This window comes from Mucilaginibacter mallensis (assembly GCF_900105165.1).
Classification (GTDB): domain Bacteria; phylum Bacteroidota; class Bacteroidia; order Sphingobacteriales; family Sphingobacteriaceae; genus Mucilaginibacter; species Mucilaginibacter mallensis.
Genome location: NZ_LT629740.1, coordinates 5,824,820 through 6,013,956, shown reverse-complemented (window position 1 = coordinate 6,013,956; position 189,137 = coordinate 5,824,820). Strand labels below are relative to the sequence as shown.

Here is a 189,137-nt window from a genome sequence, read left to right as displayed (position 1 = left end):
CTCACAAAAACTGGCTTATGTACTGTCGGGTGGTGATCTGTCGCAGCCAACAGCAGTAAGTGAAGATTACCTGTTAGGATTAGAAAGGGAAGCCTTTGTGGCCCTGTGTACCGAGCGTAAAACGCTGGAACGCATCCAATCTATTTTAACAGGAGGAAAAATATTACGCAATTAAAGAATCAAGAGCCAAGATGCAAGAATCAAGATAGAAAAAAGGAATTGCAGTTTGAGATTCTTGACTCTTAATTCTTGACTCCCTAAAAAACATACAAGACATGAACGCATATATAGTGGCGGCCAGCCGCAGCGCAGTTGGAAAAGCAACCCGTGGTGGTTTTAGATTTACCCGCCCGGATACCCTTGCCGCCGATGTTATTAAACACCTGATGGCATCCGTACCTAACGTGGATAAGGATGAGATTGAAGATGTAATTGTAGGTAATGCTACGCCCGAGGCGGAGCAGGGACTGAATGTTGCCCGCTTGATCTCGCTGATGTCGCTGGATACCGACAAGGTACCGGGCATGACAGTGAACAGGTATTGCGCATCGGGATTGGAAACTATTGCCATCGCGTCAGCGAAAATACATGCAGGTATTGCCGATTGTATTATAGCTGGTGGTGTGGAAAGCATGAGCCTGTTGCCCATGGGTGGCTGGCGCATTGTGCCTAATGCTGATGTGGCCCTGGCTCACCCTGATTATTACTGGGGCATGGGCTTAACCGCTGAGGCAGTGGCTAAGGAGTATCATATCAATCGAGACGAGCAGGATCTGTTTGCCTATAACTCGCACCAAAAAGCAATAAGTGCCATAAAAGAAGGTAAATTCAAGGATGAGATAGTTCCCGTAAACATTACCGAAGTTTATGTAGATGAAAGCGGCAAAAAGAAAAAGAGGGATTTTAAGATAGATACCGATGAAGGTCCGCGTGCTGATACCTCAATTGATGCTTTATCAAAACTAAAACCGGTTTTTGATGCCAAAGGTGTGGTTACCGCCGGTAACTCATCCCAAACCAGTGATGGCGCTGCCTTTGTAATGGTGGTAAGCGAAAGCTTTATGAAAAAGAATAACCTTACACCTATTGCCCGGTTGGTAAACTATGCCGTTGTTGGCGTACCGCCGAGGATTATGGGTATCGGTCCGTTGTATGCGATACCGAAAGTGTTAAAGATGGCAGGCATGAAACAGCAGGATATGGATCTGTTTGAATTAAATGAAGCCTTTGCATCGCAATCATTGGCGGTAATTAAGGGTTTAGATCTGAATCCTGATCTCATCAATGTTAATGGTGGCGCTATTGCTTTGGGCCATCCACTGGGTTGTAGCGGGGCCAAGCTTTCGGTTCAGCTTTTTAACGAATTGAAAAAGCGTGATCAGAAATACGGTATGGTAACCATGTGTGTGGGTACCGGCCAAGGTGCCGCGGGCATATTTGAAATGTTATAGATATAAAAATTAGCGCAATGGAAGCGACAAGATTATTTGATTGCATACCAGCACAGGCCGCAGCGCCCCGGGCTGATTTCTTAGCTGCAAAAGAGAACGGCGTATGGCGGTCATACAGTACACAGGAGGTGCATACCATGATCAATCAGCTCACTATGGCGCTGCTGGACATGGGTATATCCTCGGGTGATGGCACGGATGAGGGCCGGGACAAGATCGGCCTCATCAGTAACGGCCGCCCGGAATGGGTGATGGTTGACTTAGCCGTACAGCAAACAGGTGCGGTTTTAGTACCATTATATCCTAATACAAACCCCAAGGAAATTGAGCAGATCCTGATCGAATCGGCAGTAAAATACATGTTTGTAAGCGATAAGGAGCTTTGCGATAAGATAAACCTTGTTCGCCATAATGTGCCCACATTAAAAAAGGTATATGCGTTTGACCAGATCGAGAACTACCCTAACTGGAAGGAGTTATTAAAGCCATTGCCGACCGGCTATCTGCAAAAAATAGCCGGTATAACCAGCAATATAAGCGAGAACGACCTTACTACCATCATTTACACATCGGGCACAACAGGCAAGCCAAAAGGTGTAATGCTGAGCCATAAAAACATTGTGAGCAATGTGCTGGCATCGGGTTTAGTGCTTTCGCAGATCCCCGTCAGCGAAAAACGCGCATTCAGCTTTTTGCCGATGAACCATATTTTTGAAAAGATGTGTACCTACATCTATCTCTTTTATGGGTTCTCCATTTCTTATGCCGAGAATATGGATACCATAGGCCCGAATATCCGCGATGTAAAACCCTCTATTTTTACCGCCGTACCACGCCTGCTCGAAAAAATATTTGAGCGCATAATGGCCGAAGGACAAAAACTAACCGGCGCAAAAAAGAAGATCTTTTTATGGTCGGTTAAAGTGGCGGAGGAATTTGAGCTTGAGCACACCAGTCCCTGGTATAAAATTAAACTGGCCGTGGCCGAAAAACTGGTTTTCAGTAAATGGCGCGCCGCTATCGGTGGTAATTTAAAGGCCATAGTTATCGGCAGCTCTGCCTGCCCTGTTAAGCTGGAAAAAATATTTACCGCAGCAGGCATGGCGGTAATGGAAGGTTACGGGTTAACGGAAACCTCACCTGTAATATCGGTTAATCAATACGATCCGAAAGGGAGAAAATTTGGCACCGTAGGTAAGCTGATCGACAAGGTGCAGGTTAAAATAGCTGAAGACGGCGAAATACTTTGCAAGGGCCCGAACGTGATGATGGGCTATTATAAAAACCCGGAAATGACGGCTGAGGTTATGCAGGATGGCTGGTTCCATACCGGCGATATCGGCATATTGGATGATCAAGGTTTCCTGAAAATAACCGACCGTAAAAAAGAGATCTTCAAAACATCAGGCGGTAAATATGTGGCCCCATTGCCTATTGAAAATAAGATGAAAGAAAATCATTTTATTGAACAGATGATGGTGGTGGGTGCCGGAAAGAAATTCACAGCGGCTTTGATCGTGCCGTCATACACCAACTTATTACCATGGTGCAGGGCCAATGAAATTCCCACTATATCTCACGAAGAGATATTGAAAGACAAGCGCGTGATAGCCCTGTATCAGGCCGCTATAGACACTTTCAACCCTGAGTTTAACCATGTGGAACAGGTGAAAAAGATCACCCTACTGCCGAATGAATGGTCGATAGAAAGCGGGGAGCTTACACCAACCGGAAAAATGAAGCGCAAGGTGATAACTGAAAAATACAATGCCGAGATAGAGAAAATGTATGCCGGCGAGCCTAACGAAAGTCCGTCGCTGGTAAGCTAAACCTTAACCCATCATGAGCACTATTCAAGTATTAATAAACGACAGGCTGGCGGTAGTCACACTTGACAGGGGGCGATCTAACCCTATCAACCACCAAATGATAAAGGACCTGCTGGCTTGCTTTCAGGAGCTTGAGGCAGATGATAACGTAGGTGGTGTGATCATCACCGGTAAACCGGGCTTCTTCTCATCCGGCATTGACCTGATGGAGGCCTACGATTATGATGAGGAACAGATCAAACAATTCTGGACGGATTTTCTCGCACTCCCTGGCGTGCTATCATCCTTTAAAAAACCTTTAGTTGGCGCACTGAACGGGCATAGTCCGGCTGGTGGCTGCATCATTGCGCTTTGCTGCGATTACAGGGTGATGGTTGAAGGTCAATTCATCATCGGGCTGAATGAGATCCCGGTTGGCATCATCGTTCCTGATAGCGTTTTTAATTTGTACGCATTTGTTATCGGACAGCATAAAGCTTATCAATATTTGTTAGAAGGTAAACTGCTTAACGCCACCGAAGCGTTACAGGTGGGTTTAATAGATGAGCTTACCACAGCTGAAAATTTAATCGCGGCAGCAGAAAAAAAGATCCGAACTTATATGCAGTTCCACCCTGTAACCTGGGGCGTTAGCAAAATGAATTTGCGTAAAGAAGTGATCAGCAAATTAAAGGCAGATCAAAGCGATCTGTTAAAGATCATGCTGAAACAATGGTGGCACCCTGCAACCCGCAAGGGCCTGCAAAAAATGATCGAAAATTTAAAGGCTAAATCGGCTTAAAGACATAAAAAATCATGAGCAATATTACAGACAGCGCATACCAGGGTATGTTAAGGGACGACGCTTTAAAAGGCAAAACCATCATCGTAACCGGTGGCGGCACCGGCCTTGGGCGCTCCATGGGCACTTATTTTTTAAAACTGGGCGCTAATTTGGTGATCACCAGTCGCAAGCTGGATGTACTGGAGCAAACCGCCCGGGAAATGGAAACCGAAACCGGCGGCAAAGTTTTAGCCGTTGCCTGCGATGTACGCAAATATGAGGAGGTGGAACATGTGCTGCAGCAAGCTATCGCTACTTTTGGGCAGGTCGATGTATTGCTGAACAATGCCGCAGGCAATTTTATTTCACCTACTGAACGCCTATCAGCCAATGCCTTTGCCGCGGTTATTGACATTGTGCTGAAAGGTTCCGCCAATTGCTCACTAGCCTTAGGTAAATACTGGATCGACAAAAAAATACCCGGTAATATATTGAATATTGTTACCACCTATGCCTTTACCGGCTCAGCCTACGTAGTGCCATCGGCTTGTGCCAAGGGTGGTGTTTTGGCCATGACCCGGTCGCTGGCCGTAGAATGGGGTCGTCACAGCATCCGCACCAACGCCATCGCTCCCGGACCATTCCCCACCAAAGGCGCATGGGATAAACTACTCCCCGGTGAAATGGCTAAAAAATTCGATTTCAAAAACCGCGTGCCCCTTAAGCGTGTAGGCGAACATCAGGAACTGGCTAATTTAGCCGCGTTCTTAGTATCCGATTTCTCAGGCTATATCAACGGTGAAGTGATCACCATTGATGGCGGCGAATGGCTGCAAGGCGCTGGCCAGTTTAATGCCTTAGAGATGGTGCCACCTGAGATGTGGGACAGCATTGAGCAAGCAACGAGGAAGTAAATATCTTTTAATCTTTTCTCCTACCCCTCTTTCCGCGCAGCAGAGAGAGGGGCGACAAGTGAAACGAAGTCGGGGTGAGTCAGTGGAGCGCGCAAGGGCTCTACGCCATAGTTCCCCTCTTGAGAGGGGTTAGGGGTGTGTTATGGAGGCGAACAAATATTAACCAATGTCATGCTGAACTTGTTTCAGCACCCCACATGCTAAGTAATCATCATGCGGTCTACCTGTGCTGTGAGATCCTGAAACAAGTTCAGGATAACATCGAGGATTTGGGCGTTGCCTGCAGCCCGTGCTTTCCGCTCATACTACACAGGCCTTAGCCACGGCCTGCACTGAGGCTCTCGAACTGGGCCGGTATCCGCTACAATCACTAACGCGGAACCTCGACGCGCTCCGCCGACTCACCCGGTCGTTGCTTCGCTCGAACACCCTCTCTTCGCCTGCGGCGGAAAGAGGGTAGAAAACAATTTCTTCCAATTATTTGCAATACTAAACATTAATCATTTACTTTGAATTTCAAAGTACTTTATAATGAAAGATAAAGACGTATTAGATGAGATCAGTTCCATCAAAAATATCATGGAGCGCTCCACCCGGTTCATATCTCTGAGCGGGCTGTCCGGTGTAATGGCAGGTATTTATGCATTGATCGGGTCGTGGCTGGCTTATCAAGCCCTTTACATATTACGTGGAAGCTCTACCTTTCCTTATCCAGCTATCTTATCAGATCTGCTGACTTTTGAGAGGGGTGAACTTGCAGGAGAAATGTTTGTGCTTGCTTTAATCGTATTAATTTTATCCATATCAACAGGCATTTGGTTAACTGTTCGTAAAGCACGCCGTAAAGGGCAAAGCGTTTGGAACCAAAGCAGCCGGGCCTTTTTACGAAAAGGCGCATTGCCATTAGTATCCGGTGGTTGTTTTATTTTAATGCTTTTATGGCAAGGACATTATAGTATTATTGCACCTGCCAGCTTAATATTTTATGGCTTAGCATTAGCAGCGGCAAGCCAATATACTTACGGCGATGTTAAGTGGCTTGGCTTATGCGAGATAGCGTTAGGTTTAATTGCCATGCTATTTCCGCTATACAGCTTGCTGTTTTGGGCATTAGGTTTTGGTGTGCTGCACATTTTGTACGGCACCATTATGTACTTTAAATACGACCGTGAAAATAGCGCTCACTAATTTTGATAAAGCCTTCGAGAACCGCATACGCCTGCAAATTATGAGCGTACTGGTTGCTAATGAGAGTTATGATTTCAACTCCCTTAAGGAACTGCTTTCCGTAACCGATGGCAACCTGGCTTCGCATTTAAAGGCTTTGGAAAAGGAGGAATATATCAGCGTTATCAAATCTTTTTTGGGCCGTAAACCTAACACCCGTTACCAGGCATCAGCCAAAGGCATCACTGCATTTAAAAAACACTTAGAGGCACTGGAAAATTTAATAAAACAGCAAAAGGGCTGATATTTTTTTTGACTATTTACTTTGAAATACAAAGTACTTTTGAAAATCATTATCAAACTAAAATATGAAAATAAGTAAAAACTGGATAGAGCATTTCAAGGCAAATGTACTCCAAAAAAGAGTGAACTGGGATTTAAATCCACGGATTACAAAGAAAGAGATAAGAACCATACTACCTTCCTTACAGGCATGGCAACTGGGCGAAACATCCGAAGGTAAAAACCTGATCATGGCCTCAACCAGATACGCGAAACGCATTGGCGACCCGGATTATATAACTGCCGTTAAACTTTTTATTAAGGAGGAGCAAAAACATGGTAATAACCTCGGTCACTACCTGGATAGTATTAATAAACCACGAATAAAAAAGGATTGGGGCGATTCCATGTTCCGGAGGGTGCGGTATATGAATACGAGCATGGAAACCTGGACTTTAGCTGTAATTGTGGTTGAAAGCACCGCCCAGATATTTTACCAGGCATTAAAAGATGCCACCGGATGTGAGCTACTGAAACAAATATGCACCGATATACTCATAGATGAGGCTTATCATATCACCTTTCAAACGGAAAGATTAGGCATCATCTTCGATGGTAAAACCATCGGCGAGAAAAATTTCAGGCGGTATTTTTATAAAGCATTCTGGTATTTCACCTCGGCATTGGTATGGTTTGCGCACCGTAAATTGTTTAAAGCCGGTGGCAACACATTTAGCGGTTATATGCGCAAAATGGACCGTAAGTATTTAAGAACACTAAACCGCATTACCAGTTCACTGGCGGTGCAAATGGCTTAAAGATAATTAACATTTAAACACAAAACCATGTTAAGCTTCAACTTCAAATATTTCTCCTTAACCATACTATTACTAATCACCGAGATTATCATCGCCACATGGGCACATGATGCACTTATCCGGCCCTATGGCGGGGATTTCCTGGTGGTGATACTGGTATATTGCCTGATAAAAAGCTTTATGGATAGCCCGGTTTCACCTACTATTATTGGCGTTTTATTATTTTCTTATTTGGTTGAGATATCCCAGTATTTTCATTTGGTAAACCTGCTCGGATTGGAAAATTCAAAATTGCCCGCATTATAATGGGTACATCATTTTCATGGACGGATATGTTAATGTATTCACTTGGTATGCTTTTGGTTTTAATAATTGAGCTATGCAGAAAGAGATAAAATACTTTGTCAATAACGATTCGATAGTACGTGAGATATGGGGTAAAGCCGATACTATCCTGTTTATTTTTGCAGGTGCTGCCGCCGAATTCGCGCTAAATAAGGCTGTAGACTGGCTGTATTTTACCGGGAAATTACCTGCTGACCCACTGGGCCGTTTGTTTTCAACTGTAGTTTATGCCCGGCAAATTATCTTTTCAGAACTGGACGAAGCCAACCGTACCATCGACCAGATAACCGCTATCCATAAAGGTATAGAAGAAAACCGCAACGCCCGGATCCCCGACTGGGCCTATCGCGATGTATTATTTATGCTGATCTATTATTCCGTTCGTTCCTATGAAGTATTGTATAGGAAACTCAGTCATGCTAAAAAAGAGGAGATATTTCATACTTTTTACCGGGTTGGCAAAAGAATGGGCTTGCAGGAATTGCCTGTAGATTATACCGATTGGGTACTTATCCGCAATCAGCATTTGCAAAAAGATACCGTACAGAGCAATTTTACAATCGACCTGTATAAACAATACAGAAAGCACCTGGGCCCTGTACGATATCAGCTATTAAAAGAGGTTCAGTTAATGATAGTTCCTGAAAGGGTACGCGCCTTGTTATCCCTTGGCAGTGTACGCTTTTTAATTCCTGTATTGTGGCTATATAAGTTAACCCGGCTGACTAAAGCTGACGAATTTTTAATAGCCGCAGTTTTGCCCGATTCTTATAAAAAGCAGGTGAGGTCTTTAACTATTAAACGCTAAATAATATCATTTAGAGCATTAACGTAATACTCCGGCTTTATGGCAATTTCCATTAGTTGTTGCTGGTGCTTTAATAAAAGGCCTTTCCACCAAAAGCAATAACCCCGCGGAAAAACAACCTCGCCAATATGTTCTTTCCGGCACAGATCTTCCATAGCCAGCAGCTTATACATCACTTTACGAGAGTGATCAACAACCACATGTGATTTTTTTGAGTAACCCAGCATCTGGTTTATTTCCCTGTTTGATTTTCCCGATAATATAAATTCAAAGATCTCGATATGATGAGTTGATAGTCCCCGCGATTTTAACAACGGCCTGTTCATTGATATAACTTCCTGTTTCATGCTGCACTTGTTTTATCTGCCTGTGTAAAATTAAATACGTATTAAGTTGGTCATGCTTATTAAAATACAAATAGCTACAATGCTTAGGGTTATGTTAACCGTACCGATCAGCACCCTATCAACCTGCTGATCCTGCAGGCGGTAACCAATCCGTTGCGTGAGGTTAAACAGTATAAAAACACCATATACTCCCAAACCAATAGCCATTAATAAAATGGTGATAAACATCATTCCTTCTGAATTATTAAAATGGCCCATAAATCTCCCTTTATTATTGTTTATTCTGCTTTTAGCACTGTAAATTCTGTTCTCCTGTTTAATTGCCGTCCTTCAGGGTTATCCTTGCCATCAGGTAGTGAGTTAGGCGCTATAGGCCTGGTTTTGCCATATCCTTTGGCAAATATTCTGGTGTCGCCCACCCCTTTTGATATCATATAATCAACACATGCCTGTGCCCTGGCCTGTGAAAGCTTCATGTTATAGGCCTCGCTGCCAATAGAGTCGGTATGCGCGCTCAGCTCGATCTTTATTTTAGGGTTGTCCGTCATTATTTTAACTATGCCATCCAGTATCACCTTTGATTCAGGGCGAAGCGTGGCTTTGTTAAAATCATACAGGATATTCTTTATCAAAATAGGTTTGTTTATTATAAAAGCCTGCAGGCATATATCCGGACTGAGCAGCGTGTCGTTTCTCATTTCGCCCTGGCTTGGTACAGGTACCGATTTGGTGAAATACCCCTTCTTCTTCAATATTAAATTATAGGGGCGCATAGTGGTTACATTAAAAGTGTATTTTGCATCATTGCCCACCACTTCTTGTTTTATTGTATCCTTAGATAGGGAATCAACAAAGCTTACTTTAGCACCTGCTAGTGGTGTGTGCGTATCGCAGTCAGTTACTATGCCGGTGAGCACATATTTTTTATCAAATGTCTCAAACAAGTCAAGGCAGCAATCTGATGCACGATCAGAACTCAGGTATGCTTTTTTGCCATCCTTATCATCCGGGAAATAGTAGAGGTCATCCTTAGCGGAGTTCATGGGGTAACCCATGTTTTTGGGTGTGGACCACTGCCCAACACTTTCATAACTTACAAAAAAGTCGAACCCTCCTAAACCAACAAAGCCCTTAGAACTGTAAACCAGCTTTTTGTCGGATGAATCATAATAAGGGGCTTGCTCATCAAGCGGGGTATTAATCGTATTGCCTAAATTGGTTGAATTACTTGGATTACCGCTTGCATCCAGGTCACTAACCCATATATCATCGCCACCCTGACCGCCAGGTTTATTTGATGAAAAGAAAAGCCGCTTTCCATCAGCGGTAACAAAGGGCTGCAATGAGTTAAAGCCTTCAACATTTACGTTAGTGTTCAGCTTTACAGGAGTGCCCCATTCACTATTCGCCCGGGTGCTTAAATAAATGGCATGTATAATTTTGCTGCCTTCTTTATACCAGCGGGTAAGGTACATGCGTTTGCCGCTTGGGTCAATGGATGGGGTACCGTACTCCACTTCCTTCTTGTTATCGCTGTTGTTAAAGCTAATCATTTCGGGGTTGCTGCTGCTATCCTTTACCGCATACACCCTGTTCAGGTGTTTTTTATCATCCTTAATTATTCTTGATGAAGTAATCCACCGGCTACCGTTATTTATGATGAGCGAATAATCCGACCCATCGGAGTTGATGGTTCCCTTCATCTTCACTACATCAATTAATGCAGGATATTGATACTGCTCTTTAGCAAAGTGGCAATTGGCTAGTTCCTTATCGGCAATAGCAATATAGTTGCCGGTGCCTTTATAGTCGGCTTTAAATTGTTCCAGCTGTTTTATAGCCTCATCAAAATGCTGATTGGCACGCAGGCATATACCATACCATAGCCTCTCCAAAGGATATTTTACTTCATTACCGCCGTCAATAACCTTAAAATACCAGCCTTCGGCCTCAAGGTAGTTTTCATACAGGCGATACGATTCTGCCAGCTGATAGCTGATGTATGCACGATCAAAGCTTTTGGCACTTTTAGGCGACTTTCCGTTCGACCGGAAAGGCACTTCAGGCTGAGGAACCAGGTTTAAGCCGGAGGCCACCTTTTTATAGTAATAGGCCGCTTCGTAATAATCCTTATTGTTAAATGCTTTATCGGCCAATGCTTTATCATTCTCGTTAAACTGAGCAAAGACAGTGGTGATAAAAAAGGATATAAAAATGGTAAATAATGTTTTTTTCATGGGTGTGAATATTAGTGCGTTTGCAGGTCAGGCTTGTTGTGCTGCATATGGTTGGTTTTTATATAATCTAAAGCCTTGGACAAATAGGTTCGGGCCCCTGAATGCGTTTATGGAACACATAACTTATTGATAATTCAAATCCTCCCTGTCCGCTGGTAGCCGAACTTAATTGCGATGTATTAAAATCATAGCTTGCACCTACAATATAATTGTCGAAATGATAGCCCACATTGGCAATTGCCGCATCATTAAAGCGGTACATTACCCCCATTATTAACCCGTTATCGCTCGGTAATTTAATTTCAGAATATAGGCCCAGGTCTTTTTCCTGCGCCTGCTGCTGTTTAATGTATATGGCATGCGGTATAAGGTCAAGATCTTCGTTTATGGTAAGGCGAATACCGCCATGTACGGTGTAACGCATGGGCAGCTTGGCGTTTATCCCCTCAACCGCAAAAGGATCTTTTGGCTGGGTAAGGTGGCCCACGCTAACCCCTAAAAATGGATTTGCCACATCTGTGGGGTTCCCATCGTAATAAAATATACCTGCACCTGCATCAAAAATTGTGGCATTAGTGCTCGAGAAATTCTCAAAATTGGGCAGGTTAGGGTCAAAGCCGCTGCCGGGGTTAAACTGATCGCCCAGTTGTAATTTGCTGGCATCAAAACTCCTGTTTATTAAACCTGCCTGTACCCCAAAGTGCAATTGCTGGTTACCATCGTCAGATATAGCTATGCCATACCCAAAAGAGCCATAAGCTGCCAGGTAATTATATCCCACGCTACCTGCCGACTGGTCAAGTATATTTATACCCAATCCTACTTTATCCGTCGGGCGAAAATCAGCGGATATGGCTGCTGTTTGATATGAATTTGGTATAGTGGCGTATTGATCCTTAAAATTAGCATTTACGCGTGCCTCACCGTTCATCACACCGGTTAAAGCCGGGTTTAACCATAGTGGATAAGCATAATATTGCGAGAAATGCGGATCTATCTGTGCTTTTAGCTGGCCAACCATTATTAGCTGTAAAAGTGCCGCCATTGTTATTATTATTTTTTTCATAGTAGTATGTTCTTATTGGTAAATGCAATCATTTAAGGTTTCTTATCAATTTCCGGGGACTGCGGTGATTTATCATCGCAGTAGCGTAATTGTCCCTTTCTTCTTAATCTGCTGACCGTCATTCATCACTGCTTCCAGGTAATAAACATATACGCCAACCGGTTGCTTGGTGCCCTTATAGGTACCATCCCATCCGTTTGATTGGTTTAATGTTGAGTAAATCATTTCGCCCCATTGATCGTACACATAAAATCTTATGCTCTTTATAGCGGTGCCGTACACATATTCTATATCATTTTTTCCATCACCGTTAGGGGTAAATGCATTCGGCACAAATATTCCATCGCCATTAGGGTTAGTTGTTGTACCGGTTATAGCGGCCGAGTTATCACTTAGCTGGCATTGTGAGCCACCAACAGCGCGAACCACAATGGTTATGCTCTCCGCCGGCTTAAGGCCTGCTATTGTATGTGTTAAACCAGCAGTGCCCGAGCTTGGATCGCTAAATGTAGCGCCGTTATCAATACTAATCTGGTATGCTACAGCGCCAGTTACAGCACCCCATGCAAAGGTTAAGCTTGTTGGTGTTGACGCGCTTACAGTTACCACCGGTGCCGATAATTGCTGCAGTATAGTCACGGTTACTGAAGTACGCGTTGCTGATGTACACCCACTGGTGCCATTCATGGCTGCGGCGTAATAGGTTGTACTGGCTGTTAACGCCGGTGTTGTAAAGCTGGTGCCAGTGGCTATGGCAGTACCGCCTGATGCTGTAGTATACCATGCTACCGTTGCACCCGGGTCACTAACCGTTGCCGATAGTGTAGTTGGTGAACCAGGGCATACAGATGTTCCCTGTGAGCTTATTTGTGGTGCCGATGGCGCAGGTTGTACCGTAATATTTACCGCGGTACGTGTTGCCGATGGGCAGCCGGTGGCATTTGTTGCCTCGGCATAATAAGTGGTATTGCTTGTTAATACCGGTGTCACAAAATCATCACCTGTTGCTACCGATGTGCCGCCAGTAGATGCAGTATACCAGTTATAGGTAAAGCCTGTTTGCGGATTATCAATAGCCAGCGTTGCTTGTGTTCCGCTGCAGGTGTTTTGAGCAGTACCGCTGGTTATAAGCGGTGCACCTGGTGCTGAAACTGCTGTTACCTGTACACTTGCTAGCGATGCGCTGGTACATGTACCATTAACCGCTTCAACATAATAAGTGGTATTGGCTGTTACCGGACCAGTGGTATAGCTCGAACCAGTAAACAACAGGTTAGTACGCGTAGCCGAATCATACCAATTATAAGTTAAGGCACTTTGCGGGCTCGATACGGATAACGTAGCCGTACTACCCATACAGGCTGATACATTGGCCGATGTTGGTACCGGTGTTGCCGGTGGCTGAGTAGCGTTGATCTGTACCGCAGTACGTGTAGTTGACGCGCAGCCTCCCAAGCTGCTTACTGCTTCAACATAATAACTTATTGAAGCGGTTATGGCAGGTGTGGTATAAACTGCACCGGTAAATATTGCCGTGCCACCTGTAGCGGCTGTATACCAGTTAAAGGTAACATTTGGTGTAGTGCTGGTGGCCGTTAAGGTTACCGCACTGCCCGAACAAACGGTTGGCGATGATGAACCGCCCTGTGCTGTAACCGTCGGCGGGGTTGGTAAAGCATTTATATTGATATCAACCTCGGTACGTGTGGCAGATGTACAGCCTGTACCATTTGCTGCCTCAGCAAAATAACTTGTATTCGCGGTTAACGCAGGCGTTGTAAAGCTGGTACCTGTGGCTACCGGTGTTCCGCCTGTAGCGGCTGTATACCAGTTGTAGGTTAAACCTGCAATTGGGTTTGATATAGTTAAGGTAACTGTTGAACCTGCACATGACTGTACGGTACTGCCATTGGCTATAGTAGGAGCCCCAGGCGCTGTAATGGCTGTTACCTGTACTTGTGCCAATGCTGGACTGGCGCAGGTACCGTTCAAAGCCTCAACATAATAAGTTGCATCGGCAGTTACCGCGGCGGTAGTATAGCTTGCCCCGGTAAACAACAGGTTAGTTTTCGCAGCTGAATCATACCAGTTATAAGTTATACCTGTTTGTGGACTTGATACAGCTAATGTAGCCGGACTGCCTATACAAGCTGATACTGTAGCTGATACAGGTACCGGTGTTGCCGGTGGCTGAGTAACATTAATCTGTACCGCGGTACGTGTGGTTGATGCACAGCCTCCTAAGCTGCTCACCGCTTCCACATAATAAGTAGTTGCAGCAGTTATTGCAGGCGTGGTATAAACCGCGCCGGTAAATATTGCTGTACCACCTGTAGCTGCAATGTACCAGTTAAAGGTAACATTAGCTGTGGTGCTTGTTGCGGTTAAAGTCACACCACTGCCTGCACAGGTTATTGGTGTTGATGAACCACCCTGCGCTGTAACTGTTGGTGGTGTAGGTAAGGCATTTATATTAATATCAACCTCGGTACGTGTGGCAGATGTACAGCCTGTACCATTTGCGGCCTCCGCGAAATAGCTTGTATTAGCGGTTAACGCAGGTGTAGTAAAGCTGGTGCCGGTGGCTACTGGTGTGCCGCCTGTAGCAGCTGTATACCAGTTATAAGTTAAACCTGCAATCGGTTTTGATATAGTTAATGTAACCGTTGAGCCTGTACATGACTGTACAGTACTGCCATTGGCTATAGTAGGAGCCCCCGGCGCTGCAACTGGTGTCACCTGCACTTGTGCCAGTGACGGACTAGCGCAGGTACCATTCAATGCTTCTACATAATAAGTGGCTGCCACAGTTACAGCAGCTGTAGTATAAGTTGCCCCGGTAAACAGCAGGTTAGTTTTCGTTGCTGAATCGTACCAATTGTAAGTTATGCCTACTTGTGGATTGGCTACCGCTAATGTAGCCGGACTGCCTATACAAGCCGATACTGTAGCCGATACTGGCACCGGTGTTGCCGGTGGTTGAGTAATACTAATCTGCACCGCAGTTCGTGATGCTGACGCGCAACCGCCTACAGTGCTCACCGCATCCACATAATAGGTAGTTGCTGCGGTTATGGCAGGTGTGGTATAAACCGCGCCGGTAAATATTGGTGTGCCACCTGTTGCTGCGGTATACCAGTTAAAGGTAACATTAGCTGTAGTGCTTGTTGCTGTTAACGTTACGCTGCTGCCCGCGCAGGTTGTTGGTGTTGACGAGCCGCCTTGTGCTGTAACCGTTGGTGGGGTTGGTAAGGCATTTATGTTGATATCAACCTCAGTACGTGATGGCGATGAACAGGCTGAACTGTTAGCTGCTTCAACAAAGTAACTGGTATTAGCAGTAAGCGACGGTGTGGTAAAGCTGGTGCCTGTTGCCAGTGCAGTTCCGCCAGTTGCAGTCGAGAACCAGCTGTAAGTATAGCCCGCAGCCGGGTTAGATATGGTTAAGGTAACTGTTGATCCTGTACATGATTGTACCGTACCACCATTAGCTACAACCGGAGCAACCGGAGCTGCTTGTATAGTTACCTGCGCTTGTGCCAGGTTATTGCTGCTGCAACCCGCGCTGTTTGATGCCGATACATAGAAATCGGTAGCAGTAGTGATCGGACCGGTTACGTAGGTAGCGCCTGTAAATAACAGGTTAGTTTTAGTAGCTGAATCGTACCAGTTATAAGTTACACCTGCTTGTGGCGAGCTTATTTGTAAGGTTGCCGGGTTGCCTGCGCAAACAGCCACACTATTACTTACCAATACCGGATCGTTTGGCAAGGCATTTATGTTGATGGTTACCGCTGTACGTGTTGATGGGTTACAATTACCCGCAGTAACTGCATCAACATAATACGTAGTTGCAGCGGTTAATGCCGGGGTATTAAATTGCGTACCGGTGAACAATAATGTACCACCTGTTGCCGCATCATACCAATTGTAAACATCATTTGTTTGCGGATTGGAGATACTAACACTTGCTGATGACCCGGTACAAACAGATAGGCCACCTGTAGGAATTACTACTGTTGGAGGTGTTGGTAATGGCTGTACGGTGATATCCGTTTCGGTGCGTGTTGGGCTGGTACAGCCAGTGCTGTTAACTGCCTCAACAAAGTACGACACATTGCTAGTGAGGTTATTTACCGTAAAGGTTGTACCTGTGAATGCCAGTGTGCCTGCTGTTGCCGCGGTGTACCAGCTATAGGTAAGGCCTGCAACAGGGCTGGTTACGCTTAAAGTAGCACTTCCGCCATTACATACTGTGGTTTGTGTAGCACTCAGGGTTGGTGCGGCTACCTGGTTAGTAACTGATATACTCACCTGTGTACGCCCGCCTGTATTTATACAACCACTGGCAGTATTTGAGGCCTCTACATAATAAATTGTATTTTGGGTGATGGCAGGCGTAGTGTAAGTTATGCCTGATGCTACTGCTGTACCACCTGTAGCTGCTGTATAATATTTATAAGTAACCCCTGTTTGCGGGCTCAATATATTTATAATAGCAGGGCTGCCCAAACATACGGTAAGGTTAGCTGCTTGTACACCCGGTTGTGAAGGCGACTGGTTAACATCCACAGTTGCTAATACCCTTGATGGGCTGATACAGCTGCCATTTACCAACTGAACATAATAAGTAGCATTGGCAATCGGCGTTACCTGGTAATTTGCACCGGTGAACAGCAGGTTACCAGCTGTTGCTGCATCGTACCATTGTACAATTGCAGTACCTGCATTAGTTACCGATAAAGTAGCACTGCTGCCTGAGCATACCTGCACTGTGCTTTGTGCCAGTACCGGATTAACAGGTGATGGCGACACATTCGCGGTAGCTGCAACCCTGTTTGGATTAGGGCATGAGTTTGCAGTACGGCTGCTTTCAACATAATAAGTTGTAGTTGCTGTTAACGTAGGGGTAGTATAGGTAGTACCTGTAAATAATGCTGTACCGCCTGTAGCTGTACTATACCATTTATAGGTTAAACCTGTACGGGCATTGCTAACTGTGAAAGAAGCTGTACTGCCTGAGCAGATGTTTTCTGTTGATACGCTTAGTTTAGGTTGCTCCACCTCTTTTGTCGCATACAATATATCGAGCGAGTTAAGGAGTGAAACCAATCCGTTAGACAGCCTTACTTCAACTGCATCATAAGCAACCTGTGGCGCAAATTCGATGATCGCGTCCTGATTGCCTGATAGTATCTGTACTTTAATCAGGCTGCTGCTCACATTAACACGATCGCCATTGTAAACAGTACCATTACTACTGTATGATGCTACCTGGATATGATCCAGTATGCCAGCAGTAAGTAAGCTGGCAGGTACCCTTATCCTTATTTTTACGGTATCACCTTTAATACCGCCATCACCAAATATTAGTTCCTGGCCTGAGTAAGCATTTAATAATGATAATGGCAAGTTCAGTACGGAAAAGTTGGTCGTATCCTGATCCACTGAGAAATTTGGATTAGTTACTGTACAACCCACGCATAATATGCCGCTATTGCTGGTTGTTTGTGATGATGCAAAATCGCACGAAGTAGAGAAAATAGTATTAACGGTTATGTTAACTGCGGTACGCTGCGGACTTGTACAGCCTGTTGCCGCTAATTGCGCCTCAACATAATAAGTTGTAGTTGAGGTTAAGGCAGGGGTTGTAAATGAGGATCCGGTTGCTACTGGCGTACCACCGGTTGCAGTTGTATACCAGTTAAAGGTAGCACCTGCAGTAGTTGAAGTTGCTGTTAGGGTTGCTGTTTGTCCGGCTGTTACCTGCGCGTTTGATGGGTTTACCGTAACCACTGGTTGTGCAGGAGTTGGGTTAACGTTTACGGCAGCAGCAGCTCTTGTTGGACTAACACAGCTTCCCAGCGATGCTTCAACATAATAAGTTGTATTTGCGGTAAGTGCAGGCGTTGTGTATTGCGCGCCTGTAAATACCGGTGTGCCGCCTGTTGCAGCAGTGTACCAGTTAAAGGTAACACCCGACTGTGTTGAGGTAGCAGTTAATATAGCTGATGAACCGGAACAAGTTTGTACCGGAGTTTGTGAAACGGTTGGCACTAATGGCGATGTAGCCACATTAGCAGTAACCAATGTACGTGTTGAACTACCACATTGCCCGCTGCCATTGGCTTCAACATAATAAGTTGCTGATGCGGTAAGCGCAGCAGTAGTGTATGGATTACCTGTAAATACCGGTGTGCCACCTGTTGCTGCAGTATACCAGCTAAAGGTTACCCCAGTTACAGCAGTAGCCGTAAATGTAGCCGGCGAACCTGAACATACCGTTTGTGTAGGCGCTGCTACAACAGGAGCAGCAGGTACAGGTGTAATGGTAATTGTTGCAGGAGTACGCACGCTTTGGGTACATCCATCAGCTGTGCGGCTGGCTTCGGCATAATAAGTTGTTGTTGCGCTTAAAACAGGTGTATTAAATGTTGCACCTGTAAATACCGGTGTGCCGCCTGTAGCTGTGGTATACCACTTCACGGTTACATATGATGGTACAGTAGCCGTAAGCGTGGATTGAGTACCCGAACAAGCCGTAATGCTTGACGTAGCTATCACCGGCTTGGCAACCTCTTCGGATGCATCGTAAATATTTAAGGCGGTGAGCACGCTCGCTACAGAGTTTAGTGTGATCTGAACCCTGTCAAAATCCTTGGTTGCTACAAATGCATACCTGAAACGGCTGGTGCCATTAAGCAATGTGATAGTTATAAGCGATGGGTTTATGGCAAAACTGTCGTTATTAAAAGTAGCGCCATTATAAGTAGAAATACCTATTCCTGAAAGCACACTTACACTTGCCAGTGATCCCGGTACACCGAGTTCCATTACTACGGTATCGCCGGCATGCCCTGTACTGGCAAAGCGCAATGTTTGATAAGCGCCGGCACCAAGTAATCCAACCGGTACATCTAATTGCGAGAATGTATTACGGTCGTTATCAACAGCACCGGTGGCATTGTTTATCGAACATAAAACACATAACCCGTTTGTACCTGATACCTGGTCGATAGCGGCATCGCAAGGTGTAGGGCTAACGGCTGATGTATTAATATTTACCACTCCGCTTGCCCTTGTAGCTGATTTTGTATTTGTCGCAGTTACAACGGCCTCAGCATAATAGGTAGTTGCTGCAAATAATGGTGGCGAAGTAAAGGTTGCCCCGGTAAATATAGGTGTCCCACCGGTTGGAGTAGTATACCAGTTAAATACAGTGCCCGGCGTAGTTGATGAGGCTGTTAAAGTAGCTGTTGTACCCGGAGCGATAGTTTGTGTAGCTGGGGTAACGGTTACATTAGGCACCACAATAGGGGTAATATTAACCGTAGCAGGTGTACGGCCTGGTGATACGCAATTCCCTAATGATGACTCTGCATAATAGGTTGTTGGCGTAGTTAAAGCAGGCGTAGTAAAGGTTGTGCCTGTATATAAAGCTGTACCACCGGTTGCTGTGCTATACCATTTTACGGTTACGTTATTACCTACAGTAGCCGTAAAAGTTGCTGTTTGTCCGCTGATGATGGTTGTTGTTGATGGCGTAACCACAGGATCTGCCGGTGGATTATCAACCAAAACCGAAACGGGGTAACGCACTGTACTAACGCAGGTACCACGGGTATAAGCTATATAATAACTTGTGTTTGCATTTAATGCAGGTGTTGTAAAGCTGGTACCGGTAAAGGCAACTGTTCCGCCAGTGGGCGCGGTGTACCATTGGAAAGTTCCGTTAGTGGGCGATGTGATATTCAGCACCGCTGTACTACCCTTACAAATTTCAGTATTAGGATTACTAAATACAGGTTTAGGGTATTGCTGCAATGCATAATAGATCTGCAATGTTGTTAAGGCTGTTAGCGCACCCGAGTTTAACCTAATGGTAGCGCTGGTATAGGCGGCAGGCGCCGGTACATAAATGGCATACTTGGTGCCACCGCTTAACAGGCTCACTTTAATCAGCGCGTTGTTAAGTGCGTAGCTGGCAACTTGGGTAGTACCGTTGTATAAAATAACCTGGAAGTTACCCAGCACACTCGCACTAAGCAGGTTGGCTGTACTGCCAACTACAATTTTAATGGTATCGCCCGCAAAACCCGGTTGTTGAAAGGTGAGGTTTTGCTCGCCATAGGCACCTAAAAGGCCCGCTAATACTGTAATTGTTGATGCGGTTGTGGTATCGGCATCCGTTGCAAGCGCAGGGTTAACCACACCGCAGCCAATACATATACCATTTACATCATTAGTTTGCGCGTTGGCAAATGAACATGGCGTATTGGTGTTGATAGTTACAGTAATAGTTATAGCAGTACGATCTGCCGACTGGCAACCGGTAGCATTAACCGCGGTTACATAATAGGTCGTATTTGTAAACAGTGCCGGAGTGGTATAGGTTGTCCCGGTAAAAATTGGGGTAGCCGCGGTGGCCGAACTATACCAATTGTAAGTATTTCCTGTTTGTGTATTGGTTACTTGAATGGTAGCTGTTTGCCCGGCGCTTATAGTTAAATTATTAGCGGCCAGTGTTGGGTCAGCAGGTTTTGGCGCTACTGTTATAATTGATGCGGTACGCGCGCTGCTTGGGCAGCCGGTAACATTAACAGCTTCGGCATAATAAGTAACGCTGGCATTTAATGCTGCTGTGGTAAAGTTTACACCTGTAAATACCGGTGTGCCGCCTGTTGCGGTAGTATACCAGTTATAAGTATCTCCGGTTACCGGGCTGGCTATGGATAACACGGCCACATCGCCCGCGCAAATAGTTTGGTTTGGCGCGGTAAGGGTTGGTGCAGCCGGCAACGGACTTATCGTCGCGGTTACCTGCGTGCGGCCCGGACTTACACAAGTACCGCCAGCTACTGCTTCGGCATAGTAACTAGTGGTTTGAGTTAAGGCGCTGGTGGTAAAAGTGTTCCCTGTTGCAACAGGTGTACCACCTGTTGCAGTGGTATACCAGTTAACGGTTACCCCTGTTACTGCGTTAGCGGTAAAGGTTGCTGATGACCCCGGACAAACGGTAACCGCATTAGTAGTTATAACCGGGTTAGCCGGTATGGTGTTCACGGTTACCGTAACTTTTGCCCGTTCGGATTGATCGGTACAACCAGTGCGCATTGCTGCAACATAATAGCTGGTGGTAGCAGTTAGTGCAGGTGTGGTAAAGCTGCTGCCGGTAAATAATGGGGTGGTTGCAGTGGCCGATGCATACCATAAAAATGTGGTATTAGGCACCGCTGTAGCAGTTAAAGTAGCCGTACTGCCATTACATATCGATGCATTATTGGTTACAGTGTTATTAAACTTGATAACAGGTCGTGGTATTAGCTTTTGAGCTTCATATAAATTTAAGGTTGATAATACATTCACCAGGCCACCCAAAGTAACCTGTACCCGATCGAACACATTAGTTGGTGCGTAGGTAACGATAATTTGAGGGTTGGCGGCACCAGCATTCAGTATTTGTACTGATAACAGCGATGAATTTAAAAGATAGGATTCAGGGGTACCGTTTGTGCCATTATAGGTTGATACCGTAATATCCGTCAAAACACCGGCTTGTAATACCGCGCCGGGTACGGATAATGTAAGCCGTATAGAATCACCTTTTACCGATGGCGCCTCATATATAATAGTTTGCTGAGCATAGGCACCTACCGCTCCAACCGCGGTAGATAATGTTGATGCAGTAGTTAGATTACCATCAATGGCATTCTGCGGATTCGCTACGCCACCTATATTGGCGCCCAGGTTAAGTAAACCGGCCGATATGCCATGCAGCTCATCAATAGGAGAGTTACATGCGCCGGGCGCGGTCCCGTTATAAAAGCCATCATAAAGATATAGGTTACTTAGCGCGCCTACAATACCGCCTACAAGTGTAACCCTTATGCGGTCATAAGTAGCTCCCGGCGATATACTCACCTCAAACTGATCATTATTACTGAGTGCGGTTATTAATGTTGATGCCAGTACAGGGCTGCCAATTGCTGTTGTACCATTGTAGGCCTGCAATTCAATGCCTCCCAATACAGTTGCGCTCAACAGCTTATCACCTGTACCCAATTTTACGGTTACAGGTGTACCGGCGGCAACCTTACTACTGCCCGGGAATATAAGTTCCTGGTAAGTATTTGCAGCTACGCCAACACCTATATTTAAGGTTGAGTAAGTTTCTATATTGCCGTCATCGGCATTTTGAGGATTAGTTACAGTACAAGCTAAGCAAAGCAAGCTTGTTGAACCATGATCTTCACTGCTGGCATATATGCGCTGGGCACGAGCGCTTGCGGCAGTTATTAATAACAAACATAAGATAATGATATGCTTGTAAATAATAGTATAAATTTTCATAGAAACGGGTATTAAGGTTAGATGCTTTAATTAGGCATCTAAAATTAATAAGCGCTTCTAGCATATCGTGAATGCACTTTGTTCACTTACAAGCAGCATTGGGCATGCTGTTCACACTGCAAAATACCGTTCATTCTGTTCATTAAAAAAATGCGCAGATGGTACAAGAATATGTAAATTCAGAATATTATATTATATAACGCACAAACTATCTGGTTTAATATATTCCGGGCCTATGAAATTTATTTTCATAAACGGCACAAGTGTTCATTTTTTATAAGTAAGATAATTTTTTACAATTGGTTATATAATAAAACACCCGAGACAGGTGTGATACGAATTTATCAATAGTTAATATTTATCAAAATAAACACAACACTTAATTATAAAAACAACCCACTGCACGTATTGCTTAAAAGAAACTTTAATTCAATTTTATTTCCCCTATCGTTCATTTTTGATATATAAAATGATTAATTTTCTTAATCATTTTAACCGACCCCATATCATGGACAAAATTTTCATCAGCAATGAAATTAAGTTGCAAATACTGAAAGTTAGCGGCCTGCCTGCCACAAAACCATACAATCTTGCCGGAGAAACACGATTGGACTTTCTGAATTATGATAAGGATGAGGACTTTTGCAGAACACTTGAATACCGCTTACAGGAAATAGCCTCCCAATACAATACCGGAAAAATTATATTAGAGGGCGACATCTCAAAAAGCTGCACCGTTAGCCATTGTGTAAAGCTGGTTTTTCCATGATAAAAAGCATCAGGTTAGCGGCCCTGTCATTTTACTAATTCATTAATATTATTAACCAGTACTTCTGCCTGAATTGTTAAAAAGATACCAGGAATAAGGCTATCGCCTTATTCATTTTGTTCATTGTCATTCATTTACAACCAATGGCTCTAAGCTTTATACTAAACAGTTAATATTAACCAAATAATAGTTAATATTATTCTAAGAAGAAAAAACCAATTAAAACATTACTGACGTATGTACAGTAATAAACTAACCTTATTCCTAAACTAAACCGTTATGACGTCTTTCTTGATTCAGCATTTTGATACGCTAAAAAGACTCGTTCTTTCAGATGGCGGATTTAAAAACATCTCCCCATCTGATTGTAAAGCGCTATCATTACTTATCTTCAAAAAAACCAACCAGCAAATAAGTGAAACTACTTTAAAGCGGGTGTACGGTTTTGCTTATAGTAAATTCAAGCCTTCATTATTTACGCTGGATGCTATGGCAAAGTTTTGTGATTATGGAGGATGGACAGACTTTTGCGAGCATAATACCAGCAGCAAAACAAAGAATCATGAAATTAAAGATGTTTCCTGGCATAACATTAAACATAATGCCGATAAAATAACCAGCTTTACCCTGCAGGCATTAAAAAACAGATCGGGCATACCTTATAACCAAACTATAAAAAGAAAATTTATTGATGACCATTTTGATGCTTTCTTAAAAGATGATTATACAGCTACTTTAATAACAGCGCCAGCCGGCTACGGTAAAACACTTGCATTATGCCACTGGGTTGAAGAACACATGGCCATGAATTTGCTGGGCCTGAATGATGATATAGTTCTATTTTTTAGCAGCAACGCGCTGATAAATGTTTTTATAAGCGGCAAGGATATAAACGAGTGGCTGCTATCATTACTAGGCTATGGCTGCGAGGACGATTTTTCGACCTTATTGGATATAAAGCAAAAACATAAAGGGAATTTTTACCTGATAATTGATGGTCTTGATGAGCATATGTTTAAAAGCGAGCAATTCCACCTGCTGTTCAATCAAATTCTGGATGTGTTTTCATTTTACCAGTTTCATGACTCGTTTAAGCTTGTACTAACGATGCGCTCCTCAACCTGGATAAATCACAGGCACGAGATCGAGGATTTTAAAAACAGATGGTTTCAGGGGTATATGATAGGTGATGACCAGGCTATAAATGCTCCACTATTTAATTTACAGGAGATAAAGGAGCTATGCACCAATATAAACCCCTCCATACAGAATTTTTTAGGTATTGAAGTTGCCGACAACTTTAACCACCCACTATATTTTCAATTTTATTACCGGCAGCATAAGGATGATTTTACACTTAATAATGTTGACCACGTATGCATTTACGAACTGATCTCCACTTTTATACTAAACAAAATATACCTGGGCGCTCATTCAGCCGAAAAGATGCTGCTGGTAAAAGCCCTTGTTGGAAAGATGGATTTTGCAACTGCCCGGTATGATGTAGATAAGCTGAAGATGAATGACCTGATCAGGCAATATCCCCAGGCTTATAATGACCTGTTGGGAATAGGTTTTATAAGGGAGGTGAACAAAAGCAACGATGTACAATACAACACACTCATTCAATTTGCCAATGATAATTTTTTAGATTATAGCATTGCCAACACATTACTTTCAAACAACCAAAATATTTTTAATTCGCAACTGATAGCCATAATTAATGAATCATTTAAAAATGAGCGCAAGGTTCCGATACTTAAATGGTGCATTATATATACCATAAAAACAGGGCAGCAGGAAAGTTTTGAACTTTTGGCAGAAACCCGGCTTTCGGCCAGGGAGAAAGCGGAGATCATCATTTTTTTAGGCGATATGCTTGAGAAAGCATGCGTCTCGCTGGCTAAGAGCGAGGCGATGATCCAATACTTCAGGCAGGATTGCAGCGATGGCTTATTCGATTACTTTTTTGGCCTTGAATTCATAAACGCCGATTATATAAAGGCCCTGCAAACCCTGCTGCGCTTTGAGCTATCAAACAAAAAGAAAATATTGATATATACCAGCCTGGCAGCAATAGCTGTAATGCAACTGGATATGAACAAGCTAGAAAGTTACATCGTAAACCTGAAAAACTTCCCGGCAGAGGATTTGCAATCGATGGCATTAAATCCATTGCACTGCCTCGAAACCGCTTTCTACTTTCTAAAATATGGCATAGTTAAAAAAGAAGCCTTTGCCGAACTAACCAGCTTTTACTTTAATCCGCCAAAAAGCGAAAATGGATTTGAAAAAACTAACACCAACGATATTTTATACCTGTTGGCTATTCATACCTTATCCATATGCAAAAACCCTGTTAAGCTGCTGAGATTTACCCGAGCGCTCAACAAAATCTACAAAAATGACCCTGAACATTTACAGGGCTACCGCTTCCTTTTACAACTTATTACTACTGATGCTCATCTTCAGGCAAATAAAACAACCGAGGGATTAAGCAATTATGCCGACACCCTAATACTATATGAAGCTAATAAAGACTCCTATACCCCTTTTATGAAAGCCTCATTTTATTTGCTGAAAGTAAAAATGTGCTTATATCAAAATAACAGCGCTGATTTACAGCAAACCATGAAATCATTAGTTTCTTTAGCCGATCAATCCGGATTTAAACTGATAAAGGTGCAGGCATTAGTCTTTATACTATCAAATAAGGAGCTGTTAAATATAAACCCCGACTACTACAAGCAAATCTATTATGATTTTATAAAACTTGTACGCGAAAGCGGCTTTAGAGAGGAAAGCTTTATTACTAATGAAGTGGCATTGGCTATTAAATAACTGAGAATCTGATTTTATTGTACTTGCTTTTTGTAGTCTTTTTTCCAATCGAGGTAGCCTAATAATGCTATGCCCACGTATATGGCATACATTATTGCTGTAAGATGCAGGCCCTTGAATATGTATACGCCAACATATACTATATCAACAAATATCCATATCAGCCAATTTTCAAGTACCTTACGTGCTAAAAACACCTGTGCCACCAGGCTGCAAGCCGTACAAAAACTATCAATATAGGGGTATGATGCCGGCGTATACTTTAACAGTGTCCCCAATATAAAAGTGAAAACTATAATGGCTATAATTGAATATATGATCTCCTTACGAGTGATAACAGCTACAGGGATCTTCTTTTCATCGCCGGCTTTTTTGCTCCAGTAATACCAGCCATAAACATTGGTTATTAAAAAATAAACCTGTAAGCCCATATCTGCAAAAAGGCGGGTATCATAAAAAATAACAATATAAATAGCTACGCTGACGATAGCTATAGGCCAATTCCAGATATTATTTACAGCCGCCAGGTAAACACATAATAACCCGGTTATTACGCCTACTACCTCCAGCAAGCTTTGCTGCTGCCACCATAGCTGTAAGGCGTGTATGAGTTGCATGGCAGTAAATATATGGAAGTAATATTATAAATTGACGATCAAGGAAGCAGAGGCCCCGAGCGATTCCCTCCCCTGGAGGGGCAGGGAGGGGTTTCACCACCTAGCTAAGCAATGAAGCATCAAAATTCTTAGGCAGTTCAATGTCAGTATTCTCTTTCAATATTACCAAAATCTCAGTTTCAATAGTCCTTAACACATTCAATATATCGTACTTAACCTCAGCCTCAGAAAACCTTAAAAATCTAACTCCAAAGCTTTCTAATTTCTGCTGCCGAATTCCATCTTTCAAAAAAGCTTCCTCATAATTGTGAGACATGCCATCAATTTCAATAACAAGCATTAGATCTTTACAGTAAAAATCGACTATATAATTATCAATACAGCGTTGCCGGTCAAAATCAAAGCCAAAAAATCTTGTTTTCTTTAAGCTCGTTCCACAAAAGAACTTCGCCGAAGGTCATGTTCTTTCTTAGCTTGCGAGCGAGGGTTTTTAGGTTTGGGTTGTAGAGGATGATTTTGGACATGTGATTTTATGTGGCAGAAACCCCTCCCTGCCCTCCCAGGGGGAGGGAATCGCTCAGGGCCTCTGCTTTTTCTTTTGTTGATTATTTACTCCCTACCAAATCTTTACCCTCTTAGCAGAATCAACCCACATTTTGTCGCCTTTTTTTATGTGGAAAGCTTCATAGAACTCAGGCACATCTGTAAACGGACCGTTTACACGCAAAAATCCGGGGGCGTGTTCATTGGTCAATATCTGGCTCGATACGGCCTCCTGTCTGTCCTGTCCCAGCCATCCCAGCGCATAACCCAAAAAGAAACGCTGCATAGGGGTTAATCCGTTTATGGTTTTACCTTCTTTATACTGGTCTGTCTTTTTAAAGGCATCCAGGCCTATTACTATCCCACCCAGATCGGCAATATTTTCGCCCTGGGTGGCTTTACCGTTAACGTGCAGACCGTAAACTGTATAGCCGCTAAACTGATCGATAAGCATTTGGGCACGTTGCTTAAATTTAACCGAATCAGCAGGCAACCACCATTCTTTCAAATTGCCATCAGCATCAAACTGGCGGCCTGAGTCGTCAAAACCATGCGTCATCTCGTGGCCAATGGTTGATGCTGCCGCATAACCATATACTACCGCGTCGTCAACATCCTCATCCTTAATACCTGGGATAGAGAATTGCGCGGCCGGCAGTACGATCTCATTATTCGATGGATTATAATAAGCATTATAGGTTTGCGGTGTTATATCCCATTCGGTACGATCGACAGGTTTGCCCAGTTTATTGGCCTCAAAGCGGTGCCAAAAGTTATTGGCGCGCATTACATTCAATGCATACGGACCTCGATCGATAGTTAAGGATGAAAAGTCCTTCCACTTATCAGGATAACCAACCTTTGGCGTTACCCTGGATAGTTTATAGTAAGCCTTCTCCTTTGTCTGTTCGCTCATCCAGTCCAATTTCTCAATATGCTCCTTAAAGCTGGTACGCATGGCCTCAACCAGTTTTACATAGCGGGCCTTGGTTTTTTCAGGAAAATATTCTTTTACAAATATCTGCCCCAATACTTCGCCCATTAAGCTATTTTCAACATCAAGCACACGTTTCCAGCGTGGTAACTGCGCTTTACTGCCATATAATACAGTACCATAAAAACGGAAGCTCTCCTGGTCAAAAGCTTTGCTTAGGTATGCGCTATAATCACTCACCAGGTTTTTAAGCAGATAGTTTTTCCAATCGGCAATGCTGTAAGTTTTAATCGCCTTGTTTAAGGCCCTGTAATACTCCGGCTGACCAACAATTACCGTATCCACACCCTTATAATCCATCTGTTCAAAGGTGGCTTTCCAGTCTATATCCGGTGCTAACTTGTTTAAACCGGCTAAAGGCATCTTATTATAGTTATGGTAGGGGTCGCGCAGGTCTTCCAGCTTACGTGAGCTATCAGCCAAAAACTTCTCGAGCGCATAAACCCTTTTACTGGCCATATCGGCATCAGCGGCATTTAGGCCGGCAAGTTTAAATAGGGTTGGTAAATGTTTTTGCTGATAATCGTTGCGTATGGTAATACTATGCGGGTCGTTATTAAAATAATAATCGCGGTTTGGTAAACCTATACCAGCCTGCCACAGGTTCATGAGCATTTTAGCGCTGTTTTTTGAATCCTGCCCCACCTGGGCGCCAATTGGTGTTGATCCCCCTATGGTTTGCAGGTGGGCAAACTCCTCAACCAGGTCTTTTGTATCTTTAATACTTGCTATCCTGCCTATTTCGGGTTTAAGCGGAGCAAGGCCCTGCTTCTCAATAGCAACCGTATCCATCCCCGAAAAATAGAAATCACCTATCTTTTGTGTATTGGCGCCTTTTGGCGCATTGGCTTTAAGCGCATCCTCATTTATTTTTTTAAGCTGATCCCGTAACTCTTCCTCAACTATATTACCAATACCCCACGATGAGTAAGCCGCCGGTATAGGATTCTTTTTGAGCCAGCTGCCATTCGCATATTTAAAAAAATCATCGCCAGGTTTTACTGTGGTATCCCTGTTGGTGTAAACCGGGTCGTTTGCTACGGTTACGGGTGTATTATTTTTGCAGGAATTAAATAATACGGTGCCTAATGAGCACAAGGCAATAGCCTTTACAATTGATTTTTGTGAGGTCATTTAAAATGCGTGTATAAAATTAAATACAGTGTGTACAAAAAAATGGAATGTGTATGGCTTTCCTGGACACTATAGTATTATAAAGGTATCTCAAAATTGCAAAATCAGAAATGTTATTTATTCTTAATTGTTGTATAAGTATGTTTTTTTTAACTGGTTTTGTGATTAACAAACTAAAAATTAAAAATTTTAGTCCCAATTACTAAATTATGGCTTTGCATTTGTATATAAATCGGTGGCCTACATATGCCATGAAAACAAATCTACCGTCTACCTATAAAAATGAATTCTCAGACACCCAAGCTGATAATTTTTGTTCTTTGTTTTGGGTTTAATCAATAGTTTAAATTAATTAGGGGAAAGGGAGCTTCAAAAGAGCTCTCTTTTTTTTTATGTAAAACTTTTTACTATGCTTGCATAGTATTATATTGGGCTTTTAATATTATAAACAAATGTATTTTGAATTATCAGAAGAACAGAAAATGATACGCCAGGCAGCCCGCGACTTTGCACAAACGGAGCTAAAACCGGGTGTAATTGAAAGGGATGAGCATCAAAAATTTCCGGCCGAACAAATAAAAAAACTGGGTGAGCTTGGTTTTTTGGGGATGATGGTATCACCTCAGTACGGCGGTAGCGGTATGGATGCTATTTCATATGTGCTGGTGATGGAAGAGTTATCAAAAATTGATGCTTCAGCCTCGGTAGTAGTTTCTGTAAATAATTCATTAGTATGCTACGGACTTGAGAAATACGGCAGTGAGGAACAAAAGCAAAAATACCTTATACCATTAGCCAAAGGCGAAAAGATAGGTGCATTCTGCCTTTCAGAACCCGAAGCTGGTTCTGATGCCACCTCACAAAGAACCACCGCCATTGATATGGGCGACCACTACCTGTTAAATGGTACTAAAAACTGGATAACCAATGGCAGCTCGGCCTCCACCTACCTGGTAATGGCACAAACCGACGCCAGCAAGGGCTCACACGGTATAAATGCGCTGATAGTAGAAAAAGGTATAGAGGGCTTTACCATTGGCGCCAAGGAGAATAAAATGGGCATACGTGGCTCTGATACCCACTCGCTTATGTTTAATGATGTTAAAGTACCAAAGGAAAACCGCATCGGTGAAGATGGATTTGGGTTTAAATTTGCCATGAGCACCCTCGAGGGCGGCCGCATTGGCATTGCCGCGCAGGCATTGGGCATAGCATCGGGCGCGCTTGAGTTGGCAGTGCAATATGCTAAGGAACGCACCGCATTTGGCAAAACCCTTGCAAACCTGCAGGCTATACAATTTAAACTGGCCGATATGGCTACTGATATTGAGGCAGCCCGCTTATTATGCCTGCGTGCCGCATGGTTAAAAGACAATGGTAAGCCTTATGGCCAGGCCAGCGCTATGGCCAAACTATTTGCATCTGAAACGGCCATGAAAACAACTATTGAAGCTGTACAGGTACACGGTGGCTACGGCTTTGTAAAGGAATACCACGTGGAGCGTTTAATGCGCGATGCTAAAATAACACAGATATACGAAGGAACTTCTGAAATTCAGAAGTTTGTCATATCGCGCGAGGTGCTGAAATAATAGTATTGCTTTTGTTTACTTTTGATTTTGCATCCATTATGAAAAGTAAAACGCTGTTATTCCTGATATTATCCCTCTTCGCCGTTACTGGCTTTGCACAAACCAAATTACAAATTGGCATTTGGCGGGGGGTGTTAAAAACATCATCGGGCAATAACCTGCCTTTTAATTTTAGTTTGACCGATAGCGCCGGCAAACCGGTGATCGCTATTATGAACGGTGATGAACGCCTGCAAGTAACTGATGTTAAGGTAGACGGCGACTCCGTTTTCATCCATATGCCTTTGTTCGATTCTGAATTCAGGTTAAGGCATGAGGCTAATTTTTTAGTAGGCAAGTGGATAAAACACTTGGGCACTAAGGACGCTACCATGGATTTTGTAGCACAGCCTAATGCTTCATGGCGCTTTTTTAAAGACAGCCCTGCGCCTGCGTTTAATCTATCGGGCCGATGGTCTGCTATTTTTGGTGATGGCGATAAAAGAGATACCACCGTTGGAGAATTTAAACAAACAGGATCGAAGTTAACCGGTACATTTTTAACCACCACCGGCGATTACCGCTACCTGGAAGGTTCAGTAGCTGGCGACAGCTTATACCTGTCATGCTTTGATGGTGGTCATGCCTTTATCTTTACAGCTAAAATCAGTTCGGACCAAACATTGACAGATGGCAAAATGTACTCAGGCTATTCCGGTTTGGATCATTGGACGGCTGTTAGAAACGAAAACGCCAAACTACCTGATGCTTATTCACTAACCGCCTTAAAACCCGGTTACGATAAAATTGCTTTCACTTTCAGGGATCTGAAGGGCAATAAAGTATCGCTAAGTGATGCCCGTTTTAAAAACAAGGTAGTTATTGTGCAGATACTAGGCTCATGGTGCCCCAATTGTATGGATGAAACTACCTTTTTTGTAAATAGCTATTATGCTAAATATCACCCTAAAGGCGTAGAGATTGTTGGGCTTGCTTATGAACGCACTACAGATTTTGCCAAATCACAGCGTACCGTACAACAGTTAAAAGATCATTTTAATATTCCTTACCCATTATTAATAACAGGCTACACTCCCGGCAAAGGCGACCCGCAAAAGAGCCTGCCTATGCTGGCAGATTTTAAGGGCTTCCCTACCACCATCATTATTGATAAAAAAGGCGATGTACGCAAAATACATACCGGTTTCAGTGGCCCGGGTACAGGGGATTACTACACTCAGTTTGTTGATGAGTTTGAAAAGTTGACAGATGATCTGTTAGCGGAGTAGTTTTTCGATTTGGGATTTGGGAATTTCGATTTCGGATTCTATACTGTTAAAGCGCTTGTCATTCTGAGCTGAGCGAAGAGCTCTCCCGCTTTCAATTATCCGCCCATATATAGATACGTCGTTCCTCAGCATTACAAAAAATAAATCCCAAATCGAAATTCCGAAATCCGAAATCAAGCCTTCTCTTCCCAAATCTCGCACAAATGCAATATAGTCTCAACGGCTTTTTGCATATCCTGTACCGACACCCATTCTTGTTTACCGTGAAAAGCGTGCTCACCAGCAAAAATATTAGGGCAGGGCAGGCCCATAAATGATAAGCGGGAGCCATCCGTTCCACCCCTGATACTGCACAGTTTGGCATCCATCCCACTGCGCCTTATCGCTTCCATACCGTATTCAACAATTTGCGGGTGTTCATCCAGCTTATTTTTCATGTTGCGGTATTGCGGTTTTACATGCAGCTCATAGGTTGAATTAGGGTAGTGTTTTAAAACATTTTCCGTAATTTCCCTGATCACATCAGCGTGCTGCTTTAATTTATCTTCCTCAAAATCACGGATAATGAAATCAACCGTAGCCTGTTCCACATGCCCGGCAATATTTACCGGATGCACAAACCCTTGTTTAAGTTCTGTGCCTTCAGGCGATAGTTCAAAAGGCAGTTTAGCTACAATCTGCCCTGCAATTTTTATAGCGCTTTCCATTTTGCCCTTCGCAAAGCCAGGATGGGAGCTGAGACCATTTATAATAAGTTTTGCACCATCGGCGCTAAAGGTTTCATTCTCCATATTACCGGCGCTCTCACCATCAATAGTATAGCCGGCATAGGCGCCTAGTTTCTTTATGTCAACCTTATCAACACCACGGCCTATTTCTTCATCAGGGGTAAACAATATGCGTATGGCGCCATGCTTAATTTCAGGGTGATTAATCAGATGATAGCAGGCATCCATAATTTCGGCAACACCTGCCTTATTATCAGCACCAAGCAGGGTAGTACCGCTGGCCGTAACAATATCATTGCCGATCTGATTTTTCAGGTCAGGGTGTTCCCTCATTTTCAATACCTGCGCTTCATCATCAGGCAAAACCAGATCTTCACCCTGGTAATTTTTGTGAACGATGGGCTTAACGTTTAGTCCGCTACAATCAGGCGAAGTGTCCATATGCGAGCAAAAACAGATCACAGAAACATTTGGTTTAGTAGTATTAGCCGGGATGGTGGCATACACGTATCCAAACTCATCCAGGTGGGCATCAGCAACGCCCATTGACAGCAATTCATTAACCAATAGTTTACCCAGGTCCATTTGTTTTTTGCTTGATGGGTAAGTCTCAGAGGCCGGATCAGACTGCGTATCTATCACTACGTAGCGTAAAAAACGCTCTAAAACACAAAATTTTAAACTTTTTTTATAATCCATCGAATTTATTATATTAGGGGAAGGGGCATATTTATAGTACAAACGGTAAATCCCCTGTAATTTGTAAATTTTAATATTAATTTCAGCAAATTGAAAAAAATCTTTTTACTTATCGCGTTAATATTTTCTTCAATAATGGCAGAAGCGCAAGGCGGATCTACTTATACGCCGATGGCTATCGGTTTTGGAGTGAGCTCTGTTCGCGGCTATACAAACGTCGCGCAGCAAAATAACACACTTGCGTTTAACGGTAATTTTACTTATTACGCAACACCCTTTGTTCCTTTAACAGCAGAGTTACAAGTAGGCAGATTATGGGGTGGCAGCCGGGCAAATGACCAATACAGACGCGAATATGTAAATAATTACCAGGCGTTCATTATACATGGAGAAATACAGCTGGGTGAATTGATCGATTTCTCAGGAAGCCGCTTTTTAGACATCGTTAAAGATTTTTATGCCGGGCCTGGATTTGGCTTCCTAAACAATAATGTTGAGAACCAGCGTACCAATTTAATTGCCTCCCCTGGCCAACCGGTTGGATCATATACATTCCCCGGGTCGGATAAGAGCATAAATCCAATGGCATCTTTTAGGGCAGGGTATGAATTTAAATTTTACAATGAGTTTGATGAGCCTTATTTAAGGCTTGATATTGAATACGTTCACAACTTTGTTTATGGCTCAGGACTTGATGGTTATAACGATCCGCCAAATATATTTAAGCATGAGCACTCCGACTCATACCGACAAATTACCGTTGGCATAAAATACAGCTTTGGTGAGGTTAAAAACTACATGAAAAGCATAAAAAACGCCTATTATTAATTAGTACTTTTGTATTATTGAATATAGAAGAACTACGTGATTATTGCCTGCAGAAACGCGGAGTAACAGAAGGTTTCCCTTTTGGTGAAGACACATTGGTTTTTAAAGTAGGCGGCAAGATCTTTTTACTTACCGGCTTGGAAAACGGCAACAGGTTTAATGTAAAATGCGATCCTGAATTGGCTGTTGAACTGCGCGAGCGCCATAATGAAGTTAAGCCCGGCTATCACATGAATAAAGTTCACTGGAATACCGTTTATATGGATGGCGCTTTAACAGCAAAACAGCTTTGCCAAATGGTTGACCATTCATACGACCTGATATTTAAAAGTCTCCCAAAACAATCACAGGCAGAAATACTTGCTTTAGCTTGAATTAATTACCCCGGTTATCGGCTACTCTCAAGCAACTTTATTGAAAAATAATCAGCAGCAAAGGTGGCATTTACACCCAGTTGAACACCGTAAGCAAATTCTGATATAGTTGCAGGTTGATACGTATGGCTATCTTTTTTACAGCTCTATGTAGCAAGACACAGTATAAACAGCTGCCCTTTTATTTGCATAAACTAATCAGGGGCCGGTAAAACAGCACAAACTAAAATATTAATTAGTTTATTACAGGCTAAAGTCGTGTAAAATTTGCGGAGATAATCTTAAAGCACTACGCAATAGGTATAGCAAAGCCAGTAACGCAAATTTTAGCAGCATTACATTATTATGCGATAAGGAGGCGGTTTATAAAAGTAGAAGACGGATAAATCTGTCTTTCAGTAATTATTTAATATATGAAACCAAACGCCGGCAAAATATACCGGCGTTCAGCTTTTTATATGATAATAACCCTTATTAAAGATTACCAACGGCCACCACCGCCGCCGCCTCTGTTGTCTTTGGAGTAGCCACCGCCGCCACCGCCACGGTTTCCACCGCCGCCGTAACCACCGCCACCGCCACGGTTTCCACCGCCGCCGAAGCTTTTGCGATCACTAGGCTTTCTTTCTTCAGCCTGGCTTACCGCGATAGTTCTGCCTGCAACCTCAGAACCGTTTAAAGCACTGATAGCTTGTTGTGCGCTCTCATCGTCTGGCATTTCTACAAATCCGAAACCTTTACTTCTACCGGTTTCTCTGTCATTAATTAACTTAACGGAGCTTACTTCGCCATACGCTTCAAAAAGTTCTTTTAAATCGGCTTCCTCTAATTTAAAAGGAAGGCTTCCTACAAATATGTTCATCAATCTTTAATTTATAATGGGCTATATTTTTTGTTGCCCTAATCATTTATACACCAAATATAATAAAGTTGTTTTATTATTATTGTAAGATACAATTAATGTTCACATTATTTTAAATGAACACTTATTGCTTTACCGGAAAAATCTCGTCTTTTTTGTTAAATCTTCCATCAAATAGCAGAAATAAACACTTAATTGGGGTTAATACCCTTTTTGATCCTGCTCTTTTTCCCGTTCTCCCTCTAATTTCTTTATTGCCCGCTTTTCCTGCCGTATCTGTTTTTTGGTTTTTCCGGCCGTATCAATAGGGAATGTTTTGCCATTAACGGTTACTGTTGCCTTATCATCATTCTTTGTTTCTTCGGCTTTACGGGTAGTATCCTTTTTACCAAACAGCCTTTGGAAGAATGTTAATTTCTTCTCTGGCTCAACAACAGGCGTTGCATCATTGTCGTCATTGCCTTGTTTTATTATACTATCAGCCTTGGCAGTATCAACGGTTGATACCTCACGGCGCAGGCTTTCTTTTAAGCGTACATTATAAAATCCATATGCATTGCTATCCCGCTGGGCTTTCCCATGGCCAGCCATCAGGTTCCCGATCAAATTAAAATAACCATGCAGGCCGGGTCTTAAGCTACCATCGGGCATAAAGGCGTATAAGCCCGCTTTGGGGTTAGGCAAAATGCTAGCCAGGTAAATACTCTCGCCCAGGGTAAGCTGCCCTGGCGTTTTACCAAAATAATAGCGCGATGCGGGCCCTATACCGTAAATATGATAGCCAAACTCTACTATGTTAAAATAAACCTCCAGCATGCGGTCTTTGGTCATGAGGTGATTGTTCTCGATCATCCATACCAGCATGATCTCCTCAATTTTACGGGCAAGGTTCTTATCGCGGTTCAGAAAGGTATTTCTAATGAGCTGCATGGAGATGGTACTGCCCCCACGCGAAAATTTCTTCTTCTCAAAATCCGTAGCGATGGATTTTCGGATCGATTCCTCAACAAACCCGTTATTACTATAAAACGAGGGGTCTTCGGAGGTCATTATCGCGTTGCGGGTATCGGTGGCTATCTCATTAAGCGGTGTATAATCTGGATTTGCCGGGCCCACTGTAAATGGTGGTGCTTGCGATTTCACTTCGTAAGGTGTTTGTACAAACGGGCGGTTCAGCTTGGTCAAATCAGTTTTGCCAAACTTAAGAATCCTGAAATTATCCTTGTTCATTTGAGAGTTGAACTGCACTGCATCAGGATTCGAGGCATCCAGATAAAAATTAAGACTGTAATTCAACCTGCCTGCAACCTGTATACCTGCAAACGACTCGAACAAGCCACCGGGAAACGAATCAAAAAGATCCTGCCCGTTAAGCCAGCCTGTATTTATTTTTAATTCATATATCTTAACCGGGCTCAGTGTGTATTTGATGTAAGGGTGCGCGGTTATCTTTTTTAAATGTATCACCGATGAGCTATCGAGCGATATATAATTAGCCCCAACAAACACATTGGCATCAATTGACGCGCTGGGAACAACAATATCATTTGTGGCAAGCTTGCGGTTGCTGATCAGCAAATTACTTACCGACCATGACCCATATATCCGTGTTTCACCGCCACCTCGCTCAACTTTTGTAAGCTGGGTAGTAATGGTATCAAAGCTTAGTTTTGTATGATAATGCTCCTCTATTCCAGGCAACTCCACTTTTTTACCATCAGCATACAGTTTCACATCAATTTCTTTGTCGGATGGGTGCAGCTTACCTTCAAAATGCCAGGTAGCTGTACCATCATTAACATTAATTGTTGAGGTTAAGGTACCGCTTTTAATAGCCGCGGTTGTGGTAAGCAATTTTAACGTGGTACTATCCTTAGTAAAAGTAAACAGGAAGTTTTTAAGCTTAAGATTATCAGGTATCTTATACAAAAACTCGTTGATGAGCTTATTTGCCAGTTCGGCAAGGCTGCCCTTTGTTTGTGTTGCTGTAGAATCCTTTTTCTTTTTAAACAGGAAATCGAAGTTTTTTACCTTATTAATGTCGGTAAGGTTCAGATGGCCATCCTCCAGGTCAACATCCGATAGTTTTACCGCACCATAAATAAGCGGCATCAGCTTAACGCTGATTTCCAGCTTTTTAATACTCAACAAACTGTCGCGGTTTTGGGGGACTACAACAATATTTGAAAACGACACCGTACTTAAGCCGGTAAAAGTTGCCGAACCAATTTGCAGGTCGATATTATAAGCAGTTTTTGCTGTCGCCTTTGCCTTTGCTATCTCCCTTTGGAGTATGGCATCGCGTTTTGTATAGGCGATATAACCGCCAATTAAAACAATAATTATTAGGGAGATAACAACAATTAGGGCAATACGTATATACTTAGGATTAAGGCGATGCATCTAAAAAAATTTATCCAAAACTAAACTAAATCTTATCCGATACAAACGCAGGGAGTAGTAAAATGTTTCCGGGTAAAATTGGCAGTAATTATTTTTCTGCAATCCCTATTCTGCTTTTACATTCATTAACCATATTCTACTGCTAATAAAAACCTTTCAGCTTCAATCTTTCTCCCTTCGGCTCCCTCAAACTCATTTTATCATTCTTATGACACTATTCCCCCTCGTTTTAGTAAATTTGCTGTAAGTTATGATCATCACTAAAGAACAAGTATTACAAGCCCTGGGCAATGTTGAAGAACCGGACCTGAAAAAGGACCTGGTTACCCTTAACATGATACAGGATATACATATTGAAGGCAACCGTGTAAGCTTTTCGGTTATACTAACCACCCCTGCATGCCCCTTAAAGGCCATGATTGAGAATGCCTGCCGTAATGCTATCCTGCATTTCATCAGTAAAGAGGCCGAGGTTAGTATCAACATGACCTCACGTGTTACTACGCAAAAAAATACCGGTGTACCGGGGGTAAAAAATATTATCGCGGTAGCATCAGGTAAAGGCGGTGTGGGCAAGTCAACTGTTGCGGTAAATCTTGCGCTGGGTTTGGCCAAAGCCGGATCAAAGGTTGGGTTGATTGATGCTGATATTTATGGGCCATCTATCCCGATCATGTTCGGGCTGGAAAACGCGCGCCCAAGGGCGAGCCAGGTTGAAGGCGGCAAAACACGCATTGAGCCTATTGAAAAATATGGCATTAAATTATTATCCATAGGCTTTTTTACCGATCCGAACCAGCCCGTGCCATGGCGCGGACCAATGGTATCAACAGCCGTTAAACAGTTGTTTAATGATGCCGATTGGGGCGAACTGGATTATCTGGTAGTGGATTTGCCACCGGGTACCGGCGATATACATATCACCATAACACAAACTTTCCCGGTAACAGGCGCGGTTATTGTTACAACTCCACAGAATGTAGCGCTTGCCGATGCTAAAAAGGGTATAGGCATGTTTATGATGGATGCCATTAATGTGCCGATATTGGGTATAGTGGAGAATATGTCGTACTTTACACCTGCAGAGCTGCCTGAAAACAAATATTATATTTTTGGACAAGGCGGCGGCGAAAAGCTGGCAAATATGCTTGATGTACCATTTTTGGGCGAAATACCGTTGGTAAAAAGCATTAGTGATTCGGGCGATGCAGGCACGCCGATCGTATTGGATGAATATTCGGTACAATCAAAGGCGTTTATTGATATGGCTAAGCGTGTAGCGCAGCAAATATCCATATCCAACGCGAAAGTTTTGGATACGGTTTAGAGGCAAATTAGATTCAAGAACCAGGAGGCAGGAATCAAGATTGAAATATATACAAAAAGTCATCTTGAATCATGATTCTTAACTCTTGACTCTTTTTCAATAATAATTAATAACTTTACTTTTTTATAAATTAGTAAAAATGAGTTTATTAGATCAGGTGGAAGCAGCGTTGGACAGCATTCGTCCGTATTTGGAAGCTGATGGCGGGAACGTTTCAATTGAAGAGATCACCCCTGAGGGTGTAGTGAGGCTTAAATTGCTGGGCTCATGCGGTTCATGCCCTATGAGCATCATGACACTGAAGGCAGGTATTGAGCAGGCTATAAAAAAAGCGGTTCCGGAAATCACAGCTATTGAGGCCATTAACCTAACCGATATTGACGATCCGAACGCGGTGCTTCCTGAAAACTTAAGATAGTGTTAAGAATTGTTAAATTGCATTACCAGATGCACTAATAGTGTACTTTTGCTTAAGATTTTTCTGAAATAAGAATCCAACAAACAAGGTAATTTAAAAGAGAGAGACGGCTCATAGCTATATGAAGCATATAATTGGCATATTATTTTTATTTATTACTGTAACAGCCTTTGCACAAAAGCAGGAAAAGCCATTGGTACAGTTCACAGGCATAGTGCATAATGCCGATAGCTCATTGGTTATAGTGCCTTATGTAAATATTACCAATACAAATTCACAAAAAACAGCTTATGTAACCAATTATGAGGGTTATTTCTCATTTGTGGCACATGAGCAGGATACGCTGCGTTTTACCTGCGTTGGTTATGCGCCAACCACTGTGGTTATACCTGCCAATGTAAATAAAAGCTATACAGTACAGGTAAATCTAAAACCACAGATCATCAACCTGCCTACTTTCCACGTGTTCCCGTGGGCTACTACCGATGAGTTTAAAAAGGATTTTGTGGCCATGAAAGTAGCTGACGACGATTTGGAAATTGCTAAAAAGAATGTGAGCAAGGCGACTTTAACAGCACTGATCAGTACACTGGCCAGAGACGGGCAGGAAATAGGCGATGCCAATTACCAGGGCTTAAACTCAAGCATTATGAATTCGCACTCCATAACGCCCAACCCGTTGTTAAACCCGCTGGCATGGGGCAGCTTTATTAACCAGATAACCCAGGGGGATAAAAGCCGCCAAAGCAATGGCGATTAATAACTAGTATCAAGTCAACAGTCTTTAGTCGTAAGTCCAAAGTCAGATTAGTTCTTTTTTGAATTTTGACTCAAGACTTTAGGCTCATGACTAGCGACATTTTCTGATTGACACGACACTAACGCCCTTTCTTAACTGCCGGAAATTTCATTCTGTATTCAACATCCACAATACCTTTCGAGATATCGGTAAGCTTTTTCTCTATCAGGCGACGGCGCAGCGGGCTCAGCTTATCGGTAAACAGCTTACCATCAATATGATCGTACTCATGCTGTATAACCCTTGCAGCTAAGCCTTTAAACGTTTCCTCGTAGTGTTTCCAGTTCTCATCATAGTATGACAGGCGCACGGTAGCTTTGCGGTAAACATCCTCTCTGATATCAGGGATGCTCAGGCAACCTTCGTTAAATGCCCATTCTTCGCCGTTCTCTTCTAAAATAGTGGCGTTTATAAATACTTTTTTGAAGTTCTCTAATTCCGGCTCATCATCAGCAAAAGGGGTAGCATCAATAACAAATAAACGCATGGATAAACCTATCTGCGGGGCTGCCAACCCTACGCCGCGTGCCGCGTACATGGTTTCAAACATATCCTCGGCTAACTGTTTTATATTCGGATATTCATCAGGCTCAATTGCGCCAGCTTTTCTTCTTAATACGGGATCGCCATAGGCTATTATCGGGTACTTCATTTTACAAAAATACGGGTTTATGCGTTAGGTTCAAACAGTAAGGTAATCATACGTTCCGTATCGAATATTTCATTACTTATGGCTAACATATCTTCAGCTGTTACAGCGTTAATTTTGGCAAATACTTCATCCAGTGAATCAGCATGATTAAAATCGATCATGCTTTTTGCTATGGAGATAATCAAACCCATCCTGCTTTCTTCTGCCAGGGCAATCTGACCTATAAACTTTTGCTTGGCTTGGTGCAGCTGCAAGATACCCAGCTTATTATCGCGCAGCTTTTTAAGTTCTTTATGTACCAGCTTAAGCGCTTTATCGCTTTTTTCTGTATCCGTACCAAAATAAATAGAGAAAATGCCGGTATCGGTTAAGGTGGTATAGTTTGATTCGATGGTATAAGCGATGCCGTATTTCTCCCTGATCTCCAGGTTCAGCCTGCTGCTCATGCCCATGCCGCCAAGCAGGTTATTGAGCAATAACAAGCCATTTTTGTAGGGATGGTTTGACGCGTAAGCCTGGTTACCAATGATGCAATGCGTTTGTGAAATAGGCCGGCTCAAAGTATGGATACCGCCTATATTCGGCGCTGGCTTTATCCTGTTCTTTTTAGCACTGTTAGCAGCGATACCGCCAAAATACTTTTCGCCCAGCTTAACCACCTTTTTAAAATCATAATCGCCGAAAACGGCGAAGATCATTTCGCTGGTATTATTGGTGGCAGCTGTAAAGGTTTTGATATCATTAATATCAAACTTAGCAACAGTTTCCGGTGTGCCGAGGATATTTTCGCCTATCGGGTGACCTTTAAACAGTAAAGCTTCAAAATCGTCCTGTATAGCTTCTTCAGGCTGATCAAGGTAGGAGGCGATCTCGTCCAGTATCACACCGCGTTCCTTTTCCATTTCTTCTTCGGGAAAGGTGGAGTGGAACAGGATATCCTCAAACAGGTCCATAGTGCGCTCCAGGTGCTGTTTTAATAGCGACGCATGAATGCAGGTATATTCCTTGGTGGTATACGCGTTCAGATCAGCGCCCACCAGTTCAAGCCGGTTCAGGATCTGGCTGGTGCTGCGTTTTTCGGTTTCCTTAAACAGCAGGTGTTCTATAAAATGCGCCAGCCCTTCCTGGTGCAGCGGCTCATCGCGCGAGCCGGCGTTCAACACAAAACAACAATGGGTAATGGTTGATGGCGAATGTTTTAATAATATCCTTATGCCGTTGGGTAATGTATGAACCTGGTAATCGATCATGAGGCGCAAAGATAGTGTTTCACCGCTGATTAATTTGATTACAGGATTCCGCGGATTGATAATAAAACATGGGGATGATATTTGATTATTTTACTGCTGCCCTCCGTATATGATCGCAAGTACCAACAGCGCTCCAATTACAACAGCTATAACCAACGGCACCCATATTTGCCTGGCGCGGTAAAAGGTTGCATAGCCTATAAACCTCTTCCAGAAAATGAAGTCAAGAATATAAGCAGCAACAATTCCCCCTATAATAGCACTTGAGCTGCCCGAACCCTGTTTGGCCAGGTTACTCATAATATAATACTGCAATACAGTGAAACCAATACCAAACAAAACGACCCAAAAAGCATTGCCCTTCTTCTCCGTTTTGCTGATATTCATGGCCATCAATATCGACCCGAATAGTGCACCGCAAAGCACTGTAAACGTATATAAAGCGCGCCTCGAATACATAGTTGGCGCATCCGGATCATTTACAATAACATTATTGGTATTATTGTTAAAAAAGCCTAATCTGCCATCAACCTGGGCTGCATTGTTGCGATGTGCCTGTATATCCTCATCAATTACCCTCAATTCATCATCAGAAAACACATGCCCTCTGAATTGCAGTTCGGCAACAGACGCATCTACGGTTTCGGGCATGTATTTTTGCCGGTTATCAATACGCTCAAGAAGTTCCTCGTTGGTTCTGCCGGTAGCAAGAAAGTTAAATTTAGAGTCCATTGTGATAATAAGTGGTTAAATGTAATAAATTAGCTACAAATAGGCTTAATAATTCCGCATGACAACAAATTCATCCCTTTAATTTGAACGTATTATCCATTCTCGCTATATTAGTTGCATGAAATTAGTAGATCTTGATTTTGAGCCTCTTATATTAGCCGACGCCATTGAGAAACGTGTGAAAGATATTGGCATACAGCTCAATAAGGATTACAGCGATACCAAACCTGTATTTGTAGGTGTACTAAACGGCAGCTTTTTATTTATTGCCGATCTGATAAAACAAATAGACATCCCCTGCGAAATAACCTTTACCAAACTAGCCTCTTATTACGGCGGCACAAAAAGTACCCTAAAGATCCGCGATGATATTGATTTCAGCGTTGACATTAAGGGCCGCGATGTGCTGATCATTGAAGATATTGTGGATACCGGCAACACCGCACACTACCTTATCGACAAGCTGAAAGCAAAAGAACCCGCCTCTATAAAACTATGCTCCCTGCTGCTGAAACCAGCCTCCCTGCAAACCAAAATTGATGAGCTTAAATACGTAGGCTTTGAAATTGAGAACCACTTTGTAGTAGGTTATGGTTTGGATTACAAGGAAATGGGTAGGAATTTGAGGGATATTTATAAGAAAGTGTAAGGTTGGATTTCGGAATTGGGATTTTAATTAGGGTCATACTGAACGTTAGTCGAAGTATGTGGGCAAAGGCCTTCACGCTTATGTTTCGAGTGCCTCAACATGACCACGCGCTCTTATTACCACGTCATCCCGAACTTGTTTCGGGATCCCACAGGACGGGTCATCAGCATGACGGTCACTTAGCATTTGAGATGCCGAAATAAATTCAGCATGACTTTCAATTAATTTAGGATGTTTATGAGTGTCATACTGAGCGCTAGTCGAAGTATGCGGGTAAAGGCCTCTGCGCTCATGCTTCGACTATCGCTCAGCATGACATCCAACACCTTTTTAACCCTCTACACTCCAACCGGTTCCACAATATCACTTAACAGCTCAATCGCTTCATCAATACCGTTAACACCCTCTATACTCAATCTCAGCGTATTTTTCACTTCTTTTAAATTTGTTCTGCGCGGATTGGCTTGTACAAAGTTAAGCACCTGCCGAAATACCGGTGTTTCAAAGTAAGGCGATTGCTGGTTGGTGATAAAATAGCCGCGAAGCACGTTCTTTTTAAGTGAGATCTTCTCGAAGCCAATGGCTTTGCCCAGCCATTGCAGGCGCATGGTGTTCAGCAGGTCGTTTACCTGGCGGGGGATGGGGCCAAACCTATCGTGCAATTGTTGCTGGAATGCTTCCAGATCAAACTCATTTTCCAGCTTGGCCATTTCTGAGTAGAGGTTATAACGCTCGGATAAACTGGTTACATACTCGTTTGGTATGAGTATTTCCAAATCGGTATCAATCTGTGTAAAGGCGATGAACGGGCGTGGTTTATCCTCGGGAAATACACCTTTAAACTCATCTTCTTTCAGTTCCTGTATGGCTTCGTCCAATATTTTGTGGTACATCTCGAAGCCTATTTCGGCTATGAAGCCGCTTTGCTCTGCACCTAACAGGTTACCGCTGCCGCGGATATCCAGATCGCGCATGGCAACGTTGAAACCGCTGCCCAGGTCGGAAAATTCCTCAATGGCACTCAGTCGTTTGCGGGCCTCACTGGTCAGCGTTGATAACGGCGGACTTAATAGATAACAATATGCTTTTTTGTTGCTTCGCCCTACACGGCCCCGCATTTGGTGCAGATCGCTCAACCCAAACATGTGGGCGTGGTTGATGATGATAGTATTGGCATTCGGGATATCCAAACCGGCTTCAATAATGGTGGTGGCAACCAGCACATCATATTCGCCGTTCACAAATTTCAGCATCACATCCTCCAAAGCATCACCCTCCAATTGTCCGTGCGCTATACCCACACGAGCTTTAGGCACCAGCTTATGGATCATGCCACCTAGTTGCGGCAGATCAGCAACCCGGTTATGGATAAAGAAGACCTGACCATCTCGGTTTATTTCAAACTCAACGGCTTCCTTTATCAGTTTATCATTAAAAACATGCAATTCGGTAACCACCGGCTGCCTGTTTGGCGGCGGGGTTGATATAATGGACAGATCCCTCGCACCCATCAATGAAAAATGTAAAGTACGCGGGATAGGCGTCGCGGTAAGCGTCAGCGTATCCACATTGGCGCGCATTTGCTTCAGCTTTTCTTTGGTTGATACACCGAACTTCTGCTCCTCGTCAATGATCATCAGGCCCAGGTCCTTAAACTTTACATCCTTGCTTACCAGGCGGTGCGTACCTATAATGATATCAACCTTGCCTTCTTTCAGTTTTTCTAAAGTTTCTTTGATCTGCTTACTTGATTTAAAGCGGTTCACATAATCAATATTGCAAGGGAAGCCTTTTAAACGATCCGAGAACGTTTTATAATGCTGAGCGGCTAAAATGGTAGTCGGCACTAAAATAGCTACCTGCTTGCTGTCTGCAACGGCTTTAAAAGCGGCACGAACGGCTACTTCGGTTTTACCAAAGCCCACATCACCGCAAATGAGCCTGTCCATCGGGTGCGGCGATTCCATGTCCTTTTTAAAGTCGCTGGTGGCCTTTTCCTGGTCGGGGGTATCTTCGTATAGGAACGAAGCCTCCAGCTCGGTTTGTAAATAGCTATCGGGCGAGAACGCATTACCCAATTGTGTTTTACGCACGGCGTAAAGCTTGATCAGGTCGCGGGCTATGTCTTTAACTTTTTTTTTTGTTGTTTTCTTGAGGCGTTCCCAGGTATCGGTACCCAGCTTATTCATCTTAGGCACCGCACCCTCTTTACCGCTATATTTGGAGATGCGGTTAAGCGAGTTGATGTTCACATACAGCAAATCATTATCAGCATAAAGCAAACGGATCATTTCCTGCATTTTACCGTTAACCTCAATCTTTTCAAGGCCATTATACTTGCCTATGCCATGGTCAATATGCGTAACGTAGTCGCCGGGCTTAAGCTCACGCAGTTCTTTCAGCGTTATGGCCTGCGAGCGCTGATAACCTTTTTTGAGTTTATATTTATAGTAACGATCAAAGATCTGGTGATCGGTGTAGCAGGCTAATTTTTGCTCGTGATCAACAAAACCCTCACGGATAGATATGCTGATGGGCGTAAATTTTACGGTTTTGTCCAGGTCCTCTAAAATGGCGTAAAGCCTTTCCACCTGCCGTGCAGAATCGGTGAGGATAAAGTTCTCTATTTGCTCCGCTTCGTTGTTCTTAAAGTTATGGATCAGCAGGCTAAAGTCCTTATTGAACGATGGCTGCGGGCGCATATCAAAATTAATGGCAGCATCAGGCTGATAAAAGAACTGCTTTCCAAATTCCACTACCGGAAAATCACCCAATTGTGATGAGATCAATTTTTCATCCGTAAAACCAAATTTAGGATCTATCCAATCCGGGTTCTGGTTCTTTTCATCTGCAGATAGCGCTTTCCATAATTGGGTAGCTTTTTTATAGCCGTCCTGTATAATATCTAAGGTAAATTGTACATCCTTTATCCAAATCTGCGTACCGGCATCAACATACTCCAATAAGGAAATATTGCTCTCCGTTAAAAATTTGGATTGCACATTAGGTACAATGGTAATGCTTTTCACCTGCTCAACCGAAAGCTGGCTCTCAATTTCAAAGGTGCGGATAGATTCGATCAGGTCTCCAAAAAACTCAACCCTGTAAGGCAGTTCATGCGAAAAGGAGAAAATATCAACGATACCGCCACGAACAGAGAACTGCCCCGGCTCATACACAAAATCAACCCTGTCGAAATCATATTCCACCAAAAACTCATTGATAAAATCAATGCTGAGTTTGTTGTTTACTGAAATTTCCAGTGTATTTTTCTCTAGCGATGCACGGTCTATCACTTTTTCGGCCAAAGCCTCGGGATAGGTAACAATCAGCTGACCAAATTCAGATGAATGGTTAAGCTCGTTCAATACTTCGGCACGTGCCAAAACATTACTGCTATCGGGCTGGGTAAATTCAAAAGCTTTACGGTATGATGAGGGGAAAAGTAAAACTTCTTTACCGGTAAGGTTCTCCAGGTCTGCCTGGAAATAACCTGCCTCTTCGCGGTCGGGCAGTACAAATACCATGTGCTGGTGCTGCAAAAAATACAAAGCTACCGCCATGGCCGAATCACTTGATCCGACTAAACCACGAAGCTGAACCCTTGGACTTTTTGAGGCGTTTAGCGCTTGCGCCAAAGCCTTGATCCGTTCATCAGCCTTATACCTGTCTAATATATCACGGATGTTCAAAACGATGCGAAGATACGCAAAAAAGGCGTTTCCACTCACCCCGTCATAAATTCTGATTTAATTATAAAACAATATGGCAGGATAATTACTTTTTAGTCATAATCAACGTACTAATTATATTGATTACATTTATTTAACCAAATACTATTACAATGAAGAATGCATTTATAACAGGGCTCGTTATCGGGGTCCTCAGCGGCTTATGGCTGTTTGCCATGCACTTATTAGGTTATGACCTATCCAAAGACCAGGTTTCACCATTTGAATATGTTTCAGTAATTATACCGGTCGCAGGGCTTTATCTCGGACTCAGAAGCTATCGAAACCACGAATGCGGCGGTAAAATGGGCTTTTTGGAAGCCCTGATACAATGCTTTAAAATACTGGTCCTCGCGGGTGTTATTGCCATTTTTGCAGCCATATTGTATATTAGTTATATCAGTGCCGGTAATAATGTACGCGATTTCTCGGGCCGTATGTTTGCCGCCTTGCTAATTGGATTATTAACTTCATTGGGGGCATCATTAGTACTCACCACCAAATCAAATAAGGTAGATTAGCTTTTAAATAAGATCTTTTTAATAGCAGCCCGGTTTATAACCGGGCTGCTTGTTTTTTGCCTTGATGTTTCTCCTGCTTTACAATTATACGGGCATTCCCTGCGGGCCGGGCTTTGCATTCATACGCCTGCAGGCATTAGGCTCGGCCTGAGCTCATTCCACAATCGGCCGGTATCCATTTCAATCCCTAATGCTTTCTTGTGCGCGCTCCGTTGACTCACCCCGACTACGCTTCGCTGGTCGACCCTCTCTGCGGCAAGCCGCAAAGAGGGTAAACTTCTTTTAATTATATTTTCACTTACCCTCTTTGCGCCACAGGCGAAGAGAGGGTGGTCGATCCGCTGAATAGCGGAAACGACCGGGTGAGTCAACGGAGCGCGTCGAAGTTCGCGTTAGTGATAGGAGCGTCCTTCGACTACGCTCAGGATGACAAACGCAGAAGGCCTATGAACGTATAGCACAAGCCGAAGGCAACGCCCACCCTTCGACTAGCTCAGCGTGACTTATCATTCATAGCCCTGCGATCGCCTACAAATCCCCCTGTAACTAATTCTCCTGTTTCACCGTCATAAACCTATAATTTACCGAATTATTTAAAATACCTGCCAGTTTTGCATTGGCAAACTTTTAATTCTATCTTAGTTTTATATCACAATTAATCAAATACTTAAATCATCATACAATGGATCCTTTTCAAAATCCTTACATGTCATTATCAGGTATGTCGCCTGAGGAAATTGGCTTTTTACAACAGGCCACCGCTACGCTTACCGAAACTCAGCAAAAATATTTCTTCATGACTTATGCCGGCAGGCGTAAAAGTCCGCAGGACATTCTATTATTTACCCTTATCGGCTTTTTTGGCGTAGCCGGTATACAACGCTTTGTTATCGGGCAAAACGGCATGGGCATTTTATTTTTATTAACCGGCGGCTTTTGCTGGGTGGGTACCATCATCGACCTCATCAATCATCGTTCATTAGCGTTGGAATATAACAAGCAGGTAGCATATGAAAGCTTTCATGTAGCTAAAATGAGTAATTAAGCCTAAGGGGCTATTGAATGTCAAAATGATCTCAATTCCTTTTTAATAGTGACCTTTTAAGGAATAAATTTTAATATGATCATCCAGGAACTGGTAAATAATCCTATGTTCCTGGTTTATTCTTCTTGACCATAGCCCGGAGAGATTATGCTTTAATGCTTCGGGTTTACCAATGCCATTAAAAGGGTCTTCTTCAATGGCAATTATTCAATTGCTGAATCTTTTTCTGTATTGTTTTATTGCCTGATCTTTTCCAATATTCTATATCTTTCTGTGCTTCTTCAGAAGTAGATTATTTCCATAGATCGTCAGTTTTTATTGCCTTAGATTTCCCGGCCTTAAAGTCTTCATTACTTCTATTGATCTTTTCTACAAATTCAGGGTCACATGGCGATTTTTCTTCTTCAAAACGTATTTTCATCGTTTTCATAAAAGCCTTTAAAGCAGTCAATTTCTCTTTATTATCAGGATGTGCAATTAATGTTCCCATAATTCAAATTTACAATTTTATTTTTTCACTTTTATTCACGATTTTAATAGCTTAGCTAAGTACACATATGAAATTATCGCTTCTTACCGATTACCTCGAGAGCCTGGCCCCGCTTGCTTACCAGGAGGACTACGACAATGCGGGCCTTATTGTAGGCAAATCCGATCAGGAAGTTTACCAGGCCCTCATATCGTTGGATTGTACCGAGGCGGTGGTTGATGAAGCCATTGCCAACAATTGCCAGGTAATTATTTCGCATCACCCTATAGTTTTTCGTGGACTAAAAAAGTTTAACGGCAAAACTTATGTGGAGCGTGTGGTTGAAAAAGCTATCCGCCATAACGTAGCATTATATGCTATACATACCAATCTTGACAATGTATTAATGGGCGTAAATGCCCGCATTTGCGAAACTTTAGGCTTAATAAACACCCGCATACTGGCGCCTAAGCAACACCTGTTAAAAAAACTGGTTACTTATGTGCCCATTGCGCAGGCTGAGCAAGTGCGGAACGCGCTTTTCCATGCCGGGGCAGGCAATATTGGTAATTACAGCGAGGTCAGTTTCAATGCCGAAGGCAGCGGCACTTTTAAGGCTAATGAATATGCTGACCCATATGTTGGCGAACCCGGCATACGCCATACTGAAAATGAGATCAGGATAGAGGTGATCTACCCTGCCAATTTGGAAAGCAAAATACTGATGGCACTGGTTTTAGCACATCCCTATGAGGAGGTAGCTTACGATCTATACAACCTCACCAACCCCAACCAACAAGTAGGCTCAGGGATGATAGGTGAGCTGGAGTTCCCTTTAAATGAGGAATTTTATTTAGGCGTAGTAAAAGAAAAAATGAAGGCCCATGTAATACGCCATACCGCTTTAACCGGCAGGCATGTTAAAAAAGTAGCGGTTTGCGGTGGTGCTGGCGGCTTTTTATTAAAGCAGGCCATAGCTGCCGGAGCTGATATTTTCATTACTGCCGATTACAAATATCATGAGTTTTTTGACGCGGAAAACAAGATATTGATAGCCGACATAGGCCACTATGAAAGCGAACAATTTACACAACAATTTTTGTATGAAATAATTAGAAAAAAATTTGCTACCTTTGCCGTCCGTTTAACAGAGATAAATACAAACCCCGTCAAATATTATATTTAATGGAACAAACCGTAGAACAAAAGCTTAAAGCTTTATACGAGCTACAAACTATCCACACCAAAATTGATAAGATTCGCCAGGTAAGAGGTGAACTACCTATGGAGGTTGCCGATTTGGAAGATGATGTTGCTGGTCTTGAAACCCGTATTCAGAAAATCAAAGGTGAACTGGATGATTTGGAAGATGATATAGTTACCCGTAAAAACCTGATAAAGGAAGCACAGTCGAACATTAAAAAATATGAGACCCAGCTTAACGAGGTAAAAAACAACCGTGAATATGATGCTATTTCAAAAGAGATCGAAATTCAGGGTTTAGATATACAGGTGAGTGAGAAAAAGATCAGGGAATTCGGTTTTGAAATTGTAACCAAAACACAGGTTTACGAAAAAGCCCTTGCTGATTTTGAAGCACGCAAAAATGACCTGAACGCCAAGAAAGACGAGTTAGGCACCATTACTGCTGAAACAGAGAAGGAAGAAAACGAGCTGAATGCACAGGCTGAAAAAGCTACTGTAAACATTGAAGAGCGTTTACTAATTGCTTACAACCGCCTGCGTGGTAACGCTAAGAATGGTTTAGCAGTAGTTACTATCCAACGTGATTCATGTGCAGGCTGCTTTAACCAGATCCCACCTCAACGCCAGTCGGATATCCGTCAGCGTAAAAAGATCATCGTTTGCGAACATTGTGGTCGCATCCTGGTTGATGAGCAAATGGCTCTGGAAGCTGAAACAGTTTAAGCCCCCTAACCCCCTAAAGGGACTCATATAGATTAAAAAAAGGCGCTCAATGAGCGCCTTTTTTGTTTAGCATCGTTAAAGCAAAATCGTAACTTGGTAGTGATAACAAACGATAGCTACCTTATGCGTTACACATATTATATACCGGTGCTCCTGCTGGCTTTAACGGGCTGTTTAAGCAAGAATAAGGAGACGAACAAAACCGATTCTATATCAGCGTCTATTCACAAAATATGGATATTCAGATCTATTAAGCCGCTTGATTCCCTTTCCAAAAATTCAGGCTCAATCTGGATCGGAGCAAATGTTTTAGACCTTACCAATAATGATACCCTACGCTTCAGTTATAAGATCAATAAAAACCCGCCATCCATCTACACCTATAAAATAGCGCATGACAGCCTGATCATAGGCAACAAGATGACCTACAAAATACTAAAGGTAACGGACAGCGAACTGGACCTGGGTAGTTCTTTTAAGGCTGATAGTAATGGGAAAGGTGTAACTAACTCCTTTATTATGGCTTATGAGGTGAAAAAGAAATGAAATACAGGTTCACCTATTTCATCCTCATTATTGTCACTATTATTATTGGGTTACTCTCCAGGCATTATACGGCAATTCCCTTATTTATTGGCGATGTATTATGGGCACTGATGGTTTACTTTATCATGCGCTTTCTGTTTATCAAAGCCGATATAACCAGGATAGTTATTTATAGCATATCATTTTGCTACGCGATAGAATTCAGCCAATTATATAAAGCACCATGGATCGACAGTTTACGGCATACACTGTTTGGCAGGCTGGTATTAGGCGATACCTTTTTATGGGGCGATCTGCTATCTTATACAGGAGGAATAGCTATTGGTATACTAATTAACTTACTTATAAACAAAAAGCCAGGCTCCTAAAGTTTAAAACTCCTTAAGCCTGGCTCTTATAATATTTTGATCTGCTTATTCTGAATCAGTTGACCATAACTGCCCTTGAGGCATGCGGTGCTCAGGGCCTGTAGTGAATGGTGATTTTGTGGTAAATATGCCCATTATACATAAAAGACCGCCTAATATAACTTGCGGTAAAAACACGCCATCAACATGCCCAAATACGCCCTCTCTGTCATATGCAAAACCAAATACAAATGGTGATGCCAGCAGGAATGAACCGATGATCACATCAAGGAAGAAGTGCATTTCCATTGGGAAAACCTTAATAAAGCCGTGTGAATTATTACTGAATACAGCCATTACAAATTGCAGCCAGCCAAAAAATATTGGTAAAAGTAAAGAGCAGCCACCAATCTGTGAGAAACCGAACAACCATGGCGAGGTCATAATTGTAATGCTTAACAGGTAGTTCATAACCCCGTAAAATGATGTTGAAATGAATGGTTTCATTTTTGTATAAATTTTGTATCCGTAATTATGCCGCTAAATTAATAATTTATACGGTGTGTTTGTTTTCAATTTTAATTTTTATCGAAAAAAGTCTCCTAAATAGTCCGCTATTCTTGTTTGCGCTACAATTAGCCTACCTTTATTAATACCATCGGTTTAAATCATGTGTTTAAACTATCGAAAAACATCACCATGAGTAAAGACAGGCAAACCGTAAAAGAGAAAAAGAAACTTCCGAATACTACAGGCAAAAAAGCCCCATCTGATTACCAATCAGGCAAAGGTGATGTGGTAAAGCCAATTATGGAAGCCAAAAAGAAAAAGTAATCAATGTTATTCTGATAGCTATACCTGCGCTTTCGGCATCGGGCCTTTTACAATTTTTGAGGCTATAAACGCAAATAAACCCTGGAACAAGCCGAAGATCGCCCCGAATATTGGGCTCAGTATGATCATTAATAATCGTGGATGGGTACTGAGCACATGCATATTGTCGCCCATTTTAGCCATATCCATGTGATGTAATATATAGCTGTTATAAAAGATCACGTGCGCCAGGGTGATCCACACGCTGTTAAATATACTTACCAAAAAACCATAAAGAAAATACCGCCCCGTGCATCGTTTAGCTATAACATAGGCACAAAAAATAAATATCACTACCCAAAATATCCCTTCCGTTTTTTCCGGTATCAGTGATACGGTACCGAATGCCATTATCAACCCAAAAAGCGATAATTGAAAAATGAGTTTCCAGTTCATGATAATTGGTTTTGTTTATATAAATGTATAAATATTTATATAAACAAATAGCAATCAATTAAATACAAAAAAGCCGCTAAACGGGATACCCGTCAGCGGCTTAACATTAACTATTAACGTTTAGGCTTATTTCTTCTTTTTCATAGTGATAACAATAACACCATTTTTTCCATCCTTACCATAAATCGTTTCGGCCGACTTATCTTTTAGCACAGTTATACTTTCAATGTTACTAGGGTCTATCGCTTTAAGGTCATCCGGTTTTGCCTTTTTCCCATCAATAACATAAAGCGGTTCTGCCGTCATGCCTGTCAGCATTAAGGTAACCGGCCTTTTGTTGTTCGTGGTATCCGTTTTGGGAGCGCCTACAATAACAACATTACTAATTTGTCCGGTTCCTTTTTGATCATCCTCATCATTTAATGTAAATGATACAGGCACGGTATATTGCACCCTTACCTTTTTACCATTTTGCATTCCGGGTTTCCAGCTTGGTGATAGGCTAACAGCCCTTATAGATTCATCAATTATGGTTTCACTAGGCCCTCTTAATCCCTTTACATTAGTAAGGCTACCATCTTCTTCAACAATAAAAGTTATTATTGCCTTGCCCTGTACCTTATTCTCGCGGTCTGTAGCAGGGTAACGGATAGTTTTACTTAAAAATTCATAGAACGCTGGCAAACCTCCCGGAAATTCAGGTGCAGTTTCAACCGCGTTAAATACAAGATCTTTAGCTACTGTATCAGTCCGGGGAATTGCCTTAAACTCTACAACCGTAATTTCTTTGGCAACCGTGTTGTCTATCTTTTTGTTGGTCGATGCTATTTCTTGAGCAACCGATGGTGAATCAGCAGGCTTAATGTTTACCGTTGTTATATGGGTTAGCATGGATGAATCCGCAGATATTTCAAAAACCTTTTGGGCTATTTTATTAACCCGTGTAACCGCTTTGCTATTATTTACTGTTGCTGATGATAATATCAGCATTAAAATAAACAGTGGAGCGGAAAGTCCATATTTAATGAGCGCTGTGCGCTGCGATTTATTTTTCTGTAACATAATGATGCGTTGTTTAAGTAAGCTGCTGTTAAAAAAACTATTTACTAAATGATGCGATGGCGCATTAAAGGTTTGGGTTAACAACATCAAGGCATAATCGGCCTTGTTGGTACCTGCTTTAAGGGCGTGGTTATCGGCAATAAATTCGTGTATATGTTTTATGGCATAACGGTAAAAGTACACCACCGGATTAAACCAGTTTATGATCATAACCGCCTCAATTATCAGTACATCTGCCGAATGCCATTGTTTGGCATGTACCTGCTCGTGAGCGGCAATAATATGGTTGTCTTCAGTCTGCTTATCCATTCTTATCTTTTTAAAGAAAGAATAAGCTGCTGTTTGCTCAGGCTGATCGATGATCTTTTTTATGGAGATAAGCTGCCATACGAGTCTTACTACTAAAAACAGCACCCCTGTAAGGTATACAGCCGTAAGCACCTGGCCGATATTAAAAGGAGCATCGGTAATGGGTTTAATTTGCGAGATCACAACCGGGGTGCCACCATATATGCTGTAATGTACCGTCTGCGTTATAAACAGGTTTTTCACCCAATCGGCCTGTATAACCGGTATAAAAAACGACAGCAGTGCCGCGCTTACCAGGTAAATCCTGTTAAGCTGAAAAAATGTTTCCTTGCGCAGCAACAAAGCATAAAACCCGAAAAATAACACCAGGTAAACATTTACCAGTAATAAATATTGCCACCAGCTCATAGTTATTGATTTTTAAGTTTTTCAATTAGTTTCATTATCTCATCGGCTTCTTTCAGGTCGATTTTCTCCTTTTTTACAAAGTAGGAGAACATGTGCTTAACCGAATTATCAAAGTAGCCGTTCATCAACTTATCGGTAGCGAAATTCTGGTATTCCTCCTTGCTGATAAGCGGATGGTATTCATGGCTTTTACCAAAGGCCGTGTGACCAACAAAGCCCTTGGTCTCCAATATCCTGATGATGGTTGATACCGTGTTGTAAGCCGGCTTGGGCTCGGGTAATTGCTCCATAACATCTTTTACAAAGCCCTTTTGCAGTTGCCATAATACCTGCATCAGTTGTTCTTCCGCTCGTGTTAATTCTTTAATTTCCATATTTGTAGGGGATCAAAAATAAATTTAAACTAAGGTATTAGTTATATTTGATATTTCCAAACTAAATTTTTAGTTGTTTTTAATTATAAACTATTATAGCTTACTTTAGTTCTCAATTCAACCTATAAAATAGCAAATGCATATAACTTTCCATGGCGCTGCCCGTAACGTTACCGGCAGTAAACATTTAGTTCAATTAAACGACGGCACAACAGTGTTGCTGGATTGCGGCATGTTCCAGGGTATGGGTGACCAAACCGATGAGTTGAATGAGCATTTCGGTTTCAACCCTAAAAAGGTGGGCCATATGATCCTGTCGCATGCACATATTGACCATTGCGGATTGATACCGCGCCTTGTTGCCGAGGGTTTTGAGGGACCTATCTATTGCACATCGGCAACCATGGACCTGGTGCGGATACTTCTGCTGGATTCTGCCAAAATACAAATGCAGGATGTTGCTTACAGCAATAAGCACCGGGCCAGAAAAGGCCTGCCGTTATTAGAGGCCTTATATGACGAGGAGCAGGTAATGGATGCCATGCGCCTGTTTAAAATTGTTGAATACCACGAGGAATTTGAAATAACATCACGCATAAAATTTCAATTTACTGATGCCGGGCATATTTTGGGTAGTGCGGCTGTACATTTATCTATACTAGAAAATGGCAAGTATACCAATATAACTTTTAGCGGCGATGTTGGCCGCTATGGCGATCTGCTGCTGAAAAGTCCACAAACCTTTCCGCAGGCTGATTATATTTTGCTGGAATCAACCTATGGCGATTCGCTGCATAAACAATTGGAACCCATTGCCGATGCTTTACTTGAGATAATTAAACAAACCTGTCTTGTAAAAAACGGGAAGGTAATTATCCCCGCATTTAGCGTTGGGCGTACACAAGAATTGCTTTATGCCTTAAACTCGCTGGAACTAAAGGGAATTTTGCCCGATGTACCTTATTATGTTGATAGTCCGCTATCAGAAAAAGCAACCGAGGTATTAATGAACCATCCAGAGGTATATAACAAAGCCGTAAACGATGTTTTAAAGGTTGATGCAAATCCTTTTGCCTTTAAGGGCCTCCGTTTTATAGAATCGACAGAGGAATCAATTGCTTTGAACAGCGACCCGAGGCCCTGCGTGATCATCTCATCGTCGGGCATGGCAGAGGCGGGTAGGGTAAAGCATCATATAAAGAATAATATCGGCAATCAAAAAAACACCATTTTAATGGTGGGCTATTGCGAGCCGAATTCACTAGGTGGCCGTTTGCTGTATGGTGATCATGAGGTGCATATTTTTGGTGAAGTATATGAAGTTAAAGCCGAAGTGCGCTCCATAAAATCAATGAGCGCCCATGGCGATTATGAAGATTTGCTCCATTTCCTCAATTGCCAGGATCCTGCAAAAGTGAAGCAGCTCTTTTTAGTACATGGCGAATACGAGGTGCAGCAGCATTTCAGTAAAACGCTGAATGAAAATGGCTTTATGCATGTAGAGATACCCTACCAGCATCAGCGTATTGAGCTGAATTAAAGTTTAGTACTTAAACAAGTATATGATTTCCACACTAAATTTAATGTGGAAATATTTCTTTTTTCTATGGAAAAATTTCTATATTTGAGTATTAAAAAGGAAATTATGGTTGCGAAACAAAAAAGCACATCTGCAAAAGTTAAAAAAAATGCTCCTTATGTGGTTGAGCATGCTGCTAACTTATTAGCAGAGCCTGAAGTTTTTTATAGCTACCGGCCGGCATATATTGATGATATCAGCCTCTTAACCCGTTCAAAAAAAGGGTTGAATGCCAAAGCTGCTTTGGATTTTCTTTCGTTATCAGGTTTTACACAGGATGAGTTTCAGGAAACGTTTAAAACAACTGTTAAAACCATACAAAACCACGTTACCCGTGAGCTAACGCTTGATGCTGCTTTAAGTGAAAAACTACTTAAATCATTCGCATTATTTGATAAGGGTGTTGAAATCTTCGGTACAGCCAACGCTTTTCATCAATGGCTTAATACGCCCTCCTATGGCCTTGGCAAGCAATTGCCCTTTGATTTAATGGATACCATAACCGGCATACAATTAATCACTGAGGAGCTTACCCGCATTGAATTCGGCGATCTGGCTTAAACCATGTTAGTATACAGGATAGCACTTGCTAAATATGCAGGCAAACTAATTGCCTCGGGCAGGGCCGCGCGCTGGAATCCTAACGAGGTGGAGATGATCTATACCGCTTCATCGCGCTCATTGGCTTGTCTTGAAAATGTTGTACACCGCAACCAGGTAGGGCTTAGCCAACTGTTCAGCATCCTAACCATTGAATGCCCCGATCATATCAAAATAAAAACCATCTCCCTTGACGACCTCCCCAAAAACTGGACAGACTTTGACCAAATGACCATAACCCAAAGCATTGGCGAAAGATGGATCAGGGAAAATGAGTCGGCCATACTACAGGTACCATCATCCATAGTAAACGAGGAGGTTAATTATTTGATCAACCCAAATCATCAGGATTTTGCATCTATCAGGCTGATAAAAGCACAGCCTTTTGTATTTGATGACAGGATAAAGAATTAAATAATACACACCAAAATTACGTTGTTACAAGGCTTTTTTGAAGTATATTTGAATATGAGTACATTTCGGTTAGACAGGACCGCTTTTAAAGCGCAAACCGCCGAAGAAGCTTCGGATCATGCAACTTATTATCAATCACTTACGTGGCAGGAACGGTTGCGTATAGCTAATTATTTGAATAGCGTTGCCTATAATTATCCGGAAAATCAGCCGCCACCATTAGATAGAACCTATTTTAAGGCGTGGAGCATAGAAGAACAAAATAAATCAAATACGTAAAGACATACCCCCTAACATATGCTCAAATCAGCAGTACCAGTTTTAGCTTCATTAAATGAACAGGAAACCATAAGTTTCTATACCCAAAAATTAGGTTTCACTTTCTACTCCAGCTGGGAGGGGTATTTGATATTAGGGCGCGACAAAATTATCCTGCATTTATGGCCCTGTAAGGACCCGGAGATCCCTAAAGCTACCGGCTGTTATATTAATGTAACCGATGTTGATAAACTGTATGCCGAACTTGAGCCGCTTGGTGTAATTCACCCAAATGGCAAACTACAGGAAATGCCCTGGAAAATGAAACAGTTCAGCATACTGGATAATAATGGTAACATCATCCACTTTGGCGAAGAGATAAACGATTAGTTTATCAGCAGCTTATAACCGCGCCCGTGTACATTAATGATCTCCACATTAGGGTCGTCTTTAAGATACTTGCGTATTTTACTTAAAAACACATCCATACTGCGGCCATTAAAGTAGTTATCATCGTGCCATATATTCAGCAAGGCCTCTTCCCGGGTTAGCACCTCGTTTTTACGCAGGCACAGCAGGCGCAAAAGCTCAGCTTCTTTTGTGGAGAGCTTTTGATGGCCATCGCCGATAGTTATGATCTGGTTGGTATAATCAAACTCGTAACGCCCTATTTTAAAGTGCGACTGTTTTTCCTCTTCTTTTTTATCCGAATTTTCAGTGCGTTTCAACAAGGCATTTATCCGCAGCAATAATTCTTCAATCCTGAAAGGCTTGGTTATATAATCATCACCGCCTAAATTAAACGCCTGCATCTTGTCCTCTATCATCCCCTTAGCCGTAGCGAAAATTATAGGCACGTAGCTGTTTATCTTTCTTATTTCCTTTCCCAGTGTAAAGCCATCCTTTTTGGGCATCATTACATCAAGTATGAGCAGGTCATAGGTTTGTTTGGTAAAAGCGCGCAATCCTTCTTCGCCATCCTTGCATAAAACAACATCGAATTTCCCTTTTAGCTGCAGGTAATCCTGTAGCAGTAAACCAAGGTTCGGATCATCTTCAACCAGTAATATTTTTTTCATGTGTTTATTTAGTCCGGAAGTCGGTAAGACCGAAAGTCCGGAAGATTATTTTATGTCTGTATACGTCCAACCTTCTTTCGGACTTTCCGACTCCCGGTCTTTCCGACTTATTTATGCTAACGGAAATTTCAATTCAAAATCCGAGCCTTTATCTTTTTCAGATCTTACGCTGATAACGCCATTTAGTCTTTTTACTATCGTATTTACATAGCTTAATCCCAGGCCAAAGCCTTTAACATCATGTAAATTACCGGTAGGTATGCGGTAGAATTGCTCAAATATTTTTGTTTGCTGATCACGGCTCATACCTATACCCTTATCAGCCACTTTAATGACGATCTGATCGGTTTTATTAGCGGTGCTGATGGTAATTTCAGGCGTACCTGTGCTGTATTTTATGGCGTTATCTATAAGATTATATATCAGGTTGGAGAAGTGAAGCTCATCAGCCAAAACTATAGCGTTTATGGCATCCAGGTTCATTGATAATATCACATTGTGTTTCTGCAGTTTAAGCTGCATGCTATCAATCACAATCGAGATCATCTCATTTACATCCAATGGTTTTTTATCCAGTTTAAAATCGTTCTTCTCAATCCGGGCTACGTTCAGCACACGTTCAATATGGCTACCCAAGCGGGCGTTTTCTTCATAAATGATATTAGCCAGCCTTGATACACGGCTTGCATCCGCCACTATTTCATGATCCTTTAAAGCCTCGCTGGCTATCATTATGGTTGATACAGGCGTTTTAAACTCGTGGGTCATGTTATTGATGAAATCAGTTTTCATCTCAGATACTTTCTTTTGCCTGATGATGGAGAATATGGTATAACCAAAGCAAAATATCAGCACAAAAAGCAAACCTCCGGTTGTTGCCATATTGGCCGTCATCTTGGTTAATATTAAGGAATTTTTCTGAGGAAACGCCAGCTTGATCTTACCAGGGTCACGGATCACATCCTTGCTGAATATGGATGTTTGATAGGTATCTGCAGCCGTAAACACCGGTTTCGCCCCGGTAGTATCCATCGCTTTTGAAAATATGAGCGAGTCGTTATTTGCTGTTAATATCTCTACGCTGAAAGGCAGGTTAATACCTTGATTATGCAGCTCATAACGCAGTAATGAATCGATCCAGATGGCATTGATACGACGGCGTAATGGCTGACCTAAATTTTGATATTCCTCTGCCAGATTAGCAATTACCGCTGTTTGTGTGTGGCCGTTGTTAAGGTTTTGTAATGAATCTGTTTCCAGCATCTTTTGCACCAGCCTGAACTGTTTTTCCCTTTGCTTGCGGTCATGATCCTGCTGCCATAAAGGGTTTATTTGCGGTACCGATATTACCTGGTTGCCAAACTGCGGGTCGGTATATCTAACAAGCAGGGTATCATATTTATGCAGCTTTTGCGGCTTTTTTTCGTTTATTGATGTGGTTATCTTATCGCTGCGCAGTATTACCGGCGCAATACGGCCGTGCACCTCTCCAAACTCATCAGTATATTCATCAATACGTAACTGGAATTTTATAGAGCCGTTTTGTATAAGCCCTTCCAGCTCATTATTAGCCATCATGCGCCTAAGGCTATCGCGCAATAAGGCTATCCGGCGTTCGCGGTTTGTTAAGTGTTTTCTTGATTTTTTATAAAGCGGAAAATTGGGATTCTCAGTATTACCGGCTGCTCTTTTTGATGCAGTGTAACTCAATTGTGCCTGGATATGGTTTTGTGCCTTCTCATTCAAAAAGTTAATAGCATCCTGTTTATCAACCTTGGCCACCACATTACTAAGCGCCTCACTAACCGAGCGGTCGAAAAGTTTCGACTGCATATCATAAGATTGCCACAGGAAGTATAACTGCATAGCAATTACTCCTATTAAGGCAAAACTCATTAGCCCGATGATTATACCGATACTTCGCTTTTTCATGTATTAAAGCAAAAATATTTTAAATAAACAGAGAAGTGTTCCTTTTAACAAATTTTAACACAATATTATACATTATAACGTTGTTGTTACATATTGGCATACAACTGTTTGCTAACTTTGACATTACAAAAATAAATACCCCATGAAAAAGTCGATAATAAAACCTGGTTTTGAATTCATTTTCACATTGAGTTTGTTTGCCGTATTAGGTTTACCCCCATTAGTTTTTGGCCAAAGCACCAAGGATGAGCAGATCACTATTGTTAATGGTGATACTACAATAAATGGCACGAACATTAAACAGCTATCAGGAAAAGAAAGACAGGCTGCCCTAAAAGATATCGGGCAAATAGCCGCAATAAAGAGCGTTCCTGGTCAGGCACCTGTTATAGCTAGTAATACCCGCCATAAAACCGTGGTGATGAAATACAGGTTTAAGGATTCAACCGCCGGTAAAATGAACAGGGAGCAATGGCGGTCTAAAACGATGACCGAAGACCCGATGATGGATTTCAGCCGTAAAAACACCCAGGACTTTAATTACATAACTACTGACAATAATGGTGTTAGCACACATGTAAGCTACCGTGTAACAGAACCCAGCGGCCCGCTAAACAATATGGCCAGCACACCTGAAAAAGCACAACTGGATAAATTAGACGTAACCGATTTGAACATAGTACCTGAATTTTCAGCAGGGATAACTGTTTTGATGTTCAACCTGCCATCAAAAGCTATAGCCGAAGTAATGCTTAAAGATAGCAAGGGAAATGTAATATGGAGCGATAAGGCTTTAAAAGGCAGTTTCAGTAAAACTTTCCCGCTTGGCTTAAACGGTATTTATTACCTGCGCATAAAACAAGGCGATAAGCTTGCCGTGAAAAAGATATATAAGGACCAGATGTAGTCTTCAGCGGGCAGTTTGCAGTAAGCAGTCCTCAGTTGGCAATAGGCCACATAAAAAGAGAGCTATAAATATTTATAGCTCTCTTTTATTTTAGTATGCTTAATGTTTATCAGCAAACTGAGGACTGCCTGCTGCAAACTATTAACTGTTCACTGCAAACTGCCCACTACCAACTGCAAACTCAATTAAAACGGCAAATCATCATCCTCAGGTGCTGAGCTGATATCAGCAGGAGGTGCATATGCTGGTGCAGCTGCGCTGTTAGCGCCTGCCAATACGTTCACTTTCCATAATTGCATAGAGTTAAAATAGCTCTTTTTCCCGGCCTTATCGGTCCATGGGCGGCCTTTAAGGTTGAAGAACACTTCAACATCATCGCCTACCTTAACACTATCCAACAAATTGCAACGATCCTGTATCGCCTCGAACTTTAAATATTCGGGATATTGAGGGTTTTCAATATATTCAAGTATCAGTTCTCTCTTCTTAAGTGATTCAGTAACCTGTACGGTTGGAGCCACTTCATGTACCTTACCTTTAATTTCCATAGCTTTAAAAAGTATTAAAATGTAAAGTTAATGGTATGAAATTAAAATGGGGGATATTTAATTCATAAATTCGCAAAAATATCATGCAAGTTTTCCACACCGAAAGTAAAATAATCATAACCTGTAACAAAAGGCTATCCCCTTATCTTCAACAAGAAGTTGAGGCATTGGGATTTACGCCCGACCGCGTTTTTCAAACCGGCATAGAGCTTACAGGTACCGTTGACGATTGTATCGCCCTAAATCTTAACCTGCGCTGTGCCAGCCAGGTACTTTATTTATTAAAGAGCTTTAAGGCGGACGATCCCAAAGAACTATATGACAACCTGGTTGAGATTGAATGGGAAAAATTGATCGATTTTTCGGGCTATTTTTCTGTTACCTCAAATGTTAACAACGAGCATATCCTTACACCGCTTTTTGCTAATGTTAAAGTAAAGGATGCTATTGCCGACCGGATCAAATCCATAAAAGGATTACGCCCAAACTCAGGCGCCGACGGCAACAAAACCGTTGTACACCTGTACTGGCAGGATGATAAGGCCGAAATATTCCTGGATACATCGGGCGAAACGCTTGCTAAGCACAGCTATCGTAAGATACCTGGCAAGGCACCAATGCTGGAGGCTTTGGCGGCATCAACCATTATAGCTACCAATTGGGATAGAAACAGCACATTCATCAACCCGATGTGTGGTTCAGGCACGCTGGCTATTGAGGCTGCTTTACTGGCAACTGATAAACACCCGGGGCTCTTCCGCATGAATTATGGTTTTATGCACATAATGGGTTATGATGAGCAGGTGTTTTTTGTTGAGCGCCGTAAATTAAAGGATAAGGCTAAAAAGGATATTACGTTTAAGATCATCGCTACTGATATATCTGAAGACGCTGTTGACATCGCCCAAAAGAATGCAAAAACCGCGGGTGTAGAACATTTAATCGATTTTAGCGTTTGTGATTTTGCGGACACGCCTGTACCGGCTGAGCCCGGCATAGTAATGTTTAACCCAGAATATGGTGAGCGCCTGGGCGTCCATACAAAACTGGAGATAACTTACAAGCGTGTAGGCGACTTTTTAAAGCAGAAATGCCTGGGATACCGTGGCTATGTGTTTACCGGCAACCCTGATCTGGCTAAAAAGATAGGTTTGAAAGCCGCACGCAGGATAGAGTTTTATAATGGCAAGCTGGATTGCCGTTTATTTGAATATGAATTGTATGAAGGCACTAAAAGAGCGCCGATAGAATAAAAATCGAATGAAAAAGATCTTATTAGTTATAACTATTCTGTTTATAAGCGTTTGTTGCAAGGCCCAGGAAACAATCCCGTTTCCTTTTCAGGGTGGCGTTAATATTATGAACAGGTTTTTTAAGGACAGCGTACAGGTAACTAATGATATTATTCAGAAGAAAGCTTCGGGCGTGGTTATCTTTAAATTCACTGCTGATATAAACGGCGTAATCAAAAAGATCATTATTTATTATGCTGATGATTACAGCTTAACGCCGCCACTAATTGAAGCCTTAAAAAGATCGAACCATAAATGGGTGATCCCGGATCATGAGAAACTGCATGATTTTATTATCCAGTTCTCTATCAACTTTAATCCGCCTGTCAATAATAGTCAGGCCGTGGCAGCAGATTTCTATAGATACTACACACAGCGCAGGCCGATAACTTCAAACAACCAGGTTCCGCTTGATGATGCTACCTTGCTGCCGACTGTGGCGGTGAGTTATGATTTGCAGTAAGTCACTTTACTTGATGTCATTGCGAGCGATAGCGCGGCAACCTCGTCGCTTGCATATTGAACGCGACGAGGTTGCTTCGTCGTTCCTACTCGCAATGACATGCTATTTAATTATCAATACCCCAGCAACACCCTCATCTTTTCCTCCAGCTTACTTTTCGCCAAAAATTGGTCTTCCAAATCTTTATTCATTGGGATGGCGGTATCCATACTGGCGCAGCGCATGATGGGGGCATCCAAATAATTAAAGCAATGCTCCGCCAAATGCGCCGCTATCTCGCCGCCGAAACCGCTGGTTAACGTGTCTTCATGCAGAATCATCACCTTGCCGGTCTTTTTTAAACTGGCTTCAACCGCTGCCTTATCCCATGGCTGCAGGCTGCGCAGGTCGATGACCTCGATGGATTGTTCTGGATGTTTGTTGGCATATTCAATGGCCCAGTGTACCCCTAAGCCGTAGGTGATAATACTTGCCGATGTGCCTTCCTTTACAACTTTGGCTTTACCTATTTCAATGGTATAATCGCCATCAGGCACATCACTGGTAAGGCTGCGGTACAAATATTTATGCTCAAAAAACATAACCGGATTGGGGTCGTCAATAGCAGCCATCAGCAAACCTTTGGCATCAGCCGGAAAGGCCGGGTAAACAACTATCAATCCAGGCGTTTTGGTAAACCAGGCCTCGTTACTTTGAGAGTGAAACGGCCCTGCACCGGTACCTGCTCCCGTAGGCATACGTACCACTACATCAACATTTTGATCCCAGCGGTAATACGTTTTTGCCAGGTTATTCACCACCTGGTTAAAGCCGCTGCTCACAAAATCGGCAAACTGCATCTCAACAACCGCCTTGCTACCGTTTATTGACAGCCCCATAGCAGTCCCCACAATAGCCGATTCGCAAATAGGTGTATTCCTTACCCTTGCTTTACCAAACTCTTCTACAAAGCCCTGTGTTATCTTAAACGCACCGCCATACTCAGCTATATCCTGCCCCATTATAACAAGGTTCGGATATTTGCGCATGCTCAGCCGCAAGGCATCGCTTATGGCATCTATATATCTTTTGGGGGCTGATGTAGCTGAGGTTTGAACAGGGGTAAACTTATAGGGCTTATACATATCAGCCAGCTCAATAGCAGCATTGGGTATAATATCGGGTTCCTTAAAAACCTGTTCAACCTCGGCATCAATAAGTGCACTCATTTCGCTTTTTATAAAGGCTGGCCATCCGGGGCGGATTACCTGCTCATCTATCAAATACTTTTCAAAATTAGCAAGCGGATCTTTTTCTCTCCATTCAGCAAATAAATGTTCAGGCACATATTTAGTGCCCGATGCTTCCTCATGGCCCCGCATTCGGAAGGTCATGCACTCCAGCAGTACCGGTCTTGGGTTTTCACGTAGCTCGGTTGCAAGTTCGTTAATGGTGTGGTAAACTTCCAGTATATTATTGCCATCAATCTGCCGCCCTTCCATGCCGTAGCCAATAGCCCTGTCGACCAGATTTTTACAGGCATACTGCTCATTGGTGGGGGTTGAGAGGCCATAGCCATTGTTTTCTATCAAAAATATTACAGGCAGGTTCCAAACAGCGGCAACATTCAGCGCCTCATGAAAATCACCCTCGCTGGTAGCGCCCTCGCCGGTAAAAACAAGGGTTACCTTCTTCCTGTTGTTCAATACATCTGCTAACGCGATGCCATCTGCCAGCGCCATTTGCGGGCCGAGATGAGATATCATCCCGATGATCTTATATTGCTGTGTGCCGAAGTGGAACGACCTGTCGCGCCCCTTGGTAAAGCCCGAAGCCTTGCCCTGCCACTGTGCCATCAGGCGCGAAAGCGGGATATCGCGCGTGGTAAAAACACCCAGGTTACGGTGCATGGGTAATATGTATTCATCAGCATGCATAGCCAATGTGCTGCCCACGGCGATAGCTTCCTGGCCAATACCCGAGAACCATTTGCCAATGCGGCCCTGGCGCAATAATATCAGCATCTTCTCTTCAATTAATCGCGGAAGCAATAATTTCTTATAGAATGCCGTTAAAGCGTCATTATTGAGGCTTTTTCTGTTAAAAATCATATGCTAAACTACTGAAGTTTTTAAAACTTTGTATGTTTACAAAACTTAATCTATAAGTATGAAATACACCTGTACATTCCTTTTGTTTCTGTTCGTAATTTCTGCATTTACTGCAAGCGCGCAAAGTTCTTACCTGCTGCCCGAAAAATTCTATCTGCAAAAAGGTGAAAAGCTCGAACTGCATTTACTGCAAAGCGAGGATTTTAACAAGCAGAGCGATCTTAAATATCTACCCGCAAAAACAGCCAAGTTTATTTTGTTGCAAGGCAAAAAACCGGTAGACCTTAAACCTATGGCCAAAGATACCGGCAAAGTAGTATTAAGCTATAATTCGCCTGAAGCTGGCACAACGCTTATTGACCTGGTAAGCACTACGGAAGCAAACGAAATGAGCCGCAGCAAGTTTTTAAGGGGACTTGATGAGGACGATCCGGATAAAATTGCCGACAAGGTAAAAAGCAGCAACCAGCTTTATTACAAAGAGAAGTTTACAACGTACATGAAAACGCTGTTTATTAATGAAAAAGATGGCGGCAGCGCTTTCACTAAACCACTTGGCGACGATTATGAGATAGTGATACAGCAAAACCCATACAAGTTCAATTATGGCGATGACCTGAGCGCATTGGTATTATTTAAAGGAAAACCTGCTGTAGCCGCCGAAGTAGATATGTTTGTAAAAACTGCCGATGGCAATACATTCCCGCAAAAACTATCAAGCGATGCCAGCGGACTGATCTATTTTAAACTGAGCCGCGAAGGTATTTACATATTACGCAGCAAGCATTTCGAAATATCAAAAGATAAATCAGCCGATTTTGAAAGCTGGCGTACTACCTACACGTTCGCATTCAGCAGTAACAACGAATTACCTAATACTTACAGGGAATTTGGATTGGGAAATAAACACTAGTCAGTTGGCCGTCTTCAGTTAGCAGTGGGCAGTTGCCACTTGGCAGTTAACAGATTGCAGCTTATGCAACAAAAAAGAGAGCTATAAATATTTATAGCTCTCTTTTTTGTTTGAATGTATATTAAGGCTTTGTCGTAATTGCTAACTGAAAACTGCACATTGCAAATTATCAACTGTGAACTGCCCACTGCGAACTGAAAACTGCCCTACTGTTCCCCCTGGTTCTTCTCCTGCCATTGTTTGGCGAATGACTTTTCGGCTACTGTTGGCATTTCACGCAGGTGGCCCCAGGTACGTTTAAAGAGGGTTTTCAGGAAAAAGTTTTTCGTCTTTCCGCTAAAGTAATCCATCAACTTACGGTTAAGCATCCCTTTTCGCCATATGGCCCAGCCCCATTGTTCTTTTTTGGCTACCAATTCATCTTTCACCGCATCACGGCGGTTAAGGAGCAGCATTTTGTGTATATCGATCTTTACCGGGCAAACCTCGGTACATTTACCGCACAGGCTTGAGGCATAGCTCAGGTGTTTAAAATCTTCCATACCACGCATATGCGGCGTTATAATAGAGCCGATAGGTCCGCTATATTCCGTATTATAAGTATGGCCGCCAATATTTTTATAAACCGGGCAGGCATTTAAGCAAGCGCCGCAGCGTATGCAGTATAAACCCTGGCGTTGCTCTTTTTGTGCAAGCAGGTTAGTACGTCCATTATCCAGCAGGATCACATACATCTCCTCCGGGCCGTCAGTTTCATTTGCCTGGCGCGGACCACTCAATATAGTATTGTAAACCGTTAAATTTTGCCCTGTGCCATGTGTAGCCAGCATCGGCCAAAACAAGTCGAGGTCGGTAAGTGAGGGGATGATCTTCTCGATACCAACAACGGTGATATGTATTTTAGGGAAAGACGTGCTTAAACGCGCGTTGCCTTCATTTTCGCTGATAGCAATGCTGCCGGTATCGGCAATTAAGAAGTTGGCGCCGGTTATACCTGCATCTGCCTGCACATATTTATCGCGCAGCAACTCGCGGGCTTTTTGGGTGAGCTGTTCCGGCGTGGCATCTATTGGTGTACCGAAACGCTCATTAAACAACTTTGCAATATCCTCTTTGGATAAGTGCATAGCCGGGGTAACAATATGGTAAGGCTTTTGCCCCAGCAATTGTACTATGTATTCGCCCAGATCGGTTTCCAGTGATTCAATGTGGTTCCCCTCCAAAAATTCATTTAAATGAATCTCTTCGGTAACCATTGATTTCGATTTTACAACAGTTTTAGCACCGGCCCTGTTTAAGATATTAAGTATTTCGCGATTGGCTTCTTCGGCATCATTGGCCCAGATAACCTTGCCGCCGCGTTTTTGAAAGTTAGCCTCAAACTCCGGCAGGAACTTATCCAGGTTCTCCATCACTTTCCATTTGATCACGTGGCCCTTGCGTTTGGCATTGTCAAGATTAATCATCCTTGATAATCCGCGCGTTACGGCAGCATCATATTTGCCTATATTATAATTAATAATACGGCGGTGATCAACATCAAATGCCTTATCCTCAGCGGCAACCAGAAACTCCTCAGCAATCACTCCCATAAAGCGAATCTAGTAATAATAGAATCAAGAGACAAGGGTCAGGAATCAGGATTAAAAAAGCGCTGCAAATCTTGGCTCTTGATTCTTGACTCCTGACGCTTAACACACTACTTCTTGTCCATTTGCTCAAGCATGGTAATTATTTTATCCAGCTTATCTATTTCAATTTTATTTAGCAGAATTTGCAGTTGCTCAATTTCTTTTTTGGCTTCAACATTTGTTCTGAAATCTTCATCGGCCTGGGCACGGTCACGCTGATTTTGGCGATTTTGCGCCATCATGATGATAGGTGCGGCATAAGCAGCCTGGGTTGAGAAAAGCAGATTTAATAATATATAGGGGTAAGCATCCCAGTGATACACAAACCCAACAACATTAAGCCCCATCCATATTATAACAATAACTGTTTGGATGATAATGAATCGCCATGACCCCATGCCGGTAGCTACAGAATCAGCCAGTCGTTGTCCAAATGCTAATGAGTCTGTATGTCTTTGATGCCAGTTTACGTGCTTTGCCATAAATTATTTTATTGGTTTGATTTTTTACCAGTTAAACTTAACAAAATTTACGGAGTATGGTTGGGGAAAGGAGGGAAGAATTTATAAACACTTATAACAAAGCGGCAATGCGGGGAACGGAGATAACCGACCGGAGGGGGTTCATTAATACCATTAAAAACAAATACAACATTAATAATCCCTGGTTTTGCTGTGTGAATTGCTTATCGCATGAAGCCGCTCATTGCCGCGGAGGCTACTACTTTTGTCTTGATACAAAATGTAGCAAAAAATCAAGTCAGTAGATTAGGCTTCTTTGCCGCACAAGACCTTCCCTGCAAATCAGGCAAAACCTGGGCTGCTATATTTTTACCCTGCTATCGCTACGCACATGCCTTTGCACCTATGTAAAAATCTGCTATGCCCTGCCACACACAAGGCCACCATTGTTTTGTCTGCTTTCACCCGAAGCTGTTCTACTGACGGGAAAAGGAAGGAATAAGTGCTCCTTTCCACCATGTCATTGCGAGCGTAGCGCGGCAACCTCGTCGCGTTCAATATGCATGCGACGAGGTTGCCGCGCTACGCTCGCAATGACATTTTAAGAATGAACAGAAATCAAAAGTGAGCAAAGGCCCGACAAAAAGCGCGGGCCTGGGTGTTTTGCCTGTGGGCGGAAGGATCTTTTTGTCTTGACTTTTTGTTTCTTTTGTGTCAAGACAAAAGAAATAGGGCTCCGCGCCTATGAGCGGCTTCGAGCGATATTCACTCGACTCTTGGGATAACACCTTACTTCACTGCCCAAACCGCAACCCCATATGCAGGCAGACTTACGGCTAAATTATTTTCGCTGATAACTGGTTGTATACCGTATAAATTTTTAATCTGCTTAGCACTCTGCATAGCAATAACCACATCCTGTTTATCCCCCGATAGATTTACTGCTACAAGCACTTTCTTACCCCATTCATAGCGCAAAAATGAAAACACATGGTCGTTATTATTTATCAGGTTTTTATAGGCGCCGCCGATAAGTACCGGGTTGTTCTTCCGCAAGCGGATCATCGTTCTATAAAAATTCCAGAGCGATTGCGGATTGTTTTGTTCTTCCTCTAAGGAAATGCCGTCATTTGGCACATCGTTGTTATTATGCTGCCACCAGGGGCCGTTTTTGTACCAATAGGCCATTCCCCTGCCGGTGTCCGATTTATACCACTCAAAGGCTTGCCTGTCGGGGATATCGTTGGCATCCGTGATGCCAAAATTCTGCCTGCTACCCTGCATGCCCAGTTCCTGCCCGTAATAAATGGATGGGATACCGCCTATCAGCAGGTTCAGGGCGCAGCCAACCTTTAACTTTCCTGGATCAGCTTTTACCGCATCGCTAAAGCGGGGCATGTCATGATTTTCAATAAATACTATCTGCTGTTTGCCTTTTGGTGTTTGTATAAGTGTGGAATCGACAACCTTAATCAGTTCAGCTTTATTAAAATTACGTATGGCAAATGCCAGGCGAAAGGCGAACACCCTGTCGATTTTAGTATCCTTTAAATAATCCATCCCGAATGATGCCCAGTTGGCCTGCTCGGCAACTATTTTAATTTTAGGGTTTATATTGCGCAATTTACCCAATAAGGGATTCCAAAAGGTGGTGAACAAATGTGGCAAGCGGTTTAAATTATCAAGGTTATCCATCATATGATCGAGCCTGAAACCATCAACGCCATCATCAAACTTACCATCGTGATTGGGGTCCATCCAAAATTTAAAGAGCTGGTAATTGTAGGCCTGCACTTCCTTGTTATCCAGGTTTACCATCACCAGCTTACGGGTTACGCCATCATACCCTTTAAAATCGCTAATGCCTGCTACAATCTGTAAGGGTTTGGTATTTTCTTTATCGGTATAAATAATATAATCACTATATCTTGATTGTGGATTTTTATAAGAATCCCTGAACCAGATATGGTCGCTGGCTACATATTGGGTTTCCATATCCATATAAAACTTCATACCCCGGCGGTGCAGTTCTTTTATCAGTCGCAGATAATCCTGCATGGTGCCATAACGAGGGTCGATCTTATAAAAATCGGTAGCGAAATAATTATGGTAATAAACAGATTCATACAGTGGCGTTAAAAGTATAGCGGTTACCCCCAGCTGCTGCAGATAATCCAGTTTTTGCCTGATGCCAATTAAGTCACCGTGCCCATCACCATCACTATCAAAAAAGCTTCGCTGAAAAATATGATAGATGATCTCCTCTTTTTGCGATGGAGGTTGGGTTACTTTAGCTGAACCACCGGTCACGGGAAATGACGTCAGCAAAAATAACCCTGCGATAATAAGCAGCGCACGTTTTTTCATCAATTTGGTTTATATACATCAAAGTACGCTAACCTATAAGCAAAAAACAATGCTGAAATTATTATAAAAATGGAAAAAATTATCCATGTAAATGAATTTATAATTGCCTGTTTTTCTGAATCATAGCCAAAACAGATTATCATTATTTTGTCAGTTTGTTCATTTTCCTATAGGTAGATATATCTAAAAGATAAAATATTACGTTTGTGTATTGTAGGTGATTCTCACCTACATTGTGATAAGGTTTAGGTTGAAAGCCCCCAAGCAGCGAGTGCACGGGGGCTTTTATTTTTATATTTGCTTTATTACTCTCGCTTTTGTCATTTCGACGAGGTACGAGGAGAAATCTTCTTCGATCTGCAAAGCGGATATGCTTGATGCAGAAGATTTCTCACTATCGTTCGAAATGACATTTTAATTTGGAGTAGATTAACAGCACACAAATGCCTGATATAAAAGAGGAACTCCACAAACTATGCACGACCTACGTACAAAAACGTATGGATGAAGCTGAAAAAGCTTTTAAGGCTGCCGAACAGGCATCAAACGATGATACCAAAAGCAGCGCGGGCGATAAATACGAAACGGGCCGCGCCATGATGCAGCAGGAAAAGGATCGCAATACCACACAATTAAACGAAGCCAATAAACTGATAGTGGCCTTAAACCGGATCAGCGCCAAAGGCAGTTCGGCAATAGTAGAAACCGGGAGTTTGATTATTACCAATAATGGTAAATTCTATATAGCCATAAGCGCGGGGACACTGGCTGTTAATGGCGAAAGTTATTTTGCCGTTTCACCGGCTTCACCTATTGGGATAAAGTTAAAGGGGCTGAAAGTTGGGGATGGGTTTGAGTTGAATGGGAAGGGGTATAGGGTGATTGAGGTGGTGTAGGTCACGCACATCATAAAAAACATGTCATTGCGAGGAGGAACGACGAAGCAACCTCGTCGCGTTTATATCTGCAAGCGACGAGGTTGCCGCGCTATCTCTCGCAATTGTAAGGGTTTAGTAATTCGGTAACAGAATTAGGTATTATTTTTTGTTGTTTAGGGAGGCCATATCGATAGGTTTTTTGCCGTTGATGCCTTGATGTGGACGTTCCCAGTTGTAGTAGACGAGATACTTTAAGAGTTCGTCTTCCAATTCTTCTAGACTGTCAAAGTCTGTATCTTCAATCAGGTCTTCTTTAAGCGTTCGCCAGAAGCGTTCCACCTTGCCGTTGGTTTGTGGCCGGTAAGGCTGCATATAACGGCGCTTAATGCCTGTTTCCATCAGCATTCTTTCGAAGGGATGGTTGCGTTTTTGCAAACTGGTGGAAGTACCGAACTCCGGGCCATTATCAGCAATGACCTCCTCGAACTGGATACCGAACTCCCGCTTAAGTGCCTGCATGCAATGCAGGGCAGTAAACATAGTGGTAAGCGCGGTGATGTCCGGCATCACCTGTGCCCAGGCCAGGCGGGAATAATCGTCCAATACGCAAATCAGGTAAAGCTTCCTGCTTTGTCCCCTGATCACGCTTTTACTCAGGTGATGACAGTCAATATGTCCTAACTGGCCCATACGTTCTTTGATGATCTTTCGCTTTACTTCTTTATCTGCGACGGTTAAACGGTTCTTATTGTGCCGCTTCAGGATGTTGTATACGCCTGAAGGCGATGGCGTAAAGTTATTAGCTTTTTGCTTAAACTGGTCGGCTATCTCGAACTTATTGCAGCCCCTCAACCGAAGGTCAAGTACTTGCTGCTCATCTTCAGGAGCGGGGCGTCGTGTACTGTACTTTGGCCCTCGTTTGGCAGGCAGCAGATCCTGTTCATTACCTGATTGTTTAAAACGGTTATAATACAGTAAAAAACTCCTTGGATCGGTATCATGGGCCGCATAAAACTCTTTGGCAAACCTGTAGTTCAGATGTTCACCCCGTTTAACCTGCTCATATTCGCTGATCAGAAAACGGTACTTATTCAGATAATTCCGTTTTAATGTGAGGTCATTATTAATGTTGCGCATAACTTTCTTAGCTTATTTGTTTAAAGCTAATTCTGTTACCGAATTATCTGACCTTTACAGCAATGACAATCGGGAATCAATTACAAATTCGCCTTCAACCCATATTTAGCACTAAACTTGCGGTACAATTGCTTATGCAGGTTATCCAGGTTAATATTACGACCCTGTATAAAAGCGGTTTGCACATCCAGGCCGATCATATCCAGCGCATCGCCTTTGGATATAGAAGAATCTATTCAATGGTTTTCGCTCGTATAATAGATGCTTCGTACCTCAGCATGACAATTTGAAACAATAAATCCGAAATCGAACATCCCAATTCCGAAATCAAAATTACTCTTCCATCATCTCACTATTCGGGCTGTTTACCTCTGGTATTTCGCGTTTGAAATAGCGTTTCTGGTATAGCAATATCAATATCACACCTACTGATATAGATGCATCGGCCAGGTTAAACACTGGGCGGAAGAAGATAAAGTCCTGCCCACCCCATACCGGTACGGATTGCGGGAAATTGCCTGAAATGAGCGGAAAGTAAAACATATCAACTACACGTCCATAAAATATAGGCGCGTTTTGATAGATGATACCATAAAAAGTGGAATCGACAATATTGCCCAGCGCCCCCGCAAAGATGAGCGATACGCATATAATTAGTCCACGATTGTACTTATGTTTTATTAAATAAACCATACCGTAGCCAATGGCTACAACGGCTACGATACGGAATACAGTTAATACAAGTTTGCCCAGATCGCCACCCAGTTCCATACCAAATGCCATACCGTTGTTCTCGGTATAATGCAACATGCCATGACTACCTAAAAAGTGGATATCCTGCCCCAGGTACATATTTGTACGTACCCAGGTTTTGATGATCTGGTCAAAAAGAACAATAAAAACAGCAGTTAAAAAAGGTTTTAGGTAAGCTGGTTTCATTAATTCTGTTTCAGTTTTGCCTCCATGCTCAGTGTAGTGTGTGGCACGGCACGTAAGCGCTCTTTTTGTATCAGTTTACCGGTTTCGCGGCAAACGCCATAAGTTTTATTCTCAATACGTACAAGCGCAGCTTCTAATTGCTCAATAAATTTCTTTTGGCGGGCAGCAAGCTGGTTTATCTGTTCTTTTTCCAATGTTGCAGAACCATCCTCCAGCGTTTTATAGGTACCGGCGGTATCATCAGTGCCATTTGCATTTGGCGAGCTTAATGATGTTGCCAACGCATTTAATTCCTCACGGGCAATGCGCAATTTGTCTAACAAAAGGTCTTTAAATTCCTTTAAATCACTTTCTGAATATCTGGTCTTTGTTGTTTCTTCTTTCATTATGATTTACTAATAGCAATTAAAATTTCAATTTCATCAATAACTGTCTTTTCGCCTTCTTCCAATTGACTATCCAGCACTATGCTGTCAGCCAAAATTTCGGCGCAAATATAGGTTAAATTATTTTTCACTGCATCGCTAATAAGCTGATGGTCAGTTATACGAACATTTATCCTGTCAGTTACCTCAAATCCTTTTCCCTTCCGCAGATTCTGTATTCGGTTTATCAGCTCGCGCGATATACCTTCCTGTTTCAGTTCGTCGGTAAGGGTAACATCTAAAGCCACCGTTAGTTTTCCTAAATTTGCAACTTGCCAGCCCGGAACATCTTCCGCTATGATTTCAACATCGGTTGCGAGGATTGTGTGGCCTGTGACCTGTATCAGGATACTACCCTCAGTTTCCAACTTTGTTATCGCATCCTGGTCGAAATTAGTTATGGCTTCGGCTACGGCTTTCATGTCTTTACCAACCTTTGCACCTAATGCTTTAAAGTTTGGTTTTACTTTCTTTTTAATGAACCCGGATGCATCGGTAATGTACTCAATATCCTTGATATTTGTTTCAGAAAGTATTAATTCTTTTACCTGCTCCACCTGGTGCTTAAAGTGCTTATCCAATATTGGCAATAAGATCTTGCTTAATGGTTGCCTAACGTTGATGCCTACCTTTTTACGCAGTGATAATACCAGTGAAGAGATATCCTGAGCCATCTGCATGCGGTCTTCCAGCGCTTTATTTACCAAACTGGTATGGTATACCGGAAAATCAGCCAAATGAACCGATTCAAAATTTTCCTTTTTGGTGATCTTGTTCAGGTCGTTATACAGATTATCGGCAAAGAACGGCGCCACAGGCGACATTAACTTAGCTATAGTAACCAAACAAGTATAAAGCGTTTGGTAGGCCGAAAGCTTATCCGCCGAGTTATCTGATTTCCAGAAACGGCGGCGACTTAAACGCACGTACCAGTTGCTTAGGTGCGCATCAACAAAATCCTGTATGGCGCGGGTGGCTTTGGTAGGCTCAAAATCAGCATAAAAAGCATCAACTTCCTTACTTAAAGTATTCAGCAGAGAAATGATCCATTGGTCAATTTCCGGACGGTCCTTTATAGCAATTTCTGCTTCGCTGTAATGGAACTTATCAATATTGGCATACAGCGCGAAGAAGTTATAGGTATTGTACAACGTACCGAAGAATTTACGGCGCACCTCGTCAATGCCATCAATATTAAATTTAAGGTTATCCCATGGCGATGCGTTGCTGATCATGTACCAGCGGGCAGCATCAGCGCCATATTGCTGGATGATCTCGAACGGATCAACGCCATTGCCTAAACGTTTAGACATTTTGTTGCCATTCTTATCCAGCACCAAACCATTTGATACCACGTTTTTAAACGCGATACCTTTATTGCCAACCTCAGCATTAATTTCTTTTACCTCGTCGCTTGCTTCGCTCAATAATACAGCTATGGCATGCAGGGTAAAGAACCAGCCGCGGGTTTGGTCGACACCTTCGGCTATGAAATCAGCCGGATAGGCGTTTTTAAATTCTTCCTTGTTTTCAAAAGGAAAATGCCATTGCGCGTAAGGCATAGCACCACTATCAAACCAAACATCAATCAGGTCGGGCTCACGCAGCATCGGCTTACCGTTTGATGAGGTTAATATCACATCATCAACATAAGGGCGGTGCATATCTATCAGCTCAAAGCTTTCAGGCATTAAACCCGCGACCATCGAGATCTTGATTTCTTTTTCAAGCTCCGCGATAGAACCTATACATTTTTCCTCGTTGCCATCAACCTCGCGCCAGATAGGTAGCGGGGTACCCCAGTAACGTGAACGGGAAAGGTTCCAGTCGACCAGATTTTCCAGCCAGTTGCCAAAGCGACCTGTTCCGGTTGATTCTGGTTTCCAGTTAATGGTTTTATTCAGCTCCACCATTTTATCCTTAACGGCAGTAGTGCGGATGAACCAGCTATCCAGCGGATAGTACAAAATTGGTTCATCAGAGCGCCAGGAGTGCGGGTAGCTGTGCTCGTATTTTTTTACGTCGAACGCTTTGTTCTCTGTTTTTAGTTTGATGGAGATGAGTACATCCGTAGGTTTAAAACCAGGTTCAGCACGTTCAGCATCGGTGTAATATTCTTCTTTAACGTAACGGCCAGCATAATCCGTCACCTCGGTAACAAACTTACCTTGTTTATCAACCAAAGGCACTTCCTTGCCATTTTCATCAATGATCATTACTGACGGCACGCCATTTTCCTTACAGGCCCTAAAGTCATCTGCGCCAAAAACTGATGCGGTGTGTACAATGCCTGTACCATCCTCGGTAGTCACAAAATCAGCCGGGATAACACGGAAGGCATTTTGCTCCAGGTCGGCATTGGTTACGTAAGGCATTAATTGGTGATAACGCAGATCAACCAGGTCCTTACCTGTAAACGATGCCACTAATTGCCAAGGGATAACTTTATCGCCGCCTTTATAATCGGCAAATGAAGCGTTTTCTCCTTCGGCCTTAAAATATTTACTTACCAGATCCTTAGCCAATACAACGCTCACCGCATCGAAGGTATAAGGGTTAAAGGTTTTTATTTTAACATAGTTGATGTTTTCGCCAACAGCCAGCGCGCAATTTGATGGGAGTGTCCACGGGGTGGTTGTCCATGCTAAAATTACAGTATCCTCGTTGCCATCAAATAAAACCGGCATCAGCGGGTGCTGCTGGTCTTTCTTTAAATGGAACTGCGCCACAATGGTCGTATCCTTCACCATTTTGTAAGTACCGGGCTGGTTCAGCTCATGCGAGCTTAAGCCGGTACCTGATTTTGGCGAGTAAGGCTGTACGGTATAGCCCTTATATAAATATCCTTTTTCGTAGAACTTTTTCAATATCCACCAAAGGCTCTCAATGTATTCGTTTTTGTAGGTGATGTATGGATCTTCAAGATCAACCCAGTAACCCATCTTTTCGGTCAGGTCGTTCCACACGTCGGTATAGCGCATTACTTCCTTGCGGCAGGCAGCGTTATAATCTTCGATGGAGATCTTTTTACCGATATCGTCCTTAGTAATGCCTAATGCTTTTTCAACAGCCAGCTCAATAGGCAGGCCATGGGTATCCCAACCGCCTTTGCGTTTTACCTGGTAACCTTTCAGGGTTTTGTACCTGCAAAATATATCCTTAATGGCACGGGCCATTACGTGGTGGATGCCGGGCATACCATTGGCGCTCGGCGGACCTTCATAAAATGTGTATGGGTTGTTTGCCGGGCGACTGCTGATACTTTTTTCGAAAATATTATGCTTCTTCCAGAACTCCAGTACTTCCTTGCCGGTATCCGATAAATTTAACTGCTTATATTCCTTGTACTTCAATTTTTTACACCTAAATTTTAGAGGTTGCAAAAATACGGAATTTGCATAAGAAAAAGTCACATAAATGCGATTAATAACACCGAAAAATTGAAAATTATGCCTTATTTTTAACTGAATATGCCATAAAAACAAGCAAAAAATCATCAAAAATGGACAATGCAGATCACCCACCGGTAAATATTCAGCAGGCAGTGCCTTTCTTCATGGTAAAGAGCATGGAGGCTTCGCTAAAATTTTATATCGAAAAACTTGGCTTTATTGTAGCCATGGACTGGACCCCGCACGGCAAAATTGAATGGTGCTGGCTGAAGCGTGATTCCATAGCCATTATGCTGCAGGAACCCCGTAAAAAAGACCATTGGATATACACAACAAACCAGCCGGGCAAAGGCATATCCATCTGCTTTCAATGCCTCGACGCGCTTGCCCTTTATCATGAGTTTACCGCAAAAGGCGTTGAGATAGACGAACCTTTTGTTGGTAACAACCTATGGGTGGTAGCTTTTGATGATATTGATGGCTATAGGCTTGATTTTGAAAGCCCTACCGACGTGCCGGAGGAAACTAAATATTTTGAGTGGTTTAAACCTATTTAAGCTGGAAGCTTAACCATGCCGCACCACGAGTTACGCTGCGCTAAACTCGCGGCAGCGATATTTTTTCTAAAATATCGCCCTGTTCGCCCCACCATCAACCTGTATGGTTGTGCCGCTAACATACGCGGCTTGTTCTGATGCCAGAAACGCCACTACTGCCGCCAGTTCTTCAGGTTTGCCTATTCTTCCTAACGGGATGGATTTTGCTTTTTCTTTTAAGGCTTGTTCAGGGTCAGCACCTTTGGGTACGGTGTCTTTTATACGGTCGGTTAATATCAGGCCCGGCGCCACATTGTTTACCGTGATATTGTACGGGCCAAATTCATCGGCCATTAGTTTTGCCATGCCTACAACCCCCATGCGCATACTGGTGGATAGTACCGAATTTGCTAAAACCGATTTCACTGAACCGCTGATAATATTAATGATGCGCCCATTGCCCGATTGCTTTAGATAAGGCAACACCAGCCTGCTCATGGTTGCTACGCTTAGCAGGTTCAGGTCGAAAGCTTTTTGCCAGGCTTGTTCATCAAAATTCTCGAATTTATCAAATGGTGGTCCGCCAGCATTATTGAGCAGGATATCGATACGGCCATAAATCGCCGCTGCTTTTTTAACAAAACTTTCTATTTCCTCATTTTTTGACACATCAATGGCGATGGCGGTAACGGGGTTACCGGTAAGCTTTTGTATTTCAGCAGCAGTTTTGTTTAGTTCATTTTCATCGCGCGAGCCAATAATAACTTTTGCGCCTTCGGCGGATAGGGTGGTGGCTATTGCCCTACCCAGGCCTTTGCTGGCTGCCAGTACGATGGCTACTTTGTTGGTGAGTTTTAAATCCATTTGTTAAAGAGTTAAGATTCAAGAACCAAGACAGGGAGCATTTTGTTCTGGCACGCAATCAATATATAACTTAAATTGCTTTGCCCTCTTTCCGCCGCAGGCGAAGAGAGGGAGGTCGAGCGAAGCTAAGACCGGGTGAGTCGGCGGAGCGCGTTGAAGTTTTGCGTTAGTGATTGCAGCGGATACCGGCCTTGCGCCTAATGCCTGTGTAGTATGAGCGGAAAGCACGGCCCGCTGAATAGCGGGAACGCCCAAATTATCAGAACCCGAATTTAAAGAATTAAGGAATTTATGGAATTCTGTTCATTCAAAAAATTCATAAAATTCCGGTTCAGATAATGCCTGCGACGGAAAGAGGATGAAAAAAACACCTACCAGTATATTAACTTTTATATTTTTAAATTTGGTTCGATGAAAAAATTCATACGCGGTTTTGGTTATGCTTTTAAGGGGATAGGTTACACTGCAAAAACACAGCTTAACTTCAGGGTGCATTTGGTGGCTACCGTGCTGGCTGCATTTATGGGTTACGCGCTGCATATATCGGTAAACGAATGGCAATGGCTCATCCTTTGCGTTACCCTGGTATTGATGGCCGAACTATTCAACACCGCCATTGAATTTCTAACCGACCTGGTATCCCCCGATTATAACGAGCTTGCCGGGCATGTAAAAGATGTTAGCGCCGGCGCGGTATTGATTGCCGCTTTCTTTGCGCTGATAACCGGTTGTATCATCTTTTTACCAAAGCTGTTAGCACTTATAAATCATGCTGCATAAAACGCGGGCCATCGTTTTTAAGACTACCGATTATGGCGAAAGCAGCGTTATAGTGCAGCTGTTTACCGAAAAATTCGGCCTGCAATCATACATCATTAATGGGGTAAAAAAGCCAAAGGCCAAAATAAGCCGCAATATGCTGCAGCCCCTGCATTTGCTCGACCTGGTGGTATATCATAAAAATAATACCAGTATACAGCGCATCTCCGAGCTTAAAAATTCGCCGGTATTATTGTCGGTGCCGTATGATGTGATAAAAAGTTGTCTGGCTATTTTCCTGAACGAAGTTTTATATAAAGCCATACGCCAGCAAGGGGCAGATGAGAATTTATTTGGATTTGTATTTAGCGCTATTGAACTATTGGACAATGCCACCGAGGGCTTGGCTAACTTTCATTTATTATTCCTGATACAGCTTACGCGCTACCTGGGTTTTTACCCCGACATGAGTCGTGCTGATGATGCCGACTACTTTGATATGAAGAACGGTGTTTTCAACCAGTATAAGCCTGATAGTTTTTCATACCTGTCGCCGCCGCATACTCACAATTTTTACAACCTGCTGCAATGCAGCTTTGAAAACATCGTCCAATTAAAAATATCTAATGATGATCGGCGCTACCTGATCTCCAAACTCCTGGAGTACTACGCGCTGCATATTGAAAGCTTTGGGAATATCCGCTCCCAGGCTGTACTTGAAGAGGTTTTAGGTTAATTCCGAAAAAAAGGCAAAAAAAAAGAGAAAGCTTTCGGGCTATCTCTTTTTTTCATTTTAACTGACCTCATTATTATATCATAAAGAACAAGCTTGGTTAGACCGATAATAACAATAGCACAAATATATAATCTATAATTTTAGTAGCATAATTTTTTAACTTTTTTTAACAGAAAAACTTGTAAAAAAGAGTAAAAAATGAGCACTTTTAGTCAAAAAAAGCCATAAAAAATATAATATGATTAATAGCAGCGCAATATTTATATGTTTTTTCCAAAAAACGATTAAATAAGGCGCAGTTATTACAAAAATTAAAAAAAATCAACTATTTTCAATTATTTATAAGCCAAAAGCCTTTCAAAACGGTTTCAGAGGCAAAATCGGGCCTATGTCAATTTTTCTGATAATAATATTATAATATGTGTAACAATGCAAATACACTTAAACCGTTAGAAAAAGGAATGTGCTGATTACCAAATTATAATGACTACATTGTAAAAAAACATTTAGGCTCGCCAATATTTTACTCTTCTCTTAGGCATTACCAATTTTCTGACACGGTAATTTTTAAGCTTAGGCTACACTAACATAAAGCAACAAAAATTGAATTACTGCTTTTTTGACGATCATTTAATTTACAAATCATGAGTAAAGACAAAAAATCTATGCCTAATCCGGTTGGGAAAAAAGCCCCGTCTGATTATCAATCGGGCAAAACCAGCACAGCGAAAATTGAAGTACTACCCCTTAACAAAAAGAAGAAATAATGATAAATGAAACCATTGAGCAAAAGGCTAAACTATACGTATACGACCTGAATAATTGCGCCGTTGAAAACGGCTTTAAGCCAGACGAATCCTGGGAGTTCAGCATGGCTACCGATCAGGAAAAGGCAGCTCTTGAAAAGAAATATTTCCCAACCATATCAGCAAAAGTATTGCCTGAATTTCTGTCAGAAATGTTCCACCTGGTAAAATCAAAGCTGGTGCATGCAAAATATAATAAGGAAAGCAGCCATGCACATAACCCTGCCGGCAGCAGTCTGCAATATTTGATAGCTTACAATCCAGGCAGGTTGAGGCATTAAGATCAGCACTTCCCTCTAAATTGAATTATAAACATATATTCAATTTGAAAAATACCCTTTCATTATGAGAGGGTATTTTTGTTTACAAATATTGTCCACGAATCAGAATGCTGTGTAAATCAGCATTTAAATGGAGATTTTTACAATTCGGCACTTTTTTGGCATATACAGATCGCATAAATATTACTGACCAGAAAATGCAATCTATTTTAATTGTAGAGGATGAAGCCAGGCTACTTAGTTTGCTTGCAAGGATTATTGAAATAGATGGGTACCATGTATTAAAAGCCCAATCAGCCAAAGCCGGTATAAAGCTTTTGGAAAACGAGGATGTAAGGGTTGTAATAAGTGACGTACAGTTGCCTGATGAAAATGGGATTGAACTGGTAAAACGCATAAAGCGTATCCATTCTTATATTGAGGTAATTAATTTAACCGCATTCGGATCAATAAAGGATAGCGTAAGGGCTATGCAAAACGGGGCCTTCGATTACCTTACCAAAGGCGATGATAATGACAAGATTTTACCCTTATTACGTAAAGCCTTAGCTAAAGCCAATCACCAGTTTAAAACTTATCAGCTCGAAAACACCGCTGCCAGGCCCTATAGCTTTGAAACCATATTAGGAAGTTCGCCGGCTATAATTAGTGCAATTGATTTGGCTGTAAAAGTTTCGCATACCAATACCACTGTTTTATTATTGGGCGAAACCGGAACAGGTAAAGAAGTTTTTGCAAAGGCTATACACGAAGAGAGCGACCGCAAGGCAAACCCGTTTATCGCTCTAAATTGCAGCTCATTTTCAAGCGAATTATTGAACAGCGAATTATTCGGCTATGTAGCAGGTGCATTTACAGGGGCTAATAAGGACAAGAAGGGCTTAATTGAAGAAGCCAATAACAGCACACTCTTTCTGGATGAGATAGGTGAGCTGAGCCTTGAGCTACAGGCAAAGTTGTTACGCGTTTTAGAGGATGGCACATTCCACAAAATTGGCGACTCTAAAACCACTACATCAAATGTGCGCATAATAGCTGCTACTAATAAGGACCTGAAGCAAGAGATTGAGCATAATAAATTCAGGGCCGATCTTTTTTACAGGCTTTCGGTATTTACCATCACCTTGCCACCCTTGCGCGAGCGCCGTGACGATATTGAAATGCTGGCTAATTATTTCTTAAAAAGATTTGCCAATAAAATAAACCGCTCGGTTATTAATATGGATCCGGAGTTTATCAAAGTTTTAACCGGGCACGAGTGGAAGGGAAACATCCGCGAGCTGAAGAATGTTATTGAACGTGTTGTGATATTAGCCAACGGTGAAACCCTCACCACCGATTTGCTCCCCATTGAATTTTTTATGCATGATAACGATGGCAGCGATAGTACACAACCATTTAACCTATCGCTTATCGAGAGCCAGTTTATAAAAAAAGCGCTGTATCATGCAAAAGGCAATAAAGGCGAGGCGGCACGCCTTTTAGGTATAAGTATCTCCACTTTATACCGCAAAATAGAAGAATATAAAATAGTCTGATCCTTTGCTACGGCATTTCTTTTATCCAAACTGAATAATAAAGCCCCTATCCATATTTTGTCCCCGCAGGGTCTCTGGCAGAGGACCCTGCGCACGCATGCAAGGTGTTTAGTCCAATTCACAACCACGCAGGGTCCTCTGCGAGAGACCGCTGCGAAAACTGGTTAATATATTATATAGTTATTGGCTTTTCATGGGCTATTACGTTACTTCAGGATATCCTTTCCCCTCAATGAATTATTATCTCCCTCCCCATATTCAAATTGACAATCAACCCTATCAAATTGATAGCATCATTTTGAAACAGAAGCAAAAACACATATTTATTCCATTGATTATAAGCGATTTAATAACAACACCATTGCTGGCACAAGAGTGGCATAATAGCGAATGTTCATAAATACAATCAGTGAACATCGAAATATAAAATATAGAAAAATGAAAAAACATCTAATTACTTTTATGCTGCTATCTGCTGTCACAATTAAAGTATTCTCCCAAACAGCAGTTCAATCCGTAAGCAACACAAAAGATTCTGTAAAACGCTCCCTACCTTCCCCACTTCCTGATCCACCGTTCCCAACAAGCGACTGGGATGGCGGTCCGCTAATTGGCTCTGATGGCACCGCACCACTATATCCTATGCAAAAGGCACTTGGCCTTACCCATACCAAATTCAGGATCTATGGCTGGATCGATCCGGGCGCTAATATCAGTAGTTCAAAGAACTCAAATGCCCCAACATCTTATGATCTTATACCAAATAACGTAGTGCTCGATCAGGTAGGATTAAAATTCGACCTGCAACCAAACACGGTTCAAACCGATCATGTTTCTGCCGGTTTCCTGGTTACCACCATTTTTGGTACCGATTACAGGTATACTACAGGTAAGGGCTATTTCAGCAACCAGTTACTTGGTAACAACAACAAATATGGCTTCGATCCGGCTGAAATGTATGGCTTGATCTACTTCCCTAAAATAGCCGATGGAATGCTATTAAAAGTAGGCCGTTTTATATCACCAGCAGATATTGAAGCACAATGGGCAACAGATAACTACCTATACTCACACTCCTTAATGTTTACCGTTGACCCCTACACCTTTACCGGTGCACAGGCAACTTTTAAATTAGGCTCATACTGGCAATTAGAAGTAGGTGTACATGCAGGTAATGACATGGCACCATGGAGCCCCTCCGCTCAAATAAATGGTTTATTGATGGCCCGTTGGGTATCGCATGATAATAATAACTCTCTGTATGGCGGTATCAACTCCCTAGGTAATGGCGATTACACCCGCCAGCACGACGACCTGCAAATGGTAGTTGCAACCTGGGGACACAAGTTTAATGAAACCTTCCACATGATGACGGAAGCTTATTACATGTGGCAATACCATGCGCTTACCGGCGGTACAGTAATTAACGGTCCTGCGCAGCAATTTCTCACCGGTGTTGGCCCGGGTAACCTGATACCCGGAACAGAGAACGCGATAGGCATCGTAAACTACTTCCAGATCTTCGTTTCACCTAAAAACTATTTCTCCATCCGTAACGATGCTTTAAATGATCCGCAAGGCGGCAGAACAGGCTATGCAACATGGTACTCAAGCCACACCATAGGTTTTGTTCACTACTTTAATGACTATATAAGAATACGCCCTGAAATAAGATACGAACGTGCCTACGCTGATGGCATAACACCATATGACAATGGCACTAAAAAAGATCAGTACACAGCAGCGATGGACCTGATCGTAAGATTTTAAATGCAATGAGGGTGCTGTTTGTCAGTTACCGGCACCCTCATTTAACCCCTGATAACTGACAGATTAAATTTTAAGAAAATGAAAAATTTCAAATTAATTATCGCCTTTTTAGCGATAGCCTCCTTTGCAACACGGTCCTTTGCACAGGATAAAGCAATGGGTTTATACCTTACTGCTGATGATTATGTAAACCATAAATTAAGTTTCGAAACCAACGGCAGCGATGCAAATCACATTACTCTGAATGATTTTTTGGGTGGCGGCAAAGTAACGGTTTGGCACGATGGCAAAAAGCAGGTATTCATGAAAAATGAAATATTTGGCTACCACGCCAATAACAGCGATTACCGCTTTTATAATAATGTTGACTATAAGATCATCGATACAAAGGATTTCTACATCTATAGTCACCCAAAATTAGTACAGCAAGGCAAAGGCGAAAAACCTGTAGATAGCTTTTATTTCAGCGCATCGGTTAAAGATGCTGTTGAGCCTTTAACTATTAAAGATCTCGAAAAAACGTATGCCCAAAACACCAAATTCAAGTATACAATTGAAAGCGAATTTCAATGCGACAATGAGTTAACTAAATACGATGCCTCTATACAGGAGTATAAGGTTAAGTATTTGTTTGATCAAAGCGCAAAATAGCATTGCCGTCGCGAGCGGTAATTTATAGGTTAGGTTGCTTAAGCCTGGTAGAGGTACCAGGCTTTTTTATGTTATACCAGCGAGCTCAATTTCAAATAGCCTAGCGAGATTGGGTCTTCCAATAAGCCTGATGCCGGTACCAATTCTATGGTGTATTGCTCTTTTAATTCGGGGGATAATATTTCCTCGATCTGGTAAAGGTCATCCACATCAATACCGTATTTATCATCAATATGTGGGTTTCCGCCTTCAAAATGATTATGTTTAAAGAACAAGGTTTCTTTGGCCTCTTTAAACGCCAGTGCCCTGTCGGTTTTAACTGTAAGTAAAACGTAATGCTGTTCCTCAAACCGGTTTTCCTGGTAGCCACCAAGATTAATGAAGAATAACTTATTAGTAGGTTCAGTTGTGCCGATGTGATTCGCATCTTTTGCAATTATTTTCATCTCAAAGCCATCTACGGTATTTACTTCGCGCCAGGCATCAATATGTATCTTCTCCGGCTCGGGCCAGAAAGCTTTTATCTGTGGTACAAGCTCATTAAGTGAAGCTGCGATCCCAAAGAAAACATCGTGCTGCTCGGTATGCCTGCCGGGGGGCTTGCAGCCTAATAATAACATAAAAAGTTTAAGGTTTGCCATAGGATAAAGGTAATTAATCTTAACCTTTGGCAAAGGTTAAGATTGTATTTGTCAGCCTAACATCACAATTGTGTGCAAACGCTGCTTTTAATATAATTGAAGCGTACTTAGCAAATACGAGCGCATATTTTTTACGTTTATACCCATAATTACGGCCCTTAACATCTATATGAAAAAGATAATTTATTTATTAGCCATTTTACTAACTACCGGGGTTACCGCATTTGCGGCAACACCATTGCACAACAGTAAAACCCATTTTAAGCCGACCATTGATACCGCCACATTTGCCACCGGTTGCTTTTGGTGTACCGAAGCCAAATTTCAGCAATTAAAGGGTGTAAAAAAGGTTGTATCCGGCTATGCTGGCGGGCATGTGGCCAACCCAACTTATCAACAGGTTTGCACAGGCGCAACCGGCCATGCCGAGGCTTGTAACATTATTTACGATCCCTCTGTAATTACTTATGATGAGCTGCTGGCTGCCTTTTTTGTAGCGCACGACCCCACACAGCTTAACCGCCAGGGTAACGACGTGGGCACACAATACCGCTCGGCTATCTTTTACCATAACGCCTTCCAAAAACAAAAGGCCGATTATTATATTAATAAGCTGAATGAAGAAAAGGCCTATAAAAACAAAATAGTAACCCAGGTAACGCCCTACACCGCTTTTTACAAGGCTGAGGATTATCACCAGGACTATTTTAATCAAAATGGCAACAAGCCTTATTGCAAATATGTGATACAGCCCGAACTGGATAAATTTAAAAAGGTATTTAAAGACAAACTAAAATGAGATCAGCAATTATATTAATCGCTATTGTAATTAGCTCCATTACAGGTGCTCATGCGCAGCAATTTAAGTCAGACAAAGGACACGAGAACAACCCCTATTATTCCAACACCGATACCAAGCCCCTAAAGGTGAGCAATTCCGAATGGAAAAAGATATTGCCTCCCGACCTGTATGCCGTTGCCCGCGAGCAGGATACCGAGCGCCCTTTCACCGGGAAATTCTGGAACAGCAATGCAAAGGGTACCTATTACTGTGCGGTATGTGGCAATGTATTGTTCCGCTCGGATGCTAAGTTTGCGAGCGATTGCGGCTGGCCCAGCTTTTTTGAACCGATCAGGAAGAACAGTGTGATCTATAAGGCCGATAATTCATTAGGCATGGAACGCACCGAAGTGATCTGCGCCCGATGCGGCTCGCACTTAGGGCATATATTTGATGATGGCCCAGCACCAACGCACAAAAGGTTCTGCATGAATTCTGTTTCATTGGATTTTCAACCGGACGGGATGAATTAGGAGACTAGTATAATTGTAGCACATGCGGCACACATGCGCCAGCATGTGCTATACCAGGTCACACCTATTAAATAAATTCAATCAAAATATCATGACCAAAGAGATTCAATCACAATCTGTACTAACCTGCCCGAAATGCGGTCATCAAAAAGAAGAAACAATGCCCACAGATTCCTGCCAGTACTTTTATGAATGTGAAAAGTGTCATACAAACCTAAAGCCACTTACTGGCGATTGCTGTGTATTTTGCAGTTATGGAACGGTAAAATGTCCCCCTGTACAACAAGGTACTTCTTGCTGTAGTTAACTACGTGTCCCCGCTGTCCGAAGTTTAAAACTTCGGACCAATATGCATGTAGTCTCCGATTACATAAAAGCCCTGATTTTTTCATATTTTCGTGTAATTTAACTACAAAAACATGAGCCGTACTATTTTGTCATTATTGCTGATGATCTGCACCCTGGGGGGCTTTGCACAAACGCAGGAAGTTCCGGCGAATATAAAAGTTACTGACGATTACAAACTGATTATGCATGCCTATGCTAAAGGTGTACAGGTGTATATTTGCACGCAGGATCCCAAAGACACTTCCCGTTATGTATGGACCTTTTCAGAACCACGTGCCAACTTATATGCTGCCGTTAATTACCGCAAATTAATTGGAAAACATTATCTAAATCCGGCAAAAAAACCCACATGGGAAAGTACCGATGGCTCAACAATTAGCGGTGCCAAATTGCAGCAGGCCGACTCGCCCGATAGTACTGCTATACCATGGTTATTGCTGAAAGGAATAACACCGGGCGGAACAGGTAAATTTATCCCGGTTGTTTTTATCCAAAGGATAAATACACAGGGTGGCAAAGCCCCGGCTACAGCCGACGGGCAGCATAAAGGGCAGCTGTTAGAACAACCATATACAGCTGAATACCTTTTTTATACTAAGAAATAAATATTCTCACTTGCCACACACGCGGTACGCGTGTGCCAGCAGGAAGGATGGTTGGATAAATTTTCTATCTAAAAAAACCGCTTACCTATTTACTCAACAAACTATCAATTAGCGACGTGGTTTTTGACTCAAAGTCGTCATAATATCCGAATATTACATTCGCTATTTTTCCTTCCTTATCGATATAATAAAAAAGAGGGGCGCCCGGCAAATGATATGCTTTGGCTACATCAGCTCCATCGCCGCATACAGGATTTTTTATATGGTAATTTTTTTTAAATCCCGTTACCGCTTTCCTGCTATCCCTGTTGCTGATGCTTACCAATACAAAATTTCGATCTTTATATTTCCCATAAATCTTATCCAGCGATTGAAGGGACGCCATACAACCGCCGCAGCCAATAAAAAAGAAGTCCATTAATACTACTTTGCCCTTCAGCTGCGCCAGTGATAGCTGTTTGCCATCGGTAGTGTACAGTGTCCAATCCGGCGCAACTGTTCCGGGCGCTAATAGGGGTAATACAGCCTGATCCTTTGGCGGGTGAAACCCATTGGGGACGGTCATGGCAGCTATATCGATATTTTCCTGGTTAAATTTATAATTGGAATACTGGTTGGCTACATAGTAGTTTGTAACATTACCAAATAATGGCACTTTTTCCCTCATTATTATACGGTTAGGCAAACCTGATAACTTATTAATAAACACATCTATATCGGTATGATAATGTTCCTTGTTAATAGTAGTATCATAAATATGAAAAATTGAATGATAGCAAAAAGTGCCATTTATAGCTGTATCCCTGCCCATTTCCGATGGTTTCTTTTCAGGTCTTCCCTTTAACCATTTCAAAAACCCGGGCAGTGTCGAAGTTGTGGATTGCATCGCATATTTCTTAATGTCGGCAAACTGATAAGCGCTGTCATCAGGAAATATGGATATTACGTTTTGGCCGTTATACAGGTCTATAACATGGTAACTTTTGCCAATTTCCTGCGTTTCGAGGCTGAATAAGTAACCAAAGTTTTCATCACCAGGCGCCTTTTGAAATATATCCTTATGTTGTTTTGTTGTAGTGTCAGTAGTATAGTCAAGTGTTTTTTCAATACACTGATAGCTGAAGTTTTTATAGCCTTCCAGCTTATCAATCGCATTTTGGATCAATGACACCTGCGCATTGGCTTCAATGCTGAATAAAACGAGCAAAATGCAGGCAAATAGCCGAACAAACCCTTTGTTAAGATAACTCATAACTATTTTGATAAGATGGCCGTTCCGCTTTTAAGGTTTATTAATTCCGATACGGGTTGCAAACGCATTTGAAATAAAAATAGGTATGTATTCTTAGCTTCACAACTAAGTTTTCAATCTTTAACACTTTTTAACTCCTATATTAAATGGTTTGATAAATATGGATTTTTTCTCCCGCTGTCCGGAGTTTTCCAATCATACCAACATGTTTCTAGTCTGATCCCTCCAAAATAAAACATCAAGTAATTTCCGCACAAATCAATACTAATATTTTTAGTAATTTATATGAAAGATCACAAAATATTTTTCACATTTGTTTTATCGTTTGTAATTGAACTGATATGATGAACAATACTTATTTATTTAAGGAGGCCAAAGCCTGGGTAAAGCGTAAAAGCGGACCGGATGAAGTAGTAAGGATTATTCCTGCTATAAAAACTGAAGGGAAAGTATTGAGTTATGAATTATTTGTTGCCTATGACAACCCGGATTATTTAGGCCGGATATTATTTGACGCTCAGGGCTACTGGATATATGATGGCAATGAATTTAGTGTAACCGAACAGGAACAACTGGCAAAGTTTATCAGCAACTATGTGGAGGTTATTTAGGTAAAATCAAATAGCAGCTATGGAATATGTTCTCCGCTGTCCGAAGCTTCCAGCTTCAGACCAATATGCTTGTAGTCTCCCACTACAGCAACGAAAAAAGCCCCCCGCCTGGCAGGGAGCTACTCATTAACACTAAAGCCCAATCAAAACTTTCAGTGTTGCACAAAATTAGCCGGGGACCATCAGCAAAAATTGGAAAAACCCGAACAGATCTATTTTTTGAAAGCCAGCAGATATGCCGTTTTATCGAATTTTGCAGGGGACATACCGACAATGGACTGAAAGGTATTAATGAAATGTGCCTGGTCGTAAAAATTATTCTCAAGCGCAAGGCTGCTGAGCAGTATATGCGCCTGTCGTGGATAAGCGATGTCATCAACCGCGTTACGAAGCCTGAGAATAATGGCGAATGCTTTAGGGCTGAGCCCTACATGTTGTTTAAACTGTTTCTGAAGCTGCCTTTCTGAACAGCCAAGTTGCGCGGCAAGGTTGCCGACAGTAAGGGCACCACCTGCGCCGGCCAGTAAAAGGCAGGCCTGCTGTATCAGGAAAGTGTTTTTGTTGTGCCGAAAATGATCAACGAAAGCCCGGTGTACAGCCAGGGTGATTGCCGGGTTATTAAGTATGTCAATATTGATCACAGGATCTGTAAGCGGAACTACCTTGTCGGTATAAGTTGACAGAGGAGCTTTGCTGAAGTGAACGGGTGCCCAGGCAAAAAGCTGCACCATGATGGCTTTTGTATGAGGCAATAGGTTTACGGTGATACTCCCGGTAAGCTGCCCAACGAAATAGACACCCGGACTAAGCAAAGTATCTGTAAGCCGGGTTTTGACCAATATACCGTTACCCCTGATAAAAGCAATGGTAAAGCAACCGTTTGGTAATACAGCGCGTTCCCCGGTTTCCAGTCTGCTACCGGAATTATCGAGCGTCCAGAGTTTTTTAATAAAGGCAGAAAGCGGACTGCGAACCTGATATTCAGAATAAAAAGGCATACTGATAAGACGCCAGATTTTTGGGGATGTTACATGATATAGCAACAGTATAGAACAAAAAAATCCGCTATCTGATAGTTTACCTACCCGGCTTAATTCCGTATATTTCCAATAGTTATTATCAACACACAGGTGAAATTCTTAACATACGTGATAGCTAATTGATCTCAACATGAAATTTATCTTTACTATTTTCATGTTGTTTATGGCTACTTACACCGCTATGGCGCAAACTGCGAAAGTAGATACCTCTTACATAAAGACTTATGAACAAAAAATATTGCTGCAAGGGTATGTATCAACCAATACTATTCAGGTTGTAAATGGCAGTAAAACTTACAATGCCAATTATCCGCTAAATGTAGGTTTCGGCTTTGCTCTCAAAAACACCATTATTAATGCTACTTATGATTTTGGATTAATACCGCTAAAAGGTAAAGAATATGGCAAAACAAATCTGAATGATCTTCAGATCCATAATTACAGCACTCATTTTATGCTTGACATATTTCTGCAAAAATATAGCGGCTTTTATAGCGGCGGCTTATACAATCAACCTATTACCCTTTACCCCAACCTTTCGGTTTCTCAAGTTGGCGCAGAGGGAAGCTATGTTTTTAATGGCAATCAGTTTTCGGGTAAAGCAGCCTTTGAGCAAAGCGAAAAACAACTTATCTCAGCCGGAAGCTTTATTATAGGCGGTGGTGTTTATTTATATAGGGTGGGTTTGGACAGCAATATGTTAATTGCGGGCAACCGTTCGGTTCGTGATTTGCAACTGGGCCTTAATCTGGGCTATGTCTACTCCTGGGTGCTTGGAGATTTTTGGTTATTATCAGGAATGGCAAAAATAGGAGCTAATGGTGGAAACCAACAACAATACGCCGGCACCGGAAATCTTAAGATTTATCCCACTGCTTTTGCCAGAGGATCGGCAACCTATGCAAAACCTAACTGGGCCGTTTCATACCTTATGCTGATTAATGATAAATCGGTATATGCATTCGGAAATAGGTTCGATATAGCCTCAATAAATTTTCAACTTTCGTATGTAAGGCATTTGAATAGTATTTTTAAGAGGAAGAAGAATATTTAGTGTTTAAGTAATTTCAATTCCGGATGATTTCAAGTTAATATTTTCTCTCCTGCCTAAAATTTCAAAGCCACGCAGCCAAAGGACCACGCGACTTTGAAATGTATTAACCAATCAATTATGCAGAATTTCATTCATTACAAGTAATCCGTTAGCATCGTCTGTGAAATACAGCGAATAGATTTTCCCTGCCTGCAGATCATTAAAACTAAAGGTTCCTAAATTTTTCCCCGAAACTAAACCTATCAATTGTACGGAAAAGGTTCCCGGGTCAACATATATATAACCACTGGCAATATTTCTGCTAACGTCGTTAACAAGGGTACTACCTGTGGAATTTTTAATAACCACATCAGACGGCGCGTTATCACTTAAATGGATAAACTTAATCTTTACTTTTCCATCGTTAGATGCACCCAAATCATCCTGAAAAGCTTTCACTCTTGCCGAAGAGCCTTTCCCAACCAAATAAACCGTGAAACTTACACCATTAGCAGTATAAAGTGAACCGGTTGCATAATCAGAGTTTGTTCCGTCAGGCTTAAACTCCATAACCATATTCTTTCCCGAAGGAGCGTTAATGTAAGCCGATACGTCAGTAAAATTAAGCCCGCCGCTTACCAGTACCGAATTTGCCAGTGTAAAGCTCTGCGGTCCGGCGGTAGCCGAAGCATTTACAACTTTAATATTAAATTGCCCGGAAGCATCGATAGTATTTTTTTTGCATGATGAAAGGCCACCAGCTATTATCATGAATGCAAGGCCCGCAAAAAGACTTTTATAAATTGAGATTGTTTTCATTTTTTTTTGATCTGTTGATTAATGTTTAATTAATGATGTTGAGCAATGCATGCTACATATACTTCACTTTAATATCAATTGTAGGATAAGTTTTCAGGTTAACCTTAAAATCGTCGAAGGTTGGTTTTTTTAACTTTTCCATGAAGAAATTGGAGAACCCGAATCCTTCTTTAGGAATACCGATCAAATTTTTGTCGATTTTACCATTCCCATTTTCGTCGTCCACTAAGGTGATGCCATAAACGCCTGCTTCCAATCCACATTTTACCGTTAAGCTGCCGTTCGATAAATCCTTTTTGTCGAATAGGAATGTTTTGCAAGGCTTTTCGGCATCATAACTGGCCTGGTCTTTAAAAACAGTCAAAACAAGTTGGCCCCTGGCTGATCTGATACCGGTGATTTTCACCTCAGTTTCCTTATTCTGCTTATAGGAAGAAAGGAAAATCATGAGCGCACCTGCAACAAGGTGTATGCCCCATAACATTGTTCTTTTCATAGTTTTAAAACTTAATTTGATATTAATTAAGCCGAAAGTAAATGCATCCATCATGGCATCCTATGAGAAACCCGGTGAAGCGGGCATAATAACACCTGACCGTTGAGATTTAAGGTTTGAAAAAACGCTTTGGGGCTGCTGACAATGATGATCATCATCTATAGCCCCCCCCCGCTGTCCGAAGTTTTTAAATCGGACCACTATGCCTGTAGTCTCCGACTACATAAACGCCCTAAACCAATAGCTAAGTCCTATTTGATATGCAGCAGGTGATTTTATTCATTTCAAATACTGATCTTTAGGAATCCGTGAACAACATTTGTAAAATATGTTAATAGAGTTTATCACTCAGCCACAATTTAGCTTTTTGACAGCCTTTGCCGAAGCGTTGCATGTGCCTGTGGTTAACAACGAGCTGCAAATCCCCGCTTCACTTGGCGAGGGTTTCGTGCGCCGGGTTGACCTTAATGATGATTTCCGTTTGCTGATACACCGCTACCGGCTCGACCAGGAACTGATATTAAAACGTGTTGGTTCAAAGGATCCGGCAAGCTTTATCAGCGTAATTTTTTATAACAATGAAGAGCCGGTAAGCCTGGTTACTGATGATGAGGAACAACACAATTTCAGCCGGTATAATGATATGGCGATCCAGATCGCCTCTAACAATTTTGATTCTGTGATCACTTTCCCGGCTAATACCGAGATCTATTATACTGTAATAGGGCTCAGCACTTCCCGCCTGAAAACGTTGCTGGAACTCCGTCAGCCCGATGCCTTGATCGATGCCATTGTGAACCCAAAAGAATCCTTCCTTTTTTATGAAAGCATGGGCACTGAAACACAAATGACACTCCGACAGCTATCAGAACCGCAGGCAGAGAACGGACTAGCCGGTTTTTACTACCGGATCAAAGCGGAATCGTTATTGTTCGATGTATTTAATCAGCTGCATAATCGCCAGCAGGCTCGGCATAGTCCGGTTAATAAAGCCGATGCGGAAAAGCTCTTTTTGATCAGGGAAGCTATACTCAGCGATCTTGGTCAGCCGCCCAGCCTGCCCGGGTTGGCTAAACTGGGCGGCATGAGCGAAACCAAAATGAAAGATCTGTTCCGGCAGGTATTTGGCGATAGCATCTACAATTACTACCAAACAGCCCGAATGGAAGAAGCAGCCTATCTGCTCAGGCACAAAAATTATTCAGTAAGCGAAGCGGGGTACCAACTGGGTTTTAGCAATTTGAGTCACTTTACCCGGTTATTCGAGCGGCACCATCAGCAGAAGCCCAAAAAATACGCTTTGGGCGGATAGGACTATTTTTCGGGCGTGGCGCGCTATTTTAAAATTCACTTCCTGCGGACCTTTGACATATCATTTAAAACATAAAAACAAACGATATGAAAAAGTTATTGATGCCCTATAGTAGCCCGGCACTGAATTTGAAAAACCATTTAGTAATGGCCCCCATGACCCGCAGCCGTGCAATCGGCAACCTGCCCAATGCACTGATGGCTGAATATTACAGCCAGCGCAGTGGTGCGGGATTGATCATCACCGAAGGTACTGCCCCTGCTCCTGAAGCTTTGGGTTATGCCCGTATCCCCGGTATCTTTTCATCTGAACAGATCGAAGGCTGGAAACTGACAACTTCGGCCGTACATAAAAACAACACCAAAATATTTCTGCAACTCATGCATACCGGCCGTATTGGTCACCCCGCTAATTTGCCTGAGGACGTACAAGTGGTAGGCGCATCGACTATTGCAGCAGCCGGGCAGATGCATACCGACATAGCTGGCATGCAGGATTATCCTGTTCCTGTGGCGTTATCTACCCTAGGGGTACAGAATGTGATCAGCGGATATGTTAGCGCCGCAAAAAATGCGATTGCCGCAGGTTTTGATGGTGTTGAACTACATGCCGCCAATGGCTACCTGATTGAGCAATTCCTGAACCCGAACGTAAATAACCGTACAGATATTTATGGTGGCAGTATGGAAAACAGGGCCAGGTTTGCGATAGAAGTGGCGCAACGCGTAGCTGATGCTATCGGTAAAGAAAAAGTGGGGGTCAGGATCTCACCAAACTCCACCCTGGGCGACCTGCAAGCCTATGATGCCGATACCACACAGGAAACTTATATTCATTTGAGCAGGGAGTTTAACCGTATCGGCCTTGCTTATGTACATATTAGCATAAATCCGCAGATACCTGCACAAACCTTAGCAGCTATACGTACCGAATTTGAAGGAACACTGATCTATTGTAACACCTATACTGCCGAAAAAGCCGAAGCAGAGCTAAACAATGGAGATGCGGACCTCATCGCCTTTGGCAGAGCCTTTTTGGCCAACCCCGATCTGGAGCAGCGTATTATTAACGGAACAGAGTTGAACGCACCGGATTTTACAACCTTGTATACACCTAGCTCTAAAGGATACACCGATTATCCAGTCTTGTTCAATTAATTTCTGATCCACCAGGAAAAATTATTTAACCTTTTAATTCTTAATAAAATGGCACTTTCTGAAGAAGTATTGCAAACTATTGCCTTTGCCGAAGCGCATGGCTACGATAAATTGAACCGTTTCCCCGCTAAACAAACCAGGGAAATGATGAAGCTGGCACCACCGAACCCAAATCCCACACCGGTAGCGCAGGTGATCAACACCATCACCGCAAAAGATAATATCCCGATCAGGATCTATATTCCAGAAGGTGATGGGCCATTTCCGGTGGTATCCTATTTTCATGGCGGTGGCTTTGTGTTGATGAGTTTGGATACGCATGATGAAATTTGCCGGCAGATCTGTGCAAACACAAGCGCGGTGGTGATGTCGGCAGATTATAAGCTGGCACCCGAGCATCCTTATCCCGCAGGCCCGGAAAGCTGTGTTACAGCTACGCTTTGGATGATTGAAAATGCACATCGCTATCAAGGCATACCTGAACGCATGGCTGTAGCCGGCGACAGTGCAGGAGGATACATGGCCCTGTATGTAGCACAAAAGCTGACTGCCGCAGGCGTTAAGCTTAAAGCCCAGTTCGCTACCTATCCTGTAACCGATCATTACACCGCCGATCATCCCTCATGGGATGAAAACAGGAAAGGATATGTACTCACTGCTCAATTAATGCAATGGTTTTGGGATAGCTTTTTAATAGACCCGGCCGGTTTTGAAGAAGCTTCTATTTTAAGATCAAAGGATTTTTCGGGTTTACCCCCTGCTTTAATGATGACCGCAAACTACGATCCGCTTCGCGACGAGGGGAAAGCCTATGCCGACAAACTAAAGGCAGTCGGGGTAGATACTGTGTATAAAAACTACGAAAACACACATGGGTTTTTCGGCATGGGCACTATGGGGCAGGAAGCCATGCGTATGGCCAGCGAATTTTTAAAAGCTAAGCTCAATAGTTAGGGATCATTTGACCGCAATTCCGAAGTAAAGTGATCAATGACTTCACATTGTTAGATTGAATATATAACCTGTATCTATAACCGGGGAAAATTGTAACTTAGGATTAAGTTTTTAACCTCTATGCATTTTCCCAGGCCGCTCCCTTATCTTATCTCACTTCTTGTGGTATGGCTTTGCTATAGCCAGGCACAAGGGCAGTCTGTGCTGATACGGCAGGAACAGCACAGACTGCCTTTCATAAAAGATAGTATCAGCCAGGTCAACAGCCTAAACCGGATAGGAATGCTCTACCATCTGAAAAATCCCGACAGTTGTTTTTATTATGGGATGAAAGCTAAAACTATAGCTATCAGGTTACATTACCGCAAGGGGGTAACAGATGCGGACAATGTAATTGCTACAGCACTTTTTCTGAGGGGGTTGAGCAGGGAGTCATTGCAATTATTCAGCACGGTACTGCATGATTACCAACAGGAGTCAGATACGGCAAATATAGCTCAGGCACTTATGAACATGGCTACCGTATATGCCAGTATTACTGATACTACCCAGGCTAAAATACTTTCCCGCCGGGCCATCCAAACGGGCCGCAACCTGAAACAGGACAGCATCATGAGCCTGGTATATGCTAATTATTGTATGCTCAATGGCGCACTTTCTGATGACAGTGTACGGTATTACCTGGATAAATCACAGAAAATTGCACTACGTTACAAAGATCAGCGGATGCTGATTGCCATACTGCAGATACGGGCGGGTATGCTGCTTAATAAAAATCTCAAAAAGGAGGCCTTGCCACTGATCATTCGGTCCTTATCCGAAGCGAGGAATGCCGGAATGGAATATCTTCAAGCCAACTCGCTGGAGCTGTATGCCGCTTATTATTCGGACAAACCCGATAGTGTACGGAGTTATTATGACCGTATCTATCAGCTGGCGCAGGAAAAGGGGTACATTTTTCTAAGGGTCCCAGTATTAAAAGTCGTTTTAACCTATACCGAAATGGCTGGCAATAAAGATAAGATCATTGCCGTTCACCGTTTACTGGAAGCAGCGCTGACAGCAGAGAATGAAAACCAGAAAAAATTCATTGGCGACTATATCAAATATAATGCGATACAGGATGATAACATATTGCTGGAAACCAATAATAAAAATAATAAGACTGAAATATTTCTGCTGATTACGGGTTGCCTGGTAAGTATTATGCTGATCATTTTCATTTACCGTCTATATAAGCTCTCCCGCCATTTAAACAAGCAGATTAGCGAACAGAACAGCAATATGCAAAAAACGCTGATTGACTTGGAGCAAAGCCAGGCAGATAATACCCGGATGATGCAGATCGCGGCGCATGATCTTCGCAATCCCATTGGCGGTATTACTTCTATAGCCGCTCTTATGCTGGATGATGACGACCGTTCAACAGAAGACCGGATGATGCTGGAACTGATCAAAACTTCGGGACAAAACTCTTTAGAACTGGTTAGCGACCTGCTCCAGGTACATACAAAGGTTGAAGAACTAAAAAAAGAACATGTTGACCTCTCCCTTATGCTCCATTATTGCGTGGGTCTGATGCATTATAAGGCAGAAGCAAAGGGACAGCAACTTAAATTACATACCACACCTGTTACCTTGTCGGTTAACCGGGAAAAGTTGTGGCGGGTAATAAGTAATTTAATTGCCAATGCTATAAAATTCAGCCCCAGCGGTGCTGACATCTATGTAGATGTACAGGAACTGAATGGCCGTGTGCTAATCACCGTGGAAGATCATGGCATCGGGATTCCTATTGAAATGAAGGACAAAATATTTGATATGTTCACCGAAGCAAAAAGAGCCGGAACAGCCGGTGAACAACCATTTGGCTTAGGATTGGCCATCTCCAAACAAATAGTGGAAGCACATGGGGGTAGGATCTGGTTTGAGAGCAAATCAGGTAACGGAACAACTTTCTTTGTAGAGCTGCCCATACTTTAAAGTATAGCAGATTTAGACTTATACATTATTGGGGGCAACTTAAAATTGAATGGTTATCAACCCTGATAGGATTACTTAAACGATAAAGCCCTCAGCAATTAATCCGAGGACTTTTAAGTGGTGTTATTGTACATATATCGAACCATTTCCTTTTAGATTTACGTTCATGGTTCAACATGCCAATAAACTGATTTTTACTTCAGTGCAATTAATATTCCAAGCTCCATTATACAAAAAGTGTAGTCGCAGACTACATGCCTAATAATTCGTAGACGAAAGTCTACGAACAGCGGGGGTTAAAATATTTAGTAGTAATGGATAATATATGGCAAATATATTGTTCCGTTAGTGATTACATTTAGTTAATTGCAATTTAAATAAAAATTGCTTTATAATCTATATCCTTTCTTTTGAAAAAGAGAAAGAATAGATACCTAAACATCATATGAAAAAAATTCTCTTCAGTATATTTGTAATATGCCTGTCTTTCAACGCCATGGCGCAGTTTATTTTGCCTACAGATTTGGGTGAAGGTTTCATTAGCATAAAAATATCATGGCTTCCTTTTTCCGACACGGTAAAATTAAGTACTGAATATCAGGATTTCATGACTTTTGATTATCATGTCTATCATAATAAGGTATTTAGGCAGGGCTCCCAAAAGTTCATTTCCACAGATAGCACTAAACGCCAAATGGAGTTGCCAAATAAGACCAAAATGGAAAGTACACTAACCGCGAGTGTTGTTATTCCGACCTATTTACTTGATTGGGAAAACAAAACTGTGTATACATATTTCACCCAACAAAACAAACTGTATTTATCAGAAGACTCTCTAAAATACAACTCAGATGAAATGTTTTACAAAAGCCTTTTCTTGTTTAAAAGCAAGAAACATCTTTTAATTGACACCATTAATCAAAAGGTAATTATTCTATGTGGAATTCAGTGTTACGTTGCTCGCTATAAACATTCCGATAAAGGCAACTGGCTTCGGTTTGTTTATACTGCTAAAAAGCAATCTTTATATTCTCCCATAAATGGATTTTTCGATGCTGATTTCAAATATCAGGTTATGAGCATTGATGTCGAAAATCAAGCTAACGTTAAAGATACACTAAAAATAACAGCAATATTTAGGATGGAGGTTACTTCAATAAATAACGACAGACAAAACCTTGACTTATTCAAGCTTCCGCATAATACACCAATCTTAAAACAAGTACCCAATTCAGAAATGTATAAAAATCCGTAATCTAACTTAAACCAAATCAAAAATGACAAAATCACTTCTCATCGTTTCCATGGTATGTCTTACAATTTTTTCTTGCAAAAAAGGATTTGACAAACAATTCAACCAGCCGGCTTTCAGAATCATATTACAAAGCAAAACTTGAAAAAATGGTCAGTCTGACCCCGATATCAGATACTACTGGAAAACACTTAAACCCGATGAAATTTAAAAGCTTTAAAGAAATGTACGATGCTTTTAAATTTGTTGAAACCGGACAGACTTTTACAAAAAACAGACTCTGTTAAGGGACAGGTTGTCAATGTTAAATCGAATATTGTCCAATTAGAGGATATACAATCCACAATTATTGACTTTACCTTTGCTCCTCTCGATGCTGCACAAGTCCCCGGCTTATTCCATGCACAATTAAATGATTTATACAATGTTAGTTTTTCAGCAGGATACACCTTGGTCACAGCTCCCAATTCATATGAGGTACAGGGACTTAAAGCTGTTGCAAGCAATTATTCTCTTACTTACGGCGGCCCAGCTGCGATAACTGCAAGGTCTAGCATTGTTTCTCCAGGTACTTACGGCGGAACTGTAAAGTCAATTATGCAAGGTTCTGGCGTTGTGGAAAATACCACATATTCTATAACAGTAAATGCTGTGGCAACCTATGGTTGTACAGCTCCAGCAGCGCCTAATGGTCTAGCTACTTGTACTCATACGCTAACCGGAGCCTCTTCCGGAGTAGCAGGAGGGGGCGGCAGCGGTACACCTCCTAACTAAAACCCATTTGATACTTGTTTAATAACGTTATATGTCGATGCTGATCCATTAAAGATCAATATTCAGCTCATAGCAGTACTAACCCTCGCTATCCGAAGTTTCCAACTTCGGATGACTATGCTCGTAGTCTGCGACTACACTAAAAAAGAAAAGCCCGATATTTTTATCGGGCTTCGTGGGAGTTACTGGGTTCGAACCAGTGACCCTCTGCTTGTAAGAGCGAGGAATATATCTTGCAACTAATTATCTATCAGAACGTTAATCCATAATCCTGAATTTCTGTAACACATTTGTAAAGCAGAAATTCAATACACTAAGATAAGAATTTTTGTTCATATGGCCAAGTTTGAAGATTCAAAATATGTATAAACGATCCCATTTTGCCATTTTCCCGTTCTTTTACACTGTCTACTATTATTAGTATACACATGAGTTTCTTTTTCCCTAAACATCCCTTTGCATTAATTGCAGAATATAAATATCTTCAAATGCGTTTTAAAATGTTTTTCATTCACATTCGTCTTAACAATTAAAGACCTGTATGGGAATTATTGCAAAACTAATTAGCAGCATTTTAAATAAGGCAAAGATAAGTTACAAAGCGCAACTTACGCCTGACGCCTACCACATTCAGTTAAAAGGTGTCACCATTCAGCAAGCCGATTTTATACCTGGAAATTTTCTACGGGTATTTGTGGGAAAAAACAAGGATCTGGCATTTAAGGATAATATCCGTAGTTATTCCGTCTGGAAGTTGGACAAAATCGAGGGAACACTCGACCTGGTTGTTTGTGTACATTCAAACGGTCCGGGTTCCGCTTGGGCAATGAACTGCGCGGTTGGCGATGAGGTGGCTTTCGGCTGGCACAAAAGCAGTTTAGCTGTTGACAATGCTGCCGATAACCATCTGTTTATAGGCGATTCATCGGCTTTAGGCCATTTGTATGAAATGAACCGTAGTTTATCAAACGGTAGCCGTGTTCAAAGCATTATTTATAGCCCCGATAAAAAAAATCTTTTCGAGGATATTGACAATACCCGACCATTTGAATTTTATAATTTCGCCGACAATGCAGGTGCCCATATACTGAAAAAAATACCGGACTTAATCCGGAACTTTTCGCCAAATAGCATGGTTTACGTCGCAGGTGATAGTCGTGTATGCATTCAGGTACACAACTATTTTCGTAAAGAATTAAAGTGGGATGCCCGTCGCATAAAAGCCAAGCCATTCTGGAACCCGTTGAAAAAAGGATTGGAGTAATTGAATTAAGTGATTTGACATATAAATTTCCCCCTCGGCTTGCATTCAATTATTGTAAAAATGTTTCCTTTTTCCGGTATTTCGTATACGTTTCCAAACAGGTGGCTGAACTAAATTTGTCTTATTAAAACAAAAAACATGTCAAAGACAATTTTTATAACGGGTGCATCCCGTGGGTTTGGAAAAATATGGGCAGAAGCCTTTTTAGATCGTGGCGACAAAGTAGTTGTTACTTCGAGAAATTTAAGCAGTTTAAAAGACTTAGCGGAAAAATATGAAAGCGCGGTACTGACTTTGGAACTGGATATAACGGATAGAGAAGCATGTTTTGCTGCGATAGCGAAAGCAAATGTTCATTTCGGCAGCATTGATGTGGTGATCAATAATGCTGGCACAGGCGTGGTTGGCACAATAGAAGAATTAAGTGAAAAGGAAGCAAGAGATATTATTGACGCCAACCTGTTTGGTACCTTGTGGATCACCCAGGCTGTGTTACCGATACTTAGGGCTCAGGGGAGTGGCCACATTTTGCAGTTATCCAGTGCTCTTGGCATTTATGCATTTCCTACAGTGGGGATCTATAGCGCGTCGAAATTTGCTGTAGAGGGACTCAGCGAAGCACTGGCTCAGGAAGTAAAAGGATTGGGTATTCATATAACAATCGTAGAACCTAACGGATATGCGACTGATTTCAATAATTCTTCAGTTAAGAGCATTTCCATACCGGCATATGATAGCATGAAGGCCGAATTATATGCCAACCCCGAGTTTAAGGCGGCAGATGCTTATGGAGACCCTCAAGCTACTTCAGAAGCAATTCTACTACTGGTAGACTCCCCAAATCCTCCGTTGCGGTTGATACTTGGAAAAAAGGCACTTCCTTTAGCCAAATATATTTATGCAGAAAAGTTGACCAGCTGGGAAACCTGGAAAGATGTTTCTGTTAAGGCGCATGGTTTGTAATCGCCATAAATATTCTAACTTTAATTATCTGTCAGCCTGCGTTCAGGCATAGGCTGACTTTATTTCTCAAACTATGCATTTTAAAAGCTTGGGCGATGTACATCGCTGTAATAATTATTCCGAGCCGGAAAATCCTTTGATTACGCTTTTCAAGTGTAATCCGTTACGCATTGTGAGCAGCTACGAGGTAACTACTGATTTTTTTATTATTGCTTTTAAAAAGTTTCGCTCCGGGGAAATCAGGTACGGGAAAACCAATTACGATCATGGAAGTGGATCGATGTATTTCCTAAAGCCAAACCAAACGATAGCAATGAAAGATGTAGCCCTGGATGGTGAGGGCTTCGAGATCTGGTTTCATGAAGATTATTTAAGCGGTCATCCGCTGCATTCCGAGATCAGAAAATATAGCTATTTCAATTATGAGCTTAACGAAGCCCTGCATATTTCTGCAAAAGAAGAACAGATCATATGGGAGCTATATGCGAAAATAGCAATTGAGTACGATAATAATCAGGATGAGTTTACGAGGGATATCATCCTTGGCCACATTGAATCCATCCTTAAATACTCAATGCGTTTTTATAAGCGTCAGTTTATTAATCGTTTTATACTTTCCGGCACTACTGTTACCAAGTTCAATCAGGCGTTGGCTGCCTATTTTGAAAAAGGCTTGTTGCAGAAAAAAGGATTGCCAACCGTCGCCCTGTTTGCTGATGAATTGAACCTGTCTCCACGGTATCTGAGCGATCTGTTGAAGCAGGAAACGGGGAAGACGGCGATGGATCTGATACAGATTTTCCTGATTTCGGAAGCAAAAAATTTACTTTATCAGGGCAATCACACCGTTAACGAAGTCGCGTATCTACTGGGTTTTGAACATCCGACTTACTTTTCACGTTTATTTAAAAGGGAGGCTGGTTTGAGTCCTAACCAATTCAAAAAGCAACAATTTAATTAATCAATAAATCTACTAAATACTCAGGGAGCGATACTCCATTAAAATATGCCTTGTAATTCTTCCAGTTTAATCTAAAATGGGCACGATTCTTTATAGGAAACTAACCTTGTTTCTAACCTAATGAGCGTCAATGATATATTTCGCTGTTATTCCTGACTCATCGAATTACTCACTGCAATTTTTTACCTGTTGTAAATCAATGTCTAATTGTTTTTTACCCCAATCATGTAAATGATTTATAAATGGGATTAATTCCTGACCTGTGTCACTCAATGAGTATTCCACTTTAGGCGGAACTTCATGATACATTTTCCGGATGATCAATTGATCATCTTCCAGTTCCCTTAACGTTTGCGTTAGCATTTTAGTCGTAATATCAGGCAGGGTCCTACTCAGTTCTCCATAACGCAATACTGTTTTTAAGCTGAGATGCCAAAGGATACGGCCTTTATATTTACCGCCTATCCGCTTAAAAGCATATTCCACACCACAATTCTGTATACACTCAGGCATTTCTGATTTATTTTTCATTATTAATTCTATGTATTGTATTGATAATCAACAATAGATACTTTTTAGTATGTAGCATACAAATAAGTATATACTTGCCAAAAGTAATCAATAGATCTAACTTTATGGCTAATTAATAGCAGAAATGGATTTAAAATCAGAAAATAAAATAGCAGTGATGAAGGCGATCCGCCAGCATGAGTTTGGCGGCCCCGAAGTATTGCGGTACGAGGATGCCCCTATCCCCGAATTGAAGCCGGGTGAGCTCCTTGTTCGTGTTCTCGCAGTAGGTATCAATCCACCGGACTTATACCTGCGCGACGGCTACAAGATGTTGCCCCCTGAATGGCAGCCAAAAGTGCAATTTCCGGTAATCCTTGGAACAGACATTTCGGGTGTTGTGGCGGCGGTAGCCGATGATGTCAGAGAATTCGCTGTAGGCGACGAAGTATATTCCATGGTCCGCTTTCCCGGCGGGCTTGCTGGGGACAGCAGGGCTTATGCCGAGTACTTAAGCGTACCCGCGTCGGAAGCTGCGCTAAAGCCAGCCGGAATCGATCATATTCATGCCGCCGGAGCGCCAATGTCGTTGCTCACGGCCTGGCAGTTCATGATCGAGCAAGGTCACAACGTACAGAACCCGCTTCAGCCGAACCAGCATGTACCAGTTCCGCTTGAAGGCAAGACCGTCCTCATCAACGGAGCTGGCGGAGGCGTTGGGCACTTTGCGGTGCAGCTTGCCAAATGGAAGGGTGCGCATGTTATTGCAGTAGGTTCAGGTAAGCATGAAGCACTATTACGCGAGCTGGGCGCTGATGAATTCATCAACTACAACACAACTTCCGCCAATGAGGTAGTGCAGGATATAGACCTTGTGGTCGATGCAGTTGGCGGCCCTACGACAGGTCGATTCCTGCGTACGCTCAAACGAGGTGGTGCTTTGTTTCCGATTTTCCCTTTGGGCTTTTCGGCAACAGAGGAAGCAGAAATTTTGGGCGTAACTGTCTCGTCAACTCAGGTACGTTCGAGCGGTGCACAGCTTGCAGAACTTGCCCGCTTGCTGAATGAGGGAACGCTACGTGTAGTTATAGACAGCAAGTTTCCACTTGCAGATGCGCGTAAAGCACACGAGCGCGCGGCACAGGGGAACATTCAGGGCAAAATAGTACTTACTGTCGCCTAATAAAGAAAATGTTGATGACATAAATTCAAAGATTAATTGTCATTTCACGATTAAGAGGCCGTCTCAAAATCGAGGCGGCCTTTATTCCCAAAAAATTAAAATATGAACATTAAAGAAGTTGAGGATAGAATTTCCCTGAGAGAACTGATTGACAACGTTTCGATCCTGGGGGACAAAAAAGATTTTAATGCTCAGGTGCAACTGTTTGCTGAAAATGCAGTATCGAAAACTTTCGCCGGAGGTAAAGTAATTTTAATGCTGAAAGGCCGGAAAGAAATGGCAGCAGCATTTGGCGATTTTCTTAAAGATGTAGAAACTATATACCACTTTAACGGGCAGCAGGTGGTGACTATAGAAGGTGATCAAGCTACCGGTACCTGTTATTGTATGGTTACGTTAATTGGCAATGAAGATGGCAAACATATGAAGACCACCATCGGCGCTATTTACCAGGATGATTATGCCCGAATAGACAACCGTTGGCTTATCGTTAAACGGATAGGAAACTTCGATTGGCAGGAAAAACGCGAATTCAATCACTAATTTTAGTTAAACACAATCTACCGGGTACTAACTTCTTTTTGAGCTTGTAGCTGTAAACTGTTAAACTTAGTTAGTTAAATAATTCTAAATATAAAACCTAAAACTACAAAAAAATGACCGGTTCAAATAGCTTCGGGGTTTATTTTCTGTATCGCTAAAAAATGGACTAGTTGCTGGCTTTTATCCCAGCTTTTTTAAATACATTCTCTTTGGCGATGGCAAACGGCAATGAAAGGTTTGCCAGTACCCATTCATGAAAATCCTTTATATTAAACATATCCCCTAATTTAGCCTGTAATTCAGCCTTCCATTGGGCTATTTGTGCAGCACCATAATTGTAGGTAATGGACTGAACCGACCAGTGCCTTACCCTTTGAATTTCGCGCATGGCAATATCATCCTGGTTATTGACATGTTTTTTCCAGAAAGCTAGCGCTTGCTGATCCGTCCAACCATAATAATTTACTCCAATATCCAATGGGATTCTTACCGCTCTGATCACATTCCATTCCCAGTGGCCGAGCTCATCATATGGCGTTTTGTAAACACCAAGTTCCTTACCATATCTTTCCACGTAGGCCCCCCATCCTTCAGCGGAACCTACGTAAAAAAAAAGGTCCTGAACCTTACTATGAGGCTCCTGTTTATCTATGGAAGTTTGATAATGATGCCCGGGTATCGCTTCATGAAGAAAAAGCCATCCGAACTGCCTGCTATTATAGGGCTTATCTGATAAGTTGTAATAAAATGTTCCGTCTCTGTAAAAACCAGGCGTGTGCACCACCAATTCCTTCGGCCCCTGTTTAATTTTTACTAACGGAATTTGATGGGGGTAAAACAAGACGTTCAACCTGCTGCCTATATTTTCCCGGGTTTGTTCAAAACGTTTCTGAATAATCGCCGAATCATTTATCAAAAATTCCGCGCTGTTAATTTTACGGTAAAAAGCAATTGAATCCAGTCCGGTTTGCCGGCGAATAAGGTTGATGTGTGTGTTTGCATCAGCTACTTCATTCATTCCAAACTTAAAAATTTCATCCGGAGTAACATCTGCACCCAGCCACCTCTTTAACAGATAAGCATACCAGGCTTTGCCGTCTGGAATGGCAGCCATATTATCGTCGAGCACTGTCGCTGGAGAATAGGTTAACCACTTTGTTTCCAATTCCAGCCTTTCCAGGTTCATTGTCGTTTCGAACTTTATCTGAAGATAGTCCTGTCGCTGAGCGGCTGAAAGTGCAGACACATTATATTGACGCAACTGATCTTTGATACTATTAAAAAATACGAGTTCTTTTTTGATGGTATCCTTTGGTTCTATCTCTTTCAGATCATCGATGTAGCCCTGCGCTAATCCTGGTATTGGAAGAGCTTGGTAACCAATAACAAAATTATGGGTAAAGGTGTCGAAACTTGGTTGCGGGTTCGGATTAAACAAAGAACAAGCGGTAAAAATTAAGGCGGCGTGAATTTTCATGAAGTAATATAAGGTGGATAAATACGTAAATCCCGTGCTTTATACTCGCAAGGGCTCAATATGGACAGCTATTTTGTTTATTTGACTAAGTATTACACTTCTCGTTACATAAAAAACACCATTCAAATAAATCATTATAACCAATCCTTGGTTGTTTACAGATCGAGTCTGAATCGTTTTTTAACATTGTGGATTCCCGAACAATACCTTTTACTCAGTGTTTTTATCCGTACCGTTTTGAATCGTTATTCCATCAAGATTCTCTACCCTCGTGACCATTCCCCAGCCTTCCAGCGGGCTGGCTATTCCGATGAGCAATTCATTATTCCCCTGTTTAAGCGGAACTTCCAGAACATAGTTGGAGACATCTACTCGGCCTCCAGGATTCATTTGATACCGGTTACCCGCTCCGTTTCTTCCATTATACAAGGAGCGGCCATTAATGAACACATAAACTTCTTTGTTGAAACCAAAATCTATCGTAAGGTTACGTTTAATATCAGATTTGACGGTTGTTTTAAGCCAGACGTACCGGTTTCGTTTTGGATAACTGGTGAATTCGTCTCCCTCAAATCTCCGGCTCAGATTAATAATCCCGCGGCGCTCTGCGGTTATGGGAAGCCATTTAACGGAATCTTTAGGCAGGTCATCTTCTGTCAGCATACGGCCACCTGCAATATACTGCGGGTAACTTACCTGCCAGTTGCGGATATAACGCGGGTCGTTATCTGTAATATCAATACCTTCAACCGGCGAAAGCCCCTCGGTCGCATCCGGTTTTATTACCAGGTTTGCAAACAGCGCCTCGCCATCGAAAGAAATTGCGCCGGTCTTGTATTTGCCTTCCAGCCGTGGTACCTGCATGGTCGGCCTTATGCTATGGTTAATATAAATTAGCATTTGCATTCCGGAAATAACCAATTTAAAATGATTCCACTCCTGGTTGTGAACAATGGCATCACCCCGGAAAGGCGTCATCAGGTCCCATAGGTTATCGCCGTGTATATATGGGGTGTACTGCAGGGCATCGTCCCGCTGTTCTGTTTCGTTCACCTGCGTGCGGAGATAAACGCTTTCAAAATTATAAATATCCTTTTGATGAAAATTAATCGCAAGATCATTGATATAATCGTTTTCGATTGGCATCGCATCAAACTCGATTGTACCATTGGTAAAATTCAGACGCTTCAGCGTAACCGGAATAGCCTGACCATCGGGCTGAGGCAAAGTCTTCATTACTTTTAGTCCCCTGTAGGTTAGAAACGCCGCCTTTCGGTTACTGGTGTCAAAACGTGATGCTTCGAATGGTATGATAATAAATTTTTCCTTTCCGGATGGTTTCACCTGCGCTATTGCGGTGAAGCAGCTAAGCAGGATCGCTGAAAACGTCAGTACAAATTCTTGTGTGGATTTTATATGATGCATGTGCTTTTCAACTATGTGATTTTAACGAAAATTACAATATTATCGATGGACCGGAGTCTCAAGTTTTTTACTTAGACAGGATCTTTCCGCCTACTGATCATTTATTGAATTATGGGTATCCTTCTTATGGATTAGTGAAGTACAAAGTTCCGTTGAAAACTAACCTTATTTATTGATGTATGTTAAGGGTTTAAAAATTCGTTTATCGTTATATCGCCCGTTTGCTTTCTTCCTCGTCCGCAGTGCTCCGTTTGCGTGAAGCGGCCACATTTTTCCCAAAGCGATAACTAAAACTAAGGGTTCCGGTCCTCGTGTCGTTCGTCTGGTAAAAGCCATTATTCTGGTTCAGATAATTAACACTGGAGTGGAAAGATTCACCATAAAAGATATCGCCCGCTGCCAGCTTGATTGACCCCTGACCGTGTAATACCGTGGCTTTTATCCCTGCATCTACTTCTGAATTCTGTGATACTTTAAAAATACCATCGATCACCGGGGAATCATACCGGCCGGTGATTTCTGCTTTTAAACCCAGTTTTTTGCTGATGGTGAAGGATTGCGTGGTCGTTCCATCATAAGCGAACTTATGGTAATCATACCTGCCCTGTAAATAATTAGATGCCTCCCGCTGGTAATAGACTTCTATTGATGTACTTATTTCCCACCAGCTGGTTGGGTTAAATGGCGCGGAAAGCCGCAGGCCGGTATTAACGCCCAAACCTAAATTTTGGAATGTGTAGTGGAAGAGGCCATTAACATTATCCTGAACAGTGACGTTGCTATACTTATCATGGGTTGCTGTATAATAGGCGGTTATTGCATAATCTTTTTTGAACGTATATCCCAGTTCTATGTCCTGCGTAAATGAAGGCTGCAGATCCGGGTTACCCTGTAAATAATTATAAGGGGTGGCATAATGTCTTGCAGGATTTAAATACCCGTAGCTTGGACGGTCAACGCGGTAAGAATAAGTAAATTGTAAAGCATTGTCTTTATCAATCTTGTAAACCGCAAACAATGTCGGGAATAATTTAAAATATTGCCTGGTATTTAACGAATCCAGAGTTTCGGAATAGCCGCGGGTATGGGTTAATTCGCCGCGCAGGCCCCCCTCAAAATCCCATTTCCCAAAACTTCCGCTGACGCTGGTATAAGCAGCAGCGGTGTTCTCTGTATAATCAAAGTTATCATTGTTTGCAGAAACTTCTGCCGGCTGGGGTCCGCTGACATTATAAAAGTTAACAATATTCTGGCTCTGTATGCTGCTGTATTTTATTCCTGACGAAAGGCTCCATATTTTCCCAAGCTTATAGGTGTAATCAACTTTTGCTGAATAAATATTGATGTTTTGTGAGGTTGGTGTGAAAATATGATAGGGAGCGGAGGCAAGGCTGCCGTCGGGTAAATAAGTGAAATTATTTACGTATTGATTAGCCGTTACGCGGTAAGGCGCATAATCGACATCTACATTCAGGTTTTTACCGCCGGTATCTATTTTAATATTGTAATTCAGGTCAAAATCATATTTGTCGCCTCTAATAGCCGTGTTGCCATTCGAGAAAAGGGAAGAGTCGAGTTTCTCCGTATTTTCATTGGTTACAGTTGTCGGCGTGTTCGTTCTTACATTGTTGGTACGGTTAGTACCCGAAATCAACACGCCTAATATTTGATTATCTGTCAACTGATAATCAGCGCCCAGCCTGTAATTATTAATGTGACCATGAAAAACGTTGTAGCCAGGGCTGTTCCAATAAGAGTTGCCGGTGGGTGTAAGATAATCAATATAGTCATGCTGTTCCCGCCCGAATTCTTTGTCCGTATTCCCATAGCTTCCATAAAGATTCAATTTGTCTTTGCGATAATTGAATGAAGTGCTGAGAGTATAGTTGGTGTAAGTCGCTTGGGTAAATCCCCCGTTGACCGTGGCGTTAAATCCCTGCCCTTTTGATTTTTTAGTAATAATATTGATTACAGCCCCCCCTTCGCCATCAAAGTTTGAAGGTGGGTTGGAAAAGACTTCTATTTTTGAGATCAGGTCGGATGGCATCCCCTGTAAATAATTAGCCAAATCATCGCCGGAGAGATTAAGCGGCTTTCCGTCCATATATACCTGTACACTCTTCCGGTTCTCCGTCAGACTATTATCAGAGGTTGTCTGTACACCCGGTGCTTTACTCAATGCATCCCAGGCCGTACCCCCGCTGGCGATAATGCTGTTTTCCACGTTAAAAGTAACCCGATCTACGGATCGCTCAATAACCGGTTTCGAAGCCGATATGGTCACCACCTCCAGTTGTTTACTGTTAGACTGCATGATGATCTTTAGACTGTCTTTAGGCAACCGGACCATGCGGGTGAACGGTTTGTACCCTACCAGCGTAGCAGTCATCTGGTAAAAGCCGCCTGTTGGGTAAGTTAAAATAAACTTACCGGTATCTGCCAGGGCGTTGCTTATATTTTTTGTTTGCAGGCTCAGGCTGATAGTTACCGCATCAAGCGGTTGTCCCGTGGCATCAATGACTGTTCCTTTAATTTGTTGTTGCGCATATGTCAGGACCGGCAAAAGAAGCAATCCTAATATCAGTATCTTTTTCATAATGGGTATTCCGTGTGGCTTGATCAGGTGATCCGCGCCCCAAATTCATGTTTTTGTGTATGATGTATCACTAATTGATTCTCCGTTTAAGAGCCCTTTCATGATCAATGTGTTTCGGAATCATCCGAAAGAAGGTGTCAATGTTTTTCCGCAATAGCCACATTATAACAGTGTCCGTGCTGATAAAAATGACTCCGAAAGAGCAATCAGAAATCTTAAGGCTAAACAGAAAATATCTGGTGATTTCCGGTCCAATCAAGGGCCGACGGGTTTGCTGTTTTACGCGCTGTTATCGTCACAGCTATTAAATCTGGCTAGAACGTATTCTTTGCCCTTTCTTTAATTGCTGACTTAGGGGGCTGAATAGTTACGAAAAATCATATCGCGTCTCCTGCTTTTGAACCGATAATTTTACATCGTTTAGATTCGCTTATTTTTTGTCTTTCTTTAAGCGTCGGCTGCTCAAAGTAGTCTGTAAGTTCTAAAGAATAAATGACACTTGTGATCTTCCATTTTCCGTCCCTTTTTATCAGGCTCAGGTATTTTCCACCCCAATTGGTCATTTTATTATTCGCCCAAAAGCTATAATCCATACTTACAGTGGCAACGGTTCCGTCTTCAATAATTATAATATTATCAAACTTATCTTCGGTTGATTTATATCTAAATAGCGATCTTAAAAAACCTTTATAACTCCCGGAAAAATAATTACTTCCAACTGATTTTGTTCCCTTTTTCTCGATTTCTTTGGCTTGAGATCTGTCTTTTAACGCGGCGCACCAGGTAACGATGCCATCATTAAATAAACCATAAAACGTAGTGGAATCCCTGTCGATCACACTTTTGGAATACGCTTCTATGATGAACCTTATTTCTTTCTTGTTTTCTGTTTTTCGCTGAGCGTAAGTCTGCTGCGTCGTTATCAAAAATATAATTAATAGTAGTTTTATAGTTTTCATTCTATTTCACCATTGTTTTTTGGTTTTTAATATATTTATATTCCATGGTTAGACCGTCATCAGTTTGATGTCTTTTTTCATAGTCTTGATCTTAATGGCTGTTGCGCTTGATTGGTTTTGTTTAAACTGGCTATATAAGCCCTGATCAGTTCCACACCTTCGGTATGAATGATCGTGGTGCCTATTTTTGGCATGGAGCGGTTACCCGTTTTCCTCAAAATCCTTTTCTGATCCCTTAGAATATTGGTTTGATATAAAGGCAATGAATACGAAAGATAAAGCTTTGTTCCTTTTGCCCGTCCGGTCGGGTTATGACAATGCGCACAGTTTATTTCCATATATGCCCTCGCTTGGTCCTCAATCGAATAATTCGAGTTGAATGCCTGCGGAAGTGAGGCCGATTTATGAACATCAAAATGATCGAGTATACCGAGTTTCTCAAATGCTTCCAGCTGATTTTCTGTTTTGCCCTCTGCGGGCACCTCAAAATTCATGTTCCGAACTTTCGGGCCGATGGGGAAGATAGTGCCGTTCGAATTATGGCAGGTGGCACAGTTTCTTTTACTGGGTATCTGGTAGGATATGGAACGCGTTGCCCCGCTTTTATCGGTATATGTCACCAATTTCCTGCCGCCTGAAGGGAACAGTTGCGCGTCATTCTGCCCATCTGTCCATTTGTAATCGGCGGTGTTCCATTTCCCTTTGCTTTTTACCAGTAACCGGGTTTCTACAATATGCCGTTGCGAAAGGCTGTCGCGTTCGTCAAAGAGGTAATAAAATGTTTTTACGATCATAGAACCGTCCGGGAAATTAAGTAAGCCGTCATTGATCCTGCTCATTTTTGTGCCGGGAGGCAGCCAAATGAGCCGCTGCTTTTCAGCATAGTCGGTAAAAAGTGTTGTGGCAAGCGTATATCTGTAAAATCCACCGAATGGGATGAGGTTGTTCATTTTGCCCCTGAAAATATGATAGTCCGAAAGATTGGGTTTAAATACATAATCATCTTTCTCCCCTGCTGGTCCTGCGTTTTCAATAGTTGCGCCTGTGGATGCGATGATCACCACGAAAGCGGACAACAGGGCGATAATTATAGTTCTTTTTGAAAATTTCATGTTACTCCTTATTAAGGTGCCGTTGTAAAATTAACCAGCGCTTTTAATTTATCCCAGCTAACACTGAGGATACCGCCATTGGTTCCGGTGGGTATGATCGCGAAAGTCAACATTTCGGTGGGTTGATCTAAATATCTTGTTTGGATCGGGATCTTCAGAAGATCATACGCTGCATTATGCTCAGTTCCCCATATATTTGCCTGCTGATTAAATATCAGCGTCCAGCCATCTGGAGTTGGAATGGTAAAGATCGAGTACGAACCGGCCGGCAGCAGTTTTCCATTAAAATAAAGCGGATCGCTTAATGAAATTTTTGTGGCGGCGTCAGCACCTGTTCGCCAAATTCTGTTCCAGGGAACAACCTCGCCAAATATTACCCTGTTCCTTACCGAAGGTCTGGAGTATACAACTTTAATATGGTTGCCATTAATGGTAGTTTTTACGGAATCCAGTTTATTGATAACGGCTAATTTCGGATGCTGTTGCTGATGTCGGATACTTATCGCTATTACGGAATCTATATTCAGATAAGGACCGGCGGTACCTTTGATATTAAACGAGGTACCGATACCATCCACTGATTGCAGACGGCCATTTTGATCGAGAAAAACAGTGAACATTCCCATTACAGCGCTACCCATCAATAATTTACTGCTGCTTGTTTTTTTTATGATAAATTTTCGCGCACTGTTAAACACAATATGACTGCTGATTATGCTATCCCCAATTTTTTCAGGTGCAAAGTTTGCCAGCAAAGCCGGCATAAAAACCAGGGCATCCCCGCCGAGGTTATTCGCTACCATGATCTTTACCGGATATTTACGAATAATATTTCTTTTGCCATTACCGGTCTCTATGAAAGTGGTGTCCTGATCATTGTTCAACCGGTAATTGTAAACCCGGGAATCCTTATCTCTTGCAGGGAGATAATTATTACCCTCAACGCGCTTCAGCTGACCGTCTGAAAAAAACACACCGGTTAATTTACTGACATTTACATACGGGCTCATAGAAACTACCGTCAGCTTAAATTCATTTCCTTTTAATTCAAAATCACCAATGGCTGTGGTATCCGGTCCCAGGGTATAAATTAAGCTTCCCCGCAAGTTATGCAGTTTTTGAGCATTTGCTGAAATCTCCGAAAGAAGCAACAGGCCCATAAATATTATCTTTCTGTACATAGTTGGATGGTGTTAAGGTGCGATATAAATTCTTTAAGCATAAAAAGGGCCATTGAAAATCCCTTATAGTTTCCCGCGAAATAACTAATGTCCACAGTTGTCTTTCCCATTCTTTCAACAAATAAAGTCTCCTTATACATATTGTTTGGTGATTTTAATCTTATCTGTTATAATGATTTTTATGCGTCATAAGATGTTAAACATCGAAAGCTAAGAGCTATCACAATTATTTCGATACGTCATACCCCACTTTACAAAAGCAGTTATCAGACTATCAAGACTACGTCCATAATCCGTTATGGAGTATTCGACAACAACTGGTCTTCCGGTATGAACAGTCCTTTCAATCAGACCGTTCATTTCAAGGTGTCTTAATTCACCGGATAGTACTTTGGGAGATATACCCTCTACATACTTTCCAATATCCCTAAATCGCTTGTTACCTTGCCACACTGCAACAATCACACAGAGCTTCCATTTGCCGCCAATGACATCCAAAGCATTCTTTAAACATGAAAAGCTGTTTGGAGTATTTTGTTCTTCTGTAACCATTATGCTGATTTTGTACTTTTTATGTTTCAGGGGATTGCAATAAGCTAAGCCCTAGTTAAATTTGAAAACACTAAGTGTAAAAATGGTAAGGAACATTATGAGCTGCGAAACATAAAAAAGATCGAGGCGGCTTTTAACCTTCATCAAATCGTCCTTCCGGTTTTCGTGCCCGCGTGGGTCATTCTGAAGAAAGTTCAATTTTTCCAGTGCTATTAACCGTTTAAGTTTCGCATCCTGTTTTCTTCCGAATGCCGATCCATTGATAGCTATAATGACAATTAAACCAATTTTTATTTGAAACCAGATTTGTTTGGCAAAAACACCTTGCGTAATTACCAACATGGTCACCCCCGACAGAATCAAGAGAATAATTCCAATATTAACTATCAAATGAAAATTAAATCCGTCTTCATTGGTCGCAGTTGCTCTTGATCTGTCGCTCGCGTATAACTTCCAGAAATGTCTTGTAAGCAAATATTCCACAAGGGTAGTGCCTGCCATAAGAGTTATCCCCACAATGTGGGTGATTAATGCGATTTGATACATAGTTCTGCTGTTAAAATTTCATGACTAAAAATTAACTTGATCTAAAAGTAAAATAGGGAGAAGAGAACTTTAAATTTACCCCATATCAGGATAGCTACTATTGCTCAAATTCATTCCCTTAAATTAACGGGGATGGTGTTAAAACCGCCGAATGGCAAGTGCCAACGGTAGCGACTTTGCGTCTCCCCGTCCTATTAACTTTCAGAAATAGTTGGGCTTTTCCTGTCGTACTTATCGGATTTCACGATATCAACAATGAATTGAGCTACACTTTGCCTGCTGATATATAAACTTGGCTTAGGGAGGTTATTAAAACTCACCTTTAAAGTTTTTATCTTTTCCGAATCATTTAAGGCAACAGGCCGTACAGCCGTCCAGTTTAAGTTTGAATTTGCTAATAGTTTTTCCTCCCTTTCGTGTTCCGCGTAAACAGGGCCCATGTTGGTATAGTCAATTAACCATCTGAGCCAAAAAGGTATATCTTTTTTGCTGTCCCCAACACCCCATGCAGAGACTGTAATTAAACGTTTTACGTTTTGTTGATCCGCTTCGGCAATCGCATTTTTTATGCTTTCTGATATGAAATTTTTGGCGCTTATTAATTTAGACCAGGGAGCATCTGAGGCCCTGACAATACCCAAAGCACTTATTATCAAATCACAGCCTTGCATTGCAGCCGCTAAATCTTGTCTGCGGGTTGGTGTTCCCTGAAATATGTTAATTGTTGTTGAACTAAAGGATATTTTGTTTTTATCCCGCACCAAAACATTTAAATCATAACCTTGCTTTAGGGCCTCTTCAACGATAAGGCGACCGGTTCTGCCGGTGGCCCCTAAAATGAGTATTTTCATAATATTTGTTTTACTTGTTTGTTAATTCATTTACTGAACACAAACCATTTTTATCTTTTTGTTTTATTTTTGCGCGCCTGTTACAGCACTTTATAGATTTGCCCGGTTTGCCCGCCTAGCGCACTTTTTACATAAGCTTGGGTAACCCGGCTCATGGTAACCGGAACGTGCCCCGGGAAATAGGAAAAATAGGCTGTTGATTCTTCAACTACATCAGGACTGACTGCATTGATACGCACCCCATTCTCCAGCTCTATTGCCGCGCCCTTTACAAATCCATTGATCGCTGCATTCATTGTACTGATGTTTGCTCCCATTACAATCGGGTCATCGGCTAATGCGCCTGATGTTAAGGTAAACGACCCTTTCGGATTAATGTACTGCTGGCCAATCAATACCAGGTTAACCTGGCCCATCAATTTGCTGTTAACGCCAGTCCTGAAATCAGTATCCTTCATAAATGCTAAAGGGCCGAAGTGCGCGTCGCCGGCAGCGCAAATTAAGGCGTCAAATTTTCCGACCTGTTTGTAAAAGTTTTCTATTGACTCGGTTGATGATATATCTACCTGTATATCACTGCTTTTTGAACCGGCCTGAATTACTTCATGATCTTTTTGTAAGGCGGCGGTTACGTGTTTTCCTATGGTACCTGTGGCACCTATTATTAATATTTTCATATTCGCTTTTTTTAACAAAATTAATCCATAACTTTACCTTTGTCAAGTAATGGCACATTTGTCAAGTATTGACATTAAAGACACTAATACTCATTATCAGTATGTTAACAGAAGAAATAATTGAAAAAAAAATAGAGCCGGATTGTGATTGCTCAATAACAGGATCAATCAATATCATAAGTGGCAAGTGGAAACCTTTTATTATCTGGACGTTATTATCAGGCTCCAGGCGATTTGGTGAGCTCCATAAAGTCATTCATGGTATTGCACTAAAGGTATTGTCCAGGCACTTAAAAGAACTGGAGGCTGACGGCATCATTAATCGGAAGGTATATGCTGAAGTCCCGCCAAAGGTGGAGTATACACTCACTGAAAAGGGAATGTCGCTCAACGATGTGTTGCAGCTATTAGCAGAGTGGGATAAAAAGCATAAAGTAACCAAATAAGATATTTTGGGATATGTTAAAGAATACTTTCGCTATCGGGGATAGGAATATCATGGAATTCCCACTAATGTATCCTATAGTGATGTAGCAAACAATTCATTTTTGTCAATCCAAACTTTAAATTTTCTATAACGCATTGCTACAACTCACAATAAATGCGACAGCGCTAAAAAACGACTTTTATGCTGTTATTGCCTTTTAAGTTCATAAAACTCATAGTCTTTTATTCCTTGGTTCGAGCCCATTTGGCGCAAAGACACTCAATTGTCCCTGCGCCAAGCTTCCTGAAGCAAACGGAATCTGTCCCTCTTTATGAAGTTATGCCTTAAATGGCTGTAGATTAACGGAACCTCCATCGACTAGAATCTCTGTGCCAAGCAAAAATGACGATTCGTCTGAGCCCAAAAATACAACAGCCTTTGCAACATCCCGGGGTTGTCCTATACGGCCCACAGGAATGCCTTGCACTAACTGCTTTTTAACGGCTTCTACCTGGCCTGGTTCAATAAATTTCTCGAATACCGGTGTATCAATGGCAGCAGGAGAAACCACATTAACCCTAATTTTGCGTTCCAGCAAATCAAGTGAAAAGCCTTTCGCCCAGGCAATAACGGCTGCTTTTGCACCACCGTAAAGCGACAATGCAGGTAACCCTATATGGGCTGCGTTAGAGCCAATCAGGACAATCGAGCTGCCGTCTTTCAAATAAGGAAGCGCTTTATGAACGGTAAAATAAACGCTTTTCAAATTCAGGTCCATTGTCTTGTCGTAATCGGCCTCGCCAATTTCCGCTACGGATCCCAGTTTTGCACCTGTTGCTGCACCGCCGGCATTGGCAACCACGATATCTATCTTTCCGAACTTTTCATAAGTTTCTTTAAATACACGGTCAAGATCTTCCAAATTGGTCACATCCGCTTTTATGGCAATAAAACGATCGCCAAGCTGTGCAACAGAACTGTCCAGAGTTTCCTGCGCGCGTCCGACAATTGCTCCCTGAGCTCCCTCTAAGAAAAACTCTTTAGCGATACCAAATCCGATTCCGCTGTTCCCGCCTGTAATAACGGCTACTTTATTTTTTAATCTCATGATCTTATAATCTATTTGAGGTAAAATTAAACCAATAGGTTCAGGTGGGACAAGGAGATATGGGGCAAAATAGATGTGATAAATGTCACGGATATTGCTTTTCGGCGTACCCTTTCCAGCCGACAGGCCGGAATATTCGAGAATTGTAAAAGCAAAGCACCGTAGGCCACAAATTAAACCTCCAATATATTTCATTGCTTTGTCAACTGTACACCACTTTATAGTTGTAAATTGTGCTTTAGGCAATTTTTAAATAATTTTGCTAAACAGATATAGGCATGTTTGAGGCATTCGAGAAATATTTAACAGAAAAAGCGGATTTGGATGCCGGAGAAATTAATGCTGTCCGGGCTGTTTCTATTGAAAAAAAGTTAAGAAAAAGTCAATATCTGCTCCAGGAAGGAGATGTATGTCATTACTCATGTTTTATTGTAAGAGGTTGCTTACGCATGTATACAGTGGGTGATGATGGGATAGAGCATATACTTCGTTTTGCTGTGGAAAACTGGTGGATCAGCGACCGCGAAAGCTTCAATAATGGCAGTCCGTCCAGATGTAATATTGATGCCTTGGAAAATTGTGAGGTTATTCTAATTGAAAAGCACGATTTTATCCACTTGCTGACCGCAATACCTAAATTTAGGACCTTTGTAGACAGACTTTTAGCAAGAAGTTTCGACGCTGTTCAAAACAGGATTATGGATTCGATCACTCACAGTACAGAAGAAAGATACCAGAATTTTGTAACACGGTTTCCCGGCATTTTTTCTCGTGTGCCATTACGCATGATAGCTTCCTATCTTGGGGTCTCCAGAGAAACTTTGAGCCGCGTCAGAACCCAGTTTGTTCAAAAATAGCTTACGCTTAAGGGCATTAATTTATGCAACTTTTCTGCTGGTTTACCGAGGTAAATAAATTGGTCTTCCAAACAAACCAAAATTATTGTGCGAGATCCACCCCGGGAACCGTATTCTTAAAATATTAACGGTTCCGAAACGTCACCACTTTGCATTGCTAGAAGAAGACGAGCGTATCAAGATTCATACTCTACCTGTGGAATTATCACCTGATACGGTTAATTGAATGAATGAAACAGCATGAGGTTCAACCTGACCTTTTACAAAAGAACACTATTAACGATACAACTGGTAAATTGGAATAGAAAATAGCGTGTTTTAAGATATGTAGAAGACAATGCTGCAAGGCTTTTTAAATCTGCTACAAAGTGGTTCGAGAAGCATCCAGTTTGGTGCGAATTAGTTGATTTTCTCTTCAATGGTTCTGCTACGCTGACCCGGGAATTCGAACCGTTTAGTTGAACAACTTGATGTGCTAACGAATTTACAGTTATCTAGAAATGCGATCTCTTTTAACAAAATTAAAATACAAATATTGATGGTCACTATCTGATATTTTCAATTAAAAGATTGCCTGAAAGCCAAAGGTGAAAGTCCGGTCTTCGCTTTAAACAATCGGCTAAATGATTGTGGGTGATCAAAGCCTAATTCGAAGGAAATTTCACTTACCGATAGTTCAGTAGTGGATATTTTCTCCTTAGCTATACCTATTATTTTATCCTGGATGTGCTGTTGCGTATTGCGCCCCGTTAGTACTTTAAGTAAGCCGCTTAAGTAGTTAGGGGAGATATTTAATTTTTCAGCGATGAATTGAACACCCGGTAATCCCGCACTTAACAGATTGGCAGTATTAAAATATTCAGTTAACAGTTCTTCTAACCGCTCAAGTATTTGATAATTCTCGACTTTTTGGGTAAGGAACTGGCGGTGATAGAACCTGTCTGAATATTTCAGCAATGTTTCAATCTGCGAAACAATAATATCCTGCGTAAATTTATCCATGTTGGCATGGTATTCCGTTTGGATATTTTGCATGATGCCAACAATGATCGCTTCCTCTTTTTCAGTTAATGACAAAGCTTCATTGACCGAGTAGTCAAAAAATTCATATCGCTTGATCGATTTGGCCAGCGGCGTATTCCACAAAAAGTCGGGATGGACATAAAGTACCCATCCAGACATCGGCGATACTTCCGTTTCATTATTCACCATCCGCGAGAAAACTTGACCCGGCGCCATAAAGTACATGATGCCGTCATGAAAATCATATTTATGCTGGCCGTATTTCATTGCCTTTTCGCAATGCCGCTTTAAAGAAATGCAGTAAAAATCAAATACCATATTTCCCGGTGCTTTCCCGGCTAATCGTTTAATCTCTTCGAGATTGATCACGCTGATGTGCGGTTGTTCCGGACGAGGTAAACCCATTCGGCGGTGAAGTTGGCTGATGGATTGAATACGGGTTGGTTCTGTGGCTGGCATGTTACAAGGTACTTATTATTGTTGATACGCGTTGGCAAATCCCTTCGCGAAATCTTTTAGCTTTACTTTACCCAGTACTGGTTTGTGGCGGTAATAGTCTTCGTAAATTTCACCGTTGTGGATGCTTATATTCATCTCAACAAAACTTTGGGCAAAGCTTTCATTCATAAACGCTTTCATACCCGCTAACAGTTGCTCATCGGTAATGGTTATCCATTGCAAATCAGGCTTGCCGATGGCTTCACCCAAAATGGCTGCTACTTGTTGACAGGTCAGTTCTTCACTGGCTATATATCGTACTTGCCTGCCCGGTCTGGTTGATTCCAGTTCTTCTATTATTGCGGCAGCGATATCTTGCGGTGCAACCAGGTTCGAAGTATCATCCCCGCCGTAATTTGAAGCGATAACCCCTCGTGTTTTTATAACGCCGATATATGCAAACAGATTTTTATAAAAACCCACCGGGCGCATAAATGAGATGTTCACGTCTGCGGGCAGCTTGCTTAACGTATTCTCGGCATTGTGATGGATCACCAGGAGGCCATTGCCCTTTTTCATATGCGCGCCAACACTGCTCAGGTAAACGACACGTTTTACACCCGATGCTTCTATGGCCTGTACATAGTTATTCGCAATTGCATTTGCACGCCCAATAACATCACTTACGCGATTATCGGGGTCTGTGAAACTGCCGGCTGCCGAAAGCATGCAATAAACAGCGTCTGCCCCTGTAAAAACATCGGTTAAAAAATCAGCATCTTCCATAGTGCCTATAGCTGCTTTTGCGCCCAGCGCCTCAATAGCAGCCAGTTTTTCGGCTTTACTGCTAATTACGGTAACAGAATGTCCTTTTTTTATCAATTCCTGTATTAGCGGCGTGCTTACGTAGCCCAAAGAGCCTGTGACTATTATGTTCATGTTTTTCTATTTTTTTACAAAGGTTACATGATAGGGGAAAAATAAAGTAACACAATCTACCCCATTCATAACATAATCTACGAAACCACTGTATTTTTTACCAAATGGTAAATAAACTGCCCGCAATAAAGTCGATATTTAACCTATGGAAGAGTTCATCAATTACATCTTGAAGTTTGGCAATCTGAATAAACAGCAAACAGATTTCATTATGAGCAAAGCAAATACGCTGGAACTTGATAAGGATGAATATTTTTCAGAAGCCGGAAAGATCCCCCGGCAGGTCGGGTTTATTCTCGAAGGGGTCATTCGTTTCTGTTATTATAACAACAAGGGCGAAGAGATCACTCATTCATTCATTGAAGAAAATAATTTTGTATCAGACCAGCAAAAGTTTGAGGCACAAGTAGTAGCGTCAGATTATATACAAGCGGTTACACATTGTAAATTGCTAGTCTTTTCCAAGAAAGGCTGGGACGAGATCGGAAATACAATTATTGGCTGGGACGCTATTACTGGGCTAATAGTAAAAAACTGCTTGTTAAAGACGATTGAAAGAAGGAGCCCATTAGTTTCAGAAGATGCAAGCACCCGTTATCTTTCATTCTTTGAATATTTTCCCGGACTTGTTAATCGCATTCCTCTTTCTTATATCGCTTCTTACCTCGGGATCACCCAACAATCATTGAGCAGGATAAGAAAAAATATCCGTTAAGATCACTATTTACCATTTGGTAAATAGTTCCCCTTTTTAGATGCCAACCTTTGCATCATTATTTTAAATAACAAAAAAATGAGCAAAAAAGTTGTTTTAATTACAGGAACAAATAGCGGCTTCGGATGGCTTGCAGCTAAGTCCGTTGCAGCATTGGGGCATACCGTTTATGCTACCATAAGAGACACCGATGGTAAGAATGCTGATATGGCAAAAGCCCTGGCACAAATTGAAAATGTAACGGTTCTGGATGTGTCATTAACTGATGAAGTAAGTGTAAAAAATGCTTTTGATACCATCATCGCAAATGAAGGAACGATCGATGTGTTGGTAAACAATGCAGGGGCTGCTATGTTTGGCGTGGCTGAAGGTGCTACCACCGATGATGTGCAACGTCTGTTAGATGTCAATGTTATCGCCCCATGGCGCTTAATGAAGCTGGCCTTACCTTTCATGCGCAAGCAGTCAGAGGGTTTAATCATCAATGTCTCAAGTGGATGGGGCCGGTTTTCCGCTCCTTTCACAGTAGTGTACGCTGCTTCAAAGTTTGCTTTAGAAGGATTAAGCGAGGGTTTGCATTACGAAGTACGCCCGTTAGGCGTTGACGTAGTGATTATTCAACCCGGCGCTTTCCCCACTGAAATGTCCCAGAAGATTCAGGTTGGTTCTGACGCATCAGTTGCTAGCGAATATCAAGCGATTGCCGATGTTCCAAACAAATTATTCGCGGCCATTGGTCAAATGTTTGAAACTGCAAATCCTAATCCGCAGGAAGTTGCGGATGCGATAGTAAACCTGATCAAATTACCAAAAGGTCAGCGGCCGTTAAGAACAGTTGTAGATTCTGCAACGGGGGACATCACTAAAAGGGCCAACGATGCCGTTAAAGTTGAATTCGATAAAGTCTTGACGGCATTCGGGATGGAAGATCTGCTAGCGTAAAAGATTATATTTGAATATACCGGTTCCCCAATGTCTCCGGTTAAACGTTGACTCTATTGGTAAAGTGGTTTTAGGTTGTGCCCATTAGGGCCAACTAAAACCACTTTAAAATTGCTCCTCATTTGGGCAAACAGGATACCTATGATATAGGATTAAAATGAGGGTTGCCGAAAAACCAGAGCTTTATTTTTTTGGGTTATTTCACCAATTATTTTTTCCCTATGATGCATGCCCCACAAAGCCATTTCATCTATGATAGGTTTTAAACTACGGCCATAGCTGGTCAACTCGTAATCAACCGAAATGGGTTTGGTGTTCATCACAGTGCGGGTTATTAAACCGTTTATCTCTAATTCCTGCGTTTGTCAACATATAAAACTTCTCACACACTTTGTGCTTGAAGAATCATCTTCAAGTTCAAGTCACATTGCAAATTGTTCTGGAATATCACTTTTGAAAAAAAAATACAATCTGTTATTATTATTTATTATGCTTTTTTAAAAACAGAAATCAAATAGAAATTGACGATCCTAAATTTCTATTTGATTTCTATATAATTTTCTTTAATCTGCTATATGAGCAACAATGCCTGTTTTACCAATGGCAACAGTATCTTTTAAGATATGTCTATCAGGATAATCGCCACCATTTTGCTCTCTAAAAGGAATCGGTTTTTCAATGAATAAATTTTCTAACCTTTTTTTCCAAAGTTCCTTTTCGATTTCAACTTGATCTGGAGTAATAAATGCTGCACCGTGAATAACATGCGTGGGCAATACTTCCATCCCAGGGTAAAATAATGCGCCATGCGTCAACGGAAACAATAGCTGTTCTATTGGCCCATTAACACCTCTCGGACTATAATCGGCTTGTGGACCACCTGTATAAACAGAAACCAATGCTTTTTTCCCTTTCAAAATTCCTTCTCCAAATCTAAATTCGTTGGTGCCGTTTTTATAGCCATAAGCAAATCCGAAAGCATATACTCTTTCTATCCATCCTTTTAAAATTGCAGGCGTACTGTACCACCACAATGGAAATTGCAAAATGACTGCATCGGCATCCAATAATTTTTTCTGTTCAGCAACAACATCGGCAGATTGATTTTGTGTGGCATAGGCATTACCTGATTCATGAATAAATGAAAGACGGTCTGAATTTACTCTTTTGGGAAAATCAGATTCATCAAAAACTGCTTTCCATTTCATAGCATACAAATCAGATAAAATGACTTCATGTCCCATTTCTTCTAAGGTTTCGATGCTTGTGTTCACCATTGTATGCGTAAGCGAAGTAGCTTCTGGATGTGCAAATACAATTAAAATTTTCTTTTTCATAGCTTTTACGATAATGTGTTTAACTGAAATTCTCCTGTAACTTTTAATTCTGCTCCTGTAATAGATGATGGAGAAGAGGCGGCTTTTCCATCGGTTCCTTCTCCTCCCATCCACTTATGTACTGCCGAAAAGTCTTCCCGACCCAATCCTGCCTGGATAGCTTGGGCGTACAGATCTTTCGCCAGATTCGCCAGGAAAAGGGGCTGCCGATGCTCGTAGGCCGTCAGCGCCGCCAAGTGCAAATCTTTGTACATTAGTTCCATAGGAAACTGTGGGGCGTAATCCTGCTGACGAATCTTTTCGGCTTTCGCCTGAATGAAAGGAGGAGATACTGGCAAGCCAGGAAGGGTATCGAGCAGGAAGTCTCGTGATAAGCCCATCTTTTCTCCTAGGTGCAGCACTTCCGAAAATAGAACCATGGATTGGGCTAGTAGGGCATTTACCAGCATTTTTAAAGAGGTGCCTTGTCCGATCTCGCCTACGTGAACAATCTTCTTGCTCATTACCTTAAGCAGCGGAATAACCTGTTCTACATCGCTAGTAGCCCCTCCTACAAAAAATACCAACTCGGCACTTTCGGCTTGTGGTTTACTGCCTGATACAGGTGCGTCTACAAAGTGTACTTGATGTTGCCCTGCTGCCTGGTGAGCCATCCGGGAAAAGGAAGGGTTGACCGTAGAGCAATCGGTCCAGAGGGCTCCGGAGCGCATGTGGGGCAAGAATCCTTCCTCCCCGAGGGCTACCTGCTCTACCGCTTCGGGAGAGGCGAGCATGGTAAAAACAATGTCGGCTTCCTGCACCGCCTCGGCCAGAGAGGCGGCCATCCTGGCACCTTGCTCCGCTAACTGCCGGGCAGGTTCGGGCGAACGGTTATAGACCGTCAGGCAAAATTGGTGGTTGAGGAGATGTCGAGCCATGCGCTGGCCCATGATGCCGAGTCCTATGAAAGTTACGTTCATGATTTGTTATTTAGAATCTATACTATAATTATTTTAGTTGCAAAACTAAGTTGAGTAATATACATTTGCAATAACTATCAAATCAGATAGGTTTAAAACATTGAGAAATGAAAACAGAATGCATTGGCGATTTTGTAAAACTTAACGGGGAAACCTACCCTTGCACGGTAAGCCTAACAATGGATTTGGTCGGTGGAAAATGGAAAGCAGTTATTCTTTATCATTTAAAAGATGAGCCGAAAAGGTATAGTGAACTTCGTAAAGAAATGCCGTCTGTTACGGAAATGACTTTAAGTTTACAGTTAAAAAAACTAGAAAAGGACGGTTTAATTTCCCGCAAAGTTTACGGTAGAAAACCGCCAATTAAAGTTATTTATAGCTTAACTGATTTGGGGAAAAGTTTTGTTCCGATTTTAGAAGCAATAACAGAATGGGGAAATCAAGTTATCAGTGAAAAAGGTGAGTTTGTCAACAGTAAGTTATCTGTTGATGTCATTCTTGGCCTGAGTACTGCAACTTGATTTTTTCAGCGGTAATAAATTCGTCTGTGCGCTTTAAGAATTTAAAAGCTTTGTCGATTTCATCCAGCGTATCATTAATGTCAGCATTAATCCTTCTGGCTTCCGGGCCTGTTCCTTTGAGAAAGCCGATTTGGGCATCCCATTTAGTGAGATGCACCCTTCTTTTAAGGGAAATTTCTGCGCGTTTTCCTAAATAAGTGATCCTTGCATAGAGCGGCACCAGTCCGGCCGCATCTGTTTTTCGTTTGTCAGCCCAGATAAGAACTGAGAATCTTTGGGTTGTTTTCATAACACATTAATTTTTAAGTTACCTAATCGCATTAATTTTGAGTTCAGATGAGCTGTTTTAAGTTCAAAAAAAACGATACAAGTACTTTAAAATCCACTTATTACAAGCTAATTCGGTGACTAAATTAGCGAATCAAAACAGGTCACCGAATAGGTCACCGAATGAGTCATAAATGGTGGTATGAAATGAGCGGGATTGACATAAAAAACCGCTTAGATCATTGATCTAAGCGCTTATAAACGGTTTTGATACCTTTTTAGCGGAATGGACGGAATTCGAACCAATTCGTTGATCAATTGAAATTTTTAAATGAGATATTACTATAACGGGGCCATCCTCTGTGAAACGTACGTAATACATGAATCGTCCTGATTTTAATAGATCATTTCATTTTAGGCTAAGATAAAAGTCGTTTTGGCTTAATTTGTTTTTGAAGGTATACTGACCTTTGACAAAAAATTTATACGAAGTGAAAGCAATAAGAATTCATGAATTTGGCGGGCCGGAAGTTATGAAAATAGAGGAAATAGAAATTCCTGTTCCAAAGGCCGATGAAATACTGGTAAAAATGTTTGCCAGCGGCATTAATCCTGCCGATTATGTTGTTCGGCAGGGCGGCAACGTAATCTTGAAACCCTTCCTAAAATTACCGCTTGGGCTTGGCCTGGACGGCGCAGGTACAGTTGAAGAAACTGGCAGCGATGTTAGCCGGTTTAAGAAAGGTGATAAAGTTTATGGCCTACCCAATTTTTTGAATGGAACATACGCCGAATTTATCGCTGCTAAAGCTAACCAATTTGCCATCATGCCAAACAATGTCAGCTTTAATGAAGCCGGCGCTATCCCATCATGCGCCTTGATGGCCTGGGACGGTACGAATCTTGGTAAAGTAAATGCGGGCCAAAAGATGCTGATCCATGGAGCCGCCGGTGGCATTGGCAGCCTGGCTTTACAATTTGCCAAAGCAAAAGGGGCGTATGTAATTGGTACAGCCTCCCGTTACAATTTTGATTTTTTAAAGCAACTGGGAGCAGATGAAGTAATTGATTATAAAGATGAAAATTTTGGAGGGTTACTAGCAGCTATCGACGTTGTTTTTGACGCATCACCCGTATTTAATGAAGGCGCCAGAATGATGATGGCCGCTGCCTTAAAAGACTACGGCAGGTTTGTTTCTGTTCAGCTCCCGCATGCTTTCAGCGAAGAATTCCTTGGTATATTAACAAGAAAAAATGCTGAAGCCAAAATGATCCGGCGGGAACTTGATATTGCACAATCACTTTCCGACATTGCAAAATTAATTGAAGCAGGGAAAGTGAGCATTGTGATCAGCAAGGTTTACCCAATGGGAGAAGTTGCTGAAGCGCATACAGCACTGGAAACCAAACACGTTCGGGGCAAAATCGTGCTGGAAATCAGAAAAGAAAACGAATCACGTAATGAAGCGGATTAAAACGATCAGTGAGTTCCACCAGTTCCGGCAACTGCCTCCACCGGAACATCCCCTGCTTAGTGTGACGGAGATCAACCTGGTGAAGCGAACGGTGGATACAACATCCATGAACTGGTGTTACGATTTTTATGCTATTGGTATGAAGAGAGCTTCATTTTCAAATACTATCAATTTCAGGTACGGTCAACAACCATTTGATTTCAACGAAGGTATCTTGTCTTTTGTGGCACCTAACCAGGTACTTAGCCTTTCTATCGACACCAAACAGGAAACAACGCAATCGGGATGGCTACTGCTTGTCCATCCCGATTTTTTATGGAATACTTCGCTGGCTAAATCCATCAGGAAATTCGATTTCTGGGATTATTCCGTTCATGAATCCCTATTTCTTTCCGCAAAAGAAGAAGCCATACTTATCCAAACCTTTCAAAATATTCAACAGGAGTATCATGCAAATATCGACCGGTTCAGCAAACAAATCATTATTGCGCAGATTGAAAGTTTGCTGAGCTATGCAGACCGTTTTTATCACCGCCAGTTTATTACAAGAGAGAAAGCCAATCATCAGCTACTGGAAAAACTGGAAACGATACTGGAGGATTATTTTAGCAGGGATAAGCTGGCAACAAAAGGTTTGCCTACCGTTCAATACATTTCAGAAACACTAAATGTATCACCGACTTATCTGCGAGGTTTATTGAAAGTATTGACCGGACAAAGTACGCAACAACTCATACACGACAAACTGATTGAAAAAGCGAAAGAAAAACTGTCTGTAACAAATTTTTCTATTAGCGAAATTGCCTATTCATTGGGTTTTGAACATCCGCAATCGTTTACTAAATTATTTAAAGGGAAAACCAATTTATCGCCGTTAGCGTACCGGCAAACACTCAACTGATTTGAGAAAATATTACGTCAATGGGATGCTAATTTAGAATGTTGTCGAGAAGTGATTAACCAAACATAGGCATCTTTAATAGTTCATTTAATAGATCCAGAGAATGGGCTCGAACCGAGCTGATTCATCAAGCTTTCAAGGATGCCAACTTCATTAAATCATCCATGAAATGGTTCGAGAAGCACACAGTTGGGTGCACAAAACACGCAACTACCGAAATACTTGCAAACGATTTCTAAATATTTTTCTACAATTTCCGGTGCTACTATATTGTTGAAATCTTAGGTCAAAAATGAACCTCGCTTAACCCCGTCTTGCACGAAACAGCCAAATGGGGATCAGCAGAAATTTCATTGAGGAAAAAGTAAATCAATTTTAGACAGCTGAAAAAGTAACTTTTTCCATTTGCTCTTCGCCCCAATTGTACATAACATGTATAACCGGCAGTAATGTGCGGCCCATATCGGTTAATGAATATTCAACTTTCGGGGGCAACTCCGCGTAAACTACACGTTTTACTATCCCATGCTCTTCGAGCTCTTTAAGTTGCTGGTTAAGCACGCGGCGGGTAGCTGTTGGGTTTTGCCGCTGTAGTTCGCTGGGTCTTTTAGCACCCTGGTCAATATAATAAATGAGGCAGGGTTTCCATTTGCCGCCTATAATTTCCATTATAAAGGTAATGCCGCATTCAACTTTCCTGGGGATTTTCCGCTCGTACATATCAATTGTTTTATACAGCAAAAGTATGGATAAGTTATAAAACAGTACATAGGGATAAATTAATCCATAGGTGATAATGAAGCCCGTACTTGTAGAAACGTATGTATAGGCTCAACTTTGCATACGATCAGATCGGTGATTTTAAAGATGACGGCATCGCGAAAGGCCAACATCAAAATACATTTTATTAATAAAAGAAATAATGAAAAATTCGATAAAAACCATGCTCTCCCTGGCTATCGCCTTTGTAATTTATAGCCCATTGGCCAAAGCACAAAACACACCAAATTCATTAAACCAGCCAGGCTATTATCATATGGCCTTAGGCGATTTTGAAGTAATAGCCTTATCAGACGGCACTACTCCGCAAAAGTTAAACGAGCTTTTAACGGATGCAAAGCCCGGCGAGGTGGAGCATCTATTAAAACAACATTATCAGGCCAGCACCATTGAGTGTTCGGTGAATGCTTACCTGGTTAAAGCCAATGGTAAGTTGATTTTGATTGATGCTGGTACATCGGATGTCTACGGGCCGGCTTTGGGGCATATAACCGAAAGCCTGAATAAAGCAGGTTATAAGCCGGAGCAAATTGATGCCATATTGCTTACCCATATCCACATGGACCATATTGGCGGCCTGATGAACGGCGATAAAATTGCGTTTCCCAATGCTACAGTTTACATCAGCAAAATAGAGGCTGATTATTATCTTAACCCCGCTAACAAAGCGAAAGCCGTAGAAAGCGCCAAACGTTTTTTTGATGGTGCAGAACAAAAGCTGAGACCAATTTTAATAGCCGGAAAACTAAGAACATTTGATTTTGGTGGTGAACTCTTCCCCGGTATTACTCCGGTTGCTGGGTTTGGCCATACTCCCGGCCATAGCTTTTACGCTATAGAGAGCAAGGGCGAAAAAATGTTGTTTTTGGGTGATATTTTAGTATCAGACGCGGTGCAATTACCCGAGCCATCCATAACCAGCGTTTATGATTATGATGCCGGACAGGCAGCCACAACCCGCAAAAAAGCACTTGCCGAAGCAGCCACTGCGGGTTATTGGGTTGGAGTATCGCATATTTCCTTCCCTGGTATCGGCCATATCCGTGCTGATGGCAAAGGTTATATTTGGGTGCCTATTAATTATTCAGCTTCAGGTAGGGGGCAGTAGATTAAAATTTTATGGGTGACAAAACCATGTGAGCACGATGCACGCACATTGTTTTGTCATTTATATATTTTGCAGTAAATCTTTAAATTTTTTAATTCTAATTTGTAATGAATTTGTTCAACTTAAGAAACTCAAAATGAGCTTAAAAAAAGAAGACACCCCCACATTGATTTTGATTGACATTCAACAAGCTTTTGATGATGAGGAATATTGGGGCGGCACAAGAAACAATACTGAAGCTGAGGAAAATGCAAAAAGGTTACTGGATTACTGGAGAGCACACGGTTTACCCTTGTTCCATATACAGCATATTTCGAAGAATCCGGATGCCAAACATGGCTTAAATAGCCCCGGGCATTTTTTTAAAGAAATTGTGAAGCCAATGCCGGGTGAAATAATAATTCAAAAATCTGTAAATAGTTCATTTATTGGAACCGATTTAAAAGAACAGCTCGACAAAAAAGGCTTAAACACACTGGTTATCGTTGGACTAACCACCGACCATTGCGTTTCAACAACAACTAGAATGGCCGGTAATTACGGTTATGAAACCTATTTAGTATCTGACGCCACAGCAACTTTTGGAAAAAAGGGAATTCATGGAGAATATTATGATGGCGAGATGATGCATAGAACAGCGCTTGCACAACTTAATGAGGAGTTCGCGGCTATACTTTCCACTCAAAATGTAATTGATACGTTGGATGTCTTGTAAGTTGAAAATTTAACAGTGATGCCGATGAAAAAATATAATTCACCTATTTTTAAAACAAAACCCGGCCCCACAATAGTTGCGGTTTGACTTCAGCCTTCAATTTCCTTTCCGGTCAATGGAAATTAAATATATCTGGAAAATATAGCGAAGTGCAAACAGGTACAGTTTACCGTTAAGGCTAAATATCATATATATCAAAATCCCTGGAAAATCACTTTGTTATTGGATGATAATTCCAAATGTCTAACATCACCGGTACCGTGAAACAGAAATTCGACCCCTAATATGCTGATCTTTCTATCGACCACCTTATATTTATAAGCCAATTTATTATTCACAAATATTGAGATCTGGCCATCATAGCTAACGCAGGAAAGGTTGACCCACTTTGACAAGTCGGTACCAAAACCTGAGAGATCGGAGGAACTGCCATCTATCTCTTTTACACCATCCAGCAAACTGAGCGATGCGATGCATCCCGGCTCTGATAGTGGGATCGAAATGGGGATACCATCAGTAAATAAAACAACATTCAATTGCTGGCACCTGGATGCACCGGTTTTGTAACTGTCCCTCACATCTACTGTGTAAGCGAAGTTTAAAATTGATACCGGTTTAAAATTTCCTGTATTATAAAAAGCGACTACCGGAGGTTGAGGTTCAAGCAGTACTTTATGATCTAATATGGTTGATGTAGTTATGGACATGCCGCTTTTACTCATAAATTCATGCTGTTCCAGATAAACCGGCACAGGCTGTTGGTCGATCATTCCTAGCCAACCATTAGTCGGTATTAGCAAGGGGCTTTCTTTAACTATTTGATTACCGACCACCAGTTTAGCATGGTAAAATCCGGGTTTATAATAAATAGAGTTAAACTGATGCGCGTTTTTAGCAACACGCGTTCGCCTGGTGTTATCCCACGATTGCTGAATAAACACCGAATCGGTAGGCGCGGTGTGGGCATCGTACTTAAAAATTACGGAATTAGGCAGATCATGCGTAACCGGGCGATAGCTAAAAGAATAATTCTTTATATCGACAGTCCGGCTTGGTTTAACCAATGCGATAGATACTACAATAACTATTATCGTAAAAGCAAAAACTCCAATTAAGTAGAGTGGACGGAATGCCAATTTTTTAGTTTGATGAGCGCCTGCAGGTTTAACATTTGTAGCTTCCTGCCGGGAAGAAGAAAACGATCGCCAGTTTTCATATCCCGCAAATTGAGCCAGGGTATCAAGTGTAGTAACGCTGGGTTGATTATTATAATCAACTTTACCCCACACTCGCCTTAGTGTACTGGCACTGAGGGATATCCTGGTTTTTTCCTGGATAAGTATATTTAACTTTTCAAAATCTTTACTGGGCCAGTTTGCCGCATCGCCCCAGCCTAACTGTTCCTCGATCAGTAATAATAAACGGCGGGTGGCATCTTCTTTCATCTACAAATAAAAACAAAGATAGCTCAAATCGAATTAAAAATTATTTTTAGCTACTGAATTAAATCGCTGTAAAACAATGTGATACAAAATGGAATAAATTGAATACCGAAATGAATTGCCGGTCAGCCTAAGCACCTGTAACATTGCAGCATGAAAAGTGAATTATTAAAACCAACTGTAAAAAAGTACCATGTCGCCCTGGTATTTTTAATGGTTTTTTTATCCCTCCTAAGTAACCGGATATCTGGTCAAACACTTTATGTAGATGCGCAAAAAGGAAAAAACAATGCTACCGGAGCTATCAATGATCCTATTTTAACGCTTGATGAAGCAATAGCAAAAACAAACAGCTTTACAAGTAGTGACCCGGTTACCTTAAAACTCGGACCCGGTTTATATACATTAACACATAAACTTGTTATCAAAAGCAATTCGGCCAATAAAAATCAGGCTTATACCATTGAAGCTGCCACTATGCCGGATGATAAAGCCTGGCAACCCACCGCTATGCCGGTTATTGTTTCACTATCGGGTAATAACTCCACTTACGAGTTCTCGCATTGCGAAGGGATGCTAATCGCAAAAAACAATGTAACCATCAAGGGGTTAAAATTTATGGGCAACCCGAATACCCAGGTACATTATTATTATCCCATCCGCAGGGAAGATAAAAGTTTTGATGGCCTTAATGTATCACAATGCTTTTTTATCGGCGAAGCAAATTCAGCACCTATACAAAGCGCATTTTGGACAACAGGTTCGGGTATCCATGTAGATCATTGTATATTTCATAATAGCAAAATAGCATTCGTGCTTGGCCGCAATTTTAAGGATTTTTCTTTAACCCACTCCATAATTGACGGCGCTTACAATACCGCAATCTGGTACGGGTTTGACGGTACTATCCCGAAGTTCATTTTTAAAAACAATATTGTTACGAATTGCTATTACGTAATGGTTTACCCTGTTGAAAAAGGCCAGCCGGATTTTACCTTCAGCGATTCTTATTTCATCAACAATAAAAACTATGTGGGTAATTACCCTAAAGCGCAGGACAGGTTTTTTGCTGAGCCCAACAAACACATTAAAGAAGTTAACATTAAAAGAACTGGAAAAATCTCCTTTGTGGCTGTCGCAGATGATGGCATCACCAAAGATAACCTCAATCTTACAGCAAAATCCGCAGGGAAAAGTACCGCGGCCGGAATCTTTATAAAACAATAATAATGAAACATAAACGCGCAAAAAACAACTGGTTAGCATTTAGCTTGCTTATCATATTATTTATTAATAATGTCTGTTCGGCACAACAAAAAACAGGCAAAATCAAAATCGTCAATATCCCCTTTGAGCCTACTTATTGGGATACAACTGCTACAAAAGCCAAGTTTGTAAACTACAAGGGTGTTAAGGCTATTAAAATGGCTCCTCATAGTAACGAGATAAGTGTAAAGGGAATTAACTTCAGCAATGGAACTATTGAGTTTGATACCCAGCCAATAGATGCTGAAACAAGGGGCTTCGGCCCGATTGGTATTTATTTTAGACAGCAAAATGCGAAGGAATCTGAATACATATATCTTCGAACTAAAAAAGACGATACTAAACGAGATGATGACGACATACAATATGCCCCGGTAGTAAACGGCGTGTTGCTTTTTAATATGATGTCGCATTTTGATGGCCCCGCGCCTATTCATAATAAAGAGTGGAACCATGTAAAACTGGTTGTATACGGGATGCAGATGCGGGTATATGTTAATGATATGAATGAGCCGGTGTTAGAAATTCCACGACTGGAAAGTAATAGCATTACCGGATCCATCGGTTTTGATGGGCTGGCGTACTTTGCAAACCTGATTATCAAACCTAATGAAACTGAAGGGCTTTCGCCTGTTGAAGGAATTGATCCGGCTAAGCATGACATTAACTATATCCGCCGTTGGGATGTTACATCCGCACAACTTATGGCGCAGGGCAGGGAACTGATAGACCAGGATCTGCCTAAAGATACTACCAAATGGACACCTATTGTGGCCGAACGCCGGGGCGTGATTAACTTATCGCGTAAGTTTGGTTCCAGCGATACCGGGCGGTATGTTTGGTTGAAAACTATTATCAACTCCACCAAAGAACAGGTGGTGCAAATGCAATTGGGTTTTTGTGATGAGGTTTATGTATTCGTAAACAAAAAGTTGGTTGATGCGGATAAAAACCAGTTCGGTTTGCCTTTGAGCAAATTCCCTAACGGCTGCCTGAATATAGATAACTCAACCATAAATATCCCGCTGAAGGAAGGTAATAATGAATTGCTTATCGGCGTGGTTAATAACTTTTATAGTTGGGCCATTATTGCAAGGATGAGAAACCTTCATAACCTTTCAATTCTGCAGAAATAGCTGTCATAAATGGACTGGTAACAGTTGTAGGATACATTAATAGAAATTCCAAGATACATTCCCTATTCCAGACAGGGAATGTATCTTGGATATATATTAAAATCTCTTATTCAGCTATTATTCTTTTTACCCCATTCTGCTAATAGCTGCATCACGTCGTTGAGTGACATGCCCTTTTCAGTAAGTGTATATTCCACCTTTGGCGGTACTTCGGCATATACTTTCCTATTGATGATACCGTCAGCTTCCAACTCTTTTAAATGCCTGGATAATACCTTTAGTGCTATACCTTCAATTGTTTTATGAAGCTCACCAAATCGCTTTGGGCCTGATAATAACATCCAGATAATAACAGGTTTCCACTTGCCGCTTATGATGCTGATTGATCCTAATATCGAGCAATCACAATCCAGCTCTACTTTTTTTTCAATTATTTCTTCTGTTAACATGCTGATAATAAGTATTAGTGTCTAATATGTCAATACTTGACAAATGTGTCATTACTTGACAAAGGTAAAGTTATAGATTAGTTTTGGTAAAAAAAGTGAATAAAAAATTAATAATAGTGCCACAGGTACGATCGGAAAACACGTAACCGCAGCATTATCAACAGGTTTCCGCCTTGTTATTTATGTCTTTTAAAACTTGTAAGCACAAAATTAGCATAGTATGAAAGCAGTAAAAGTAATTGGATTTATTCTACTCGGGTTGTTGGTAATCGTGGCTGCCGCCGGGACTTATGTAAAGGTGGCGTTACCGGACACTGGCGCAGCACCTCAAATTAAAATAGAACGCACAGCAGAACGAATAAAACGAGGTGATTATTTAGCCAACCACGTTTCTGCTTGTATGGACTGTCACAGCACCAAAGATGAGAGTTTGTACGGAAGCCCGGTAGTGGGCGGCTTTGGGGCCGGAGGTGAAAAGTTTGATCAGCAGATGGGCCTTCCCGGCAAGTTTTACGCATCTAATATAACCCCTTATAAATTACTCAGTTGGACAGATGGCGAAATATTCAGGGCGCTAACTACCGGGGAGAACAAATTTGGCAAAGCCATCTTTCCACTAATGCCCTGGGATCATATCGGGCAGATGGATAAAGAAGACGTATATAGCATTATTGCTTATTTGCGTTCAATTCCCGCAATTAAAAAAGACATACCGGCATCAGAAATTGACTTTCCGGTCAATTTTATTATTAATACTATGCCGCATAAGGCAAATTTGGGCAAGCTACCATCGGAAAATGATACCATCAAGTATGGCGCTTACCTCGTTAACGCAGCGGCTTGTATGGATTGTCATAGTAAAAGATCTCACGGGGATATCATCCCTGGGACAGAATTTGGCGGTGGGATGGAATTTAAGCAGCAAGGCGGTGTTGTACGTTCTGCAAATATTACACCGGATAAGCTAACCGGTATTGGATCATGGAGTAAAGATATATTCATCCAACGATTTAAAAGCTTTGAAGGTAAAGAAAAGCAAGCGGCTAAACTTAATCCCGGTGACCCACATATACCAATGCCATGGTATATGTATGCCGGAATGAAGGCCAACGATCTTGCAGCAATCTATGCTTATTTAAGAACTGTTAAACCGATCAAAAATCAGGTTATTGCATTTCAGAAGTTTTGAAAGCTTGACAAAGCCCGTATTTAGCTTTCAATTAGGACCAAGGGATATTGATAGTTTGGTTCTAATTGAAATAAACTGTCTTTACTCCCTGTTGAGTATCTTCATCGACCTTAGCAATTAAGTTTAGTCGAAAGGCGATGTTGTATGATGCAACATAAAGTAATTCGATTAAGCTACTTTTACTAATACCATTTTTCCCTGCTATCGCGCTGATTTCAACTTGTATTTCACCAATATTAAAAATCTCAGGCGGAAAGGTCGTATTTATCACCTCTTCCTCAGATTGGTCATCGTGTTGAACGATTTTTTACTGATTGTAAAAACGGTAAAGTTCGCCAGTATGCAGAATCTTTAAAAAATCCCTATTGCAGTCATTCAGCGCCTTTATGCCAGTAATTTGAATCCTGTAGGTTTCATTGAACGTGATAAAGGCTTGGCTAATATAGCTTATGTTGAGAATAAACGTATTAATTCACAATCCTATTTGTACCACAGCGGGTTTGCTAATATTGGTATATGAATAATTATTTAAATGTTTTCAACCCAGAAAAGTGACCCTTTTAATTCAATAAATAGTCTTTTGGTCTCAATAAGTAATCTTTTGGTCTACATGATTTATTTTATAACTATTTAATAATCAATTATTTATAATAATATAGAGTAGAAGACTCATAATCTTTTGGTCCCTGGTTCGAGCCCAGGTGGGCGCACGAGTAAAAAAGGTCATTTTGATAGTCAAAATGGCCTTTTTTCGTATATTTGAGCGGTTTTTACCGACCACGACCCGACGTCGTAAATCTGCATAAAAGTCGGGACTTGCATAATTATTTGTTGAACTTCACGTAAAACCGTCACCATTCCGTCATGGCGTTTTTACGTGGCCTAAAAAAAAACAAGATTATGGCAACTGTAAATGCTGTGGTTTACGACCAATTTAAAAGGGAGGATGGAACCTTCCATGTACAAATTAAAGTTTTTCACAAAGATGTACGCCGGTTTATTGAAACAAACCATTATGTTACCGCCCGGCAACTTGATGAAGACTTAAAAATCAAGGACAAGCATATCCTGAAATCATTAGACGAAACGTTAGTAGATTACCGGAAGACCATCGGCGATCTCGGCCCAAAGCTGGACTTCTTTACTTGTGATGATTTAAAAGCCTACTTGGTTAACAAGGATAAGGAAGTGGATTTTATTGCTTTTTGCACTCAGCATATCATTTCTTTAAGGAAAGTAAAGCGAGATGGAACCGCAAACAATCATAGGGCTGTGAGGAATAGTCTTATTGATTATTTCAAAAAGAAAAGTGTTTCCATCATAGAGATCAATTCCGGAATGCTGTTCGCTTATGAAAAATGGCTGCAAAACGACCGTACCATGAGTCGGATTAACCAGTTAGGTAATGAAGTGACCACAACGGAAAAAGGTATGCAGGTTGGCGGTGTTTATTCCCACATGCGTGATTTGCGTACCCTTTTCAATGAGGCCCGAAAGGTTTACAACAATGAAGACATAGGCGTTGTTAAGATAAAACATTATCCCTTTAAGGTCTATAAAATCGGCGCACCGCCAAAGACCAGGAAGAGGAATATTCCCGGTGAACAACTTGTCAAAATCAAAAATTGCGTGGTAGAACCCGGCGGGCGGGCTGAATTAGCCAGAGATTTATTTCTGCTCAGTTTTTATATGTGTGGTATGAACGCCGTTGACTTTTATAATCTTGATGGTTACGACCCACAAAGTACCAGGTTAGAGTACAATCGCTCAAAAACGAGTAGCCTTCGTGATGACGGCGCGTTTATCAGTATAAAAATTGTTCCCGAGGCAAGACCATTGCTGGAAAAATACATTGGGAAATTACAGGATAGATATAGCACCTATAACGGGTTAGATACCGCTTTAAGCAAAGGAATGAAACTCTTGCGAAATACAACGGGTATCCCTGAAGTTACCTTTTATTGGGCGAGGCATACATTTGCTACTATCGCACGAAACAAATGTAAAATTGCAAAAGAAGATATTGCAGAGGCTTTAAACCATGTTGATGGAGAACACAAAACCACTGATATTTATATCGAAAAGGATTGGAGCATCGTTGATAACGTGCAGGTTTCTGTTATGAAGTTTTTGAGAAAACTGGTGAAACCGAAGCCTGATAAGCCATATAAACTGAAAGTAAAAGAGTCAGTGAAAGAATTAAATAACCCAAATGATCAAAGGAAAACTATGCGCCTTGTAAGCGCATAATAATTAATTCCGCTATGAGAACATTCATTTTGTTATGCCTAACTTCTATAATTGGAACGGAGGGCTTTTTATATGCAACAATGCGCAAATAAATTACCAGCATTTATGATTGGTTTTGGCTTTTGGATATTGTTTCTTTACTACACATTGCAAAAAAAACAAATAAATAATCATACCTATTAAAAACCTCTCCGGCAACGATTGCCGGAGAGGTTTCGATATTATTTTTTTAGCTATTGCAATATCTTGAAATCACGTTCCTGATTTTGTGACTTGATGGTAAATTCAAGGTCTATCTCCCAGTTTCTTATGCGGTTGATGCTACTAATAATTGTTGGATGCAAATGTTTTTTATTAAAAAATAATAGCCTTTATAAGCCTTTCCAAATGGTTTATTTTTGTATTATGAAAAATTTTAAAAGTAAAAATTGGGATGAAGTAGAGTATGAATTTTACTGGTTTTGTGGCAAAGGGGAGTTTTTGCAAGCTGATGGTGATAACATAATGGTGGATGAATTTACAGTTCGCCCTATTGATAAAGGAATAAAAGGCACCTATACATTTCAAGCGTTGGAAATTGATGCTGAAATAAAGATTCTGTCTCAGACAAGAGATGAGGGTGACTGTGTAAAAGGCATGGGAATTTGCGAAGCCATGCTGCCGGAACTTTTTGGCTATTACAAGAAAAATATTATTTCAAGTTCCAAACGTGTATCAAAAATTCCTGGTGAAAGCCGGGTGAAAAAAATGACTGATATTTATGAAAAGTTAGTAACAAAAGGATTGGTTCAATATGATGAAAAAAGGGATGTTTATGTATATCCGAACCCAATCTCATTATGAAATCATGAGGTAAAGACTGGGGTCACTGTGCGTTTTTGGGTATTAACGTATTAGCTTTAACGAAACTTTGGAGGCTCTTAAAATAGCTATTAGTTAAATTCTGTAGGCAGGATTTCTTAATCATAATTAACGGAAAGATCTTTATTCCTGCCAATTATAAGCAAACTTTAGCTTGTCAGCTAAAGTATTGTCATTCCAGAGTAAAGATGTTACAACATATAGTTGTAATTTTAACACTTATGTTAAAATTGTAAATTGTGTAATATTTACACCCTACCTTAACAATAGTGATATGAAAACAAACATCAACTTTCAAAAAGCAAGTTTTAAAGATTTTGAAAACATTCCTGATCTGAATGCATTCCAAAGAGCCGAAGTTTTCCAGGAGTTTACGAATTACATGGAAGAAAACGGACAAATGAATTTCCGTTTTATGACCAGTAAAAACGGTTGCGGCCCGGAAATGTGGGTAACCTCACCGTTTAATAAAACGCCCAAAAAATGCGTAAGTCTAGTATCAAACGATTATTTAAACTTCACTCAGCATCCAGCGGTAAAGTTAGCCGCAATACAGGGAATCGAAAAATATGGAACTGGCGCTGGCGCTTCCCCTTTAATCGGAGGTCATCATGATTACCACGAAATGCTTCAAACCAAAATAGCATCCTTTTTTGGCAGAAGTCCTGATTCAGCTTTAGTTTTCACAACTGGCTATACTTCCAATAGCGCAACACTTTTAGCCCTTCTGAAAAAAGAAGACGTAGCAATTTTGGATATGTCTGTTCACGCCAGTGTTTATGAGGGCTGCAAAGAAACTAATTTGAAAATGTTCTTGCATAACGACCTGGAATCTTTAGAGCGAATTTTAAGGGAAGCCCATGAAAAATTCCGTACAAGATTGGTAGTGATTGATGGTGTTTACTCACAGGACGGTGATTTGGCCAAAATGGAGGATATTTTAAACCTTACCAAAAGATATGGTGGTTTCTTAATGGTGGATGATGCTCATGGTATTGGTGTTATTGGGAAAAATGGTCGCGGGGCTATTGAGATTTTTAACCTTTTGGATAAGATTGATATTATTTCTGGAACGTTAAGCAAAGCATTTGGCCATATAGGTGGCTTTGTCGTTTCAAGTCCGGAAATTATTAATTTTCTAAAATTCCAATCAAGGCAACAAGTCTTTTCATCTACCTCCACACCAGCAGCAGCAGGATTACTTAAAGCATTAGATCTGATTGACGAAGAACCAAAATGGAGGACTATGCTTGCTGATAATATCGAATATTTTAAAAAGGGCCTAACAGACTTAGGCTTAAATGTTGGTAACACAGAATCAGCTATTATACCGGTAAAAATTGGAGATGCCCATAAGACTGGTGATGCTGGCCGGTTACTATTGGAAGCGGGTATTTATGCTAATACTATTGTGTATCCGGGTGTGGCAAGAAAAAATGCCAGAATACGAACAAGCTTAATGGCAACGCATAACCGGGAACACTTAGATAAGGCATTAAATGCATTTGAATATGTAAATCAAAAATTGCATATTTCCAGTAATTAATACTGGGATTATGACGAAGAAAACTTATAACGGTGCTAAAAATAGCAAAGAGCGCTCTATGCAAAAACTTGTTGAAGCCGTTGGTACAATCATTAGAACGCAAGGATATACCGGATTAAATGCTTTGAACATTGGAAAAACGGCTGGCGTAAATCGGGGTCTGATCAATTTATATTTTGGCAGCCTGGATAACCTGGTTGAAGTCTATGTTCGGGGTAAAGATTATTGGGTTGCAGCAGCCGGAAATGCCGGAGAATTGATGGAAGAAAAGAGGGATCAGCATACACGAGAGATTTTAGAATCCCTTCTTGTAAACCAGCTAAATTATTTTTACAAAGAGGACGAAATGCAAAAAATCGTGTTGTGGCAGCTAAGTCAGCGAAGTAAAATAATGTACGAAGTTGCTGAAGAACGGGAAAAATTAGGCGAAGCCTTTTTTAATTTGGCTGATCCCTACTTTGAAAATACTGATGTGGATCTCCGTGCTGTTGCAGGTCTTTTAGTTGGCGGTATTTATTATATGGTATTACATGCAAAAGCTAATGATAGTTTATTTTGTCAGATAGATGTGAATTCAGAAAACGGTTTAGAAAGAATAAAAAAAGCAATTTCAGCAATCTTAACGGATACCTACAAAAGGGCTGAAAATGCAAAAACTTAAAATTATGAAACGATTAAGATTGTATAGCGAGATAATTACGGCAATCATTTTTACTTTAAGCACTTTAAGAGCAAGCGCTCAGCCACCGGTTAAAGTTGTAGCAGGATTAATTTACATGAATGATGGCACTTTAACTCCCAATCAAAAGATGTATCCGAAGTTGACTGATAGTTTGGATAATAACCTAAAAAAGAATAATAAAGACACAATCAGCTTATTTTACAGGGCGTTGCTTTATTTGCGCTATAACAGTGGGTTGGCAAAACCTTATCAACTTTCAAAAGGTGCAATGGAAAATCTGGAGGTTGCTAAAAACATGGTGGAAAGAGCTGATAGCTTAAAAATGCAGGCTTTAAATTTAAAGATATTACGGGCCGAAATTTATAGGGAACTCTGTTACAGATTTACTGGCGATGAATCCTGGCAGCTTAACGGTAAACAAATCGCCGTCAGAAAAACCCGGTTTAATGGCTATAAAGACTTAGCCAACAAGTACTATGATGAACTTGCACAACTTGATAAGCGCAATGCCTATGCCTATTTGAAGTTAACGATCAACTACAAATATCCTTTATGATACCATGTATGCCTATTATTCCTTATTAACGTCCCGCATGATGGAGATTATGATGAATGAGACCACACTATTTCGGTGCAAGCGTATGCAACTTGGAGAAGTTAAATAATTGAAAAGTGGGTTGTTTTTTTACGTAAATGTTATTGATTATAGTAATTACATTAAAATTTACTAAAGCTGTTGTTATTAGTTTTTAGAATAAGGCCGTTTAAAATACCATAGTATTTTAGTGTAATACTCAAATGTTAAAGAAAAAATCGTGAATCTGCACAACGTTGCTCGGTCTGCGCAGAATACAAGTAGCACATGATAGAACCACAGATCGAGATGTCCCCTGTTACGTTACCTAAGTTGCATACCTATCTACGACAGCAGAGGTTTACTATACGCGGTTTGTTAGTGAATTTGTTAAGTTGATGGATGAGTTGTTGAAGGAATAGGATTGGATTTATGGAAACTATGTCTGTAGGCGCAAACTACAGACGTAGCTATCTGTCGCAGACGGACGGCGGGGAAATTATTAAAAATGCAACATTTCATTTTTCATTCTGTTTCTGGTACTTTTTTACCAGAAAAACTGTTGTTATAGATAGTACTGAGGCTACAGCTATAATAAGCAATACGCCAATACCACCTATTAATCCACCGTCCGTGGTTCCTCTGTGAATAACAACAAGATTACTTTTTAAAAAAAATCCTATAGCTGCAAAAGTCATTATCCCTGCAACGATTGCAGAAATAATACCCAAGCCTGAGAAACTAACTTTATTCTTCATTGTTTGTATTTAACTAAGTGTTTTTAAATTATAAGCAGCCCCCCAATTACATGTATTCAAAATGTTTTTTGGGGGGCTGTCTTTAATTCTGTGATAAAAGTATAGTTTAGGGCTGGTAGTCGCAAACTACTAGCATAGTTACCCTTAGATGCCCTGCTATTTATCCATAATTTCATTTTCTCCCCATGGTACATTATTTATAAGTTTTCTCATTCCAAAGGTTGTTTTTGATAATTTTCCACGTGTGTTTACACGCCTTGTTCTATTAGTTTTTTTGGTTCAGCTTTTTTAAAGTTTCATTTCCATAATTGGCATAAACCTATTTTTTATTGAAGTTTCAAACTCTCCAATTTTTTCGAACCCAATTCTTAGATAAAATTCCGTTGCGTTTGGTTCTGAGTCAAGTATTATTTTTTTGATTTTTAGGTTTCTCATTAGCTTTAAAAAATCGTTGACCAAATATTTCCCAAACCCCTTTCCAATATATTCAGGCAATACAAATAAATTATCAAGTCTTGCAATCTCTTTTTCTTTAATAATATAAGAGTAATAACCAATAACTTTATTGTCATTTAATAATTTGAAAGCATTGTTACTTTCAATATAATCTTTGGAAATTGTAAGATCATCATTCCATTTCAAAATTTGTTCTTCGGAATATCCCCAAAATGCTTTTGACTTTTTTGTTATTTCAGTCAATATTTCATTGTCATTTATATTCGCCCTTTCAATTTTCACTTTTTTACAATTAATGATAACATGTAGTTGTTACAAGTAGGTTTTAACCTGATTGTAGTCCTTTATTTCGGAACTTTGTTGAGTAATATCTCCACTTTTTCCCTTTCACTTTTTAGCAAACCTTCATATAGTTCAATGATTTTTTCAATTGGATTATTTAGATTTTCAACAAACGTATAAATTGAGTGTGTAGTAACTGAACACCCTTCATTAAAGTTAGTACTAATATTAAAGATTTTTTCTTCGTTAAAATTGGCCAATCCATCCTTTGTGACCCCTAAAACTTTGGCTATTTGATCCAATCGATCATCATCTATAGATTCGCTTTGTTCTAACTTAGAAACAGCTTGCTTAGAAATACCTAAACCCGTACCCACCTCATCTTGAGTCATGCCCCGAAGCTTACGAACTCTTTCTATTTTTTTACCAATATGAATGGGTTTATTATAACTAACTGATTCCATGTACTAAATTAGAATTAATTTGTTTTCCCTTTAATCATTTCCATTTTTTCTCTCTCACTATTCAAAAGCCTTTCGTACAATTCGGTGATTTTTTCAATTGGATTAAATTGCTGTGCTACAAAATTACTTGAGGCATTGTCTTTTATCTCAATATCATGAATATCATAGTAATTATTGATGTTGTATGTAATTCTCTCTTCATCAAAATTTTTAATTGCTTCAGGTGTAACGCCTAATATTTCAGCAATTTGTTTTAACAAATTTTCCTCTATTTCGTCCTGTTGTTCAATTTTGGATACTTGCGACTGCGATATTCCGAGTTTACTTGCCAAATATTCTTGTTTAATTCCCCTAAACATACGGATACGTTCAACCTTTTGACCGAGAGATAAAGGCTTCTTTGTAAATAGATGATCTTCCATCAGATAAGATTAAGTTTTAAAGTTATAAAAATCAACTGAAATATAATAATAGTCAATCGTGTAATTTTCTCACTTATGCTAAAATTGAGTTACTTCGGCTATATAAATTATGCGCAATATAATCAATAGCCAACACCAACATGAAAAAGTTTTTGCAGGCTTGCTCAATCTAAATGTTGACCTGATTATTTACTCCGGTATTTATCCGCCAGTATTTTTCATAACGGCTAATGGACAACTGGCTTATGGCTTTGCTAACCGCAAAGCCATTTCTTACCCGTTACAAAACCCAATAAAAAACATTATAGGGTATCCGGAATGAGTAAAAGGATGAACGGCAACCGAAGATCAGTTTATAGTTAATTCTTTTTTACGGTTGCCGCTTCCCTTTTTCTGTATTAACCCAATCACACTTTAGTATCCCGCGATCCATGAAAAAATTAACGATTTATCTCGTCAGGGCTATGCTTTGCCCTAAAATTAAAAAGCAATTTACCCTCGCTCTACCTGCTTTATGTGTGCTGCTTATTCACGGCAATAGTTTACTTGCACAGCAATCCCCACAATTTCATATCAAAGGATCGGTTTTTTCGGGAGAAGATTCCGGGATTCTGCCAAAGGCAACGATAAAAAACAATACGGACGGAAAGCAGACAATAACCAATTCAGCCGGTGAATTTCAACTCCTGACGGCAGATACCAGTGGAACATTCACAGTATCCTATATCGGGTTTAAACCGTTGACACTTATTTATAACCATTCACATCCAGGCCCTTTTAGGATCACCTTAATGGCCGATGAAAATACATTACGAGAGGTAACGGTGTCAACAGGTTACCAGACTTTACCGCAGGAACGCGCTGATGGGTCTTTCGCCCAGGTAGATAATAAATTGCTTAACCGCAGGGTCAGTACCGATATTTTAAGCCGTCTTGAGGGCGTAGTGCCTGATTTGCTTTTTAACAGGAACACTATAAACGGATCGGCTGGCCAGGTGGATATTAGCATAAGGGGCCAAAATACCCTTTTCGCAAACAGTCAGCCATTAATAGTCGTCGACGGTTTTCCTTACGATGGTGACCTAAATAACATCAATCCAAATGATATTGAAAGCATTACCGTTTTAAAAGATGCTTCCGCAGCATCCATTTGGGGAGTAAGGTCAGGTAACGGGGTTATTGTTCTTACAACAAAAAAGGGAAAGCAAAACCAGCCTTTAGCCATAGAATTAAATGCAAACGTAACGATAGGTAATAAACCAGATCTATACTACAGCAAGAATTACATTTTATCCTCTGATTTTATCGGATTGGAACAAAGCCTATTTAACAGAGGCTTTTATGACAGCGCCTTGCAAACCGGATATGCTGCTGTTTCTCCGGCTGTACAATTAATGGCAGAGCAAAGGGCCGGATTAATTTCTGCATCTGATTTGTCAAATCAGTTGAATTTATTAGGGCAAAATGATATTCGAAAAGATGAAAGTGAATATTTATACCGTCATTCTGTTAATCAGCAGTACAACTTAAATTTAAGAGGTGGCGGCGATAAAAGCGATTACTTTTTGTCTTTGGGCGATGATCAGGATAACAGCTTTTACCAGGGCAACCAAACAGGACGGATCACCATTAATTCAAGACTTAATTTCTACCCGGTAAAGAATTTACAAATTTCCGTAGGCGCGAATTATGTACAATCCACCTCAGTATCCAATAACCCCTTAACAGAATACGGCGGATTATCAGTTGGATCAAATGGTTTATATCCTTATGCGCAATTAGTAAACGCAAATGGCACCCCGGCAGCTATTCCTAAAGATTATGCTTTAAGTTATACAGATACGGTTGGGCATGGAAAGCTGCTGGATTGGAATTATAGGCCGCTTGATGAATTTCATAATGCGGACAACTCCACGAAAAGTATTGAGAACCGAATCGACCTCGGCGTGAATTATAAGTTTTTTAAGGACTTTCATGCAGAGTTAAAATATCAGTATGAACACTCAGATCTGACTCAGCTTAATAATTATAATTCCAATACCTACTATGCCCGAAACCTTATCAATGATTACACTCAAATAAACCCGGATGGTACACTTAGTTATCCGATCCCGGTGGGTGGTATATTACAGCAAGCTGAAAACGGGCTTACCTCACAGGATGTACGAGGCCAGTTAAATTTCGATCATATTTGGAATAATAAGCACCAGGTAACCGCCATTATAGGAAGTGAAGTTAGTTCAACTATAGCCAGTATCAATGATTATACAGCATACGGTTATGATAAAGGAACCGGATCAAGCGTTGCCAATATTGATTATAGTGACAGTTTTGGTTTGCTGCCAAAAGGTTCCGGGATGATTCCCAATACACTGGGTTTTGGTAAAACAACTGATAATTTCCTTTCTTATTATAGCAACGCTGCTTACACTTATCTTGGCCGTTACGTATTTTCTTTAAGCGGAAGGATAGACAAATCGAATTTATTCGGCGTATCAACCAATCAAAAAGCTGTTCCGCTTTACTCGGCTGGCGCAGGTTGGGAAATGAGCAAGGAAGATTTCTACCACCTGAACTGGCTTCCTTATTTAAAACTTCGGGCAACCTATGGTTATACTGGTAACATTAATAAAAGTGCTACTGCTGTAACGACCATCAGCCAGTTAAGCAATAATTATGATAGTGGCGATTCGTATGACCAGATTGATAATCCGGGGAATCCTGAACTGAGATGGGAAAAAGACCGCATGATCAATTTAGGATTGGATTATGCCTTTAAAAATCAGGTGCTATCAGGAAGTATTGAGTATTACATTAAAAAGGGAATAGACCTCTTCGGCAATTCTCCTTTGCCACCATCTACAGGACAAACGACATTTTTCGGGAATACGGCAGACACTAAAGGAAACGGCCTTGACATCGTAATCAATAGCAGGAACATCAGTAGTGGGAATTTTCAATGGACAACCAATTTTATGATCAGTCATGTGATTGATATTGTTACCAAATATGATGTAACGGCTACCTCTGCAAACTATATTGCCTTTAGCAACTCAAGCAGCATTTTACCGCTTACCGGCAAATCTTTATTTGGCCTTTATAGTTATGCATGGGCTGGTTTGACACATAATACGGGCGATCCGCAAGGTTACCTGAATGGAAAAGTCAGCACCGACTATGCCGGCATAATCGCCAACACTTCGGTAAATGATATGGTTTATAATGGTTCCTCAAGGCCAACCACCTTCGGTTCTTTCCGGAATACATTTGCTTATAAACAGCTTTCACTGTCCCTGAACATCATTTATAAACTTAATTACTATTTCAGAAAAACCTCTTACAGTTCCCAGGGATTACCTTATTCCGGGAATCAGGACTTTTATTCGAGGTGGCAAAAGCCGGGTGATGAAACCACTACAAACGTACCTTCCCTACAATACCCTCCCTATACTACTGACCGCGACCTGTTTTATAAATATTCGTCTGTGCTTATTGACAACGGTGACCATATCCGGTTACAGGATATCAACCTGAGTTATGATTTTGACAGGTCTGTTTATAAAGGACTTCCATTTAAACACCTGCAGGTTTACGGATATATCAATAATGTAGGCATCCTTTGGCGGGCAAACCATGATGGTCTTGATCCAGACCTCAGTTCAAATACTACGGCTGCGGCATACCCGCTTCCCCGTACTTTTTCATTAGGAATTAAAGCAACCTTATAATTTTTACCATTATGAAAGATTTTACTTACCTGAAAGCCTGCATTTGTTTTCTATTGTTCGCCGGTGTGTTTTCCGGTTGCAAAAAGGAGGACAGTTTTTTAAATGTCAAGCCGAATGAAAGCCTGGCAGTGCCCTCTACTTTATCTGATTTACAAGGAATAATACATAATCAGGCGGTCTTAAATGGAAATTACCCCTCATTAGGTGAAATAGCCTGCGATGATTATTACGTCAGCACATCCCTTTGGGATAACCAGGGTACCACCGCAAGAAATGCCTATGTATGGGCGAAAACTGTTTATGATGCAGGTTCTAATGTGCCTGACTGGAGCGACTCTTATAACCAGGTTTATTATGCAAATATTGTACTGGATTATCTACCTAAAGTAACTTACAGTCCGAGCCAACAACAGTTATATAATCAGGTTAAAGGAAGTGCTTTATTTTTTCGCTCGATCGCTTTTTATAACCTCGTGCAGACCTTTGCACTTCCGTATGATCCGTCGACCGCGTCATCGGATTTAGGCATACCGTTAAGGTTAACTTCAGATATAAATGCAAAATCTGTTAGGGCAACCGAAAAGGATTGCTACCAGCAGATATTAACCGACCTTCAAACAGCTTTAGCACTGCTTCCAAATTCGGCGACTGATATCACAGTACCGTCAAAAGCAGCAACTTATGGTCTTCTATCAAGAATTGACCTTGCTTTAGGGGACTTCTCCGGTTCATTGGCAAATGCGACAAGTTGCCTCTCACTTAATAATACACTTCAGGATTTCAACCAGTTAAATCCGAATGCCTTTCCAGTATTTCCAAACTATTCACCCGAAGAATTATTCCACAGTTCTTTAGAGGGAAACGGCCTCGTTGGATTTAACGCCCAGGTTGATTCTAACGTGTATAAGTCGTTTAGCGATCCTAATGACCTGCGGTTAGCCATTTTCTTTTACAACAATGGGGGACAGATAGAATTTAACAGTCAGTTCGACAAACACAGTAATGTTACGAGTGCAATCGGCACCAACGAAATTTATCTGAATAAGGCCGAATGCGAAGCCCGCGCCGGGGATATTAAAAACGCTATGGCTGACCTAAACGCACTGCTTGTAATGCGATGGGTTACAGGAACCTTTAAACCTTACACAGCAACTACAAGTACTGATGCGCTAACTCAGATATTATCCGAGCGGAGAAAAGAACTTTTACTGTCAGGTATCCGGTGGACAGACCTTCGCCGATTAAATAAGGATTCCAGATTTGCAATCACCTTAAAAAGGAATATCAATAATACCATTTATACTTTACCACCCAATGATCCGCGCTACGCTTTTCCAATTCCGGATAATGAAATTGAATTGACCGGCGAACCTCAAAACAACAGATAAAGATGATTATGAACAATCCTATAAAAATAATTGCAATAACACTTTCATTGTTTTGTTGTATTTCAGCCTCCGGATCGGCAGTGATCAGGGGCTACTATCCATCATTAAAAGATGGCGATATGGTGATACTTACCGCTGACCCATACGGCGACCCCAACTTTACCGGGTATGCTAAAACCTTTGAAGCTAAAGTTAGTAACCACAACTTCCTATTCAATTTACCTGACGTTAGCGTACCGACCAGATTTAGATTGCGTTTTAAGGATGGTGAAGATAAATTAACCTTTACTAATAAGTATTTAACCAAATCACTGAATAGCTATTATTATGAAAATGGTGACGATGTTATGATTACCGAAAACGCTAAAGATCTATCATTTTCGGGAAAAGGTTCTGAAAAATACAGTCTTATACAACAGTTGAAAGTCAAAGAAAATCCCGCAGCCAATCACATAAATCTTAATTTTTTTCAAACCCCCAGGACCTTTGTTATATCACAGGATTCCAATATTCTCTTAGAATTTAAGTATTTAAATATCAACAGATCAATGGTTTCGCATGATTTATTTTACATCTTAGAAGCTGGTCTTATTGGCAGGTGGTACGGAACGACTGATGGTTTGAAAATGATGAATGAAAGCGACCGAAAACATATATTGGATTCTTTATCATTCCTAAAAACCAACTTTCCTATTTCCTACGCTAACTTAAAAACTTTGAATGCTTTGCCTATTGTGGCGTATGGGGATAGTTACACCAATGGGATTTTTTGCCGTTATATGTATGACAGTTGTTATGTAAAAAATCTACCATTCCTTACATCCATATATTATACGTATGTGAAAGAAAACTTTGAGGGCTTGTTAAGGGAGCGTTTAGTAACCAATTTGTTTTTCGATAGAAGAACAGAATCGGAGGATAATTCAGGGATATTGACAGATGCACTAAGTTGGGTTACCGACAGCAATTTTCGTTCGATCCTTTCAGATTTAAAATCCCACCGGATGGTGGGCGGCGATGCTTTTGATTTTAATCTCATCGACGATAAAGGTAACTGGCATAAGATGGCTGAATTTAAAGGAAAAGTAGTGTTTATTGATTTTTGGTTTACTGGCTGTGGAAATTGCATACAAGTAGCACCTTATCTGGAAAAATTGGAGGAACAATTTAAAGATAAGCCGGTAGTGTTTTTGAGTATTAATGTCGACACCAAAGGCGATTTATGGAAAAAGAGTATAGCGTCAAAAAAATATACCACAAGGTACGCCATCAATCTCTTTAGCGGAGAGAGAGGGTTAAACAGTCAAATCAGTAAGTATTATAATGTCACAGGCGGCCCGACCTTAATTTTAATTGATAAAAAAGGTAATTTAATGATGTCGCCGACAGACCCTCGTTTGGATGATGGCAATAACATCACCAGCATGATTACCCAGGAGGTGAATCGTCCATAAAACATATTGTTATGCCAAAGTTAACCTAACTCAAATCAATAATTACAAACTGCCGGAAACCCGGCAGTTTGTAATAGTTCTTATTTGTACATTTTATCCTGAGAACTGTGCTGGATATTTGAATCCGGCGGCAAAGCATTCACGGTACCTAATACCACTGATTGCGGTGCGGTTGACGTAATCGTACAGGCAATCGCTACAGCATCACTTTGGCAAGTTTCTCTGCTTGGCGGATTGAGTGCCCAGGCCGCGTTGCCGCTTCCATCTTTAAAACCATAATAAGTAGTTCCCGCATTTTTATGATGATTGAATGCGTAAGCATTTCCAAAGCCTGCTAAGGCTGCAAGGGCAATAAAGCCCAATCTGATCTTTTTCATATTAGTAATTTTTAATTTATAAAAAACCAGTTTTTTCACAGGACTGGTATTAACCTGACTTCGCGCGTGAAATATTTTAACACTGATTACCTTTTTTAATAAGATAATCAGCTTAATTCTTTTATTAATTTGATGTCATAACAGGCCAGGAATACAAAGACCAGGTTAAAGACAAGATGCTGCCCCCAACTGAGGGATTGAATGAATTCGCCGCAATTGCACGGCACCTTTGAAAATACCCCTAATAATATGGCCACGATGTAGCCTGTAAATAATATCAATAAAATAAGCGATGCATAGAGGCCATATAATCTCGTTTTGGCATATATTGAAGCAACCATTACCAAAATTTCTACTGGTGGAATTGTCCAGGCTAATAGCTCAGCGAACCAAAAAGGGAAAGGCTGGTTGTGCATTGCCCGCCTAAATCCTGAGTGATCAAAAATCTTACTAAAGCCTGAATCAATAAAAAGCAGGATCAGCATGGCAGTAATTATTTCATAAAACAATGATTTTTTCATGGCAATTAATCAATGTTAAAGAGGAATTTAATTTTGTCGGGCCGCAGGTAATGGAGCAAAAAATGAATAATTCCTATATTACCGGACATCAAATCGGCTGCGGACAAGGAATCATTTCCTTCCAGCCAATAAATGCGTGAATTTGGGGCCTCCCGGTAAGTATGCAATAAGACATTCACAATATGCCCGGCACGTTCAAACCATTCACAGTCATTAAATACCTTAAAAGCTTCAAGGTAAACTTCTCCTAAACCGGCTAATCCATTAGCCACGGTTAAAAAATTGCTGGAGATGTATTTGGGATGGCAATTTAAAGCAGTTTCAGCTGCCTTTCTGTATTTTGAATCTCCTAAGATTTGATAGGCTTTTATAAAGGTTAAGGCAATTCCCGAAAATCCATACTCGAACCACGGATCAAAATTTTCATTGACTGCGCTAATTGGCCAGGATAGTTCCCCATTATTTACTTTTCTGCCTTTTAACAAAAAATCGAGTGCCTTAACAATAACATCTTTTACTTTTTGGTCTTCGTATTTCGTGTAATATTCAATTAAAAAATAGGTTATACCGGCAATTCCGTAAGAAAAACCATATAGTTTAATTCCTTTTGCTTGGGTTTCATCTTTTTTAACCAGCCATGATCCATCCTTATTTTGTTCCTTAATTAATCGGGCGACTAGGAGAGACAATTCATCATAGAACACGGGTAGCTGACGATTATTGGAACAATGCAAAAAGGCAAGACCCTGCCCCGAAATACCCGAAGCAACATTATTTCCGCTTAACGGTTCTGAAATGTTTTGAAAAACCAGATTGTGATTATAAACTGTATTTTCTATTAGGCCGCCTATAATCAGCTCATTAATTGCAATTGAAAATCCCGTTTTACCGCGAAATAATCCGCTTGAAATGGAACAGTAAGGCTGTTCCGTTTTTAATAGCAGTTCATAATTTAATAAAATATTTTCATAGAGGTCAACCGTGTTAAAATTTAGCTGTTCGGCTAATGACAATACATATAAAACACCTGCAACCCCATTGGCGAAGCCTGGATTTGCCAGGTAACTTTTAAATTCATTTGCTATTCCGTTTTCTTCCGGGATGGCTTTTGAAACCCAATAGCCGGAATTGTTTTGAAGCACATTTGATGCGAAAGCGTTTATTCCTTTTTGAATGACATCTTCAATTTTACTTATTTTGGGTTTCGGTGCGCTAAAGTTCGTTTTTAAATTCTCTGTTAACAGTACGGCATCGTAAACATCCATTGTGTGACGGATTGATTTCAGGCCCGGTCTTAAGGAACTATCTCCGCTCATACATAATGCGGTCATAGCCGCAACCGCATTGTTGTCCATGAAAAATTTTATGTTCTGAAATAATTGGTCATTAATACTGAATTTACCAGGCGAAATTCCGGTCATCACCTTAAGTATAAGGGAACCAAGCCCGAAAATATCGTCCGCTATATCGGGAGCTTGTAATTGTTGCTGTTGGGGTGAAATATAACCTGGAGTCCCATAGGTAAAAGGCGGAACATTACCGCAAGCGTCAAACGCTAATTCAATATCAATAGCAACTACGCTTTCGTCTTCCCGGATCAAAAAATTTCCCGGATTAATATCCCGGTGGATGATGCCGTTATAGTCGAAAAGATCAATGATATTTATTATTTCAAGAATGTATTTCACCAACTGGCGCTTTGTTTCTGCCGGTATTGCAAACCATATAATGCCTTGATGTAATGCCATAATTTTCTCAAAAAGGCTATGCCCCCTAATATATTCCATAACTAAATAGGAATCTCCACCATCCTCGAAATAATCTATTGGTTTAGGTAAAGGAATAGAGGCATTAAGGTCAATTAATAACTCATACTGCCATTCCAAACGGTCTTTTATAGTCCTCCCAAAATCATCTGCACAATGATTGAATCTGCCTTGTTTGATAACGCACCAATGAATTTTTAACCAGTTTTTAAGATTTAAGCATTTGTAAACATTGCCCTTTGCATCGCCTTTGAGCTGGTTAATAATAAGGTAGTTTTTGATTTTTTTCCTTTCCTTTTGCCGGGTTGGTTTGGGAATTCCGGGATAAGGCCAGTCGTTCAGATTATTTGATGGTTTTAAATTTTCCGTATAAACGCATCCTTTCAAATGGTATGCCGACGGTATGGTCGGGCCGGAAAATGGTTTTGCCAACTCAATGATTAAATCAGCAGTTTTTTGGGTCTCTATATCGTTATCCGGATAAATGGCTATGACTTTTCCGATTTCGCCAACACCGTAGGCACCATCCAGAATCATGGAATGCACATCGCTGTTTTCCGGGATGGTGAATGTAAAATCGCTGTCTATTAAAAAGGGTAACAGGATATTCAATAGTTGAACCATTTCCTGTCTGATTACTGAAATATACAACACCCATCCATGTAGTGGAATAATATCGCCAACATGCAGGTATGGATGTTTGTTGTAAAAACTAAGAGATGCCTGAGTAAGAATGCTTCCATAATCAACAGGTGGATTGATAACCAAAGCGCCCCCAGGATTGGAATTATATATAGTACCCGATATTTCTTTAGAAGCCGCATCCATAGGTCTAACATTTTGTTGGTTAAAGCTACGGTCACTAACGGCTAATATTTATTGACAAATCGTATTAAATATCCGATATATCTCATTAAATTTTATGCTTTTATCAATTAAATAATTGACAAAAGTCAATAAATTTATCAGGTGTGATAAATTTGAACTCGTTGGTATATTCCGGCAAAATTACAAATTGGATCTTTAAAGAAAATTGACATATCCCTCTATATTAGCGATATTTCGCATTAAATTTTATGAAAAATGTCGCAAAAAAATTGACAAATATCAATAAGAACGTCTCTTGTGCAGACGGCTAAACGTTTCCTTGCTCACGTTTATGTAAGAAGCGATAAAATATTGGGGTATGCGTTTCAATATATAATCTTCATTTTTCATTAAGAATTTATACCGGTCTTTTGCAGTTGGCATTCTTAATAACTTTTCCCTGTAATGGCTTTCCTGCTTGCTTTCCGCTATCAGGAAAATGATGAGTTCAATAAGTTCAGGATTGCTTTCAAGTACCTTTTGAATATGTATTAAAGGTATTGCTAATAATGTTGTATTAAGCATTACGCTTATGTATTCCTCGCTTGGTTGCTGATTAAAAATACCTTGCGGAACTATTAAATCACCTTCCTGTTTGAACCAGGTGGTGTTTTTTTCTTTGGGCCCTTCAATTGCCCCTCTAACTAATCCGGTTTGAATAAAGTAAATAGCGGTGGCAAAGTTCCCCGGAGAAACAAAGGTTTCGTTTGCTTCGTACTTATTTATTTTCAGCCCGCTCATCAGTGCAGTTGACAGTTTTTGTGACAAGGTTTTGGTGCGGTTTAAGCGCTGAATAAAAGCATCCGGATCAATCATTATTACTATATTTTTTAACAAATAACCAAATTTCTTTTCCTCAGGTCAAGTGGCTAACAGTGGCTATAAAAATGCCATCATTTTGAAAAACGCATATTTTCATAAAAATTTACTAATAAGCAAATCAATTTTATCACTTGTGTTAAAATTAGCGTTAACTTTGTATTTGCTTTTAGAATGAGGACGAGGAGCAATTTTAGAGAGGGTATGTACTAAATAAAGGCATGAAGGAGATTTACTATGGCCGCTTCGCTTACCAAGCTTAAGGGATTTATTCAGACTTATGCTGGTTACACTTTTGAAAATATACCCGAACCGGAAATCGAAGAATTAAAAAACTTTGTAGCCGATGCATTTCAATCTATCCGTTGGGAGGTAGAGGCTGAGTTTGGCCAAAATACCGATAATGATGCAAAAACACAGTATATAGTAACTATTCAATCGCAGTTAACATATTTAGCGGCGGGAATAACTGGTTTTGAAAACGTTACGGATAGACCCGCTGTTATTTCAAATGTTTTTGACTGGGTTCTGTCCGGCATATTTAAATTGCTGGAGCATATTCGCAATTATTTTACTGCTTATTTCGATGATGATGCTTTACTTCCGGTCGGTTTTATTAAACAGTATAAAGAAAACCTAAAATTCTCCCGCGAGGAATTGGCAGATAACCTAAACAGCCAAAATGTCGATCAAGACCTTTTAATACTGATTAGAACTTTCAGCGAAGCGACTGAAAGTTCTGAAAAATTCACAATCAAAACCTGGCGGCAATGGGAGTATATGAGAATGACCACTAAAGTAATCCACGACTTTGTGCTGACTCCATCGCAAAGTGATATTAATCTGGAACTATTGAAATTATTGGTAAGCCGGGAATTTAACAGTATCCAGGTATATGCCTATTTTATTAGATATATTGAAAAAATAACGCTAAGTGAAACGACCTTCCAGGAACAACAGCAGGAGTTACTTTATTTATTAAAAGTGTTCCGGCAGGTAAGGATTGATGCTTATTTCTTATATGACCCTAAAGTTCAGTCCTTAAAGATCTCTATTGTTGAAAGCCTTGAAGCGGAATTAACCTATCTGGAACAAAAGGAAAAATTACTTTTACAGAATTTCAAAAATACCAATCCAGAATCGCCCTCAAAGTTTTACTTTAATTTTGCCGTGACCTTAGCGGAACTGATGTTTTTCTTTAGAATAATGCTGGAAGTTAAGCTGATCTATACCAAGTTTAATTCTTACCTGTATGAATTTATCTCTAATCACATCCGGACGGAAAGGGCTGAAAATATTTCCAAAAAAAGCATGAGGAATCATTTTAATAATAAGCCTTTTCCTGATCGTACTGTTAAGAATGTTAAGGGCTGGCTTGAAAAAATGATCAATCACATCAATTTGTATTATAATCTATGATCCATCTTACTAATATGGTTTAATCCTTTTTTTCAAGCAGATATACTAAGCCGTTGGAGTTCAAATACCTGATTACCTCATTGAATTTGATGTAATCAAAGTCTTCCATTTCAAGTATTCTTTGCCAGCCTTTATTGATGAAGTCCTGCAGGCTGCAAATTTCCAAATCTTTCATGTTTGCAATGCAACCACTACTCAATTTTAGTTTTTCGATTGGGATTAAAAGAATATCGTTTTTAGCGCTTTCCATAAAAAATTAGCGTGGGTCACTAGTTTTCTGTTACAAGAGGTACGGCTAAGAACCTACACACAGGGTAAACCAATGCCCACGCATGACGTGGACGATCAGTCTATTACCCCTTTGTGTGTTTATTGAATTTAGCCGATTCCTTGCAACAAGGTTAATAGTGTCGTTATATATTTTAAAACTTCTTTTTTCTAATTCATAGTTCAAAGTTAATCATTCCGCCTTAAGTAATTCGAATGGTGTTGTCAGTACACGATTTTTTTAAAAAAAGACAAAAAATGGGTGGCTTGAATAAAGTTGATTTGAAAGGCCGGAACAAAGGATAAAAAGCTATGTGGCACTTTTTTATGCCATGTTAGCCACTTTACAGACAATAAGTTAAATGAGAGATTGCTGCTGAAATTCTTAATAAAGGCAACAAAAATAAAAAAACTTATGATGACAGATTATGGAAAAGCACGGTTAGTGCAACTTGAAGAAGACATTGAATTATTTAATGAGATGGGCGCTACGGCAGTTAAAAAATTGACTGGTATTTTAAATGCTGTAAGGGTCGCTATGGCAGACCTCAAAGACAAGGTAGATAACTCTTCATTTAAGGATATTGATGAGGAAATACAGTTTTTTAAATATGTCAAACCACAGTTTTATGCACATCATATTTATGCTTTGGAATTATTTAAAATTGATACCGATAAACCCCTTGGCGATCAGCAAGTCCTGAGAAACTATTATGAACAGGAATTAAAGTTTATCAGGAAATTTTTGAATAAACACTTGTTTCTCTACCAGTATTATCTACTAGACGGGTCGGAACTGGATAGTTCATATTTTGTAAGGGGAAAGAACCAGGTTAACTTGCTCTTATCCGATGGCCCGGATTTAGATCCCCTATTTTCTACTGCATGTGATTATTTATTTGCCAGGTTTATTGCCATCGAAAAACTACAGGAATACTTAATCCAATGTCTTTACCATTCCAATGGCATGGAACCTGTTGCTAAATTCTCAAAGAAAAAAGGGCCATTCAAATGGACAGGCGATAAGTCTAATTTGATTGAACTGGCCTATGGAATTTACGATACCGTACAAATTAACGATGGTCATGTTACTATCGCTGAAATCATAGAATGGCTTGAAGAATCACTGGAGGTTAGCCTGAGCCGGTATTACAGGAGATTTACTGAAATTAAAATGCGGAAGTCTATAAGTAAAACCAAATACCTTGACGATCTGAGGGACGCTCTTGCAAAGCATATAGCAGAGGGTGATGCCTATAAGCCTCTGCCTTTAAAATCCCTTTCTAAGCCTAAATAAGCACTTTTTAAAATAAATCTTTAGTGCTCCGGTGGTGCTATAAAGAATATTGCTTTCGATGCATTAAACTTGATGTATTTCTCATATATGCTCATCTGAATTGAGGTTTAGTTATGAATTTTATCTAAACCTAAATATTAAACTACGTGCTGCAAAAAAAATCTCATAAAATTAAATATTAAATGCAGCAAAAATGATTAGATAAAAAAAACGACGATAGTTTACTTTAAATAATGGGAGAATATCCCTTTATCCCAGCAATACGAGAATTATTGAAATTACCGCCCGTTGCTGATTGATTGAGGCATCTTCAAAAATACTCGGCAAATTGAGCAAATTAGGCAATAGAGTAGTTCCTATAGTTAATTTGGATTTGCTAAACCAGCTAATTCCTTTAATTGATCAATAAACTGGTTCGAAAAATGTACCATAGGGTGCACAAGAAAACAGACAGCAATAGTCCTGTTTTTCTCCGGTAAAAAGGCCGTTTCTGTAACGGAAACAGCCTTTTTTTAATGTCTTTGAATCGGATTTATTCCACGGCGCTGACGAATCATAACAGAAAAGGAAGTAACCCAAATAGCTCGGAATTAATTAATGAACATTTCCCGAACTTAAAATTGTTGGGCGATCCGCGATTGACCAAAGGATTACCGTCATTAATTCCGAAACAGCAAGATTTTTTGTTGAATTAAACGAAAAACCGTCACTATTCCGTCATGGAATTACTTGCAAAAAAGAATATATAGTCGTAAACTGGCCTAAGCAATATCAGCGGTATATCCAATCATTCATACCTGTTAAGGTTGCCTGGTCGCTTTTCTTATCAAATAGTTGCACCTTATCAACCATGTCTGCACGAAGGTTCCTCGTCACCAATGTAGGATCATCGCCAAAGAATTCTTCGCCGTCGACCAGCACCTTATTGATTGTTTCCCCCTGGGCAGAAATCTTTCCATCCTTGTCGACCTGAATGCCGGGTAGTCGTTTTAATAAATCTTCCACTTTGGCATTTGGGTCTAGTTTATAGGCCTTCGCATTATATTCTGTAGTATCTCCCTTTATCCGGATAGCAGATACAGTCCCCTTTATGATTATCTCTTTCAATAAGTTAGTTTTTAAGACCATCTCGATTATATTAAAATCTTTGGTAGTGTTATTGGAGCCCAAATTGAACTTCTCAGAATAGTCCGCATAACCGGGATAAGAAACATAAAGCAGGTAACTTCCATCCTGAAATCCATTCATAAAGAAGCTGCCATCCGGTTGGCTTCTTGTAAACTTCCTGATAATAGAATCCCTGCTGTTTAATATAATCACTGAAGCATCTTTAAGCTTTATGTTTGTACTTGTATCAATGATTATTCCCTTGATAATGTTGTTGTTATACTCCATTTTTTGCTTTATCTGTTGGGAAAAAACAGGCAAAGCAAATCCTGTTGACAATAAAATTGTCATTAATTTTTTGAGAATCATGTGTGATTTATTTTAAGATAATGCCATTATTTAGGTAAATTTTTTAGCAGATTTTCAATTTCGGTTGTATAAGATACGCCAATAGGAACTTCCAGATCTGTTAGCCAGACGCTTCGTTTATCAATCTTAGTTATTTTTGTTTTAGCTACAATGAATGATCGGTGAACCCGAAGGAATACTTTTACCGGCAGCAGATCTTCTGCTTCAGACATCGTGAGGCGGGAAACAATAGTTTGAGCCGTTAGGTGGAACCGGATATAGTTGCCGACGCTTTCTACATACAGCAAATTGCTGAGGTCTATTTTTACTTGTTCATAGCCGCTCTTTATAAAAATTGCCGGTAACGATTCAATAACCGGCTGACCGGAGTTGGCTTTCAACTGGTGCAGTGCCATAGCTTTGTTGCACGCTTTTAACAGGCGTGAAAAAGAGAAGGGTTTCAGCAGATAATCAATAGCATCCAATTCAAAGCTCTGCACCGCGTGTTCGCTATAAGCAGTAGTAAATATTACCATTGGCGGATTCGAAAGTGATCTTATAAATTCAATACCGGAGAGGCCGGGCATCTTAATATCTAAAAAGACAATATCGATGGCATTTTCCTGAATGAATGTAAAGGTGTCAATCGCTTTAGTGAAAGATTCCACTAATTCCACAAAAGGGACCTCTTCCAGTAAGTTTTTGACGACCTCTAATGCGAAGGGTTCATCGTCTATGGCTATTGCTCGCAGCTTATTCATAACTTATGGGTTTTTGGTCTAATCATCAGTTCAACAATAAATTCATTCTCTGTTGCGCCATAGCTAAGCTCGTGCCGTCCTTTGTAAAACAGCATGAGTCGTTCTTTGACATTTAACAAACCGATGCCGGTAGACTTCTTTTCAGGATCATTTGTTTCTTTTACGTGTAAACTGTTCCTTACTTCCAGGCGGATATTGTCATGGCTGCAAGTCAGATTTATTTTGATCCAGGATCTCTCATTCAGGTTTATCCCATGCTTAAAAGCGTTCTCAACGAAAGGAATCAGCAGCATCGGAATAATTTCATGGCTGCAATCCTCAACGGTTATATATTCACTTATTTTAATCTGGTCAGAATCCTGGATGCGCAATTTTTGCAGGGCGATGTAATTTCTAAGATAATTCAATTCGTTATCCAAAGGGATAAAATCGAGGTGGTTGTCGTCCAGCATAAATCGCATCATATCGCCAAGCATTTGTATCGCGTTAGCCGTTCTTTTGGAACCGTCTACCAGGGCTGTGGCATATATTGTGTTAAGGACATTAAACAAAAAGTGAGGATTAATTTGCGAACGCAAAAACTGTAAATCAGCGGTCGATTTGGATAATGCAATTTCGGCACCTCTTAATTCCCTTATTTTATCCTTTCGCTGCTGGTAAAGTATCCAGGTAACCGGCGTAATAACAATAAATTGAATGATGCAGTTAATCCGCCACATGTTTGGCATTACGCCTGCTTTGTTTACAAACAATGCAAAAGGAAGTGAATAAAGCAAGGTAGAAATTGCAAGCCGCCAAATCAGTTGAAAAGAAATGCCAGGCGTATTTGCAAAGCGGGGAAAAAGCCAATAGGTATTACTGAAATAGACAAATATAACTGACGGTACAAAAACAAAATAAGCCTGATAGATGCCAGTATCCTTAACAATATGGAAAGCCGATATCAGGTTAGGCAGCAGCAAAAAAATATATAAAGAAGCAGCTATTTGATTGGCGATCAGCATCCTATAATTACTTTTTAGACCGGAGCTTTCGAGGCGATATACAATATATTCGCGGATACCAGCGTAAGTTCCATAAACGAATAAAAAGATCAGCGCATTATCAAAACCTGCCCATAAATTAGTTAAGGGGGTTTCATTATATCCAAATGAAGCAAATAAAGAAAATTCTCCATAGTTATTCCATGCCGGATGTGCGTAATAGGTTGCAATGTTTACACCAATGGCAAGCAGGTAGCTTAGTAGCAGTAATTGAAGTAAAACCCAGGGATAAATAAAGAATGACCTATAGCTTGTTCGCAATTGCGGGATAGTAAAAAGATTGACCCAGAAATAAACAGCCATAAATAAAAACACTACGCCAGTACGTGGCAATAACATATTAACAAAATAATTAAAATGAAGGTTGTGGTGGATACTGTTATACTGTTCAAACCCGGTAACATAAATCGGTGCCAGATTTAAGCGCTGCAAAATATAATTAATGATTGCTATTAAGGCCAACAGGGCGACGAGCAATTGTTCGTATTTTCTTATCTTGACTTTCATTGTCTGCATATTTGATACAATGATACAAGCTGGGAATTTACGCTTTTTAAAAATGTGATGAATAATGAATTGGTGGGATAGAAAATGGAATTATAGTTTAAATTGCAGATCAAAAGCACAAATGATCGCTAATTCTGACCAATCATTGCCAGTTATAACTAATATTCTACGTAAGGTCCTATCGAAGCCTTGTTTTTTGATTAAAAAAATAAGTATCCTCTTCGTTCTCGTGGAACAAGCCTGGATGCTATCTACAATTTTATTTGACAAATTAAATCATATATTTGCAGACCGACTAATCTGTCTGTATTAAAAATTAAAATTATGAAGTATAAAATGTTAGGGGATACCGGATTATTAGTATCTCAATTTTGTCTCGGAACGATGACATTTGGAGATCACCCCGTTTATAAAGAACTCGGAGGGCTGGATCAGGTACAAGCTAACACTTTGGTAAAACAAGCTGTCGATGCGGGTATTAATTTTATTGATACAGCAAACGTTTATTCCGCCGGGCGCTCAGAGGAAATCACCGGACAAGCGATCAAAGACTTAGGCTTTCAGCGGGACTCTTTAGTAATTGCTACTAAAGCGAGGTCAGCTATGGGGCAAGGCCCCAATGACAAAGGTTTGTCACGCAAGCATCTGATGCAGCAGGTAGATGCCAGCCTAAAACGTTTGGGTACAGATTATATTGACCTTTACCAGATGCATTCATACGATGCACTTACACCCATTGAAGAAACATTACGCGTAATGGACGATTTGGTGAGGAGCGGAAAAGTGCGTTACATCGGTGCAAGCAATGTACCTGCATGGCTTTTGTCGCAAGCTTTGACTTACTCCAAGTATAACCACGTTGAAAAATTCATTTCATTGCAAGCGTATTATACCATTGCAGGACGGGATCTGGAACGTGAACTTGTGCCATTATTGCAAGCTCAGAAAGTCGGCTTAATGGTTTGGAGCCCGCTTGCAGGTGGATTGTTAAGCGGTAAATATTCCCGTTCAGGAGAGGCGGATGCCGGTAGAAGAAATACGGTTAATTTTCCTCCGGTAAACCGCGACCGTGCTTTCGATATACTGGATGTGCTACATCCGATGGCAGAATTGAAGGGTGTTACTGTAGCTCAGCTTTCTTTAGCTTGGTTGTTACACCAGCCTGTGGTGACCAGTATCATTGTAGGTGCGAAAAAGCCGGAACAGTTAAGCGATAATTTAAATGCAGCAGGTGTGAAATTCAGTGAAGACGAATTAAAACAATTGGATGAGATCAGCAAGCTGCCTGCCGAATATCCAGGTTGGATACTGGAATATACCAAGGCAGATCGAACTTTGTCTTAACTACCTTAGCTTCGTTTAATTAACTTTGGACTTAATGATAAATACGGAAGTATCCAAAAAAGAAAAGGTAATAGCCACCGCTATTAAGCTTATTGTGGCTAACGGTTTTAACAAGGTTTCGACGGCTGGCATATCAAATATTTCCGGAGTCGCTACAGGAACGATGTTTCATCATTTTAGTAGTAAGGACGATATCATTATTACAGCCTATAAAACGGTCAAACGTAGTTTTATTGCGCAAACAGCAAATCATCAAAATGAAAATAATGTAAAGGAAGACTTGCAGTCCATGTGGATTGATCTAATTGAATGGTCATTAATTCATCAGGATGAATTTAGGTACATGCAGCAGTTTTTGAATTCTCCGTATTATAGCAAAGAGGTCATGTCGCAGGATGATACCTGGACTTCCTTATTAGCTTGGTGGAAAGCTGCCATTAAGACCGGGCAAATAAAAGATATTCCTGTTGAATTTCTCATTAAGATGTTCAGCAGCGTCCTATACAGCACCATAGACTTTTTGATTACTTACCCCGAAAAAAAAGAAGAATATTTAAAGTGTTCTTTTTCAATGTGCTGGGATATGGTCGGTGTAGATCAATAAAACTTTCAAATCTCACGACCGAATCTTCGGTTCGTGGGATTTAGAAAACAAAAACCAGAATTGACGGTACAAGCTTGGTAAAGCCTTCAGCATACTTCATGCAAATAGTACCGAGTACCTCGAAGATTATACCGGTTATTAAAATTATCCACTTCATAATTAGTGTTAAATTATAAGACTAAGCGTAAGTTTATTTGACAATGCTTGACTTGCTGCTTACTGTTTGTGCACTGAAATAGCCCATGCACCCGCCGAAGATGTTAGAGGCAGGTGTAGCCGGACTTGACAACTGGTCGTTATAAAATGCAATGTTTGCAGCTTCCATTAAGAAATTATAGGCACCTTTATCGACCCCGACAAGACTTACCAATACCAAATTGTTTTTTCGGATCGCGCCTGTATCCGTAGACAAATCCTCACTGATATATCTCCCGTTCATTAAACGGTCCTCATCTGTTTGAAAACGCCTTAGTTTTACGCCGTTTACCCAAATGTTGTATTTGTAATAATTGACAAAGGCAGCCGGGTCCCGATAATGGACCGTTGGTTGAATCATGTTTTTAACAGCCGTATAATCAAAGGAAATAGAGTCAAGCGATACCGGGAGCGGCATCGTAGAAACTGAGTTATAGGTTTGGCCATTAACTACCACCTGGAGCTGATAAGTATGACCAGGCGTACCTATAATGGTATGTGTGGTATAGATTCCCGCAGAGGTTTCCGATAAAAGGTCATTGACACCTGCCGTTTCATCAGTAATAGTTACCGACGCTCCTGAAACATTTGGGTAGGTATTGTCGGCATAAAAGCTGATAGTCTTCGAAATGTTAACATGGTAAGGCCCGCTAGTATCACTTACCGTGCCTTCAATGACCAGTTGAGCAGCACCATTGGATAAGGGTGGTGTAATTACTTTTTGGCAGGAGGTGCAAAAAAGAGTAAAAAGAAATAATGCTATAAGCAGTGTTTGAATTTTCATGGGATTAAAATTTAAAATTGTAAGTAACAGATGGGATCATTTTGAACAGGGTAGTTTGCAGTACCTGTGTTTTGTTGGCATTTTTAGGATCGGTTTGAAAAACGATGTCGTAAGGATTTGATTCGCCGTAAACATTGTAAATAGAGAAATTCCAGCTGCTTTCATATTTAGCAGTCTTTTTTGCTAACAGCGTCGCTCCAATGTCGAGCCTGTTATAAGCTGGAAGGCGATTACTGTTCCTTGCGCCATAAGTATATACAGGTGCACCGTCAACCGAAAATTTTCCTGCCGGCCAGGTGACCGCGTCGCCCGTATTGTAGACAAAGTCTGCTGAAAAAGTCCATTTCTTGCTGGCTTGGTACATACCTACCAGGGATACGTGATTAGTCTGATCCTGGGTAGCCGGATAATACTGGCCATTATTGATACCGGGTATTTTAAGTTCTGTTTTGGAGAAAGTATAGCTTAACCAACCGGTAAATCTTCCGCTTTTCTTTTTGATATAGGTTTCCCAGCCGTAAGACCTTCCTGACCCGTAAAGAAGGTCAGCTTCAATATCGGGATTGGCTACCAAATCAGCACCATTTACATAATCAATCTGATTCTGCAGCTTTTTGTAATATATTTCCGTTGAAAATTCAAAACCGTTATCGTGGAAAGTATGGTAAAAGCCCATAGCGACCTGGTCGGAAATTTCCGGCTTGATATTATTGCTGCTTGGCAAGTAAACATTCGTAACTGATAAATAGGACGAGTTATTCAGTAGGTGTATGTTCTGCGCATTGCGGTCATAAGACAATTTCAGCGAACTGTTCTTGTTGAGTTGGTAGCTTGCGGCAAACCTCGGTTCCGGGATTATATAGCTCTTAACGATTTGACCGCTTTTGTAATAGGTGCTGTCCGTTTTGTTGCCTGCTTTGTCATAGGTATAAAAATTTCCTGGGCCCAAAACCATTAGGTCGCTCAATCTTATGCCATAGGTGATTTTTAAATTATCGGTTGCATTCCATTCATCGGACAGGTAAACAGCGCTTTCTAAGGCGTATTTTTTCTCCAGGAAAACGTCGTTATAACTGGAAGGAGCGGTTGCTATCGCTGTTCCGGGTTTGGTAACGTGAAAGGTGTATTCCAGCCCGAAGCTTAATTTGTTGGTGGCATTCAGGTAATAGTTAAAATCCTGTTTGAAATGATAATCTGTTATGGCCGATGAAACTTTGATATTATTGAGATCACTGTCAAAATCAACATCGTAAGTATAGTTGCTATAAATCAGTGACGTATTGGAGAATAGTTTGCTGCTGAAGATATGGTTCCATCGCAGTGTTCCGGTAGAATTTCCGTAATCAAGTCCGTAACTGTTCCTGAAACTCATTACATCTTTGCCAAAATAGCCGGATAAAAAGATGCGGTTATTTGAATCCAGCTGATAATTGGCTTTCAGGTTAACATCATAAAAATATATCTTACTGTGCTTTGTCGTGGTATCGGAAGCAAACCTGGTAAACAAGTCTGCATAACTTCGCCTGGCACTGATAATAAATGAGCCCTTGTGATCAAACAAAGGACCTTCCAGTGTCAATCGGGACGCGATTAATCCGAGACCACCACTTGCTCCAAATTTCTGGTTATTACCGTCATTCATTTGGATATCCTCGACCGAGGAAAGCCGCCCGCCGTAATTGGCTGGCATTCCACCTTTATATATGGAAATATCTTTGATGGCATCTGAATTAAATACAGAAAAAAAGCCTAAAACATGCGATGGATTATACACAGTCGCTTCATCTAACAAGATTAGATTTTGGTCTGATCCCCCGCCGCGTACAAAAAAACCTGATCTTCCGTCCCCGGCAGAAACAATGCCGGGTAGCAGCTGAATTGTCTTTAAAACGTCCTTTTCCCCTAATAAAACAGGTACATTATTTAAGTCCTTGATATTTAATCGCTGAACTCCAGCCGGGGTGGTTAAAATATTGTTACTTCTTCCATTACTGCTTTTAATTTTAACTTCCTGCAACTGACCATAGCCCGATTTTAAATTGGAGTTGACTACAATGTTCTTGCTCATTACAACTTTGAGTGTATCTGTTGCATAGCCGGTATAACTTGTTATCATAGTGTAGGAACCCGCAGGAATGGTGATAGAGTAAAAACCATAGGAATTGGTGGTTGCACCCTTGCCGGGCAATTCCAGAAAGGTGACACTGGCGGCAGGCAAGGTTTCACCAGTTGCTTTGTCTTTGATGGTACCTGAAACGGTGTAAGTGAATTTGGTTTGGCCCCATACCATCCCCGGAAGCAGGAGTAACAGGAAGATGATCATAGGTTTTGATTTTGACATATTCTATTTATTTACAAGTATGTTGATGAAAAGCATTTACTAGTCATTTGCAGTAGGACACGATACTTAAGGTTTACCCTGATGCCTAAAAAAATTTGAGCAATAAAATTTACTGTCCCTAATAGCGCTGGCTTTTACACTTCGGTTATAGTTTAATACTGATATATTTGCCGGATCTTAATAATAAGGGTGATCACTCAATCCCGGCATGCAAAAAATCTATTCCTTGAATACCTTCAAAATTTCCCTTTTATTTCTACTTTTTATTTTGATGCAAATCCTTCCTGCAAATGCGCAGGATTACATGACCAGGAATATTACAGTCGGTAACATTGGCCAGGTAACTATTGGTCAGCTATTAAAGAAGATAACTGCGCGCTCAGACTTTAACTTTGCCTATAACAATAAGGCGATTACAGCAGATAGTGTTGTACTCATCTCAGGTTATCGGGGCACTCTTTATGATTTTTTAGCGGGGTTGTTCGGACCTGATTATGAGTTTAAAGAAGTGCCAGGATATGTAATTCTTCGTCACGCACCGAATAAATTAATTTTAACGGCAGAGTTAGATAGCGACGACCCCGGCGAATTAATAGTAAAAGGCCACGTGAGCGATGCTCTTTTTAAAACTAATATTCCACAGGTAAGTATTGTTGAAAAGGATTTGCTCATCGCTCAGCTTACAGATCAGCAGGGTAACTTTTCCTTTAAAATCAGCAATCCGAATATTTCACTGTTGTTAACTGCATCAAAGGAAAATTACCGCGACACGAGTATATACCTGCTTCAGGATGTTCCCGTTGTTGGCTTGAAATTGAAAAAGCGGCGGTATAAATATGATCCGGACGAAAGCAAAAAACGTGCGAAGCTCGAACAGGGCTTCAGTCGGTTCTTTATTACTTCCAGGCAAAAGATACAGGCGCTTAATCTCGGCGGTTTATTTGCTTATAGTCCTTACCAGGTTTCCCTTACACCAGGATTGAGCTCACACGGGATTTACAATAGTCAGGTGATAAATCACCTTTCCATCAACCTCATTGGAGGTTATACAGCAGGAATTCAAGGGGTAGAATTGGGCGGCGTCTTCAACATTGACAGGAACAATGTCAGTTTTTTTCAGGCTGCAGGCGTTTTCAATATTGTCGGAGGAAATATGAAAGGAATACAAATGGCGGGAATCTATAACCAGGTTTTGAATAATACCTCAGGCGTGCAGATCGCAGGTATATACAATCAAACTAATAATTTATCTTCCGGGATGCAATTATCCATGATCGGCAATGTTGCTGATACCAGCCGTGGACTTCAATTAACAGGCTTGATAAATTATTCGAAAGTTGCAGGCTCTCAACTTTCAGGGGTAATAAACATAGCCAAAAATGTTCATGGTTTTCAGTTCGGCCCGGTGAATATAGCGGACAGCAGTGACTATCCTATAGGCTTGATTAACTTTGTAAAAAATGGGCCGAAAAGCCTGGCTTTGAGCTATGACGATGCTAATTTTATTCACCTTGATTTCCGCTCAGGAGGCCGGATATTATATGGGCTGCTCGGAGCCGGTTTGAATACTGCAGGTGGCACTTACAAGTATGCCCTTGAACTGGGTTTGGGAGCACATATGATAAGCGATCATCGATTCTCGGTAGATGGTGAACTCGTAACACGGCTTACCACTGATCTGGGAAAAAACAGCTATCAAACCTATAGTTTGAAATTTTTACCTGCATACCATTTGAGCCATCATTTTAGTTTGTTTGCTGCTCCGGCCTTTGGCTTCACTTCCGGCTCAGACAATCCTAAAATCAACAGATTCGGCTGGGTTATTCATCAGGAGACAGAAAATAACTCCTTTAACATATATAGTGTTGATCTAGCCTTCGGTTTGCTATACCGTTGGTGATATATCCGTGCTTCTACCTATTTAGTTAAAATAATTTCATCGCCGCTTTTTTTCATTTTAAGTTCAGGAGAAGTCAGCAATAATATTTGCAGCATCTTTTCTAACGAATCTTTTTTCAGCGTTACTGTAAGTGGAATGTTATTTAAATCCTGCCCTTCAATCCTGATATGGGCTCCATATATTTCGTTAAAAACAGCAACAATGCGCGAAAGTGGGGTATTGTTCAATTCGAACTGGCCGTTTCGGTAATAACTGTACAACAAATCACTGTTGGTTTCCTTGCTTAAATTTTTATCGGTCGAGAGCAAGTGTATCATCTCATGACGCTTTAAGACAATGGAGGCAGCTTGTCTGCTTACTTTGACGATACCGGTTTCAACAATTACTTCCAGATAATCAGGTTTACTTTTTACATTGAAGGAAGTGCCTATATCACGAATGTTTACATTGGCGGCTTGAACGGTGAATGGGATGTCGGCATTGTGTTTCACAATAAAAAATGCTTCTCCAGACAGTTTAATGGTTCTTTGCTTTTTGAAGTTGTTCGAATAATTGATGGATGAATGGCTATTAAGCTGAACTGTAGATCCATCCGGCAGGGTATCTGTTAGCACATTATTTTGTGTTGTTACTGTAATCAACTTGTCAGCGATATTGGAATTAAGGTTAAAAATATAATAGCCACCAGTCGCCAGACCGCATATAAGGAATATTGAAGCAACAATTTGAAGCCATAATTTATAAGGCTTATTCATTGGGACGATAATACTATTGCGATTTGAAGCTCTTTTTGCCTTAAACTTTTCCCATTGAATTTCTTCGTCGGCAGGGCTTTCCATTGCCAATTCTTTACTTGATTCCAAAATAAACCTGAATTGTTCCAGTTTTTTGGCGTTGGTATTACTCTCGTTGATCCATTGGCTAATTAACTGCTCCTCGGCTGGGGTAGTCTCGCCAAGAATATGTCTGACCAATAGATCGTCACTGATTTCTTCTGTCATGACTTGAATAATTTAAATAAGATGAATGCTATAAGTGGTAAATATTCACTCATTTCACGGCGCAGAATTTTTAGAGCCTTTACCATTTGGGTTTCTACCGTTTTAATTGAAATATTGAGCTGGCTTGCAATTTCTTTATATTTCAATTCTTCAAACCTGCTCAAATGAAAAATTGCCCTGCATTTTTCAGGTAATTTATTTAGTGACTGATATAATTTTAGCTGCATTTCATTTAATTTTAATCGGCTTGCGGTATCAGGAGTCTCACTTTTCATGGTATATGCTGTTAACGTTTGATACCGCAGATGAACCTTTTGGCCTCTCAATAAATTCAAGCTGTCATTGTAAACAGCCTTATACAGATAGGATTTAACTGATAAGGTAATGGACACCTCTGACTGTTTTTCCCATAGTTTCAGAAACATTCCCTGAACAATTTCTTCCGCGCTATCCCAATCCCTTAGTAAAGAAAAAGCGTAAGCATGCAGTTCTTTAAAATGCGTTTTAAAAATATCCTCAAAAACCGCTTCTGTAAAAAGGTTTTCACCGGTTTCAATCGCCATTTATTCCTTGGTTTACTAACTGGTTATAAATCAACTTTATTTTTGTTCGCATGACTCGTTTATTATCAGAAATAATTCGGAGCTTAAATCTTTAAAGCTAAGCATTCCTTTGATATGTATAATGACACGTTCAAATAGCATTACCCTTATCTGGTATAAAAAAATATTTTAAATAACCTCAATCCGTGTCAATAACATCTTATGATGTCTCACATTTATATCTTTTAATGTCACGTTAAGTTCCTTCGGCTCAGGTCGACAAGATGTTTTACAACATAGCATGAGCCAGATCAATAGGATCAAAACAGAAAAGAGGATTTGTATACAACTAACCGCTTTTTGTATTAACACCACCTTCGGTATAAGACAGACCTTTGACTTGTAATATTAAACAACAAAAAAATGAGCAAGACAATTTTAATAACAGGAGCAAGCAGCGGTATAGGAAAAGAAACTGCAAAATTATTTCAGCAAAAAGGCTGGAACGTCATCGCCACCATGCGGAACCCGCAAAGCGAAACGGAACTGACACAATTGGGGAACGTATTGGTTACCAAACTCGATGTGCTGGATCTCAGTTCTGTTGAGAACGCCGTAGCCGAAGGTTTACAAAAGTTTGGCAAAATTGATGTGCTGGTCAATAATGCAGGCTATGGCGCTTACGGTCCCCTGGAATCATTTCCCCGTGAAAAGATCGTTCGCCAGTTTAACACCAATGTGATCGGCCTGTTAGATGTGACCAAAGCCATTCTTCCGCATTTCCGCGAGAATAAAGATGGTATGATCATCAACATATCTTCCATTGGCGGTAAGGTGACTTTCCCTTTAGGTTCGCTGTACCACGGAACAAAGTTTGCTGTTGAAGGCATTTCGGAAGCCCTGAGTTATGAGGTAGAAGCTTTTGGCGGAAAAGTAAAAATTGTAGAGCCGGGTGCTATCGCCACCGATTTTGCCGGGCGTTCCTTTGACTTCAGCAATGACGAATCACTGACCGAATATCAAGGTATCGTAGCGGCGCTATTTGCAGCTATCCCGGCAATGACCGAAAATGCTTCGCCTGCGAGCCTTGTGGCTGAAGTAATTTATGAAGCGGCTACAGATGGCAAGAACCAGATCAGGTATACCGCAGGAGAAGACGCAAAAGTACTGTTGGATAATCGCAAACAGCTTGATGATGCAACGTTTATCGGCGGCATGAAAGCGCAGTTTGGCTTAAATTGATCGTAACTTAGGGTAAACCTTATTGTAGAAGGGTTATTGCTTCGGTAATAACTTTTCTATTTTTATATCAATTTTTATTTGAAAGACATGAAACCTGTTTTGCATTTACATAGCATATCCGATATCGGCGATTTTATCGAAAGCAATACCAGGCACCCCTTGGTAGCCGTGGTTGATTTTAGTAAAGCTGAAGATAAAATTGAAGAAGGCACACGCATCAGCTGCGATTTTTATACTATTATGTTTAAAAATTATTCATGCAATACATTTCGCTACGGCAGGAAAACCTATGATTTCCAGGACGGAAGTTTAGTGTGCCTTGCACCAAAGCAAATAATGACCATGGATACTGAAGTTGAGCAAAGAGACGACAGGCTGGGCTGGGGTTTATTTTTTCATCCCGATCTGATCCGTGGAACAGCATTGGGAAAAACAATAAAAGACTATACCTTTTTTTCTTATGAAACCAATGAGGCCCTTCATTTATCGGATAAAGAAAAGCAAACGCTGCACGGCATTGTGCAGAAAATTGATACCGAACTATCGGAAAACATTGACCGGCACAGCGGTACATTGATCGTCTCCAATATCGAACTGCTGCTGAACTACTGCACCAGGTATTACGACAGGCAGTTCATCACACGCAAAGCTGCGAATAACGATGTACTTTCAAAAGTGGAAGCGGTTTTGAGGGACTATTTCAGATCGACAGATCTAAGCGAAAAACATCTACCCACCGTAAAGTATCTGGCAGATGAGGTGCATCTTTCCGCCAATTACCTTAGCGACCTGTTAAAGCGGGAAACCGGCATGAACGCACAGGACCACATCCATCATTACCTGATCGAAGCGGCGAAAGACCTGCTGCTCAATACAAACAAAACAGTTGGAGAATTAGCCTTCGATCTGGGTTTTGAATATCCTCAATACTTTTCAAGACTGTTTAAATCAAAGACAGGACTGACACCGGTTGAATACAGAAATTTGAATTAATGTGCTGGTTAAAGCTTTTTGTTTGTAAAAAAATGAGACATTAAATGATGTAAAAGTGAGACATCATAAGCTGTTATTGACAATCCGTGTTACTATTCATCGCGTAACATAAATCGCTTTCATCGCCATCCTTTTCAATTATCCCAATTCCTTCAAAATAGCCTTTCTCAGATTGCGTTGTAGATTGAATTTTTGTAAAATTCATAAAATTATTGAAGAAATTGGTCTGAGGCCAATATGGCGTATATTGTTCTTAAAGGTGTTTTACAATTGCTGGCACCAAAATAATACTACCCGTAGTTTTACGTTCTTCCAGATCAGCATGTGCCTGGTTAGCATTTGACAAAGGATATATTAAAGGCTTTTCTAATTGGAAAACTCCGTTTCGCACTAAGGAGAATATCTCGGGCAATGCCTTTCCTGATTTATCCTGGTAAGCCGGATAATTATTTAATACAGCCTGTACAAAGTGTATTTTTCTTTGCTCAATAAACGCAGTATTAATTGCTGGCATACCGGATGCCCAGCCGTACAGCACTGCACTTCCACCCGGTTTAACCAACTCAAGCGACTTTTGAAATGTGGCAACGCCGATACTATCATAAAACACATCAATACCCTTGTCACCTGTAATTTGCCTTACCCTTTCAGCAAAGTTCCCGGCCGATAAATCAATAACGTGCTCAAAACCTCGCTTTAAGGCAAGATTCTTTTTAGCTGCGCTGCCAACAGTACCAATTACAGTAGCGCCAATAGATCTGGCCCATTCACTTAATAAAGTTCCAACACCGCCGGTCATGGCATGGATCAGCACGACTTCCCCTGCCCTCAACTCATGACTTTGTTTTAATAACATGTGCGAAGTCATGCCTTTTATCATGATTGATGCCGCCTGTTCAAATGATATATCGTCCGGGAGTTTAAAAATTTCGTTAGCAGGGAGGATTCTTCTTTCGGCGTAAGCCCCATTTGAGCCGTAGTAAGCCACACGGTCGCCGACCGCAAATGCTTTGACGCCATTGCCGGTTTGTTCAACGATTCCTGCTGCTTCTAATCCTATCAGCGCCGGATATGCAGGCATGGGGAAAGTGCCGTTACGAAAGAAGACATCCAGAAAATTTACACCAATTGCTTTTTGGCCAATTAATACTTCTCCTTCTCCAGGTTTCAAAATTTCAGTTTGTTCATATCTGAGTACTTCAGGTTTTCCTGGTTGTTCAATGCGGACAATGCCGCTTGTTATATTGTTCATCTGATTTGATTGTTGATGCAAAGCTACTATGACCAACTTCCCTTTCGGTATTAGTTTCCCAAAGGGAAGTAGTCTCCTTCGGGGAAGTATTGTATTTTTGCAATATGGGAACAAAGTCGGTTGACGGACAGATATCTGTGGATTGCTGGGAGCGATTAAGAGCGATCAACGATACAAAGGATATATTAAGCGGCAAATGGAAAATTATGATCATCGCCTGTTTAGCTTCATTCGGAAAAAAGCGATATATGGAACTACATCGGTTATTAGCCGGTATCGGTACCAAAATGCTTTCCAAAGAATTACAGGAATTAGAAATAAACGGTTTAATAACACGAACAGTGATGAATACTAAACCCATTACGGTTGATTACGAGTTGACCAGCTATGGCCGCAGTTTAAAACCTATCATCGATGAAATGGCTTTGTGGGGCATGTATCATAGGGAAAAAATAATTGGTGAAATAACCCAAAAAAAATAATTGCATAGCATCGCGGCTATTTGCTCCGGTTTTTTGGCAACCCTCATTTTAATCCGATAGCATAGGTATCGTGTTTGCCTGAATGAGGAGCAGTTGTTGCTGCCATTGCGACTTAATTTAGAAAAAGGGTATCTATACGATTTTCAGTTCACTAATTAGCTCTAATTGCTCTATTAATTGGTTCGAATTCTGCCCAGTATTCTGGGGAACAAAGCCTACGCTATATTTTTTTTCAGTCTTTTGCATACAAACGTCCGCCTTTCGGTTATAAATTATAATGGGCCTCTGCTGAACTTTGCCTATAATAAACCAAAACAAGGAAAGATGAAAGTAACATTGATAACAGGAGCATCTGGTGGCATCGGTAAAGCTTTTGCAGAACGATTGGCTTCAGAGAAACATAACCTGGTGCTGGTAGCACGCTCCGAAGAGAAACTAAAAAATTTATGTGAGCGATTATGTACAACGTATAAAGTTTCAGCAACCTACATCATTGCTGACCTGACACAGTCAGGCAGCGATCAGGTGATCGCCAATGAAGTTCTTAAAAGGAACTTTAAAGTCGATTGGCTCATCAATAATGCAGGTAGCGGATCCGGCGGCGATTTGTTGGAGTACAGCCTGGACTACTACCAAAATATGATGAACTTGAATATGACCGCAATGGTTGCGTTAACTTACCGGTTTTTGCCACAAATGCGCGCAGCAAAAAATGGCACGATCATCAACGTTGGTTCTATGGCAAGCTTCAACCCAATCCCTTATATGAACGTTTATGCAGCAAGCAAAGGCTTCGTAAAATATTTCACGCAGGCATTGTGGGAAGAAAACAGATTATTCGGTGTAAAGGTTATGCTTTTGTGCCCCGGAGCTACTGAAACAGGTTTCTTTGATGCAGCAAGTATTGGGGCCGACCGTAAAAGCAGCTTTTCTACTAAAAATCTGGAAACATCCGAACAGGTAGTTGCATCGGCAATGAAGGGATTGCAACAAGGTAAAATAATTACCATCAGTGGCTTTCAAAATAAAACAGGACGGTTTATTATTTCATTACTTCCTGAGCGGATGGGCTTAAAGATATTTGGAAATATGATGCGCAAAAACCTTAAATTAAACATCCATTAACAGGGTCCATCCATGAAACGTTCAGACGTACTGCATATCAAAAATCTTCATCAGTATTATGCCGCTGCCAGCCTGGGCAAGCCGCGGCATCCTCTGATCAGTATTTATAATTTCAAGGAGATGCCTCAATTGGCTGTGCCGGAAGCGTTACGATTCACCCTGGATTTTTATGTTGTTACGATCAAATATAATTGTACCTGCAAGTCAACCTACGGGCAGACCAGCTATGATTACGACGAAGGCGTTATGGGCTTTTTCGGCCCCAAGCAGGTGTTAGGTATTGAGCGGGAATTGCCAACACCTGAAAACGGGTGGTGCCTGACCTTTCATCCTGACCTTTTAAATGGATATGAACTGGGCAAAAAGGTAAGAGATTATGACTTTTTCAGTTATAGTGTAAACGAGGCGCTGATCCTATCTGAAGATGAAGAACGTGACATGGAGGAGCTATTTCAAAAGGTCAAAAAGGAACTGGAACGGCCAATTGATAGATTCAGCCAGGATGTCGTAATAGCTCAATTAGGCCTGCTGCTGACTTTCAGTAACCGATTTTATAACCGGCAGTTTATCACCCGTAAACCACTCAACAACCAGTTACTATCTCAATTTGACGAATTACTTAATACTTGCTTTCAAAACGATGTAGGCAGGCAACATTTACCTACGGTAACTTCCCTTGCTGAAAAACTAAATCTCTCCAGCAAGTATCTTAGTGCTTTGCTAAAGCAGCTCACCGGCCTTACCGCCCAGCAGCATATCCATGAGAAGATCATCCAGATTGCAAAACAGGAGCTATCTACAACCAACATTACGGTTAGCGAGATTGCTTATAAGTTCGGATTTGATTATCCGCAGTCCTTCAGCAAATTATTTAAGAACAAGACTAATATGTCGCCACTGGAATTTAGGCAGTCACGCAACTGATTGCTCGAAATTCCCTAAAAGGATAATTTGTTAAGACTTACTAAGTCATCGGTAAACAAATTATGAAACCAAATTCGGCAAGCATAAACATATAATCGTTCTTTTGACCGGTTTTGTAATAAGAAGAAGTGTTTGTAATTCTTACACAGATTATAAGTTATTTGCTCTCCATTGATTTTATTGCTAAACTATCTTTTGAAGAAGGTATAATTATAGTATATTTTTTAAGTAATGAATCACTCATTGCCATGCCATTGGCGCAAATGTTTCCCTTTTTATAAATTTCATTTTTTCGGAATGGCTTTAAATTATTGCCTTTGTTGATTTGTGTAACAACAAATTCACTTTTATTTATCTCCGCCTCGTTAAAAGTTGTTCCTAACATTTTCCCTCTTATTGTATCACTTTTTATTATAACAAAATGGTTCGGATATATACCACTGTTAAAGGGTAAATAATTCACCTTTATATCAAGTTTTGTACACTTGACATGAATTCCCAGCAGACTCTTCTCTTTTACCATATTTAAAAAATCATCGGGAATTTCAAAATGATAAGATCTTAGCACAAAATCATTATTTAAGTATAGTGTTAATTTATATATTTCATCAATAGTATGCTGTTTGGGATAAATAGTTACCCGGATATCATCGGCATTTTGACCAGATTGTTCTAAATCATATTTGTAATAAATGAAGTTTTTTTCCGGAAAATACTTTTTAATCGTTTCGGACAGAAAAGCATAGTTAAAAGCTACATTAGCATCAATATTCGAGGGTAAATCTATTTCCGCATTGTGCCGGTCTTTGTTGTCTTTTTTTTCCATAATACATCGGGATGCATTAATTTTTAGCTGGCCAACCGGTTTTTTATTTAGAGAATCTGTACTTGCATAATATTCGCATAGTGCATCTGAATATTCAGTGCATCTAAGGTTGACATAAGCAGACTCCCGATAATACGCATGCAAATCCATTGGCGAAACAAAGATTTTGTTATTATGATTTATAACACTATCTAACAGTTGTTTCAAAGTTAGAGGCTTAACCACAACCTCTTTTAAATTTTCAACAGACGTATTCAATCGTATAGTATTGTATTTTTTAATTAAGGCCGAATGTATATCAATGTTTTTTGAATAATAGCCTATGCATGAAAATGTTAAAGAATCGCTTTGATTATATGAATCCGGTAATACTATCCTAAATTCTCCATCAGTATTAGTAACAGAATTAATACCCTTATTCTTCCATGTAATTGTTGCCTCTTCAATACCTTCACCTCTATCATCAGATATGACTTTGCCGATAACGGTATTAACAGACTGAGCGGAAACATTAAAAGCCATTAGCACTATCGGAATTAAAAAGAGCAAACTTCTTTTTACTCCGTTTTTAAGATGGGGATTAATCATATAACTATTTGCTTTTTATAGCGTATTGTCCGACATGAAAATCGTAGAGACATAATTTTGAGAAATATTATAATTTGAGTAATAAACAACTACCGCAATGTAAACTTATACTGCAGTAGTTTAAAAGAAGTAATTAGATTAATTTTGAGCTTTAATGTATGCTACTATAGCCGTTCCTACAGATAATATCAATGCTAAGAGATTAATAAATTTGCCGCCTTCAACTTCTTGCATTTCCATTTGAGTTATAGGCTCCTGTCCCATTTTGTTTAAATCTAGTGATTGTGTCATGATTACATTGTTTTTATTTCCTACTTTTTCACAACACGCATGAATTTTGGAAAGGTTAATCCTATATCAATTATTTTGGCCAAGTTTTGATTTTCAATGATATCAATATTAACTCTTAATTTATATCGATTTTATGAATATTTATAAAATAGATCTATATTTAAAATACTAACCTAAACCTATGAAAACACATGAAAAAATCAAAAAATAAGACGCACCTTCACACTCGGTCCAATATGTTGCACCGTTATTCAAAGTTTATATGCGTATAAGCTACTAAATCGCTTTAAGGAACTTGGTAAACCGGAACTTCAGTGGATAGCCATATCTGATGACCAACTCCTGGAGCTATGGTCGGTGCAGGTATGAACCCGCAAATTGCAAAGGGTTTAGTCGAAATGAATGTAAGCAAAGTAAACGGCGTCCTGTACGAAGACTACTACCGGATCCGTCCTTCTTTAGGAAAGGTAAAACTGACAAATTTTGCAAAAGAATTTGCAGCAATTTATAATCAACAATAATTTATCGAATCATGAAAATAGTACTTACAGGTTCCTTAGGTGCCAAATTTAAAATAGTGCGCTTCGCCTGAAAAATAGTCCTATCCGCCTGCCGGTAGCGGTGTATCAGCAAGCGGAAATCATCATTAAGATCAACGCGGCGAACAAACCCCTCGCCGAGGGATGACGGGATTTGTAGTTCGTTATTCACCACTGATACATTCGGGGCCTCAGCAAAGGCCGTTAAAAAATTAAACTGCGGCTGGGTAACGAATTCTATTAACATGTTTTTGATAATGTTTGATTTACGACTGTAAATACTGGCGGATCATTGAGCCTTTACTTCATCTTCAACCACAAATTTACTTGATTTAGTAATTTGCGCCCGATGTTTTAGCCCCCAGTCCGCTATGCTGTCCGCCACAACTTTTAACGAAAGACCGTATGCTGTTACTTCATAACTGACAGATAAGGGCTTAGTTGAAGCAACTGTTCTCTTTATAAGGCCGTTCATTTCCAGTTCTTGCAGTTCCCGACTAAGCATTTTACCCGATATCCCGCTAACAGCTTTCAATAATTCTGAATAACGCAAAGGTTTATAAAGGAGACGTGATAAAATTGAAATTTTCCATTTACCGTTAAGGATGTCCATCGTATCATCAATGGCCCTTACTCTCTTTTCACAATCATCTAATGATACATAATCTGAAGTTGCTTTTTCCATGCGATCTGGTTACTTAAATGTCACTTAGGTTACTCAAATGTTACTATTACTTTTTGTCACAAAGTTACTTTTTTAAACGTTACATATCTAATTTTGACAAAAAAAATATCCTATGAGCTTAATTGAAAATCTAGAGTGGCGTTACGCCACAAAAAAAATGAATGGTGCGAAAGTACCCCAGGAGAAACTTGATTATATTTTAGAAGCGGCCCGTTTGGCCCCTTCATCTTCCGGGTTGCAACCTTATAAAATTATTGTCATCTCCGATAGGGTTTTATTAGAAAAAATAAAAGTTATTGCAAATAACCAAAGCCAGATTACAGATTGTTCACATTTGCTGGTCTTCGCTGCCTGGGACCAATATACGCGTGAACGGGTTTCTAAAGTGTTCAACTACATCATGCATGAACGGTCCTTGCCTCCAACTGCGATGAGTGATTATAAAGAAAGCATACTAAATCTTTATGCGACGGAAGGTAAAGAATGGGAGGCTCACCACGCAGCAAAACAAAGCTATATCTCTTTTGCAATGGCAATAGCTGCTGCAGCAGAACAAAAAGTGGATGCAACGCCTATGGAGGGATTCGATTCAACAGCGATGGATGAACTTCTGCAACTTAAAGGATGTGGGTATAAAAGTACGGTGATTTTGCCCTTAGGCTACAGGGATGAGGACGAAGATTGGTTATTAAATATGAAAAAGGTACGTGCCCCGAAACCGGATTTTATAACAGAAATGACCCTTGCGGATGCTGTAAATTTAACGGATGCCCGATGATTCCCGAGGCTCCATCTGCGAACAAAGGGCCGCCAGCGATTAGTCATAAAAACGGTTCAATTCACCAGCATATCGGTCCGCAGTTTCATAACCTCCCTGGTATTCTTCGATAGTTAAGTAATTTTGAATGGCTTTTACAACGGGCTTAGGCATCAACGCTGCCCCAGCGTTGTTGAAATGAATAAGCTTCTAAATTCTTAGGAATAGACTTACTTTGTATAAAAATATAATATATGGCAGCTGATGACGACGCTTTCGAATTCCTAAAACGCAAGATCAACAATTATATCACTTTAAATGACCAGGACACCCTAGATCTCGTCAATTATTTCAAGATCCGTCTTTTTGAAAAAAATCAGTTTCTTCTGAGGGAAAATCAAATCTGTAATTTTTGGGGATTTATTCAACAAGGATTAGTGCGGTCGTATTCATTAACGAATGAAGGGGACGAGTACACCCTCGGCTGTATGCATGAGGGTAGCTTTATATCTGAATCCCTCAGTTTCATTCAGCAGGTCCCATCATCTGTAAATGTACACGCGCTGGAAGATACTGTGCTCATTTGTATAACTTATGCAAAACTTCAGGAGCTTTATATTAAATATCCTGTATTCGAAAAATTTGCAAGAATGCTTTATGAGGAACGATTGTCAAGAGTAAAAGCAGGAACCTTATATCGGGTGCAGCTTAGCGCAACGGAACGCTATATTCATTTCATAAATACCCAACCCGAACTGATCAAAAGGGTACCCCTAAAATATATTGCTTCCTACCTTAACATTACCGACAGTACTTTAAGCAGGATTCGGGGAAAAATCGGCCGCATGAAAGTCTGACGTTATTTCTTGCCTTTTATCAAGTGACCGTAATGCGCAGCATTGTATCTTGCCGCTCATGGAAACACAGAAAAAAATAGCGCTGATAACAGGCGCCAACCGTGGGTTGGGTTTAGAAATAGCCAGACAGTTAGGTAATAAAGGAATGATCGTTTTAGTGGGTGCACGAAACGAAATGGCCGGAGTGGCAGCTGTCGAAAAGCTAAGCCAGCAGGGGATTGTTGCGCATTTTTTACCACTTGACATCACGAAAGCTGAAAGTATAGCCGCCGCAGTAAATCAGGTTAAAAATCAGTTTGGGTGGTTGGATGTCCTGGTGAACAACGCTGCAAGGCTACCTGTTAAACCGGAAGATCAGCATAATCCTTCCGACATTTCGCAGGAATTGCTTGCCGAATATATGGACATTAACTTTATGGCTCAAGTGGCAACAACCCAGGCATTTTTACCATTGATCAGATTAAGCTCTGCAGGCCGGATTGTCAATATGTCCTCTACAATCGGATCTGTAACACTTACGAGCGAACCGCTTCATCAAAACGGGCCGAAGCCGGCCCGCTTAGCTTATGCCGCTGCAAAAGCCGCTTTTAATATGTTTACAGTTACATTAGCTAAAGAACTTGTAGGTACAGGCATTAAAGTTAACGCAGCCGATCCAGGTTTAACGCAAACGCAGGTTGGACAGGAAAGGCCAAATGCCAATACAGTTGAGCAAGGTGCAAAACCGGCAGTTTGGCTATCATGCCTTGACGATGATGGCCCAACCGGGTGCTTTTTTACGCATTGGCTTAATCATGAAACGGTGAACCCCTGGTAAAAAGGGGGTCTTAGTAAAGCAAATTTAGCCTGCCCATTTTATAAATAATCTGATTAGTGCTACGAAGTAAAATATTCATTAAGCGGCCTTGGCGAAAGCCTCTCTCCCGTATTCGATGAAATGGCGGATTGGGGCAGAAAGCACCTGTTGACTGAAAAGTAAGAACTATTTACCTTTGATAGAAATAATTGAAGTATGAATACAGAAAGTCTTTTGGCTGAAGAACGCGCCGCATTAGACAGTGTGCTTTTGGGAATTGAAGGGCTGGACGAACGGCATGTTGCGGAATTCAGGCAGGTTATGTTTCGTAAGCTGTTAAACAAAAAAGACTTCCTGATCACCGAAGGTACTACCTGCAATTTTATCGGGATCGTGGTTTCCGGAATAATGCGCTCGTTTATACGTGCCGGTGAATCCGATGAATTTAATAACGATTTCTATTTTGAGCGCGATTTTGTGAGCGCGTATACCAGTTTCTTAACGTCCTTGCCTACCAATTGTAACATCCAGGCCCTGACTGATGTAAATGTAGTTTACATCACCTCTGAGCAATATCAGGCGTTAGTTTCACGGGATAATGAATGGCTTAAGCTGGGTAAATACATCGCAGAAACTTTCTTTATAAGGAAGTGTAAACGGGAAACCTCATTTTTAAAGCATTCGGCTGCTCAAAGGCTGGAAAGTGTTTTGCAATTATATCCGGGGATCGAACAGCGGGTTTCACAATACCATATTGCCTCTTACTTAGGCGTAAAGCCTGAATCGCTGAGCCGGATCAAACTCTTAACATACATCAATAAATAACAGCAGTTTTAAACGGAATTTTGTACTTCATTAAAATATTGAAGTATGCCAATAATCGATTTAAAAGTAAGCGGACAGGAAGATCCCGCTTTAGCGCAACAACTCGCAACCCAGATCAGCCGTCTTACAAAAGAAGTCTTAAAGAAAAAATCCGATGTTACCGTAGTCACGGTATCATTCCTCCCGGATCACCTTTGGTTCATTAATTCATTATCTCTGGCGGAGTTAAAAACAAAAAGTTTCCATCTTAATATTAAAATATCGGATTCTACCAACCTTAAGTTGGATAAGGCTGAATATATAGAGGCTGTTCATAAGTCCTTAGGTACCTTGCTTGGAGATATTCATCCCGTAAGTTATACGGCAATCCAGGAAATGAAAGCAGATGCTTATGGTTACGAAGGATTAACGATAGAGTATAAATACATTAATAATCAAAGGAAAAATGACAGCATCCCCGCTGCTACCATTTGAAATCAATATCACCTATTAGCATTATCAAATGAAAAATATAAAACTTCTTTCGATTGTATTTTTGATAATCACCCAGCACGCTTATGCTCAGCAAAAGACAGCTGACAGGAATGAAATAACTGACGTCATCAACGAGTACAGTAAATACGTGATCGAAAAGGACTCAATTGCATTTTATAGTTTGTTCAATGACGGCCCGGTAACCTGGTGTGCAGCACTTAAAGAAAGATCCCAAGCCAGGGAATTTGAAAAAAACGGGATCAAAGCTGCAAAAAGGAATTATTTTTCAGGAAGTTACCAGGCTTTTATGCGGTCTTTATCCAGATATAAATCAACCGAAGATAAGTTTGATAACATTAGGATAGTTGAAGACGGAACGGTAGCATCGGTAAGTATGGATTACAGCTTTTGGGCAGATAACAAAATGGCAAATTGGGGTGGCAAATATCTTACGTTAATCAAAAGGGACGGAAAATGGAAGATAACAAGCGTTATCTACTCCTTAGAACTTACAGATTATTTTAACCAGCCCCCGCTTAAAGAAAGACAAAAACGTGCTAATATTAATTAGCTGTTGAGTTGTTTAGTGATACCCTTCCGCGATATACTAAGTCCGATTGGACTATTTAATTGTCCGATAGGAACATCATTTTTTACAACCAAGTACCGCGAACTTTGTTCTACATCTAAAAACAAGTATGGAAAACCAGAAAAAGAGTCCGATAACCATCGACGCAACGGGCGGCAAGATATTCTCTGTAGTTGGGGACAATTACCGTATCCTGGTCGGTGGCGCTGAAAGCAATGGCGCATTTGCAGTAATAGATATGCTTGTCCCGCCCGGCGGCGGCCCGGGCCCGCATGAACATGCACAGATCGAGGAATCATTTTATGTGATTGAAGGGGAAATCGAAGTCAAATCAGAATTTGGTGAATACATTGCCAAGAAGGGATCATTTGTCAATATACGCAAGGGCGGCGTTGTTCATAGTTTTAAAAACAAAACTGATCAAATCGCCCATCTGCTTTGTATGGTAGTTCCGTCAGGCCTGGAGACTTTTTTCGAAGAGATCGGCAAGCCGGTTGCTTATGGCGAGTTTCTTCCCCCGCCGCCGATGGATCCCGAATCGGTAAAAAAATTGCAGGCTATTGCTGAAAAACATGGGCAAAAAGTTTATCCCCCCGACTACCTCGATAACATTAAGTAAGACTATCATGAAAATATTAATGATCGGCGCCACCGGTAAATTTGCCGGGTTGGTTTTACCGCAATTAAAAAAACACGGCCATCAGGTGACCGCACTGGTACAGGATGGCAACAAAGGCAAACAAACCCTTGAGAATGGCGCAGATGAATTTGTGACCGGGGATCTTTATGATCCCGTTACACTTAAAAATGCGGCCACTGGAATCGAAGGTGTCTTCCATATCATACCGGCATTTAACCGGGAGGTGGAAGCGGGTTTGAACATGGTTAAAGCGGCGCAGGAGGCCGGAGTTACCAAATTTGTATTCTCCAGTGTTTATCACACGTCCTTGTCCTTAGCCAACCATGCGGAAAAGCGTCCGACAGAGGAGGCGCTTTATCGCTCAAACATGGATTATACCATTTTGCAACCTGCCATGTATATGCAAATGTTGCAGCAAAGCTGGCAGGCAGCCAAACAAAGCGGCGAAATCATGATGCCCTATTCAAAAGATTCAAAAATGGCCTATGTGGATTACCGGGATGTTGCCGAGGCTGCGGCTTTGGCCATGACCGATACACGCTTATCCTATGGCACGTTTGAACTGGCATCGCCGGGCATGTTCAGCCGGGTTGACCTGGCGGAGCTGATGAGCAAAAAGTCGGGCAAAACGATCGTGGCGAAAGACATGCCCGTTGATGAGTGGGCTAAGGAGGTAAAAATTCCACCTGGAGAACTGCGTGAAGGGCTCATCACGATGAATAAGGAATATGATCAATACGGGTTCTCCGGCGGAAACGCCCTGGTACTCGAGACCATACTTGGTCGCCATGCGCACACGGTGCCGCAGTTTATTAACGAATTGGACTAATTTAAGAAATACTATTATGGAAAATATATTATTGACGCCGTACAACAGGAACGGCTTGAACCTCAAGAACCACCTGGTGATGGCACCAATGACAAGAAGCAGGGCCATCGACAACATACCTAACGACCTCATGGCTGAATATTACGGGCAGCGCAATAGCGCGGGCCTGATCATTACCGAAGGTACCTCGCCAACACCCGAAAGTTTGGGCTACCCGCGTATTCCCGGCTTGTTTTCAAAAGAACAAGTGG

General features: G+C 41.0%; 182 protein-coding genes and 2 pseudogenes (1 of these 184 cut by a window edge). 102 read left to right on the top strand and 82 right to left on the bottom strand.

Translation table 11 applies throughout. The features are described from left to right. Positions 1–275: 275 nt before the first annotated feature. The 9 genes from BLU33_RS24945 (at position 276) to BLU33_RS24905 (ending at position 8,377) form a co-directional block, all read left to right on the top strand. On the top strand, positions 276–1,451 hold the full coding sequence (locus BLU33_RS24945) for an acetyl-CoA C-acyltransferase (RefSeq protein ID WP_091380023.1): 1,176 nt from the start codon (positions 276–278) through the stop codon (positions 1,449–1,451). Positions 1,452–1,468: 17 nt separating this feature from the next. Next, a complete protein-coding gene (locus BLU33_RS24940) occupies positions 1,469–3,280 on the top strand; it encodes an AMP-dependent synthetase/ligase (RefSeq protein ID WP_091380020.1) in 1,812 nt (603 codons plus the stop codon). A 13-nt stretch (positions 3,281–3,293) separates the two neighbouring features. Next, on the top strand, positions 3,294–4,061 hold the full coding sequence (locus BLU33_RS24935) for an enoyl-CoA hydratase/isomerase family protein (RefSeq protein WP_091380017.1): 768 nt from the start codon (positions 3,294–3,296) through the stop codon (positions 4,059–4,061). A gap of 14 nt (positions 4,062–4,075) precedes the next feature. Then, positions 4,076–4,957: an SDR family oxidoreductase gene (locus BLU33_RS24930; protein WP_091380014.1), complete on the top strand. Its 882-nt coding sequence runs from the start codon at positions 4,076–4,078 to the stop codon at positions 4,955–4,957. Between the two features lie 531 nt (positions 4,958–5,488). Beyond that, complete coding sequence (locus BLU33_RS24925; RefSeq protein WP_091380011.1) at positions 5,489–6,145, top strand: hypothetical protein; 657 nt, start codon at positions 5,489–5,491, stop codon at positions 6,143–6,145. Beyond that, positions 6,126–6,428, top strand: coding sequence for a winged helix-turn-helix domain-containing protein (locus tag BLU33_RS24920; RefSeq protein ID WP_172829295.1), 303 nt, complete (start codon positions 6,126–6,128; stop codon positions 6,426–6,428). Before BLU33_RS24925 ends, BLU33_RS24920 begins: the two co-directional genes overlap by 20 nt. Before the next feature lie 64 nt (positions 6,429–6,492). Beyond that, positions 6,493–7,224, top strand: a complete 732-nt coding sequence (locus tag BLU33_RS24915) for a ferritin-like domain-containing protein (RefSeq protein ID WP_091380010.1) — start codon at positions 6,493–6,495, stop codon at positions 7,222–7,224. 27 nt (positions 7,225–7,251) lie between these two features. Beyond that, entirely contained in the window at positions 7,252–7,530 is a 279-nt protein-coding gene (locus BLU33_RS24910; RefSeq protein ID WP_232009358.1) for a ribosomal maturation YjgA family protein, read from the top strand. Positions 7,531–7,603: 73 nt separating this feature from the next. Beyond that, positions 7,604–8,377 (top strand): oxygenase MpaB family protein, encoded by a 774-nt coding sequence (locus tag BLU33_RS24905; protein ID WP_232009357.1) that lies wholly within the window; start codon positions 7,604–7,606, stop codon positions 8,375–8,377. On the opposite strand, the gene BLU33_RS24900 is transcribed toward BLU33_RS24905, so the two are convergent. From BLU33_RS24900 to BLU33_RS24880, 5 genes are all read right to left on the bottom strand, one after another. Further along, on the bottom strand, positions 8,374–8,724 hold the full coding sequence (locus BLU33_RS24900) for a hypothetical protein (protein ID WP_091380006.1): 351 nt from the start codon (positions 8,722–8,724) through the stop codon (positions 8,374–8,376). The two genes, BLU33_RS24905 and BLU33_RS24900, sit on opposite strands and share 4 nt — an antisense overlap. A gap of 30 nt (positions 8,725–8,754) precedes the next feature. Further along, positions 8,755–8,982, bottom strand: coding sequence for a hypothetical protein (locus BLU33_RS24895; RefSeq protein WP_157682386.1), 228 nt, complete (start codon positions 8,980–8,982; stop codon positions 8,755–8,757). A gap of 20 nt (positions 8,983–9,002) precedes the next feature. Further along, on the bottom strand, positions 9,003–10,961 hold the full coding sequence (locus tag BLU33_RS24890) for an OmpA family protein (RefSeq protein ID WP_091380000.1): 1,959 nt from the start codon (positions 10,959–10,961) through the stop codon (positions 9,003–9,005). Between the two features lie 67 nt (positions 10,962–11,028). Then, positions 11,029–12,027 carry a PorP/SprF family type IX secretion system membrane protein gene (locus BLU33_RS24885; RefSeq protein ID WP_091379996.1) on the bottom strand — a complete coding sequence of 333 codons (999 nt, stop codon included), beginning with the start codon at positions 12,025–12,027 and terminating at the stop codon, positions 11,029–11,031. A gap of 72 nt (positions 12,028–12,099) precedes the next feature. Beyond that, on the bottom strand, positions 12,100–22,377 hold the full coding sequence (locus BLU33_RS24880; protein WP_091379992.1) for a gliding motility-associated C-terminal domain-containing protein: 10,278 nt from the start codon (positions 22,375–22,377) through the stop codon (positions 12,100–12,102). 508 nt (positions 22,378–22,885) lie between these two features. On the opposite strand from BLU33_RS24880, the gene BLU33_RS24875 reads away from it, so the two are divergent. Both BLU33_RS24875 and BLU33_RS24870 read left to right on the top strand, forming a co-directional pair. Then, a complete protein-coding gene (locus tag BLU33_RS24875) occupies positions 22,886–23,146 on the top strand; it encodes a hypothetical protein (RefSeq protein WP_091379989.1) in 261 nt (86 codons plus the stop codon). A gap of 279 nt (positions 23,147–23,425) precedes the next feature. Next, positions 23,426–25,987 (top strand): NACHT domain-containing protein, encoded by a 2,562-nt coding sequence (locus BLU33_RS24870; protein ID WP_091379985.1) that lies wholly within the window; start codon positions 23,426–23,428, stop codon positions 25,985–25,987. A gap of 14 nt (positions 25,988–26,001) precedes the next feature. Here BLU33_RS24870 and pnuC read toward each other — a convergent pair whose 3' ends face one another. From pnuC to BLU33_RS24855, 3 genes are all read right to left on the bottom strand, one after another. Beyond that, a complete protein-coding gene (pnuC, locus tag BLU33_RS24865) occupies positions 26,002–26,604 on the bottom strand; it encodes a nicotinamide riboside transporter PnuC (RefSeq protein ID WP_091379982.1) in 603 nt (200 codons plus the stop codon). Positions 26,605–26,704: 100 nt separating this feature from the next. Next, on the bottom strand, positions 26,705–26,983 hold the full coding sequence (locus BLU33_RS24860) for an endonuclease domain-containing protein (RefSeq protein ID WP_232009459.1): 279 nt from the start codon (positions 26,981–26,983) through the stop codon (positions 26,705–26,707). Positions 26,984–27,220: 237 nt separating this feature from the next. Beyond that, a complete protein-coding gene (locus BLU33_RS24855) occupies positions 27,221–29,275 on the bottom strand; it encodes a M13 family metallopeptidase (protein ID WP_091379979.1) in 2,055 nt (684 codons plus the stop codon). 452 nt (positions 29,276–29,727) lie between these two features. On the opposite strand from BLU33_RS24855, the gene BLU33_RS24850 reads away from it, so the two are divergent. Next, positions 29,728–30,867 carry an acyl-CoA dehydrogenase gene (locus BLU33_RS24850; protein WP_091379976.1) on the top strand — a complete coding sequence of 380 codons (1,140 nt, stop codon included), beginning with the start codon at positions 29,728–29,730 and terminating at the stop codon, positions 30,865–30,867. Between the two features lie 38 nt (positions 30,868–30,905). Next, positions 30,906–32,135: a peroxiredoxin family protein gene (locus tag BLU33_RS24845; protein WP_091379973.1), complete on the top strand. Its 1,230-nt coding sequence runs from the start codon at positions 30,906–30,908 to the stop codon at positions 32,133–32,135. 173 nt (positions 32,136–32,308) lie between these two features. Here BLU33_RS24845 and pepT read toward each other — a convergent pair whose 3' ends face one another. Continuing rightward, positions 32,309–33,562 (bottom strand): peptidase T, encoded by a 1,254-nt coding sequence (pepT, locus tag BLU33_RS24840; protein ID WP_091380996.1) that lies wholly within the window; start codon positions 33,560–33,562, stop codon positions 32,309–32,311. A gap of 90 nt (positions 33,563–33,652) precedes the next feature. Between pepT and BLU33_RS24835 the strand changes: the two genes are divergently transcribed. Both BLU33_RS24835 and BLU33_RS24830 read left to right on the top strand, forming a co-directional pair. After that, positions 33,653–34,390 carry a hypothetical protein gene (locus BLU33_RS24835; protein ID WP_157682384.1) on the top strand — a complete coding sequence of 246 codons (738 nt, stop codon included), beginning with the start codon at positions 33,653–33,655 and terminating at the stop codon, positions 34,388–34,390. A 17-nt stretch (positions 34,391–34,407) separates the two neighbouring features. Beyond that, a complete protein-coding gene (locus BLU33_RS24830; protein WP_091379966.1) occupies positions 34,408–34,764 on the top strand; it encodes an MmcQ/YjbR family DNA-binding protein in 357 nt (118 codons plus the stop codon). A 481-nt stretch (positions 34,765–35,245) separates the two neighbouring features. Here BLU33_RS24830 and BLU33_RS24825 read toward each other — a convergent pair whose 3' ends face one another. Both BLU33_RS24825 and BLU33_RS24820 read right to left on the bottom strand, forming a co-directional pair. Further along, positions 35,246–35,626, bottom strand: coding sequence for an RNA recognition motif domain-containing protein (locus BLU33_RS24825; RefSeq protein ID WP_091379964.1), 381 nt, complete (start codon positions 35,624–35,626; stop codon positions 35,246–35,248). Positions 35,627–35,827: 201 nt separating this feature from the next. Next, positions 35,828–38,029 carry a biosynthetic peptidoglycan transglycosylase gene (locus tag BLU33_RS24820; protein WP_091379961.1) on the bottom strand — a complete coding sequence of 734 codons (2,202 nt, stop codon included), beginning with the start codon at positions 38,027–38,029 and terminating at the stop codon, positions 35,828–35,830. Between the two features lie 250 nt (positions 38,030–38,279). Here BLU33_RS24820 and BLU33_RS24815 point away from each other — a divergent pair, with 250 nt between their 5' ends. From BLU33_RS24815 to BLU33_RS24805, 3 genes are all read left to right on the top strand, one after another. Continuing rightward, positions 38,280–39,356 carry an Mrp/NBP35 family ATP-binding protein gene (locus tag BLU33_RS24815; RefSeq protein WP_172829294.1) on the top strand — a complete coding sequence of 359 codons (1,077 nt, stop codon included), beginning with the start codon at positions 38,280–38,282 and terminating at the stop codon, positions 39,354–39,356. 139 nt (positions 39,357–39,495) lie between these two features. Next, the gene (locus BLU33_RS24810; RefSeq protein WP_091379958.1) at positions 39,496–39,774 is read left to right on the top strand and encodes a NifU family protein; all 279 of its coding nucleotides are present in this window, start codon (positions 39,496–39,498) and stop codon (positions 39,772–39,774) included. A 121-nt stretch (positions 39,775–39,895) separates the two neighbouring features. Then, positions 39,896–40,534 carry a carboxypeptidase-like regulatory domain-containing protein gene (locus tag BLU33_RS24805; RefSeq protein ID WP_091379955.1) on the top strand — a complete coding sequence of 213 codons (639 nt, stop codon included), beginning with the start codon at positions 39,896–39,898 and terminating at the stop codon, positions 40,532–40,534. Between the two features lie 118 nt (positions 40,535–40,652). On the opposite strand, the gene def is transcribed toward BLU33_RS24805, so the two are convergent. The 3 genes from def to BLU33_RS24790 all read right to left on the bottom strand — a co-directional run bounded on the left by def (position 40,653) and on the right by BLU33_RS24790 (position 43,207). Then, positions 40,653–41,225, bottom strand: coding sequence for a peptide deformylase (def, locus tag BLU33_RS24800; protein ID WP_091379952.1), 573 nt, complete (start codon positions 41,223–41,225; stop codon positions 40,653–40,655). 17 nt (positions 41,226–41,242) lie between these two features. Next, positions 41,243–42,472 (bottom strand): M16 family metallopeptidase, encoded by a 1,230-nt coding sequence (locus BLU33_RS24795; protein ID WP_172829323.1) that lies wholly within the window; start codon positions 42,470–42,472, stop codon positions 41,243–41,245. Positions 42,473–42,565: 93 nt separating this feature from the next. Beyond that, positions 42,566–43,207 (bottom strand): hypothetical protein, encoded by a 642-nt coding sequence (locus tag BLU33_RS24790; protein ID WP_091379945.1) that lies wholly within the window; start codon positions 43,205–43,207, stop codon positions 42,566–42,568. Positions 43,208–43,325: 118 nt separating this feature from the next. On the opposite strand from BLU33_RS24790, the gene hpt reads away from it, so the two are divergent. Next, positions 43,326–43,856 (top strand): hypoxanthine phosphoribosyltransferase, encoded by a 531-nt coding sequence (gene hpt / locus BLU33_RS24785; RefSeq protein WP_091379942.1) that lies wholly within the window; start codon positions 43,326–43,328, stop codon positions 43,854–43,856. A gap of 338 nt (positions 43,857–44,194) precedes the next feature. On the opposite strand, the gene mfd is transcribed toward hpt, so the two are convergent. Continuing rightward, the gene (gene mfd / locus BLU33_RS24780) at positions 44,195–47,548 is read right to left on the bottom strand and encodes a transcription-repair coupling factor (RefSeq protein WP_091379939.1); all 3,354 of its coding nucleotides are present in this window, start codon (positions 47,546–47,548) and stop codon (positions 44,195–44,197) included. 152 nt (positions 47,549–47,700) lie between these two features. Here mfd and BLU33_RS24775 point away from each other — a divergent pair, with 152 nt between their 5' ends. Both BLU33_RS24775 and BLU33_RS24770 read left to right on the top strand, forming a co-directional pair. Continuing rightward, on the top strand, positions 47,701–48,108 hold the full coding sequence (locus BLU33_RS24775) for a DUF4199 domain-containing protein (protein ID WP_091379936.1): 408 nt from the start codon (positions 47,701–47,703) through the stop codon (positions 48,106–48,108). A gap of 682 nt (positions 48,109–48,790) precedes the next feature. Beyond that, the gene (locus BLU33_RS24770) at positions 48,791–49,153 is read left to right on the top strand and encodes a TM2 domain-containing protein (RefSeq protein ID WP_091379932.1); all 363 of its coding nucleotides are present in this window, start codon (positions 48,791–48,793) and stop codon (positions 49,151–49,153) included. A 42-nt stretch (positions 49,154–49,195) separates the two neighbouring features. Here BLU33_RS24770 and BLU33_RS24765 read toward each other — a convergent pair whose 3' ends face one another. Continuing rightward, positions 49,196–49,327, bottom strand: coding sequence for a Txe/YoeB family addiction module toxin (locus BLU33_RS24765; RefSeq protein ID WP_232009458.1), 132 nt, complete (start codon positions 49,325–49,327; stop codon positions 49,196–49,198). Between the two features lie 118 nt (positions 49,328–49,445). Next, positions 49,446–49,643 (bottom strand): DUF2683 family protein, encoded by a 198-nt coding sequence (locus tag BLU33_RS24760; protein ID WP_091379930.1) that lies wholly within the window; start codon positions 49,641–49,643, stop codon positions 49,446–49,448. Between the two features lie 67 nt (positions 49,644–49,710). On the opposite strand from BLU33_RS24760, the gene BLU33_RS24755 reads away from it, so the two are divergent. From BLU33_RS24755 to BLU33_RS24740, 4 genes are all read left to right on the top strand, one after another. Continuing rightward, positions 49,711–50,808 (top strand): Nif3-like dinuclear metal center hexameric protein, encoded by a 1,098-nt coding sequence (locus BLU33_RS24755; RefSeq protein ID WP_091379928.1) that lies wholly within the window; start codon positions 49,711–49,713, stop codon positions 50,806–50,808. After that, positions 50,808–51,551 (top strand): zinc ribbon domain-containing protein, encoded by a 744-nt coding sequence (locus tag BLU33_RS24750; protein ID WP_091379923.1) that lies wholly within the window; start codon positions 50,808–50,810, stop codon positions 51,549–51,551. The genes BLU33_RS24755 and BLU33_RS24750 overlap by 1 nt, the downstream gene beginning before the upstream one ends. A gap of 123 nt (positions 51,552–51,674) precedes the next feature. Then, positions 51,675–52,097 carry a hypothetical protein gene (locus BLU33_RS24745; RefSeq protein ID WP_157682382.1) on the top strand — a complete coding sequence of 141 codons (423 nt, stop codon included), beginning with the start codon at positions 51,675–51,677 and terminating at the stop codon, positions 52,095–52,097. Further along, entirely contained in the window at positions 52,094–52,465 is a 372-nt protein-coding gene (locus BLU33_RS24740) for a ribosomal maturation YjgA family protein (protein ID WP_091379916.1), read from the top strand. The genes BLU33_RS24745 and BLU33_RS24740 overlap by 4 nt, the downstream gene beginning before the upstream one ends. A 45-nt stretch (positions 52,466–52,510) precedes the next feature. Here the strand turns inward: BLU33_RS24740 and BLU33_RS24735 are convergent, their stop codons facing one another. Next, complete coding sequence (locus BLU33_RS24735) at positions 52,511–52,951, bottom strand: SPW repeat domain-containing protein (protein ID WP_091379913.1); 441 nt, start codon at positions 52,949–52,951, stop codon at positions 52,511–52,513. A gap of 192 nt (positions 52,952–53,143) precedes the next feature. Between BLU33_RS24735 and BLU33_RS25630 the strand changes: the two genes are divergently transcribed. Next, positions 53,144–53,278 carry a hypothetical protein gene (locus tag BLU33_RS25630; RefSeq protein WP_262493823.1) on the top strand — a complete coding sequence of 45 codons (135 nt, stop codon included), beginning with the start codon at positions 53,144–53,146 and terminating at the stop codon, positions 53,276–53,278. 18 nt (positions 53,279–53,296) lie between these two features. Here BLU33_RS25630 and BLU33_RS24730 read toward each other — a convergent pair whose 3' ends face one another. The 3 genes from BLU33_RS24730 to BLU33_RS24720 form a co-directional block, all read right to left on the bottom strand. Beyond that, the gene (locus tag BLU33_RS24730) at positions 53,297–53,713 is read right to left on the bottom strand and encodes a hypothetical protein (RefSeq protein ID WP_091379909.1); all 417 of its coding nucleotides are present in this window, start codon (positions 53,711–53,713) and stop codon (positions 53,297–53,299) included. 126 nt (positions 53,714–53,839) lie between these two features. After that, the gene (locus BLU33_RS24725) at positions 53,840–55,492 is read right to left on the bottom strand and encodes a M56 family metallopeptidase (RefSeq protein ID WP_091379907.1); all 1,653 of its coding nucleotides are present in this window, start codon (positions 55,490–55,492) and stop codon (positions 53,840–53,842) included. A gap of 2 nt (positions 55,493–55,494) precedes the next feature. Further along, the gene (locus BLU33_RS24720) at positions 55,495–55,866 is read right to left on the bottom strand and encodes a BlaI/MecI/CopY family transcriptional regulator (RefSeq protein WP_091379904.1); all 372 of its coding nucleotides are present in this window, start codon (positions 55,864–55,866) and stop codon (positions 55,495–55,497) included. Between the two features lie 136 nt (positions 55,867–56,002). Between BLU33_RS24720 and BLU33_RS24715 the strand changes: the two genes are divergently transcribed. The 5 genes from BLU33_RS24715 to BLU33_RS24695 all read left to right on the top strand — a co-directional run bounded on the left by BLU33_RS24715 (position 56,003) and on the right by BLU33_RS24695 (position 59,107). Further along, the gene (locus BLU33_RS24715; protein WP_091379901.1) at positions 56,003–57,406 is read left to right on the top strand and encodes an MBL fold metallo-hydrolase RNA specificity domain-containing protein; all 1,404 of its coding nucleotides are present in this window, start codon (positions 56,003–56,005) and stop codon (positions 57,404–57,406) included. A 66-nt stretch (positions 57,407–57,472) separates the two neighbouring features. After that, complete coding sequence (gene parS, locus BLU33_RS24710; RefSeq protein WP_232009356.1) at positions 57,473–58,006, top strand: type II RES/Xre toxin-antitoxin system antitoxin; 534 nt, start codon at positions 57,473–57,475, stop codon at positions 58,004–58,006. A gap of 3 nt (positions 58,007–58,009) precedes the next feature. Next, positions 58,010–58,459 (top strand): RES family NAD+ phosphorylase, encoded by a 450-nt coding sequence (locus BLU33_RS24705; RefSeq protein WP_091379898.1) that lies wholly within the window; start codon positions 58,010–58,012, stop codon positions 58,457–58,459. 54 nt (positions 58,460–58,513) lie between these two features. Further along, positions 58,514–58,738, top strand: coding sequence for a hypothetical protein (locus tag BLU33_RS24700; protein WP_091379895.1), 225 nt, complete (start codon positions 58,514–58,516; stop codon positions 58,736–58,738). A gap of 18 nt (positions 58,739–58,756) precedes the next feature. Next, entirely contained in the window at positions 58,757–59,107 is a 351-nt protein-coding gene (locus tag BLU33_RS24695; protein ID WP_091379892.1) for a bleomycin resistance protein, read from the top strand. Here the strand turns inward: BLU33_RS24695 and BLU33_RS24690 are convergent. Together BLU33_RS24690 and BLU33_RS24685 are read right to left on the bottom strand one after the other, a co-directional pair. Further along, positions 59,104–59,796, bottom strand: coding sequence for a response regulator transcription factor (locus BLU33_RS24690; protein WP_091379888.1), 693 nt, complete (start codon positions 59,794–59,796; stop codon positions 59,104–59,106). The genes BLU33_RS24695 and BLU33_RS24690 overlap by 4 nt on opposite strands. 111 nt (positions 59,797–59,907) lie before the next feature. Beyond that, positions 59,908–61,728: a sensor histidine kinase gene (locus tag BLU33_RS24685; protein ID WP_091379886.1), complete on the bottom strand. Its 1,821-nt coding sequence runs from the start codon at positions 61,726–61,728 to the stop codon at positions 59,908–59,910. Between the two features lie 142 nt (positions 61,729–61,870). Here BLU33_RS24685 and BLU33_RS24680 point away from each other — a divergent pair, with 142 nt between their 5' ends. Next, positions 61,871–62,635 carry a hypothetical protein gene (locus tag BLU33_RS24680; RefSeq protein WP_091379883.1) on the top strand — a complete coding sequence of 255 codons (765 nt, stop codon included), beginning with the start codon at positions 61,871–61,873 and terminating at the stop codon, positions 62,633–62,635. Positions 62,636–62,820: 185 nt separating this feature from the next. On the opposite strand, the gene BLU33_RS24675 is transcribed toward BLU33_RS24680, so the two are convergent. Beyond that, positions 62,821–63,183 (bottom strand): DUF3127 domain-containing protein, encoded by a 363-nt coding sequence (locus BLU33_RS24675; RefSeq protein ID WP_091379881.1) that lies wholly within the window; start codon positions 63,181–63,183, stop codon positions 62,821–62,823. A gap of 83 nt (positions 63,184–63,266) precedes the next feature. Between BLU33_RS24675 and BLU33_RS24670 the strand changes: the two genes are divergently transcribed. Next, a complete protein-coding gene (locus BLU33_RS24670) occupies positions 63,267–64,436 on the top strand; it encodes a THUMP domain-containing class I SAM-dependent RNA methyltransferase (protein ID WP_091379878.1) in 1,170 nt (389 codons plus the stop codon). Between the two features lie 7 nt (positions 64,437–64,443). Continuing rightward, positions 64,444–64,938, top strand: coding sequence for a hypothetical protein (locus BLU33_RS24665; protein WP_091379875.1), 495 nt, complete (start codon positions 64,444–64,446; stop codon positions 64,936–64,938). A 113-nt stretch (positions 64,939–65,051) separates the two neighbouring features. On the opposite strand, the gene BLU33_RS24660 is transcribed toward BLU33_RS24665, so the two are convergent. After that, positions 65,052–67,028, bottom strand: a complete 1,977-nt coding sequence (locus BLU33_RS24660; RefSeq protein WP_091379873.1) for an alpha-ketoacid dehydrogenase subunit alpha/beta — start codon at positions 67,026–67,028, stop codon at positions 65,052–65,054. A 58-nt stretch (positions 67,029–67,086) separates the two neighbouring features. Between BLU33_RS24660 and BLU33_RS24655 the strand changes: the two genes are divergently transcribed. Further along, on the top strand, positions 67,087–67,941 hold the full coding sequence (locus tag BLU33_RS24655; protein WP_091379870.1) for a DUF4198 domain-containing protein: 855 nt from the start codon (positions 67,087–67,089) through the stop codon (positions 67,939–67,941). A 206-nt stretch (positions 67,942–68,147) separates the two neighbouring features. On the opposite strand, the gene BLU33_RS24650 is transcribed toward BLU33_RS24655, so the two are convergent. From BLU33_RS24650 to BLU33_RS24635, 3 genes are all read right to left on the bottom strand, one after another. Beyond that, complete coding sequence (locus BLU33_RS24650) at positions 68,148–69,533, bottom strand: LutB/LldF family L-lactate oxidation iron-sulfur protein (RefSeq protein ID WP_091379867.1); 1,386 nt, start codon at positions 69,531–69,533, stop codon at positions 68,148–68,150. A 107-nt stretch (positions 69,534–69,640) separates the two neighbouring features. Further along, positions 69,641–70,054 (bottom strand): DUF1003 domain-containing protein, encoded by a 414-nt coding sequence (locus tag BLU33_RS24645; protein ID WP_091379864.1) that lies wholly within the window; start codon positions 70,052–70,054, stop codon positions 69,641–69,643. A 768-nt stretch (positions 70,055–70,822) separates the two neighbouring features. Next, complete coding sequence (locus BLU33_RS24635) at positions 70,823–72,400, bottom strand: alpha-amylase family glycosyl hydrolase (protein WP_091379857.1); 1,578 nt, start codon at positions 72,398–72,400, stop codon at positions 70,823–70,825. Between the two features lie 443 nt (positions 72,401–72,843). Between BLU33_RS24635 and BLU33_RS24630 the strand changes: the two genes are divergently transcribed. After that, positions 72,844–73,296: a 3-oxoacyl-ACP synthase gene (locus tag BLU33_RS24630; RefSeq protein WP_091379854.1), complete on the top strand. Its 453-nt coding sequence runs from the start codon at positions 72,844–72,846 to the stop codon at positions 73,294–73,296. Between the two features lie 141 nt (positions 73,297–73,437). Here the strand turns inward: BLU33_RS24630 and BLU33_RS24625 are convergent, their stop codons facing one another. From BLU33_RS24625 to ileS, 4 genes are all read right to left on the bottom strand, one after another. Beyond that, the gene (locus BLU33_RS24625; protein ID WP_091369631.1) at positions 73,438–74,415 is read right to left on the bottom strand and encodes an integrase core domain-containing protein; all 978 of its coding nucleotides are present in this window, start codon (positions 74,413–74,415) and stop codon (positions 73,438–73,440) included. A gap of 333 nt (positions 74,416–74,748) precedes the next feature. Then, positions 74,749–75,354, bottom strand: a complete 606-nt coding sequence (locus BLU33_RS24620; RefSeq protein ID WP_091379851.1) for a lipoprotein signal peptidase — start codon at positions 75,352–75,354, stop codon at positions 74,749–74,751. Further along, complete coding sequence (locus tag BLU33_RS24615) at positions 75,354–75,740, bottom strand: TraR/DksA family transcriptional regulator (protein WP_091379848.1); 387 nt, start codon at positions 75,738–75,740, stop codon at positions 75,354–75,356. Before BLU33_RS24615 ends, BLU33_RS24620 begins: the two co-directional genes overlap by 1 nt. Continuing rightward, a complete protein-coding gene (gene ileS / locus BLU33_RS24610; protein ID WP_232009355.1) occupies positions 75,740–79,132 on the bottom strand; it encodes an isoleucine--tRNA ligase in 3,393 nt (1,130 codons plus the stop codon). The genes BLU33_RS24615 and ileS overlap by 1 nt, the downstream gene beginning before the upstream one ends. A 149-nt stretch (positions 79,133–79,281) precedes the next feature. Between ileS and BLU33_RS24605 the strand changes: the two genes are divergently transcribed. Continuing rightward, positions 79,282–79,728, top strand: coding sequence for a VOC family protein (locus BLU33_RS24605; protein WP_091379841.1), 447 nt, complete (start codon positions 79,282–79,284; stop codon positions 79,726–79,728). A gap of 66 nt (positions 79,729–79,794) precedes the next feature. Here BLU33_RS24605 and BLU33_RS24600 read toward each other — a convergent pair whose 3' ends face one another. After that, positions 79,795–80,571, bottom strand: coding sequence for an SDR family oxidoreductase (locus BLU33_RS24600; RefSeq protein ID WP_091379838.1), 777 nt, complete (start codon positions 80,569–80,571; stop codon positions 79,795–79,797). Positions 80,572–80,982: 411 nt separating this feature from the next. Between BLU33_RS24600 and BLU33_RS24595 the strand changes: the two genes are divergently transcribed. The 7 genes from BLU33_RS24595 to BLU33_RS24570 all read left to right on the top strand — a co-directional run bounded on the left by BLU33_RS24595 (position 80,983) and on the right by BLU33_RS24570 (position 87,112). Further along, positions 80,983–81,351, top strand: coding sequence for a diacylglycerol kinase family protein (locus tag BLU33_RS24595; RefSeq protein WP_197684543.1), 369 nt, complete (start codon positions 80,983–80,985; stop codon positions 81,349–81,351). Further along, complete coding sequence (gene recO / locus BLU33_RS24590) at positions 81,341–82,066, top strand: DNA repair protein RecO (protein WP_091379832.1); 726 nt, start codon at positions 81,341–81,343, stop codon at positions 82,064–82,066. The genes BLU33_RS24595 and recO overlap by 11 nt, the downstream gene beginning before the upstream one ends. A gap of 644 nt (positions 82,067–82,710) precedes the next feature. Then, on the top strand, positions 82,711–82,833 hold the full coding sequence (locus BLU33_RS25625; RefSeq protein ID WP_255485088.1) for a hypothetical protein: 123 nt from the start codon (positions 82,711–82,713) through the stop codon (positions 82,831–82,833). After that, a complete protein-coding gene (locus BLU33_RS24585; protein WP_091379830.1) occupies positions 82,833–83,153 on the top strand; it encodes a hypothetical protein in 321 nt (106 codons plus the stop codon). The genes BLU33_RS25625 and BLU33_RS24585 overlap by 1 nt, the downstream gene beginning before the upstream one ends. Before the next feature lie 197 nt (positions 83,154–83,350). After that, on the top strand, positions 83,351–84,691 hold the full coding sequence (locus BLU33_RS24580) for a sigma-54-dependent transcriptional regulator (RefSeq protein ID WP_091380984.1): 1,341 nt from the start codon (positions 83,351–83,353) through the stop codon (positions 84,689–84,691). Positions 84,692–85,129: 438 nt separating this feature from the next. Continuing rightward, a complete protein-coding gene (locus BLU33_RS24575) occupies positions 85,130–86,461 on the top strand; it encodes an outer membrane beta-barrel protein (RefSeq protein ID WP_157682380.1) in 1,332 nt (443 codons plus the stop codon). 78 nt (positions 86,462–86,539) lie between these two features. Continuing rightward, on the top strand, positions 86,540–87,112 hold the full coding sequence (locus tag BLU33_RS24570) for a hypothetical protein (protein WP_091379824.1): 573 nt from the start codon (positions 86,540–86,542) through the stop codon (positions 87,110–87,112). A gap of 71 nt (positions 87,113–87,183) precedes the next feature. On the opposite strand, the gene BLU33_RS24565 is transcribed toward BLU33_RS24570, so the two are convergent. Continuing rightward, the gene (locus BLU33_RS24565) at positions 87,184–87,753 is read right to left on the bottom strand and encodes a DUF1543 domain-containing protein (RefSeq protein ID WP_091379821.1); all 570 of its coding nucleotides are present in this window, start codon (positions 87,751–87,753) and stop codon (positions 87,184–87,186) included. A 169-nt stretch (positions 87,754–87,922) separates the two neighbouring features. Here BLU33_RS24565 and msrA point away from each other — a divergent pair, with 169 nt between their 5' ends. From msrA to BLU33_RS24545, 4 genes are all read left to right on the top strand, one after another. Further along, positions 87,923–88,552 carry a peptide-methionine (S)-S-oxide reductase MsrA gene (gene msrA / locus BLU33_RS24560; protein WP_091379818.1) on the top strand — a complete coding sequence of 210 codons (630 nt, stop codon included), beginning with the start codon at positions 87,923–87,925 and terminating at the stop codon, positions 88,550–88,552. Further along, entirely contained in the window at positions 88,549–89,067 is a 519-nt protein-coding gene (gene msrB, locus BLU33_RS24555; RefSeq protein ID WP_091379815.1) for a peptide-methionine (R)-S-oxide reductase MsrB, read from the top strand. The genes msrA and msrB overlap by 4 nt, the downstream gene beginning before the upstream one ends. 91 nt (positions 89,068–89,158) lie before the next feature. After that, positions 89,159–89,374: a GDCCVxC domain-containing (seleno)protein gene (locus BLU33_RS25655; RefSeq protein ID WP_091379812.1), complete on the top strand. Its 216-nt coding sequence runs from the start codon at positions 89,159–89,161 to the stop codon at positions 89,372–89,374. 112 nt (positions 89,375–89,486) lie between these two features. Then, positions 89,487–90,020 carry a DUF3455 domain-containing protein gene (locus BLU33_RS24545; RefSeq protein ID WP_091379809.1) on the top strand — a complete coding sequence of 178 codons (534 nt, stop codon included), beginning with the start codon at positions 89,487–89,489 and terminating at the stop codon, positions 90,018–90,020. An 85-nt stretch (positions 90,021–90,105) separates the two neighbouring features. On the opposite strand, the gene BLU33_RS24540 is transcribed toward BLU33_RS24545, so the two are convergent. Then, the gene (locus BLU33_RS24540; protein WP_091379805.1) at positions 90,106–91,272 is read right to left on the bottom strand and encodes a peroxiredoxin family protein; all 1,167 of its coding nucleotides are present in this window, start codon (positions 91,270–91,272) and stop codon (positions 90,106–90,108) included. 341 nt (positions 91,273–91,613) lie between these two features. Between BLU33_RS24540 and BLU33_RS24535 the strand changes: the two genes are divergently transcribed. Then, the gene (locus tag BLU33_RS24535; protein ID WP_157682378.1) at positions 91,614–91,883 is read left to right on the top strand and encodes a hypothetical protein; all 270 of its coding nucleotides are present in this window, start codon (positions 91,614–91,616) and stop codon (positions 91,881–91,883) included. Between the two features lie 212 nt (positions 91,884–92,095). On the opposite strand, the gene BLU33_RS24530 is transcribed toward BLU33_RS24535, so the two are convergent. After that, positions 92,096–92,881, bottom strand: coding sequence for a helix-turn-helix transcriptional regulator (locus tag BLU33_RS24530; protein WP_091379797.1), 786 nt, complete (start codon positions 92,879–92,881; stop codon positions 92,096–92,098). A gap of 172 nt (positions 92,882–93,053) precedes the next feature. Between BLU33_RS24530 and BLU33_RS24525 the strand changes: the two genes are divergently transcribed. Continuing rightward, positions 93,054–93,977 (top strand): DUF4421 family protein, encoded by a 924-nt coding sequence (locus tag BLU33_RS24525; RefSeq protein ID WP_091379794.1) that lies wholly within the window; start codon positions 93,054–93,056, stop codon positions 93,975–93,977. Positions 93,978–94,088: 111 nt separating this feature from the next. Here BLU33_RS24525 and BLU33_RS24520 read toward each other — a convergent pair whose 3' ends face one another. Both BLU33_RS24520 and BLU33_RS24515 read right to left on the bottom strand, forming a co-directional pair. After that, positions 94,089–94,775, bottom strand: coding sequence for a DUF4397 domain-containing protein (locus BLU33_RS24520; RefSeq protein WP_091379791.1), 687 nt, complete (start codon positions 94,773–94,775; stop codon positions 94,089–94,091). A gap of 52 nt (positions 94,776–94,827) precedes the next feature. Further along, the gene (locus BLU33_RS24515; protein ID WP_197684542.1) at positions 94,828–95,271 is read right to left on the bottom strand and encodes a DUF2141 domain-containing protein; all 444 of its coding nucleotides are present in this window, start codon (positions 95,269–95,271) and stop codon (positions 94,828–94,830) included. 328 nt (positions 95,272–95,599) lie between these two features. Here BLU33_RS24515 and BLU33_RS24510 point away from each other — a divergent pair, with 328 nt between their 5' ends. The 9 genes from BLU33_RS24510 (at position 95,600) to BLU33_RS24470 (ending at position 105,891) form a co-directional block, all read left to right on the top strand. Next, positions 95,600–96,583 carry a helix-turn-helix transcriptional regulator gene (locus BLU33_RS24510; RefSeq protein WP_091379789.1) on the top strand — a complete coding sequence of 328 codons (984 nt, stop codon included), beginning with the start codon at positions 95,600–95,602 and terminating at the stop codon, positions 96,581–96,583. 86 nt (positions 96,584–96,669) lie between these two features. After that, positions 96,670–97,740 carry an alkene reductase gene (locus BLU33_RS24505; protein ID WP_091379786.1) on the top strand — a complete coding sequence of 357 codons (1,071 nt, stop codon included), beginning with the start codon at positions 96,670–96,672 and terminating at the stop codon, positions 97,738–97,740. A 48-nt stretch (positions 97,741–97,788) separates the two neighbouring features. Continuing rightward, positions 97,789–98,694 (top strand): alpha/beta hydrolase, encoded by a 906-nt coding sequence (locus BLU33_RS24500; protein WP_091379782.1) that lies wholly within the window; start codon positions 97,789–97,791, stop codon positions 98,692–98,694. 120 nt (positions 98,695–98,814) lie between these two features. Beyond that, positions 98,815–100,677 carry a sensor histidine kinase gene (locus BLU33_RS24495; protein WP_091379779.1) on the top strand — a complete coding sequence of 621 codons (1,863 nt, stop codon included), beginning with the start codon at positions 98,815–98,817 and terminating at the stop codon, positions 100,675–100,677. Between the two features lie 445 nt (positions 100,678–101,122). Continuing rightward, on the top strand, positions 101,123–101,932 hold the full coding sequence (locus BLU33_RS24490) for a hypothetical protein (protein ID WP_091379776.1): 810 nt from the start codon (positions 101,123–101,125) through the stop codon (positions 101,930–101,932). A 228-nt stretch (positions 101,933–102,160) separates the two neighbouring features. Beyond that, a complete protein-coding gene (locus BLU33_RS24485; protein ID WP_091379773.1) occupies positions 102,161–102,703 on the top strand; it encodes a hypothetical protein in 543 nt (180 codons plus the stop codon). A gap of 541 nt (positions 102,704–103,244) precedes the next feature. After that, positions 103,245–103,967 (top strand): SIP domain-containing protein, encoded by a 723-nt coding sequence (locus BLU33_RS24480; RefSeq protein ID WP_091379770.1) that lies wholly within the window; start codon positions 103,245–103,247, stop codon positions 103,965–103,967. Between the two features lie 138 nt (positions 103,968–104,105). Beyond that, a complete protein-coding gene (locus BLU33_RS24475) occupies positions 104,106–104,930 on the top strand; it encodes an SDR family NAD(P)-dependent oxidoreductase (protein WP_091379768.1) in 825 nt (274 codons plus the stop codon). A gap of 73 nt (positions 104,931–105,003) precedes the next feature. Further along, positions 105,004–105,891, top strand: a complete 888-nt coding sequence (locus BLU33_RS24470) for a helix-turn-helix domain-containing protein (protein WP_091379765.1) — start codon at positions 105,004–105,006, stop codon at positions 105,889–105,891. Positions 105,892–106,056: 165 nt separating this feature from the next. Here the strand turns inward: BLU33_RS24470 and BLU33_RS24465 are convergent, their stop codons facing one another. Beyond that, complete coding sequence (locus tag BLU33_RS24465; RefSeq protein WP_197684541.1) at positions 106,057–106,422, bottom strand: winged helix-turn-helix transcriptional regulator; 366 nt, start codon at positions 106,420–106,422, stop codon at positions 106,057–106,059. Between the two features lie 124 nt (positions 106,423–106,546). Between BLU33_RS24465 and BLU33_RS24460 the strand changes: the two genes are divergently transcribed. After that, positions 106,547–107,584: an NADP-dependent oxidoreductase gene (locus BLU33_RS24460; RefSeq protein WP_197684540.1), complete on the top strand. Its 1,038-nt coding sequence runs from the start codon at positions 106,547–106,549 to the stop codon at positions 107,582–107,584. A 102-nt stretch (positions 107,585–107,686) separates the two neighbouring features. Beyond that, positions 107,687–108,127, top strand: a complete 441-nt coding sequence (locus tag BLU33_RS24455; protein ID WP_091379761.1) for a nuclear transport factor 2 family protein — start codon at positions 107,687–107,689, stop codon at positions 108,125–108,127. A gap of 166 nt (positions 108,128–108,293) precedes the next feature. Here BLU33_RS24455 and BLU33_RS24450 read toward each other — a convergent pair whose 3' ends face one another. From BLU33_RS24450 to BLU33_RS24405, 10 genes are all read right to left on the bottom strand, one after another. Further along, entirely contained in the window at positions 108,294–109,604 is a 1,311-nt protein-coding gene (locus BLU33_RS24450) for a DUF885 domain-containing protein (RefSeq protein WP_091379758.1), read from the bottom strand. 210 nt (positions 109,605–109,814) lie between these two features. Then, positions 109,815–111,029, bottom strand: coding sequence for a hypothetical protein (locus BLU33_RS24445; protein WP_091379754.1), 1,215 nt, complete (start codon positions 111,027–111,029; stop codon positions 109,815–109,817). A gap of 208 nt (positions 111,030–111,237) precedes the next feature. Then, complete coding sequence (locus BLU33_RS24440) at positions 111,238–113,625, bottom strand: TonB-dependent receptor domain-containing protein (protein ID WP_091379751.1); 2,388 nt, start codon at positions 113,623–113,625, stop codon at positions 111,238–111,240. A gap of 377 nt (positions 113,626–114,002) precedes the next feature. Next, complete coding sequence (locus tag BLU33_RS24435; RefSeq protein WP_091379748.1) at positions 114,003–114,584, bottom strand: Cif family virulence factor; 582 nt, start codon at positions 114,582–114,584, stop codon at positions 114,003–114,005. A 77-nt stretch (positions 114,585–114,661) separates the two neighbouring features. Continuing rightward, positions 114,662–115,696, bottom strand: coding sequence for a hypothetical protein (locus BLU33_RS24430; RefSeq protein WP_091379745.1), 1,035 nt, complete (start codon positions 115,694–115,696; stop codon positions 114,662–114,664). 11 nt (positions 115,697–115,707) lie between these two features. Then, positions 115,708–116,877, bottom strand: coding sequence for a DUF2911 domain-containing protein (locus tag BLU33_RS24425; protein ID WP_091379741.1), 1,170 nt, complete (start codon positions 116,875–116,877; stop codon positions 115,708–115,710). Positions 116,878–117,087: 210 nt separating this feature from the next. After that, entirely contained in the window at positions 117,088–117,429 is a 342-nt protein-coding gene (locus BLU33_RS24420; RefSeq protein WP_091379738.1) for a winged helix-turn-helix transcriptional regulator, read from the bottom strand. Positions 117,430–117,480: 51 nt separating this feature from the next. Further along, entirely contained in the window at positions 117,481–117,975 is a 495-nt protein-coding gene (locus BLU33_RS24415) for a hypothetical protein (protein ID WP_091379737.1), read from the bottom strand. Positions 117,976–118,169: 194 nt separating this feature from the next. Further along, positions 118,170–118,826 carry an NAD(P)-dependent oxidoreductase gene (locus BLU33_RS24410; protein WP_091379734.1) on the bottom strand — a complete coding sequence of 219 codons (657 nt, stop codon included), beginning with the start codon at positions 118,824–118,826 and terminating at the stop codon, positions 118,170–118,172. 80 nt (positions 118,827–118,906) lie between these two features. Then, positions 118,907–119,503, bottom strand: coding sequence for a short chain dehydrogenase (locus tag BLU33_RS24405; RefSeq protein WP_091379731.1), 597 nt, complete (start codon positions 119,501–119,503; stop codon positions 118,907–118,909). 101 nt (positions 119,504–119,604) lie between these two features. On the opposite strand from BLU33_RS24405, the gene BLU33_RS24400 reads away from it, so the two are divergent. Beyond that, complete coding sequence (locus BLU33_RS24400) at positions 119,605–119,949, top strand: winged helix-turn-helix transcriptional regulator (protein ID WP_091379728.1); 345 nt, start codon at positions 119,605–119,607, stop codon at positions 119,947–119,949. Between the two features lie 318 nt (positions 119,950–120,267). Here the strand turns inward: BLU33_RS24400 and BLU33_RS24395 are convergent, their stop codons facing one another. Then, a complete protein-coding gene (locus BLU33_RS24395; protein ID WP_232009354.1) occupies positions 120,268–121,284 on the bottom strand; it encodes a glucose 1-dehydrogenase in 1,017 nt (338 codons plus the stop codon). Between the two features lie 32 nt (positions 121,285–121,316). Here BLU33_RS24395 and BLU33_RS24390 point away from each other — a divergent pair, with 32 nt between their 5' ends. Then, positions 121,317–121,895, top strand: coding sequence for a Crp/Fnr family transcriptional regulator (locus BLU33_RS24390; protein ID WP_091379725.1), 579 nt, complete (start codon positions 121,317–121,319; stop codon positions 121,893–121,895). Between the two features lie 558 nt (positions 121,896–122,453). On the opposite strand, the gene BLU33_RS24385 is transcribed toward BLU33_RS24390, so the two are convergent. Beyond that, complete coding sequence (locus BLU33_RS24385) at positions 122,454–123,377, bottom strand: helix-turn-helix domain-containing protein (RefSeq protein ID WP_091379722.1); 924 nt, start codon at positions 123,375–123,377, stop codon at positions 122,454–122,456. A 15-nt stretch (positions 123,378–123,392) separates the two neighbouring features. Next, entirely contained in the window at positions 123,393–124,295 is a 903-nt protein-coding gene (locus BLU33_RS24380) for an NAD(P)H-binding protein (protein ID WP_091379719.1), read from the bottom strand. 145 nt (positions 124,296–124,440) lie between these two features. Between BLU33_RS24380 and BLU33_RS24375 the strand changes: the two genes are divergently transcribed. Next, positions 124,441–125,010, top strand: coding sequence for a Crp/Fnr family transcriptional regulator (locus tag BLU33_RS24375; RefSeq protein WP_091379716.1), 570 nt, complete (start codon positions 124,441–124,443; stop codon positions 125,008–125,010). Positions 125,011–125,088: 78 nt separating this feature from the next. Further along, positions 125,089–125,952, top strand: coding sequence for an SDR family oxidoreductase (locus BLU33_RS24370; protein ID WP_091379711.1), 864 nt, complete (start codon positions 125,089–125,091; stop codon positions 125,950–125,952). Positions 125,953–126,104: 152 nt separating this feature from the next. Here BLU33_RS24370 and BLU33_RS24365 read toward each other — a convergent pair whose 3' ends face one another. The 3 genes from BLU33_RS24365 to BLU33_RS24355 form a co-directional block, all read right to left on the bottom strand. Then, positions 126,105–126,272 (bottom strand): winged helix-turn-helix transcriptional regulator, encoded by a 168-nt coding sequence (locus BLU33_RS24365; protein WP_232009353.1) that lies wholly within the window; start codon positions 126,270–126,272, stop codon positions 126,105–126,107. Positions 126,273–126,515: 243 nt separating this feature from the next. Continuing rightward, entirely contained in the window at positions 126,516–127,289 is a 774-nt protein-coding gene (locus BLU33_RS24360; RefSeq protein WP_091379708.1) for an NAD(P)H-dependent oxidoreductase, read from the bottom strand. A gap of 5 nt (positions 127,290–127,294) precedes the next feature. Beyond that, on the bottom strand, positions 127,295–128,248 hold the full coding sequence (locus tag BLU33_RS24355; RefSeq protein WP_091379705.1) for an NAD(P)-dependent oxidoreductase: 954 nt from the start codon (positions 128,246–128,248) through the stop codon (positions 127,295–127,297). A 107-nt stretch (positions 128,249–128,355) separates the two neighbouring features. Here BLU33_RS24355 and BLU33_RS24350 point away from each other — a divergent pair, with 107 nt between their 5' ends. Then, positions 128,356–128,769 (top strand): winged helix-turn-helix transcriptional regulator, encoded by a 414-nt coding sequence (locus tag BLU33_RS24350; protein WP_091379702.1) that lies wholly within the window; start codon positions 128,356–128,358, stop codon positions 128,767–128,769. Here the strand turns inward: BLU33_RS24350 and BLU33_RS24345 are convergent. Then, positions 128,741–129,058, bottom strand: coding sequence for an Arm DNA-binding domain-containing protein (locus tag BLU33_RS24345; RefSeq protein ID WP_091379699.1), 318 nt, complete (start codon positions 129,056–129,058; stop codon positions 128,741–128,743). The genes BLU33_RS24350 and BLU33_RS24345 overlap by 29 nt on opposite strands. A 469-nt stretch (positions 129,059–129,527) precedes the next feature. Between BLU33_RS24345 and BLU33_RS24340 the strand changes: the two genes are divergently transcribed. Further along, on the top strand, positions 129,528–130,511 hold the full coding sequence (locus tag BLU33_RS24340) for an NADP-dependent oxidoreductase (RefSeq protein WP_091380968.1): 984 nt from the start codon (positions 129,528–129,530) through the stop codon (positions 130,509–130,511). Continuing rightward, positions 130,498–131,412: a helix-turn-helix domain-containing protein gene (locus tag BLU33_RS24335; RefSeq protein ID WP_091379696.1), complete on the top strand. Its 915-nt coding sequence runs from the start codon at positions 130,498–130,500 to the stop codon at positions 131,410–131,412. The genes BLU33_RS24340 and BLU33_RS24335 overlap by 14 nt, the downstream gene beginning before the upstream one ends. A gap of 375 nt (positions 131,413–131,787) precedes the next feature. On the opposite strand, the gene BLU33_RS24330 is transcribed toward BLU33_RS24335, so the two are convergent. Beyond that, positions 131,788–132,132, bottom strand: coding sequence for a winged helix-turn-helix transcriptional regulator (locus BLU33_RS24330; protein WP_091379693.1), 345 nt, complete (start codon positions 132,130–132,132; stop codon positions 131,788–131,790). A 202-nt stretch (positions 132,133–132,334) separates the two neighbouring features. Here BLU33_RS24330 and BLU33_RS24325 point away from each other — a divergent pair, with 202 nt between their 5' ends. After that, a complete protein-coding gene (locus BLU33_RS24325) occupies positions 132,335–133,300 on the top strand; it encodes an MBL fold metallo-hydrolase (RefSeq protein ID WP_091379690.1) in 966 nt (321 codons plus the stop codon). 136 nt (positions 133,301–133,436) lie between these two features. Continuing rightward, a complete protein-coding gene (locus tag BLU33_RS24320) occupies positions 133,437–134,015 on the top strand; it encodes a cysteine hydrolase family protein (protein ID WP_091379685.1) in 579 nt (192 codons plus the stop codon). Positions 134,016–134,209: 194 nt separating this feature from the next. Here BLU33_RS24320 and BLU33_RS24315 read toward each other — a convergent pair whose 3' ends face one another. Continuing rightward, the gene (locus tag BLU33_RS24315) at positions 134,210–135,460 is read right to left on the bottom strand and encodes a hypothetical protein (protein ID WP_091379682.1); all 1,251 of its coding nucleotides are present in this window, start codon (positions 135,458–135,460) and stop codon (positions 134,210–134,212) included. A gap of 150 nt (positions 135,461–135,610) precedes the next feature. On the opposite strand from BLU33_RS24315, the gene BLU33_RS24310 reads away from it, so the two are divergent. Further along, positions 135,611–136,684: a hypothetical protein gene (locus BLU33_RS24310; RefSeq protein ID WP_091379679.1), complete on the top strand. Its 1,074-nt coding sequence runs from the start codon at positions 135,611–135,613 to the stop codon at positions 136,682–136,684. 2 nt (positions 136,685–136,686) lie between these two features. Beyond that, positions 136,687–137,859, top strand: coding sequence for a hypothetical protein (locus BLU33_RS24305; protein ID WP_091379676.1), 1,173 nt, complete (start codon positions 136,687–136,689; stop codon positions 137,857–137,859). Positions 137,860–137,969: 110 nt separating this feature from the next. On the opposite strand, the gene BLU33_RS24300 is transcribed toward BLU33_RS24305, so the two are convergent. After that, entirely contained in the window at positions 137,970–138,308 is a 339-nt protein-coding gene (locus tag BLU33_RS24300) for a winged helix-turn-helix transcriptional regulator (protein WP_091379673.1), read from the bottom strand. 220 nt (positions 138,309–138,528) lie between these two features. Between BLU33_RS24300 and BLU33_RS24295 the strand changes: the two genes are divergently transcribed. From BLU33_RS24295 to BLU33_RS24265, 6 genes are all read left to right on the top strand, one after another. After that, a complete protein-coding gene (locus BLU33_RS24295) occupies positions 138,529–139,497 on the top strand; it encodes a c-type cytochrome (RefSeq protein ID WP_091379669.1) in 969 nt (322 codons plus the stop codon). 900 nt (positions 139,498–140,397) lie between these two features. Further along, on the top strand, positions 140,398–141,747 hold the full coding sequence (locus BLU33_RS24285) for a site-specific integrase (protein WP_091380965.1): 1,350 nt from the start codon (positions 140,398–140,400) through the stop codon (positions 141,745–141,747). Positions 141,748–142,152: 405 nt separating this feature from the next. After that, positions 142,153–142,590: a hypothetical protein gene (locus tag BLU33_RS24280; RefSeq protein WP_091379662.1), complete on the top strand. Its 438-nt coding sequence runs from the start codon at positions 142,153–142,155 to the stop codon at positions 142,588–142,590. Between the two features lie 292 nt (positions 142,591–142,882). Then, a complete protein-coding gene (locus BLU33_RS24275; RefSeq protein ID WP_091379659.1) occupies positions 142,883–144,154 on the top strand; it encodes an aminotransferase class I/II-fold pyridoxal phosphate-dependent enzyme in 1,272 nt (423 codons plus the stop codon). Positions 144,155–144,164: 10 nt separating this feature from the next. Further along, complete coding sequence (locus BLU33_RS24270) at positions 144,165–144,815, top strand: TetR/AcrR family transcriptional regulator (protein ID WP_091379656.1); 651 nt, start codon at positions 144,165–144,167, stop codon at positions 144,813–144,815. 4 nt (positions 144,816–144,819) lie between these two features. Beyond that, positions 144,820–145,392 carry a hypothetical protein gene (locus BLU33_RS24265; protein WP_157682376.1) on the top strand — a complete coding sequence of 191 codons (573 nt, stop codon included), beginning with the start codon at positions 144,820–144,822 and terminating at the stop codon, positions 145,390–145,392. 536 nt (positions 145,393–145,928) lie between these two features. On the opposite strand, the gene BLU33_RS24260 is transcribed toward BLU33_RS24265, so the two are convergent. The 4 genes from BLU33_RS24260 to BLU33_RS24245 all read right to left on the bottom strand — a co-directional run bounded on the left by BLU33_RS24260 (position 145,929) and on the right by BLU33_RS24245 (position 147,792). Then, on the bottom strand, positions 145,929–146,168 hold the full coding sequence (locus BLU33_RS24260; RefSeq protein WP_091379649.1) for a hypothetical protein: 240 nt from the start codon (positions 146,166–146,168) through the stop codon (positions 145,929–145,931). Positions 146,169–146,456: 288 nt separating this feature from the next. Then, a complete protein-coding gene (locus tag BLU33_RS24255) occupies positions 146,457–146,906 on the bottom strand; it encodes a GNAT family N-acetyltransferase (RefSeq protein WP_157682374.1) in 450 nt (149 codons plus the stop codon). A gap of 62 nt (positions 146,907–146,968) precedes the next feature. Further along, complete coding sequence (locus BLU33_RS24250; protein ID WP_091379643.1) at positions 146,969–147,370, bottom strand: helix-turn-helix domain-containing protein; 402 nt, start codon at positions 147,368–147,370, stop codon at positions 146,969–146,971. Positions 147,371–147,384: 14 nt separating this feature from the next. Next, positions 147,385–147,792 (bottom strand): helix-turn-helix domain-containing protein, encoded by a 408-nt coding sequence (locus BLU33_RS24245; RefSeq protein ID WP_091379640.1) that lies wholly within the window; start codon positions 147,790–147,792, stop codon positions 147,385–147,387. Between the two features lie 109 nt (positions 147,793–147,901). On the opposite strand from BLU33_RS24245, the gene BLU33_RS24240 reads away from it, so the two are divergent. The 4 genes from BLU33_RS24240 (at position 147,902) to BLU33_RS24225 (ending at position 154,362) form a co-directional block, all read left to right on the top strand. Next, a complete protein-coding gene (locus BLU33_RS24240; protein ID WP_091379636.1) occupies positions 147,902–148,114 on the top strand; it encodes a hypothetical protein in 213 nt (70 codons plus the stop codon). 109 nt (positions 148,115–148,223) lie between these two features. Next, a complete protein-coding gene (locus BLU33_RS24235; RefSeq protein ID WP_091379633.1) occupies positions 148,224–151,520 on the top strand; it encodes a SusC/RagA family TonB-linked outer membrane protein in 3,297 nt (1,098 codons plus the stop codon). Between the two features lie 11 nt (positions 151,521–151,531). Beyond that, positions 151,532–152,908: a RagB/SusD family nutrient uptake outer membrane protein gene (locus BLU33_RS24230; RefSeq protein ID WP_091379631.1), complete on the top strand. Its 1,377-nt coding sequence runs from the start codon at positions 151,532–151,534 to the stop codon at positions 152,906–152,908. An 8-nt stretch (positions 152,909–152,916) separates the two neighbouring features. Further along, the gene (locus BLU33_RS24225) at positions 152,917–154,362 is read left to right on the top strand and encodes a TlpA family protein disulfide reductase (protein ID WP_157682372.1); all 1,446 of its coding nucleotides are present in this window, start codon (positions 152,917–152,919) and stop codon (positions 154,360–154,362) included. 80 nt (positions 154,363–154,442) lie between these two features. On the opposite strand, the gene BLU33_RS24220 is transcribed toward BLU33_RS24225, so the two are convergent. From BLU33_RS24220 to BLU33_RS24205, 5 genes and pseudogenes are all read right to left on the bottom strand, one after another. Next, positions 154,443–154,739 carry a hypothetical protein gene (locus tag BLU33_RS24220; RefSeq protein WP_157682371.1) on the bottom strand — a complete coding sequence of 99 codons (297 nt, stop codon included), beginning with the start codon at positions 154,737–154,739 and terminating at the stop codon, positions 154,443–154,445. Positions 154,740–154,846: 107 nt separating this feature from the next. Next, on the bottom strand, positions 154,847–155,260 hold the full coding sequence (locus BLU33_RS24215) for a MauE/DoxX family redox-associated membrane protein (RefSeq protein WP_091379621.1): 414 nt from the start codon (positions 155,258–155,260) through the stop codon (positions 154,847–154,849). Between the two features lie 5 nt (positions 155,261–155,265). Further along, positions 155,266–157,146 (bottom strand): protein kinase/lanthionine synthetase C family protein, encoded by a 1,881-nt coding sequence (locus BLU33_RS24210; RefSeq protein WP_172829293.1) that lies wholly within the window; start codon positions 157,144–157,146, stop codon positions 155,266–155,268. Between the two features lie 309 nt (positions 157,147–157,455). Beyond that, positions 157,456–157,650 (bottom strand): annotated as a pseudogene (locus BLU33_RS25745) (hypothetical protein); the annotation flags it as partial. Between the two features lie 483 nt (positions 157,651–158,133). Beyond that, on the bottom strand, positions 158,134–158,709 hold the full coding sequence (locus BLU33_RS24205) for a Crp/Fnr family transcriptional regulator (protein ID WP_091379614.1): 576 nt from the start codon (positions 158,707–158,709) through the stop codon (positions 158,134–158,136). Positions 158,710–158,949: 240 nt separating this feature from the next. On the opposite strand from BLU33_RS24205, the gene BLU33_RS24200 reads away from it, so the two are divergent. Then, on the top strand, positions 158,950–160,131 hold the full coding sequence (locus BLU33_RS24200; protein WP_091379611.1) for a hypothetical protein: 1,182 nt from the start codon (positions 158,950–158,952) through the stop codon (positions 160,129–160,131). Between the two features lie 19 nt (positions 160,132–160,150). On the opposite strand, the gene BLU33_RS24195 is transcribed toward BLU33_RS24200, so the two are convergent. Then, a complete protein-coding gene (locus tag BLU33_RS24195; protein WP_157682369.1) occupies positions 160,151–160,306 on the bottom strand; it encodes a hypothetical protein in 156 nt (51 codons plus the stop codon). Positions 160,307–160,813: 507 nt separating this feature from the next. Between BLU33_RS24195 and BLU33_RS24190 the strand changes: the two genes are divergently transcribed. Then, positions 160,814–161,695: an RteC domain-containing protein gene (locus BLU33_RS24190; protein WP_157682367.1), complete on the top strand. Its 882-nt coding sequence runs from the start codon at positions 160,814–160,816 to the stop codon at positions 161,693–161,695. Positions 161,696–162,466: 771 nt separating this feature from the next. Here the strand turns inward: BLU33_RS24190 and BLU33_RS24185 are convergent. From BLU33_RS24185 to BLU33_RS24175, 3 genes are read right to left on the bottom strand one after another with little or no spacing between them, the layout of a single operon-like run. Further along, complete coding sequence (locus tag BLU33_RS24185) at positions 162,467–163,153, bottom strand: carboxypeptidase regulatory-like domain-containing protein (RefSeq protein WP_232009352.1); 687 nt, start codon at positions 163,151–163,153, stop codon at positions 162,467–162,469. A gap of 44 nt (positions 163,154–163,197) precedes the next feature. Beyond that, a complete protein-coding gene (locus tag BLU33_RS24180; RefSeq protein WP_232009351.1) occupies positions 163,198–163,911 on the bottom strand; it encodes a LytR/AlgR family response regulator transcription factor in 714 nt (237 codons plus the stop codon). Then, positions 163,908–165,461: a sensor histidine kinase gene (locus tag BLU33_RS24175; RefSeq protein WP_157682365.1), complete on the bottom strand. Its 1,554-nt coding sequence runs from the start codon at positions 165,459–165,461 to the stop codon at positions 163,908–163,910. The genes BLU33_RS24180 and BLU33_RS24175 overlap by 4 nt, the downstream gene beginning before the upstream one ends. A gap of 324 nt (positions 165,462–165,785) precedes the next feature. On the opposite strand from BLU33_RS24175, the gene BLU33_RS24165 reads away from it, so the two are divergent. Next, positions 165,786–166,805 (top strand): aldo/keto reductase, encoded by a 1,020-nt coding sequence (locus BLU33_RS24165; RefSeq protein ID WP_091379597.1) that lies wholly within the window; start codon positions 165,786–165,788, stop codon positions 166,803–166,805. Between the two features lie 34 nt (positions 166,806–166,839). Next, the gene (locus BLU33_RS24160; RefSeq protein ID WP_091379593.1) at positions 166,840–167,409 is read left to right on the top strand and encodes a TetR/AcrR family transcriptional regulator; all 570 of its coding nucleotides are present in this window, start codon (positions 166,840–166,842) and stop codon (positions 167,407–167,409) included. A 40-nt stretch (positions 167,410–167,449) separates the two neighbouring features. Here BLU33_RS24160 and BLU33_RS24155 read toward each other — a convergent pair whose 3' ends face one another. From BLU33_RS24155 to BLU33_RS24145, 3 genes are read right to left on the bottom strand one after another with little or no spacing between them, the layout of a single operon-like run. Beyond that, positions 167,450–167,566 carry an SMR family transporter gene (locus BLU33_RS24155; RefSeq protein ID WP_091379590.1) on the bottom strand — a complete coding sequence of 39 codons (117 nt, stop codon included), beginning with the start codon at positions 167,564–167,566 and terminating at the stop codon, positions 167,450–167,452. A 33-nt stretch (positions 167,567–167,599) separates the two neighbouring features. Next, complete coding sequence (locus BLU33_RS24150; protein WP_091379586.1) at positions 167,600–168,388, bottom strand: DUF4249 family protein; 789 nt, start codon at positions 168,386–168,388, stop codon at positions 167,600–167,602. 4 nt (positions 168,389–168,392) lie between these two features. After that, positions 168,393–170,729, bottom strand: a complete 2,337-nt coding sequence (locus BLU33_RS24145; protein ID WP_091379583.1) for a TonB-dependent receptor — start codon at positions 170,727–170,729, stop codon at positions 168,393–168,395. 268 nt (positions 170,730–170,997) lie between these two features. On the opposite strand from BLU33_RS24145, the gene BLU33_RS24140 reads away from it, so the two are divergent. Next, positions 170,998–172,629 (top strand): hypothetical protein, encoded by a 1,632-nt coding sequence (locus BLU33_RS24140; protein WP_157682363.1) that lies wholly within the window; start codon positions 170,998–171,000, stop codon positions 172,627–172,629. A 17-nt stretch (positions 172,630–172,646) separates the two neighbouring features. Here the strand turns inward: BLU33_RS24140 and BLU33_RS24135 are convergent, their stop codons facing one another. Together BLU33_RS24135 and BLU33_RS24130 are read right to left on the bottom strand one after the other, a co-directional pair. Then, entirely contained in the window at positions 172,647–173,630 is a 984-nt protein-coding gene (locus BLU33_RS24135; RefSeq protein WP_091379576.1) for a FecR family protein, read from the bottom strand. Further along, positions 173,627–174,193 carry an RNA polymerase sigma-70 factor gene (locus BLU33_RS24130; protein ID WP_091379572.1) on the bottom strand — a complete coding sequence of 189 codons (567 nt, stop codon included), beginning with the start codon at positions 174,191–174,193 and terminating at the stop codon, positions 173,627–173,629. Before BLU33_RS24130 ends, BLU33_RS24135 begins: the two co-directional genes overlap by 4 nt. Positions 174,194–174,595: 402 nt before the next feature. Between BLU33_RS24130 and BLU33_RS24125 the strand changes: the two genes are divergently transcribed. Next, the gene (locus tag BLU33_RS24125; RefSeq protein ID WP_091379569.1) at positions 174,596–175,414 is read left to right on the top strand and encodes an SDR family oxidoreductase; all 819 of its coding nucleotides are present in this window, start codon (positions 174,596–174,598) and stop codon (positions 175,412–175,414) included. A gap of 87 nt (positions 175,415–175,501) precedes the next feature. Continuing rightward, a complete protein-coding gene (locus tag BLU33_RS24120; protein WP_091379566.1) occupies positions 175,502–176,407 on the top strand; it encodes a helix-turn-helix domain-containing protein in 906 nt (301 codons plus the stop codon). 253 nt (positions 176,408–176,660) lie between these two features. Here BLU33_RS24120 and BLU33_RS24115 read toward each other — a convergent pair whose 3' ends face one another. Beyond that, a complete protein-coding gene (locus tag BLU33_RS24115) occupies positions 176,661–177,659 on the bottom strand; it encodes a quinone oxidoreductase family protein (protein WP_091379564.1) in 999 nt (332 codons plus the stop codon). 104 nt (positions 177,660–177,763) lie between these two features. On the opposite strand from BLU33_RS24115, the gene BLU33_RS24110 reads away from it, so the two are divergent. From BLU33_RS24110 to BLU33_RS24100, 3 genes are all read left to right on the top strand, one after another. After that, the gene (locus BLU33_RS24110; RefSeq protein ID WP_091379561.1) at positions 177,764–178,141 is read left to right on the top strand and encodes a winged helix-turn-helix transcriptional regulator; all 378 of its coding nucleotides are present in this window, start codon (positions 177,764–177,766) and stop codon (positions 178,139–178,141) included. A 324-nt stretch (positions 178,142–178,465) separates the two neighbouring features. Then, positions 178,466–179,266, top strand: coding sequence for an SDR family NAD(P)-dependent oxidoreductase (locus BLU33_RS24105; protein ID WP_091379558.1), 801 nt, complete (start codon positions 178,466–178,468; stop codon positions 179,264–179,266). A 12-nt stretch (positions 179,267–179,278) separates the two neighbouring features. After that, positions 179,279–180,190 carry a helix-turn-helix domain-containing protein gene (locus BLU33_RS24100; RefSeq protein WP_091379555.1) on the top strand — a complete coding sequence of 304 codons (912 nt, stop codon included), beginning with the start codon at positions 179,279–179,281 and terminating at the stop codon, positions 180,188–180,190. Positions 180,191–180,347: 157 nt separating this feature from the next. Here the strand turns inward: BLU33_RS24100 and BLU33_RS24095 are convergent, their stop codons facing one another. The 4 genes from BLU33_RS24095 to BLU33_RS24085 all read right to left on the bottom strand — a co-directional run bounded on the left by BLU33_RS24095 (position 180,348) and on the right by BLU33_RS24085 (position 183,119). Beyond that, positions 180,348–181,604 (bottom strand): carboxypeptidase-like regulatory domain-containing protein, encoded by a 1,257-nt coding sequence (locus tag BLU33_RS24095; protein WP_091379553.1) that lies wholly within the window; start codon positions 181,602–181,604, stop codon positions 180,348–180,350. A 138-nt stretch (positions 181,605–181,742) separates the two neighbouring features. Next, complete coding sequence (locus BLU33_RS25260; RefSeq protein WP_157682361.1) at positions 181,743–181,895, bottom strand: hypothetical protein; 153 nt, start codon at positions 181,893–181,895, stop codon at positions 181,743–181,745. A 522-nt stretch (positions 181,896–182,417) separates the two neighbouring features. Continuing rightward, a complete protein-coding gene (locus BLU33_RS24090) occupies positions 182,418–182,681 on the bottom strand; it encodes a hypothetical protein (RefSeq protein WP_197684539.1) in 264 nt (87 codons plus the stop codon). A 42-nt stretch (positions 182,682–182,723) separates the two neighbouring features. Next, the gene (locus tag BLU33_RS24085) at positions 182,724–183,119 is read right to left on the bottom strand and encodes a winged helix-turn-helix transcriptional regulator (protein ID WP_091379551.1); all 396 of its coding nucleotides are present in this window, start codon (positions 183,117–183,119) and stop codon (positions 182,724–182,726) included. A gap of 112 nt (positions 183,120–183,231) precedes the next feature. On the opposite strand from BLU33_RS24085, the gene BLU33_RS24080 reads away from it, so the two are divergent. The 10 genes and pseudogenes from BLU33_RS24080 to BLU33_RS24035 form a co-directional block, all read left to right on the top strand. Continuing rightward, a complete protein-coding gene (locus tag BLU33_RS24080; RefSeq protein ID WP_091379549.1) occupies positions 183,232–183,897 on the top strand; it encodes a nitroreductase family protein in 666 nt (221 codons plus the stop codon). A gap of 233 nt (positions 183,898–184,130) precedes the next feature. Continuing rightward, complete coding sequence (locus BLU33_RS24075; RefSeq protein ID WP_091379546.1) at positions 184,131–184,733, top strand: Crp/Fnr family transcriptional regulator; 603 nt, start codon at positions 184,131–184,133, stop codon at positions 184,731–184,733. A gap of 58 nt (positions 184,734–184,791) precedes the next feature. Beyond that, entirely contained in the window at positions 184,792–185,550 is a 759-nt protein-coding gene (locus tag BLU33_RS24070) for an SDR family NAD(P)-dependent oxidoreductase (protein ID WP_091379545.1), read from the top strand. A 102-nt stretch (positions 185,551–185,652) separates the two neighbouring features. Then, positions 185,653–185,712 (top strand): annotated as a pseudogene (locus BLU33_RS25735) (hypothetical protein); the annotation flags it as partial. 33 nt (positions 185,713–185,745) lie between these two features. Beyond that, positions 185,746–186,354, top strand: a complete 609-nt coding sequence (locus tag BLU33_RS24060; RefSeq protein WP_091379542.1) for a Crp/Fnr family transcriptional regulator — start codon at positions 185,746–185,748, stop codon at positions 186,352–186,354. Between the two features lie 45 nt (positions 186,355–186,399). Next, positions 186,400–186,828 carry a tautomerase family protein gene (locus BLU33_RS24055; protein ID WP_091379539.1) on the top strand — a complete coding sequence of 143 codons (429 nt, stop codon included), beginning with the start codon at positions 186,400–186,402 and terminating at the stop codon, positions 186,826–186,828. A gap of 28 nt (positions 186,829–186,856) precedes the next feature. After that, on the top strand, positions 186,857–187,399 hold the full coding sequence (locus BLU33_RS24050) for a Cif family virulence factor (RefSeq protein ID WP_091379536.1): 543 nt from the start codon (positions 186,857–186,859) through the stop codon (positions 187,397–187,399). A 127-nt stretch (positions 187,400–187,526) separates the two neighbouring features. Next, the gene (locus BLU33_RS24045) at positions 187,527–188,036 is read left to right on the top strand and encodes a cupin domain-containing protein (RefSeq protein ID WP_091379533.1); all 510 of its coding nucleotides are present in this window, start codon (positions 187,527–187,529) and stop codon (positions 188,034–188,036) included. Continuing rightward, entirely contained in the window at positions 187,990–188,886 is an 897-nt protein-coding gene (locus BLU33_RS24040; protein ID WP_197684538.1) for an SDR family oxidoreductase, read from the top strand. The genes BLU33_RS24045 and BLU33_RS24040 overlap by 47 nt, the downstream gene beginning before the upstream one ends. A 16-nt stretch (positions 188,887–188,902) precedes the next feature. Beyond that, positions 188,903–189,137, top strand: the start of a protein-coding gene (locus tag BLU33_RS24035) for an alkene reductase (protein WP_091379528.1). 845 nt of this gene lie beyond the right edge of the window; only the first 235 of its 1,080 coding nucleotides appear in the window; it begins with the start codon at positions 188,903–188,905; its stop codon lies beyond the right edge, outside the window.

Excerpts from the sequence above, each read along its gene's own strand:
- BLU33_RS24945 (WP_091380023.1), top strand. The coding sequence starts at position 276 with ATGAACGCATATATAGTGGCGGCCAGCCGCAGCGCAGTTGGAAAAGCA.
- BLU33_RS24940 (WP_091380020.1), top strand. The coding sequence starts at position 1,469 with ATGGAAGCGACAAGATTATTTGATTGCATACCAGCACAGGCCGCAGCG.
- BLU33_RS24935 (WP_091380017.1), top strand. The coding sequence starts at position 3,294 with ATGAGCACTATTCAAGTATTAATAAACGACAGGCTGGCGGTAGTCACA.
- BLU33_RS24930 (WP_091380014.1), top strand. The coding sequence starts at position 4,076 with ATGAGCAATATTACAGACAGCGCATACCAGGGTATGTTAAGGGACGAC.
- BLU33_RS24925 (WP_091380011.1), top strand. The coding sequence starts at position 5,489 with ATGAAAGATAAAGACGTATTAGATGAGATCAGTTCCATCAAAAATATC.
- BLU33_RS24915 (WP_091380010.1), top strand. The coding sequence starts at position 6,493 with ATGAAAATAAGTAAAAACTGGATAGAGCATTTCAAGGCAAATGTACTC.
- BLU33_RS24910 (WP_232009358.1), top strand. The coding sequence starts at position 7,252 with ATGTTAAGCTTCAACTTCAAATATTTCTCCTTAACCATACTATTACTA.
- BLU33_RS24905 (WP_232009357.1), top strand. The coding sequence starts at position 7,604 with ATGCAGAAAGAGATAAAATACTTTGTCAATAACGATTCGATAGTACGT.
- BLU33_RS24900 (WP_091380006.1), bottom strand. The coding sequence starts at position 8,724 with ATGAAACAGGAAGTTATATCAATGAACAGGCCGTTGTTAAAATCGCGG.
- BLU33_RS24895 (WP_157682386.1), bottom strand. The coding sequence starts at position 8,982 with ATGGGCCATTTTAATAATTCAGAAGGAATGATGTTTATCACCATTTTA.
- BLU33_RS24890 (WP_091380000.1), bottom strand. The coding sequence starts at position 10,961 with ATGAAAAAAACATTATTTACCATTTTTATATCCTTTTTTATCACCACT.
- BLU33_RS24885 (WP_091379996.1), bottom strand. The coding sequence starts at position 12,027 with ATGAAAAAAATAATAATAACAATGGCGGCACTTTTACAGCTAATAATG.
- BLU33_RS24880 (WP_091379992.1), bottom strand. The coding sequence starts at position 22,377 with ATGAAAATTTATACTATTATTTACAAGCATATCATTATCTTATGTTTG.
- BLU33_RS24875 (WP_091379989.1), top strand. The coding sequence starts at position 22,886 with ATGGACAAAATTTTCATCAGCAATGAAATTAAGTTGCAAATACTGAAA.
- BLU33_RS24870 (WP_091379985.1), top strand. The coding sequence starts at position 23,426 with ATGACGTCTTTCTTGATTCAGCATTTTGATACGCTAAAAAGACTCGTT.
- pnuC (WP_091379982.1), bottom strand. The coding sequence starts at position 26,604 with ATGCAACTCATACACGCCTTACAGCTATGGTGGCAGCAGCAAAGCTTG.
- BLU33_RS24855 (WP_091379979.1), bottom strand. The coding sequence starts at position 29,275 with ATGACCTCACAAAAATCAATTGTAAAGGCTATTGCCTTGTGCTCATTA.
- BLU33_RS24850 (WP_091379976.1), top strand. The coding sequence starts at position 29,728 with ATGTATTTTGAATTATCAGAAGAACAGAAAATGATACGCCAGGCAGCC.
- BLU33_RS24845 (WP_091379973.1), top strand. The coding sequence starts at position 30,906 with ATGAAAAGTAAAACGCTGTTATTCCTGATATTATCCCTCTTCGCCGTT.
- pepT (WP_091380996.1), bottom strand. The coding sequence starts at position 33,562 with ATGGATTATAAAAAAAGTTTAAAATTTTGTGTTTTAGAGCGTTTTTTA.
- BLU33_RS24825 (WP_091379964.1), bottom strand. The coding sequence starts at position 35,626 with ATGAACATATTTGTAGGAAGCCTTCCTTTTAAATTAGAGGAAGCCGAT.
- BLU33_RS24820 (WP_091379961.1), bottom strand. The coding sequence starts at position 38,029 with ATGCATCGCCTTAATCCTAAGTATATACGTATTGCCCTAATTGTTGTT.
- BLU33_RS24815 (WP_172829294.1), top strand. The coding sequence starts at position 38,280 with ATGATCATCACTAAAGAACAAGTATTACAAGCCCTGGGCAATGTTGAA.
- BLU33_RS24810 (WP_091379958.1), top strand. The coding sequence starts at position 39,496 with ATGAGTTTATTAGATCAGGTGGAAGCAGCGTTGGACAGCATTCGTCCG.
- BLU33_RS24805 (WP_091379955.1), top strand. The coding sequence starts at position 39,896 with ATGAAGCATATAATTGGCATATTATTTTTATTTATTACTGTAACAGCC.
- def (WP_091379952.1), bottom strand. The coding sequence starts at position 41,225 with ATGAAGTACCCGATAATAGCCTATGGCGATCCCGTATTAAGAAGAAAA.
- BLU33_RS24790 (WP_091379945.1), bottom strand. The coding sequence starts at position 43,207 with ATGGACTCTAAATTTAACTTTCTTGCTACCGGCAGAACCAACGAGGAA.
- hpt (WP_091379942.1), top strand. The coding sequence starts at position 43,326 with ATGAAATTAGTAGATCTTGATTTTGAGCCTCTTATATTAGCCGACGCC.
- BLU33_RS24775 (WP_091379936.1), top strand. The coding sequence starts at position 47,701 with ATGAAGAATGCATTTATAACAGGGCTCGTTATCGGGGTCCTCAGCGGC.
- BLU33_RS24770 (WP_091379932.1), top strand. The coding sequence starts at position 48,791 with ATGGATCCTTTTCAAAATCCTTACATGTCATTATCAGGTATGTCGCCT.
- BLU33_RS24760 (WP_091379930.1), bottom strand. The coding sequence starts at position 49,643 with ATGGGAACATTAATTGCACATCCTGATAATAAAGAGAAATTGACTGCT.
- BLU33_RS24755 (WP_091379928.1), top strand. The coding sequence starts at position 49,711 with ATGAAATTATCGCTTCTTACCGATTACCTCGAGAGCCTGGCCCCGCTT.
- BLU33_RS24750 (WP_091379923.1), top strand. The coding sequence starts at position 50,808 with ATGGAACAAACCGTAGAACAAAAGCTTAAAGCTTTATACGAGCTACAA.
- BLU33_RS24745 (WP_157682382.1), top strand. The coding sequence starts at position 51,675 with ATGCGTTACACATATTATATACCGGTGCTCCTGCTGGCTTTAACGGGC.
- BLU33_RS24740 (WP_091379916.1), top strand. The coding sequence starts at position 52,094 with ATGAAATACAGGTTCACCTATTTCATCCTCATTATTGTCACTATTATT.
- BLU33_RS24735 (WP_091379913.1), bottom strand. The coding sequence starts at position 52,951 with ATGAAACCATTCATTTCAACATCATTTTACGGGGTTATGAACTACCTG.
- BLU33_RS25630 (WP_262493823.1), top strand. The coding sequence starts at position 53,144 with ATGAGTAAAGACAGGCAAACCGTAAAAGAGAAAAAGAAACTTCCGAAT.
- BLU33_RS24730 (WP_091379909.1), bottom strand. The coding sequence starts at position 53,713 with ATGAACTGGAAACTCATTTTTCAATTATCGCTTTTTGGGTTGATAATG.
- BLU33_RS24725 (WP_091379907.1), bottom strand. The coding sequence starts at position 55,492 with ATGAGCTGGTGGCAATATTTATTACTGGTAAATGTTTACCTGGTGTTA.
- BLU33_RS24720 (WP_091379904.1), bottom strand. The coding sequence starts at position 55,866 with ATGGAAATTAAAGAATTAACACGAGCGGAAGAACAACTGATGCAGGTA.
- BLU33_RS24715 (WP_091379901.1), top strand. The coding sequence starts at position 56,003 with ATGCATATAACTTTCCATGGCGCTGCCCGTAACGTTACCGGCAGTAAA.
- parS (WP_232009356.1), top strand. The coding sequence starts at position 57,473 with ATGGAAAAATTTCTATATTTGAGTATTAAAAAGGAAATTATGGTTGCG.
- BLU33_RS24705 (WP_091379898.1), top strand. The coding sequence starts at position 58,010 with ATGTTAGTATACAGGATAGCACTTGCTAAATATGCAGGCAAACTAATT.
- BLU33_RS24700 (WP_091379895.1), top strand. The coding sequence starts at position 58,514 with ATGAGTACATTTCGGTTAGACAGGACCGCTTTTAAAGCGCAAACCGCC.
- BLU33_RS24695 (WP_091379892.1), top strand. The coding sequence starts at position 58,757 with ATGCTCAAATCAGCAGTACCAGTTTTAGCTTCATTAAATGAACAGGAA.
- BLU33_RS24690 (WP_091379888.1), bottom strand. The coding sequence starts at position 59,796 with ATGAAAAAAATATTACTGGTTGAAGATGATCCGAACCTTGGTTTACTG.
- BLU33_RS24685 (WP_091379886.1), bottom strand. The coding sequence starts at position 61,728 with ATGAAAAAGCGAAGTATCGGTATAATCATCGGGCTAATGAGTTTTGCC.
- BLU33_RS24680 (WP_091379883.1), top strand. The coding sequence starts at position 61,871 with ATGAAAAAGTCGATAATAAAACCTGGTTTTGAATTCATTTTCACATTG.
- BLU33_RS24675 (WP_091379881.1), bottom strand. The coding sequence starts at position 63,183 with ATGGAAATTAAAGGTAAGGTACATGAAGTGGCTCCAACCGTACAGGTT.
- BLU33_RS24670 (WP_091379878.1), top strand. The coding sequence starts at position 63,267 with ATGCAAGTTTTCCACACCGAAAGTAAAATAATCATAACCTGTAACAAA.
- BLU33_RS24665 (WP_091379875.1), top strand. The coding sequence starts at position 64,444 with ATGAAAAAGATCTTATTAGTTATAACTATTCTGTTTATAAGCGTTTGT.
- BLU33_RS24660 (WP_091379873.1), bottom strand. The coding sequence starts at position 67,028 with ATGATTTTTAACAGAAAAAGCCTCAATAATGACGCTTTAACGGCATTC.
- BLU33_RS24655 (WP_091379870.1), top strand. The coding sequence starts at position 67,087 with ATGAAATACACCTGTACATTCCTTTTGTTTCTGTTCGTAATTTCTGCA.
- BLU33_RS24650 (WP_091379867.1), bottom strand. The coding sequence starts at position 69,533 with ATGGGAGTGATTGCTGAGGAGTTTCTGGTTGCCGCTGAGGATAAGGCA.
- BLU33_RS24645 (WP_091379864.1), bottom strand. The coding sequence starts at position 70,054 with ATGGCAAAGCACGTAAACTGGCATCAAAGACATACAGACTCATTAGCA.
- BLU33_RS24635 (WP_091379857.1), bottom strand. The coding sequence starts at position 72,400 with ATGAAAAAACGTGCGCTGCTTATTATCGCAGGGTTATTTTTGCTGACG.
- BLU33_RS24630 (WP_091379854.1), top strand. The coding sequence starts at position 72,844 with ATGCCTGATATAAAAGAGGAACTCCACAAACTATGCACGACCTACGTA.
- BLU33_RS24625 (WP_091369631.1), bottom strand. The coding sequence starts at position 74,415 with ATGCGCAACATTAATAATGACCTCACATTAAAACGGAATTATCTGAAT.
- BLU33_RS24620 (WP_091379851.1), bottom strand. The coding sequence starts at position 75,354 with ATGAAACCAGCTTACCTAAAACCTTTTTTAACTGCTGTTTTTATTGTT.
- BLU33_RS24615 (WP_091379848.1), bottom strand. The coding sequence starts at position 75,740 with ATGAAAGAAGAAACAACAAAGACCAGATATTCAGAAAGTGATTTAAAG.
- BLU33_RS24605 (WP_091379841.1), top strand. The coding sequence starts at position 79,282 with ATGGACAATGCAGATCACCCACCGGTAAATATTCAGCAGGCAGTGCCT.
- BLU33_RS24600 (WP_091379838.1), bottom strand. The coding sequence starts at position 80,571 with ATGGATTTAAAACTCACCAACAAAGTAGCCATCGTACTGGCAGCCAGC.
- BLU33_RS24595 (WP_197684543.1), top strand. The coding sequence starts at position 80,983 with ATGAAAAAATTCATACGCGGTTTTGGTTATGCTTTTAAGGGGATAGGT.
- recO (WP_091379832.1), top strand. The coding sequence starts at position 81,341 with ATGCTGCATAAAACGCGGGCCATCGTTTTTAAGACTACCGATTATGGC.
- BLU33_RS25625 (WP_255485088.1), top strand. The coding sequence starts at position 82,711 with ATGAGTAAAGACAAAAAATCTATGCCTAATCCGGTTGGGAAAAAAGCC.
- BLU33_RS24585 (WP_091379830.1), top strand. The coding sequence starts at position 82,833 with ATGATAAATGAAACCATTGAGCAAAAGGCTAAACTATACGTATACGAC.
- BLU33_RS24580 (WP_091380984.1), top strand. The coding sequence starts at position 83,351 with ATGCAATCTATTTTAATTGTAGAGGATGAAGCCAGGCTACTTAGTTTG.
- BLU33_RS24575 (WP_157682380.1), top strand. The coding sequence starts at position 85,130 with ATGAAAAAACATCTAATTACTTTTATGCTGCTATCTGCTGTCACAATT.
- BLU33_RS24570 (WP_091379824.1), top strand. The coding sequence starts at position 86,540 with ATGAAAAATTTCAAATTAATTATCGCCTTTTTAGCGATAGCCTCCTTT.
- BLU33_RS24565 (WP_091379821.1), bottom strand. The coding sequence starts at position 87,753 with ATGGCAAACCTTAAACTTTTTATGTTATTATTAGGCTGCAAGCCCCCC.
- msrA (WP_091379818.1), top strand. The coding sequence starts at position 87,923 with ATGAAAAAGATAATTTATTTATTAGCCATTTTACTAACTACCGGGGTT.
- msrB (WP_091379815.1), top strand. The coding sequence starts at position 88,549 with ATGAGATCAGCAATTATATTAATCGCTATTGTAATTAGCTCCATTACA.
- BLU33_RS25655 (WP_091379812.1), top strand. The coding sequence starts at position 89,159 with ATGACCAAAGAGATTCAATCACAATCTGTACTAACCTGCCCGAAATGC.
- BLU33_RS24545 (WP_091379809.1), top strand. The coding sequence starts at position 89,487 with ATGAGCCGTACTATTTTGTCATTATTGCTGATGATCTGCACCCTGGGG.
- BLU33_RS24540 (WP_091379805.1), bottom strand. The coding sequence starts at position 91,272 with ATGAGTTATCTTAACAAAGGGTTTGTTCGGCTATTTGCCTGCATTTTG.
- BLU33_RS24535 (WP_157682378.1), top strand. The coding sequence starts at position 91,614 with ATGATGAACAATACTTATTTATTTAAGGAGGCCAAAGCCTGGGTAAAG.
- BLU33_RS24530 (WP_091379797.1), bottom strand. The coding sequence starts at position 92,881 with ATGCCTTTTTATTCTGAATATCAGGTTCGCAGTCCGCTTTCTGCCTTT.
- BLU33_RS24525 (WP_091379794.1), top strand. The coding sequence starts at position 93,054 with ATGAAATTTATCTTTACTATTTTCATGTTGTTTATGGCTACTTACACC.
- BLU33_RS24520 (WP_091379791.1), bottom strand. The coding sequence starts at position 94,775 with ATGAAAACAATCTCAATTTATAAAAGTCTTTTTGCGGGCCTTGCATTC.
- BLU33_RS24515 (WP_197684542.1), bottom strand. The coding sequence starts at position 95,271 with ATGAAAAGAACAATGTTATGGGGCATACACCTTGTTGCAGGTGCGCTC.
- BLU33_RS24510 (WP_091379789.1), top strand. The coding sequence starts at position 95,600 with ATGTTAATAGAGTTTATCACTCAGCCACAATTTAGCTTTTTGACAGCC.
- BLU33_RS24505 (WP_091379786.1), top strand. The coding sequence starts at position 96,670 with ATGAAAAAGTTATTGATGCCCTATAGTAGCCCGGCACTGAATTTGAAA.
- BLU33_RS24500 (WP_091379782.1), top strand. The coding sequence starts at position 97,789 with ATGGCACTTTCTGAAGAAGTATTGCAAACTATTGCCTTTGCCGAAGCG.
- BLU33_RS24495 (WP_091379779.1), top strand. The coding sequence starts at position 98,815 with ATGCATTTTCCCAGGCCGCTCCCTTATCTTATCTCACTTCTTGTGGTA.
- BLU33_RS24490 (WP_091379776.1), top strand. The coding sequence starts at position 101,123 with ATGAAAAAAATTCTCTTCAGTATATTTGTAATATGCCTGTCTTTCAAC.
- BLU33_RS24485 (WP_091379773.1), top strand. The coding sequence starts at position 102,161 with ATGCTTTTAAATTTGTTGAAACCGGACAGACTTTTACAAAAAACAGAC.
- BLU33_RS24480 (WP_091379770.1), top strand. The coding sequence starts at position 103,245 with ATGGGAATTATTGCAAAACTAATTAGCAGCATTTTAAATAAGGCAAAG.
- BLU33_RS24475 (WP_091379768.1), top strand. The coding sequence starts at position 104,106 with ATGTCAAAGACAATTTTTATAACGGGTGCATCCCGTGGGTTTGGAAAA.
- BLU33_RS24470 (WP_091379765.1), top strand. The coding sequence starts at position 105,004 with ATGCATTTTAAAAGCTTGGGCGATGTACATCGCTGTAATAATTATTCC.
- BLU33_RS24465 (WP_197684541.1), bottom strand. The coding sequence starts at position 106,422 with ATGAAAAATAAATCAGAAATGCCTGAGTGTATACAGAATTGTGGTGTG.
- BLU33_RS24460 (WP_197684540.1), top strand. The coding sequence starts at position 106,547 with ATGGATTTAAAATCAGAAAATAAAATAGCAGTGATGAAGGCGATCCGC.
- BLU33_RS24455 (WP_091379761.1), top strand. The coding sequence starts at position 107,687 with ATGAACATTAAAGAAGTTGAGGATAGAATTTCCCTGAGAGAACTGATT.
- BLU33_RS24450 (WP_091379758.1), bottom strand. The coding sequence starts at position 109,604 with ATGAAAATTCACGCCGCCTTAATTTTTACCGCTTGTTCTTTGTTTAAT.
- BLU33_RS24445 (WP_091379754.1), bottom strand. The coding sequence starts at position 111,029 with ATGCATCATATAAAATCCACACAAGAATTTGTACTGACGTTTTCAGCG.
- BLU33_RS24440 (WP_091379751.1), bottom strand. The coding sequence starts at position 113,625 with ATGAAAAAGATACTGATATTAGGATTGCTTCTTTTGCCGGTCCTGACA.
- BLU33_RS24435 (WP_091379748.1), bottom strand. The coding sequence starts at position 114,584 with ATGAAAACTATAAAACTACTATTAATTATATTTTTGATAACGACGCAG.
- BLU33_RS24430 (WP_091379745.1), bottom strand. The coding sequence starts at position 115,696 with ATGAAATTTTCAAAAAGAACTATAATTATCGCCCTGTTGTCCGCTTTC.
- BLU33_RS24425 (WP_091379741.1), bottom strand. The coding sequence starts at position 116,877 with ATGTACAGAAAGATAATATTTATGGGCCTGTTGCTTCTTTCGGAGATT.
- BLU33_RS24420 (WP_091379738.1), bottom strand. The coding sequence starts at position 117,429 with ATGGTTACAGAAGAACAAAATACTCCAAACAGCTTTTCATGTTTAAAG.
- BLU33_RS24415 (WP_091379737.1), bottom strand. The coding sequence starts at position 117,975 with ATGTATCAAATCGCATTAATCACCCACATTGTGGGGATAACTCTTATG.
- BLU33_RS24410 (WP_091379734.1), bottom strand. The coding sequence starts at position 118,826 with ATGAAAATACTCATTTTAGGGGCCACCGGCAGAACCGGTCGCCTTATC.
- BLU33_RS24405 (WP_091379731.1), bottom strand. The coding sequence starts at position 119,503 with ATGAAAATATTAATAATAGGTGCCACAGGTACCATAGGAAAACACGTA.
- BLU33_RS24400 (WP_091379728.1), top strand. The coding sequence starts at position 119,605 with ATGTTAACAGAAGAAATAATTGAAAAAAAAATAGAGCCGGATTGTGAT.
- BLU33_RS24390 (WP_091379725.1), top strand. The coding sequence starts at position 121,317 with ATGTTTGAGGCATTCGAGAAATATTTAACAGAAAAAGCGGATTTGGAT.
- BLU33_RS24385 (WP_091379722.1), bottom strand. The coding sequence starts at position 123,377 with ATGCCAGCCACAGAACCAACCCGTATTCAATCCATCAGCCAACTTCAC.
- BLU33_RS24380 (WP_091379719.1), bottom strand. The coding sequence starts at position 124,295 with ATGAACATAATAGTCACAGGCTCTTTGGGCTACGTAAGCACGCCGCTA.
- BLU33_RS24375 (WP_091379716.1), top strand. The coding sequence starts at position 124,441 with ATGGAAGAGTTCATCAATTACATCTTGAAGTTTGGCAATCTGAATAAA.
- BLU33_RS24370 (WP_091379711.1), top strand. The coding sequence starts at position 125,089 with ATGAGCAAAAAAGTTGTTTTAATTACAGGAACAAATAGCGGCTTCGGA.
- BLU33_RS24365 (WP_232009353.1), bottom strand. The coding sequence starts at position 126,272 with ATGAACACCAAACCCATTTCGGTTGATTACGAGTTGACCAGCTATGGC.
- BLU33_RS24360 (WP_091379708.1), bottom strand. The coding sequence starts at position 127,289 with ATGAAAAAGAAAATTTTAATTGTATTTGCACATCCAGAAGCTACTTCG.
- BLU33_RS24355 (WP_091379705.1), bottom strand. The coding sequence starts at position 128,248 with ATGAACGTAACTTTCATAGGACTCGGCATCATGGGCCAGCGCATGGCT.
- BLU33_RS24350 (WP_091379702.1), top strand. The coding sequence starts at position 128,356 with ATGAAAACAGAATGCATTGGCGATTTTGTAAAACTTAACGGGGAAACC.
- BLU33_RS24345 (WP_091379699.1), bottom strand. The coding sequence starts at position 129,058 with ATGAAAACAACCCAAAGATTCTCAGTTCTTATCTGGGCTGACAAACGA.
- BLU33_RS24335 (WP_091379696.1), top strand. The coding sequence starts at position 130,498 with ATGAAGCGGATTAAAACGATCAGTGAGTTCCACCAGTTCCGGCAACTG.
- BLU33_RS24330 (WP_091379693.1), bottom strand. The coding sequence starts at position 132,132 with ATGTACGAGCGGAAAATCCCCAGGAAAGTTGAATGCGGCATTACCTTT.
- BLU33_RS24325 (WP_091379690.1), top strand. The coding sequence starts at position 132,335 with ATGAAAAATTCGATAAAAACCATGCTCTCCCTGGCTATCGCCTTTGTA.
- BLU33_RS24320 (WP_091379685.1), top strand. The coding sequence starts at position 133,437 with ATGAGCTTAAAAAAAGAAGACACCCCCACATTGATTTTGATTGACATT.
- BLU33_RS24315 (WP_091379682.1), bottom strand. The coding sequence starts at position 135,460 with ATGAAAGAAGATGCCACCCGCCGTTTATTATTACTGATCGAGGAACAG.
- BLU33_RS24310 (WP_091379679.1), top strand. The coding sequence starts at position 135,611 with ATGAAAAGTGAATTATTAAAACCAACTGTAAAAAAGTACCATGTCGCC.
- BLU33_RS24305 (WP_091379676.1), top strand. The coding sequence starts at position 136,687 with ATGAAACATAAACGCGCAAAAAACAACTGGTTAGCATTTAGCTTGCTT.
- BLU33_RS24300 (WP_091379673.1), bottom strand. The coding sequence starts at position 138,308 with ATGTTAACAGAAGAAATAATTGAAAAAAAAGTAGAGCTGGATTGTGAT.
- BLU33_RS24295 (WP_091379669.1), top strand. The coding sequence starts at position 138,529 with ATGAAAGCAGTAAAAGTAATTGGATTTATTCTACTCGGGTTGTTGGTA.
- BLU33_RS24285 (WP_091380965.1), top strand. The coding sequence starts at position 140,398 with ATGGCAACTGTAAATGCTGTGGTTTACGACCAATTTAAAAGGGAGGAT.
- BLU33_RS24280 (WP_091379662.1), top strand. The coding sequence starts at position 142,153 with ATGAAAAATTTTAAAAGTAAAAATTGGGATGAAGTAGAGTATGAATTT.
- BLU33_RS24275 (WP_091379659.1), top strand. The coding sequence starts at position 142,883 with ATGAAAACAAACATCAACTTTCAAAAAGCAAGTTTTAAAGATTTTGAA.
- BLU33_RS24270 (WP_091379656.1), top strand. The coding sequence starts at position 144,165 with ATGACGAAGAAAACTTATAACGGTGCTAAAAATAGCAAAGAGCGCTCT.
- BLU33_RS24265 (WP_157682376.1), top strand. The coding sequence starts at position 144,820 with ATGAAACGATTAAGATTGTATAGCGAGATAATTACGGCAATCATTTTT.
- BLU33_RS24260 (WP_091379649.1), bottom strand. The coding sequence starts at position 146,168 with ATGAAGAATAAAGTTAGTTTCTCAGGCTTGGGTATTATTTCTGCAATC.
- BLU33_RS24250 (WP_091379643.1), bottom strand. The coding sequence starts at position 147,370 with ATGGAATCAGTTAGTTATAATAAACCCATTCATATTGGTAAAAAAATA.
- BLU33_RS24245 (WP_091379640.1), bottom strand. The coding sequence starts at position 147,792 with ATGGAAGATCATCTATTTACAAAGAAGCCTTTATCTCTCGGTCAAAAG.
- BLU33_RS24240 (WP_091379636.1), top strand. The coding sequence starts at position 147,902 with ATGCGCAATATAATCAATAGCCAACACCAACATGAAAAAGTTTTTGCA.
- BLU33_RS24235 (WP_091379633.1), top strand. The coding sequence starts at position 148,224 with ATGAAAAAATTAACGATTTATCTCGTCAGGGCTATGCTTTGCCCTAAA.
- BLU33_RS24230 (WP_091379631.1), top strand. The coding sequence starts at position 151,532 with ATGAAAGATTTTACTTACCTGAAAGCCTGCATTTGTTTTCTATTGTTC.
- BLU33_RS24225 (WP_157682372.1), top strand. The coding sequence starts at position 152,917 with ATGAACAATCCTATAAAAATAATTGCAATAACACTTTCATTGTTTTGT.
- BLU33_RS24220 (WP_157682371.1), bottom strand. The coding sequence starts at position 154,739 with ATGAAAAAGATCAGATTGGGCTTTATTGCCCTTGCAGCCTTAGCAGGC.
- BLU33_RS24215 (WP_091379621.1), bottom strand. The coding sequence starts at position 155,260 with ATGAAAAAATCATTGTTTTATGAAATAATTACTGCCATGCTGATCCTG.
- BLU33_RS24205 (WP_091379614.1), bottom strand. The coding sequence starts at position 158,709 with ATGATTGATCCGGATGCTTTTATTCAGCGCTTAAACCGCACCAAAACC.
- BLU33_RS24200 (WP_091379611.1), top strand. The coding sequence starts at position 158,950 with ATGGCCGCTTCGCTTACCAAGCTTAAGGGATTTATTCAGACTTATGCT.
- BLU33_RS24195 (WP_157682369.1), bottom strand. The coding sequence starts at position 160,306 with ATGAAAGATTTGGAAATTTGCAGCCTGCAGGACTTCATCAATAAAGGC.
- BLU33_RS24190 (WP_157682367.1), top strand. The coding sequence starts at position 160,814 with ATGATGACAGATTATGGAAAAGCACGGTTAGTGCAACTTGAAGAAGAC.
- BLU33_RS24185 (WP_232009352.1), bottom strand. The coding sequence starts at position 163,153 with ATGACAATTTTATTGTCAACAGGATTTGCTTTGCCTGTTTTTTCCCAA.
- BLU33_RS24180 (WP_232009351.1), bottom strand. The coding sequence starts at position 163,911 with ATGAATAAGCTGCGAGCAATAGCCATAGACGATGAACCCTTCGCATTA.
- BLU33_RS24175 (WP_157682365.1), bottom strand. The coding sequence starts at position 165,461 with ATGAAAGTCAAGATAAGAAAATACGAACAATTGCTCGTCGCCCTGTTG.
- BLU33_RS24165 (WP_091379597.1), top strand. The coding sequence starts at position 165,786 with ATGAAGTATAAAATGTTAGGGGATACCGGATTATTAGTATCTCAATTT.
- BLU33_RS24160 (WP_091379593.1), top strand. The coding sequence starts at position 166,840 with ATGATAAATACGGAAGTATCCAAAAAAGAAAAGGTAATAGCCACCGCT.
- BLU33_RS24155 (WP_091379590.1), bottom strand. The coding sequence starts at position 167,566 with ATGAAGTGGATAATTTTAATAACCGGTATAATCTTCGAGGTACTCGGT.
- BLU33_RS24150 (WP_091379586.1), bottom strand. The coding sequence starts at position 168,388 with ATGAAAATTCAAACACTGCTTATAGCATTATTTCTTTTTACTCTTTTT.
- BLU33_RS24145 (WP_091379583.1), bottom strand. The coding sequence starts at position 170,729 with ATGTCAAAATCAAAACCTATGATCATCTTCCTGTTACTCCTGCTTCCG.
- BLU33_RS24135 (WP_091379576.1), bottom strand. The coding sequence starts at position 173,630 with ATGACAGAAGAAATCAGTGACGATCTATTGGTCAGACATATTCTTGGC.
- BLU33_RS24130 (WP_091379572.1), bottom strand. The coding sequence starts at position 174,193 with ATGGCGATTGAAACCGGTGAAAACCTTTTTACAGAAGCGGTTTTTGAG.
- BLU33_RS24125 (WP_091379569.1), top strand. The coding sequence starts at position 174,596 with ATGAGCAAGACAATTTTAATAACAGGAGCAAGCAGCGGTATAGGAAAA.
- BLU33_RS24120 (WP_091379566.1), top strand. The coding sequence starts at position 175,502 with ATGAAACCTGTTTTGCATTTACATAGCATATCCGATATCGGCGATTTT.
- BLU33_RS24115 (WP_091379564.1), bottom strand. The coding sequence starts at position 177,659 with ATGAACAATATAACAAGCGGCATTGTCCGCATTGAACAACCAGGAAAA.
- BLU33_RS24110 (WP_091379561.1), top strand. The coding sequence starts at position 177,764 with ATGGGAACAAAGTCGGTTGACGGACAGATATCTGTGGATTGCTGGGAG.
- BLU33_RS24105 (WP_091379558.1), top strand. The coding sequence starts at position 178,466 with ATGAAAGTAACATTGATAACAGGAGCATCTGGTGGCATCGGTAAAGCT.
- BLU33_RS24100 (WP_091379555.1), top strand. The coding sequence starts at position 179,279 with ATGAAACGTTCAGACGTACTGCATATCAAAAATCTTCATCAGTATTAT.
- BLU33_RS24095 (WP_091379553.1), bottom strand. The coding sequence starts at position 181,604 with ATGATTAATCCCCATCTTAAAAACGGAGTAAAAAGAAGTTTGCTCTTT.
- BLU33_RS25260 (WP_157682361.1), bottom strand. The coding sequence starts at position 181,895 with ATGACACAATCACTAGATTTAAACAAAATGGGACAGGAGCCTATAACT.
- BLU33_RS24090 (WP_197684539.1), bottom strand. The coding sequence starts at position 182,681 with ATGTTAATAGAATTCGTTACCCAGCCGCAGTTTAATTTTTTAACGGCC.
- BLU33_RS24085 (WP_091379551.1), bottom strand. The coding sequence starts at position 183,119 with ATGGAAAAAGCAACTTCAGATTATGTATCATTAGATGATTGTGAAAAG.
- BLU33_RS24080 (WP_091379549.1), top strand. The coding sequence starts at position 183,232 with ATGAGCTTAATTGAAAATCTAGAGTGGCGTTACGCCACAAAAAAAATG.
- BLU33_RS24075 (WP_091379546.1), top strand. The coding sequence starts at position 184,131 with ATGGCAGCTGATGACGACGCTTTCGAATTCCTAAAACGCAAGATCAAC.
- BLU33_RS24070 (WP_091379545.1), top strand. The coding sequence starts at position 184,792 with ATGGAAACACAGAAAAAAATAGCGCTGATAACAGGCGCCAACCGTGGG.
- BLU33_RS24060 (WP_091379542.1), top strand. The coding sequence starts at position 185,746 with ATGAATACAGAAAGTCTTTTGGCTGAAGAACGCGCCGCATTAGACAGT.
- BLU33_RS24055 (WP_091379539.1), top strand. The coding sequence starts at position 186,400 with ATGCCAATAATCGATTTAAAAGTAAGCGGACAGGAAGATCCCGCTTTA.
- BLU33_RS24050 (WP_091379536.1), top strand. The coding sequence starts at position 186,857 with ATGAAAAATATAAAACTTCTTTCGATTGTATTTTTGATAATCACCCAG.
- BLU33_RS24045 (WP_091379533.1), top strand. The coding sequence starts at position 187,527 with ATGGAAAACCAGAAAAAGAGTCCGATAACCATCGACGCAACGGGCGGC.
- BLU33_RS24040 (WP_197684538.1), top strand. The coding sequence starts at position 187,990 with ATGGGCAAAAAGTTTATCCCCCCGACTACCTCGATAACATTAAGTAAG.